The sequence below is a fragment of the Streptomyces griseoruber genome, from assembly GCF_001514205.1.
GTDB classification, from domain to species: Bacteria; Actinomycetota; Actinomycetes; order Streptomycetales; family Streptomycetaceae; genus Streptomyces; species Streptomyces griseoruber.
Genome location: NZ_KQ948770.1, coordinates 114,418 through 298,031 on the forward strand (window position 1 = coordinate 114,418; position 183,614 = coordinate 298,031).

Annotated in this window: 161 protein-coding genes, 7 tRNA genes and 4 pseudogenes (1 of these 172 running past the window's edge); 91 read left to right on the forward strand and 81 right to left on the reverse strand. The window is 70.7% G+C overall.

Features of this window, described 5'->3' with window-relative positions:
- Nucleotides 1-574, forward strand: partial view of a hypothetical protein gene (locus AQJ64_RS21130; RefSeq protein WP_055633886.1) — the 3' portion only. It extends 260 nt beyond the left edge of the window; the window shows 574 of its 834 coding nt (coding positions 261-834); its start codon lies beyond the left edge, outside the window; its stop codon occupies nucleotides 572-574.
- A 73-nt stretch (nucleotides 575-647) separates the two neighbouring features.
- Here AQJ64_RS21130 and AQJ64_RS21135 read toward each other — a convergent pair whose 3' ends face one another.
- Nucleotides 648-1,019, reverse strand: a complete 372-nt coding sequence (locus AQJ64_RS21135) for a VOC family protein (RefSeq protein ID WP_055633887.1) — start codon at nucleotides 1,017-1,019, stop codon at nucleotides 648-650.
- A gap of 573 nt (nucleotides 1,020-1,592) precedes the next feature.
- Between AQJ64_RS21135 and AQJ64_RS49170 the strand changes: the two genes are divergently transcribed.
- Nucleotides 1,593-1,748 (forward strand): hypothetical protein, encoded by a 156-nt coding sequence (locus tag AQJ64_RS49170; protein ID WP_157880920.1) that lies wholly within the window; start codon nucleotides 1,593-1,595, stop codon nucleotides 1,746-1,748.
- Nucleotides 1,749-1,948: 200 nt separating this feature from the next.
- On the opposite strand, the gene AQJ64_RS21140 is transcribed toward AQJ64_RS49170, so the two are convergent.
- Nucleotides 1,949-2,021 (reverse strand) — tRNA-Arg (locus AQJ64_RS21140).
- Nucleotides 2,022-2,227: 206 nt separating this feature from the next.
- Nucleotides 2,228-2,321: transfer RNA gene (locus tag AQJ64_RS21145), tRNA-Ser, on the reverse strand.
- A 157-nt stretch (nucleotides 2,322-2,478) separates the two neighbouring features.
- Between AQJ64_RS21145 and AQJ64_RS21150 the strand changes: the two genes are divergently transcribed.
- On the forward strand, nucleotides 2,479-2,994 hold the full coding sequence (locus AQJ64_RS21150; protein ID WP_059202874.1) for an SSI family serine proteinase inhibitor: 516 nt from the start codon (nucleotides 2,479-2,481) through the stop codon (nucleotides 2,992-2,994).
- A 263-nt stretch (nucleotides 2,995-3,257) separates the two neighbouring features.
- A complete protein-coding gene (locus tag AQJ64_RS21155; protein WP_079061823.1) occupies nucleotides 3,258-7,571 on the forward strand; it encodes a PAS domain-containing protein in 4,314 nt (1,437 codons plus the stop codon).
- 303 nt (nucleotides 7,572-7,874) lie between these two features.
- On the opposite strand, the gene AQJ64_RS21160 is transcribed toward AQJ64_RS21155, so the two are convergent.
- Complete coding sequence (locus tag AQJ64_RS21160) at nucleotides 7,875-8,459, reverse strand: TetR/AcrR family transcriptional regulator (protein ID WP_055638191.1); 585 nt, start codon at nucleotides 8,457-8,459, stop codon at nucleotides 7,875-7,877.
- Nucleotides 8,460-8,591: 132 nt separating this feature from the next.
- Here AQJ64_RS21160 and AQJ64_RS21165 point away from each other — a divergent pair, with 132 nt between their 5' ends.
- Nucleotides 8,592-9,791, forward strand: coding sequence for an MFS transporter (locus AQJ64_RS21165; protein ID WP_055638190.1), 1,200 nt, complete (start codon nucleotides 8,592-8,594; stop codon nucleotides 9,789-9,791).
- 75 nt (nucleotides 9,792-9,866) lie between these two features.
- On the opposite strand, the gene AQJ64_RS21170 is transcribed toward AQJ64_RS21165, so the two are convergent.
- The 6 genes from AQJ64_RS21170 to AQJ64_RS21195 form a co-directional block, all read right to left on the reverse strand.
- Entirely contained in the window at nucleotides 9,867-11,546 is a 1,680-nt protein-coding gene (locus AQJ64_RS21170) for a long-chain fatty acid--CoA ligase (RefSeq protein WP_055638189.1), read from the reverse strand.
- Nucleotides 11,547-11,663: 117 nt separating this feature from the next.
- Entirely contained in the window at nucleotides 11,664-12,212 is a 549-nt protein-coding gene (locus AQJ64_RS21175) for a SigE family RNA polymerase sigma factor (RefSeq protein ID WP_055638188.1), read from the reverse strand.
- Nucleotides 12,213-12,372: 160 nt separating this feature from the next.
- Nucleotides 12,373-13,542 (reverse strand): lipid-transfer protein, encoded by a 1,170-nt coding sequence (locus AQJ64_RS21180; RefSeq protein WP_055638187.1) that lies wholly within the window; start codon nucleotides 13,540-13,542, stop codon nucleotides 12,373-12,375.
- The gene (locus AQJ64_RS21185) at nucleotides 13,539-13,988 is read right to left on the reverse strand and encodes a MaoC family dehydratase (RefSeq protein ID WP_055638186.1); all 450 of its coding nucleotides are present in this window, start codon (nucleotides 13,986-13,988) and stop codon (nucleotides 13,539-13,541) included. The genes AQJ64_RS21180 and AQJ64_RS21185 overlap by 4 nt, the downstream gene beginning before the upstream one ends.
- The gene (locus AQJ64_RS21190; protein ID WP_055638185.1) at nucleotides 13,985-14,884 is read right to left on the reverse strand and encodes a bifunctional MaoC family dehydratase N-terminal/OB-fold nucleic acid binding domain-containing protein; all 900 of its coding nucleotides are present in this window, start codon (nucleotides 14,882-14,884) and stop codon (nucleotides 13,985-13,987) included. Before AQJ64_RS21190 ends, AQJ64_RS21185 begins: the two co-directional genes overlap by 4 nt.
- A 249-nt stretch (nucleotides 14,885-15,133) precedes the next feature.
- Nucleotides 15,134-15,448: a hypothetical protein gene (locus AQJ64_RS21195; protein ID WP_055638184.1), complete on the reverse strand. Its 315-nt coding sequence runs from the start codon at nucleotides 15,446-15,448 to the stop codon at nucleotides 15,134-15,136.
- A 359-nt stretch (nucleotides 15,449-15,807) separates the two neighbouring features.
- On the opposite strand from AQJ64_RS21195, the gene AQJ64_RS21200 reads away from it, so the two are divergent.
- Nucleotides 15,808-16,755, forward strand: a complete 948-nt coding sequence (locus AQJ64_RS21200) for a bifunctional DNA primase/polymerase (RefSeq protein WP_055638183.1) — start codon at nucleotides 15,808-15,810, stop codon at nucleotides 16,753-16,755.
- Here the strand turns inward: AQJ64_RS21200 and AQJ64_RS21205 are convergent.
- Nucleotides 16,745-17,431, reverse strand: coding sequence for a hypothetical protein (locus AQJ64_RS21205; protein ID WP_059202876.1), 687 nt, complete (start codon nucleotides 17,429-17,431; stop codon nucleotides 16,745-16,747). The genes AQJ64_RS21200 and AQJ64_RS21205 overlap by 11 nt on opposite strands.
- Nucleotides 17,432-17,651: 220 nt before the next feature.
- On the reverse strand, nucleotides 17,652-17,999 hold the full coding sequence (locus AQJ64_RS21210) for a hypothetical protein (protein ID WP_157881212.1): 348 nt from the start codon (nucleotides 17,997-17,999) through the stop codon (nucleotides 17,652-17,654).
- A gap of 243 nt (nucleotides 18,000-18,242) precedes the next feature.
- On the opposite strand from AQJ64_RS21210, the gene AQJ64_RS49175 reads away from it, so the two are divergent.
- A complete protein-coding gene (locus AQJ64_RS49175; RefSeq protein WP_157881213.1) occupies nucleotides 18,243-18,449 on the forward strand; it encodes a hypothetical protein in 207 nt (68 codons plus the stop codon).
- 119 nt (nucleotides 18,450-18,568) lie between these two features.
- Here the strand turns inward: AQJ64_RS49175 and AQJ64_RS21215 are convergent.
- Nucleotides 18,569-18,655, reverse strand: a tRNA-Ser gene (locus AQJ64_RS21215).
- A 102-nt stretch (nucleotides 18,656-18,757) separates the two neighbouring features.
- Nucleotides 18,758-20,395 (reverse strand): S1C family serine protease, encoded by a 1,638-nt coding sequence (locus AQJ64_RS21220; RefSeq protein ID WP_059202877.1) that lies wholly within the window; start codon nucleotides 20,393-20,395, stop codon nucleotides 18,758-18,760.
- A 256-nt stretch (nucleotides 20,396-20,651) separates the two neighbouring features.
- Here AQJ64_RS21220 and AQJ64_RS21225 point away from each other — a divergent pair, with 256 nt between their 5' ends.
- The 3 genes from AQJ64_RS21225 to AQJ64_RS21235 all read left to right on the forward strand — a co-directional run bounded on the left by AQJ64_RS21225 (nucleotide 20,652) and on the right by AQJ64_RS21235 (nucleotide 23,732).
- The gene (locus AQJ64_RS21225) at nucleotides 20,652-21,488 is read left to right on the forward strand and encodes a glycerophosphodiester phosphodiesterase (protein WP_055639179.1); all 837 of its coding nucleotides are present in this window, start codon (nucleotides 20,652-20,654) and stop codon (nucleotides 21,486-21,488) included.
- 188 nt (nucleotides 21,489-21,676) lie between these two features.
- Nucleotides 21,677-22,315 carry an ATP-binding protein gene (locus tag AQJ64_RS21230; RefSeq protein ID WP_055639180.1) on the forward strand — a complete coding sequence of 213 codons (639 nt, stop codon included), beginning with the start codon at nucleotides 21,677-21,679 and terminating at the stop codon, nucleotides 22,313-22,315.
- Nucleotides 22,316-22,766: 451 nt separating this feature from the next.
- Nucleotides 22,767-23,732 carry a DUF5926 family protein gene (locus AQJ64_RS21235; RefSeq protein ID WP_055638342.1) on the forward strand — a complete coding sequence of 322 codons (966 nt, stop codon included), beginning with the start codon at nucleotides 22,767-22,769 and terminating at the stop codon, nucleotides 23,730-23,732.
- A 279-nt stretch (nucleotides 23,733-24,011) separates the two neighbouring features.
- On the opposite strand, the gene AQJ64_RS21240 is transcribed toward AQJ64_RS21235, so the two are convergent.
- Together AQJ64_RS21240 and AQJ64_RS21245 are read right to left on the reverse strand one after the other, a co-directional pair.
- Nucleotides 24,012-24,602, reverse strand: a complete 591-nt coding sequence (locus AQJ64_RS21240; RefSeq protein ID WP_059202878.1) for a hypothetical protein — start codon at nucleotides 24,600-24,602, stop codon at nucleotides 24,012-24,014.
- Nucleotides 24,603-24,658: 56 nt separating this feature from the next.
- Entirely contained in the window at nucleotides 24,659-25,324 is a 666-nt protein-coding gene (locus AQJ64_RS21245) for a bifunctional DNA primase/polymerase (RefSeq protein WP_055632230.1), read from the reverse strand.
- A gap of 513 nt (nucleotides 25,325-25,837) precedes the next feature.
- Here AQJ64_RS21245 and AQJ64_RS21250 point away from each other — a divergent pair.
- Both AQJ64_RS21250 and AQJ64_RS21255 read left to right on the forward strand, forming a co-directional pair.
- Complete coding sequence (locus tag AQJ64_RS21250) at nucleotides 25,838-27,355, forward strand: PP2C family protein-serine/threonine phosphatase (protein ID WP_206189631.1); 1,518 nt, start codon at nucleotides 25,838-25,840, stop codon at nucleotides 27,353-27,355.
- A 114-nt stretch (nucleotides 27,356-27,469) separates the two neighbouring features.
- The gene (locus AQJ64_RS21255) at nucleotides 27,470-28,954 is read left to right on the forward strand and encodes an aminopeptidase P family protein (RefSeq protein WP_055632262.1); all 1,485 of its coding nucleotides are present in this window, start codon (nucleotides 27,470-27,472) and stop codon (nucleotides 28,952-28,954) included.
- 61 nt (nucleotides 28,955-29,015) lie between these two features.
- Here AQJ64_RS21255 and AQJ64_RS21260 read toward each other — a convergent pair whose 3' ends face one another.
- The 3 genes from AQJ64_RS21260 to AQJ64_RS21270 form a co-directional block, all read right to left on the reverse strand.
- Complete coding sequence (locus AQJ64_RS21260) at nucleotides 29,016-29,843, reverse strand: triphosphoribosyl-dephospho-CoA synthase (RefSeq protein WP_055632232.1); 828 nt, start codon at nucleotides 29,841-29,843, stop codon at nucleotides 29,016-29,018.
- 9 nt (nucleotides 29,844-29,852) lie between these two features.
- Nucleotides 29,853-30,788, reverse strand: coding sequence for an intradiol ring-cleavage dioxygenase (locus AQJ64_RS21265; protein WP_055632233.1), 936 nt, complete (start codon nucleotides 30,786-30,788; stop codon nucleotides 29,853-29,855).
- 111 nt (nucleotides 30,789-30,899) lie between these two features.
- The gene (locus tag AQJ64_RS21270; RefSeq protein ID WP_055632234.1) at nucleotides 30,900-31,355 is read right to left on the reverse strand and encodes an ATP-binding protein; all 456 of its coding nucleotides are present in this window, start codon (nucleotides 31,353-31,355) and stop codon (nucleotides 30,900-30,902) included.
- A 253-nt stretch (nucleotides 31,356-31,608) separates the two neighbouring features.
- Here AQJ64_RS21270 and AQJ64_RS21275 point away from each other — a divergent pair, with 253 nt between their 5' ends.
- From AQJ64_RS21275 to AQJ64_RS21315, 9 genes are all read left to right on the forward strand, one after another.
- The gene (locus AQJ64_RS21275) at nucleotides 31,609-32,424 is read left to right on the forward strand and encodes a hypothetical protein (protein WP_055632235.1); all 816 of its coding nucleotides are present in this window, start codon (nucleotides 31,609-31,611) and stop codon (nucleotides 32,422-32,424) included.
- A gap of 174 nt (nucleotides 32,425-32,598) precedes the next feature.
- On the forward strand, nucleotides 32,599-33,363 hold the full coding sequence (locus AQJ64_RS21280; protein ID WP_055632263.1) for a YcnI family copper-binding membrane protein: 765 nt from the start codon (nucleotides 32,599-32,601) through the stop codon (nucleotides 33,361-33,363).
- Between the two features lie 110 nt (nucleotides 33,364-33,473).
- Nucleotides 33,474-34,127, forward strand: a complete 654-nt coding sequence (locus tag AQJ64_RS21285; protein ID WP_055632236.1) for an SCO family protein — start codon at nucleotides 33,474-33,476, stop codon at nucleotides 34,125-34,127.
- Nucleotides 34,124-34,573 (forward strand): copper chaperone PCu(A)C, encoded by a 450-nt coding sequence (locus AQJ64_RS21290; RefSeq protein ID WP_055632237.1) that lies wholly within the window; start codon nucleotides 34,124-34,126, stop codon nucleotides 34,571-34,573. The genes AQJ64_RS21285 and AQJ64_RS21290 overlap by 4 nt, the downstream gene beginning before the upstream one ends.
- Nucleotides 34,574-34,586: 13 nt before the next feature.
- Entirely contained in the window at nucleotides 34,587-36,605 is a 2,019-nt protein-coding gene (locus AQJ64_RS21295; protein ID WP_055632238.1) for a copper resistance CopC/CopD family protein, read from the forward strand.
- Between the two features lie 8 nt (nucleotides 36,606-36,613).
- The gene (gene efeB, locus AQJ64_RS21300; RefSeq protein ID WP_055632239.1) at nucleotides 36,614-37,894 is read left to right on the forward strand and encodes an iron uptake transporter deferrochelatase/peroxidase subunit; all 1,281 of its coding nucleotides are present in this window, start codon (nucleotides 36,614-36,616) and stop codon (nucleotides 37,892-37,894) included.
- 134 nt (nucleotides 37,895-38,028) lie between these two features.
- Nucleotides 38,029-38,961, forward strand: coding sequence for a prephenate dehydratase (gene pheA / locus AQJ64_RS21305; RefSeq protein ID WP_055632240.1), 933 nt, complete (start codon nucleotides 38,029-38,031; stop codon nucleotides 38,959-38,961).
- Nucleotides 38,962-39,524: 563 nt separating this feature from the next.
- On the forward strand, nucleotides 39,525-40,802 hold the full coding sequence (gene serS, locus AQJ64_RS21310) for a serine--tRNA ligase (RefSeq protein ID WP_055632241.1): 1,278 nt from the start codon (nucleotides 39,525-39,527) through the stop codon (nucleotides 40,800-40,802).
- Nucleotides 40,799-41,617, forward strand: a complete 819-nt coding sequence (locus AQJ64_RS21315) for an HAD family hydrolase (protein WP_055632242.1) — start codon at nucleotides 40,799-40,801, stop codon at nucleotides 41,615-41,617. Before serS ends, AQJ64_RS21315 begins: the two co-directional genes overlap by 4 nt.
- Before the next feature lie 16 nt (nucleotides 41,618-41,633).
- Here AQJ64_RS21315 and AQJ64_RS21320 read toward each other — a convergent pair.
- The 6 genes from AQJ64_RS21320 to AQJ64_RS21345 all read right to left on the reverse strand — a co-directional run bounded on the left by AQJ64_RS21320 (nucleotide 41,634) and on the right by AQJ64_RS21345 (nucleotide 45,847).
- Nucleotides 41,634-41,721: transfer RNA gene (locus AQJ64_RS21320), tRNA-Ser, on the reverse strand.
- A gap of 239 nt (nucleotides 41,722-41,960) precedes the next feature.
- A complete protein-coding gene (locus AQJ64_RS21325; protein ID WP_055632243.1) occupies nucleotides 41,961-42,203 on the reverse strand; it encodes an SGM_3592 family protein in 243 nt (80 codons plus the stop codon).
- A 106-nt stretch (nucleotides 42,204-42,309) separates the two neighbouring features.
- On the reverse strand, nucleotides 42,310-43,029 hold the full coding sequence (locus AQJ64_RS21330) for an ABC transporter permease subunit (RefSeq protein WP_055632244.1): 720 nt from the start codon (nucleotides 43,027-43,029) through the stop codon (nucleotides 42,310-42,312).
- Between the two features lie 10 nt (nucleotides 43,030-43,039).
- Entirely contained in the window at nucleotides 43,040-43,951 is a 912-nt protein-coding gene (locus AQJ64_RS21335; protein ID WP_055632245.1) for an ABC transporter ATP-binding protein, read from the reverse strand.
- Entirely contained in the window at nucleotides 43,948-44,856 is a 909-nt protein-coding gene (locus AQJ64_RS21340) for a hypothetical protein (RefSeq protein WP_055632246.1), read from the reverse strand. The genes AQJ64_RS21335 and AQJ64_RS21340 overlap by 4 nt, the downstream gene beginning before the upstream one ends.
- Entirely contained in the window at nucleotides 44,846-45,847 is a 1,002-nt protein-coding gene (locus AQJ64_RS21345) for an ABC transporter ATP-binding protein (RefSeq protein WP_055632247.1), read from the reverse strand. The genes AQJ64_RS21340 and AQJ64_RS21345 overlap by 11 nt, the downstream gene beginning before the upstream one ends.
- A gap of 263 nt (nucleotides 45,848-46,110) precedes the next feature.
- Between AQJ64_RS21345 and AQJ64_RS21350 the strand changes: the two genes are divergently transcribed.
- The 6 genes from AQJ64_RS21350 (at nucleotide 46,111) to AQJ64_RS21375 (ending at nucleotide 51,170) form a co-directional block, all read left to right on the forward strand.
- Nucleotides 46,111-46,293, forward strand: coding sequence for a hypothetical protein (locus AQJ64_RS21350; RefSeq protein ID WP_055632248.1), 183 nt, complete (start codon nucleotides 46,111-46,113; stop codon nucleotides 46,291-46,293).
- Nucleotides 46,290-48,050 carry an SDR family oxidoreductase gene (locus tag AQJ64_RS21355; protein WP_055632249.1) on the forward strand — a complete coding sequence of 587 codons (1,761 nt, stop codon included), beginning with the start codon at nucleotides 46,290-46,292 and terminating at the stop codon, nucleotides 48,048-48,050. Before AQJ64_RS21350 ends, AQJ64_RS21355 begins: the two co-directional genes overlap by 4 nt.
- Before the next feature lie 185 nt (nucleotides 48,051-48,235).
- Entirely contained in the window at nucleotides 48,236-48,784 is a 549-nt protein-coding gene (locus AQJ64_RS21360) for an RNA 2'-phosphotransferase (protein WP_099053886.1), read from the forward strand.
- Between the two features lie 18 nt (nucleotides 48,785-48,802).
- Nucleotides 48,803-49,246: a hypothetical protein gene (locus AQJ64_RS21365; protein WP_055632251.1), complete on the forward strand. Its 444-nt coding sequence runs from the start codon at nucleotides 48,803-48,805 to the stop codon at nucleotides 49,244-49,246.
- Nucleotides 49,247-49,288: 42 nt separating this feature from the next.
- Nucleotides 49,289-50,191: an LLM class flavin-dependent oxidoreductase gene (locus AQJ64_RS21370; protein WP_055632252.1), complete on the forward strand. Its 903-nt coding sequence runs from the start codon at nucleotides 49,289-49,291 to the stop codon at nucleotides 50,189-50,191.
- A gap of 91 nt (nucleotides 50,192-50,282) precedes the next feature.
- Entirely contained in the window at nucleotides 50,283-51,170 is an 888-nt protein-coding gene (locus AQJ64_RS21375; protein WP_206189630.1) for a Cof-type HAD-IIB family hydrolase, read from the forward strand.
- Nucleotides 51,171-51,184: 14 nt separating this feature from the next.
- Here the strand turns inward: AQJ64_RS21375 and AQJ64_RS21380 are convergent, their stop codons facing one another.
- The 5 genes from AQJ64_RS21380 to hisC form a co-directional block, all read right to left on the reverse strand.
- Nucleotides 51,185-52,246 (reverse strand): M23 family metallopeptidase, encoded by a 1,062-nt coding sequence (locus tag AQJ64_RS21380; RefSeq protein WP_055632254.1) that lies wholly within the window; start codon nucleotides 52,244-52,246, stop codon nucleotides 51,185-51,187.
- Between the two features lie 77 nt (nucleotides 52,247-52,323).
- Nucleotides 52,324-55,824, reverse strand: coding sequence for a thiol reductant ABC exporter subunit CydD (gene cydD, locus AQJ64_RS21385; RefSeq protein ID WP_055632255.1), 3,501 nt, complete (start codon nucleotides 55,822-55,824; stop codon nucleotides 52,324-52,326).
- Between the two features lie 12 nt (nucleotides 55,825-55,836).
- Nucleotides 55,837-56,844: a cytochrome d ubiquinol oxidase subunit II gene (cydB, locus tag AQJ64_RS21390; RefSeq protein ID WP_055632256.1), complete on the reverse strand. Its 1,008-nt coding sequence runs from the start codon at nucleotides 56,842-56,844 to the stop codon at nucleotides 55,837-55,839.
- A 20-nt stretch (nucleotides 56,845-56,864) separates the two neighbouring features.
- Entirely contained in the window at nucleotides 56,865-58,373 is a 1,509-nt protein-coding gene (locus AQJ64_RS21395) for a cytochrome ubiquinol oxidase subunit I (RefSeq protein ID WP_055632257.1), read from the reverse strand.
- Between the two features lie 178 nt (nucleotides 58,374-58,551).
- Entirely contained in the window at nucleotides 58,552-59,631 is a 1,080-nt protein-coding gene (gene hisC, locus AQJ64_RS21400; protein ID WP_055632258.1) for a histidinol-phosphate transaminase, read from the reverse strand.
- Between the two features lie 452 nt (nucleotides 59,632-60,083).
- On the opposite strand from hisC, the gene AQJ64_RS21405 reads away from it, so the two are divergent.
- The 3 genes from AQJ64_RS21405 (at nucleotide 60,084) to AQJ64_RS21415 (ending at nucleotide 63,893) form a co-directional block, all read left to right on the forward strand.
- Nucleotides 60,084-61,196, forward strand: a complete 1,113-nt coding sequence (locus AQJ64_RS21405) for a LacI family DNA-binding transcriptional regulator (protein ID WP_055632259.1) — start codon at nucleotides 60,084-60,086, stop codon at nucleotides 61,194-61,196.
- A 526-nt stretch (nucleotides 61,197-61,722) separates the two neighbouring features.
- Nucleotides 61,723-62,805 (forward strand): metallophosphoesterase, encoded by a 1,083-nt coding sequence (locus AQJ64_RS21410; protein WP_055632260.1) that lies wholly within the window; start codon nucleotides 61,723-61,725, stop codon nucleotides 62,803-62,805.
- A gap of 209 nt (nucleotides 62,806-63,014) precedes the next feature.
- On the forward strand, nucleotides 63,015-63,893 hold the full coding sequence (locus tag AQJ64_RS21415) for a hypothetical protein (RefSeq protein WP_059202879.1): 879 nt from the start codon (nucleotides 63,015-63,017) through the stop codon (nucleotides 63,891-63,893).
- A 142-nt stretch (nucleotides 63,894-64,035) separates the two neighbouring features.
- Here AQJ64_RS21415 and AQJ64_RS21420 read toward each other — a convergent pair whose 3' ends face one another.
- Together AQJ64_RS21420 and thiC are read right to left on the reverse strand one after the other, a co-directional pair.
- Entirely contained in the window at nucleotides 64,036-65,571 is a 1,536-nt protein-coding gene (locus AQJ64_RS21420; RefSeq protein ID WP_059202880.1) for a VWA domain-containing protein, read from the reverse strand.
- 147 nt (nucleotides 65,572-65,718) lie between these two features.
- Nucleotides 65,719-67,545, reverse strand: coding sequence for a phosphomethylpyrimidine synthase ThiC (thiC, locus tag AQJ64_RS21425; RefSeq protein ID WP_055636413.1), 1,827 nt, complete (start codon nucleotides 67,543-67,545; stop codon nucleotides 65,719-65,721).
- Nucleotides 67,546-67,797: 252 nt separating this feature from the next.
- On the opposite strand from thiC, the gene AQJ64_RS21435 reads away from it, so the two are divergent.
- A complete protein-coding gene (locus AQJ64_RS21435) occupies nucleotides 67,798-69,555 on the forward strand; it encodes a YibE/F family protein (RefSeq protein WP_079061826.1) in 1,758 nt (585 codons plus the stop codon).
- A gap of 103 nt (nucleotides 69,556-69,658) precedes the next feature.
- Here the strand turns inward: AQJ64_RS21435 and AQJ64_RS21440 are convergent, their stop codons facing one another.
- The 4 genes from AQJ64_RS21440 to AQJ64_RS21455 all read right to left on the reverse strand — a co-directional run bounded on the left by AQJ64_RS21440 (nucleotide 69,659) and on the right by AQJ64_RS21455 (nucleotide 71,973).
- Nucleotides 69,659-70,105, reverse strand: a complete 447-nt coding sequence (locus tag AQJ64_RS21440) for an SsgA family sporulation/cell division regulator (protein ID WP_059202881.1) — start codon at nucleotides 70,103-70,105, stop codon at nucleotides 69,659-69,661.
- Between the two features lie 100 nt (nucleotides 70,106-70,205).
- The gene (locus AQJ64_RS21445) at nucleotides 70,206-70,967 is read right to left on the reverse strand and encodes an IclR family transcriptional regulator (protein ID WP_206189846.1); all 762 of its coding nucleotides are present in this window, start codon (nucleotides 70,965-70,967) and stop codon (nucleotides 70,206-70,208) included.
- Nucleotides 70,968-71,287: 320 nt separating this feature from the next.
- Nucleotides 71,288-71,500: a DUF5326 family protein gene (locus tag AQJ64_RS21450; RefSeq protein WP_055635822.1), complete on the reverse strand. Its 213-nt coding sequence runs from the start codon at nucleotides 71,498-71,500 to the stop codon at nucleotides 71,288-71,290.
- Between the two features lie 155 nt (nucleotides 71,501-71,655).
- Entirely contained in the window at nucleotides 71,656-71,973 is a 318-nt protein-coding gene (locus AQJ64_RS21455; RefSeq protein WP_055635821.1) for a cupin domain-containing protein, read from the reverse strand.
- Nucleotides 71,974-72,031: 58 nt separating this feature from the next.
- Here AQJ64_RS21455 and AQJ64_RS21460 point away from each other — a divergent pair, with 58 nt between their 5' ends.
- The 5 genes from AQJ64_RS21460 (at nucleotide 72,032) to AQJ64_RS21480 (ending at nucleotide 75,778) form a co-directional block, all read left to right on the forward strand.
- Nucleotides 72,032-72,409 carry a phage holin family protein gene (locus AQJ64_RS21460; RefSeq protein WP_055635820.1) on the forward strand — a complete coding sequence of 126 codons (378 nt, stop codon included), beginning with the start codon at nucleotides 72,032-72,034 and terminating at the stop codon, nucleotides 72,407-72,409.
- 7 nt (nucleotides 72,410-72,416) lie between these two features.
- Nucleotides 72,417-72,905, forward strand: coding sequence for a low molecular weight protein-tyrosine-phosphatase (locus AQJ64_RS21465; RefSeq protein WP_055635819.1), 489 nt, complete (start codon nucleotides 72,417-72,419; stop codon nucleotides 72,903-72,905).
- A complete protein-coding gene (locus AQJ64_RS21470; RefSeq protein WP_055635818.1) occupies nucleotides 72,902-74,059 on the forward strand; it encodes a cystathionine gamma-lyase in 1,158 nt (385 codons plus the stop codon). The genes AQJ64_RS21465 and AQJ64_RS21470 overlap by 4 nt, the downstream gene beginning before the upstream one ends.
- 231 nt (nucleotides 74,060-74,290) lie before the next feature.
- A complete protein-coding gene (locus AQJ64_RS21475; protein ID WP_055635817.1) occupies nucleotides 74,291-75,196 on the forward strand; it encodes a LysR family transcriptional regulator in 906 nt (301 codons plus the stop codon).
- A gap of 99 nt (nucleotides 75,197-75,295) precedes the next feature.
- Nucleotides 75,296-75,778 (forward strand): NUDIX hydrolase, encoded by a 483-nt coding sequence (locus AQJ64_RS21480; protein WP_055635816.1) that lies wholly within the window; start codon nucleotides 75,296-75,298, stop codon nucleotides 75,776-75,778.
- 21 nt (nucleotides 75,779-75,799) lie between these two features.
- Here AQJ64_RS21480 and AQJ64_RS46190 read toward each other — a convergent pair whose 3' ends face one another.
- The gene (locus AQJ64_RS46190; RefSeq protein ID WP_079061827.1) at nucleotides 75,800-77,551 is read right to left on the reverse strand and encodes a globin domain-containing protein; all 1,752 of its coding nucleotides are present in this window, start codon (nucleotides 77,549-77,551) and stop codon (nucleotides 75,800-75,802) included.
- A 301-nt stretch (nucleotides 77,552-77,852) separates the two neighbouring features.
- A complete protein-coding gene (locus AQJ64_RS21490) occupies nucleotides 77,853-78,485 on the reverse strand; it encodes an HAD family hydrolase (protein WP_055633681.1) in 633 nt (210 codons plus the stop codon).
- A 175-nt stretch (nucleotides 78,486-78,660) separates the two neighbouring features.
- On the opposite strand from AQJ64_RS21490, the gene AQJ64_RS21495 reads away from it, so the two are divergent.
- Nucleotides 78,661-79,527 carry a GNAT family N-acetyltransferase gene (locus tag AQJ64_RS21495; protein ID WP_055633680.1) on the forward strand — a complete coding sequence of 289 codons (867 nt, stop codon included), beginning with the start codon at nucleotides 78,661-78,663 and terminating at the stop codon, nucleotides 79,525-79,527.
- A gap of 14 nt (nucleotides 79,528-79,541) precedes the next feature.
- Here the strand turns inward: AQJ64_RS21495 and AQJ64_RS46195 are convergent.
- Both AQJ64_RS46195 and AQJ64_RS21500 read right to left on the reverse strand, forming a co-directional pair.
- Nucleotides 79,542-79,861, reverse strand: a pseudogene (locus AQJ64_RS46195) (GlcG/HbpS family heme-binding protein).
- Nucleotides 79,862-79,962: 101 nt separating this feature from the next.
- Complete coding sequence (locus AQJ64_RS21500) at nucleotides 79,963-81,168, reverse strand: MFS transporter (RefSeq protein WP_055633679.1); 1,206 nt, start codon at nucleotides 81,166-81,168, stop codon at nucleotides 79,963-79,965.
- A gap of 141 nt (nucleotides 81,169-81,309) precedes the next feature.
- Between AQJ64_RS21500 and AQJ64_RS21505 the strand changes: the two genes are divergently transcribed.
- Nucleotides 81,310-81,774, forward strand: coding sequence for a MarR family winged helix-turn-helix transcriptional regulator (locus AQJ64_RS21505; RefSeq protein ID WP_055633678.1), 465 nt, complete (start codon nucleotides 81,310-81,312; stop codon nucleotides 81,772-81,774).
- A gap of 33 nt (nucleotides 81,775-81,807) precedes the next feature.
- Nucleotides 81,808-82,260 (forward strand): GNAT family N-acetyltransferase, encoded by a 453-nt coding sequence (locus AQJ64_RS21510; protein ID WP_055633677.1) that lies wholly within the window; start codon nucleotides 81,808-81,810, stop codon nucleotides 82,258-82,260.
- A 60-nt stretch (nucleotides 82,261-82,320) separates the two neighbouring features.
- On the opposite strand, the gene AQJ64_RS21515 is transcribed toward AQJ64_RS21510, so the two are convergent.
- Nucleotides 82,321-83,706 (reverse strand): serine hydrolase domain-containing protein, encoded by a 1,386-nt coding sequence (locus AQJ64_RS21515; protein ID WP_055633676.1) that lies wholly within the window; start codon nucleotides 83,704-83,706, stop codon nucleotides 82,321-82,323.
- Nucleotides 83,707-84,027: 321 nt separating this feature from the next.
- Here AQJ64_RS21515 and AQJ64_RS21520 point away from each other — a divergent pair, with 321 nt between their 5' ends.
- Nucleotides 84,028-84,594 carry a dihydrofolate reductase family protein gene (locus AQJ64_RS21520; RefSeq protein WP_055633675.1) on the forward strand — a complete coding sequence of 189 codons (567 nt, stop codon included), beginning with the start codon at nucleotides 84,028-84,030 and terminating at the stop codon, nucleotides 84,592-84,594.
- 312 nt (nucleotides 84,595-84,906) lie between these two features.
- On the opposite strand, the gene dnaB is transcribed toward AQJ64_RS21520, so the two are convergent.
- Complete coding sequence (dnaB, locus tag AQJ64_RS21525; RefSeq protein WP_055633674.1) at nucleotides 84,907-86,376, reverse strand: replicative DNA helicase; 1,470 nt, start codon at nucleotides 86,374-86,376, stop codon at nucleotides 84,907-84,909.
- A 459-nt stretch (nucleotides 86,377-86,835) separates the two neighbouring features.
- Here dnaB and AQJ64_RS21530 point away from each other — a divergent pair, with 459 nt between their 5' ends.
- A complete protein-coding gene (locus AQJ64_RS21530) occupies nucleotides 86,836-88,173 on the forward strand; it encodes an MATE family efflux transporter (RefSeq protein WP_055633683.1) in 1,338 nt (445 codons plus the stop codon).
- Nucleotides 88,174-88,334: 161 nt separating this feature from the next.
- On the opposite strand, the gene rplI is transcribed toward AQJ64_RS21530, so the two are convergent.
- From rplI to rpsF, 4 genes are all read right to left on the reverse strand, one after another.
- Nucleotides 88,335-88,781, reverse strand: coding sequence for a 50S ribosomal protein L9 (rplI, locus tag AQJ64_RS21535; protein WP_055633673.1), 447 nt, complete (start codon nucleotides 88,779-88,781; stop codon nucleotides 88,335-88,337).
- A gap of 18 nt (nucleotides 88,782-88,799) precedes the next feature.
- Nucleotides 88,800-89,036 (reverse strand): 30S ribosomal protein S18, encoded by a 237-nt coding sequence (rpsR, locus tag AQJ64_RS21540; RefSeq protein ID WP_003949403.1) that lies wholly within the window; start codon nucleotides 89,034-89,036, stop codon nucleotides 88,800-88,802.
- Nucleotides 89,037-89,076: 40 nt separating this feature from the next.
- Nucleotides 89,077-89,673, reverse strand: coding sequence for a single-stranded DNA-binding protein (locus tag AQJ64_RS21545; protein WP_055633672.1), 597 nt, complete (start codon nucleotides 89,671-89,673; stop codon nucleotides 89,077-89,079).
- Between the two features lie 81 nt (nucleotides 89,674-89,754).
- Nucleotides 89,755-90,045 (reverse strand): 30S ribosomal protein S6, encoded by a 291-nt coding sequence (gene rpsF / locus AQJ64_RS21550; protein WP_007383258.1) that lies wholly within the window; start codon nucleotides 90,043-90,045, stop codon nucleotides 89,755-89,757.
- Nucleotides 90,046-90,332: 287 nt separating this feature from the next.
- Between rpsF and AQJ64_RS21555 the strand changes: the two genes are divergently transcribed.
- From AQJ64_RS21555 to AQJ64_RS21565, 3 genes are all read left to right on the forward strand, one after another.
- Complete coding sequence (locus AQJ64_RS21555) at nucleotides 90,333-90,647, forward strand: hypothetical protein (RefSeq protein WP_055633671.1); 315 nt, start codon at nucleotides 90,333-90,335, stop codon at nucleotides 90,645-90,647.
- Nucleotides 90,648-90,867: 220 nt separating this feature from the next.
- Nucleotides 90,868-91,989, forward strand: coding sequence for a peptidoglycan bridge formation glycyltransferase FemX (gene femX / locus AQJ64_RS21560; protein WP_055633670.1), 1,122 nt, complete (start codon nucleotides 90,868-90,870; stop codon nucleotides 91,987-91,989).
- A gap of 49 nt (nucleotides 91,990-92,038) precedes the next feature.
- Complete coding sequence (locus tag AQJ64_RS21565) at nucleotides 92,039-93,070, forward strand: alanine racemase (RefSeq protein ID WP_055633669.1); 1,032 nt, start codon at nucleotides 92,039-92,041, stop codon at nucleotides 93,068-93,070.
- Nucleotides 93,071-93,150: 80 nt separating this feature from the next.
- On the opposite strand, the gene AQJ64_RS21570 is transcribed toward AQJ64_RS21565, so the two are convergent.
- Nucleotides 93,151-94,677, reverse strand: coding sequence for a glycosyltransferase family 87 protein (locus tag AQJ64_RS21570; protein WP_055633668.1), 1,527 nt, complete (start codon nucleotides 94,675-94,677; stop codon nucleotides 93,151-93,153).
- A 131-nt stretch (nucleotides 94,678-94,808) separates the two neighbouring features.
- Nucleotides 94,809-97,478 (reverse strand): transglycosylase domain-containing protein, encoded by a 2,670-nt coding sequence (locus AQJ64_RS21575; protein WP_167738976.1) that lies wholly within the window; start codon nucleotides 97,476-97,478, stop codon nucleotides 94,809-94,811.
- 362 nt (nucleotides 97,479-97,840) lie between these two features.
- Between AQJ64_RS21575 and AQJ64_RS21580 the strand changes: the two genes are divergently transcribed.
- The 4 genes from AQJ64_RS21580 to AQJ64_RS21595 all read left to right on the forward strand — a co-directional run bounded on the left by AQJ64_RS21580 (nucleotide 97,841) and on the right by AQJ64_RS21595 (nucleotide 101,657).
- A complete protein-coding gene (locus AQJ64_RS21580; protein ID WP_055633667.1) occupies nucleotides 97,841-98,521 on the forward strand; it encodes a PadR family transcriptional regulator in 681 nt (226 codons plus the stop codon).
- A gap of 44 nt (nucleotides 98,522-98,565) precedes the next feature.
- Nucleotides 98,566-99,648 carry an inositol-3-phosphate synthase gene (locus tag AQJ64_RS21585; protein WP_055633666.1) on the forward strand — a complete coding sequence of 361 codons (1,083 nt, stop codon included), beginning with the start codon at nucleotides 98,566-98,568 and terminating at the stop codon, nucleotides 99,646-99,648.
- Nucleotides 99,649-99,765: 117 nt separating this feature from the next.
- On the forward strand, nucleotides 99,766-101,028 hold the full coding sequence (locus AQJ64_RS21590; protein WP_055633665.1) for an MFS transporter: 1,263 nt from the start codon (nucleotides 99,766-99,768) through the stop codon (nucleotides 101,026-101,028).
- Between the two features lie 131 nt (nucleotides 101,029-101,159).
- A complete protein-coding gene (locus AQJ64_RS21595) occupies nucleotides 101,160-101,657 on the forward strand; it encodes an LppU/SCO3897 family protein (protein WP_055633664.1) in 498 nt (165 codons plus the stop codon).
- Nucleotides 101,658-101,784: 127 nt separating this feature from the next.
- Here AQJ64_RS21595 and AQJ64_RS21600 read toward each other — a convergent pair whose 3' ends face one another.
- Nucleotides 101,785-103,227, reverse strand: coding sequence for a CCA tRNA nucleotidyltransferase (locus tag AQJ64_RS21600; RefSeq protein WP_055632136.1), 1,443 nt, complete (start codon nucleotides 103,225-103,227; stop codon nucleotides 101,785-101,787).
- 258 nt (nucleotides 103,228-103,485) lie between these two features.
- Between AQJ64_RS21600 and AQJ64_RS21605 the strand changes: the two genes are divergently transcribed.
- From AQJ64_RS21605 to trxA, 7 genes are all read left to right on the forward strand, one after another.
- On the forward strand, nucleotides 103,486-105,921 hold the full coding sequence (locus AQJ64_RS21605) for a DUF6049 family protein (protein ID WP_055632135.1): 2,436 nt from the start codon (nucleotides 103,486-103,488) through the stop codon (nucleotides 105,919-105,921).
- A 44-nt stretch (nucleotides 105,922-105,965) separates the two neighbouring features.
- The gene (murJ, locus tag AQJ64_RS21610; protein WP_055632134.1) at nucleotides 105,966-108,257 is read left to right on the forward strand and encodes a murein biosynthesis integral membrane protein MurJ; all 2,292 of its coding nucleotides are present in this window, start codon (nucleotides 105,966-105,968) and stop codon (nucleotides 108,255-108,257) included.
- Between the two features lie 136 nt (nucleotides 108,258-108,393).
- On the forward strand, nucleotides 108,394-110,109 hold the full coding sequence (locus AQJ64_RS21615) for a protein kinase family protein (protein WP_055632133.1): 1,716 nt from the start codon (nucleotides 108,394-108,396) through the stop codon (nucleotides 110,107-110,109).
- A 27-nt stretch (nucleotides 110,110-110,136) separates the two neighbouring features.
- Complete coding sequence (gene sigM, locus AQJ64_RS21620) at nucleotides 110,137-110,862, forward strand: RNA polymerase sigma factor SigM (RefSeq protein ID WP_055632132.1); 726 nt, start codon at nucleotides 110,137-110,139, stop codon at nucleotides 110,860-110,862.
- Nucleotides 110,859-111,794, forward strand: a complete 936-nt coding sequence (locus AQJ64_RS21625) for an anti-sigma factor family protein (protein ID WP_055632131.1) — start codon at nucleotides 110,859-110,861, stop codon at nucleotides 111,792-111,794. Before sigM ends, AQJ64_RS21625 begins: the two co-directional genes overlap by 4 nt.
- Nucleotides 111,795-111,960: 166 nt before the next feature.
- Nucleotides 111,961-112,929 (forward strand): thioredoxin-disulfide reductase, encoded by a 969-nt coding sequence (gene trxB / locus AQJ64_RS21630; protein ID WP_055632130.1) that lies wholly within the window; start codon nucleotides 111,961-111,963, stop codon nucleotides 112,927-112,929.
- A gap of 44 nt (nucleotides 112,930-112,973) precedes the next feature.
- Nucleotides 112,974-113,306, forward strand: coding sequence for a thioredoxin (trxA, locus tag AQJ64_RS21635; RefSeq protein WP_055632129.1), 333 nt, complete (start codon nucleotides 112,974-112,976; stop codon nucleotides 113,304-113,306).
- 78 nt (nucleotides 113,307-113,384) lie between these two features.
- On the opposite strand, the gene AQJ64_RS21640 is transcribed toward trxA, so the two are convergent.
- The 9 genes from AQJ64_RS21640 to rpmH all read right to left on the reverse strand — a co-directional run bounded on the left by AQJ64_RS21640 (nucleotide 113,385) and on the right by rpmH (nucleotide 120,264).
- Nucleotides 113,385-114,002: a GNAT family N-acetyltransferase gene (locus AQJ64_RS21640; RefSeq protein WP_055632128.1), complete on the reverse strand. Its 618-nt coding sequence runs from the start codon at nucleotides 114,000-114,002 to the stop codon at nucleotides 113,385-113,387.
- Nucleotides 114,003-114,340: 338 nt separating this feature from the next.
- Nucleotides 114,341-115,435 (reverse strand): ParB/RepB/Spo0J family partition protein, encoded by a 1,095-nt coding sequence (locus AQJ64_RS21645; RefSeq protein ID WP_055632127.1) that lies wholly within the window; start codon nucleotides 115,433-115,435, stop codon nucleotides 114,341-114,343.
- Complete coding sequence (locus AQJ64_RS21650; RefSeq protein WP_079061860.1) at nucleotides 115,432-116,505, reverse strand: AAA family ATPase; 1,074 nt, start codon at nucleotides 116,503-116,505, stop codon at nucleotides 115,432-115,434. Before AQJ64_RS21650 ends, AQJ64_RS21645 begins: the two co-directional genes overlap by 4 nt.
- A gap of 241 nt (nucleotides 116,506-116,746) precedes the next feature.
- Entirely contained in the window at nucleotides 116,747-117,463 is a 717-nt protein-coding gene (gene rsmG, locus AQJ64_RS21655; protein ID WP_055632125.1) for a 16S rRNA (guanine(527)-N(7))-methyltransferase RsmG, read from the reverse strand.
- Between the two features lie 120 nt (nucleotides 117,464-117,583).
- The gene (locus AQJ64_RS21660) at nucleotides 117,584-118,093 is read right to left on the reverse strand and encodes a Jag family protein (RefSeq protein ID WP_055632124.1); all 510 of its coding nucleotides are present in this window, start codon (nucleotides 118,091-118,093) and stop codon (nucleotides 117,584-117,586) included.
- Nucleotides 118,094-118,108: 15 nt separating this feature from the next.
- Complete coding sequence (gene yidC / locus AQJ64_RS21665; protein WP_055632123.1) at nucleotides 118,109-119,380, reverse strand: membrane protein insertase YidC; 1,272 nt, start codon at nucleotides 119,378-119,380, stop codon at nucleotides 118,109-118,111.
- Nucleotides 119,381-119,383: 3 nt separating this feature from the next.
- Nucleotides 119,384-119,737: a membrane protein insertion efficiency factor YidD gene (yidD, locus tag AQJ64_RS21670; protein WP_055632122.1), complete on the reverse strand. Its 354-nt coding sequence runs from the start codon at nucleotides 119,735-119,737 to the stop codon at nucleotides 119,384-119,386.
- The gene (gene rnpA / locus AQJ64_RS46200) at nucleotides 119,734-120,105 is read right to left on the reverse strand and encodes a ribonuclease P protein component (protein ID WP_079061828.1); all 372 of its coding nucleotides are present in this window, start codon (nucleotides 120,103-120,105) and stop codon (nucleotides 119,734-119,736) included. The genes yidD and rnpA overlap by 4 nt, the downstream gene beginning before the upstream one ends.
- 21 nt (nucleotides 120,106-120,126) lie before the next feature.
- A complete protein-coding gene (gene rpmH / locus AQJ64_RS21680; RefSeq protein ID WP_003956500.1) occupies nucleotides 120,127-120,264 on the reverse strand; it encodes a 50S ribosomal protein L34 in 138 nt (45 codons plus the stop codon).
- 418 nt (nucleotides 120,265-120,682) lie between these two features.
- On the opposite strand from rpmH, the gene dnaA reads away from it, so the two are divergent.
- The 9 genes from dnaA to AQJ64_RS21725 all read left to right on the forward strand — a co-directional run bounded on the left by dnaA (nucleotide 120,683) and on the right by AQJ64_RS21725 (nucleotide 133,590).
- On the forward strand, nucleotides 120,683-122,629 hold the full coding sequence (gene dnaA, locus AQJ64_RS21685) for a chromosomal replication initiator protein DnaA (protein WP_079061830.1): 1,947 nt from the start codon (nucleotides 120,683-120,685) through the stop codon (nucleotides 122,627-122,629).
- A 912-nt stretch (nucleotides 122,630-123,541) separates the two neighbouring features.
- Complete coding sequence (gene dnaN, locus AQJ64_RS21690) at nucleotides 123,542-124,672, forward strand: DNA polymerase III subunit beta (protein WP_055632119.1); 1,131 nt, start codon at nucleotides 123,542-123,544, stop codon at nucleotides 124,670-124,672.
- A 190-nt stretch (nucleotides 124,673-124,862) separates the two neighbouring features.
- Nucleotides 124,863-125,738 (forward strand): phosphogluconate dehydrogenase (NAD(+)-dependent, decarboxylating), encoded by an 876-nt coding sequence (gnd, locus tag AQJ64_RS21695; protein WP_059202882.1) that lies wholly within the window; start codon nucleotides 124,863-124,865, stop codon nucleotides 125,736-125,738.
- Between the two features lie 36 nt (nucleotides 125,739-125,774).
- Entirely contained in the window at nucleotides 125,775-126,896 is a 1,122-nt protein-coding gene (gene recF, locus AQJ64_RS21700) for a DNA replication/repair protein RecF (protein WP_055632117.1), read from the forward strand.
- Nucleotides 126,893-127,423, forward strand: a complete 531-nt coding sequence (locus AQJ64_RS21705; RefSeq protein WP_055632116.1) for a DciA family protein — start codon at nucleotides 126,893-126,895, stop codon at nucleotides 127,421-127,423. The genes recF and AQJ64_RS21705 overlap by 4 nt, the downstream gene beginning before the upstream one ends.
- A gap of 481 nt (nucleotides 127,424-127,904) precedes the next feature.
- A complete protein-coding gene (gyrB, locus tag AQJ64_RS21710) occupies nucleotides 127,905-129,968 on the forward strand; it encodes a DNA topoisomerase (ATP-hydrolyzing) subunit B (RefSeq protein WP_055632115.1) in 2,064 nt (687 codons plus the stop codon).
- A 42-nt stretch (nucleotides 129,969-130,010) separates the two neighbouring features.
- Complete coding sequence (gene gyrA / locus AQJ64_RS21715) at nucleotides 130,011-132,605, forward strand: DNA gyrase subunit A (RefSeq protein ID WP_055632114.1); 2,595 nt, start codon at nucleotides 130,011-130,013, stop codon at nucleotides 132,603-132,605.
- Nucleotides 132,606-132,624: 19 nt separating this feature from the next.
- The gene (locus tag AQJ64_RS21720; protein ID WP_055632113.1) at nucleotides 132,625-133,401 is read left to right on the forward strand and encodes a DUF3566 domain-containing protein; all 777 of its coding nucleotides are present in this window, start codon (nucleotides 132,625-132,627) and stop codon (nucleotides 133,399-133,401) included.
- Nucleotides 133,402-133,513: 112 nt separating this feature from the next.
- Nucleotides 133,514-133,590: transfer RNA gene (locus tag AQJ64_RS21725), tRNA-Ile, on the forward strand.
- Nucleotides 133,591-133,607: 17 nt separating this feature from the next.
- Here AQJ64_RS21725 and AQJ64_RS21730 read toward each other — a convergent pair.
- From AQJ64_RS21730 to AQJ64_RS46210, 3 genes and pseudogenes are all read right to left on the reverse strand, one after another.
- Entirely contained in the window at nucleotides 133,608-134,525 is a 918-nt protein-coding gene (locus tag AQJ64_RS21730) for a tyrosine-type recombinase/integrase (RefSeq protein WP_055632112.1), read from the reverse strand.
- Nucleotides 134,525-134,710 (reverse strand): annotated as a pseudogene (locus AQJ64_RS21735) (helix-turn-helix domain-containing protein); the annotation flags it as partial. The pseudogene AQJ64_RS21735 and the gene AQJ64_RS21730, both read right to left, overlap by 1 nt.
- Before the next feature lie 96 nt (nucleotides 134,711-134,806).
- Nucleotides 134,807-134,977 (reverse strand): annotated as a pseudogene (locus AQJ64_RS46210) (replication initiator); the annotation flags it as partial.
- Here AQJ64_RS46210 and AQJ64_RS51010 point away from each other — a divergent pair.
- From AQJ64_RS51010 to AQJ64_RS46220, 3 genes and pseudogenes are all read left to right on the forward strand, one after another.
- Nucleotides 134,921-135,091 (forward strand): annotated as a pseudogene (locus AQJ64_RS51010) (ATP-binding protein); the annotation flags it as partial. The pseudogenes AQJ64_RS46210 and AQJ64_RS51010 overlap by 57 nt on opposite strands.
- A 542-nt stretch (nucleotides 135,092-135,633) precedes the next feature.
- Nucleotides 135,634-136,041, forward strand: coding sequence for a hypothetical protein (locus AQJ64_RS21740; protein WP_055632110.1), 408 nt, complete (start codon nucleotides 135,634-135,636; stop codon nucleotides 136,039-136,041).
- Between the two features lie 308 nt (nucleotides 136,042-136,349).
- Nucleotides 136,350-137,342, forward strand: a complete 993-nt coding sequence (locus AQJ64_RS46220) for a hypothetical protein (RefSeq protein ID WP_079061834.1) — start codon at nucleotides 136,350-136,352, stop codon at nucleotides 137,340-137,342.
- Nucleotides 137,343-138,337: 995 nt separating this feature from the next.
- Here AQJ64_RS46220 and AQJ64_RS21750 read toward each other — a convergent pair.
- On the reverse strand, nucleotides 138,338-142,459 hold the full coding sequence (locus AQJ64_RS21750) for an nSTAND1 domain-containing NTPase (protein WP_059202885.1): 4,122 nt from the start codon (nucleotides 142,457-142,459) through the stop codon (nucleotides 138,338-138,340).
- A gap of 489 nt (nucleotides 142,460-142,948) precedes the next feature.
- Here AQJ64_RS21750 and AQJ64_RS21755 point away from each other — a divergent pair, with 489 nt between their 5' ends.
- Nucleotides 142,949-144,244: an amidohydrolase family protein gene (locus AQJ64_RS21755; protein ID WP_055631807.1), complete on the forward strand. Its 1,296-nt coding sequence runs from the start codon at nucleotides 142,949-142,951 to the stop codon at nucleotides 144,242-144,244.
- A gap of 90 nt (nucleotides 144,245-144,334) precedes the next feature.
- The gene (locus tag AQJ64_RS21760; RefSeq protein ID WP_055631808.1) at nucleotides 144,335-144,850 is read left to right on the forward strand and encodes a hypothetical protein; all 516 of its coding nucleotides are present in this window, start codon (nucleotides 144,335-144,337) and stop codon (nucleotides 144,848-144,850) included.
- Here AQJ64_RS21760 and AQJ64_RS21765 read toward each other — a convergent pair.
- Nucleotides 144,835-145,608, reverse strand: coding sequence for a glycosyltransferase family 2 protein (locus AQJ64_RS21765; RefSeq protein ID WP_240512459.1), 774 nt, complete (start codon nucleotides 145,606-145,608; stop codon nucleotides 144,835-144,837). The genes AQJ64_RS21760 and AQJ64_RS21765 overlap by 16 nt on opposite strands.
- A 132-nt stretch (nucleotides 145,609-145,740) precedes the next feature.
- Complete coding sequence (locus AQJ64_RS52415) at nucleotides 145,741-146,424, reverse strand: DUF6344 domain-containing protein (protein ID WP_055631809.1); 684 nt, start codon at nucleotides 146,422-146,424, stop codon at nucleotides 145,741-145,743.
- Between the two features lie 256 nt (nucleotides 146,425-146,680).
- Between AQJ64_RS52415 and AQJ64_RS46225 the strand changes: the two genes are divergently transcribed.
- Both AQJ64_RS46225 and AQJ64_RS21775 read left to right on the forward strand, forming a co-directional pair.
- Nucleotides 146,681-146,809, forward strand: a complete 129-nt coding sequence (locus tag AQJ64_RS46225; protein ID WP_003999697.1) for a DLW-39 family protein — start codon at nucleotides 146,681-146,683, stop codon at nucleotides 146,807-146,809.
- A gap of 233 nt (nucleotides 146,810-147,042) precedes the next feature.
- Nucleotides 147,043-148,401 (forward strand): hypothetical protein, encoded by a 1,359-nt coding sequence (locus tag AQJ64_RS21775; protein ID WP_059202886.1) that lies wholly within the window; start codon nucleotides 147,043-147,045, stop codon nucleotides 148,399-148,401.
- Here the strand turns inward: AQJ64_RS21775 and AQJ64_RS21780 are convergent.
- Both AQJ64_RS21780 and AQJ64_RS21785 read right to left on the reverse strand, forming a co-directional pair.
- A complete protein-coding gene (locus tag AQJ64_RS21780) occupies nucleotides 148,365-149,951 on the reverse strand; it encodes a serine/threonine-protein kinase (RefSeq protein ID WP_059202887.1) in 1,587 nt (528 codons plus the stop codon). The two genes, AQJ64_RS21775 and AQJ64_RS21780, sit on opposite strands and share 37 nt — an antisense overlap.
- A gap of 359 nt (nucleotides 149,952-150,310) precedes the next feature.
- Complete coding sequence (locus tag AQJ64_RS21785) at nucleotides 150,311-150,859, reverse strand: helix-turn-helix domain-containing protein (protein ID WP_055636222.1); 549 nt, start codon at nucleotides 150,857-150,859, stop codon at nucleotides 150,311-150,313.
- A gap of 179 nt (nucleotides 150,860-151,038) precedes the next feature.
- On the opposite strand from AQJ64_RS21785, the gene AQJ64_RS21790 reads away from it, so the two are divergent.
- A tRNA-Ala gene (locus AQJ64_RS21790) sits at nucleotides 151,039-151,111 on the forward strand.
- Between the two features lie 182 nt (nucleotides 151,112-151,293).
- Here the strand turns inward: AQJ64_RS21790 and AQJ64_RS21795 are convergent.
- Nucleotides 151,294-152,016 (reverse strand): DUF5324 family protein, encoded by a 723-nt coding sequence (locus AQJ64_RS21795; protein ID WP_055636221.1) that lies wholly within the window; start codon nucleotides 152,014-152,016, stop codon nucleotides 151,294-151,296.
- 254 nt (nucleotides 152,017-152,270) lie between these two features.
- On the opposite strand from AQJ64_RS21795, the gene AQJ64_RS21800 reads away from it, so the two are divergent.
- Together AQJ64_RS21800 and AQJ64_RS21805 are read left to right on the forward strand one after the other, a co-directional pair.
- Entirely contained in the window at nucleotides 152,271-152,798 is a 528-nt protein-coding gene (locus AQJ64_RS21800) for a peptidylprolyl isomerase (RefSeq protein WP_055636220.1), read from the forward strand.
- A gap of 116 nt (nucleotides 152,799-152,914) precedes the next feature.
- Complete coding sequence (locus tag AQJ64_RS21805) at nucleotides 152,915-153,808, forward strand: rhomboid family intramembrane serine protease (protein WP_055636225.1); 894 nt, start codon at nucleotides 152,915-152,917, stop codon at nucleotides 153,806-153,808.
- 267 nt (nucleotides 153,809-154,075) lie between these two features.
- Here AQJ64_RS21805 and crgA read toward each other — a convergent pair whose 3' ends face one another.
- Nucleotides 154,076-154,330, reverse strand: coding sequence for a cell division protein CrgA (gene crgA, locus AQJ64_RS21810; RefSeq protein WP_055636219.1), 255 nt, complete (start codon nucleotides 154,328-154,330; stop codon nucleotides 154,076-154,078).
- Nucleotides 154,331-154,469: 139 nt separating this feature from the next.
- Between crgA and AQJ64_RS21815 the strand changes: the two genes are divergently transcribed.
- From AQJ64_RS21815 to AQJ64_RS21835, 6 genes are read left to right on the forward strand one after another with little or no spacing between them, the layout of a single operon-like run.
- The gene (locus AQJ64_RS21815; RefSeq protein ID WP_079061836.1) at nucleotides 154,470-155,237 is read left to right on the forward strand and encodes a DUF881 domain-containing protein; all 768 of its coding nucleotides are present in this window, start codon (nucleotides 154,470-154,472) and stop codon (nucleotides 155,235-155,237) included.
- Between the two features lie 18 nt (nucleotides 155,238-155,255).
- Nucleotides 155,256-155,933 carry a class E sortase gene (locus tag AQJ64_RS21820; RefSeq protein WP_055636217.1) on the forward strand — a complete coding sequence of 226 codons (678 nt, stop codon included), beginning with the start codon at nucleotides 155,256-155,258 and terminating at the stop codon, nucleotides 155,931-155,933.
- Between the two features lie 4 nt (nucleotides 155,934-155,937).
- Nucleotides 155,938-156,147: a hypothetical protein gene (locus AQJ64_RS46230; RefSeq protein WP_079061838.1), complete on the forward strand. Its 210-nt coding sequence runs from the start codon at nucleotides 155,938-155,940 to the stop codon at nucleotides 156,145-156,147.
- A complete protein-coding gene (locus AQJ64_RS21825; protein ID WP_055636216.1) occupies nucleotides 156,144-156,782 on the forward strand; it encodes an aminodeoxychorismate/anthranilate synthase component II in 639 nt (212 codons plus the stop codon). The genes AQJ64_RS46230 and AQJ64_RS21825 overlap by 4 nt, the downstream gene beginning before the upstream one ends.
- Nucleotides 156,779-157,984, forward strand: coding sequence for a class E sortase (locus tag AQJ64_RS21830; RefSeq protein WP_055636215.1), 1,206 nt, complete (start codon nucleotides 156,779-156,781; stop codon nucleotides 157,982-157,984). Before AQJ64_RS21825 ends, AQJ64_RS21830 begins: the two co-directional genes overlap by 4 nt.
- Nucleotides 157,985-157,996: 12 nt before the next feature.
- Nucleotides 157,997-158,743: a class E sortase gene (locus tag AQJ64_RS21835; RefSeq protein ID WP_055636214.1), complete on the forward strand. Its 747-nt coding sequence runs from the start codon at nucleotides 157,997-157,999 to the stop codon at nucleotides 158,741-158,743.
- Nucleotides 158,744-158,827: 84 nt separating this feature from the next.
- Here AQJ64_RS21835 and pknB read toward each other — a convergent pair whose 3' ends face one another.
- From pknB to AQJ64_RS21865, 6 genes are all read right to left on the reverse strand, one after another.
- Complete coding sequence (gene pknB / locus AQJ64_RS21840) at nucleotides 158,828-160,810, reverse strand: Stk1 family PASTA domain-containing Ser/Thr kinase (protein ID WP_055636213.1); 1,983 nt, start codon at nucleotides 160,808-160,810, stop codon at nucleotides 158,828-158,830.
- 169 nt (nucleotides 160,811-160,979) lie between these two features.
- Nucleotides 160,980-162,443, reverse strand: a complete 1,464-nt coding sequence (locus tag AQJ64_RS21845) for a penicillin-binding transpeptidase domain-containing protein (protein ID WP_055636212.1) — start codon at nucleotides 162,441-162,443, stop codon at nucleotides 160,980-160,982.
- On the reverse strand, nucleotides 162,440-163,879 hold the full coding sequence (locus tag AQJ64_RS21850) for an FtsW/RodA/SpoVE family cell cycle protein (protein WP_055636211.1): 1,440 nt from the start codon (nucleotides 163,877-163,879) through the stop codon (nucleotides 162,440-162,442). Before AQJ64_RS21850 ends, AQJ64_RS21845 begins: the two co-directional genes overlap by 4 nt.
- A 27-nt stretch (nucleotides 163,880-163,906) precedes the next feature.
- Nucleotides 163,907-165,454 (reverse strand): Stp1/IreP family PP2C-type Ser/Thr phosphatase, encoded by a 1,548-nt coding sequence (locus AQJ64_RS21855; RefSeq protein WP_055636210.1) that lies wholly within the window; start codon nucleotides 165,452-165,454, stop codon nucleotides 163,907-163,909.
- A 140-nt stretch (nucleotides 165,455-165,594) separates the two neighbouring features.
- The gene (locus AQJ64_RS21860) at nucleotides 165,595-166,113 is read right to left on the reverse strand and encodes an FHA domain-containing protein FhaB/FipA (protein WP_055636209.1); all 519 of its coding nucleotides are present in this window, start codon (nucleotides 166,111-166,113) and stop codon (nucleotides 165,595-165,597) included.
- Between the two features lie 10 nt (nucleotides 166,114-166,123).
- Complete coding sequence (locus AQJ64_RS21865; RefSeq protein WP_055636208.1) at nucleotides 166,124-166,987, reverse strand: FHA domain-containing protein; 864 nt, start codon at nucleotides 166,985-166,987, stop codon at nucleotides 166,124-166,126.
- A gap of 434 nt (nucleotides 166,988-167,421) precedes the next feature.
- Here AQJ64_RS21865 and AQJ64_RS21870 point away from each other — a divergent pair.
- From AQJ64_RS21870 to AQJ64_RS21890, 5 genes are all read left to right on the forward strand, one after another.
- Nucleotides 167,422-167,508, forward strand: a tRNA-Leu gene (locus AQJ64_RS21870).
- A 190-nt stretch (nucleotides 167,509-167,698) separates the two neighbouring features.
- The gene (locus tag AQJ64_RS21875; protein ID WP_055636224.1) at nucleotides 167,699-169,153 is read left to right on the forward strand and encodes a DUF2252 domain-containing protein; all 1,455 of its coding nucleotides are present in this window, start codon (nucleotides 167,699-167,701) and stop codon (nucleotides 169,151-169,153) included.
- 232 nt (nucleotides 169,154-169,385) lie between these two features.
- Nucleotides 169,386-169,751 carry a hypothetical protein gene (locus AQJ64_RS21880; protein WP_240512776.1) on the forward strand — a complete coding sequence of 122 codons (366 nt, stop codon included), beginning with the start codon at nucleotides 169,386-169,388 and terminating at the stop codon, nucleotides 169,749-169,751.
- Nucleotides 169,752-169,806: 55 nt separating this feature from the next.
- Entirely contained in the window at nucleotides 169,807-170,604 is a 798-nt protein-coding gene (locus AQJ64_RS21885) for a J domain-containing protein (protein WP_055636206.1), read from the forward strand.
- Nucleotides 170,605-170,663: 59 nt separating this feature from the next.
- Nucleotides 170,664-170,993, forward strand: coding sequence for a rhodanese-like domain-containing protein (locus tag AQJ64_RS21890; protein WP_055636205.1), 330 nt, complete (start codon nucleotides 170,664-170,666; stop codon nucleotides 170,991-170,993).
- A gap of 32 nt (nucleotides 170,994-171,025) precedes the next feature.
- On the opposite strand, the gene AQJ64_RS21895 is transcribed toward AQJ64_RS21890, so the two are convergent.
- The 6 genes from AQJ64_RS21895 to paaA all read right to left on the reverse strand — a co-directional run bounded on the left by AQJ64_RS21895 (nucleotide 171,026) and on the right by paaA (nucleotide 175,940).
- Nucleotides 171,026-172,195 (reverse strand): acyl-CoA dehydrogenase family protein, encoded by a 1,170-nt coding sequence (locus AQJ64_RS21895; protein ID WP_055636204.1) that lies wholly within the window; start codon nucleotides 172,193-172,195, stop codon nucleotides 171,026-171,028.
- Between the two features lie 149 nt (nucleotides 172,196-172,344).
- Nucleotides 172,345-173,421 carry a 2Fe-2S iron-sulfur cluster-binding protein gene (locus AQJ64_RS21900; protein ID WP_055636203.1) on the reverse strand — a complete coding sequence of 359 codons (1,077 nt, stop codon included), beginning with the start codon at nucleotides 173,419-173,421 and terminating at the stop codon, nucleotides 172,345-172,347.
- The gene (paaD, locus tag AQJ64_RS21905; RefSeq protein WP_055636202.1) at nucleotides 173,421-173,942 is read right to left on the reverse strand and encodes a 1,2-phenylacetyl-CoA epoxidase subunit PaaD; all 522 of its coding nucleotides are present in this window, start codon (nucleotides 173,940-173,942) and stop codon (nucleotides 173,421-173,423) included. The genes AQJ64_RS21900 and paaD overlap by 1 nt, the downstream gene beginning before the upstream one ends.
- The gene (gene paaC, locus AQJ64_RS21910; protein ID WP_079061842.1) at nucleotides 173,936-174,655 is read right to left on the reverse strand and encodes a 1,2-phenylacetyl-CoA epoxidase subunit PaaC; all 720 of its coding nucleotides are present in this window, start codon (nucleotides 174,653-174,655) and stop codon (nucleotides 173,936-173,938) included. Before paaC ends, paaD begins: the two co-directional genes overlap by 7 nt.
- Nucleotides 174,652-174,939 carry a 1,2-phenylacetyl-CoA epoxidase subunit PaaB gene (gene paaB, locus AQJ64_RS21915; RefSeq protein WP_055636201.1) on the reverse strand — a complete coding sequence of 96 codons (288 nt, stop codon included), beginning with the start codon at nucleotides 174,937-174,939 and terminating at the stop codon, nucleotides 174,652-174,654. Before paaB ends, paaC begins: the two co-directional genes overlap by 4 nt.
- Nucleotides 174,936-175,940 carry a 1,2-phenylacetyl-CoA epoxidase subunit PaaA gene (paaA, locus tag AQJ64_RS21920; protein ID WP_055636200.1) on the reverse strand — a complete coding sequence of 335 codons (1,005 nt, stop codon included), beginning with the start codon at nucleotides 175,938-175,940 and terminating at the stop codon, nucleotides 174,936-174,938. The genes paaB and paaA overlap by 4 nt, the downstream gene beginning before the upstream one ends.
- Nucleotides 175,941-176,172: 232 nt before the next feature.
- On the opposite strand from paaA, the gene AQJ64_RS21925 reads away from it, so the two are divergent.
- From AQJ64_RS21925 to AQJ64_RS21935, 3 genes are read left to right on the forward strand one after another with little or no spacing between them, the layout of a single operon-like run.
- Nucleotides 176,173-176,955 carry a DUF5819 family protein gene (locus AQJ64_RS21925; RefSeq protein WP_059202888.1) on the forward strand — a complete coding sequence of 261 codons (783 nt, stop codon included), beginning with the start codon at nucleotides 176,173-176,175 and terminating at the stop codon, nucleotides 176,953-176,955.
- Complete coding sequence (locus AQJ64_RS21930) at nucleotides 176,952-178,163, forward strand: HTTM domain-containing protein (protein ID WP_055636851.1); 1,212 nt, start codon at nucleotides 176,952-176,954, stop codon at nucleotides 178,161-178,163. The genes AQJ64_RS21925 and AQJ64_RS21930 overlap by 4 nt, the downstream gene beginning before the upstream one ends.
- A complete protein-coding gene (locus tag AQJ64_RS21935) occupies nucleotides 178,160-178,915 on the forward strand; it encodes a TrmH family RNA methyltransferase (protein WP_055636850.1) in 756 nt (251 codons plus the stop codon). Before AQJ64_RS21930 ends, AQJ64_RS21935 begins: the two co-directional genes overlap by 4 nt.
- On the opposite strand, the gene paaN is transcribed toward AQJ64_RS21935, so the two are convergent.
- The gene (paaN, locus tag AQJ64_RS21940) at nucleotides 178,912-180,606 is read right to left on the reverse strand and encodes a phenylacetic acid degradation protein PaaN (protein WP_055636849.1); all 1,695 of its coding nucleotides are present in this window, start codon (nucleotides 180,604-180,606) and stop codon (nucleotides 178,912-178,914) included. The two genes, AQJ64_RS21935 and paaN, sit on opposite strands and share 4 nt — an antisense overlap.
- Before the next feature lie 159 nt (nucleotides 180,607-180,765).
- Between paaN and AQJ64_RS21945 the strand changes: the two genes are divergently transcribed.
- From AQJ64_RS21945 to AQJ64_RS46240, 3 genes are all read left to right on the forward strand, one after another.
- Nucleotides 180,766-182,292, forward strand: coding sequence for a 3-hydroxyacyl-CoA dehydrogenase (locus tag AQJ64_RS21945; protein ID WP_055636848.1), 1,527 nt, complete (start codon nucleotides 180,766-180,768; stop codon nucleotides 182,290-182,292).
- Nucleotides 182,289-182,921, forward strand: coding sequence for a TetR/AcrR family transcriptional regulator (locus AQJ64_RS21950; protein ID WP_055636847.1), 633 nt, complete (start codon nucleotides 182,289-182,291; stop codon nucleotides 182,919-182,921). The genes AQJ64_RS21945 and AQJ64_RS21950 overlap by 4 nt, the downstream gene beginning before the upstream one ends.
- Before the next feature lie 222 nt (nucleotides 182,922-183,143).
- Nucleotides 183,144-183,614, forward strand: a 471-nt coding sequence (locus AQJ64_RS46240; protein ID WP_483316191.1) for a transposase family protein, incomplete at its 3' end; no start/stop codon positions are given.

Genomic DNA, 183,614 nt, shown 5'->3' on the forward strand with positions numbered 1-183,614 from the left:
CACCGAGATCCACGGCGCGGGCACCATCTGCGGCGACGCCTCCTCGAAGGTCGACGCCCCGTGCGAGGAGTCCGACCTGGAGACCGCGACCAAGGGCGGACGCTCCGTCAACGCCGATGTAGTACTGAAGGACGGCGTGGCGACGGAGATCACGGAACGCCGCTCCTCCGGGTCCTCCTCCGGCACGGGGAGCACGTCCGGCGGCGGCAGCGGCACCGGCTCCGGCTCCGGCTCCGGAAACACCTCCGACTCCGGCGAGACCGTCGTGGAGGGCCTCGACAAGGGCAAGGGCGTCAGCGGCACCTGGTACGGCATCGTGCGGTACGTGGCACCCGGCAAGTACCTGGTCGACGGCCCCGCGGCCCAGGGCTCCGGCGGCGAGCAGCAGGCCTTCTACCTCGCCGAGGACACCGTGATCCTGGGCGGCGGCCAGATCTGCGGCACCGCCGGCTCGAAGGTGGACGCCCCGTGCGAGGAGTCCGACCTGGAGAAGGCCGCCAAGGAGGGCGTGGAGGCCAGGGTCGCGATCAAGAACGGCATCGCCACCCAGATCACCGACGGCGCGCTTCTCTGATCGGACAGCCGCACGGTGTCCCGCGTCTCGTACGGGGGTTCCACGCGGCTCGCCATCGCCCCGGCTCCCAGGGCTAGCCGATGAGGGTCGCCTTCGGGCGGACCACGCAGAACTCGTTCCCCTCCGGATCGGCCAGCACGGTCCACGACTCGTCGCCGCCCTGTCCGACGTCCGCCCTGCGGGCGCCGAGTGCGAGGATCCGCTCGATCTCGGCCTCCCGGTCCTCCGCCGCGGAGGTCAGATCGAGGTGCAGGCGGTTCTTGACGACCTTGCGGTCGGTCACGGGCATGAAGCAGATTCCCACCGGGGCCGTCTCGTCCGGCCCGATCACGACCTCACGCTCCCGCTCGGACAGGATCCGCCAGCCCAGCACCTCAGCCCAGAACCGGGCCAGGGCGGGCAGATCGTGCGCGTCGATGACGATGTGATGCAGCGAGACAGGCATGCCGGTCAGTGTTCCCCTTCCGAACCGGCGGACGCGGTGAAACCGGGGCGCACGGCGCAGCGTCTCTCCGGACAAGACCGGGAGAACGTATCCTAGTTACGCCATCTCGGGCCTGTCTGGACGTATCAGAGAGGATGGTTCGAAATGGCACGCCGAACCGGTTCCCTGTCCTGCGGTGCCGCTCTGGGCATGGCCGCTGCGACAGTGGCCATGCTGACGAGCTGCACGCCGAACAGCGGCACTGCGCACAGCAGCCCTCCGCACACAGCGCAAACGCCCTCTTCGTCGGCCGCGACCTCCGCGGCGGCGGGTGGGCCGGCCGGGCACACAACCGCCGGCTCCCCGGCCAAAACCGGCGGCTGCCGGTCGTTGCCGGTGTCGCCCACCGTCAAGGCGAGCGTCACGGCGGCCTACGGCAGCCGGGACCAACCGGCCCTCAGCCACATCGCCCCGGTCAAGGGCACCTTCTACTAAGGCAGTTGTGACGGGATCTTCTACGCCGGGACCCGCTTCCAGCCCACTGACGGCAGCACGGAGGCGGAGCAGGTCGCTCTGCAGGATGACGGAGCTGCGATGAAGTACTTCGTCGATCGCCCCGGCGCCGGTTGGAGCTACGTGGCCAGCAACGGTTTCCCCGCCGATCCCCGGGGGTGCGCCGCCATCACCCAGATCCCGGCCCGCCTCGCCGCTCTGTGGAACGACTGCCGGTCCACGGCGGGGCGACAGTGACCTTCTGATGCGACGCCGACGAGCCGCCCCGTCCGAGACGCCCGTCGCGCCGGGGAACCGCACCCGCATGTTCACCCTGCGTGCCCGTGGGATCCCTTTGCGGGTCCTCCGGCACTCGGGGAAACCTGGTGCCGCACTTCGCTGCCGTACGCCCCCCAAACGCAAGAGGCCCCGGATCTCTCCGGGGCCTCTCACCTGTGTGCACTCGGCAGGATTCGAACCTGCAACCTTCTGATCCGTAGTCAGATGCTCTATCCGTTAAGCTACGAGTGCTTGTTATTCGGTTTTTCCTGTCTTCGATCCTTGCCCTTCCGGGCCGCTCTCGGCGACAGGAAGAACATTACATGACTGCCGCCGACATGTGAAATCCGTTTGCCGTACCGCTTGTGAGCTGCGGAAACGCCTTCAGGGGGCGATCAGGAGGGGCCCGGGGTACGACGAAGCCCCGGGCCGTGAACGGACCGGGGCTTCGGGAGATCTGGCGGAGGCGGAGGGATTTGAACCCTCGATGGGCTTTAAGGCCCAAACCGCATTAGCAGTGCGGCGCCATAGACCGGACTAGGCGACGCCTCCAGCACAACCTCTCGCGTGGGTGCGAGTGGTGCGTGCAGATGATGACACAGTCGAGCGTGCTGTCACCAATCGACGTCCACGGTACTAGGCAGGCGGGTCGCAGGGCAAAGGGCTTCCCCGTGCGGAACGTCCGGCGTGGCGCCGCGTTGGTCCAGGCATGTCGCAGGTCATCGCCCTCTCGCTCAGCAGCAGCCCGTCCCGACGACGCCGGGGCGCCCTCGTCCTGGCCCTTGCCCGCGCGCTCGCCCTCGCCCTCGGCGCCCTCCTCCCCTCTCCCGCGTCCGCCGGCGCCGCCCTCGCGCCCCCGCCCGTCCGGGAGGAGGACCGGGCGGATCAGGATCACCTCGTCGTCACCGTCCGGCACGCGGGCGGGCGGGTCGACGGAGTGTTCGAGGTGTGGTGCCGGCCCGCCGGCGGCCGTCACCCGGACGTGTCAGGCGCCTGCCGGACCGTGGACCGCGGCACCCGCTGGGGGCGGGACCCCTTCGCCCCGGTGCCGAGCGGTTCGCCGTGCACCATGCGGTACGGCGGAGCGGCCACCGCCCATGTCACCGGCCGCTGGGCCGGACGGCCCGTCGACGCGACGTACGAGCGCCGCGACGGGTGCGAGATCGAGCGCTGGGACCGGATGGTGCCCCTGCTGCCCGCGCTGCCCGGCCTCCGAGGGCGGTAGCCCGGATTCCGTTCCGCGGCCGCCGTTCCCGGGCCTCTCCCCGTGCACAGGGTCCCCACGGCGTATTCACCCGTCCCGTCAATCTCCCGCGAAGGTCATACGACGGTCACACGTTCTGTGTCACTTCGTCGTGCGAGCTCCCTCTCATCCGGGGCCTGTGACGGGAACCCAGCCCTTAGACTCCCTCGCGTGACACGCTGCGGGCCGGTTGGCAAGATGGCCCGAGCGGTCGGCAAGGTGCGGTAACAGGGAGGAAGCGACTCGTGAGCAGCAGGCCATCCCGAGGCGCTGCTCGCCTCGCAGCCATACTCGACGCACTTCCCGATGCGTTGTTGCTGGTCAATGCCAACGGGACGGTCGTCAACGCGAACACCATCGCGCTCGAGGCCTTCGAGACGCCCGGTACGGCTCTGGTGGGGCGGGGCCTGCTCGATCTGCTGCCGCAGTTCGACTCCAAGCTGATCCCCGGCTCCATGCGGCGGCCCGACCACATGGACCCGCGCGGGCGGACCAAGCCGACCCGGATGGTCGCCCGGCGGACCGACGGCTCGGAGTTCCCCGTCGAGGTCACCAGCGCCAATCTGGAGAACGGCCAGCAGGCCTACGACGGCTACGGCTACAGCGGCGACGAGCTGCTGATGCTCGTCGTACGGGATCTGACCGGCACCGTCGACACCGAGGCCGAGCTGGCCCGGTCGCAGCGGCAGACCGAGATGATCCTGCGGGCCGCCTCGGAAGGCGTCGTCGGGACCGACACCGACGGGCGGATCGTGCTCGTCAACCCGGCCGCCGCGCAGATCCTCGGCTACCGGGCCAGTGATCTCGGCGGCAAGGAGCTGCACACCCTCATCGTGCACTCGCGCGCCGACGGCTCGCCCTTCCCGTACGAGGAGTCGCCGCTCGCCGACACCCTGCGCTCCGGGCGCAAGCACCGGGTGCGCGGTCAGGTGCTGTGGTCCAAGGGCGGCGAGAAGGTCTCGGTCGACCTGACCACCGCTCCCGTGCGCGACGGGGACCAGCTCGTCGGTGCCGTGATGACGTTCACCGACCGGCGGTCGTACGACGATCTCGTCGCGGAGAAGGAAGGCGTCGAGAAGCGGCACGAGGACGAGTTGGAGCGGCTCTCCGAGGAGCACGCCTCCGACCTCACCGCGCTCCGCCAGCAGCATGTCACCGAGCTGGAGGAGCTGCGCGAGCAGCACACGGAGGAGGTGGCCGCCGCCGAGGAGCGCTACGCGGCCCTCGGTGAGCGGGAGAAGGACCGTTACGACGCCCTCGCCGGGCGGTACGACCAGCTGCTCACCCTCCTCGCGACCTCCCTGCGGGGCCCCCTCGACGAACTGCGCCGCGAACTGGCCGCGCTCGCCGCGGACGACGCCGGGCAGCTGTGGCCCGAGGCCAACCAGGTGCTCCATCACCTGTCGGCTGGATATTCGAGGATCACCACCCTCATCGACAACGTCCTCGGCTACCAGCGCCTCGACGCGGGCGCCGCGGAGATCGTCCGTACGAAGGTGATGCTCGACGCCGTCGTCGCCGCCGGTGTCGACGGGGCCGTCGAGCTCATCGGGCCCGGCCGGGTGCAGTTCGCCGTGCACGCGCCGCCCATCGAGGCCGAGGTCGACGCCCGGCTGCTCGCGACCGCGCTCGCGCACCTCGTCGCCGACGTCGCGGGGGTCGACGCCACCGGCAACGCGCCCGTCTCGGCGGGCGGTTACATGGACAACACGGTCGTCGTCGCGGCCGCCCAGCGGGGCGAGGTCGTACGGATCGAGGTGCGCGGACCGTACAGCGGGGGCGACCCGGTGCACGAGCCGATCGTGCGCGGGATCGTGCGCGCCCACGGGGGTGTGCTCCAGACGCACGAGGTGCCGGGCATGAGCGGCAGCGCGTACGTGCTCGAAGTCCCCCTCGGGGGTGGAGCGGGCGCGGTCGCCGCTCCGGCGCCCGCCGCGCTGCCCGCCGCCCTGCCCCCGGCGCAGGGCGCGCCCGGCGACGGCGAGCCGCCCGCCGAGCAGGCTCCTGGACGCCGTCGGGCGCGCCGGTCCTCCGTGGACGCCTTCCTGGAGGGCGAGGTTCCGGTCCCGGCCGCGGGCGCCGAAGCGGAGAACGCGCCGCCCACCGGACGCCGGCGCCGACGCGGCCCGGCCGCCGACGAGATGCCCGGTGAGCTGCCCGAGGGGGCCGAGGATGCCTCCGGCGGTTCCGGGCGGCGGCGCGGCCGTCCCGCCGAGAACGCCGCAGGGGTCGAGCCGGCCGGTGCGGGCGTGGCCGAGGGCGCGGTCGTGACCGCCGCCGAGAGCGCGGCCGGTACGGCCGCGGTGGGTACGGGACTGGGCGGCACCGTTCCGCCGCAGGGCGTACCGGCGCCGCCCGGCGGACGACGGGCCCGGCGCGCCGACGAAGGACCGCAGAACGCTCTGCCCCCCGCCCTGCCCGCGGTCGCCGGTGCTCCCGTGCCCGCCGTACCCGCCGTACCCGCCGTACCCGCCGTAACGGACGAGGACGGCGAGCCGACCGGGCGTCGGCGGCGTGCCCTCGCCGCCGCGTCCGAGCGTGCCGCCGCGCAGGAGGCGGGGCCGCGCACGGTGTTCGCCCTGCCGCCCGCCGAGGCGGACCGGACGGCCGACGGTCCGGGCGTGCCCGGTCAGATGCGGGAGGCCGGGCCGGTTCCCGTGCCGGTGCCGGTACCCGGCCAGGCTCCGGTGGCCCCGATCCCCGCCCAGGGCTCGTCCGAGGACGCCCACATCGACCACGGCCGCCATGACGCCGTGGCACAGGACCAGGCCGACGACCACACCCCGCCCCAGCCGCACCCCACGAACGCGCCCACCGGCCGCCGCCGTCGCGCGGTGGGCCAGCCCGCGGAGCTGGGGGCCGCCCCCGTCGCGCCCATGGGCACGGTGGCGCCCGCGGGCGTCCCGAACCAGGGCATGGCTCCGGCGCAGGCACAGCAGGCACAGCAGGCACAGCAGGCACAGCAAGTACCGCAGGCCCAGCAGGCACTGGGTCTGGAGGCCGTCGGGCAGCCGGTCCCGCCTGCCGGTCAGCCCCTCCCCGGTCAGCCCCTCCCCGGTCAGCCCCTCCCCGCGCAGGCGCTGCCCGCCCAGGCGCTGCCCGGCCGTCCGGCCCTCCAGCCGCAGCCCGCGAACGCGACCCCGGCCCAAGCCAGTCCGCTCCCGGCCGAGTCCGTACCCGGCGCCGCCCAGGGGACTCCCGCCGGACCCGCCGCACCCGGCGGACCGGCCCCTGTCCAGACCCCCGCCCCGCCGACCGCCACCCCCAGCACGGGCACCCCCCTCCCGCCCGAGGCCCCCGTGTCCCCGGCCGCCCCCGTGGCGCAGCCGCTGCCCGCCGAGGCGGCGGCGCTGCCCATGGATCCGAACTCCACACAGGGCCGGGCGATCAGTGTGCGGACGCTGGGGCAGGGTGTCCCCTTCACCCGGCAGGCCGCCCAGGTCCAGCAGGCACAGCCCGCCGCGCAGGCCACGGCCACTCCGGCCCCGCACACGCCGGGCGGTTCCGGGCGCCGCCGCAAGCTGGGCACCCCGCCGGACCCGGCGTCCCGCCCGGAGCAGACGGCGCGACCGCATCCGCCGGCCGAGCAGCCCGTCGCCGGCCAGGCGCCCATGCCGGCGCACCCCTCGCTCGCGGGCCAGCCGCTGCCCCAGCCCTCCCTCGCCGGTCAGTCGCGGCTCGTTCCCGGGGCGACCGACGGGGCCGGGCGGTCGTACGCCATAGGAGCGCCGGACGAGAACGCCGCCGAGGGTCCCGAGCCGCTGGACGGTCCCGGTGGAGCCGTCGAGGTGGCGGATCCGCCGCGGCCGATGCCGATGGACGACGAGCTGCCGCCGGAGCCGCTGGACAACCCGCGCCGGCTGCTGGTGTGGCCCGCGCCGGACGTCTCCACCCAGCAGGCGCTCAGTGACCGCGGCTACCGGCCGGTCATCGTGCACTCGCGCGAGGAGGTCGACGCGCAGATCGCCGCGTTCCCGGCCGCGCTGTTCGTGGACCCGCTGACCGGGCCGATCACCCGTACGGCGTTGCAGTCGCTGCGGCAGGCGGCGGTGGCCGCGGAGGTCCCGGTGCTGGTCACGGCCGGTCTCGGGCAGGCAACGCGGGAGGCGGCGTACGGCGCCGATCCCGCCGTACTGCTGAAGGCGCTGGCGCCCCGGGACAGTGAGCAGCACCCGCCGCGCGTGCTGCTCATCGAGGAGCACGCGGAGATCGCGCTGGCCCTGACGGCGACGCTGGAGCGGCGGGGGATGCAGGTGGCGCGGGCGGCCAGTGACGCGGATGCCGTGACGCTCGCGGGGCAGCTGCGGCCGAACCTGGTGGTGATGGACCTGATGCAGGTGCATCCGCGGCAGGCCGGATCCGCCGGGATCATCGACTGGCTGCGGGTGAACGGCCAGCTCAACCGCACCCCGCTGGTCGTCTACACCGCCGCCGTCGACCAGGCGGACCGGCCCCGGCTGGCGTCGGGGGAGTCGGTGCTGTTCCTGGCGGAGCGCTCGACGAGTCCCGAGGTCCAGATCAGGATCGTGGACCTGCTGGCCCGCATCGGCACCAACTAGGACCTGCCCGGGGCCGCGCCGTCCGCACCAGCCACCACGGCGGCCCCGGCACGGCCCGCCGCCCGGCATCACGGCCCCGACACGGCCCGACACGGCCCGGCACGGCCCGGCACTCACCGTCGCGGCCCCCACCAGGACGCGGCATCCGACATCACAGCCCCCCGCCCGGCCCACCACCAGGCAGACAAGGACCCAGCACCACCCGCCACAGAACAGAGGGGACCCGGCGTCGCAGCCCCGACACGGCCCGGCGCCGGGCATCGTGGCCCCGCCCCGCAAACAACCCCCCGCCCGGCGAACAACCTACGGTCGCGCCACCAGTCGGCGGGCCGCCTCCTTCACCGAGGCGCGCAGGCGTTCGCGGTCGCCCGGGTCGGCGCCGACCACGATGCGGCTCATCTGGGGGACGACGGCGGTCCAGTTGGCCAGGGCGATGAGCAGGAAGAGCAGGTCGCGGGCCGGGATCGCGTCGCTGACGACCCCTCGCTCCTGGCCGTCCCGGATGGCGGCGATCTTGTCGCGGTAGTGCGCGCGGCGCTCGGCCTCGTCGGGCAGTTCGGTGGTGCCGTACTCGAGGCCCTCCCAGAAGAGCAGGCGCAGCAGCTCGGGGTGGGCGACGTGGTAGTCCATGACCCGGTCGATCCAGCCCTCGATGTCGTCCGCGTCGACCGGGACGGCGATCGCGAGGTCGAGCATGGCCTTCTCCAGGACCCGGGTGAACAGCTCGGCCTTGTTGCCGAAGTAGGCGTAGATGAGCTGCTTGTTCGCCTTGGCCTCGGCGGCGATGCGGTCGATGCGGGCGCCCGCGACGCCGTAGCGGGCGAACTCGGCGACGGCGGCGTCGAAGATCCGGCCCTTGGTGGCCTCGGGGTCCCGGGTGGTTGCCATGGGGGCATGGTAGCGGCGGGCGACAGGTAACCAACCAGTTGGTTGACGGGGAATGCGAGACGGCCCCAGACTGTTGCACCGCACGCTCCAACCAACTGGTTGGTTACCCATCCTTCAAGGAGCGCCTCCGCCATGCCGTCCGCAGTCACCGTCCCGCAGCGCGTCCGGCGGCCCGCCACCCCGCGCCGCCGGGGGGACCTCCTCCTCGTCCTCATCGCACTCTGCACGGCCGTCACCGCCGCCAACATCTACGTCGCGGCCCCGCTGCTCCCCCTCATCGCCCACGACTTCGGCTCCACACCGTCCGCCGTGGCCTGGATCGCCTCCGTCGCGCAGTTCGGCTACGCAGCCGGTCTGCTCTTCTTCGCCCCGCTCGGCGACCGTGTGAACCGGCGCCGCCTGGTCGCCGCCCTCTCCCTGGTCACCGCGGCCGCGCTGACCGCCGGTGCCGCCGCCGGCGGCACGGCCGCGCTCGCCGCCGCCGTCCTGGTCGCGTCCGCCGCGACGGTCGTCCCGCAGCTCCTGGTGCCGCTGGTCGCCGAACGCGCCCCCGCCCACCACCGCGCGCGGCATGTCGCCGCCGTCATCGCGGGCCTGTTCACCGGGATCGTCGCGGCCCGGGTCCTCGGCGGACTCGCCGGTCAGGCCTTCGGCTGGCGGGCGGTGTTCCTGGGCGCGGCCGTGCTCACCGCCGCCCTCGGGCTGCTGACCGCCGCCGCCCTGCCCGTCGAGCACCGCCGCCCCCGTGAGGGCGGTCTCCTCACCGGCCTGCGCACCATGCCCGCACTGGTCCGCCGCTCCCCCGACCTGTGGCGGGCCTGCGTACGGCAGGCCGGCATGTACGGCGCGTGGAGCGCCCTGTGGACCTCGCTGGCACTGCTGCTGACGGGTGAGCCGTACGGTCTGTCGACCGCGACGGCGGGTCTGTTCGGGCTCTTCGGGCTCGCGGCGAGCGTGGTGGCCCCGCTGGCGGGCGGTCTGGTCGACCGCTTCGGCGCCGCCAAGGTCGTCCGCACCGCCTATGTCCTCGCCGCCGTCTCCGTCCCGCTCTTCTGGCTGGGCGGGCACGCGCTCCCGGCGCTCTTCGTGGCGGCCGTCGCGATCCACGCGGCCCTGGTGGCCTCCCATGTCGCCAACGAGACCCTCGCGCTGACCACGACCTCGGCCCCGGCCACCGCCAACAGCGCCTATGTCGTCGCGGGCTTCGCGGGCGGCGCCACCGCCTCGGCCCTGGCCGGCCTCGCCTTCACCCACTTCGGCTGGGGCGGCGTGGTCACGGTGGCGGCGGTGTGGCTGGCAGTGGGATGGAGCACCACTGCCGTACGACGGTGAAGGCGCCGTCGTCGACCCGGCGCGCGCCGGGCAGGTGCCGCGAGGTGACCTGCCCGGCGGGCGCCTCCACCGTACTCAGAGCTGCGTGATGTCCAGCGCGCCCTCGGCGTACCGGCGGCGCAGCACCTTCTTGTCGAACTTGCCCACGCTCGTCTTCGGGACCGCCTCCACGATCGTCCAGCGCTCCGGGAGCTGCCACTTGGCGATCTTCCCCTCCTCGGCGAGGAAGGCGCGCAGGGTCTCGAAGTCGGCGTCGGCGCCCTCCTTGAGGACGACCGTGGCCAGCGGGCGCTCGCCCCAGCGGTCGTCGGGGACGGCGACGACGGCCGCCTCGGCGACGGCCGGGTGGGCCATCAGGGCGTTCTCCAGCTCCACCGAGGAGATCCACTCGCCGCCGGACTTGATGACGTCCTTGGCGCGGTCGGTGAGGGTGAGGAAGCCGTCGGGGCTGATGGTGCCGACGTCACCCGTCTTCAGCCAGCCGTCCTCGCTGAACTTGTCCGCGGGGCGCAGCACCTCGCCGCCGGGGCCGTTGTAGTAGGCGCCCGCGATCCAGGGGCCGCGCACCTCCAGCTCGCCGGCGGACTCGCCGTCCCAGGGGAGGCGCTCGCCGCCGGGGCCGCTGAGGCGGGCCTCGACGCCGGCCGGGAAGCGGCCCTGGGTGAGGCGGTAGGCGAACTCCTCGGGCAGGCCGACGACCTGGGCCGGCGGGCGGGCGATGGTGCCCAGCGGGGAGGTCTCCGTCATGCCCCAGGCGTGGCAGACCCGCATGCCGAGGTCGTCGAAGGCCGACATCAGGGCGGGCGGACAGGCCGAGCCGCCGATGGTCACCTGGGTGAGGGAGGTGACGTCGCGCGGCTTGACGGTGAGCTCGGCCAGCAGGCCCTGCCAGATGGTGGGGACGGCGGCGGCGTGGGTCGGCTTCTCGCTCTCGATCATCTCGGCGAGCGGGCCGGGCTGGAGGAAACGGTCCGGCATCAGCATGTTGACGCCGGTCATGAAGGTGGCGTGAGGCAGGCCCCAGGCGTTGACGTGGAACTGGGGGACCACGATCAGCGAGGTGTCCTGGTCGGTCAGGCCCATCGACTGGGCCATGTTGACCTGCATGGAGTGCAGGTAGATCGAACGGTGGCTGTAGACCACGCCCTTGGGGTCGCCGGTGGTGCCGGAGGTGTAGCACATGGAGGCGGCCGTGCGCTCGTCCAGCTCGGGCCAGTCGTAGTCGGTGGGCTTTCCGGCGATGAGGTCCTCGTACTCGTGGACCCGGGCGTGGGCGTCCGCGAGGAGGGTGCGGTCGCCGGGGCCGGAGACGACCACGTGCTCGACCGTCGGCAGGTGCGGGAGCAGCGGGGCCAGCAGGGGGAGCAGCGAGCCGTTGGCGATGACGACCCGGTCGGCCGCGTGGTTGACGATCCAGACCAGCTGCTCGGCCGGGAGGCGCAGGTTGAGGGTGTGCAGGACCGCGCCCATGGAGGGGATCGCGAAGTACGCCTCGACGTGCTCGGCGTTGTTCCACATGAGGGTCGCGACCCGGTCGTCGCCCTCGACACCGAGGTCCTCGCGCAGGGCGTGGGCCAGCTGGGCGGTGCGGCCACCGATCTCGGCGAAGGTGCGGCGCTGCGGGGCGCCCTCGCCCGTCCAGGTGGTCACCCGCGACGAGCCGTGGATCCGCGCCCCATGGGTCAGGATCCTCGAGATCAGCAGCGGTACGTCCTGCATGGTGCTCAGCACGGCGTCCTCCCAGGGCGGCGACATTGCCTACGCGGTGGTAACGGTTGCGATGATTCTGCGCACATACCGCGCGGTATGTCACTAGGTAGCGATGATCGATCACATCACTTAAAGCCCCGGTAAAACCACCACGTCGGCGCGCTAGCGGACAAGCACCAGCTCAGGATCCTCGCGGAGCTTGCCGAGCGCCCGGGACACCGCCGACTTCACCGTGCCCACCGAGACCCCGAGGAGGTCGGCCGTCTGGACCTCGCTGAGGTCCTCGTAGTACCTCAGGACGACCATCGCCCGCTGCCGGTCCGGCAGCTTCATGACCGCCCGCCACATCGCGTCGTGCAGCGCCTGCCGCTCGGCCTGGTCCTCCTCACCTGCCGTGGGCTCCGGCTCGGGCAGTTCGTCGCAGACGTACTCGTCGACCTTGCGCTTGCGCCACTGCGAGGTGCGGGTGTTCAGCAGGGCGCGGCGGACATAGCCGTCGATCGCCCGGTGGTCCTCGATCCGCTCCCACGCGACGTACGTCTTGGCGAGCGCGGTCTGGAGCAGGTCCTCCGCGTCGCTCGGGTTGGCCGTGAGGGACCGGGCGGTGCGCAGCAGCACCGGCTGGCGGGCGCTGACGTACGACGCGAAGGACGGGTACGGAGACGGCCGCCTCTGGCCGTGGGAGGCGCTGGTGCAGACGGGTGTGGTCATGGCTCCACGCTAGGAGTGAGGGCCTGTAATCCGGATCGCCCGCAGGTGCCGAAGACGGGTCCGCCTCAGGTTGTAGGGGTGGTGCCGGCTCCACCTCCTGTAGGTGGAGCGGGGGACGCCGAGTACTACGGGTCGCCCCCCTGAGACGTACCGCCCGGGTTCAGCCGTCGGCGGTCAGGACCAGGCCGGACGTGGGCACTCCCGTCCCGGCCGTCACCAGGGTCCGGGCCGCGCCCGGCACCTGGTTGACGGAGGTGCCGCGCAGCTGCCGTACCGCTTCCGCCACCCCGTTCATCCCGTGGAGGTACGCCTCCCCCAGCTGGCCCCCGTGGGTGTTGAGCGGCACGCGGTCCTCCGCGACGAAGGCGGCCGCCTCGCCCGGCGCGCAGAAGCCGAACTCCTCCAGCTGCATCAGCACGAACGGGGTGAAGTGGTCGTAGACGACGGCCACGTCGACGTCGGCGGGCGCGAGTCCCGAGGTGCGCCAGAGCTGACGGGCCACCACGGCCATCTCCGGCAGACCGGTCAGGTCGTCGCGGTAGAAGCTGGTCATCTGCTCCTGGGCCCGCCCGGCGCCCTGCGCGGCCGCCGCGATCACGGCGGGCGGATGCGGCAGGTCACGGGCCCGCTCCAGCGAGGTGACGACCAGGGCCTGGCCGCCGTCCGTCTCCTGGCAGCAGTCCAGCAGCCTGAGCGGCTCGGCGATCCAGCGGGAGGAGGCGTGGTCGGCGAGGGTGATCGGGCGGCCGTGGAAGTACGCCGCCGGATTCGCCGCCGCGTGCCGGCGGGCCGTGACGGCGACCGGCCCGAAGGCCTCCTCCGCAGTCAGCCCGTAGGTGTGCAGATACCGCTGGGCCGCCATCGCCACCCAGGAGGCCGGGGTGAGCAGCCCGAAGGGCATCACCCAGCCCAGCGCCGCCCCTTCGGCGGTGGGTTCCCGGTGTCTGACCCCGGAGCCGAAGCGGCGGCCCGAACGCTCGTTGAAGGCCCGGTAGCAGACCACCACCTCCGCCACACCCGCCGCGATCGCGAGCGCCGCCTGCTGGACGGTCGCACAGGCCGCCCCGCCGCCGTAGTGCACCCGGGAGAAGAAGGACAGCTCGCCCATCCCGCAGGCCTGCGCCACGGTGATCTCCGGGCTGGTGTCCATGGTGAACGTCACCAGACCGTCCACGTCGGCCGCCGTCAGCCCCGCGTCGTCGAGCGCCGCCCGCACCGCCTCCGCCGCCAGCCGGAGTTCGCTGCGCCCCGAGTCCTTGGAGAACTCGGTGGCCCCGATGCCGACGACGGCGGCCCGGCCGCCCAGCTCGTCACGCGCGCGTACGCTCATCGCGGGTCGTCCTCCCGGAGGGTGACCGTCACGCTTCCGATGCCGTGCCCCTCGCGCGCCGCGCCCGGCACCGCGCAGGTCACCGTGCCGGTGACATGCCGTCCGATGCCGTTGTCGCCGGTGATCCGCACCACGACCGTGTCGTCCTCGCGGACCTCCTCGACCGTGCCCCGCAACACCATGGTGTCCCCCGGGTGGTTGGGCGCCCCGAGCCGGATCGCGACCTTGTGGATGCGGGCCTGCGGGCCGAAGGTGTCGGTGAGGTAGCGGCCGACCAGGCCGTTGGTGGTGAGGATGTTCATGAAGACGTCCGGGGAGCCCTTCGCGCGGGCCGCCTCGGGGTCGTGGTGCACGTCCTGGTAGTCGCGCGAGGCGAGCGCCCCGGCGACGATCAGCGTCCGGGTGATCTCGATCTCCAGCGGGGGCAGCACATCACCGGCGTTCACGCCGTCACCTCCCGGAACACGGGCAGCGTCAGCTCGTCGTCGTAGCGCCGGAACTCCAGCCGTACCGGCATCCCGATCCGCACCTTGTCGTACGGCATCCCGACCACGTCGCTCACGATCCGCACCCCCTCGGCGAGTTCGACCAGGACGACCGCGTACGGCGGCTCGAAGGCCGGGAACGGCGGGTGGTGCAGGACGACGTACGAGAACACGGTCCCCTCGCCGGACGCCTCCACGGTGTCCCACTCCGGGCAGCCGCAGCTCTGGCAGCCGGGCAGCCACGGGAAGCGGAGGGCCGCGCAGGAGGCGCAGCGCTGGAGGAGGAGGCGGTGCTCGCGCACGCCCTCCCAGAAGCCGGCGTTGTCGCGGTTGACGACGGGCCGGGGCCGGCGCTCGGGCGGTGCCGCTCTCCGGCGGGCCGGGGCGTACTTGAGGATGCGGAAGCGGTGGGTGCCGACGAGCTCGGGGCCGACCCTGACGTCCGTCCGGGTCGTAACGAAGTGGCCGGTGCCCAGCTTGGTGGTCTTCCGCTCCGACACCGACTCGATCACCGTGTCGAAGGCGACCTCGTCCCCGGGGCGCAGCGGGCGGACGTACTCCTGCTCGCAGTCGGTGGCCACGACCGCCGTACAGCCCGCCTCGTCGAGTACGGCGAGCAGTTCCTCATAGGCGGGGGCGCGGCCCCCGTGGCCGCCGAGGCCGCCCATGATCCAGGCCTGGAGCATGGTGGGCGGGGCGATCGCGTCGGGCCCGGTGTACGCGGGGTTGCCGTCGCCCATGGCCTCGCACCAGTGCCGGATCATGGGCGCGTTGACGGGGTCCCGGCCGGTGCCGGCGACGGCGGCGGGCCGGCCCTCGTAGGCCTTCAGACGTGCGTGGAGCCCGTCGTCGTCCACGGTCGCCGCTCCCTCCGGGAAATCACCGCTCGGGCAGGTTTCTGACTGTCCGTCAGATACGGGGCGCTGTCAAGGTCGCGGGAGAGGGCCGGGGCGGCGCGGACACGCTTGCGCGGCCATGGTTCGGACACGACTGCGCGGCGGTGCCGAAGCACCGCCGCGCAGTCGCGGTCACACCCCCACGGAGCACACTCCGGCGGGGACCGGGGCCGGCGCCCCCGGTCCCCGCCGGCTCACCGGCTCACCGGCTCACCGGAAGAGCGGGGCGAAGGAGACCGCGGTGTTGCTGTTGCCCTGGTTGAGGGCCGTGTAGGCGGCCCCGTTGACCTGCCCGGTGTTGCTCTGGTTCGCGGCGCCCGAGCCGACGGCGTTCTGCTGGGTGGTCGAGGAGTTGCCGTTGTTGTCGCGTCCGACACCGCTGCCCACGATGCTCGCGACACCCGCGTTCGATCCGTCGTCCGCGAAACCGCCGTTGTCCGCCACCGCGACGCCGGTGAAGAGCGCGGCGGCCAGCGGAAGGGCGGAGACGGCGGCGATGACGCGGGCGGTACGGATGCTTGCCATGTTGGTCCTCCAGACCATCGGTTATGCAGTACGAAGCCCTGAACTGCGGCTTCCAACAGGCCGGTTGGCCGACCGGCCCGGCACGGTGACGACGTCGCGAGACCAGAGTTGCCCACCTGATCACCGCCGAACCACCCCGGAAGACCCGATTAGCACGCAAGCGTGATGACAAGTCGATAAACCCCTAGCCGCATTTTTCTTGCCCCGGACGCCACAACCCCCGGCAAGTCGGACACCTGTCACGCAGGCCCCACAAGAGGCGAAGCGTTCCGCCAGATTTCCGTCCCCCCGTGCCGCCCCCGGCGCGTCGCGACGGCCTCACCCTTCCTTTTCTCGAACACCAGTACGACACTGGGTGCATGGCCACCACCGACCGGCACAGCACCCGGAACCCGGACCGCCGTCCGGACCGGCACCCCCGGCAGGCCGCCACCCTGGCCCTCGCCCACGCCCTGTCGGCCGCCGAGCGCGGCCTGGCCGTCATCCCCCTGTCCCGGACCAAACTCCCGGCCCTGCGCTCGCCCCACCGCCCCGAGGACCCTCCGTGCCACGGCACCTGCGGACGCTTCGGCCACGGGGTGTACGACGCCTCGACCGACCCGGCCCGCATCCGCGCGCTCTTCGCCGCCGCCCCCTGGGCCACCGGCTACGGCATCGCGTGCGGCCTGCCCCCGCACCATCTGATCGGCGTCGACCTGGACACCAAGTCCGGCACGGACGCCACGGGCGCCCTGCGCGAACTGGGCCTGCGCCACCTGTTCACCATCCCGCCGACGGTCGTGGTCGTCACCCCCTCCGGCGGACGGCACCTCTGGCTCACCGGACCGCCGGACGTCGTGATCCCCAACTCGGCCGGCCGCCTGGCCCCCGGCATCGACATCCGGGGCGCCGGGGGATACCTGGTCGGCCCCGGTTCGCGCACGGCACACGGGGTGTACGGCACGGCCCCGGGCACGGGACACCTCGTACCGGCGCCCTGCCCGCGGGCGCTGCTGAGGCTGCTGGCGCCGGGGGTGCGTCGCGGGCGGGCGGCGTCCGGGGCCGGGGCGGTCACCGGGGCCGCGGGTGGCCCCTCGGCCGGGGCGGACGGCGCGCACGGCCGCGGGCTGATCCAGTTCGTCCTGGCCGCGCACGAGGGCCAGCGCAACACCCGGCTGTTCTGGGCGGCCTGCCGGGCCTACGAGAACGGCATCGGCGAGGCGCTCGCCGACGCGCTGGTCGCTGCGGCGGTCCGCACGGGGCTGACGGAACGCGAGGCCCGCTCCACGGTCGCGTCGGCGGCGCGGATGACCCGCCCTACGGCGTGAACACCTGCTCCAGCCGGTGGATGGCCCCGTCGTCGCCGGTCTCGTACCGGAAGACCAGACCGGAGTCGGGGTGCGCGTCGACCCAGTCGATCAGCTCCTGCACGCCGATGCGCCGGTTCTCGGTGCTGTCGGTGATCGGCGTGACGGCGGTGACGTACGCGGCCTGGTCGAGGGCCCAGCGGCTGTCCTCGCCGGAGACGACGAACGGGGCGCCGTCGGTGTCCTCGCCCGGGCATCCCCAGGCCCCGTGCTGGATGACCAGGTTCACCTTGCCGGTGTCGGCGGGGAGTTCCTCGATCCGGAACAGGGCGAACTCGTCGGGGTCGTAGTCGTCGGGGGTGGGAGGCTTGTCGGCGCAGCCGGGGGCGGATCCGGCGGGCGCGGCGGGGGTGGCCGGGGTGGCGGCGGAGGGCTTGGCCTTGGAGGTACCGGCGGACGTGCCGGTCGACGTACCGGCGGACGTGCCGGCGGACGTGCCGGTGGACGTCTCCGTGGCGACGGAGCCGGCGGGCTCGGCGGTGGTGCCGGCCGTGGTGCCGGCGCTCTTCGCCGCACCCGCGCTCGCGGCGGTCTCCCCCGCTGCGGAGCCGCCCTTCTCACAGCCGGTGAGTACGGCGGTCAGCGTGGCGGCGGCCATGAGCGCGCCGACGACGGGTCTGAGCCGGTTGACCTTCATCTGGGACGTCCCCCCTGTGCACGGGCGGCCCAGTCGGCCGCACCCCGAGGCGGGACGCTAACAACGTCCCTGGTCGGAGGGGAGACCAGCAAGCCCTTGCGTCACACAGTCGAGACACAGCCGTCACGGGGCCGGGACGGGTGTGACGGGGCGCATGCGGAGGGAGTGCCTCCGCAGAGGCACCCCCCGTACGACGGGCCGGCCCGGTGAGGCCGCCGAGTCAGTCGGGCAGCCGGTCGAGCACCCACGCACCGAGCTCGGAAGTCATGGCGCAGTGCGGGTCGTTGTTCCCGGAGAGCAGGAAGTCGTCGAGATCGGACTGCTCCGGGGGCAGCTCGTCGATGTCGGCGTACAGGTCGTCCTGCCGGTCGAGGTCGCGGATGGAGACCGCGCTGACGGACGGCACGAAGCACACGGCCCGGTGCACGAGGTCGGCGGTCTCGCCGAACTCCGCGAGCTGGTCGCCGACGAGGCCGAACGACTCCAGGGTGCCGCCCGGCGCCCCGTCCAGCTCGGGGAAGCCGCGGGTGGTGATGGTGTGCGGTCCGCCGAGGATGCCGTTGAGCACGGCCACCTCGGCCGGCTCGCCCTGCCACTGCGCGAGGAAGTAGGTGCCGTCGAAGAGCGGACCGGAGCAGCTCAGCGTCTTCGCGCCGGCCCGGACGCCGTTGCCCCTGCCGTCGCCGCGTCCCCAGGTCCACAGACTGCCCGACGCGCCGGAAACTTACGGGGCCATGATCACTCGCCCCACAGCAGCTCCAGCCCAAAGCCGCTCCGCCGACCGCGAGCTACCGTGCACCCAGGGGGTGTCATGAACGACCGAGATCTACTTGAGTACGAGCGGATGTGGACCACCGAACGCGATCAGTGGGAGCTGCACGAGACCGGAGTGGGCTACCTGCCGATCCGGAAAGGTGATCCGCCCATGGCGGAACTCATCTGTGACGACGACCTGGCAGACCAAGTGATCGCGAGAATGCTTGCCGCGGGAGTCACAGTCGTGGCCCGGCCCAGCTGAGCACCGTGCCCCTCGCGTGCCCGATCGGCCGGGGAGGCACGGGGTGCAGCGGTCAATGACGGGGACGTGACATAGCGAGAGCCTCCGACCGATTTCGCTGGTCAGAGGCTCTCTCACTGCGGAGACGGTGGGATTTGAACCCACGGTGACATCGCTGCCACGACGGTTTTCAAGACCGTTCCCTTAGGCCGCTCGGGCACGTCTCCCCGCGCCGCGCTTGATCGGCGGCGCGGGGACAAGGGTAACGGGTGAACACGCGCGCGTGTGGGTCAGTCGGTGCTGAGCCGGGGAGGTACGCGCGCGTGGGCTCAGTTGTCGCCCTTGCGGGAGCCGAGGGTGAGTTCGACGGTGTGGGTCTTGCTGTCGCGCTCGTAGGTGATCGTGACCTTGTCGCCGGGCTGGTGGGTCCAGATCTCGCCGATGAGGGTCGGGCCGGAGTCGATCACCGTGTCGTCGAGCTTGGTGATGACGTCGCCCGGCTTGAGGCCGGCCTTGTCGGCGGGGCCGCCCGACTCCACGGCGGAGGCACCGCCCGAGCCCTGGTCGGTGATCTTCGCGCCGTTGCCGGAGTCCTCCAGGGAGACCGACGCGCCGATCTTCGCGTACACCGGCTCACCGGTCTTGATCAGCTGCTGGGCGACGTACCTGGCCTGGTTGATCGGGATGGCGAAGCCGAGGCCGATCGAGCCGGACTGGGAGGTGCCGCCCAGGCCGCCGCTGCCGGTGGACTGGATCGCGGAGTTGATCCCGATGACATTGCCCTGGGCGTCGAGGAGCGGGCCACCGGAGTTGCCCGGGTTGATCGACGCGTCGGTCTGCAGGGCGCTCATGTAGGACGAGGAGCTGCCGGTGCCGTCGGAGGAGGCCACCGGGCGGTTCTTGGCGCTGATGATGCCCGTGGTCACCGTGTTGGAGAGGCCGAAGGGGGCGCCGATGGCGATCGTGGAGTCGCCGACCGCGACCTTGTCGGAGTCGCCGAGGGTGAGCGGCTTGAGGTCCGACGGGGCGTTCTTCAGCTTGATGACGGCGACGTCGTAGCCCTGGGCGTGGCCGACGACCTCGGCGTCGTACTTCTTGCCGTTCGGGAAGGTGGCCGTCACCTTGCCGCCGTCCACGGCGTCGGCGACGACGTGGTTGTTGGTGACGATGTGGCCCTGGGTGTCGAAGACGAACCCGGTGCCGGTGCCGCCCTCGCCGTTGCTGGACTCGGCCTGGATGGTGACCGTGGAGGGCAGGGCCGCCTCGGCCACCGCGGCGACCGATCCCGCGGCGCGCTTCACGTCGCCGCCGCTGGTGGAGGCGGAGACGGTGGTCGAGCCGGTGTTGTCGTCGTTCTTGGCGAGGGTGTAGCCGAGTCCGCCGCCCAGGCCGCCCGCGACCAGCGCGGCGACGAGCACGGCGGCGACGAGTCCGCCCCGGCCACCGCGCCCCGGCTTGGGCGCGGGCTGCTGGTAGGAGGCGCCCCAGGCGAGGCCGTCGGCTCCGCCCGCGCCACCGGCTCCGCCCGCGCCACCGGCGCCACCGGCGCCGCCGGCGCCCGGCGCACCGGCATCGCCGTACGCGTGCGCACCGGCGTCGCCGTACGCGTGCGTGCCGGCGCCGACGCCGGCTTCGGCGTAGAGCGGGGTGGTGGGCGGGTTCTGCCAGCCGTCCGTCGCGGCGGCGGGGGCTGCGGGTGCGGTCGGAGGTGCGGCCGGCGGGGGCCAGTTGCCCTCGGCGGCGGCCGGCGCCGGCTGCGGGGCGGCCGGCGGCGGCCAGTCACCCACGGGAGCCGCCGGGGCCGCGGGGGCCGCCGGCGGGGTCTGCGGGAGGGGCGTGGTGGCGCCGGCGTCCGACGCGGGCGCCTGAGGGGCGGCGGCCGAGGAGGACTCCACCGGCACGGGGGGTGCGGACGGCGCCGGGGGTACCGGGGTGCCCTCGTTCGTGCCCTCGTTCTCGGTGCTCACAGCTCTTCTCCTCGATCCACGGCTGTTGTCGTCGGTCGCACTAGGTCTCGCCCGTTCACGCTTGTCGTCGACCCGGCGCGGGGTGGCTGTGCGTGTGCTTGTGTACTGCTCAGCTTTTCCCACGGGCCGTCAGAGCACCATAAGCGCTGGCTGTGGGTCTCCGGGCAATCTTTATAAGGGACTTTTAGTGCGCTAAGTGCGCATCTTCGAAACATCTCAGACTGTTCTCAGATGCTCGCGGTGGCACCATGACGCGGTGACCCACGCACGGCAGCACCACATTCAAGTCGTCGCTCACCGCGGAGCCTCCGAGGAGGCCCCCGAGCACACCCTGGCCGCGTACAAGAAGGCGATCGAGGACGGTGCGGACGCCCTCGAATGCGATGTACGGCTGACCGCGGACGGACATCTCGTCTGCGTGCACGACCGACGAGTCAACCGTACGTCCAACGGCCGCGGTGCCGTCTCCGCCCTGGAGCTCGCCGATCTCGCGGCGCTGGACTTCGGTTCCTGGAAGACGAAGGAGGCGCGTGAGGCCTGGCACGCGCGCGTGGAGGACCCGGACTGGGAGGTCCGGCCGGAGGACCGCGAGGAGACGTCCGTACTGACCCTGGAGCGGCTGCTGGAGCTGGTCTCCGACTCCGGCCGCCGGGTCGAGCTGGCCATCGAGACCAAGCATCCGACGCGCTGGGCCGGGCAGGTCGAGGAGCGGCTGCTGATACTGCTGAAGCGGTTCGGACTCGACGCGCCGGAGTCGGCGGCCGAGTCGCCGGTGCGGATCATGAGTTTCTCGGCGCGTTCGCTGTATCGCGTGCGTGCGGTGTCGCCGACGCTGCCGACCGTCTATCTGTCGCAGTTCGCCTCCCCCCGGCTGCGCGACGGGCGGCTGCCCGCGGGGGTCGGGATCGCGGGCCCCTCGATCCGGATCGTGCGCAACCACCCGGTGTACGTCGAGCGCCTGAAGCAATCCGGTCATCAGGTGCACGTCTGGACGGTGAACGAGCCGGAGGACGTGGACCTCTGTGTCGAGCTGGGCATCGACGCGATCATCACCAACCGCCCGCGCGCGGTGCTCGACCGGCTGGGGCGCTGAACGCGCACACCGGCCGGCCGCAGCCCCCTCCGAGGCCCCACAGGTCACTCACACCTCACAGATACCTCACGTCCCCTTGACCCCACGCCAACCCTCCCGCATCCTCCAAATCGGCCACTCCGTCGAAATTCAGCCATGTGCTTACGGGGAGTGCTCCGGCGCGTTCGCTCCGTATTCGATCGTTGCGCATGCGTCTGAGGACGTGGATTGGCCGGTTTCCGGTACAGGCCAATGGGGCATCCACACCGTGGCGTGGGGCGAAGGAGGTCTCGGGGGTGGCGTTGGTGGTGGCACAGGAGGTGCCCACGTCGTCGAGCATGGCCGTACCCCATGGCCCTGCGGGCGTGGGGAAGGCGCGACACCGCATGCGTGACCAGTTGCGCAGTGGCGGGGTGTCGGAAGCGGTCATCGATGATGCCGTGCTGATCCTTTCCGAACTTTTGAGCAATGCGTGCAAACACGGCCGGCCCTTGGGTGACGCCCTGGCGGGGGACGGCGACGTACGTGCCGCGTGGCGGGTCGACACCGGCGGCCGGCTGGTCGTCGAGGTGACCGACGGCGGCGGTCCGACGCGGCCCTCGCCGGCCACGCCCTCCGTCACCGCGCACGGCGGCCGGGGGCTGAACATCATCACGGCCCTGTCCGACGACTGGGGGGTACGGGACGACGCCCGCGGCGAGGTCACCGTGTGGGTCCTCGTCCACGCGGACGCCTTCGACCCCGACGCCGGCTGCCGTCGCGACGACTTCGCCTCCCGGGTCGCCGCGCCCTCGGTGTCGTCGGTGCCGGGACTGGACTTCGCCGACGCGTTCGACGACCTGGACTGACCCCGGCCGACCCCACCGGTCCGGACCGACCCCGCACGCGCGCCACCGGTCCGGACCGACCCGGCCGACACCCACCGGCCCGGACCCACCCCGCACGCGCCCCACCGGCCCGGACCCACTCGGCCGACACCCACCGGTCCGGCCCGGCCCCGCACGCGCCCCACCGGCCCGGACCCAGCCCAACCTGCTCCGACCGGCCCGGACCCGCCTCGGCCGCCACCGTCCGGTCCGGCCCGGACCGGACGCAACCTGCTCCGACCGGCACGAACCGGCCGCGATCCATCCCGATCAGCCCCGATCAGCCCCGATCCGCCCCGATCCGCCCTCATCAACCCCCTGAAGTACCAACCCGTTGTCCACAACCGCCGCGTTGTCCACAGGTTCCCGTGGTCTCGGGTGCGAACGGCTAGGCTCCGCCCGTACCAGACGAGCCGTACCCGGGAGACACCCAGTGGCCAAGAAGCGACCCCAGACGAAGGCCGGCCAGCCGCAGCTCACGGACGGGGAGATCCCGGTCGTCGGCGCCCGGGAGCCCTGCCCGTGCGGCAGCGGCCGCCGCTACAAGGCCTGTCACGGCCGGGCCGCCGCGCACGCGGTGACCGAGCTGGTGCAGCGCCCCTTCGAGGGACTGCCGGGCGAGTGCGACTGGGTGGCGCTGCGCGAGCTGGTCCCGGCCGCCACGGTCGAGCTGACGCTGAAGGACGGCCTGCCCGAGGGCGTCCCCTCCGTCACCCTCGCCACGGTCCTGCCGATGGCGTGGCCCGCGCTGCGCCGCGACGACGGCTCGGTGCTGCTCGGCCTGCAGAACGACACGCCGTCCGGTGACATCAGCCGCGACCTGGCGGACACCCTCCAGCGGGCCCTCGAGGCACAGCCGGGTACTCCGGTGCAGGCCCGCCGTGCCCCGGCGGACGGTCCCCGGATGCAGGATCTGCTCGACGCCGAAGGCGTGTTCGAGCCAGTTGTGCACGACGGTTTCGAGTTCTGGGTGCCGGACCCGGAGAACGCCGCTCCGGACGTCGCCGCCTCCCTGGAGCGGGCCAACGCGGCGGCGATCCCGACCGTGAAGCTGACCGGTGTGGACTCCGCGTACTGGTGCGAGACGCCGGACAAGAACCACCTGCGGTGGGTCATGCCGCACCCGGAGGAGCGGCTTCTGGACGCTCTCGCGCGGCTGCACGCGGCGGGCCGTTCCAGCCTCGGTGAGGGGACCCGACTGGTGGGCTCCTTCCGGGCGCACGGCCTGACCGTGCCGGTCTGGGACCTGCCGAGCGGGGTCTCGGCGGACGACGTCGAGAAGCCGGCCGCCGAGTTCGCCGAGCGGCTCGCGGCGGCCCTGGCCTCGGAGGCGCCGCTGACCCCCGAGGAGCGCCGGGCGCGCGGCGGGCTCACCAACCGCCAGGTGACGCTCAGCTGACGCACGGTCGCCGGACAGCGCTCCGGCTGACCGCTCGGTCAGCCGGGCCGGACGGACGGAAGGCGTGACTCCGCTCACAACTCCCGTACGCACAAGGTGAGTCGGCGCCAGAAATCGCCGATCAGCGAGTGTCCGAAAGCCCGATGCAAACCAGAGATCGAATTTGCCTGGAGCCGATCTCTTGTTACCGTTCCAATAGCCCGGTTGCTGGTGCATCCCCCGTCGCCAGCAACCGGGTCTTTTCATGTCCGGTCGGTCCGGTCGGAACCGACCCGTCTGTCAACTGCCGTCGAAGCCCGGGGAGTTGCTGCCGGAGCGCAGCAGCAGCGGCCCTTCACCGGCCTCCCCCGCGAACGCCGAGAACTCGGCGACGGCGGTGTACGCGTCCAGGCTCCCCCGCGTCCGTTCACGAGGCGTCTCACAGGTCTCCGGCTCGTCCTCGGCGGCCACGGCGCAGCGCATCTGCACCGTGCGCCCCTCGGGCGCCAGGAGGCTCAGGACGGCGTCCAGGGCCCGTCCCGTGGCGTTGCGGTAGTAGGTGCGCGCCCAGGTGTCCTCGCCCTGGGTCAGCACACAGGTCTGCGCCTCGACGCCCTCGGGCGAGGTCAGCCCGGGACCGCAGCGGGCGGCGGTGGCGAGGCCGAGGCCGAGCAGCAGCGGGGAGGAGGCAGCGGACGGGGCCGGGGAGGGGGCCGGGAAGGCGGAGGGCGCCTTCGGGTCCGTGTCCCCGTCCCCGGCCCTGTCCGAGGACATCAGGGAGCGCACCGCAAAGCGGCCTTCGTCTCCGACCTGCCCCGCGGAAGCCATGGCCAGAGGCAGTGCGAGCGCGCAGGTCACGACCCCGCCGAGGGCGAGGAGACGAAGGTTCATAGGGGGAAGATAGGGGGCGAAACCGGGCCTCCCCGGTCGGCGCGCGCCCGACACCCCTACATCTCGGGCGCGCTCACACCCGTACGAGTGAGGGCGTCGACGACGGCGTCCACCACGGCCTCGACGTCGGGCAGCCAGGGGGAGGCCGAGCCGGGCAGCGGGGCGCGTTCCCAGCGGATGTCGCCGCGGCCGGTCTCGGAGGGGGGCAGGGCGAGGTAGCCGCCCTCGCTGTGGAAGCGCAGGGAGCCGGGGACGAAGTCCTTGGCGTACAGCAGTTCGCCCAGCTGCTCCATGGAGTAGGGGCGGACGAGGATCGCCCAGCGGGTGGGCGAGGCGACGACCGGGCCGAGCCGCATGCCCTGCCGGTCCAGCGCCACGAGCGCGCGGGACGCGGCGAGCGCGGGAAGGCTGACCGCGCAGGGCGCCTCACCCCCCGTCGCGAGGATGATCGGCGCGGCCGGCCGGTTGGTCCACCACCAGCGCACCATACGGGCGTCGGTGGTGGCCGCGAGCAGGCCGGGGTCGAAGGGGTGCGCGCCGGGCAGCACGCACTCCGGGTCGGGACAGCCGCACCGCGAGGTGCTGCGCTGGTCCGCCGTCACGCCGGGCAGGACGGGCCACTGCCACTCCGTCGCGAAGGTCAGGGCCGAGTCGATCAACTCAGGCCCCTTGTCGCCGGACTGGGACAGAAGCCTGCGTCGCCTTCCGAGGATCTCGCGCATGAGCGCTCGTTCCTTTCCGTTGCACCGCTGGCAACACCGTGGGCCACATCACACCATGTGTAGATCAGTTCACTGGGCGTACCTGTTGGCGCATCACACCCCTGTCCTGGACAAGGGGAACCCCTGGGGCCGAGCTCCGGCCGCTTCCGCGGCCGCTCCGCCGACTTGCGTCCATCAAAACGCTGGGCGTGGCGTGGGGTGGCGAAGTCTGGCGTTTTGCCGCTCGCCGTATTTCTCTCGGCCTCCGCCACGGGAGGATGGGGCACGGTCGTCGGTGGCTATGACGCCCGGTTCGGCCACCAGGTTCCGGGTGGCTCCCGACGACCCCTGGTCCTTACCGAGTACGTACCCATCACGACCGTTGTGACGCTCCGTGGAGCAAGGCCAGTCGACCGCAAACAACCGTAACCCGAGTCAGTTTTAAGCCATTTTCACTATTCGACAAGAGGGCGGGAAGAGTCGCGTCCGATTCCCCCCAAAGGCCTCATGGACACCACTAATCCCAGCAGGACAATGCTGGACATCCCCTTACGAGTGCGTGTACATGTGGAGACACTGCTAGCGGCGCAGATTGACATGGGGGTTTGCGATGCTTTTGAGCAATATGCTCCGGTCCGAGAGCCGGATGCCATGAACGCCCCTCACGCTCCGAAAGTGGCTGGAATCGATTCAACGGTTCCCTCGCCAGCACACACTGTCGCGCCCGCGCCCGCCTCCCCGGAAGCCCCGTCGGCCGCCGCGGCCCCCTCGGACCCGGGCAGCCTGCTCACGGACCGGCTCGCCGGCTGGGTCTCGGACCTCACGACCCTGCACGAACTCACCGAACGTCTGGCCCGCACGGACGCACTGAGCGAGGCACTGACCGAACTGCTGCGCGCCGGAGCCGCCCTCGTGGGCGCCCGGCGCGGTCTCGTCGTCCTGGAACCGGCCAGCGGCCTCGGCCCCGACACCACCATCGGCCTCGGACTCGGCCGCGCGGACCTCGGCCACATCGAGACCGTGCCGCGCAGCGCCCTCTCCTACGGCCGGATCCTCGACGGCCTGCCCGGCGCCGACGGCGAGATCGCCGAGCCCGACCTGCTCGCCGAGGACGGCCTCGACCCCCGCCACCGCGAGGTGGCCGCCCGCCTCGGCTACGCCGCGAGCTACGCCCTGCCGCTGGTCGCCGAGGGCCCCGAGGGCCGTGTCGGCGCCGCCGTCTGGCTCTACGACGAGCCCGCCGAGCCGGGCGAGCGCCAGCGCCATCTGATCGGTCTGTACGTCCGCACCGCCGCCGAGCACCTGGCCCGGCTCGTCGAGGTCGAGCGCACGCGCGCGTCCATGGCCACGATGGCCGAGGAACTGCTGCCGTCCCGGCTGCCGAGAGTGCCCGGCGTCCAGCTCGCGGCCCGCCGCAGCAGCGGCCCGCGCGGCGGCGGCGACTGGTACGACGCGCTGCCGCTGCCGGACGCGGCCCTCGGCCTCGCCGTCGGGTCGGTCACCGGCTCCGGGCCGAGCGCGATCGCCGCGATGGGCCGGCTGCGCGCCTCCCTGCGGGCGTACGCCGTGATGGAGGGCGAGGACCCGGTCGCCGTCCTGTCCGACCTGGAGCTGCTGCTGCGCCTCACCGAGCCCGCCCGCTCCGCGACCGCCCTGTTCGCCTACTGTGAACCCACCCTGCGCAAGATCACCCTGGCCGGGGCCGGGCACTGCCCGCCGCTGCTGGTGGGCGAACACCGCACCGAGTTCGTGGAGACCTCCGTCTCCGCTCCGCTCGGCATGCTGACCTGCTGGGAGGCACCGAGCGTCGAGCTGGAGCCGGAGCCCGGCGAGACGGTTCTGCTCTACACCGACGGGCTGCTGCACCGCACCGGTGACCCCGTCGACCGTGCCTTCGCCCGGCTGCACGCGGCCGCCTGCGGAACGCCGAAGGCCCTGCGGGGCGACCCCGGGGCGATCGCCGACCATGTGCTGCGCACGGTGCTGCCGGGCGGGGCCGCCGAGCGGGACAGCGACGAGGACGTGGTGCTGCTGGCGGCGCGCTTCGACTGAGCGACCGGGGTCGCGGGCTCCCCGAGCTTCTGAGCTCCTGAGTTCCTCCCCTGGGCTGTCTCCCGTACGACCGTACGATGGAGAGGGTCCAGTGCCGTATCGAGGAGGATGACCGTGGCCGAGGAGCTCACCCCGGCGGTATCGGATTCCGCTGCTGCCGCAGCGGGCCCGGAGGAGACCGAGGAGCCCATCAAGCAGCGCAAGAACGGCCTGTACCCGGGCGTGTCCGACGAGCTCGCCGAGAACATGAAGTCCGGCTGGGCCGACACCGAGCTGCACGACCTGGAGCCGATCGTCCAGGCCGCCGAGACCGCCGCCCGCCGCGCCGCGCTGTCCGCGCGTTTCCCGGGCGAGCGCCTGGTGATCCCCGCGGGCAACCTGAAGGCCCGGTCCAACGACACGGACTACCCCTTCCGCGCCTCCGTCGAGTACGCGTACCTGACCGGCAACCAGACCGAGGACGGCGTCCTGGTCCTGGAACCCCGGGGCGAGCGCCACGAGGCGACGATCTACCTGCTGCCGCGCTCCGACCGCGAGAACGGCGAGTTCTGGCTCTCCGGCCAGGGCGAGCTGTGGGTCGGCCGCCGGCACTCGCTGAGCGAGGCGGAGAAGCGTTACGGCATCCCGGCCGCCGATGTGCGCGAGCTCGCCGGCGTCCTGCGCGAGGCCACCGGCCCGGTGCGGGTCGTCCGCGGGTACGACGCCGGCATCGAGGCCGCCCTGACCGACAAGGTCACCGGGGAGCGCGACGAGGAGCTGCGGGTCTTCCTCTCCGAGGCGCGGCTGGTCAAGGACGCGTTCGAGGTGGGCGAGCTGCAGAAGGCGGTCGACTCGACGGTCCGCGGCTTCGAGGACGTCGTACGGGTCCTGGACAAGGCCGAGGCGACCAGCGAGCGGTACATCGAGGGCACGTTCTTCCTCCGCGCGCGGGTGGAGGGCAACGACGTCGGCTACGGCACGATCGCCGCGGCCGGGTCGCACGCCTGCACGCTGCACTGGGTGCGCAACGACGGACCCGTGCGTTCGGGTGATCTGCTCCTGCTGGACGCGGGCGTCGAGACGCACACGTACTACACCGCGGACGTCACGCGCACGCTGCCGGTCAGCGGCCGGTTCACCGAGATCCAGAAGAAGATCTACGACGCGGTGTACGAAGCCCAGGAGGCCGGTATCGCGGCGGTCGGGCCGGGGGCGAAGTACCGCGACTTCCACGACGCGGCGCAGCGGGTGCTCGCCGAGCGGCTCGTCGAATGGGGGCTTGTCGAGGGGCCGGTGGAGCGGGTGCTGGAGCTGGGGTTGCAGCGCCGGTGGACGCTGCACGGCACCGGGCACATGCTCGGCATGGACGTCCACGACTGCGCCGCCGCGCGCGTGGAGTCGTACGTCCAGGGGACGCTGGAGCCGGGGATGGTGCTGACCGTCGAGCCCGGGCTGTACTTCCAGGCCGACGATCTGACCGTGCCGGAGGAGTACCGGGGGATCGGGGTGCGGATCGAGGACGACATCCTCGTGACGGAGGACGGTCGGCGGAATCTGTCGGAGGGGCTGCCCCGGCGGTCCGGTGACGTGGAGAGCTGGATGGCTTCGCTGAAGGGCTGAGATCGGGTTGACGGCCGGGTACCGACGGGTGCCCGGCCGTCGTCGCGGGGTGCCCGTGCCCCTAAGGGGTGGCTCTGATGTCCGGCAGGGAATCCACGAAGAGGGCGCCCGCCAGGAGACCCGCGCTTCCTCGGGGGCTCCATCCGCGTGCGTGGAGATCCGCGTCGAAGGCGGCGAGGGCCGCGCGGCCCTCGCCCGTATGGGCACCGCCCGCCTCCAGGACTCCGCGGGCGCCCGCCTGGACGTGGCGCAGGCCCAAGGGGCCGGCCGTGTACAGGAGTTCGGAGTCCTGGAGGGTGGACATCACGGTGAGCAGGGCGTCCAGCCGTGCCTCGGCCTCGCCCGCGCCGGCGGAGCGTGCCTTGGCCAGGGCGTCCAGTGCCCGCCGTACATGAGGGAACCCGGCGCGTGCCTCGCCCCGGGCGCCTGCGGCGCCGTACTTCGCCGAGACCGTCGAACCGCGTGACGGCCGCCGTGGTGCGCCCCGGTCGGGGTGCGCGGCGATCCGCTTGGCGGCCTGGGCGACCTCGGCACCCCGCGCGCGGGGGTGAAGGGCGGCCGCGGCGACCAGCAGTCCCAGCGTCCACAGGGCTCCCCGGTGTCCACCGCCGGCCAGGCCCACCGAGTGTTCGGTGCACCTCCCGATGGCGCCGAGCTCCGCACGGAGCCGGGGGGTGGGTTCGCCGGTGCGGCGGGCGGCGGCGGCCATCGCCGCAAGGCCTGGTGCGAGTGCCTTGGCCGACCAGCGCAGCCCGCAGTGGTCCCTGCGGGTGACACGGGCGTCCAGGTCACGGGGGTCGGGCAGGCCGGGCTTGGGAGCCAGGGCCAGCTGACCGGTCAGCGCGGCCACGGCGGCCTGCGCGAGCACGTCGTCCTCACGGCTGGTCATGACCGCGCCTTACGAGGACGTGGTGGCGGAGTCGGTGGGCGCGTCGCTCGGCGGGGCACCCGTCGGGGCACCGCTCGGCGGGGTGCCGCCGTCCCCGCCGCCGCTGCCGCTGCCCGCGCCGGTGTTCTCGGCGTCCGGGTCGACACCGAGGGTCAGGAAGCCCTTGTAGCCCTGGGAGGGGTCCTTCTTGTGGACGGCCTTCAGCGTCAGCAGGCCGCTGGAGGCGCCGCCACCGTCGTACACCATGTCGTTGTCGAGGGTGGTGTAGCTGCCGGAGTGCTTCGCGTACGGCTCCAGGGTGAAGATCTCCTCGGCGATCGTGTCGTCGAAGAAGAGCTGGCCGGTGAAGTTGACCTTGCCGCCCTCGTAGGTGCCGTCCTCCTTCTCGCCGCCGGTGTGCACCTTGACGTGGATGTGGCAGGTGCGGGGCGTGTACCAGCCGGGGAAGATCGTCTCGAACTTGACGACCCCGTTGGCGTTCGCGACCTGGTAGCCGCGCAGGTAGGTGTTGTCGTTGGCGGTGGAGCCGTCCTCGCTCTCGGCGGGGGCCGAGCCGCCGGGGTTGGCGGTGGTGTAGCCGGAGTAGTAGCCCCAGGCGTCGCAGTGCCAGATCTCGACCGCGGCGCCCTTGACCGGGGTGCAGCCGTCGGTGGCGTCGACGACGGTGAGCCGCAGGGTCAGCGGTACGCCGCTCTTGCCCTCGGTGATGTCCTTGCGCACCAAGGCACCGTCGAGGTAGTAGGGCCCTTCCGTGACGCTGCTCATCAGCGTCATGCACTCACCGCTGGTCGAGGTGGCGTCCGCGGTCGCCTCGGTGTCCGTGGTGGTGTCGGCGAACGCCGCCTGGTAGCCGGCGACGGCGAGTCCGCCGGCCGCGACCGTGCCACCCGTCACCACGAGAGCGCGGCGCCGGGTGATGCTGGTGTCTTTGTGGTTTCCCGTCATGACCAGGAAATTAGGAACGCAGTCCATCAGCGGCCTGCAAGAACGCTGAGAGGAACCTGTGAGTGCTGAGGAACCTGAAGTTCCGTACCGTTCAGGTGGCCTGAGGCGGTGTCATACGGCCATCAGCGGGGCGTCCTTGCGCCACTTCAAGGTCTTGTCGAAGCTGACCACCGCTCCGCCGCGCCCCGGGGTGTTGCCGATGTGGACGTGGTCGGCGAGTTCCTGGATGAGGAAGAGGCCTCTGCCCTGTTCGGCGTCCGTGCTCGTGCGCACCGGCGCGGGCGCCGGGCGGTCCGCGGTGAAGCCGGGGCCGGAGTCGGCCACCTCGATCCGGCACTTCTCGCCGTCGAGATACGCGGTGACCCGGTACGCCTCCGAGGGACCGCCGCGCGCGTACTCCCCGCCGTGCTCCACGGCGTTGGCACAGGCCTCGCTCAGCGCGACCGAGAGGTCGTAGCTCACGTCGGGATCGACTCCCGCCGTCTCCATCGTCCCGAGCAGCAGACGGCGGGCGAGCGGAACACTCGCGGCTTCGCGCCGCAGATGGAGTGACCACCAGATGCTCATGCTCCAGCCTCCTGGCCGCGGCTCGACATACCGATACGTATTGCCGCCCGGACGCTTGTGTAAGCGCGAATTCCGCGTGATGCCGCCCATATGGGGGATGCACGGATGACAAGAATCGGTGTATGTGGTGCTCAGGAGGTATCAGTCGCACCGGCCCCGCCGGAAAGTGATCTTCCGCGGCGTGGACAGCCGTACCGCATCGTGTGGACCTGCCGTGTGGGGGTCGTAAGGCCAGTGCGATGATGAGGCCGCCATGACTGCCCCCCACGAGGTCCGCCTGCTGCGGGCCGCGGTGTTCACCGCGGTCTGTGTCGTGCTGGCCGCGGCCGGGCACACCATGGCCTCCTGCGCCTCCGTTCCGCTGTGGACGCTGGGCGCGGGTTTCCTCGGCGCCCTCGCCATCGTGGTGCCGTTTGCCGGGCGCGAGCGTTCGCTGCCGGGCGTGGTGGCGCTGCTCGCGGTCGGACAGACCGTGCTGCACACCCTGTTCGGGCTCGGTCAGCACACCGCCGCCACGACCAGCGGCGCGCTGTCGGCGTCCGACGCCGCGCTCGTCGCGCGGGCGGCCCGGCTGGTGTGCGGGGCGACGGCGGCGGCGATCAGCCCCGCCCAGGCCCAGAAGATCCTCGTCGACGCCCGGCTCTACAGCCCCGCCGACGGCACCGACATGGCCGGCATGAGCGGGATGGGGTCCATGGCCCACCCGGCGGACGCCCTGTCCACGGCCGGCCCGGCCGTGTCCCTGCTGCCGTCGCTGCCCATGGTGCTCGGGCATCTCCTCGCGGCCCTCGCCACGGGCTGGGTGCTGCGGCGCGGCGACTTCGCCCTGCGGCGGCTGATCGAACTGTCGGCGCACGGAGTCGCCGAGGGAGCGCTCGTACGGTCCCTGCGCGGGGCGCTCGCGCTGCTGCGTGCCCTGCTCGCGGGGCTGCCGGCCGCACCGGGCACGGGGCCGCGTCTCCCGCGCACCGCCCTTCTCGCACCCCCGCAGCCCCGTACCACCGCACTCCAGCACACGGTGATCAGGCGCGGCCCGCCGGCCGGGGACGTCCTCGTCCTCGCTGCCTGACGCGACACGACCAGCACTCCGTGGGAGGGGTGGCCGCTGTCGTGCGGCACGCGTGCGTGCGCGCTTCCCGCCGGCCCTCCCGGCCTTCCCGCCGGTCCCCTGCGGCCCGTCGCGTACGCCTCCCACCGTCCGACCCTGTCGTCAGACCTCACCCGGAGTGGAGTGCTCCTCGCCATGCAGGCCTCTCGTATCGCCGCCGCCGCTGCCGTCGCCGGTTCCACCGTCCTCCTGCTGTCCTCGCCCGCGTTCGCGCACGTCAGCGTGCAGCCGGACGGCACGGCCGCGAAGGGCGGCTACGCCCTGGTCAACTTCCGCGTTCCGAACGAGCGCGACGACGCCTCGACCACCAAGCTCGAGGTGAGCTTCCCGACCGACCACCCGCTGGCCTCGGTGATGCCGGAGAAGATCGCCGGCTGGAAGGCCACCGTCACCAAGACCAAGCTCGCCAAGCCGCTCGAGGTGCACGGCCAGAAGATCAACGAGGCGGTCTCCAAGGTCACCTGGACCGCCGACGGCAAGGGCATCGAGCCCGGCTACATCCAGCGGTTCCCGGTTTCCATGGGCGCCCTGCCCGAGGACACGGACGAACTGGTCTTCAAGGCGGTCCAGACCTACTCGGGCGGCGAGGTCGTGCGCTGGATCGAGGTCCAGGAGGACGGCGCGGAGGAGCCGGAGAACCCGGCGCCCGTGCTCGCCCTGTCCACCGCCACCGAGGACCACCACGGCGGCGCGGCCACCGCCGAGGACGCCTCGGACGAGTCCGACGAGTCCTCCGACGACGCCAAGGCCGCCTCCGCGACCACCGAGGCCGCCGCCGACTCCTCCGGCGGCAGCGACACCACCGCCCGGGTCCTCGGAGTGGTCGGCATCGTCGTCGGCGCCGCCGGGGTGGCCTACGGCGTGCTCGCCGGCCGCCGCCGTACGACGTCCGACGCCTGACCGCCCCCGCTCCACCGCCGTACCGCCGTACGCACCGGGCCCGTGCAGCCGCACGGACGACGCACGGGCCCCGGTGCGTACCGGAGTTCACACATCTGGGACATTCCTCTATGCGCAAGAAGACGTTCGCCGCGGCCGCGCTGCTCGCCGCCGCCACCCTCACCCTCTCCGCCTGCGGCAGCGGCGACAGCGCCGACACCTCCGTCGCCGCCGTCTCCGAGGAGAACGGCAAACAGCAGGCCGCGACCGTGCTCGACCAGCCGTTCACCAAGCCGGACCTGGTCCTCACCGACACCCAGGGCACGTCGTACGACCTCCGCAAGGAGACCGAGGGCCACCCCACGCTGATCTACTTCGGCTACACCAACTGCCCGGACGTCTGCCCGCTGACGATGAGCAACATCGCCGTCGCCAAGAAGCAGCTCTCCAAGGCCGACCAGGACGAGCTGCGCGTGGTGTTCGTCACCACCGACCCGGACCGGGACACCCCGGCCGCGCTCGGCAAGTGGCTCAAGGGCATCGACCCGCAGGTCGTCGGCCTCACCGGCAAGTTCGCCACCATCCAGGCCGCCGCCCGCACCGTCGGCATCTCCGTCGAGCCGCCGCACAAGGACAAGAACGGCAAGATGGTCTCCACCCACGGCACCCAGGTCATCGCCTTCTCCCCGAAGACGGACGGCGGCTACCTGCTGTACGGCGAGGACGCCACGGTCGACGACTACACCAAGGACCTGCCCAAGATCATGAAGGGGCAGAACCCGTGAGGCGCCCCGCGGCGGCCACCGCGGTGGTGATCGCCGGAGCGTTCGTGCTCGCGGGCTGCGGCTCCGACGGGAAGGCCGAACTGTCCGTCGAGTCCCCCTACATACCGCAGCCCGTCTCCGACACCATGGCCGCCGGTTTCCTCACCGTCGTCAACAAGGGCGGCGCGAAGGACGAACTGACCTCCGTCACCAGTGCCGTCGCCGGCAGTGTCACCCTCCACGAGACCGTCGGGTCCTCGATGGAGGAGGTCACCTCGCTGGCGGTGCCCGCGCACGGTCAACTCGTGTTCAAGAGCGGGGGAAACCATCTGATGTTCGAGAAGCTGAAGCGCAAGCCGGTGCAGGGCGAGACGGTCGACGTCGAACTGCACTTCGCCGAGTCCGGCCCGCTGAAGGTCGAGATCCCGGTGGAGTCGGCCGTCTACAGCCCCAAGACCGGCCACTGAGGGAAGGACCACCGTGAGGCAGACCATCGCCCCCCGCGTCCGGATGATCGTGCTGCTGTTCCTGGCGGTCACCGGCGCGCTTCTCGCCGGTGCCGGACCGGCCGCCGCGCATGCCGCGCTGACGGGCAGCGACCCCGCGCAGGGAGTGGTGGTCGACAAGGCACCCACCCAGGTGACGCTGACCTTCTCCGAGACCGTCTCCCTGAACGACGACTCGCTGCGCGTCCTCGACCCCAAGGGCGCCCGGGTCGACGAGGGCAAACCGTCCAACACCAGCGGCACCTCGTACGCCGTGCAGCTGCACTCGGGGCTGCCCGACGGCACGTACACCGTGACCTACCAGGTGGTGTCCGCCGACAGCCATCCCGTCGCCGGCGCCTACACCTTCTCCATCGGCTCCGCCTCGAAGACCAGCGTCTCGGTCTCCGACCAGACGGCCGGCGGCGGGGTCGTCGGCCGGCTCTACGGCTTCGGGCGGTACATGTCGTACGCCGGCTTCATCGTGATGGTCGGCGGCGGCGCCTTCGTACTGGCCTGCTGGCAGCGCGGCAGCGGGGTACGGGCCCTGCAACGGCTGGTGGTCTCCGGCTGGCTCACGATGACCGCGGCCACGCTGTTCCTGCTGCTCCTGCGCGGCTCCTACGCCAGCTCCGGGAAGGTCGGTGACATCTTCGACCTGGAGCTGCTCGGTCAGGTCCTCCAGACCAAGACGGGCGCGGCGCTCGTCTCCCGGCTGCTGCTGCTCGCCGCGGCGGCGCTGTTCATCGCCGTCCTGTTCGGCGCGTACGACAAGCGCGAGGACGAGGAGAAGCGGGACCTCACCTTCGGGCTCGCGGTCGGCGGGACCGTCGTGGCCGCGGGGCTCGCGGCGAGCTGGGCCATGGCCGAGCACGCCTCGACCGGGCTGCAGCCGGGCATCGCGATGCCGGTCGACATCCTGCACCTGCTGGCGGTCGCCACCTGGCTGGGCGGGCTCGCCGCGCTGCTCGTCGCCCTGTACCGGGCGCCCGTGGACCGGCCCGTCGAGGCCGGGGCGGTCCGCCGCTTCTCCCAGGTCGCCTTCGGCAGCGTCATCGCCCTGGTCGCGACCGGCGTCTACCAGTCCTGGCGCCAGCTCGGCTCCTGGTCGGCCTTCACCGAGACCCGTTACGGCCGGCTGCTCCTGGTGAAGATCTGCCTGGTGGCCGTGCTCGTCGGCATCGCCTGGATCTCCCGGCGGTGGACGGTCCGGCTGGGGGACACGGCGGTCGTCGCCGGGGAAGCCGGGGAAGCCGGGGAAGAGGCAGAGGAGCCTGCCAAGGAGCACGTGACCGCTCCCGCGCGGGCCGGTGAGTCCACGGACGCCGGTGAGTCCAAGAGTGCCGGTGAGTCCAAGAGTGCCGGGGACTCGAAGGGGGCCGGGGACTCGAAGGCTTCCGGCGGTGCCGGTGACGCGCGGCGGGCCGCGCAGCTCGCGCGGCAGCAGGCCGCCGTGGACACCGCGCGGGAGAAGCGGCTGCGGGACGGTGACCCCCACCGGTTCGGGCTGCGCCGCTCGGTGCTCGCCGAGGCCGGTGTCGCCGTCGTACTTCTCGCCGTCACCACCATGCTGACCTCGACCGAGCCGGGCCGTACGGAGCTGGAGGCCGCCAAGGCCGGCTCGTCGTCCGCCTCCTCCTCGGACTCCACGGACTCCTCGGACTCCACCTCGGGTGCCCTGACGCTGGACATGTCCTTCGACACCGGCGGCACCGACGGCAAGGGGGTCGTCAGCGTGGACATCGACCCCGCCCGGACCGGCGCCAACGAGATGCACGTCTATGTGACCCGGCCCAACGGACGCGGCTTCGACGTCCCCGAGGTCAAGGTCGCCTTCACCCTCGAAGCCAAGAACATCGGGCCGCTGCCCGTCGTCCCCGACCACATCACCACCGGCCACTGGGCGGCGAACGGGGTGCAGATCCCGATGGCCGGCGAATGGAAGATCGCCGTGACCGTGCGGACCTCCGACATCGACCAGGTGACCGTCTCCAAGAACGCGCAGATCGGCTGAACCGCACCATGCCTGACCAGTCCACCACCGAAGTTCATGAGCCGGCGATCACCTCCTCCGAGGAGGGGGCGACGCGGCTGACCCGGCGCAAGCTGCTCGGCACCGCCGGTGCCACCGGGCTGGTGCTCGGGGCCGCGGGCGCGACCGCCGGTTATGCGGCGGCTCCCGCCCAGGCGACCCCGCTGTCCTCGATCGGCGCGGGGCAGGCGCCGTTTCACGTGAAACACCAGCCCGGCATCACCCAGGGTCTCCAGGCGCGAGGGCATCTGGTGGCCTTCGACCTGGCGGCCGGTGCGGGCCGCAAGGAGGCCGCCGCACTGCTGCGCCGCTGGTCGGAGACGGCCCGCCTGCTGATGGCGGGCGAGGCGGCCCCCAACGACGACACGGACATCGCCCGGGACGCGGGGCCGTCCTCGCTGACGATCACCTTCGGCTTCGGCAACAGCTTCTTCGCGCGTACCGGTCTGGAGAAGCAGCGCCCGGTCGCCCTGGACCCGCTGCCCGACTTCTCCTCCGACCACCTCGACAAGACCCGCAGCAACGGTGACCTCTGGGTGCAGATCGGCGCGGACGACGCCCTGGTCGCCTTCCACGCCCTGCGCGCGATCCAGAAGGACGCCGGCAGCGCGGCGAAGGTCCGCTGGCAGATGAACGGCTTCAACCGCACTCCGGGCGCCACCGCCCACCCCATGACGGCCCGCAATCTGATGGGCCAGATGGACGGCACCCGCAATCCCAAGCCGACCGAGTCCGACTTCGACGAGCGCATCTTCGTGCCCGCGAAGAGCACCAAGGACCCCGCCTGGATGGCGAACGGCTCCTACGCCGTCGTACGCCGTATCCGCATGCTCCTCGACGACTGGGAGAAGCTCTCGCTCACGGCACAGGAGCAGGTCATCGGGCGGCGCAAGGCCGACGGGGCGCCGCTGACCGGGGGCGGTGAGACGACCGCGATGGACCTGGAGAAGACCGACGCGAACGGCGATCTGGTCGTCCCGCTCAACGCGCACGCCCGGATCACCCGGCCCGATCAGAACGGCGGCGCGGCCATGCTGCGGCGGCCCTTCTCCTTCCACGACGGCATCGACCCGGACGGCACCCCCGACGCGGGCCTGCTGTTCGTCTGCTGGCAGGCCGACCCGCTGCGCGGTTTCGTCACCGTCCAGCGCAAGCTGGACCGCGGGGACGCCCTGTCGAAGTACATCCGCCATGAGTCGAGCGGCCTCTTCGCGGTGCCCGGCGGCGCGGCGGCGGGGGGATATGTGGGGCAGGCGTTGCTGGAAGGGTGAGGTGGGGGTCATGGGGCTGGCCGGTTCTCCGGTCTGGTCCAACGCGCGCGCCCGGGGTTACGCGGATTCATTCGTGGGAGGGGTGCTCGTGAGACAGCGGTCCGTGGTCCCGCAAGGGCCATTAGGGTGAGGTCATGCCAGCGAGCTATGCGTATCTCGGTCCCGAGGGCACCTTCACGGAGGTCGCCCTGCGCACGCTTCCGGAGACCGCCACCCGGCAGCTGATCCCCTATGTGTCGGTGCAGTCGGCGCTCGACGCGGTGCGCGGTGGCGAGGCCGAGGCCGCGTTCGTGCCGATCGAGAACTCCGTCGAGGGCGGGATCACCACCACCCTGGACGAGCTGGTAGCGGGCGAGCCGCTGATGATCTACCGCGAGGTGCTGCTGTCGATCACCTTCGCGCTGCTGGTGCGGCCCGGCACCGCGCTGTCGGACATCAAGACGGTCTCCGCGCATCCGGCCGCCCAGCCCCAGGTGCGCAACTGGCTGAAGGCGAACCTCCCCGAAGCCGTCTGGGAGTCGGCCGCCTCGAACGCGGACGCCGCCCGGCTGGTCCAGGAGGGCCGCTACGACGCCGCCTTCGCGGGCGAGTTCGCGGCCTCCCGGTACGGCCTCGCCGCCCTGGAGACCGGGATCCACGACGCCGAGAACGCCCAGACCCGGTTCGTGCTCGTCGGCCGACCCGCCCGGCCGGCGGCACCGACGGGCGCGGACAAGACGTCGATCGTGCTGTGGCAGCGCGACGACCACCCCGGCGGGCTGCGCGATCTGCTGGGCGAGTTCGCCACCCGTGGCATCAACCTCATGGTGCTGCAGTCCCGGCCGACGGGCGCCGGCATCGGCAACTACTGCTTCTGCATCGACGCCGAGGGGCACATCACCGACCGCCGGGTGGCGGACGCGCTGATGGGGCTGAAGCGGATCTGCCGCGATGTGCGCTTCCTCGGCTCGTACCCGCGCGCGAACGTGACCGCGGCGGACGTACCCGCTCCGCTGACCGGGACTTCGGACAGCGCGTTCGTGGCGGCGGCCGACTGGGTCGCGCGCTGCCAGGACGGTCGGTTCTAGAACCGCCGCAGGGCGAGTCCGGTCCGGTCCTCCCTCCACATCTTCGTTATCCACAGAAGTTATCCACAGGTGGGCTTCTCGACCTGGGGACAAGTCGACAACGAAGTGCCATCCAGTCGACAAATCGCCCTGGAGGGTCCAAGCAGGTCCACAGCCACGCACATCACCCTTCGTCCACCCGTTTCCTTCGATCAATCCTTTGGGGCGACCCATTTCCACTCGAAAGTGGGGGTGGCGGGCGTCAGGGACGGCAATTCCTCGTGCCGTCGAGGCATCTCGGAATGATCGAGTCCGATGTCCACAGACCTTTCGCACACCCTGTGGATAACTCACTCGGGGTGTGGACCCCTGTGGACAACCCCGCACCCAAGTCCCGCTCCGCGCAAGGAAATCGAGTCAATGCGACGCCCGTCACATGCCCCGTCCCAGGGAATGAGACACTTTTCCTTGACACGTTCGGCAATTCCCTCATAACGGAACGTAAGCCGTGATTCGGAACGTTCGGCGCGCGGTTCGGAATAGTGAGTCGTGAGCCGCAACCACGCACCGGTAGCCTTGACCGCGTGATTGACCTTCGCCTGCTCCGTGAGGACCCCGACCGTGTGCGCGCCTCCCAGCGCGCCCGTGGAGAGGACGTCGCGCTCGTCGACGCTCTCCTGTCCGCCGACGAGCGGCGCAGGTCGTCCGGCGTCCGCTTCGACGAACTGCGCAACGAACAGAAGTCGCTCGGCAAGCTGATCCCCAAGGCCTCCGCCGAGGAGAAGGCCGAACTGCTGAAGCAGGCCGGCCAGCTCGCCGCCGACGTCAAGGCAGCCGACGCCGAGCGCGACGCCGCCGACGCCGAGACCCAGGAGCTGCTGCTCAGGCTCGGCAACCTCGTCCACCCCGACGTGCCCGTCGGCGGCGAGGAGGACTTCGTCACCCTCGAGACGCACGGCACGATCCGTGACTTCGGCGCCGAGGGCTTCGAGCCCAAGGACCACCTGGAGCTCGGCCAGCTGCTCGGCGCGATCGACGTCGAGCGCGGCGCGAAGGTCTCCGGCTCCCGCTTCTACTTCCTGACCGGCGTGGGCGCACTGCTGGAGCTGGCCCTGGTCAACGCGGCGATCGCGCAGGCCACGGCGGCCGGCTTCACACCGATGCTCACCCCGGCCCTGGTGCGCCCCCAGTCGATGGCGGGCACCGGCTTCCTCGGCCAGGCGGCCCAGGACGTCTACCACCTCGACAAGGACGACCTCTATCTGGTCGGCACCTCCGAGGTCCCGCTCGCCGCGTACCACATGGACGAGATCATCGACGCCGAGCGCCTTCCGATGCGCTACGCGGGCTTCTCGCCCTGCTTCCGCCGCGAGGCCGGTTCGCACGGCAAGGACACCAAGGGCATCTTCCGCGTCCACCAGTTCGACAAGGTCGAGATGTTCTCCTACGTCCACCCCGACGACTCGGAGGCCGAGCACCAGCGTCTGCTGGAGTGGGAGAAGCAGTGGCTGACCTCGCTGGAGCTGCCGTTCCGGGTGATCGACGTCGCCACCGGTGACCTCGGCTCCTCGGCCGCCCGCAAGTTCGACTGCGAGGCGTGGATCCCGACCCAGGGCAAGTACCGTGAGCTGACCTCGACCTCGGACTGCACCGAGTTCCAGTCCCGCCGGCTGTCGATCCGACTCCGCGAGGGCAAGCAGGTCCGCCCCCTGGCCACGCTCAACGGCACCCTGTGCGCCGTGCCGCGCACGATCGTCGCCATCCTGGAGAACCACCAGCAGGCCGACGGTTCGGTGCGGGTGCCCGAGGTGCTGCGCCCCTACCTCGGCGGCCGAGAGGTCCTGGAGCCGACCGCCAAGTGAGCAGCACATCTCCCTCCGGGGGGTTCCCCTACCGGTTGATCGCGACCGACCTCGACGGAACGCTCCTGCGCTCCGACGAGTCGGTCTCGCGGCGCACCCGTGACGCGCTCGCCGCCGCCACCGCGGCGGGCGCGGCGCACATCGTCGTCACCGGCCGCGGGGTCCCCTGGACCCGGCACATCCTCGACGACCTCGGCTACGAGGGCCTCGCGGTCTGCGGCCAGGGCGCCCAGGTGTACGACGCCGGCGAGCACCGGCTGCTGACCTCGGTGACCCTGGACCGGCAGCTCGCCGGGGTGGCCCTCGCGAAGATCGAGGCGGAGGTCGGCCCGCTGTACCTGGCGGCGAGCCGGGACGGGCTGGACGGCGATGTGCTGGTCGGGCCCGGCTACTCGGTCACCGGCAGGCTGCCCTCGACGCCCTTCACGGACGCGTCCGATCTGTGGGCCGCGCCGCTGAGCAAGATCTACATACAGCATCCGACCCTCACGGACGACGAGCTGGCCGAGGCCGCGCACCGGGCCGCGGGCGGTTTCGTGACCGTCGCGATGGCCGGCGAGGGCATCGTGGAGCTGCTGCCCCTGGGGCTGTCCAAGGCGACGGGGCTCTCCCTGGCGGCTCGTCGGCTGGGTGTGAAGGCCGCCGAGACCATCGCCTTCGGCGACATGCCCAATGACCTTCCCATGTTCGCGTGGGCCTCGCGGGGGGTGGCCATGGCCAACGCCCATGAGGAACTGAAGGCCGTCGCCGACGAGGTGACGTCCTCGAACGAGGAGGACGGGGTCGCGGTGGTCGTGGAGCGTCTGCTCGGCTGAGGTTTGCCATGTCTTGCGGAGGATGCACGAATCGAACGTGCGCGGGCTTTTCAGGCCCGACCTTGGCTTAGCAAGCCAGTGCCTTACCACTCGGCCAATCCTCCGGGTGGGCGGCCCACGCGAGAGCGACATCGCGTGCTCGAAGCGGCCGCCCCGGGCAGCTCCCCGTGCGACTTGGGCTTCACGGAGGGGTAACTACTCCGAAGCCCGCCGCCGGCTGCCCTGTCGGGAGCTGGACGTACTGCCGTGCATGGACATCGCCCCGCTCCTCTCCCAGCTCGTGGTGGACGACAACCACTGTGCCCGGTGCGCGAGTTGGGCGCCACTGAATAAAACAGGTGTGCTACCGGCGGCGCCACCTGCGGCGGCGGGCCTTGCTGAAGAACCATCCGGCGGGCGGCTCGTCGGAGCGCCACGGCTGTGGCTCGGGCTCCTGGGCGCGCCAGCGTGCGGCGAGCATCCGGGCCCGGGCGGACGGCTCGGACGTCTCGGCGGCCCGGACGAAGTCCCCGTCCAGGACGAGGTCGTCCCAGATCTCGTCTCCCGATTCCTCGCGGCCGCCGCGCTGTGACGTCTTGTCTGCCATCCCCGGCCTCCTGACCTTCTGATGGGCCGCAGTCCTTCGGCCCAGTGTGCCCGGGAGGAGGTGAAGCCACCGTCAGGAGCGACGGCGGCCGCACTCCCCGCCCCTTCTACTCCTCGCCCGCCAGGGTCAGCGCCCGCAGCTTCTGTCCCGCGTACCAGGTGGCCAGGACGGTCACCGCGACCAGCAGCACGGTCGCCGTCGTCAGCCCGACGTCCGAGGTGACCAGGTCCCCGCCGGCCACCTTGTGGGCGACGGCCAGCGACCACTGCTGGACGCTGAGGGTGCGCGCGCCCGGCACCAGGGAGCCGAACAGGGCCTCCCAGACCAGGGCGTAGACGAGTCCGAAGACCACCGCGTGCCGGGACACCGTGCCCAGCAGCAGGAAGAGTGCCGCGTAGGCGATGGAGGAGACCAGGGCCGCGACCGTGTAGGCCACGGCGATCTGCTGACCGTTGCCGTTGAGGATGAACCCGGCGATCAGCGTCGGCAGGGCCGAGAACACCATCGTCACCGCGACCGCCACGATCAGCTTGGTGAAGATGATCGTCGGCCGCTTGATCGGCTTGGACAGCAGGTACACCACGGAGCCGTCGTCGATCTCCGGGCCGATCGCGCCGGTGCCGGCGATGACACCGATGATCGGCACCATCGTGGCCAGCCCGAGCCCGCCCAGCAGGTCGGCGGCCGTCTGGTCGTCGGCGCCGGTCAGGGCCCGTACGACCACGGAGATCACGATCAGCAGCAGGGGCAGGGCGCCCAGGATGAGGGCCCGACGGCGGCCGAGCAGGGCCCGGTAGGTGAGCCGGGCGACTGTGGGGTCGTACATCTTCGGCCTCCTACGCCGCGACCAGGTACGAGAACACGGACTCGAGGGACTCGTCGGACGGCGAGACCGCGAGCAGCCGGATGCCGTGGTCCCTGGCGACCTTCGGCAGCAGCGTGGTGAAGCGGCCGAAGTCGACGGCCTGGATGCGCAGCGCGCCCTCGGCCAGGTCCACCTCGATGCCGGAGGTCGACGAGTCGGCGATCAGTGCGGCCGCGAGGGCGCGGTCGTCGCTGGAACGCACCAGATAGCGGTGCGGTCGGTCGGTCATCAGGCGGCGGATCCTGCGGAAGTCGCCGCTGGCCGCGTGCCGTCCGGCGACGACGACCTCGATGTGCCGGGCGAGCTGCTCGACCTCTTCGAGGATGTGGGAGGAGAACAGCACGGTGCGGCCCTCGTCGCCCATGCGCCGCAGCAGGTCCATGAGCTGCATGCGCTGGCGCGGGTCCATGCCGTTGAAGGGCTCGTCCAGCAGGAGCAGCGAGGGGTCGTGGACGAGGGCGCTCGCCATCTTCACGCGCTGGCGCATGCCCTTGGAGTAGGTCGAGATCTTGCGGTCCTGCGCGTACTCCATCTCCACCGTGGCCAGGGCCCGCTGGGCCGCCTTGTCGCCGAGGCCGTGCAGTTCGGCGTTGGCGACGACGAACTCGCGGCCGGTGAGGAAGTCGTACATCGCCTCGCGCTCGGGGACGATGCCGATGTGCTGGTAGATGGCCTCGTTGCGCCAGACCTGCTGTCCGTCGAGGGTGACGGTGCCGGTGGAGGGGGCGAGGAAGCCGCCCATCATGTTGATCAGGGTGGACTTCCCGGCGCCGTTGGGGCCGAGCAGGCCGGTGACTCCGGGGCCGATGGTCATGGTGATGTCGTTGACGGCGACCACGTTGCCGAACCAGCGGGAGACATGGTCGATGTGGAGCGTGGTCACAGGCCCACCTTCCGGTAGCGGCGCATCAGGAGGCCGTAGCTGGCGGCGATCAGGCCGAGGGTGACGAGGAGGAAGACCACGCCCTCGCCGGTGCTCGGGCCCATGGCGCCGGGGTAGGCCGAGTCGGCGCCGAGGAACGCGGACTGGACGCCGTCGATCAGCGTGACCGGCGAGAACAGTCCGATCCAGGGGATCGCGCCGGTGCTGTCCTGGGCGTCGGCGATGGCCTGGAGCGTGGAGACGGCGCCGTAGGAGATGGTCAGGACGGCGATGACGGCCGCGATGCCGAAGCCGCGGCGGGGTGTCACCGAGGCGATGACCAGGCCGATGCCGGCGAAGAGCAGGGAGAGCAGGGCCACGGAGACGAGTCCTTGGGCGAATCCCTTGGTCTGGTCGGCGAAGTCGAGCTTGGCCAGCAGCGCGCCGACGTAGAGCACGAGGAGGGGGGCGGCGGTGAGGACGAACAGCGCCGAGGCCAGTGCCGCGTACTTGGCGCGTACGTAGTCCGCGGTCTCGATGGGCCGGGAGAAGTACAGCGGGACGGTCTTGAAGCGCAGGTCGCGGGAGACGGACTGGGGCGCCTGCGAGGCGACGTACAGGCTGATGACGGCCTGCATGACGATCGCGTAGCGCGTGTAGTCCAGGGGGAGTTCCTTGGCCTTCGTGGCGACCGCGACGGCGACCATGATGGCCGCGGGCACGCACATCACCACGAACAGCAGCATGGGCAGCACCTTGGACTTCACCGAGCGGCCGAGGCCGTAGGCGCCGCGCAGGGACTGCGAGTACAGGGAGCGGCGGGCGTAGGCGCGGCCGAGGCGGGGGCCGTCGTAGCTGCGGTAGCCGATGTTGTGGATGCGGGTCTGGTCACCCGTGGGGGTGGTGACGGGCTGGTCAACCGCCATGGCCGACGGCCTCCTTCCTTGTCGTGTCGCTGTCCGTCGTGCCACCGGCCGTCGTCGCGCTGTCCGCGTCGGTGAAGACCTCGGAGATGTGGTGCCGGCGCTGTTCCATGCGGACCAGGCCGAGTCCGAGGTCGGCGACCACGTCGCGGACGAGGTCGTAGGTCTCCTCGCCCTGCGCGGTCAGCAGCAGGATGTGGCCGGCGCCGGGCAGGCCCGCACCGGATTCCACGATCTCCACCCCGCGCGCGTGGAGCGCCTCGCGGACCGCGCGGGTGCCGTCCGGGTGGGCGTCGGTGTCGGTGACCTCGATCGCCAGGGTGGTGGTGGTCTGGGTGAAGTCGGTGGTGGAGCTGGAGCGCAGGAGCTTGCCGCCGTCGACGACCACGACGTGGTCGCAGGTGCGCTCGAGTTCGCCGAGGAGGTGGGAGGTGACCAGGACCGAGATGCCGAAGTCGGTGTGGATGCGGCGGATGAGGCCGAGCATCTCGTCGCGGCCGACCGGGTCGAGGCCGTTGGTCGGCTCGTCGAGGAAGACCAGTTGCGGGTCGTGCACCAGGGCCTGGGCCAGCTTGACGCGCTGTTTCATGCCCGTGGAGTAGCCGCCTATGGGGCGGTAGCGCTCCTCGTACAGCCCGACGTGGCGCAGGGTGTCCGCGGTGCGCTCGCGCGCGGCGGTGGGCGGCAGGCCGGACATGCGGGCCATGTGCACGACGAACTCGGTGGCCGAGACGTCGGGCGGCAGGCAGTCGTGCTCCGGCATGTAGCCGACCCGCTCGCGGATGGCGGCGCCCTTGGTGGCCACGTCGAGGCCGAGCACTTCGGCGCGGCCCTCCGTGGCGGGCGAGAGACCCAGCAGGATCTTGATGAGCGTGGACTTGCCGGCGCCGTTGGCCCCGACGAGTCCGGTCACACCGGGTCCGATGTCCACGGACAGCCGGTCGAGCGCGGTCACCCGGGGGAACCGCTTGCTCAGGCTTTCGGTCGCGATCACAGTCACAGCTCCGAATGTAGTGACGCGCGCCACGGACCTCGTCAGACCACAGAGCCGTCTTCGCCTCAGACCTCAGATGTACGGGCCCGTAGGGGGACCCCCTTCTTGAGAGTTACGGGGCCCCCGCCTCTCGCTCCGCAGCCCGCCCTATTGACGCTTTCTCTAACAAGTGCCAGATTCGGCGTGGTCACGTCACGGACACGTACCGCAGTCGGTGCGGACCGGTGGGACGACCGGTGGGACGACCGGTGGGACGAGGTGGCATGCCGACGGCGGTGACGGGCGAACTCTCCGCCGAGCTGCGCGGATGGTGCGGGAGCGACGTCTTCTCGCCCCGGCTGTTCGGGTTTCGGCGGGATCCCGAGGAGAGCGCCTTCTGGCTGGACGACGATCTGCCGCATGTGCGGCGCTGGGCGGAAGCGGAAGCAGAAGCGGAGGGCAAGTGACGGTGCTCAAGGGCGCGCGCGAGCGGTGGGTGCGGACCGGCGGGACAGAGCTGTGCGTGGCCGAGCTGGGGGACCCCGGGCGGCCGGTGGTCGTGCTGGTGCACGGCTACCCGGACAGCAAGGAGGTGTGGTCCGAGGTCGCGGTCCGGCTGGCCGACCGGTTCCATGTGGTGCTGTACGACGTCCGGGGCCACGGCCGCTCCAGCGCGCCGCGGCCGCTGCGGGGCGGGTTCACCCTGGAGAAGCTGACGGACGACTTCCTGGCGGTCGTGGACGCGGTCAGCCCGGACCGGCCGGTGCACCTGGTGGGGCACGACTGGGGTTCGGTGCAGTCCTGGGAGTTCGTGACCGTCGAGCGCACCAAGGGCCGGATCGCGTCGTTCACCTCGATGTCCGGGCCGTCCCTCGACCATTTCGGTCACTGGATCAACAAGCGCCTCACCAGGCCCACTCCACGCCGGGTCGGCCAACTCCTCGGCCAGGGCGCCAAGTCCTGGTACGTGTATCTGCTGCACACGCCCGCCCTGCCCGAACTCGCCTGGCGCGGACCGCTCGGCAAGCGCTGGCCCGCGATCCTGCGCCGGGTGGAGGACGTGCCGGGCGACGGCTACCCGACCTCGTCGCTGCCGTCGGACGCGGCCAACGGCGCCTGGCTGTACCGGGACAACGTACGGACCCGGCTGCGGCGTCCGCGCCCCGACGCGCACGCGCACGTGCCCGTGCAGCTCATCACACCCCTGGGCGACAAGTTCCTGTCGGAGCGGCTGTACGACGAACTCGAGCAGTGGGTGCCACGGTTGACCCGGCGCACGCTGTCCGCGAAGCACTGGGTCCCGCGGACGCGCCCCGACCGGATCGCCTCCTGGATCACGGAGTTCGTCACGGCCGTCGAGGTCACCGGGGAGCCCGAGCCGCGGGCCACCGGGCGCCATGCCGAGCGTTTCGGCGGGCAGTTGGTGCTGGTGACGGGCGCGGGCAGCGGTATCGGGCGGGCGACGGCGTTCGCGTTCGCCGAGGCCGGGGCACGGGTGATCGCCGTCGACCGGGACCCGGAGAGCGCCGCCAGCACCGCCGGGACGGCACGGCTGATCGGTGCCCCCGAGGCCTGGGCGGAGACCGTGGACGTCTCCGACGAGAGGGAGATGGAGAAGCTCGCGGCCAAGGTGCACGCCGAGTACGGGGTGTTGGACGTACTGGTGAACAACGCGGGTGTGGGACTGTCCGGTTCGTTCTTCGACACCACCTCCGACGACTGGCGCCGGGTACTGGACGTCAATCTGTGGGGGGTCATCCACGGGTGCCGGCTCTTCGGCGGGCGGATGGCCGAGCGCGGCCAGGGCGGCCACATCGTCAACACCGCGTCCGCCGCCGCCTTTCAGCCGTCCAGGGTGCTGCCCGCCTACAGCACGTCCAAGGCGGCCGTGCTGATGCTGAGCGCATGCCTGCGCGCCGAACTGGCCGGACAGGGCATCGGCGTTACGGCGATCTGCCCCGGGCTGGTGAACACCAACATCACGGCCACGGCCACCTTCGTGGGCGTCGACGCGGCGGAGGAGAGGCGCCGCCAGAAGCGGGCCACGCGCGCGTACGGGCTGCGCAACTACCCGCCGGAGAAGGTCGCGGACGCGATCCTGCGCGCCGTCGCCCGCAACGAGGCCGTGGTCCCGGTGACGCCGGAGGCGCGCGGAGCGCACGCTCTGTCACGTTTCGCACCAAGGGCGTTGCGGGCGCTCGCGCGGTTGCAGCCCCCGGTGTGAGGTGACTTGGGCCGCCCGGTCTCAAGTCTGTTCTGGTCAGACCGCCTTGGCGAAAGACCCGGACCGGGCGGCCAGTTGTCCACAGAAACGCCAACTGGCCTGTGGATAACTACTGTTGGTTGTGGACCAAACCTCGGGCAGAAAAGAAAATGCGTGATCCACGTCTCCCCCGTCATTCTGGAGGGATGGACGAAAGACGCACCGTGAAGGTGTCGAAGTATCTCTCCAAGCACCTGCGCCATCAGCCCGAACGCATCGGTCTCACTCTCGACGAGGCCGGCTGGGTCGAGATCGACGAGCTCATCGCGGCGTGCGCCGCGCACGGCTTCCGCTTCACCCGGGACGAGCTGGACCATGTCGTCGACACCAACGACAAGAAGCGCTTCGCGATCGAGGGCACCCGGATCCGCGCCAGCCAGGGCCACAGCATCGACGTACAGCTCGGGCTGCCCCCGGCGACCCCGCCGCCGTACCTCTACCACGGGACCGTGGCCCGCTCCGTGGACGCGATCCGCGCCGAGGGGCTGCGGCCGATGAACCGGCACGACGTGCACCTCTCCGCCGACCGCGAGACCGCGACCCGGGTGGGCGCCCGGCGGGGCCGCCCCGTCGTGCTCTCCGTGGACGCCGGCGCCATGCACCGGGACGGCCATGTCTTCCACCTCAGCGCCAACGGGGTGTGGCTGACGAAGGCCGTACCGCCGCGGTATCTGCGGTTCCCCGAGAGCCACTGACCCTGGATGATCGGTGGTATGGACCATCTCCCCAGCACCGAGGCCGCCGTGACCGCCCTCCGGGTGATCGCCGAGGAGTACGCCCTCGACATCGAGGTCACCCATGACATCGGCGCCGACCAGACCTCCCGCCGCACCGCCGTGGGCTTCGGCGTCACCACCGACCGGGGCGGCTCACTGCCCCACGAGGCCTACGTCGAGCTGGGCGGCCGGCCCAGCGTGAGCGTGCAGCTCTACCCGGACGGCGACGCCCTGATCACCGTCGACGGCCTGGCCTGCCCCGACGTCGACCGCGACGACGTGCCCGCCTTCCTCCGCGCCCTCTACGAGGGCCACGCCTGGGTGAAGACCCGCCGTTTCCCGCCGAGCGCCTCGCTCATGGTGCCGCTGCCGGGTGACCGGGTGCACAAGGAGTACATCTCCTTCGCCCTCAGCCCGTGGCTGTCCGGTCGCGTACGGTGACTGTTTCACGTGAAACACGGGCGTCCGCATACGCTCGATGACATGAGTCTGCGCCTGAGCACCGTGATCCTCCCGTACCGCCGCTGGAACGAAGGGGGTCGTTCGGCGTGGACGCGTGCCGAGCAGCTCGGTTTCCACACGGCCTACACCTACGACCATCTGTCCTGGCGCAGCTTCCGCGACGGCCCCTGGTTCGGCGCCGTCCCCACGCTCACCGCCGCCGCGGCCGTCACCGACCGGCTGCGGCTGGGCACCCTGGTGACCTCGCCGAACTTCCGGCACCCGGTGACCCTCGCCAAGGAACTGATCTCCCTCGACGACATCTCCGGCGGCCGGGTGACCCTCGGCATCGGCGCGGGCGGCACCGGCTTCGACGCCACCGCCCTCGGCCAGGAGCCGTGGACCCCGCGCGAGCGGGCCGACCGGCTCGCCGAGTTCGTGCCGCTGCTCGACCGGCTACTCACCGAGGACTCCGTGTCGCACGAGGGCACCTTCTACTCGGCACACGAGGCACGCAACATCCCCGGCTGTGTCCAGCGTCCCCGGCTGCCCTTCGCCGTCGCGGCGACCGGGCCGCGCGGACTGCGGCTCGCGGCCCGGCACGGTCAGGCGTGGGTGACCACCGGAGACCCCAAGCTGTACGAGAACGGCACCCCGGAGCAGTCGGTTCAGGCCATTCGCGGTCAGGTCGGGAAGCTGACCGAGGCGTGTGCCGTCGAGGGCCGGGACGTGAACGGGCTGGAGAAGATCCTGCTCACCGGGTTCACCCCGGACCGCGGCCGTCCGCTGGAGTCCCTGGACGCCTTCGTCGACTTCGCGGGACGGCACCAGGAGCTCGGCTTCACCGAGCTGGTGCTCCACTGGCCCATCCCGGACTCCGACTTCGCCGCGGACGAGAAGGTCTTCGAGCAGATCGCCATGGAGGCGCCGGCCCAACTCGGCTGACACCGACGGCCGGTCATCGACCGCGAAGACCGGCCGCCCGAGCCCTTCCTGTGTCTCATGTGTGCGAGCTCTCGCACGGCCGTGCGGGCATATGCGCGAGAATGGCCGGGTGACCTCAGCGACTCGACAGCCCGAGAACCCGGCCCCCGCCCGCCCGCCGCGGCTGATCGCCACCGATCTCGACGGCACTCTGCTGCGCGACGACAAGTCGGTGTCGCCCCGCACGGTCGCCGCCCTCGCCGCCGCCGAGGAGGCGGGCATCGAGGTCTTCTTCGTCACCGGCCGCCCCGCCCGCTGGATGGACGTCGTCAGCGAGCACGTCCACGGACACGGCCTGGCGATCTGCGGCAACGGCGCCGCCGTCGTCGATCTGCACGGCGGCCCCGGCACCCACCGGTTCGTGAAGGTGCGCGGGCTGGAGCGGAACAACGCGCTGGACGCCGTACGGCTGCTGCGCGACGCGGCGCCCGGCACGATGTACGCGATCGAGCAGACGTACGGCTTCCACCAGGAGCCGGAGTACCCGAAGATGCACATGGAGGTCCCGGACCGCCTCGCGCCCGCCGAGGAGCTGCTGGCGCCGGACGGCCTCGCCGCCGGTGAACCGGTGCTGAAGATCCTCGCGTTCCACCCCACGCTCGACCCGGACGCCTTCCTCACCCTGGCCCGCCTGGCCATCGGGGACCGCGCCAACGTCACCCGGTCCAGCCCCAGCGCCCTGCTGGAGATCAGCGGCCCGGACGTCTCCAAGGCCAGCACGCTCGCCCTGTGCTGTGCCGAGCGCGGGATCTCGCACGAGGAGGTCGTCGCATTCGGGGACATGCCCAACGACGTCGAGATGCTGACCTGGGCGGGCCGCTCGTACGCCATGGGCAACGCGCATCCGGACGTGATCGCCGCCGCCTCCGGTCAGACGGTCGCCAACAACGAGGACGGGGTCGCCGTGGTCATCGAGCGGCTGATCGACGAGCGGCGGTAGACGGCCCGCGCCGCCTAGGCGACCGGCACACCGCGTTCCGCCAGCCACGGCACCGGGTCGATCGACGAGCCCAGCTCGGGTGTGACCCGTACCTCGAAGTGCAGATGCGGGCCGGTGGAGTTGCCGGAGGCGCCGGACTGGCCGATCCACTGCCCGGCCGTCACCCGCTCGCCCTGGTCGACCGTCACGGCGGCGAGATGGGCGTACTGGGTGCAGTAGCCGTCGGCCTGCCGGATCACCACCTGGATGCCGAACGCGCCCCCGCACGCCACCCGCACCACGCGCCCCGCGCCGACGGCCCGCACCGGCGTCCCGATCGGCACCGCGAAGTCCTGCCCGGTGTGCCGGTTCACCCAGCGGTCACCGCCGCTGCCGAAGCCCGCGGACAGGGTGTACGTCTCCACCGGGGTGACCCACTCGCCCGTGACCCGCGTGGGCGGCTGGTCGAGCCGTACGGCACCACGGCACGCGCCCGCGGCCACCGAGGCGTCCGCCTGCCCCTGCAACGCCCACCGCGCCTGCTCCAGCTTGTCCTCGATGCCCTTCTTCAGGTCGGCGAGCTCGACGCGTCTGCGCTCGACCTCCTGCCAGGCCTCGACGGCCCGCGCCTCGTCGGCGGCCAGCCGTGTCTCGGCCCGGCGGCTCTTCTCCATCGCGTTGCCGAGGGCCAGATGGGCCTGGGAGAACAGGTGCTGACCGCGCATCAGCCGCTCCGGATCGGCCGCCAGCAGCATCTGCGCGACGACCGGGAGCCCGCCCCCGGTGCGGTACTGGGCGCGGGCGATACGGCCCAGGTCCTCGCGCAGCACCGCGGTCTCCCGCCGTTCCCGGCCGAGGAGTTCCTCCAGCCGGCGGACCTCGACCTGCTTCGCCTCCGCCGCGTGCCGCCCCGTCTCGTAGCGCTGGGTGGCCGCGGCCGCGTCCTCGTACAGCCGCGCCACCCGCGTACTGAGCCCGGAGTCCGCGCCGGCCCCGTCACCGGGCTCCCCGCCGGCGGCCGTGGGGCGGGCCGTGAGCAGGGCCGCCCCGCACAACAGGGCCACGACGAACATGGAACGACGGCGAAGTGAGCGCATGTCAGCGATCGTGACCCGGCCGGCGGCCCCGGTCCTGTTGGCGTCGTACGCCCGGGGGACGCCTCACCCCTGATGGCTCAACCCGCCGGCTGTGCGCCCACCAGCAGGTCCGCCGCCGCCTCCCGCTCGACCATCGCGCGCAACGGTCCCTCCACGGCCGCGAGTTCCGCGTAGGTGCCGCGCTGCACGATCCGGCCCGCGTCGAGGACGACCACCTCGTCCACCACCGCGAGACCGGCCAGCCGGTGGGTGATGAGCAGGGTGGTACGGCCCTCGGTCGCGGCGAGCAGGTCCGCGGTGAGCGCGTCGGCGGTCGGCAGGTCGAGGTGCTCGGCGGGCTCGTCGAGCACCAGCACGGGGAAGTCGGCGAGCAGCGCGCGGGCCAGCGCCAGGCGCTGCCGCTGACCGCCGGAGAGCCGGGCCCCGTGCTCCCCGACGAGCGTGTCGAGCCCGTCGGGCAGTCCGTCCGCCCACTCCAGCAGCCGGGCCCGCGCCAGCGCGTCCCGCAACTCGTCCTCGCTCGCGCCCTTCCGCGCCAGCAGCAGGTTCTCGCGCACCGAGCTGTCGAAGAGATGCGCGTCCTGGGCGCACAGCCCGACCAGGCGGCGTACGTCGTCGCCGTCCAGGGCAGCGGCGTCCACCCCGCCGAGGGTGTACGAGCCCGCGCCGGCGTCCAGGAAGCGCAGCAGCACCTGGGCGAGGGTCGTCTTGCCGGAGCCGGAGGGCCCCACCACGGCGATCCTGTGCCCCTGCGCCAGCGTGAGGTCGACCCCGGCGAGCGCGTCCCGGTCCTGCCCCCCGTGGCGGGCGGTCAGCCCCCTGACGGCGAGCGGGAACGGCGCCGCGGGCGCCTGCCGGGGCCGCTCCGGCTCGCGCACCGGGTCGGGGGAGTCCAGCACCTCGTACACCCGCTCGGCGCTCCTGCGGACCCGCTGGCGGTACTGCACGGCGAGCGGCAGCCCCAGGACGGCCTCGAAGGCGGCCAGCGGGGTCAGGACGACCACCGCCATGGTCACGCCGTCCAGCCGCCCGGCGGCGACCGCCTGGGCGCCCACGAGCGCCGCGGCGGCCACGGTCAGTCCGGAGACGAGGGCGGTCAGCCCGTCGCCCAGGGCGGTGGCCGTGGCGGCCCGCGAGGCGATCCGGGTGAGCACGCCGTCGGCGGCCCGCACCTCGGCCCGGCGGGCGGGCAGGGCGCCCGCGACGGTCAGTTCGGCGGTGCCGGTCAGCAGGTCGGCGGTACGGGTGGCGAGCACACCCCGGGCGGGGGCGAGCCGGCGTTCGGCCCGGCCGGCCACCGCGCCGGTGACCAGCGGGACGCCCACCCCGGCCGCGAGCAGCCCGGCGGCGAGCACCGCGCCCGCCTCCGGCAGCAGCCACGCCGTGAACGCCACCGACCCGGCCGACACCACGGCGGCGGCAGCGGCGGGCAGCAGCCAGCGCAGCCAGTAGTCCTGGAGGGCGTCCACGTCGGCGACCAGCCGCGTCAGCAGATCGCCCCGGCGGGTCGTGCGCAGCCCGGCGGGCGCCAGCCGCTCCAGGCGCCGGAACACCGCGACCCGGGTGTCGGCGAGCATCCGCAGCACGGCGTCGTGCGACACGAGCCGCTCCGCGTACCGGAACACCGCCCGGCCGATGCCGAAGGCACGGGTCGCCGTCACCGCCACCATCAGGTACAGCACCGGCGGCTGCTGCGAGGCCCGCGAGATCAGCCACCCGGAGGTGGCCATCAGCCCGACGGCACTGCCGAGGGCCAGAGCGCCCAGCAGCAGCGCGAGAGCGAGCCGGCCACGGCGGGCACCCGCCATGCCCCGGACCCGGGCGAGCACCCTGTGCCGGGAGGCGACGGGGGTGGTCCCGGCGGCGGCCGGTGCGCCGGGGGCCTTCGCCGCCGGCGGAGTGGAGGCGGCCGTGGTCCCGGCGGCGGACCGTCGGGGGCCGGCGTCGGCCGGCTCCTCCAGCCGTACGACCCGGTCCGCCACGCCCAGCAGCGCCGGCCGGTGGACGACCAGGAGGACCGTCCGGCCGGCCGCCAGCCGCCGTACGGCCGTCACGATCTCCGCCTCGGTCCCGCCGTCGAGCGCGGCCGTCGGCTCGTCGAGCAGGAGGACGGGCCGGTCGGCGAGGAAGGCACGGGCCAGGGCGAGGCGCTGGCGCTGGCCCGCGGACAGGCCGCCACCGTCCTCGCCCAGGACGGTGTCGAGGCCCTCGGGCAGCGCGGCCGTGAAGTCCAGCGCCCCCGCGTCCGCCAGCGCCCGCCGTACGGCGGCCTCGTCGGCGTCGGGACGCGCCAGCCGTACGTTCTCCGCGATCGTCCCGGCGTACAGGTGCGGGCGCTGCGGCACCCAGGCGATCCGTGACCGCCACTGCTCCAGGTCGAGGTCGGCGAGGTCGGCTCCCCCGATCCGCACCCGGCCCCCGGTGGGCCGCACGAAGCCCAGCAGGGCGTGCAGCAGGGTCGACTTGCCCGCGCCGCTCGGGCCGACCAGCGCGACGGTCTCCCCCGGTGCGACGGTGAACGACACGTCGGAGAGGGCGTCGGCCGCGCGGCCCGGGTAGCGGACCGTCACGCCCTCGAAGGCCAGCGGGCCCTCCGGGACCTCCCTCGTGCCGGAGGCCGGGACCGGCGTCTCCAGCACGGCGAAGATCTCCTCGGCGGCCGCCAGCCCCTCGGCGGCCGCGTGGTACTGCGCGCCGACCTGCCGCAGCGGCAGATACGCCTCGGGTGCGAGGACCAGGATGACCAGGCCGATGTACAGGTCCATCTCGCCGTGCACGAGCCGCATGCCGATCGTCACGGCGACCAGGGCCACCGAGAGGGTCGACAGCAGCTCCAGCGCGAAGGACGAGATGAAGGCGATCCGCAGCGTCCGCATGGTCGCCCGGCGGTACTCGCCGGTGATCCGCCGGATGGACTCGGCCTGTGCCCTGGCCCGCCCGAACACCTTCAGCGTGGGCAGTCCCGCGACCACGTCCAGGAAATGCCCGGACAGCCGTGACAGCAGCCGCCACTGACGGTCCATCCGCGACTGGGTGGCCCAGCCGATCAGCACCATGAAGACCGGGATCAGCGGGAGGGTGGCGACGACGATGGCCGCCGACACCCAGTCCTCGGTGACGATCCTCGTCAGCACCGCGACCGGCACGACCACCGCGAGCCCCAACTGGGGGAGGTAGCGCGCGAAGTAGTCGTCGAGGGCGTCGACTCCCCGGGTGGCCAGGGCGACCAGGGAGCCGGTGCGCTGTCCGCCCAGCCAGCCGGGACCGAGGGCGGTGGCCCGCTCCAGGAGCCGCCCCCGCAGCTCCGACTTCACCGCCGCGCTCGCCCGGTGGGCGGCGAGTTCGGTGAGCCAGGAGACCAGGGCACGGCCGACCGCGACCGCCGCCAACAGCAGCAGGGGAGTGCGGAGTCCGGAGACGCTCAGCCCGTGCTGGAACGCCCCGACCACCACTTCGGCGATGAGCATCGCCTGGGCGATGACCAGGAGCGCGCCGAGGGCGCCCAGGCCGACCACGGCCATCAGGAAGTACCGGGTGGCCCGGGCGTGGCGGAGGAGACGCGGATCGATTGGTTTCACGTGAAACACACCTCAGTGGGCGGCATCGGCGGCGATGTGCTGTGTACCGATCCGCTTGCGGAAGACCCAGTAGGTCCAGCTCTGGTAGAGCAGGACGAGCGGGGTGGCGATCCCCGCGCACCAGGTCATGATCTTCAAGGTGTACGGGCTCGACGAGGCGTTGGTGACCGTGAGACTCCAGTCCTCGTTCAGGCTGGACGGCATGACGTTCGGGAAGAGCGTCAGGAAGAGCATGGCCACGGCCGCCACGATGGTGACGCCGGAGAAGGCGAACGACCAGCCCTCGCGCCCGGCCTGGTTGGCCACGAGCGCCGCGACCAGGGCGGCGACCGCGACGACCAGCGCGACCAGGCTCTTGGCGTCACCGCTGTCGACCTGGGTCCACAGCAGGAAGACCAGCGCGACCACAGCCGTGACGAGACCGACGTACAGCGCCAGCTTCCGGGCCCGCTCCCGGATCTCGCCGACGGTCTTGAGGGCCGTGAAGACCGCCCCGTGGAAGGTGAACAGCGTCAGGGTCACCAGACCGCCGAGGAGCGCGTACGGGTTGAGCAGGTCCCAGACCGTCCCGACGTACTCGAAGTGCCGGTCGATCTTCACGCCGTGCACGATGTTGCCGAAGGCCACACCCCACAGGAACGCCGGGAGCAGCGAGGTCCAGAAGATCGCGGTCTCCCAGTTGCGCTGCCAGTTCTCCTCCGGCCGCTTCGCCCGGTACTCGAAGGCGACGCCCCGGACGATCAGGCAGACCAGGATGAGCAGCAGGGGCAGGTAGAAGCCGGAGAAGAGCGTGGCGTACCACTCGGGGAAGGCGGCGAAGGTCGCGCCGCCGGCCGTGAGCAGCCACACCTCGTTGCCGTCCCAGACGGGGCCGATGGTGTTGATCAGCACCCGCTTCTCGGGCCGGTTCCGGGCCAGCAGCCTGGTGAGGATGCCGACTCCGAAGTCGAAGCCCTCCAGGAAGAAGTAGCCGGTCCACAGGACGGCGATCAGGACGAACCAGACGTCGTGCAGTTCCATGACTGTGCAGCTCCCTCGGCCTAGTAGGAGAAGGCCATCGGCTTGTCGGCGTCACGGGAGTCGCCGCCGATCTTCGTGGGCGGGTTCAGGTCGGCCTCGGTGAGCTCGGGCGGACCGGCTTTCACGTACTTCAGCAGGAGCTTGACCTCGACGACGGCGAGGACGGCGTACAGGGCCGTGAAGACGATCATCGAGGTGAGGACCTCTGCCTGGGAGACCCCGGGGGAGACCGCGTCGCGGGTCTGGAGGACGCCGTAGACGACCCAGGGCTGGCGGCCCATCTCGGTGAAGATCCAGCCCCAGGAGTTGGCGATCAGCGGGAAGCCGAGGGTCCAGATCGCGACCAGCCAGTACAGCTTGGAGAGCCGGGGGCTCAGGGCCTTGTTCCGGAAGAGGACCAGGTGTGGCACCTCGTCGTCGCCGACCCTCAGATGCTGCGGGAGCAGGAACTTCTTGCGGGTGAGCCAGAGTCCGGCGAGGCCGATGGCGAAGGAGGCCATGCCGAAACCGATCATCCAGCGGAAACCCCAGTAGGCGACGGGGATGTTGGGCCGGTAGTCGCCGGGGCCGTACTTCTCCTGCTCGGCCTTGTTGACGTCGTTGATGCCGGGGACGTGCGAGGTGAAGTCGTCGTTCGCGAGGAAGGAGAGCAGGCCGGGGATCTCTATGGCGACCTTGTTGTGCCCCTTCTCGACGTCGCCGTAGGCGAAGACCGAGAACGGCGCGGGCGCCTCACCGTCCCACAGCGCCTCGGCGGCGGCCATCTTCATCGGCTGCTGCTTGAACATCACCTTGCCGAGGACGTCGCCGCTGATCGCGGTGAGCAGTCCGGCGATGACCACGGTGACCAGGCCCAGTCGCAGCGAGGTCTTCATCACGGTGACGTGCTTCTTGCGGAAGAGGTGGAAGGCGGCGATGCCGACCATGAAGGCGCCACCGGTCAGGAAGGCCGCCGACAGGGTGTGGAACACCTGGCTGAGCGCGGTGTTCTGGGTCAGTACGGCCCAGAAGTCGGTCAGCTCGGCCCGGCCCTTCTCCTTGTTGATCCGGTAGCCGACCGGGTGCTGCATCCAGGAGTTGGCCGCGAGGATGAAGTAGGCCGACAGGATCGTGCCGATCGAGACCATCCAGATGCAGGCCAGGTGGATCTTCTTCGGCAGCCTGTCCCAGCCGAAGATCCACAGCCCGATGAAGGTGGACTCGAAGAAGAACGCGATCAGGGCCTCGAAGGCCAGCGGGGCGCCGAAGACATCGCCGACGAAGCGCGAGTAGTCGGACCAGTTCATGCCGAACTGGAACTCCTGCACGATGCCGGTGACGACACCCATCGCGATGTTGATCAGGAAGAGCTTGCCCCAGAACTTGGTCGCCCTGAGGTACTTCTCCTTCTCCGTGCGCACCCAGGCGGTCTGGAGTCCCGCGGTGAGCGCCGCGAGGGAGATGGTCAGGGGAACGAACAGGAAGTGGTAGACGGTCGTGATGCCGAACTGCCAGCGCGCCAGGGTCTCCGGTGCCAAAGCCAGGTCCACGTCGCCGCTCCTTACCTCACAGGCTTGTGGAACATACGCTCAGCGAGCGCTTGTGAAAGCGTTCACATTCACAAGCTAGTATGACAAACACCTTGGGGGCAAGAGTGAGGGGGTCCCTCTTACCGCCGGGAACCCCCTCACCCCTACCACTGACCAGCACAGACGCACGGTCGGCTCGCTACAGCCCCTTGCGGAATCCCTCCGCCGCCTTCAGGAAGATGTCGTTCGCCTCGACCTCACCCACGGTCACCCGGACGCCCTCCCCGGGGAACGGCCGGACCACGACCCCGCGCCGCTCGCACTCCGCCGCGAACGCCGCCGTGCGCTCCCCCAGCCGCAGCCACACGAAGTTGGCCTGGCTCTCGGGCACCGTCCAGCCCTGGGCGCGCAACCCCTCGACCACCCGGGCGCGCTCGCCCACCAGCGAGCCGACCCGGCCGAACAGCGCGTCCTCGGCGCGCAGCGAGGCGACCGCCGCCTCCTGCGCCAGCTGGCTCACCCCGAACGGCACCGCCGTCTTGCGCAGCGCCTGGGCCACCGGCTCGTGCGCGATCGCGAAGCCCACCCGCAGACCGGCGAGACCGTAGGCCTTCGAGAACGTCCGCAGAACGCAGACGTTCGGCCGGTTCCGGTACAGCTCGACGCCGTCCGGCACCTCGGGGTCGCGGATGAACTCCCGGTAGGCCTCGTCGAGGACGACCAGCACATCGCCCGGCACCCGGTCGAGGAACCGTTCCAGCTCGGCCCGGCGGACGACCGTGCCGGTGGGGTTGTTGGGGTTGCAGACGAAGATCAGCCGGGTCCGGTCGGTGATCGCGTCGGCCATCGCGTCCAGGTCGTGCACGTCCCCCTCGGTGAGCGGCACCTGCACCGCGGTCGCCCCGCTGATCCGGGTGATGATCGGGTACGCCTCGAAGGAGCGCCAGGCGTAGATCACCTCGTCGCCGGGGCCCGCCGTCGACTGGACCAACTGCTGGGCGACGCCGACCGAGCCGGTGCCGGTGGCGATGTGGGAGGCGGGCACACCGAAGCAGCCGGAGATCTCGTCCACCAGGGCCGTGCACGCCAGGTCCGGGTAGCGGTTGAAGGTGGCGGCGGCGGCCGTCACGGCCTCCATCACCCCGGGCAGCGGCGGGTAGGGGTTCTCGTTGGAGGACAGCTTGTAGGCCACGGGACCGCCGGCCGCGGCGGGCTTGCCCGGCTTGTAGGTGGGAATCCCCTCCAGCTCGGCACGCAGCTTGGGGCTCGTCTCGCTCACCGCAGTCCTCCTCGTGACCACCACCGGCTCCCGGCTTCAATACTGCTCACCTTATGAGGATTCGGGTCGGCTGCGAACAGCCGCGGACCGACCTCGTGCGTCACCGCGGACCGACCTCGTACGTCACCGAGGACCGACCTCGTACGTCACACCGGCATCAGAGGCATCACCGTACGAAGGCGTACGAACCGGGGGCGCGCCATACATATATCTACGCGCCGGTGGCTCACGCCGTGGCGCGCATCCCTCGTGCAGGTGAGTTGAGACCTCTTCGAAACATCGGTGCGTTGGCAGGCTCATCCGTGCCAACACGTCACGTCTTGGGATGTGAACGCTCAACTGACTTGCTTTCTAAGGTATTTGACGGCTGACGACCTTGCAGAAACGTGCCTGTCAACGCGTGCATATGCGTCCGCCCTACCCCACCGGATGAGCCCTACTATCGGCTCGCCATGACAGCAGCAGGGAAGCACCAGGTGAGCCGCGCGGAAACCTCACGCCGAGGCAACCGGCCGGGCCGGGCGGGCATCAGGGACGTGGCCGCCGCCGCCGGAGTCTCCATCACGACCGTCTCCGACGCCCTCAACGGCAAGGGCAGGCTCCCCGACGCCACCCGACGCCATGTCCGCGAGGTCGCCGACCGACTGGGCTACCGCCCCTCGGCCGCGGCCCGAACCCTCCGTACCGGCAAGTCGGGCCTCATCGGTCTGACCGTGACGACGTACGGGGATGAACCTTTCACCTTCACCGAGTTCGCGTACTTCGCGGAGATGGCGCGCGCCGCCACCTCGGCCGCGCTCGCCCGCGGCTACGCGCTCGTCATCCTCCCCGCGACCTCGCGCCACGACGTGTGGTCGAACGTCGCCCTGGACGGCACGGTCGTCATCGACCCGTCCGACCAGGATCCGGTGGTCAGCGAGCTCGTGCGCCAGGGTTTACCGGTGGTCTCCGACGGCCGCCCGGTCGGCTCGCTGCCGGTGACCGCCTGGGTCGACAACGACCACGAGGCCGCCGTGCTCGACATCCTCGACCACCTGGCCGACGCCGGCGCCCGCCGCATCGGCCTGCTGACGGGGACCACGACGGACACGTACACGCATCTGTCCACCACGGCGTATCTGCGCTGGTGCGAGCGGGTCGGGCAGGATCCGGTGTACGAGGCCTACCCCGCCCACGATCCGTGCGCGGGCGCCGTCGCCGCCGACCGGCTGCTCGCCCGCCCGGACCGCCCCGACGCGGTCTACGGGCTGTTCGACCCCAACGGCACCGATCTGCTCGCCGCCGCCCGCCGCTACGGGCTGCGGGTGCCGGAGGACCTGCTGCTGGTGTGCTGCAGCGAGTCCACGGTGTACGCCAGCACCGAGCCGCCCATCACCACGCTCTCCCTGAAGCCCCGCCGCATCGGCACGGCGGTGGTCCAGCTCCTCATCGACGCGATCGAGGGCGCGGACGGTGACACGCCGGTCGAACAGGTGATACCGACCGAACTGATCATCCGTACCTCTTCTCAGCGACGTCCGCCCCGGACGACGGTCAGTCCGCCCCGGACACCGGAGAAGGGGTAGCGGTTGCCCGAGTCGCCCGAGTTGCCCGACAGGGGTGACCGGCTTCCGGCGTCCGGCGCGGACGCGGGAAGGTGTCGGCAGGAGGCCTCGGCGCGTGCGCGGGAGGCCCCGGCTGGGGCGCGGAGGAGGCAGCAGGGGGCCGGCGGACGGTGCGGCGGGGGGCGCGTTCGTCGCACCACCTGGCGGGCGTGTGCGCAGCCGCCGGCGCCCTCGGCGTGCGCCCCGCCTCCCGTGTCCGTACGGCCGGGCCGTCCGGCCCTCCGGGGTCGCCCCGGGAAACCGGTCCCGCGCCCCCTCGGCGGGGCCCGGCGCGTATGAGTGCGGTGTGCGCCGGGTGTGTACCGGCTGCCGAAGCCCGGCCCAATCGGGGCGAAAGCGGCGATGAACTGGACCCTTGCTCCGATTCACCACCCCTGGGTCATCACACGGCTCGATCCGCATTCCTATGATGGGCGCACGGCACCGCGGGCGGCTTCGACCAAGCAGCCCGCAGGGTGCAGCTGCGGCGCGATGGTGGAGGGGTCTCATGACTCAGGGGGCCGGTCAGGGACCGGAGGCGGAGCGGACGGCGACGTTGCGCGACTTCCGGGTGCCCGCTTACGTGCACGAGACCGGTCCGTACGACCAGAGCACGCATCCGGGCAACGTCACGCCGCCCTTGGAGGACGCCGTGGAGCATCCGGAGGGCTACACGCCCACACAGCGCGACCTGCCGGTCATCAAACGCGGCGACACCCTCCAGGTGCCCGTGGACCCGGCGCCCGCCCCCGCACCGCACCCCTCGGCCGGCCCGGGGCCCCTGTTCGTCGTCGGCGACGTGCACGGCTACCTCGACGAGCTGCTGGCCGCGCTCCAGGAGAAGGGCCTGATCGACACGGCCGGCAACTGGTGCGCGGGCACCGCCCGGCTGTGGTTCCTCGGCGACTTCACCGACCGCGGCCCGGACGGGATCGGCGTCATCGACCTCGTCATGCGGCTGTCCGCCGAGGCCGCGGCCGCCGGCGGCTACTGCAAGGCCCTCATGGGCAATCACGAGCTGCTCCTGCTCGGCGCCAAGCGGTTCGGCGACACCCCCGTCAACTCCGGCGCGGGCACCGCCACCTTCCAGGCGGCCTGGCTGCTCAACGGCGGCCAGAAGAACGACATGGACCGCCTCCAGGACCACCACCTGCAGTGGATGGCCCGGCTCGACGCCGTCGAGGAGGTCGACGGCCATCTCCTCGTCCACTCCGACACCACCGCCTACCTCGACTACGGCGACTCGATCGAGGCGGTCAACGACACCGTCCGCGAGACGATCACCCGCAACGACGCGGACGAGGTGTGGGATCTCTTCCGTAAGTTCACCAAGCGCTTCTCCTTCCGGGACGAAGGTGGAGCCGACGCCGTCCGTTCCCTGCTCGATACGTACGGCGGTACCCGGATCGTTCACGGACACAGCCCGATCCCTTATCTGCTGGGCGAAGTCGGTTCCGAGGAGGACGAGGAGGGCGACGGCCCGCACGTCGAGGGACCGCACGTCTACGCCGACGGACTGGCCATCGCGATGGACGGCGGCGTGACGATGGCCGGAAAGCTGCTGGTCCAGCAACTGCCGCTGGACGGCTGAACGTTCGGGGGCGGATGGCCAAGCGCTCGCTCGGCGGGCGTGCCGTGAAGCGGTCGGCGACGGTGCAGGTCGGCGGCCAATTTCGGCAAACCCCCTGTCACCGCAGGGCGTCGCCGCTCTACCATCGGCTTATCCGTAGCAGGCTCCCCTCCGTTTCTGCCCGACGGCTCGTTGGCATGCGAGCCCCAAGCCCTACGGAGCATCGGGGGATGCACATGAACAGCGTTCCGCAGCACCTGCACAGTGAGGACCGCCAGGAGTACGAGCGGGTCCTCGACGAGGCGCTGCGCTCCGCACCACACCACCCGGAACCGGTCGCTGTGGGACAGCGGCTCAATCCCGAACAGCTGCGCACCATGGCGCTCAACGCCTCCGCGCTCATCACGGCGGCCGCGGCGACCGAGTACCAGCACTACATAAAGGTCCGCGAGGAACTGCGTCACCCGGCGCCGTCCACCCCTTCGTCCCCACACGAGTCCGGTTCGGGGGAGCCGGGCGCGGGCGCGGTGGGGCTCGCGACCACCATGGGCGACGCGGCGCAGGTCGCCGAGGCCGCCGGAGCGGGTGCCGTGGCCGTCGCCGCCGTGCTCACCCCGGTCCTCGCCGGCACCGCCGCGCTGATCTTCCTGCTGGTCGGCTACCTCCTGCGGGCGGTCGACCCCGACCGGACGGCCGCCCACGCCATGCTCAACGTCGGATGGGCGTTCGGAGCGATCGCCGCCCTGGCGATCCTCGTCGCCACCGTCGGGCTGCTGCTCACCGCCCTGCGCAACCGTCCGTCCCTGGAGGCGGGAGCGTACGGCGAACGGAACGACGAGGTCGAGCGGGCGAAGGACGCCTGGCGGGAGGCTCTGCTGGAGCGGGGCATCCTGCCGTTCCTGCGGGAGGCCCTCGCCAATCCGAGCACGGCGGTCCTGCACCCCGAACCGGCCCCGCCCGCCCCCACCGGCCGCCTGCCGAAGATCGGATACGACCGTCCGGGCTTCACCAGCCCCGACGACGGCCCCGCGGCGGGCCCGCGCCCGAGCTTCACGAGCCCGGACTACACGAGCCCGGACTTCGGCGGCCCGGAGCACCAGCCGGAATAACCACTCGGCTTGCGCCCCCGCATACCTGGGGTCGGGGAGCGCAAGCCGATCGGTGGGGTGTTGTGGTGTGGGGTGGTGCGGGGTGTTCGGGTGTGGGGTGTTCGGGTGCGGGGTGCCGCGGTGGCTGGTGTCTTACGGCGGCTCAGAGGATGCCGGCGTGTCCGGCCGCCGTGATCCAGGACGGGAACTCCGACAGCAGCCGGTCGTAGAGCTCCTGGTCCGGTACGGCGCTGATGTCGTCCACGGCGAAGAAGCCGACGTTGTCGACGCGTCGGCCGGGGAGCGTGTCGAACCGCTCCAGAACGCCGTAGTTGGACCGGCCGAGCCCCACGAACTGCCAGAAGACCGGCTCCTCGACCGCCGCGCGCAGCTCCTGCTCGATCGCCGCGTCGCGGTAGACCCCTCCGTCGGAGAAGAACAGCACGAGCGTGGGCAGGGGCGTGGGATTCTCCCGCACATACGCCCTGACCTCGGCGATCGCCTTCTGCTCCTCGTTCTGGATGCCGACCGTCCGCATGTCCACCTGCCCGGGCTCCAGCCCTTTGCGGGGCTTCCTGCCGCGGCGGAACAGGCTGATCTCACCCACACGGACATGCAGCCGCAGCCACTCGGGGAGTTCGGCCAGGCGGAGATCGGGGAGCCGGGCGGGATTGCTGGCGAACGTCCAGGCCTGCATCTCGCCGTCGTCGTCGAGCTGCGCCGCCACCGCGGCCATGCGCTCCACGACGTCCGCCACCACACCGCGCGAGTACAGGAACGCCATGGATCCGGAGGCGTCCAGCACCAGCAGGATCCGCGCCCGGACACCGGCGGCCCCCCGCTTGCTCAGACTGACGGCGACCTGCTCCTTGCGCAGGGAGAGCCGCTTGCGCATGTCCACGGGGAGCTGGTCCTCGCCCTTGATCAGGCGGGGGGTGGGGGGTGTGGGGGGTGTGGGGGCGGTGGCCGGGACGGCGGCCGGGACGGGTGAGGTGGGTGAGGTGGGCGGTGTTGAGGCGGGCGGTGTTGAGGCGGGCTGGGCGGGGGCCGGCGGGGCGGTCCGGGCCGGCGGGGCGGTCCGGGCCGACGGGGCGGTCCGGGCCGACGGGGCGGTCCGGGCCGACGGGGCGGTCCGGGCCGACGGGGCGGTCCGGGTGGGCGGTGGCTCCTCGTCGACCGTGATGCCGAAGTCGGTGGCCAGTCCGGCGAGTCCGGAGGCGTACCCCTGGCCGATGGCGCGGAACTTCCAGCGCCCCTCGCGCAGATACAGCTCGCCGCAGAGGAACGCGGTCTCCGTCTCGGCCCGCATCTCGAAGCGGGCCAGTTCGGACCGCCCGTCCGGGCCGAGCAGCCGTAGCGTGAGCCCGGCCACCTGCCCGAAGGTGCCGCCGTCGGCCGACGCCCCCAGCACCACCCGCGTGACGGCGCTCTCCAGCGCGCCGAGGTCCACCTGGACCGTGTCGGTCATGACCCCGTCGGCCCGCTGTTTGCCGAGGTGGGTGACGGCGCCGGACGCATGACGCGGCTGGTTGTAGAAGACGAAGTCACCGTCGTCCCGCACGCGTCCGGCACCGGTCAGCAGCAGTGCGGAGGCGTCGATGTCCGGCCCTCCGGTCCCCTCGGACCAGCTGAGCTCCGCCCGGACGGCGGAGGAGTCGACCGGCACGTTCGCGCCCTTGCTCATGGATCGCGCGTTCATGGACTCAGTCAAGCACCTGAGACGCCGTCCACGGCTCCCGTCTTGAACCGTCCCAACCACTGCCGCACTCTTCGACCATGGACCTGACGGCGGCTGCCGCCCCCGGGGTGGGGTCCACCGGCACCGGACCCCACCTCAGACAACCGATCAGTCCGCGATCGGCAGATACACCCGGTTCCCGCCGGCCGCGAATTCCTTCGACTTCTGCAGCATCCCCTCCGCGACCTCCTCCTGCGAGGCTCCCGCGGCCGCGGCACCGCCGAACCGCTCGGTGATGCTTTGGCTGATCTTCATCGAGCAGAACTTCGGCCCGCACATCGAGCAGAAGTGGGCGGTCTTGGCCGGCTCGGCGGGGAGGGTCTCGTCGTGGAACTCGCGGGCCGTGTCCGGGTCGAGGGCCAGGTTGAACTGGTCCTCCCAGCGGAACTCGAAGCGGGCGTCGGACAGTGCGTCGTCCCACTCCTGGGCTCCGGGGTGGCCCTTGGCGAGGTCGGCCGCATGGGCGGCGATCTTGTAGGTGATGACACCGGTCTTGACGTCGTCGCGGTTGGGCAGGCCCAGATGTTCCTTGGGCGTGACGTAGCAGAGCATGGCCGTGCCCCACCAGGCGATCATCGCGGCGCCGATGCCGGAGGTGATGTGGTCGTACGCCGGAGCGACGTCCGTCGTCAGCGGGCCGAGCGTATAGAACGGAGCTTCATCGCAGATCTCCTGCTGAAGGTCGATGTTCTCCTTGATCTTGTGCATCGGGACATGTCCCGGGCCCTCGATCATGGTCTGTACGTGGAAACGCTTGGCGATCGTGTTGAGTTCCCCGAGCGTGCGCAACTCCGCGAACTGCGCCTCGTCGTTGGCGTCCGCGATGGAGCCGGGCCGCAGACCGTCGCCCAGCGAGTACGTGACGTCGTAGGCGGCGAGGATCTCGCAGAGTTCCTCGAAGTTCTCGTACAGGAACGACTCCTTGTGGTGCGCCAGGCACCAGGCCGCCATGATCGAGCCGCCGCGCGAGACGATGCCGGTCTTGCGGTTGGCGGTGAGCGGGACATACGCGAGGCGCACGCCCGCGTGGACCGTCATGTAGTCCACGCCCTGCTCGGCCTGCTCGACGACGGTGTCCTTGTAGATCTCCCAGGTCAGTTCCTCGGCCCTGCCGTCGACCTTCTCCAGCGCCTGGTACAGCGGCACCGTGCCGATGGGGACGGGAGAGTTGCGCAGCACCCACTCGCGGGTGGTGTGGATGTTGCGGCCGGTGGAGAGGTCCATGACCGTGTCGGCGCCCCAGCGGGTCGCCCAGGTCATCTTCTCGACCTCCTCCTCGATGGAGGAGGTCACCGCCGAGTTGCCGATATTGGCGTTGACCTTCACCAGGAACCTCTTGCCGATGATCATCGGCTCGATCTCCGGGTGGTTGACATTGGCCGGCAGCACCGCGCGCCCCGCAGCGATCTCCTCGCGCACCACCTCCGGGGAAACGTTCTCCCTGAGGGCCACGAACTCCATCTCGGGCGTGATCTCGCCCCTGCGGGCGTACGCGAGCTGGGTGACCGCCCTGCCGTCCCGGCTCCGGCGCGGCAGCCGGGGACGGCCCGGGAACACCGCGTCGAGATTGCGCAGTCCACCGCGCGGCGAGGTGTGCTTGATGCCGTCGTCCTCGGGCCGGACCGGCCGGCCCGCGTACTCCTCGGTGTCACCGCGGGCGATGATCCAGTTCTCCCGCAGCGGCGCCAGGCCCCTGCGTACGTCGGTGTCGGCGAGCGGATCGGTGTACGGCCCGGAGGTGTCGTACAGCGTGACCGACTTCCCGTTGGTGAGGTGCACCTGTCGGACCGGCACACGCAGGTCGGGGCGAGCGCCCTCGATGTACCCCTTGTGCCAGCCGATGGACGTCCCGCTCTTCTCGCTGCTCCCGCCGGCCGCGTCTGTGTCGGCCGCGTTCTGCGCGAAGGCAGGCGTGCGTGCGTCCTTGTTGGTCATGAGACCTACTCCCTACGCCGGCATTACCCGGTAACAGGTTCGGCGGTCGACGCAGCGGCTACCGTCTGCCGACGTTTCATGTGAAACATCACTCGCTCTGGTGACGTTCCACGTGAAACATCGCGAAGACGGAGGTCAGCGCCCTCTCAGCCCGGTGCTCCGAGCTCCCGCGTGTGCAAAGGTGGCTCCACGCTAGCGTTATTTGTGGCGCGGTGAACAGTGCGCCTCTGCCGTTCTTGCGATGATCTGGCGGTGACCACGACACACCAGCCCCCGTATCCGCCCGGCGAGCCGCCTCGCAGGCCCGGCGCCGGTGGTGGCCCTGGAAACGGTCCGGGACCCGGCCGTGGCCCTGGTCCCAGACCCGCGAACGCTCCGCAGGGCGGCCCCACCGCCCAAGGGCGCGAGGACGAACGCGACTTCAGTTTCGGCGGTGGGTTCGACCGCGGTCACGAGGTCGGGCATGGCTACGGGCAGCACCCGGGGGCCCATCCCGGGCCCGGGCACGGCGGGCCCGGGCACCTTGGGCACCCCGGGCACGAGCACGGCCATGGTGCCGGACACGCCCCGGGGCATGGGCAGGGACCTGGTTCAGGTGCCGGTGGAGACCATGGGCACGGCTCCGAGGACGGTCACACCGGCGGACAGGGCACCGGTTCCGGAGGCGGGCACGGGCATGGGCACAGCCACAGCCATGGTCCGGCCGCCCCTGTCTCCAAGCATCTGCGCAAGGTCATCGGAGCCGTCCTCATCCCCTTCGCCGCGGCGGTGCTGGTCGGGCTGGTGGTGCTGTGGCCCGGCGGCGCCCCGGCGCACCAGCGCACCGGCGTCGGCTTCGACCGGCAGACGCAGCACGCCACGGTGACCAAGGTCGTCAAGGTGAGCTGCCAGTCGGTGAACGCCTCCGGGGGCACCCCGACCGGTGACACCTCCACCGCCGAGGGCTCCTCCGCGGTGCAGCAGGCGAACAGCACCTGCAAGAAGGCCACGATCCGCGTGGACACCGGCGACGACCAGGGCCGTACGTTCACCGAGATCGTCCAGCCGGACCAGTCACGGCAGTTGGAGCAGGGCGAGAAGGTCGTGGTCGCCTACGAGCCCTCGGCTCCGAAGGACCTGCAGTACTCGGTCACCGATGTGAACCGCCGGATCCCGATGACGGTGCTGGCCGTCATCTTCGCGGTCGCCGTCGTGGTCGTCGGGCGGCTGCGCGGTGTCATGGCGCTGGTGGCGCTCGCCGCGAGCTTCCTGATCCTGAACTTCTTCATCCTGCCCGCGATACTTCAGGGCTCGAACCCACTGCTCGTGGCCGTGGTGGGGTCCAGCGCCATCATGCTGATCGCCCTGTATCTGTGTCACGGGCTGTCCGCCCGTACGTCCGTCGCCGTGCTCGGCACCCTCATCTCGCTGATGCTGATCGGCTTCCTCGGCTCCTGGTTCGTCGACTGGGCCGCGCTCACCGGCAACACGGACGACAACACCGGCCTGATCCACGGTCTGTACCCGTCCATCGACATGAGCGGTCTGCTGCTCGCCGGCATCATCATCGGCTCACTCGGTGTGCTCGACGACGTGACGGTCACCCAGACGTCCGCGGTCTGGGAGCTGCACGAGGCGAACCCGGCGATGGGCTGGCGCGGGCTGTACCGGGCCGGTATCCGGATCGGTCGCGACCACATCGCGTCCGTGGTGAACACGCTCGTCCTCGCCTACGCCGGTGCCGCCCTGCCGTTGCTGCTGCTCTTCTCGATCGCGCAGAGCAGCGTCGGCACGGTCGCCAACAGCGAGCTGGTCGCCGAGGAGATCGTGCGCACGCTCGTGGGCTCGATCGGTCTGGTGGCGTCGGTGCCGGTCACGACGGCCCTCGCGGCACTCGTGGTCGCCGCCGACCGCCCGGAACCGGGCACGGCGGCCGTGGCCGCACCGGTGCCGGAGATGGCTCCGGCAGGCGCGCCGGCGGCAGGTCCCGGCCAGCCCCGTGGCGGCCGGGGGAGACGGCGCAAGCACTGACGACAGGGGGGCGGGCGCCCGGAAGCGCCCGCCCCCCTGAAGAAGCGTTCCTGCATGGCCCCACCCCCCTGGCGAAGCGTTACGCCAGCGTCGGCCGGGACGGTCAGCCGGTGCTCTGCTCCTCCGCCAGGATCCGGTCCAGCGCCTCGTCGAGATGGGCGTCGAAGTCGGCGAGCGCACCCTCCTGGCCCAGCGGGACCAGCTTGTCGGTGCGGTCCAGGAAGGCCACCAGAGGAGCCGCCGAGGACCGGAACAGCGCCTGGTCACCGCCCACCTGAAGCCGGATCAGGACCTCGCCGAGCACATCGGGGTCCACCGGCGAGACCCGGACGTCCCCCTCCCCGCACGGCCTGCCCACCCCGTCGATGAGCAGCTCCCGCCCGAACGCCCAGGTCACCGGCGCGTCACCGGGAAGGTGGAAGGTGAGCCGTACGGCATAGGGATCGCGCGACTCATAGCCCAGTTCCACCGGGATGCGGAACGAGAGCTCCTCGGACACGAGAAAGCTCATCATGACTTCTGCCTGAACTGCCTGTACGGACTCGCGCATCGCGTTACCCCGTCATTTGCCGTCGAATGGCCGGTAATCAACCCCTGACACTGCACCGCATCTTGCTGAACGTACACAACAGATCACAAGGAGTGAGTTTTCACATACTGATAGAGATCGCGATTGACCCCAACTTGCTCCCGATCTCGCTCTGCAACCGCCGTGCCGCCGGAAGCAGCCGATCGGCCTGCCGGGCGGGCAGGGAGATGGCCATCGTCGCCACCGTGGCGCCCACGGTGATCGGAACCGCGGCGCACACCGTGCCCAATGCGTATTCCTGCCTCTCCACGACCGGTTCCATGCGTCGGGTCCGCTCCAGACGTCGCAGCAGGGTCTGGTCGTCACGCACGGTGTACGGGGTGATCGACTGCACGGGGTGGCGGTCCAGGTGATCGCGGCGGGCGATCTCGTCCATCTGGGACAGCAGACACTGGCCGATGGCGTGCGCATGCGCGGTCTCGCGGAAGTCGGCCCACTCCTGCACCGCCGGATTAGCGGGGGTGTCGGAGACACACATGATCTCGATCTCGCCGTCGCGGTATCGGGCGTAGTACACGGGGACACCGATCGAATCACGCCACTCGGCGAGGGTGTCGGCGACCGTGCTGCGACGTTTCTGCGCCGCTCCACTGCTGGCCAGCCGCTCGGCCGCCTCACCGAGGAAGAACAGGCCCTTGTCCCGGCGCAGATAGCCCTCGTGCACAAGGGTGCGCAACAGGTGGTAGGCCGTGGGGAGCGCGAGGCCGGTCTCCCGGGCCAGTTGCTTGGCCGGAGCACCGCACGGGTGCTCGGCGACGGACTCCAGCAGTCGCATCGCACGCTGCACGGAGCCGATCAGCGTCATGGCGGGGTTCGGCTGCATCGTCGTGGGACGGGGCTGCTCGGGGAGTCCCGTGCCCGAAGGGCGCTGGAGCGGGGGCGCGGGGGGGCGTGGGGCGGGGGGTGCGTGTGGTTCCGGGGAGGCGGTGTCGACCAGGGCCAAGGGGTCACTCCCGAAGCGCGAGGGGGCGGCCCGTGCGGGGAGACACGGGAGGGGGGTGTACGCCGCTCGCGGGGGTCTTCCCCGCGTCGAGTTCCGGACTTTAACCGCCCGCCACCGTCCGGGAACCGGCCCTGCCCGAAACTTCCCCCGGCCGAGGGAACAGGTGAATCCTGTTACCGCTCAGCGGTCTCCCGCGCCGCTCACCAGTCGCTGCGCGAGGAGGAACCCGCCATGAACTTCCGTACGACGTAGACCAGTCCGCCGACCAGGGCCACGAAGATCAGCACCTTGAACAGGAGCCAGACCAGGAAGCCCACGACGCTGGCTATCAGGCCGCCGAAGACGACCAGGGCGATGACCGGCACCGCCACCCACTTCACCCACCACGGCAGTCCCGCGAAGATCTCTCGCATCGCCTTCGTCCTTGTCCTCGACCGGCCCGAACTCCTGTGAGTCCGGATGCTTCCGGTGTCCTGCCGTCGATGCTAGGTCCGCGAAGGGGGCCGGCGGGGGCCCGGCGCCCCTTGTCCTCCCCTGATCGATCCCCTAGGGAACCCGGAGACCCGGGTCAGGCCTCGGGCGGAGAGAACACCACCAGAACCCGCAGGTCCTCGCTGATGTGGTGGAACTTGTGGGCGACCCCGGCCGGGACGTACACCACGCTGCCGCGCGCGACCTGGGTGGTCTCCAGCCCGACGGTGATCGAGGCCCGACCACTGACGACGAAGTACACCTCGTCCTGGTTGTGCGGGTTCTGTGGATCGTGTTCCCCGGCGTTGAGCGCGTACAGCCCCACGGACATGTTCCGCTCCCGCAGGAATTGCAGGTAGGCGCCGTCGTTGGAGGCTCGCTCCGCCTCCAGTTCGTCCAACCGGAATGCCTTCATCGTGTTCGTCCGCCCTCGCCCGGTGCCCGTTGCCGATCTCTCTGCCACGATCAGACACATGAAGAATTTCGTAGTCAAGACGATCGCCAACGCGGGCGCCCTGGCGGTCGCCGTCTGGGCGCTGTCCGGCATAACCCTGTCCGGTGACAACAAGGGCAAGGAGATCGTCACCCTCCTGGTCGTCGCCCTGCTCTTCGGCCTGGTGAACTTCCTGGTCAAGCCGATCGTGAAGGTGCTGACCTTCCCGCTGTTCATCCTGACCCTCGGTCTGATCACCCTGATCGTCAACGCCCTGATGCTGCTGCTGACCTCCTGGCTGGCCGGCGTGTTCGACCTGAGCTTCCACGTCGACGGTTTCTGGACCGCGGTCGGCGGCGGCCTGATCGTCTCCGTCGTCTCCTGGGCGCTCAACGTCGTCCTGCCCGACGGGGACTGAGCACGCGATGACGTACCGCGTCTGTTTCGTCTGCACCGGCAACATCTGCCGCTCGCCGATGGCCGAATCGGTCTTCCGCGCGCGCGTGGAGGAAGCCGGTCTCGACGGGCTGGTCGAGGTCGACAGCGCCGCCACGGGCGACTGGCACGAGGGCGAGGACGCCGACCCGCGCACCCGCTCCGTCCTGGACCAGCACGGCTACGCCCTCGATCACACGGCCCGGACGTTCCGGCCGTCCTGGTTCGCCCGCCTCGACCTCGTGCTCGCCCTGGACGCCGGACATCTCAAGACCCTGCGCCGCCTGGCGCCCACCGCTCAGGACGCCGGGAAGGTGCGTCTGCTGCGGTCCTACGACCCCGCCGCCGACGACCTCGACGTGCCCGACCCCTACTACGGCGGCCGGGACGGCTTCGAGGAGTGCCTCAGGATGGTGGAGGCGGCGGCCGACGGCCTGCTGGCCGCCGTACGCGAGGATCTGGAAGGACGGCAGCCATGAGCGACTCCGTCACACCCGGGGGCGTCCCCGGGGACGCCGGGGAGGGCACACGCGCGGTACGGGCCGGGCTGCCCGAGCCGGTGAAGTACGAACCGACCCTGCCGGGGCCGGTGTTCGCCGCCCACTACCACCTGCCGGGGGAGCCGACGGGGCCGTACACCTACGGCCGCGACGAGAACCCCACCTGGACCCGGCTGGAGCGGGCGATCGGCGAGCTGGAGGCACCGGGGAGGGACGACGTCGAGACGCTCGCCTTCGCCTCCGGCATGGCCGCTATCTCTGCGCTGCTCTTCTCCCAGCTGCGCTCGGGCGACACGGTCGTCCTGCCCGGCGACGGCTACCAGGCGCTGCCCCTGGTGCGCGCCCAGTTGGAGGCGTACGGCATCGAGGTGCGGACCGCCCCGACCGGCGGCGACGCCCAGCTCGACGCCCTCGACGGCGCCCGGCTGCTGTGGATCGAGTCGCCGTCGAACCCCGGCCTGGACGTGTGCGACATCCGGCGGCTCGCCGACGCGGCACACGCGCGTGGCGCCCTCGTGGCCGTCGACAACACGCTCGCGACCCCGCTGGGACAGCGCCCGCTGGCACTCGGCGCCGACTTCTCCGTGGCCAGCGGCACCAAGCAGCTCACGGGGCACGGCGACATCCTCCTCGGATACGTCACCGGGCGGGCCGGCGAGGCGATGACCGCCGTACGGCGCTGGCGGAAGATCGTCGGGGCGATCCCCGGGCCCATGGAGGCCTGGCTGGCGCACCGCTCGATCGCCACGCTCCAGCTGCGCGTCGACCGGCAGGCCGCCAGCGCGCTGGCCGTCGCCGAGGCGCTGCGGAGCAGGCCGGAGGTGACCGGGCTGCGCTATCCCGGCCTGCGCGACGACCCGGCCCACGAGGTGGCCGCCCGGCAGATGCGGCGCTTCGGGTGCGTGGTGTCGTTCACGCTGCCCACACGCGCGCGTGCCGAGCGTTTCCTTGAGGCGCTGCGGCTCGTGGACGACGCGACCAGCTTCGGCGGGGTGCGGTCCACCGCCGAGCGGCGTGGGCGCTGGGGCGGCGACGCGGTGCCGGAGGGCTTCGTCCGGCTGTCGGTCGGCGCAGAGGATCCCGAGGACCTGGTGGCGGATGTGCTGCGCGCGCTGGGGGAGTCGGCGCCATGACCGGTTCACGGTCGCCCTCGTGGTGTCCGCCTCCGCACGACGGACGGTCCGAGCCTCCCCCCTCGTGGCTCGGACCGTCCTCGGTTCTGCGCGCGAAGAACCGCGCCCACAAGGCTAGTTGACTCTGTGTCAGTGTCCAATCACAGTAGCGACAGGGGCCTATCGACATATTTATCGTTGGCCCCTGCCCCCGAGCCGGGACGAAAGCGGGGAGAGGCAGGAGGACACACCGTGGATCTGGCCTTGCTGCGCACCTTCGTGACCGTGCACCGGGCCGGCTCCTTCACCCGCGCGGCAGCTCTGCTGGGCCTGTCCCAGCCGGCCGTCACCTCACAGATCCGCACACTGGAACGGCAGCTGGGCCGCCCCCTGTTCCTGCGCCAGGCGCGTGGGGTCACACCGACGACCATCGGGGACGAACTCGCCCACAAGGCCGCCCCGCATCTCGACGCCCTGGTGGAGATCACCGGGAGCGGCCTCGACGACGAGTCCTCCCTGCGGTCCCTGCACCTCGCCGGGCCCCCCGAGTTCACCGCCGAACGGGCCCTGCCGGCCCTCACCGAGCTGACCGGCGACGACGGTCGGCAACTCGCGCTGCGCGTCTCCTTCGGCACCGCCGAGGAGGTCCTGGAGGGACTGGCGGCCGGCCACACCGACCTCGCCATCAGCACGGCACGGCCACGCGGCGCCCTGCTGACGGCCACCCCGCTGTGCGACGAGGAGCACGTCCTGATCGCCGCCCCGCAGTGGGCGGAGCGGATCGACACGGGGAGACTGCGCCGCAAGGGTGCTTCTGCTCTGGAGAATCTCCCGGTCGTCGAGGTGCACGAGTCGCTGCCGCTCGTCTCCCACTACTGGGCCTCCGTCTTCGACACCCGCCCCGCCGCCTCCGGCACCGTGATCGTCCCCGATCTGCGCGCCGTGCTCGCCTGCGCCGTCGCGGGCGCCGGGCTCGCGGTGCTGCCCCGCTATCTGTGCGCGGCCGCCCTGGAACGCGGTGACGTCGTCGCCCCGCACGAGCCGGCGGTGCCGCCGCTGCGCACCTATGTACTGGCGGTGCGGACCGGCACCCTCGCGATGCCGCATGTCGCACGCGCCCACGAGTGGCTGCTGGGGGCGGCTGCCGAGTGGTGCTGAGCGGGATCGGGGAGGACTTCCCGGAGCCATCACCCGGTGCGCTCCCCCGGTGACGTTTCGCGATGTTTCACGTGGAACATGCGGGGCCACATTTCTCCCATGACCGTCCGACCTGTGGTCAAGCGCACCGCCCGCGCCGTTCTGCTCGACGGCGACGACCTCATCCTGATCAAGCGCACCAAGCCCGGTGTGGACCCGTACTGGGTCACGCCCGGTGGCGGCGTCGAACCGGATGACGCGACCGTCGTCGACGCCCTGCACCGTGAGGTGCACGAGGAACTCGGCGCGAAGATCACCGATGTGGTCCCCTGCTTCGTCGACACCGTCGAGCACATCGGCGAGGACGGCGGCGCGACCGGCGTGAAGGTGCAGCACTTCTTCGTGTGCCGTCTGGAGTCCATGGACCCCTCCCTGCGGCACGGCCCCGAGATCGACGAGCCCGCCGGGGAGTACGAGATCGTCTGGGTGCCGTTCACCCGGGTGGGTATCGCGTCCGTCCATCTCGTGCCGCTGTCGCTGCGCCATTACCTCGACGGCAACATCGAGGGCGTACGGGCCATGCACGCGCCCGATCTCGGATGAGCCCGTAGGCCGCCTCCGGCGTCAGCTGCCGGAGGCGACGAGTTCCTCGACCGAGTCGTGCCGTATGCGCTCCGCGGGGAAGCCGACCCCGCGCAGGGCGTCCACTCCGCTGCGGATCATGCCGGGCGGGCCGGAGACATAGGCGTCGTAAGCGGTCCAGGGCCCGAAGGTCCGGATGGCGTCGGGCAGCTGGAGCAGACCGTCCCGGTCGACCACCGGGTGCACCTCCAGCCACGGATGCGTCTGCTGGAGCCTGAGCATCGTGTCGATGTCGTACAGGTCGTGGTTGCTGCGGGCGCCGTAGAACACCTCGACCGGGCGGCGGGCGCCGTGCTCGGCCACGTCCTCGACCAGCGCCTTGATGGGGGCTATGCCGGTGCCGCCGCCCAGGCAGAGCAGACCGCTGTCCCGGGTGTGGTCGACGGTCATCGAGCCGGCCGGCGGTCCGAGCCGTACGACGTCACCGGGCCGGGCGCGGTGCACCAGGGCGTTGGAGACCCAGCCGGCCGGGACGGCCTTCACATGGAAGGCCAGCAGTCCGTCGGACCGGGGCGCCGAAGCGAACGAATAGTGCCGCCAGATCCTCGGCCACCACGGTGTCTCGAGGCTCGCGTACTGCCCGGCGCGGAAGGGGTAGGGCTGGTCGGGGCGGAGGGTGAGGACGGCGACCTCCGGCGTTCTGAGGTCGTGGGAGACGACCTCCGCCTGCCACCAGGGCGGAGCGCGCAGTTCGTCCGCGGCCGCCGCGTCGATCATGACCTGCGAGATCGTCGTGTACGTCCGCACCCAGGCGGCTTCGGTGTCGGCGTCCCAGACGGCGTCGGCGTACTTGTTGAGCGCGCCGATGAGGCACTCTCCGACGGCCGGGTAGTGCTCGGCCCGGGTGCCGTATTTGCGGTGGCCACGGCCGAGGTTCTGGAGGTACTCGACGAGGACCGGGGTGTTGTCGATGTGCTCGGCGGCGGTCAGCAGGGCCTTGAGCAGCCGGTCGCGCTGGGCGTCCATCGCGGGCGGGAAGAGCGGGCGCAGTCCGGGGTGGCGGACGAACAGCAGGGCGTAGAAGTACGAGGTGACCTTGTCGGCCACCGGGCCGACCTCGGCCATGGTCCGGCGGATGAGGACGGCGTCCGCAGAGGCCTCCCGGGCGGGGGCGGGACGCTGGGCGGGGACCACGGGATCGGCGGGCGAGGAGGGCCGCTCCGCTTCGGCGGGCGGGGAGGGCTGCGCCACCGGGGACCTGGGGGTTTCGGCGGGCCCGGACGGGTAGGGGGCCGCGGACGCGGCCCGCTGCGGGGGAGCCTCGGCCGGCGTGCCCGCTCGTGCCGGGACGGGCTGCTGGGCCTGGACGGGGAAGCGGGGTTCGACGGGCGCCTGCGGCTCCTGCGGCGCAGGGGGCCGTCCGAGGGTGTCGGCGCCCGTGGCCTCCGGTGGGGCCGCCATCGGCGCCGCCGGGGCGTCTGACGGGCCGTAGGGGCTCTGTGGCCCCGTTTCCGGCTGCCGCCCCCCGTCCGCCTCCCCGCGTTGCCCTGTGTCCGGCGGAGCGCTCCGAGGCGAGTCGCCGTCGATCTGGCGGGAGTTCCGGTCGGGCGAGGGCGTGCCGCGGCCCACCGGGCGCAGTGCGGCCAGGCGGCGGCCGTCCGACACCCCCTGCTCACCCCCTGCGGCCGGCTCCGGCTGTATGCGCGGCGAGAACCAACCGTCCCCGCCGCCGGACGTGCCGTTTTCGGCCGACTTGGTGGTCGGAGCGTCCATGGTCTGCCTCGCCTCGAACATCTTTCGGTCGGTCTGCGCACTTCCTGGCTCGGAAGGGCCTGCTTCCCCCGCAGACGGGTGGCTTTTCCGTTCGGTTCCGCACGCACAGGAGACGCGCACACCGGACATGCGGTCTTCGCTACTCTCCGCCCCATCAGGCTGCATCGCCCTGTTCCCGGCCCGCTCGGAAGGTGTGCGCCGAGCCCCGCGCGCCTCTCTCCGAAAGCGAACCGGAGTCGACCATACCGGCCGCGGTGGACCACACAAGTCCCCCCTTCCCTCCCCCGGAAAGCGGCCGGGAGTGAACCGTCGCTTCCCTCAACTAACGGGCGTGACGCACCAATTCATAGGCATCCCACAGATCCTTCCCCGCGTAGGAATGCGTCGCGATGCTCGCCAGATGGTGGTCCGCATTGACCGCCACGGAGACCGGCACGGCTCCGAACAGGTCTTTGTCGGAGGCCGAGTCGCCATACGCGACACAGTCCTCCCGTGTCACTCCGAACTCCGCGCACAGCCGATCGGCGATCACCACCTTCGCCGCGGCGCTGAGCACTCCCGCCGGATCCACCGGCTCGGTGAAGGGAAGGGCGGGAAAACGGGATCCGTGGGCCGCGTGGGCGCCCCAGCCCGTGAGTTTTTCCACAAAGAAGGAAGGTGAGAGCGACACGACGGCGCAGTACTCCCCTCGGCCGCCGATCTCCGCCCAGACCTCACGGATGCGCGCCAGCCACGGAGCGCCCTCGAACGCCGCCGTCACATGCTCCTCGGTGAGGCTCGCCCACAGCGCGTGCACCTGGTACGCGTACTCCGGCGGCTGGATCCGCCCCTCGGACGCCGCTCGGTCCAGCGCCACCGTCTCGGCCTCCAGACCGAGTTGGCGCGAAATCTCCCGGGGCGCGGATGTTCCGTGCAGCAGGGTGCCGTCGAGGTCGAAGAGATGCAGTCTCGCCATGGGCCGAGGCTAACCGGGACAGACGGCCGCTGTTTCACGTGAAACAGCGGTGTGCGGCCGCTCGCCGTCCCATGCTGTCGGGGCCCGTGCGGTTGACCACGACATGGCCAAAAGCGCGTGCGTCTCAGGGGAAACAGGTGGACGTCAGGGGCGCCCGTCGGACAGCCTGGCCCGCGTGCCGACTCCTTCCCTCGCCGCTCTGCCCATCCGCCGTCTGACGCACCGCGACCTCACCGCCTGCGCCGACTTGTCCGAGGACCGGGGGTGGCCGCGCGAGGAGCACAAGTGGGGCCTCCTCCTCTCCGCCGGAAAGGGGTACGGCATCGACGACCCCGCCGGAGGTCTGGTCACCGCCTGCGTCGTCACCGAGTACGGCTCCCCCGACCGTCCCGCGCTCGGGGCCATCGGCATGGTGCTGGTCGCCGAGCGGCACGCCCGGCAAGGCGTCGGCCGCCGGCTGATGCGACACGTCGTCGCCGCCATGGGCCCGGTCCCGCTGACGCTGCACGCCACCCCGAACGGCCGTCCGCTGTACGAGGAGCTCGGCTTCAAGACCACGGCCCGGGCGGAGATGGTGTGCGGGCGCTTCACTCCGGACGGCCCGCCGTCGGACGTCGTCACCCGCGCGGCCACGGCCGAGGACCTGTCCGCGATCCTCCGGCTCGACGAGGAGGTGTTCGGTGCTGATCGCACGCACGTCATCACACGGCTGCCCGCCTTCGCCGACCAACTGCGGGTCGCCGAGGACGGCGGCCGGATCATCGGTTACGCGGCCGCCTGGCCGAACATGGCCACCCATGTGGTGGGTCCGCTGATCGCCCGGGACACGGCGACCGCGAAGGCCCTGCTGGCCTCCCTCGCGGCCCGGACCGACCGGCCGCTGCGCACGGACATCGACGTACGGCACGAGGAACTGCTGGCGTGGGTGAAGTCCCGGGGTCTGGAGTCCGTCGCCTTCAACGCGGTGATGACGCATGGCATCGCCGAGCTGCCCGGCGACTGGAGCCGACGGTTCGCACCGCTGACTGTGGCGGCCGGCTGAGACGCGGCCGTACGTCAGGCCAGTGCCTCCACGGCGGCCGTGGCGAAGGCGTGGTCCTGCTCGGGGGGGGGCGCCGCCGACCCCGATCGCGCCGACGAGACGGCCGTCGCGGTGGACCGGAATCCCGCCCGCGATGAACAGCAGCGGGCGGTCGAGCGCGGTGGGCAGGGTGTGGAAGGGGCCGCCACGCCTTGCGCGTGCTCGTCTCACCCGAGATGAGCACGGCCCGGTCGTCCCGCCGGAAGGCCAGCAGATGACCGCCCGCGTCCAGGACGGTGACGCTGACCGTGGCTCCGGCCGCCTCGGCGGCCCGGCGCGCGGCGAAGACGAGCATCTCGGCGTCGTCGCTGGTGAGAGGTACGACGGCGGTGCTGGTGCCCCTGCGGGAACTCTCCTCTCTGTGCGTTTTCAGGGGTGCTGACGTGTGGGCGGGGTTCAGTGGTGGGCGGCTGCCCGCTGTGCGGCGGCGCCGGCGGCGACGACCGTGCCGGGGACACCGTCACGGCGTTCCAGGGCGGACGAGACGACGGCGAGGACCAGGGCGGCGGCGGCGAGGGCGGCACCGACCCAGTTCGGGGCGGTGTAACCGAGGCCGGCGGCGATGACCAGGCCGCCGAGCCAGGCGGACAGCGCGTTGCCGAGGTTGAAGGCGCCGATGTTCACGGCCGAGGCCAGCGTCGGGGCGCCGTGCGCCTGGTCGAGGACGCGCTTTTGCAGCGGCGGCACGGTGGCGAAGCCCAGGGCGCCGATCAGGACGATCGTGACGGCCGCGAGGGCCTTGTGGTGAGCGGTGACGGTAAAGAGGGCCAGAACGACCGCCAGGGCGCCCAGGGAGACGTACAGCATCGGCATCAGGGCGCGGTCGGCGTACCGGCCGCCGACGAGGTTGCCGCCGACCATGCCGAGCCCGAAGAGGACCAGGAGCCAGGTGACGGAGCCGTCGGCGAAGCCGGTGACGTGGGTCGCCATCGGCGCGATGTAGGTGATGGCCGCGAAGACGCCGCCGAAGCCGAGGACCGTCATCGCCATGGCGAGCAGTACCTGGGCGTTCTTGAAGGCGGCCAGCTCGTGGCGCAGGCGCACGCCCCGTGCCCGTGGCAGCTCGGGGACCAGCCGGGCGATGCCGGCCAGGCCGACCACGCCGAGAGCGGCGACGATCCCGAAGGTGACCCGCCAGCCGATGTGCTGGCCGACGAGGGTGCCCAGCGGGACGCCGACCACGTTGGCGACGGTCAGACCGGTGAACATCATGGCGATGGCTCCGGCCTTCTTGTCCGGGGCGACCAGATCGGCCGCGACGACCGAGCCGATGCCGAAGAAGGCGCCGTGGGCGAGCGAGGCGACCACCCGGCCGATCAGCAGCACGGCGAAGGCCGGGGCGACGGCGGAGAGCAGGTTGCCGACGATGAACAGGCCCATCAGCAGCATCAGCATCCGCTTGCGGGGGACCCTGGTGCCGAGGACGGTCATCAGCGGGGCGCCGAACATGACGCCGAGCGCGTAGCCGGTCACCAGGAAGCCGGCCGTGGGGATGGAGACCCCGAAGTCGGCCGCGACCTCCGGCAGCAAGCCCATGATCACAAACTCGGTGGTGCCGATTCCGAAGGCCCCGATCGCGAGGGCCAGAAGCGCGAGAGGCATGGGGGTGGACCTTCCCAGACGATTGCAGATGCGCTTTACATGCGTCCACAATAATTGCAGACGCGGGCTATATGCAACCGCCGGCTATCGCGGCGCTGCTCTATCCTGGTGTCAGCCGCTCCGGGACCGAGGAGAACGCCCATGACCGCGACGGACCCCGCGCTCACCGCCCTCGCCCAGGGCTGGTGCGCCCTCTCCCTGCTGCACGGGAGGATCGAGGCCCACATCGAGCGCGCCCTGCAGAACGGGCACGACCTGAGCGTGCGCGAGTACTCCCTGCTCGACGTGCTCAGCCGGCAGCACGACGGCGAGGGAGGCCATCTGCAGATGAAGCAGGTCGCCGACGCGGTCGTCCTCAGCCAGAGCGCCACCACCCGGCTGGTCACCCGGCTCGAGGACCGCGGCCTCCTGGAGCGCTATCTGTGCCCCACCGACCGCCGGGGCATCTACACCAACGTCACCGGGGCAGGCCTCGCACTGCTCGCCAAGGCCCGGCCGACCAATGACGCCGCGCTGCGCGAGGCCCTCGACGAAGCCGCCGAGAACCCCGAACTGGCGCCACTGGTCCACGTCGTGGAGACGCTGAAGGCGCCGACTGCCGCGTAGAGCGCGCCCACCGCGCATGCGTAGGGTGCGGCCATGGGAGATCTCGACATCCGAGCCGCCGTCGCTGAGGACATCCCCGCGATCGTCGGCATGCTCGCGGACGACCCTCTGGGCGCACAGCGGGAATCACCGGACGACCTCACGCCGTACCGGAGCGCGCTGGAGCGGCTCACAGCCGATCCGAACCAGCGGCTGGTCGTCGCCGTACGCGAGGGGCGCGTCGTCGGCACGCTCCAGCTGACGATCATCCCCGGCCTGTCCCGTCGCGGGGCGACCAGATCGGTCATCGAGGGCGTACGCGTGCACGCCGACGAACGCGGGAGCGGTCTGGGCTCGCGCTTCATCGAGTGGGCGATCGAGGAATCCCGCCGGGAGAACTGCCAGTTGGTGCAGCTCACCTCCGATGTCACCCGCACGGACGCCCACCGCTTCTACGAACGGCTGGGATTCGTGGCCTCACACGTGGGCTTCAAGTTGCAGCTCTGAAGAACCTGAAGGGGTGCCATGTTTCACGTGAAACATGGCACCCCTTCTCCATGGGAACGGTCAGCCGATCCCCCGCCACCCCTCCGGGTCCACCCCGCCGGGCACGGCAGTGCCCTCCTCGTACGGCTGGCGGGTGAAGACGAACGATCCGAGGTCCAGGTGATCCACGGTCCCGTCCGGCCGCCGCACGGGCCGTAGAAGCTCTCCGGCGAAGTAGCCCTCCAGGCCCGTCCAGGTACCGTCCCCGTTCGGCCGGAACCGTGAGCGGCGCCCGCCTCCGGACAGCGGGCCCAGGGAGACCAGCCCGTCGGCCGTGACCCGCAGGACGCTGGGACTGGTCCCCCAGTACCACGGACCCGCCAGCTCCAGCACGGACCGGTCGACCTCGCGCAGCGGCCGCCACGGCTCCGGGACGCGCGGCTCGGCCTCCGCCACGAGCCGGACGAGATCGGCGCCCACCTGGCCCAGCAGCGGACCGGAGGTGCAGTTGGCGAGGACCACGGCCGCGACGTCGTCCGCCACGGCGACGGTGAGGTTGGCCAGGAAGCCCGGCACCGAGCCGGAGTGGCCCACGAGCACCCGCCCGTCCCGGTGCTGGATCTGCATCCCGAGCCCATAGGTGGCGCCCTCGGTGAGATCGGCGACCTCGGCCGGCGTCGCGGGCGTCCCCATCTCCCGCAGGGTCTCCGCGCTCAGCACCCGCGCGTCGCCGCGCATCAGGAAGGCGGCGAACCGTGCGAGGTCCCCGGTGGTGGACCAGAGCTGGCCGGCCGGGGCCATCGGCCCATACTCCTCGGTGGGTTCGGGTTGCATCGCATCGGCCCAGGGATGTACCGCCCAGCCACCCGCGGCAGGGGCCTGCGGCCGGACGCTCGTGCGGTCGAGGCCCAGGGGTTCGAGCACTTCACGCCGGAGTGCGTCCTCCCAGGCCGCTCCGCGCAGCCTCTCCACGAGGGCGCCCAGCACGGCGTACCCGGGATTCGAGTAGTGGTGACGGCGGCCCGCCGGATGCAGGGCCGTCCCCTCGCCCAGGACGTCGGCGAGCTCCGGCCGCAGCGACCCCGGGGTGCGCTCCCACCACGGCCCGGGCGTCTCGGCCGCCAACCCGCCCGTGTGGGCGAGCAGTTGGGCGATCGTCAGCTCCCCCGCCCCCGTGCCGGGCAGATGCTTCTCCAGCACGTCCTCGAGGTCGAGCGCTCCCTCGTCGCGCAGCCGCAGCACGAGAACCGCGGTGAAGGTCTTGGTGATCGAGCCGATCCGGTACTGCACGTTCTCGTCCGGGGCGTGCCCGTCGACCGAGGTCCGCGCCCCGTGCCAGACGGCCCGCCCGTCCCGTACCACCGCGGCGACGAGCGACGGGGCGCGACCGTCGGCCTGGGCCACGGCGATCCGGTGCAGCAGCGCACGCCGGGTGCCGGGAAGCAACTCTTCCTGAGGTGTCGTCATGGGCCCAGTCCACCCGCTCGCGCCCCCGGCGTCGAATTCGTTTCACCCGGGGTGCGGGGTCTCGCCGCTCGCGACCTGTCGATCGTGCGTGACCTGGGCGTTCTTGGCTGTCTCACGGCCTTGTCACCCATGATCAGCCTCAAATCCGTGGCATTTCCTCGCGCGGGCGAGGTCGGGATCAGGCGGCTTGCCCGTGTCGGCCGAGTGCACCACGCTGAGCCCCGAGCACGAGGACTACCGGCGAGCCCAGATCGCGCACCGATGAGTTTCCCGCGCCGCACTGGTCCATACGCCGGACACCCACGGACGGAAGGCTGGGCCATGCGGAAACTGATCTACGGCATGAACCTGACCCTGGACGGCTACATCGCCGCGGCCGGCGACGACATCGGCTGGAGCGGACCGCCGAGCCACGAGCTGTTCCAGTGGTGGCTCGACCACGAGCGGGCGAGTGGCCTGTCGCTGTACGGGCGCAAGCTGTGGGAGGCGATGAGCTCCTACTGGCCGACCGGCGACCAGCAGCCCAGCGCCACCCCGGCGGAGATCGAGTTCGCGCGGAACTGGCGGGACACGCCGAAGGTGGTGTTCTCCTCGACGATCGACAAGGTCGACTGGAACACCCGCCTGGTCACCGGCGACGCGATCGCCGAGATCACCCGTCTCAAGGCCGAGGACGGCGGCCCCATGAACATCGGCGGCGCGACGCTCGCCGGGGCGGCCATGCGCGCCGGGCTGATCGACGAGTACGCGATCGCCACCCATCCGGTCCTGGTGGGCGGCGGCACGCCGTTCTTCACCGCGCTGGACAGCTGGGTGAACCTGAACCTGGTGGAGACGCGGACGTTTCCCGGCGGCGTGGTCCTGACCAGGTACGAGACGAGGCGCTGAGCAGCTTCCCGCTGTCTCACGGCTTGGATGGGTGGTGCCTCTCACCGTCGTGGCATTTCCTCAGCCGGGATCTTCTGGGCGGCTGCGACGACTCGTTGACAGCGCGGGAGCCGCTGTCGTGCGTACGGGCCGGTGAAGGCTTCGCCCAGGATGCAGGGAAGAGCCTCGGCTTCGTCAGCGGCGCGTAGGGCGGTCTGGTGGCCGGCTCCGCCGCGTGGCGGGAGGGGCATGTCGAGGACGGCATAGGTGCCGCCCATGTGCCATCGGAGATGAGATCGTGCCGCGGGATCCGGGACCCTGCACGGGGCGGGATCAGGTCTGTGCCATGTCCACGAAGCGGGAGTAGTGGCCCTGGAAGGCCACGGTGATGGTGGCCGTCGGGCCGTTACGGTGCTTGCCCACGATGATGTCCGCCTCGCCGGCGCGCGGGGACTCCTTCTCGTAGGCGTCCTCGCGGTGCAGCAGGATCACCATGTCGGCGTCCTGCTCGATGGATCCGGACTCACGCAGGTCGGAGACCATCGGCTTCTTGTCCGTGCGCTGCTCGGGGCCACGGTTGAGCTGGGAGAGCGCGATCACCGGGACCTCGAGCTCCTTCGCCAGGAGCTTGAGGTTACGGGACATGTCGGAGACCTCCTGCTGGCGGCTCTCGGAGCGCTTGCCGCCGGACTGCATCAGCTGGAGGTAGTCGATGATGACGAGCCTGATGTCGTTGCGCTGCTTGAGCCGGCGGCACTTCGCGCGGATCTCCATCATCGACAGGTTCGGGGAGTCGTCGATGAACAGCGGCGCGGACGACACCTCGGGCATCCGGCGGGCCAGCCGCGTCCAGTCCTCGTCCGTCATGGTGCCTGAGCGCATGTGGTGCAGGGCGACCCGGGCCTCGGCGGACAGCAGACGCATCGCGATCTCGTTGCGGCCCATTTCGAGGGAGAAGATGACGCTGGGCAGGTTGTTCTTGATCGACGCGGCCCGCGCGAAGTCCAGCGCGAGCGTCGACTTGCCCATCGCGGGACGGGCGGCGATGACGATCATCTGGCCCGGGTGCAGACCGTTGGTGAGCGAGTCGAGGTCCGTGAAACCGGTGGGCACACCGGTCATCTCGCCGCTGCGCGAGCCGATCGCCTCGATCTCGTCGAGCGCGCCCTCCATGATGTCGCCGAGCGGGAGGTAGTCCTCGCTGGTGCGCTGCTCGGTGACCGCGTAGATCTCGGCCTGGGCCCGGTTGACGATCTCGTCGACGTCGTCGTCGCCCGCGTATCCCATCTGGGTGATGCGGGTGCCGGCCTCGACCAGGCGACGCAGGACCGCCCGCTCGTGCACGATCTCCGCGTAGTACTCGGCGTTGGCCGCCGTGGGCACCGTCTGGACGAGGGTGTGCAGATACGATGCGCCGCCGACCTTGTTGATCTCGCCGCGCTTGGTGAGCTCGGCGGCGATCGTGATGGGGTCGGCCGGTTCGCCCTTGGCGTAGACGTCGAGGATCGCCTGGTAGATCGTCTCGTGCGCGGGCTTGTAGAAGTCGTGGCCCTTGAGGACCTCGACGACGTCGGCGATGGCGTCCTTGGACAGGAGCATGCCGCCGAGGACGGACTGCTCGGCGTCGAGGTCCTGCGGCGGGACGCGCTCGAAGGTGGAGCCGCCCTCCCACTCACCGCTCTCCCGGCCCCGCTCGTGCTGCTCGTCACGGCCTCGGCCGCCGTCCCGGCGGCGGGCGGGGGGCAGACGATCACTGGGTCCGCTGTCGGCCCACGGGTCGTCCAAGGGCTCGGAAATGCTCACCGAGCCACCTCCTCCCGTCCGCCGAGCGGACCTCGCCGTGACCTCAGTTCTACGGCACGGCACTGACAATTGAGAGGCCCAACTCCGGTTCAGGCGCGTCGGTTTTGTGACGGTTCCACCGGCCGGTGGACGGAGCGGGCGCCGGACCACGGTAGGCCCGCGGGCACCGTCAGCCAATCTGGTTATCCACAGGCCATGTGGACGACGGCCCGGATGCTGTGGACAACTCCGCAAAACCTGTGCACGACCCGGTGGACAGCCCTGTGAACAAGCCCTCTTCTTTTCCTGCCGACAGCCCCTGACCTGCATCTTTCCGATCCACCGGCTGTGCAGAAGAAAAACTTTTCCCGTCAGCGCAAGATCGCTTCGAACGAGGGGGGAAACGACACGCAACGCAACGAGAGGTAAGGGTCACATCGCAATTGCATCTCTTACCTGTGGACGATTAGATTGATGCCCATGACACAGGCTCCCGCGCCCCCCAGGGCCATCCGGCGACAGCACGATCGGGAGATCGTCGCGCTGGCCGTTCCGGCCTTCGGCGCGCTGGTCGCCGAGCCCCTCTTCGTCCTGGCCGACAGTGCCATCGTCGGCCATCTCGGCACCGCCCAGCTCGCCGGACTGGGCATCGCCTCCGCCCTCCTGACCACGGCCGTCAGTGTCTTCGTCTTCCTCGCCTACGCCACCACGGCCGCCGTCGCCCGCCGCGTGGGAGCCGGTGACCTCACCTCTGCGATCCGGCAGGGCATGGACGGCATCTGGCTGGCCCTGCTGCTCGGCGCCGCCGTGGTCGCCGCCGTTCTGCCCACGGCTCCGGCACTCGTGGAACTCTTCGGTGCCTCGGACACCGCCGCCCCCTACGCGACCACCTATCTGCGGATCTCGGTGGCCGGCATACCGGCCATGCTCGTCGTACTGGCCGCGACCGGAGTACTGCGCGGACTCCAGGACACGAAGACACCCCTCTACGTGGCGGTAGCGGGCTTCGTCGCCAACGCCGCCCTCAACGCCGGCCTGGTCTATGGCGCCGGACTCGGGATCGCGGGCTCCGCGTGGGGGACGGTCATCGCCCAGTGCGGCATGGCCGCGGTCTACCTGGCCGTGGTGATCCGGGGTGCCCGCCGCCACGGCGCCTCGCTGCGGCCCGACGCCGCCGGCATCAGGGCGTCCGCCCAGGCCGGCGTCCCCCTGCTGGTCCGGACGCTCTCTCTGCGGGCGATCCTGATGATCGCCACCGCCGTGGCGGCCCGTCTGGGCGATGCGGACATCGCGGCGCACCAGATCGCACTGTCCCTGTGGAGCCTGCTCGCCTTCGCCCTCGACGCCATCGCGATCGCCGGTCAGGCCATCATCGGCCGGTATCTCGGTGCGGGCGACGCCCAGGGCGCCCGGGACGCCTGCCGCCGCATGGTGCAGTGGGGCATCGCCGTCGGCCTGCTGCTCGGGCTGCTGGTCATCCTGGCCCGGCCCGTCTTCCTGCCGCTGTTCACCAGTGACGCCGGGGTGGAGGACGCCGCGCTGCCCGCCCTGCTCGTGGTGGCGTTGTCCCAGCCGGTCTGCGGCATCGTCTTCGTCCTGGACGGCGTGCTGATGGGCGCGGGGGACGGGCCGTATCTCGCCTGGGCGATGGTCCTCACCCTCGGGGTCTTCACCCCCGTGGCGCTGCTCGTCCCCGTCCTCGGCGGCGGTCTCACCGCACTGTGGGGCGCCCTGACGCTGATGATGACGGTACGGATGGTGACGCTCTGGCTGCGTGCCCGCTCCGGCCGCTGGCTCGTCACGGGCGCGACCCGCTGACTGTTTCACGTGAAACCGGCGTTTCACGTGAAACATCGAGAACGGGAACACGAAGCAAGAACAGGAACACAAAGAAGGGGCCGCACCTGGTGGGTGCGGCCCCTTCTCAGCGGTTCAGCTTCTCAGCGGTTCAGCCGAAGCTGTTCACGCCGGACGCGCGATCAGGCCGCGACGACCTCGATGTTGACCTTGGCGGCAACCTCGGGGTGCAGACGCACGGACGTCTCGTGGGCGCCCAGGGTCTTGATCGGCGTGCCGAGCTCGATGCGGCGCTTGTCGACCTCGGGGCCACCGGCAGCCTTGATCGCCGAGGCGATGTCGGCCGGGGTGACGGAACCGAAGAGACGGCCGGCGTCGCCCGAGCGGACGGCCAGACGGACCTTGACACCCTCGAGCTGGGCCTTCACCTGGTTGGCCTGCTCGATGGTCTGGATCTCGTGGATCTTGCGAGCACGACGGATCTGCTCGACGTCCTTCTCGCCACCCTTGGTCCAGCGGATCGCGAACTTCCGCGGGATCAGGTAGTTACGGGCGTACCCGTCCTTGACGTCGACGACCTCGCCGGCGGCACCGAGGCCGGAGACCTCGTGGGTGAGGATGATCTTCATGTGTCGGTCACCCTTCCCTTAGCGCGCGGTGGACGTGTAGGGCAGCAGCGCCATCTCACGGCTGTTCTTGACGGCCGTGGCGACGTCACGCTGGTGCTGCGTGCAGTTGCCGGTCACGCGGCGGGCACGGATCTTGCCGCGGTCGGAAATGAACTTCCGCAGCATGTTCGTGTCCTTGTAGTCCACGTAGGTGACCTTGTCCTTGCAGAAAGCGCAGACCTTCTTCTTCGGCTTGCGCACAGGCGGCTTCGCCATGGTGTTTCTCCTGTGTGATCAAGAAGTGGGGATGCGAGCCCTAGAAGGGGGGCTCGTCCGAGTAGCCGCCGCCGCTGCCGCCGCCGGAGTTTCCACCCCAGCCACCGCCGCCGCCCTGGTTGCCACCGGCGGGAGCGCCGGTCGCCCAGGGGTCGTCGGCCGGAGCGCCGCCCTGCTGGCCGCCACCGGGGCCGCCGCCCCAGCCGCCGCCACCCTGGCCGCCACCGCCGCCGTAACCACCCTGGCCACCGCGTCCGCCGCCACCGCCACCACCACTGGTCTTGGTGACCTTGGCCGTGGCGTTGCGCAGGCTGGGGCCGACTTCCTCGACGTCCAGCTCGAAGACCGTGCGCTTGACACCCTCACGGTCCTCGTAGGACCGCTGCTTCAGCCGGCCCTGCACGACGACGCGCATGCCTCGCTGGAGCGACTCGGCGACGTTCTCCGCCGCCTGACGCCAGACCGAGCAGGTCAGGAACAGGCTCTCGCCGTCCTTCCACTCGTTCGTCTGGCGGTCGAAGGTGCGGGGGGTAGACGCGACACGGAACTTCGCGACCGCCGCACCCGAGGGGGTGAAGCGCAGCTCGGGGTCATCGACAAGGTTGCCGATGACCGTGATGACGGTCTCGCCTGCCATGGGGGAACCTCTCGGCGGGTTTGCTGCTGCTGGCTGCTTGTGCTGCTACTCAGAATCCCGAGATCGGCTGAGCTGGGGAGCTCAGTGGGTCTCGGGGCGGAGGACCTTGGTCCGGAGGACCGACTCGTTCAGGTTCAGCTGGCGGTCGAGCTCCTTGACGACCGCAGGCTCGGCCTGCAGGTCGATGACCGAGTAGATGCCCTCGGGCTTCTTCTTGATCTCGTACGAGAGACGACGACGGCCCCAGGTGTCGACCTTCTCGACCTTGCCGTTGCCCTCACGGACGACGGAGAGGAAGTTCTCGATCAGGGGGGCGACAGCGCGCTCCTCCAGATCGGGGTCGAGGATGACCATCACCTCGTAGTGACGCATGTGGAACCCACCTCCTTTGGACTCAGCGGCCACGGTCGTTCCGTGGCAGGAGGGTTGTGATGCGTACGCAACGGTATCGGCCGCCACTGACAATCGGGGGTCGGATGCCGACGTCCCCGCTCTGATCTGGGCGGAGTCCCTGGCTGTGCCTGGGCAGACACCGGTGCAGAGGGTACAGACTACCTGCACACCTGCTTCCGGTTGAAATCCGGCCCCGAGGGCAGCCAATCTGTACACATCGGGTGTGTATGGCGCTACAGTGCGCCGTCTTCCGCAGGAGGTGCCCCATGGCACAGGCATTGCGACCCAACACCGGAGTCGGATCTCTCTTCGCCACCGATGGAAAGCCCCATCCCGTCCAGGACACCCTTGTGGTGGTGACCCTGGTCCTGGGAGTCGTGTCCTTCATCACCGCGCAGTTCGACAACCTCCATCTGCTCAGCTCATGGACCGGTCTGGTGGGGATCCTGACCGGCGCGTACGGCCAGTGGATCTCCGAGACCACCCGTGAGCGCTTCGGTCTGATCCTGGGTCTCGGCGCCTCCGGCGTCGGCTTCTTCCTCGGGATGGCGCACGGCGGCCTCTTCGGCAGCCTGTGGTGACCTGACCCACCCCGGTCGGCGCAACACCGCACCACGCACACCGTCCGCGCCGCGGGACTCGTAGGACACCTACGAACCCTGACGTAACGCCCCGGCCCCCCAACTGGCCGGGGCGAAGGTGCCGTACGCCCAGTCGGGCCCCGCGCACGGCGCAGTAGGCTTCGGCGAGAGCCGGAGCCCCTGTACCCATGGGGACACACCAGCCCGAGGAGCGCCCCGAATGAGCCTGACCCTGAGGACGATCAGCCGCGAGCAGCATCTGGCGTACATCCAGAGCCTGCCGTCGGCGAGCCACATGCAGGTGCCGGCCTGGGCCGACGTCAAGGCGGAGTGGCGGTCGGAGAACCTCGGCTGGTTCGACGAGCGGACCGGCGAACTGGTCGGCGTGGGTCTCGTCCTCTACCGGCAGCTGCCCAAGATCAAGCGCTACCTCGCCTATCTGCCCGAGGGCCCGGTCATCAACTGGTACGCGCCGAATCTGACCGAGTGGCTGGAGCCGATGCTCGCGCACCTCAAGCAGCAGGGCGCGTTCTCGGTGAAGATGGGCCCGCCGGTGATCATCCGGCGCTGGGAGGCCACGTCCATCAAGGCGGGCATCCAGAACCCGGACGTGAAGCGGCTGCGCGACATCGAGGCCGACTTCATCGAGCCGCGCGCCTTCGAGGTGGCCGACAAGCTGCGCCGGATGGGCTGGCAGCAGGGCGAGGACGGCGGCGCCGGCTTCGGCGACGTCCAGCCGCGCTACGTCTACCAGGTGCCGCTGGCGAACCGCTCTCTCGAAGAGGTCCACAAGAACTTCAACCAGCTGTGGCGCCGCAACATCAAGAAGGCCGAGAAGGCCGGGGTCGAGGTCGTCCAGGGCGGCTACCACGACCTCGAGGAGTGGCAGCGGCTGTACGAGATCACGGCCGTGCGCGACCACTTCCGGCCGCGCCCGCTGTCGTACTTCCAGCGCATGTGGACGGCCCTCAACAGCGAGGACCCCAACCGCATGCGGCTGTACTTCGCCCGCCACGACGGGGTGAACCTGTCGGCGGCGACGATGCTGATCGTCGGCGGCCACGTCTGGTACTCCTACGGCGCCTCCGACAACATCGGCCGTGAGTTCCGCCCGTCCAACGCCATGCAGTGGCGGATGCTGCGCGACGCCTACGCGCTCGGCGCCACCGTCTACGACCTGCGGGGCATCTCCGACTCGCTGGACGAGACCGACCACCTCTTCGGTCTGATCCAGTTCAAGGTCGGCACGGGCGGCCAGGCAGCCGAGTACCTCGGCGAGTGGGACTTCCCGCTGAACAAGCTGCTCCACAAGGCGCTCGACATCTACATGTCGCGCCGCTGACGTCACCACACCTCCCTTCCCAGCCACGAGAAAGGTCCCAGGTCCGGCCATGGCGCTCACGCTCTACGTCGACACCGCGCGCTGGCGGGCGCACCACAAGCACGTGCAGGAGCAGTTCCCGGGACTCGTCCCGGTCTGCAAGGGCAACGGCTACGGCTTCGGACACGAGCGGCTGGCGGAGGAGGCCACCCGGCTGGGCTCGGACATCCTCGCCGTCGGCACGACGTACGAGGCCGCGCGCATCAAGGACTTCTTCAGCGGCGACCTGCTGGTGCTGACGCCGTACCGGCGCGGCGAGGAGCCCGTTCCGCTGCCCGACCGGGTGGTGCGCTCGGTGTCGTCGGTGGACGGTGTGTACGGCCTCGTGGGCGCGCGGGTGGTCATCGAGGTGATGTCCTCGATGAAGCGCCACGGCATCAGCGAGCAGGACCTCTCGCAGCTGCACTCCGCGATCGAGAACGTCCGGCTGGAGGGTTTCGCCATCCATCTGCCGCTGGACCGCACCGACGGCTCCGACGCCGTCGAAGAGGTCATCGGCTGGATGGACCGGCTGCGCGCGGCCCGGCTGCCGCTGCACACCATGTTCGTCAGCCACCTCAAGGCCGATGAGCTGATCCGGTTGCAGCAGCAGTTCCCGCAGACCCGGTTCCGCGCCCGGATCGGCACCCGGCTGTGGCTGGGGGACCACGACGCCACCGAGTACCGCGGGGCGGTCCTGGACGTCACACGCGTCGCCAAGGGCGACCGCTTCGGCTACCGCCAGCAGAAGGCGGCCTCGGACGGCTTCCTGGTGGTCGTGGCGGGCGGTACCTCGCACGGGGTGGGCCTGGAGGCCCCCAAGGCCCTGCACGGCGTCATGCCGCGCGCCAAGGGCGTCGCCCGGGCCGGCCTCGCCACGGTGAACCGGAACCTCTCCCCGTTCGTCTGGGGCGGCAAGCAGCGCTGGTTCGCCGAGCCGCCGCACATGCAGGTGTCGATCCTGTTCGTTCCCTCGGACGCGCCGGAGCCCACCGTCGGCGACGAGCTGGTGGCCCATCTGCGGCACACCACGACCCAGTTCGACCGGCTCGTGGACCGCTGAGCGCCGCAAGCACAGCGAAGAGGCCGTACACGGAGTCCCCGTGTACGGCCTCTGCTACGTCTGCACAGCGCGCTGTTCGCTCACGGCGAACCCTCGACGGCGTCCCGGCTGCTGCCCCACTCCACCTCGTCCTGCGTGCCCCAGTCCACCTGCCGCGCCTCGAAGTCGGAGGCGTGCCGGGGCGGATGCGCCGCGGCGCCGAGCACGAAGACGTCCTCCGCCCCGTCGAGCACCCCGCCCGAGGGGTCGTCGTCGCCGTTCTGGCGCACCACGTCCCGCTCCGGCATCAGGATGTCGCGCACGACCACGGCGCACAGGTAGAGCGTCCCCACCAGATGCACCCCGATGGCCCAGTGGTAGCCGTCGGTCGGCAGTCCCTTGTGGGCGTCTCTGCTGGTCGTATAGGCGAGGTACAGCCAGATGCCCAGGAAGTACGCGACCTCGCACGCCTGCCAGATCAGGAAGTCCCGCCACTTCGGCCGGGCCAGCACGGCCAGGGGCACCAGCCACAGGACGTACTGCGGCGAGTAGACCTTGTTGGTGACGATGAAGGCCGCCACCACCAGGAAGGCGAGCTGCGCGAACCGGGGGCGACGCGGCGCGGTGAGCGTCAGCCAGGCGATGCCCGCGAAGCACACCACCACCAGGAGGGTGGCGAGGGTGTTCACACTGTCGGTGGCGAGGGGGTCGCTGGAGTTCTGCGCCAGGATCAGCCAGAAGGAGCCGAAGTCGACGCCGCGCTCCTGGCTGAACCGGTAGAACTTCGACCAGCCCTCGAAGGCGAAGAGCATCACCGGCAGGTTGACCACCAGCCAGGCGACGGCCGCGCCGCCGATGGCCTTGCCGTAGTCCCGCCACTTCCCCGCGCGCCAGCAGAGCACGAACAGCGGTCCGAGAAGGAACACGGGATAGAGCTTGGCGGCCGTGGCGAGCCCCAGGAGGACGCCGAAGGCGAGCGAGCGGCCCCGCGACCACATCATCATCGCCGCGGCCGTGAGGGCGACGGCCAGCAGGTCCCAGTTGATGGTGGCGGTCAGCGCGAAGGCGGGTGCCAGGGCCACCAGCAGGCCGTCCCAGGGGCGCCGGGCGTGCGTACGGCTCACGCAGACGGCGATGACGGCCGCGCAGGCCATCAGCATCCCCGCGTTGACCATCCAGTACCACTGCTCCTGGTGCTGGATGCTGCCGCTGCCCGGGGTCAGCCAGGCGGCCACCTGCATGAACACGCCGGTCAGCACCGGGTACTCGAGGTAGTCCATGTCGCCCGGAAGCTTGTCGAAGTACGGCACCAGCCCGTCGGCGAAGCCGCGCCCCTGATAGAGGTGCGGGATGTCCGAGTAGCAGGCGTGGGTGTACTGGGTGCTGGCGCCGAAGAACCAGCCGCTGTCGTAGCAGGGCAGCTTCTGGATCATTCCGAGGGCGAACATCCCGATCGCCACGAGCGCGACGACCCGGACGGGGGTCCACCAGGACATCCCGAGCAGGGCCCGTCGGCCGAGGGGGCCGCCGATCAGCTCACTGCCGGCCGCGGCGACCTTGTCGTGCCTGGTCGGCTGCACCGGCTCCGGCTCGTGCACGCGCGCTGGCGTCGATTCTGCACTGGGCATGGGGCACATCCTGCCGTACCGAGTTAGGAAAATGCCGAGAGCCGCCCCACCGGGTTCGATGGGGCGGCTCTCGTTTCACGTGGAACATCCACATGTTTCACGTGAAACACCCGCGCTGGGCATTTCGGCGGCTAACCGTCCGATCCTCCGAAGAGGCCTCCGTTCTGGTTGCCTCTGGTGCTGTCCGTCTCGGTCGCGGTCGGTGTCGGCGAGGAGTCCCCGTTCGAGCCTCCGTTCGAGTTGCCGTTGGTCGTACCGGCGGTGTTGCACTCGAAGAAGTCGTTGCAGGTCTCCGTCGCCGTGGGCGAAGGCTCGACCTGCGTCTCCGTGGCGGTCGGGGTCGGGGACGGCTCCACCTCCTCGGTCTCGGTGGCCGTGGGGGTCGGCGTCGCCGACGGTTCCGCGTTGACGACCTCACCGATGGGCTCGGGCTCCGGGAAGTCCTTCGCCGGCGTGCCCTCGAGCGCGTCCGCCATGTAGTCGTGCCAGATCTGCGCCGGGAACGAGGCACCGTGGATCTTCTTCTGACCACCCGTTCCGAACATCTCCAGGAACGTGCGGTTCTTGTTCTTCTCGTCGTCGTCCAGCCGGAACATGCTGATCGCGGTCGACAGCTGCGGCGTGTAGCCCACGAACCAGGCGGACTTGTTGCCGTCGGTGGTACCGGTCTTGCCGGCCACCTCACGGCCGGGCAGCTGGGCGTTGGTGCCGGTACCCCGCTCGACCACGGTCTTGAGGACGTCCGTGACGTTGTCCGCGACCTTCGAGGTGAAGGCCTGGTTCGACACGACCTTGTGCGTGAAGATCTGGCCTTCCTCGCTGGTGACCTTCTCCACGGAGTACGGGTCGCGCTGCTTGCCGCTCGCGGCGAAGGTGGCGTACGAGCCCGCCATTCGGATCGCGCTCGGGTCGGAGATACCGATCGAGAACGAGGGGAAGGTGGTGCCGGCGAGGCTGCTCTCCCGCAGGCCCGCGCTGATGGCGGAGTCCTTGACCTTGTCCAGACCGACGTCCATGCCGAGCTGTACGAAGGCGGAGTTCACCGACTCGCGCATGGCCTCGCGCAGGTCGATCTTGTAGTCGGGCGCAGTACCGTACGACTCGTTGCCGTCATTGGTCTGCAGCCACTCCTCGCCCTTCTCGTTCTTCCAGACCGTGCGGTTGTAGTCCTCGATCTTCAGCTTGTTCTTGCCGCTGAACAGACTCTCCGGGGAGACGATGGTGCGCTCGTCCTGCGCCTGCGACGAGCCCAGGTCGGGATCACGCACGCCCCAGGTCATCGCGGCCGCCAGTACGAACGGCTTGAAGGTCGAGCCGACCTGGGCACCGGTTTCGTCGGCGTTGTCGGTGAAGTGCTTGGTGGCGTCCTCACCGCCGTAGATGGCCCGGATGGCGCCGGTGTCCGGCTCCACGGACGCCCCGCCGAACTGCACGTGGGTGTCGGTGTCCGGGCGTTCCTTCGGCTTGATGTTGGCCTTCTGGACCTTGGTCACCGCGTCCTCGAGCTGCTGGACCTTCTTCTTGTCGAAGGTCGTGTAGATCGAGTAGCCGCCCTGCTGGAGCAGGTTCTGGGTGATCCCGGTCTCCTTGCTGTGGGTGACCAGGTAGCCGTTGGCGAGGTCCACGAGGTAGCCGACCTGACCGCTCAGCGCGGTGTTCGACCGCGGGTTCTTCACCGCGGGGAGCTTGGTGTACTTGGCGCGGACCGAGGCGTCGAGGTGACCGTACTCGACCATCTTGTCGAGGGTGTCCTGCATCTGGAGCAGGGCCCGCCTGCTGTTCTTCTCGGGCGTGGCATTGACCGGGTCGATGGAGGTCGCACCCGCCGGGTCGTAGTACGTGGCGCCCTTCAGCATGGCCGCCAGGAAGGCGCACTCACCCGGGTTGAGCTTGATCGCGTCCTTGCCGAAGTAGCCGCGGGCGGCCGCCTGGATGCCGTAGTCGTTGCGGCCGTAGTACGCGGAGTTCAGGTAGCCGGCCATGATCGTGTCCTTGTCGACCTCGGCGCCCACCTTTATCGACACGAAGATCTCCTTGAACTTGCGGGAGATCGTCTGCGACTGGTCGTTCAGCATCGCGTTCTTGACGTACTGCTGGGTGATGGTCGAACCACCCTGCGTCTGGCCGCCCCGGGCCATGTTGAACAGGGCCCTGGCGATGCCCTTGGGGTCGATGCCGCTGTCCTCGTAGAAGGTCTTGTTCTCCTGCGAGATCACCGCGTAGCGCATCTCCTGGGGGATCTGCGAGAGCGAGATGTTCTGACGGTTCGTCTCACCACCGGTGGCCACCATCTGGGAGCCGTCTTTCCAGTAGTAGACGTTGTTCTGGGCGGTCGCCGTCTTGTCGACGTCGGGCACACCCACCATGGCGTAGCCGATGCCCGCCACGGCCACCATGCTGCCGACGAAACCGATGAACAGACCGGCGACGAGCTTCCAGGACGGGATCCAGCGCTGCCAGCCGTACTTGTCGGCGCGCGGATAGTCGATCAGGCGCTTTCTGCCGGGCGCCGAGCGCCCTCTGCCCCGGCCGGGCCCGTGCGGGCCGCCGAAGTGGTCTCCCGCGGGCTCGGCCCCTCTGCGCCGGCCGCCCGGGCTCCGCTGGGCAGCGCGTCGGGCGTCGGCGCGGCTGCCGTACGACTGCTCCGGACTTCCCGACACCTGGCCCAACCCATAGTCGGAAGGAGATCCGGTGGCGCCTCGCGGTGCGCGACGGCCGGAGGACGGCCCGGACTGGCCACGTCGGGCCGCGGCACGTCCGCCTCCCTGCGGCTGCGGCGGTTTGCGACGGTGCTCGCTCATCGAACGATTACTCCTAGGGCAGGCGCATCCGTGCGCGCCTGAAAAGGGCGGCTGGTTTCCTGTCCCCCCGAAGTACGGATGCGGTCGGCTGCGCATTCACCCGTACGGCACCGGGGGCCTCGACGCCCCCCGGCGTCCCTCGGGTCCCGGTGGTCTGCATGGCGCACAGACTACGCACCGTCAAAACCTGCCCAGCCCCAAGGTTCACCCCAAACCGGGCAAGTCACCTGCGAAGAAACGGTGATGTGATCCCGTTCACCACCGTCCCCCTTGTCGCATCCGGAAGGCCGTTCTATCGTCGTGATGTATCGAGTCGATACATCAGAGCGAGATAAGCGCGCTGCGGACGAGAGGAGGCGACAGTGAGCCGACGTTCCGGCATCCTCGAGTTCGCCGTGCTCGGCCTGCTCCGCGAATCCCCGATGCACGGCTATGAGCTGCGCAAACGACTCAATACGTCACTGGGGGTGTTCCGTGCCTTCAGCTACGGGACGCTGTACCCCTGCCTCAAGACGCTGGTCGCCAACGGCTGGTTGATCGAGGAACCGGGGAACACCTCCGAGGACGCCCTCGCCGCGCCACTCGCAGGGCGTCGCGCCAAGATCGTCTACCGGTTGACGGCGGAAGGTAAGGAACACTTCGAGGACCTGCTCTCGCAGACGGGCCCCGACGCCTACGAGGACGAGCACTTCGCCGCCCGTTTCGCCTTCTTCGGGCAGACGTCGCGCGATGTGCGCATGCGCGTCCTGGAGGGCCGGCGCAGCCGGCTGGAGGAGCGCCTGGAGAAGATGCGCGCCTCGCTGGCACGCACCCGGGAGCGCCTCGACGACTACACGCTTGAGCTCCAGCGCCACGGGATGGAGTCCGTGGAGCGCGAAGTGCGCTGGCTGAACGAGCTCATCGAGAGCGAGCGGGCCGGACGGGACCTGAAGGGTTCCGCTTCCGGGGAGTCCGCTCAGCAGAACACCAATGGAGCGCCGGGCGTCCTGCCCCGTCCCGGGGACACCCCCGGGACGGATACGCCCGGCGACACCACCCCGTGAGCGCCCAGCCAGGGCCTCACTCGTACACACAGGGAGCAACCGGAATGGGTTCGGTTCGCGTAGCCATCGTCGGTGTGGGCAACTGCGCCGCATCGCTGGTGCAGGGCGTCCAGTACTACAAGGACGCCGACCCGGCGTCCAAGGTCCCGGGCCTGATGCACGTCCAGTTCGGCGACTACCACGTCCGTGACGTCGAGTTCGTCGCCGCGTTCGACGTGGACGCCAAGAAGGTCGGCCTCGACCTCGCGGACGCGATCGGGGCGTCCGAGAACAACACCATCAAGATCTGCGACGTGCCCAGCACCGGTGTCACCGTGCAGCGCGGCCACACCCTCGACGGTCTCGGCAAGTACTACCGCCTGACCATCGAGGAGTCCGAGGCCGAGCCGGTCGACGTCGTCCAGATCCTCAAGGACAAGCAGGTCGACGTCCTCGTCTGCTACCTGCCGGTCGGTTCCGAGGACGCGGCGAAGTTCTACGCCCAGTGCGCCATCGACGCCAAGGTCGCCTTCGTCAACGCCCTCCCGGTCTTCATCGCCGGCACCAAGGAGTGGGCGGACAAGTTCACCGCGGCGGGCGTCCCGATCGTCGGCGACGACATCAAGTCCCAGGTCGGCGCCACCATCACGCACCGCGTCATGGCGAAGCTGTTCGAGGACCGCGGTGTCGTCCTGGAGCGCACCATGCAGCTGAACGTCGGCGGCAACATGGACTTCAAGAACATGCTCGAGCGCGACCGCCTGGAGTCCAAGAAGATCTCCAAGACCCAGGCCGTCACCTCCCAGATCCCCGACCGGGACCTCGGCGAGAAGAACGTCCACATCGGCCCGTCCGACTATGTGGCATGGCTCGACGACCGCAAGTGGGCCTACGTCCGTCTCGAGGGCCGCGCCTTCGGTGACGTCCCGCTGAACCTGGAGTACAAGCTCGAGGTCTGGGACTCCCCGAACTCCGCGGGTGTCATCATCGACGCCCTGCGCGCCGCGAAGATCGCCAAGGACCGCGGCATCGGCGGCCCGATCCTGTCGGCCTCCAGCTACTTCATGAAGTCCCCGCCGGTCCAGTACTTCGACGACGAGGCCCGCGAGAACGTCGAGAAGTTCATCCGCGGCGAGGTCGAGCGCTAGCTCGACACAACGGCGCGCGCCAAGCGCGCCATCCGCTGAAATTCGCTCCTGCCAGGGCTGAGAGGGTCCCCGGGTCGTATGACCCGGGGACCTTCCCCGTATGTGAGGCTGGGCCCCATGGCCGTCGTCCGTGATCTGCGCGTCCTGCTGCGCCTCGGCGCCTTCCGGCGCCTGCTCGCCGTACGGCTGCTGTCCCAGTGCGCCGACGGCGTCTACCAGGTCGCGCTCGCCACCTACGTCGTCTTCTCCCCGGAGAAGCAGACCTCGGCCGCGTCGATCGCCTCCGCGATGGCCGTCCTGCTGCTGCCCTACTCCCTCGTCGGCCCCTTCGCCGGCGTCCTGCTGGACCGCTGGCGGCGCCGCCAGGTCCTCCTCTACGGCAATCTGCTGCGCGCCCTGCTGGCCTCGGCGACGGCCGTCCTGATGCTCAGCCACGTCCCCGACTGGCTCTTCTACGTCTCCGCGCTGTGCGTCACCGCCGTCAACCGGTTCGTCCTCGCGGGCCTCTCGGCCGCCCTGCCGCGCGTGGTCGACGCCGAGCGCCTCGTCATCGCGAACTCCCTCTCCCCGACCGCCGGAACATTGGCCGCGGTCGCGGGCGGCGGTCTCGCCTTCTTCGTCCGCCTGGCGATCGCGGACACCGATGCCGTGGTGGTCCTGCTCGGCAGCGTGCTGTACCTGTTCTCGGCGCTGATGTCCCTGACCATGGCCGCGGATCTGCTCGGGCCCGAACGCTATGTGATTCCGGCCGGCTGGGCGAGCGCCGTCAGGGGGACGGCCCGCGGACTCGCCTCCGGGGTACGCCATCTGACGGAGCCGAAGCGCAGGGAGGCCGCCTGGGCGCTCGGCTCGATCACCCTGATGCGGTTCTGCTACGGCGCCCTGACGGTCATGGTGCTGATGCTGTGCCGGTACGCCTGGTCCACCGACACCGAGAAGGGGCTGGCGCTGCTCGGCGTGGCCGTGGCCATCTCCGGCGTCGGCTTCTTCGTCGCGGCCGTGGTGACCCCGACTGCGGCCGGACGGCTGGGCCCCGGCCGCTGGATCACGGTCTGTTCGGCGGCGGCCGCCGTGCTGGAGCTCGCCCTGATGCTCCCCTTCACCCAAGCCACCACGTTCGTCGCGGCGTTCGTCCTCGGACTGGTCACCCAGGGCGCGAAGATCGCCACCGACACCATCGTGCAGTCGTCCGTGGCGGACGGCTTCCGCGGCCGGATCTTCTCCCTCTACGACGTCCTGTTCAACGTCGCCTTCGTCGGCGCCGCCGGTGTGGCCGCCCTGATGCTGCCGCCTGACGGCCGCTCAGCGGCGCTGGTGGTAACGGTCGCCGTTATCTACGGGGCAATTGCTGCTGCTATGGGCCGCTTTGAACGCCAGTAAGTGTCACATCAAAGACACAGAGTTCCTCTGCGGTCGGGCACTGTCAGTGGTGGCCGGTACTTTACGTGGGTCTTATTTCGCGCCATGCGCACGCACGTTCCTGCGCACCCACGTTCTAGGGGGATCCCAGCATGACCACTCCGCCGCCTCCACAGGGCCAGAACCCGTACGCCCAGCCCACTGTGCCCGTGGGGCAGCAGCAGCCCGGTCAGCCGGGAGTCCCGCCGCAGCAGCCGTACGCCCCGTTCCCGAACCAGGGCGGCGCTCCGGTTCCCCCGCCGCCCGCGCCGGCCGGCAAGCGCATGGGCAAGAAGGCGATACGCATCATCGGTGCGATCGTCGTCGCCGTCATCATCGGCATCCTCAAGTTCGGCGCGGGCTGGTTCCTGACGCGCGACGACGCGGAGACGACCTCGGTCGGCGCCTGCATGCACAACGACGGGACGGACTCCAACGCGGACCTCAACGAGGTCGACTGCTCCGACAGCAAGGCCCAGTACAAGGTCGTCCAGAAGTTCGACGGCTCCAGCGACGAAAACAAGTGCAGGGACATTACGGAGGCACCGATCTGGTACGTCCAGTCAGGCGGCGGCCACGACGTGGTGCTCTGCCTGAAGGAAGTCAAGTAGCCGCAGCGGTTGCCATGACTGAGGGCCGGTGTTTCACGTGAAACACCGGCCCTCAGTGTGTTCGGGGCGATCCGAAGCTACGGATCGGGGCGATGTTTCACGTGAAACATCGCCCCGTTTCATGGCCTCAGCTCTGCTCGGCCCACCACTCCTTGAGCGCCGCCACCGCCGCGTCGTACTCCATGGGGCCGTTCTCCAGGCGCAGCTCCAGCAGGAACTTGTACGCCTGGCCGATGACAGGGCCGGGGCCCACGCCGAGGATCTCCATGATCTGGTTGCCGTCCAGATCGGGGCGGATCGCGTCGAGCTCCTCCTGCTCCTGGAGCTGGGTGATGCGCTCCTCCAGGCCGTCGTAGGCCCGGGAGAGAGCGGCGGCCCTGCGCTTGTTGCGGGTCGTGCAGTCCGACCGGGTCAGCTTGTGGAGGCGGTCGAGCAGTGGTCCCGCGTCCCGGACGTACCGACGGACGGCGGAGTCGGTCCACTCCCCGGTTCCGTACCCGTGGAAGCGCAGGTGCAGCTCGACCAGCCGGGAGACGTCCTTCACCAGGTCGTTGGAGTACTTGAGCGCGGTCATGCGCTTCTTGGTCATCTTCGCCCCGACCACCTCATGGTGGTGGAACGAGACCCGGCCGTCCTTCTCGAACCGCCGGGTGCGCGGCTTGCCGATGTCATGCAGCAGCGCGGCGAGCCTCAGGGTCAGATCGGGGCCGTTCTCCTCCAGCGCGATCGCCTGCTCCAGGACGATCAGCGTGTGGTCGTAGACGTCCTTGTGCCGGTGGTGCTCGTCGCGCTCCAGCCGCAGGGCGGGCAGCTCCGGCAGGACATGGCCGGCGAGGCCGGTGTCGACCAGCAGGCTCAGCCCCTTGCGCGGGTGCGCGGAGAGGATCAGCTTGTTCAGCTCGTCCCGCACCCGCTCCGCGGAGACGATGTCGAGGCGCTCCGACATCTCCTTCATCGCCGTGACGACCTCGGGGGCGACCTCGAAGTCGAGCTGCGCGGCGAACCGGGCGGCACGCATCATCCGCAGCGGGTCGTCGGAGAAGGACTCCTCGGGTGTGCCCGGGGTGCGCAGCACCCGGGCCGCGAGGTCGTCACGGCCGCCGTGCGGGTCGATGAACTCCTTCTGCGGAAGCGCCACGGCCATCGCGTTCACGGTGAAGTCACGACGGACGAGATCCTGCTCGATGGAGTCGCCGTACGACACCTCGGGCTTGCGCGAGGTGCGGTCGTACGCCTCGGAGCGGTATGTCGTCACCTCGATCAGGTAGCCGTCCTTCTGTGCTCCGACGGTGCCGAAGGCGATCCCGACCTCCCACACCGCGTCCGCCCAGGGCCGCACGATCTTCAGGACGTCCTCGGGGCGGGCGTCCGTGGTGAAGTCGAGGTCGTTGCCGAGCCGGCCGAGCAGCGCGTCCCGGACCGAGCCGCCGACCAGGGCGAGGGAGAACCCGGCCTCCTGGAAGCGGCGGGCGAGGTCGTCGGCGACAGGCGCGACCCGCAGCAGCTCGCTCACGGCGCTGTGCTGCGCCTGGCTCAGGGCGCTGGGGGTGTCTTCGTTGGCGTTCGGCACAACAGGAAAGGGTACGTGGCCGGGCGGGCCCGGGGCGCCCCGATTACCGCGCGGGGACACATCGCCCCATAGCGTCGGAAGGCGATCCTTAGAGCTTTTTCACCGACACTCCTCTCCATACGCGACGATAGAGGACAGGAGGCAGGCCCCACCTGATCTTGTGGACCGGTCCGCGGCACTTCACCTCCGCGCACATCGTTACCATGCGTGGACGCACATTCCGACGACCACTGACGACGACGAGAGACGGGCGAACGCGTGGCCGAGGCGGCAGACTTCCCGGGGATGAGTCCCTCACCTGCCCGCCGGTGGCTGCGGCGCACCGGAGCACTGCTCGCCGGGGCGCCCCTGCTGGCCGGGCTGCTGCAGCTGCCCGCACTCCCCGCGCACGCCGACGCCGCGGCAGGCGTCAAGGAAGCCTCCGACAAGGGCTCGGTCTCCGTGGCCGTCGACTCCCTCAGCCCGGCCGTCCCCACCGACGGCGACACGGTGACCGTCTCCGGCACGGTGACCAACAAGGGCAAGCAGGCCGTCACCGAGGCGCACGTCGGCCTGCGGGTGGGGTCCGCGCTCACCACCCGCTCGGCGATCGACGACGCCGCCGGCGACGCCGAGGACCTCTCCGCCGGCTACAGCTCCGAGGTGGGCGGCAAGTACGTCGCCAAGTTCGCCAAGCTCACGCCGGGAGTCGCCGAGCACTTCAGCATCTCCGTACCGGTCGACGAGCTGGACCTCGGCGACGACGGCGTCTACCCGCTCGGGGTCTCCCTCTCGGGCGAGACGTCCACGCAGCAGTGGGAGCAGGTGCTCGGCATCCAGCGGACCTTCCTGCCCTGGCAGCCCGACGGCGCGGACACCGCGACGAAGACGACGGTCCTGTGGCCGCTGGTCTCCACCGTCCACATGACGGCCGAGACCGGCTCGAACGCGAGCCAGACGCCCGTCTTCCTCAACGACGACCTCGCCGAGGAGATCGCCCCCGGCGGCCGCCTCGACCAGCTGCTGAGCCTCGGCAAGGACCTCGACGTCACCTGGGTGATCGACCCGGACCTGCTGGCCTCCGTGGACGCGATGACCGGCAGTTACCGGGTCCGCGCCGACGGCGACAAGACCACGGCCGGCACCCACCAGGCCGTCGCCAAGAAGTGGCTGGCCGCACTCCAGGACGCGGTGGCGGACAAGGAGGTCGTCGCCCTGCCCTTCGCCGATCCCGACCTGGCCTCCCTGGCCCACGACGGCACCGGCGTCAGCGGCTCGCTGAGCCAGTTCAAGGCGGCCACCGATGTCGCCGCGACCACGGTGGAGACGATCCTCCATGTGACGCCGAGCACCGACTTCGCCTGGCCGGTGGACGGGGCCGTCGACCCCTCGATCGTGAAGGTCGCCACCTCCGCGGGCGCCGACAAGGTGATCGCGCGCAGCGACAGCCTGGCGGAGACCGGCAACCTGTCCTACACCCCCTCCGCGGCCCGGCCCATCGGCGGCGGCACCACGGCGGTGGTGGCCGACGCCCGGCTGTCCAAGACCTTCCAGGGCGACCTCACGAACGCCTCCGCGTCCACGCTCGCGGTGCAGGAGTTCCTCGCCCAGAGCCTGGCGCTGAACCTCCAGACGCACAAGCAGCGCAGCATCGTCGTCGCCCCGCAGCGCACGCCGACCGCCGGCCAGGCCCAGGCTATGGCGGCGGCCGTCACTGCGCTCCAGGACTCGGGCTGGTCGCAGTCCCAGGACCTCACCACGGCCGCCAGGGCCAAGCCCGACGGCGATGCCACCACCAAGGTGCCCTCGCGGTCCTCGTACCCCTCCTCGCTGCGCAAGCAGGAGCTGCCGAAGTCCGCCTTCGAGCAGATCGCGGCCACCCAGGACACGCTCGACAGCTTCAAGGTGATCCTCACCGACAAGTCCCGGGTGGTGACCCCCTTCGGGCGGGCCATGAACCGGGAGATGTCCACGTCGTGGCGGGGCCGCTCCACCTCGGCGAGCACCTTCCGTCAAGGCGTGCAGAGCTATCTCGACACCCTCACCGACCAGGTCAAGCTGATCGACAAGTCGGAGACCAAGCTCTCCGGGCGCAGCGCCACGATCCCCGTGACCGTGCAGAACAACCTGGTGCAGGGCGTCCACCACCTGGTCCTGCGGCTCACTTCGACCAACGACACCCGTCTGGAGATTGGCGGCCACGACTCCGACCCGCGCATCGAGGTCTCCGGCGGGCACAGCACGACGGTGAAGTTCACCGCCTCGGCCCATGTGAACGGCCAGACCACGGTGATCGCCCAGCTGTACACCGAGGACGGCCAGGTCTACGGTGCGCCGGTGACCTTCGACGTGAAGGTCACCGAGATCACGGCCACGGTGATGCTGGTCATCGGCGGCGGTGTGCTGCTGCTCGTGCTCGCCGGCTTCCGGATGTACACCCAGCGCAAGCGGGCCGCGGCCCGTGAGGCACAGGAGACGGCGGCCGAGGACGCAGACGGCACCGAGGACGCCGACGACGCCGCGCACGCCGAGGAGAGCGCGGCGGCCGATGCCGACGGTGCCCGCGGGACGTCCGCGGACGCCGAGGACCGTACCGGGGAAGAATCGGCCGCCCGGTCCGGGGCAGACGCCCAGGAGCAGCCGAGTGACGGGACAGCGGACACCGCAGCGGAAAGCACGGCCCCCTCGGGGACGGGTGAGAGAGTGGACCGTTGAGGATGTCGTGGCCGGTGGGCCCGGGACGATGAGGTGGGGTAGCCATGAACGCGCCGTACGAGGGTGACCGCGGCCAGGCCGCGGGCAGCTCGGGTCACCCCGAGGGCCCGCCGCCCGAGCACGGCCAGGTACCGCCGCAGCACCCCGCGGACATGTACCTCCAGGACGCCTACGACCAGGACCCCTACGGGTCCCAGGACCTCACCGCGCAGGACCCGGTCGCCGAGGCGCTCTACGACCGTGCCGCGCACCCGCCGCCGCCCCCGGGAACCTACCCGCCGCAGCAGCCGCTCTACGGCCGCCCGGCACCGTCGCCGTACGCGCCCGACCCGCAGGTGTGGGCCCGGCCCCCGGCGCCCGAGCCGGAGGGCCCCACCCAGTACCTGCCCTACGGCGACGACCCGCGCACGACCGAGTTCGTCGGCGTGGACGACCTGGTGTCGCACTCCGGTGAGGAGCGGCACCAGCCCGACGCCTTCGCGCACCTCTTCAAGGACCAGCAGCAGGGCGGCACCCGCCCGTCGGCCGAGTCCCCCGCGGTGCCCGGCCCGGCGATGGCTCCCGGCAGCCAGGGGCCGGCACCGCGCCACCAGGGTCCGGCTTCCGTGCCGCCCGTGGACGACCGCACCATGAACCTCGGCAGCGCGGCCGCCGTGACCGAGGCGCCGGCCCCCGAGCCGGCGGCCGCTCCGGCCGCGAAGAAGGGCGGCAAGGCGGCCGGCCTGCTGAAGTCCAGTGCCGTGATGGCCGCGGGCACGATGGTCTCCCGCCTCACCGGTTTCGTCCGCTCCGCGCTGATCGTCTCCGCGCTCGGCGTCGGCCTGCTCGGCGACACCTTCCAGGTCGCCTACCAGCTGCCGACGATGATCTACATCCTGACCGTCGGCGGCGGCCTCAACTCCGTCTTCGTGCCGCAGCTCGTGCGGGCCATGAAGGAGGACGAGGACGGCGGCGAGGCCTACGCCAACCGGCTCCTGACACTGGTGATGGTGGCGCTCGGCGTGCTGACCGTCGCCGCGATCGCCGGTGCCCCCCTGCTGATCCGGGCGCTGTCCGACCCGGTCGCCAGCGACCCGGCGGCCAACGCGGTCGGCATCACGTTCGTCCGCTACTTCCTGCCCTCGATCTTCTTCATGGGCGTCCATGTCGTGATGGGTCAGATCCTCAACGCGCGCGGCAAGTTCGGCGCGATGATGTGGACCCCGGTCCTGAACAACATCGTCATCATCGTGACGCTGGGCATGTTCATCTGGGTCTACGGCACCGCCGCCGACTCCGGTATGAAGGTCACGTCCATCCCGCCGGAGGGCCAGCGGCTCCTGGGCATCGGCGTCCTGCTGGGCCTGGTGGTGCAGGCGCTCGCGATGATCCCCTACCTGCGGGAGACCGGCTTCCGGCTGCGGCTGCGCTTCGACTGGCGGGGCCACGGCCTCGGCAAGGCCGTGACGCTCGCCAAGTGGACCTTCCTGTTCGTCCTCGCCAACCAGGCGGGCGCGATCGTCGTGTCCCAGCTGTCGACCGCGGCCGGCAAGGCCTCGCCCGTCGACGGCACCGGCTTCGCCGCCTACGCCAACGCGCAGCTGATCTGGGGCCTGCCCCAGGCCATCATCACCGTGTCGCTGATGGCGGCCCTGCTGCCGCGGATCTCCCGCTCGGCGGCCGAGGGCGACGGCGGCGCGGTCCGCGACGACATCTCGCAGGGGCTGCGCACCACGGCCGTCGCGATCGTGCCGATCGCCTTCGGCTTCCTCGCGCTCGGCATCCCGATGTGCACCCTGATCTTCGGCTCCTCCGGCACCAGCGAGGCCACCAACATGGGCTTCATGCTGATGGCCTTCGGCCTCGGCCTGATCCCCTACTCGGTGCAGTACGTCGTCCTGCGCGCCTTCTACGCGTACGAGGACACCCGCACCCCCTTCTACAACACCGTCATCGTGGCCGCGGTCAACGCGACCGCCTCGGCGGTCTGTTACTTCGTCCTCCCGGCCCGCTGGGCCGTGGCGGGCATGGCCGCCGCCTATGGACTGGCCTACGCGATCGGCGTCGGTGTCGCCTGGAACCGGCTGCGCAAGCGGCTCGGCGGCGATCTCGACGGCTCGCACGTGCTGCGCACGTACGCCCGACTGTGCATCGCCTCCGTACCGGCGGCGCTGATCAGCGGCGCGGCCTGCTACGGCATCGCCCAGACCCTGGGGCAGGGCGTCCTGGGCTCCTTCGCCGCCCTGCTGGCCGGCGGAGCCCTGTTGCTCGGCATCTTCTTCGTCGCCGCCCGGCGCATGCGCATCGAGGAGCTCAACTCCCTCGTCGGCATGGTCCGCGGGCGCCTGGGGCGCTGAGCGAGGGGGAGTCGCACAACCATCGTTAGCCGCCGTGTGTCGTGCATAGCGGCGGACTGTGGGCACAATTGGATCCGGCGTCGGACGGCGCGCACGAGGTCGGCGGCGCGCATGGGATGGGGAGGCAGGAACGACGGTGGCGGAACGGAGCACGGCTGCCGTCGACGTGGCAGACAACAGCGGCGATGAGCCGCTGACCGCACAGGCGGACCAGTCCACGGCCGACGGGGTGGCCAAGAACCGGGAGCGGGACACGGACAGCGACGAGGCACAGGGGGGTGGCGGGATCGAACATCCCGGCAGGCCCTCACCGCCTGAACTGCACAGCGGCCACAAACTCGCCAGACGGTACCGCCTCGAGGAGTGCGTCACCCGTCTGGACGGTTTCAGCAGTTGGCGTGCGGTCGACGAGAAACTTCGCCGTGCCGTGGGGGTCCACATCCTGCCCGCGGACCACGCCCGCGCCCGCTCGGTGCTGGCCGCGGCCCGCTCGTCGGCGCTGCTCGGCGACCCTCGCTTCGTCCAGGTTCTGGACGCCGTCGAGGAGAACGACCTGGTCTATGTCGTCCACGAGTGGCTGCCCGATGCCACCGAGCTGACCACGCTGCTCGCGTCCGGCCCGCTGGAGCCGCACGACGCTTACCAGATGGTCAGTCAGCTCTCGTCGGCGATGGCCGCGGCGCACCGTGAGGGGCTGGCGCATCTGCGGCTGAACCCCAACGCGGTCCTGCGCACCTCCAGCGGCCAGTGGCGCATCCGGGGGCTCGCGGTCAACGCCGCGCTGCGCGGCATCACCTCCGAGACCCCGCAGCGCACCGACACAGAGGCGATCGGCGCCCTGCTGTACGCGGCGCTCACCCAGCGCTGGCCGTACGAGAACGACGCCTACGGCCTGTCCGGGCTGCCCAAGGACGTCGGTCTGATCGCCCCCGACCAGGTCCGCGCCGGCGTCCACCGGGGATTGTCCGAGCTGGCCATGCGCGCGCTCGCCAACGACGGGGCGACCGCGTCCCGGCACGAGGCCGCGTGCACCACGCCGGAGGAGCTGGTGAAGGCGATCGGGGAGATGCCCCGGATCCGCCCGCCGGAGCCGACGTTCACCGCGCCGCCGGAGTACCAGCGCACGACGTACCAGCAGGGCACCTACGGCCGCCCCGCGCCCCATCCGGGTGCCACGCAGCCGGTCCCGACCCCGCCGCCCCCGTTGCAGAGCCGCACCGGCCGGGCCCTGAAGTGGGCGGTCTCCGCGCTGCTCATCGCCGCCCTCGGCCTGGGCAGCTGGCAGCTCGCGGACGCCCTGATGAACCGGGACAAGTCCGACGACACCAACAAGACGCAGACCACGGACGACGGGGACAAGAGCAGCGCCTCGCCGAAGCCGGCCACCACCCTGAAGATCCAGGGCGCCGCCGAGTACTACCCCGACGGCAAGGCCCAGCACCCCGGCGACGTGAAGCTGACCTACGACAACGACAGCTCCACGTACTGGCGTTCCAAGTCCTTCAACGGCGGCCCCGTGCTCGCCCCGTACAAGCAGGGCGTGGGCATCGTCTACGACCTCGGTTCCGAGCAGAGTCTGTCGGCCGCTTCGATAGGGCTGCACTACGGCGGGAACTACACGGCCGCCACGCTGTACGCGGCGGACTCCCTCTCGTCGTCGGCGTCCCTCAGCTCCATGACGAAGATCGCCGACGCCAAGACCACCGGCCAGGAGTTGCAGATCTCCGCCAAGACGGCCGTGAAGACGCGGTACGTTCTCGTATGGATCACGGCGGCCCCGTACTCGGGGTCGGACGACTACAGCGGGGCCGGCTACAAGCAGGCCATCACCGATGTGAAGTTCACGGGCTGATGACGCACCGAAGGGGGAGGGGGTCCCATGGCGCAGGGCGGCGGCTACGACGCGGCCAGCGATCAGGACCTCCTCGCCCGGCATGTGCAGGGCGACCCCGACGCCTTCGGTGAGATCGTACGGCGGCACCGGGACCGACTCTGGGCGGTCGCCCTGCGGACGCTGGGCGACCGTGAGGAGGCCGCCGACGCCGTCCAGGACGCCCTGGTGTCGGCCTACCGTGCCGCCCACACCTTCCGTGGCCAGTCTGCCGTCACGACCTGGCTGCACCGCATCACCGTGAACGCCTGTCTGGACCGGGCCCGCAAGGCCGCCTCCCGCAAGACCTCGCCGGTCGATGACACCGAGCGCCTGGAGCAACTGCTCGAACCCCATGAGTCCGCCTCCGCCCCCGCGGAGCGCAATGACGTCCACCGTCAGCTCCTCGAAGCGCTCGGTACCCTTCCGCCCGACCAGCGGGCGGCCCTCGTCCTGGTGGACATGCAGGGCTACCCGGTCGCCGAGGCCGCCCGCATCCTCGAGGTGCCGACCGGCACGGTGAAAAGCCGCTGTGCCCGGGGCAGAGCCCGGCTGCTGCCGCTGCTGACGCATCTGAGGCCGGAAAACACCGGCGACGACGAGGAAAGCGACGGGGGGCGGAACCGGGCGCAGGGGACAACCGTCCCACCGGCAGCGGACCCTCCCGACGAGGGACCGGCCAGTGCCGGGTCAGGCGATTCAGCAGCGGTGAAGGGCGGAGGTGGGCGAACGTGACATCGACGACGGACACGACCGGGCACCCGGACGTCACGGAGATCTCCGACCTCACCGAGGGCCTGCTCGCTCCTTCCCGGAGCGCCGATGTACGCCGGCATCTCGACGGCTGCGAGCTCTGCGCCGACGTCCACACCTCGCTCGAGGAGATCCGCGGCCTGCTGGGCACGCTCCCCGAGCCACCCCGGATGCCGGAGGACATCGCCCGGCGCATCGACACCGCGCTCGCCGCCGAAGCGATCACCGGCACGACGGCCGACACGGCCGACACGGCCGAGACGGGCGCCAAGGCCGAGACGGGCGCCAAGGCCGACACGGACGCCGAGGCTCTCGCCGGCACCGAGACACCGCATGTTTCACGTGAAACACCGGTCGCCGCAGACCGGCCCTCGGGCCATGCCCGCACCGCCACCACCGGCCCGGGCCGCAAGAGCGGCAAGCGGGGCGGGCGCCGCAGGGTCGCCGTCCTGGGCGCCGTGCTCGGTGCCGCCGCCCTGGGGCTCGGTGGCGTCCTGATCTCCTCGCTGACGGGCGGCGGAGAGCCGGGCACCTCCGCACACGGGCAGTCCACCGCCGCCGACACCTTCACCCAGGGCACCCTGGAGCAGAAGGTCACGGATCTCCTCGGCAGGGCCCAGGGGTCCAAGGCTCCGAACAGTCTGGGCATCGAAGGCAGCACCGGCAGCCCCCGGCCCAGGGTCTACACGGAGCCCACCGTCCCCGTCTGTGTCCAGAAGGGCATCGGCCGCAGTGACGCGGCCCTCGCCACCGAGGAAGGCGTCTACAGGGGAACGGACGCGCTTCTCGTCGTGCTGGCCGACGCCTCCGACAGCACCAAGGTCAACGCCTACCTCATGGACAGCACCTGCGTCACGGGTTCCTCGTCGGGCCCGGCCAAGATCCTTCTGAAGGCTTCCTACACCCGTCACTGACGGCCCACCTGCGACTCCGTCTCCGGCTGCTCTCCCCAGGGGATCCTCCCTCCGTGTGCCCGGACACAGCGGGAATGCGCGCCCCTTAGGATCCGTTGGGTGGGGTGAGAGTTCAGAGCAGCTCCCACCGGTCGAACGACGCAGACCAGAGACGAGGAACAAAGCCGTGAGCGACGTCCGTAACGTGATCATCATCGGCTCCGGGCCCGCCGGCTACACCGCCGCGCTCTACACCGCGCGCGCGTCGCTGAAGCCGCTGGTCTTCGAAGGCGCCGTCACCGCGGGCGGCGCCCTGATGAACACCACCGAGGTGGAGAACTTCCCCGGCTTCCAGGACGGCATCATGGGCCCCGAGCTCATGGACAACATGCGCGCCCAGGCCGAGCGCTTCGGTGCCGAGCTCATCGCGGACGACATCGTCTCCGTCGACCTCACTGGTGAGATCAAGACCGTCACGGACACGGCCGGCACGGTCCACCGTGCCAAGGCCGTCATCGTCGCCACCGGCTCCCAGCACCGCAAGCTCGGCCTGCCGAACGAGGACGCCCTCTCCGGCCGCGGTGTCTCCTGGTGCGCCACGTGTGACGGGTTCTTCTTCAAGGACCAGGACATCGCCGTGATCGGCGGCGGCGACACCGCGATGGAGGAGGCCACCTTCCTCTCCCGCTTCGCCAAGTCCGTCACCATCGTCCACCGCCGGGACACCCTGCGCGCCTCCAAGGCGATGCAGGAGCGCGCCTTCGCCGACCCGAAGATCAAGTTCGTCTGGGACAGCGAGGTCGCCGAGATCCAGGGCGACCCGAAGCTGGCCGGGCTGAAGCTGCGCAACCTCAAGACCGGCGAACTCTCCGACCTCGCGGTCACCGGTCTGTTCATCGCCATCGGCCACGACCCGCGCACCGAGCTCTTCAAGGGCCAGCTCGACCTGGATGAGGAGGGCTACCTGAAGGTGGCCGCGCCCTCGACCCGGACGAACCTGACCGGTGTCTTCGCGGCCGGTGACGTGGTGGACCACACCTACCGCCAGGCGATCACCGCGGCCGGTACCGGCTGCTCCTCCGCTCTCGACGCCGAGCGCTTCCTCGCCGCCCTCGCGGACGAGGAGCAGGCCGAGCCCGAGAAGACCGCTGTCTGACCCCCCTCTCCCGCCCCACCGCACAAGGAATGAAGGAGCCCCCTGTGGCCGGCACCCTGAAGAATGTGACCGACGCCGACTTCGATGAGGTCGTCCTCAAGAGCGACAAGCCCGTTCTGGTGGACTTCTGGGCCGAGTGGTGCGGCCCGTGCCGCCAGATCGCTCCGTCCCTCGAGGCCATTGCCGCCGAGCACGGCGACAAGATCGAGATCGTCAAGCTCAACATCGACGAGAACCCGAACACGGCCGCGAAGTACGGCGTCATGTCGATCCCGACGCTGAACGTCTACCAGGACGGCGAGGTCGCCAAGACCATCGTCGGCGCCAAGCCGAAGGCCGCGCTCGTCCGCGACCTGGAGACCTTCATCTCCGAGTGACGCACTGTTTCACGTGAAACAGCGCACCGGCAGAGACAGGAAGGGGCCGGTCCACCAGGACCGGCCCCTTCGTCCTGTCTACAGCGGTCTCAGCACCGGCTCCTTCTGTACGGCCCCCAGCAACCGGTCCAGGGCCATCTCCACGTCTTCCTTCCAGGAGAGCGTGGTCCGCAGCTCCAGCCGCAGCCGAGGGTGGCTGGGATGCGGCCGCACCGTCTTGAAGCCCACGGCCAGCAGATGATCCGCGGGGAGCAGACAGCCCGGTTCCTTCCAGCGGGCGTCGCCGAAGGCCTCGATCGCCTTGAAGCCGCGCCGCAGCAGATCCTTCGCGACCGTCTGCACCATCACCCGGCCGAGTCCCTGCCCCTGGTACCCCGGCATGATGAACGAGGTCATCAGCTGCACGGCGTCCGGTGCCACAGGGCTTGTGGGAAACGCCGTCGAGCGGGGCACATAGGCCGGCGGAGCGTAGAGCACGAACCCCACAGGACGGTCGTCGACGTACACCACCCGGCCGCATGATCCCCAGTCCAGCAGGACGGCGGAGATCCAGGACTCCTTCTCCAGAGCGGCCGTGCCCGCCTTCAGCGCGGCCGCACCCCTGACGGGATCCAGTTCCCAGAAGACACACGAGCGACAGCGCTTGGGAAGGTCCTGAAGGTTGTCCAGCGTGAGCGGTACGAGCCGACGCCCCATGAAGGCTGTTCCTCGCTTCCTTCGCCCGCGGCATCGCGAGCGGCTGTCAGAGCGCTGCGTTCCCTGAGCAGACTGCCGACGAATCCGCCGACCGCCCCCAGCCCCAGCCCCGCGCTCACCAGTCCGGTCCGGCTCATCGTTCGCATGGCCCTCGCCTCCCACTTCGAGGTGCTGCCTGGTGGATGCGCCATACCCCCTCGCATCGTATCCACGATGCGATTCCCGTCGATACCGACTGAACGCAAAGAGCGAGCCGTGTTCCGGACACACCGGACACGGCTCGCTCAGGCACTCACGGGGCCGTCCTGTGACGGGGACTCAGGGCGGCGGCCTGCGACTCAGTCGTCCGCTTCCTCGGAGTCGCTCTCCTCTTCGAGCCCCTTCTGTAGGGCGAAGCCCTCGCCCGGGGCCAGCGTGCCGAGGATCCGCTCCAGGTCCTCCACCGAGGCGAACTCGACGGTGATCTTGCCCTTCTTCTGCCCCAGGTCGACCTTCACCCGGGTCTCGAAGCGGTCCGAGAGCCGGGTGGCGAGCTCGGACAGCGCCGGAGAGACCAGAGCACCGGCACGTGGCTTCCGGGCACGCTGGGCCGTCTGCGGCCGGGAGCCCATGAGGGTCACGATCTCTTCGACGTTCCGCACCGAGAGTCCCTCGGCCACGATGCGATGGGCCAGCCGCTCCTGCTCCTCCGCGTCCTCCACGGAGAGCAGTGCACGAGCGTGACCGGCGGACAGCACACCCGCCGCCACCCGGTTCTGGACCGCCGGCGAGAGCTTCAGCAGACGCAGCGTGTTGGAGACCTGCGGACGGGACCGGCCGATCCGGTCCGCCAGCTGGTCGTGCGTGCAGTTGAAGTCCTTCAGCAACTGATCGTAGGCAGCTGCCTCTTCCAGCGGGTTCAGCTGCGCCCGGTGAAGGTTCTCCAGGAGCGCGTCCAGCAGAAGCTTCTCGTCGTCCGTGGCCCGCACGATCGCCGGGATCGCCTCCAGCCCCGCCTCACGGCAGGCCCGCCAGCGGCGCTCACCCATGATGAGCTCATAGCGCCCGGGGCCCAGCTGCCGTACGACGACCGGCTGGAGGAGACCGACCTCCTTGATGGAGATGACGAGTTCTTCCAGCGCGTACTCGTCGAAGACCACACGCGGCTGCTGCGGGTTCGGCGTGATCGCATCGAGGGGGATCTCCGCGAAGTACGCCCCGATGGGCGGCCCGGGCGTCTCCACGACGTCATAGGCCGACGGCTCCTCTGTTTCACGTGAAACAGCCGGCAGTGTGGCCACCTTCGCCGCGGCCACCCCTCGGTCGTTCAGGCCCGGGACGGCCACCGGGGCCGTCGAGCCGGACACCGCGGTCTGCGCCGGCGTCTTCTCCGTGGGGGCGGCAGGGATCAGTGCGGCGAGACCACGGCCCAACCCCCTCCGTCGCTCATTCACTGGATCCCCTCCACCATGCTTGGACTGTTCTGAGCGCCGATATGGGCGTGGGTGGCGTCATAGCTGATACCTACACCCCTCAGCGCGATCTCTCGGGCCGCCTCAAGATAGGAGAGGGCGCCGCTCGATCCTGGATCGTAGGTCAACACCGTCTGCCCATAGCTCGGCGCCTCGGAGATACGGACCGAGCGAGGAATGCTCGTCCGCAGCACCTCGTCACCGAAGTGGGTGCGCACCTCGTCGGCGACCTGGGACGCCAGGCGCGTCCGGCCGTCGTACATGGTGAGCAGGATGGTCGACACATGCAGGGCGGGGTTGAGGTGCCCCCGCACCAGATCGACGTTGCGCAGCAGCTGGCCCAGTCCCTCCAGTGCGTAGTACTCGCACTGGATCGGGATCAGGACCTCCGCGCCCGCCACCATCGCGTTGACCGTCAGCAGGCCGAGCGAGGGCGGGCAGTCGATGAGGACGTAATCCAGCGGCTGCTCATAGGCCTGGATGGCGCGCTGCAGTCGGCTCTCTCGTGCCACCAGCGACACCAGCTCGATCTCCGCACCGGCGAGATCGATCGTGGCGGGGGCGCAGAAGAGGCCTTCGACATCGGGAACCGGCTGGACGACTTCCGCGAGCGGGCGGCTCTCGACCAACACGTCATAGATGGACGGGACCTCGGCGTGATGATCGATCCCCAGGGCCGTGGACGCGTTGCCCTGCGGGTCGAGGTCGACGACGAGGACACGGCCGCCGTGCAGGGCCAGGGAGGCGGCAAGGTTCACCGTCGTGGTGGTCTTGCCGACACCGCCCTTCTGGTTGGCGACCACGATGATCCGGGTCTGCTCCGGACGTGGCAGACCCTCGCCGGCGCGGCCCAGTGCTTCCACCGCCAGTTGGGCAGCACGACCGATCGGAGTGTCGTCCATCGGGGGCGGTGTTTCACGTGAAACATCCTCCCCCAAGGACTCGGTACGGGGACCGGGGACCGGATCGGCCATCGGTCCCGCGATGTTGGCGTCGGACCGCAAGGATTCACTCTCCTCGACTTCAAGCTCGCAATGAACAGAGCCTGCCATGCCTTCGGGGTCGCGAACCAGTGAGGCCTGTTGTTCTGTGGAGAAATCCACCTCTGTGGACAACTCCACCCCCGCATCGAGTGAACCGAGGGGCTTTCGTTTGCGGGGTTCGGCCGCGGCGCGGCCGCGGCCGATGATGCCGTGCAGCAGGGAGCGACGTTTCACGTGAAACACGATGCCCAGCGCCTACGGCCGAACGGACGCGACACTCCGTACGCCGCCACCTCACCTCACCGACGGCTCAACGTCGGCGGCGGGCCCGCCCCGTCCGGGCGGCCTTCGCCCGTTTGGCCGCGAACCGCACACCACCGGGGCTCTCCCCGACCTCGACCCGCACCACCGTGGAGAGCGGATCCACGACGTCCTCGCCCACCTGGAGGATCGAGGTACCGACCGCGCCCAGCTTGCTCAACGCGGTGGCCGCACTCTTCAGCTCTTCCTCGGCGGTGTCGCCCTTGAGAGCGAGCATCTCGCCGTAGGGGCGCAGCAGCGGGATGCCCCAGGTGGCCAGGCGGTCGAGGGGTGCCACGGCGCGGGCGGTCACCACATGGACGGGCGAAAGGGTGCCCATGACCTCCTCGGCGCGGCCACGGACCACGGTGACATGGTCCAGGCCGAGGAGTTCGACCACCTCGGTCAGGAAGTTCGTACGGCGCAGCAGCGGCTCCAGAAGAGTGATCTTCAGGTCCTCGCGCACCAGCGCCAGGGGGATGCCGGGCAGCCCGGCGCCCGATCCCACATCGCACACGGTCACGCCCTCGGGCACGACCTCGGAGAGCACCGCGCAGTTGAGGATGTGTCGCTCCCACAGGCGTGGTACCTCTCGCGGGCCGATGAGACCGCGCTGCACACCTGCCTCGGCCAGGAGCTCGGCGTACCGGACCGCATCCGCGAAGCGATCACCGAATACCTCGCGTGCGACCTCGGGCGCAGGGGGGAGCTCAGCTGCCTCCGTCACGGGGACCGTCCTTCCGTACCGCTTCGGCGCGTCCAGCGCCGACCACCAGAACAACCAGGCTGACAAAGACCGGCCCCGCCTGCGCTACAGACGGGGCCGGGGGTGACGTACGTACCGAATCTAGTCGGGGAGCACGACGACGAAGCGCTGCGGCTCCTCGCCCTCGGACTCGCTGCGCAGGCCGGCGGCCTTGACCGCGTCATGGACGACCTTGCGCTCGAAGGGCGTCATCGGCTTCAGCTTCACGGGCTCGCCGCTGTTCTTGGCGTCGGCCGCGGCCTTGGCGCCCAGTTCGGAGAGCTCGGCGCGCTTCTTGGCCCGGTAACCGGCGATGTCCAGCATCAGCCGGCTGCGGTCCCCGGTCTCCCGGTGCACGGCCAGGCGCGTCAGCTCCTGCAGCGCCTCCAGCACCTCGCCGTCCCGGCCGACCAGCTTCTGCAGATCACGGGTGCCGGAGTCACTGATGATCGACACAGCGGCGCGGTCGGCCTCGACGTCCATGTCGATGTCGCCGTCGAGATCGGCGATGTCCAGCAGACCCTCGAGGTAGTCCGCCGCGATCTCGCCCTCCTGCTCCAGGCGGGTCAGGGTGTCTGCACCCTCGGCAGCGGAGGTGGTGCCTTCCGTCACGGGATGGGCTCCTTCTTACTTCTTGGACGGGGACTTGGGGCGCTGCGGGCCGCCCTTGCGCTGTCCGGACTGGGCCTTGCTGCGACCACCGCCGGTACCGGACTGCCGGGCGGCGCCGGAGGGCTTGTCGTCCTCGGGCTCGTCGGACTTGCTCAGCGAGGTCGTCTCACCGGCCGCCTTCGGGCCGCCGGACTGGCGCTGGGACTTGGACTGCCGCCTCGGCTGCTGGCGCTTGGCGGCGGCCGCGGTCGCGGTCGTGGTCGTGGTGCCGTCCTCGGTCTCCACGACGGTCTGGGCGTCGCTCTTCACCACGGTGCCGTCGGCCTGGGCCGCGAGGCCCGCCTTGGTCAGGCCGTTGATGAACTTACGCTCGGCCTCGTTGCGGTCGCGGCCCTTGGCGACGATGGCCTTGATGATGGTCTTCTCGCTGCGGCGGCGGGTCTTGCCGGCGTGCGTCACGTGCTTGTACAGCCGCTCCAGGTACGCGGCCTGGGCCTTGGAACCCGGGGTCGGGTTGTTGTGGATCACGTACATCTGCTGGCCCATGGTCCACACGTTGGTGGTCAGCCAGTAGACGAGGACACCGACCGGGAAGTTGATGCCGAAGACGGCGAACATGACGGGGAAGACGTACATCAGCATCTTCTGCTGCTGCATGAACGGCGTCTTCACCGAGGTGTCGACGTTCTTCGTCATCAGCTGGCGCTGGGTGAAGAACTGCGAGGCCGACATCAGGACGATCATGATCGCGGTGACGACCCGGACGTCCGTGAGGGAGGCGCCGAGGGCCTGGGCCTCCGAGGCGCTGTCGGTGAACTTCGCCGCCAGGGGAGCACCGAAGATGTGCGCCTTCTGCGCGCTCTCCAGCAGGCTCTGGTTGATCACGCCGATGGTGTCACCGTTCGCGATGCCGTTGAGCACGTGGTAGAGGGCGAAGAAGAACGGGGACTGCGCCAGGATGGGAAGGCACGAGGAGAGCGGGTTGGTGCCCGTCTCCTTGTACAGCTTCATCATCTCTTCGGACTGACGCTGCTTGTCGTTCTTGTAGCGCTCCTGGATCTTCTTCATCTCGGGCTGGAGCGTCTGCATGGCCCGGGTCGCCTTGATCTGCTTCACGAAGAGCGGGATCAGGCAGATGCGGATCAGGATCACCAGAGACACGATCGACAGGCCCCAGGCCCATCCGGTGTCAGGGCCGAAGATCTTGCCGTACACCGTGTGGAACTGGACGATGACCCAGGAGACGGGTGTCGTGATGAAGCTGAAAAGGCTGGCAATCGTGTCCACTAATCATGCTCCTTGGGCATGGGACGGGGTCTCTGCGGCCGGGCTCGAGGAAACCCTCTCCTCGGTGGCCGTTTCGGCGGCGGAGGTCCCGCCCCTGCGTGCACGCCAGGCGTCCCGCAGCATTTCGTGCCACCGCGGGCGCTTCCGCGGCGGGACATGGTCCACACCCCCCAGCGACCACGGGTTGCACCGCAGGATGCGCCAGGCGGTGAGTGCCGTTCCCTTGATCGCGCCGTGCCGGTCGATCGCCGTGTACCCGTAGTGGGAGCACGACGGGTAGTACTTGCAGACCGGCCCGAGCAGTGGACTGATCGTCCACTGGTAGAGCTTGATCAGGGCCAGCAGCGGGTACTTCATCGCGCGCCCCCTCCCAGCAGCCGTTGTAGGGCGGCATCAAGGTCTTGGGCCAGCTGTGCGTGGTCGGCGTCGCCCGCACCGGGCAGCGCCCGTACCACTACCAGGCTACCGGGGGGCAACAGAACGACTCGGTCGCGCATCAGATGACGCAGTCTGCGCTTGACCTTGTTGCGTACGACCGACCCGCCCACGGCCTTGCTCACGACGAAACCCGCACGCGTCGGGGGAGCGCTCTCCCCAGGCGCGTGCGGGTCCGTGGCACCGCTTCGAAGATGGACGACGAGCGTCGGGCGTCCGGCCCGGCGGCCTCGTCGTACCGCGGTCGCGAAGTCCTCGCGCCGCCTCAGCCGGTTCTCGGTGGGCAGCACGACGGCATGACCTGACCGGGATCAGGCGGACAGACGGGCGCGACCCTTGCTGCGGCGGGACGCGAGGATCGCGCGGCCGGCACGGGTACGCATACGCAGGCGGAAGCCGTGGGTCTTGGCGCGACGACGGTTGTTCGGCTGGAAGGTGCGCTTGCTCACTCGGGGGCTCCAGAAATCAAATCGGTGGTGGCGGGTGCCGTCCTGGCTGTCACCGTGCGCCCACGAGTAGCTCTCGCTTACGCCCGAGTGCACCGCTTCCCGATCACCTGACGCGATCTGTGCCCATCGGAGGCAGGCGGCAGCAGCCATCGACAACTCGACCTGGTTACGGTACGCGCGGCTGCGCCATCCGGTCAAACCAGGGGCCACTGAGAGACACTATCCACAGCCTGGGGACAACAACTTGAACCGCACCCGCCGCCCTGACTACCGTGGCTGGACTCCGATTCATTCCTTTGACCCCTGGTTCCCCACTCCGCAACCCGGAGTACCCGGAGTACTCGGCTCCCGCCGAACTGCACCCCGACCCGTCCCGCAACCACACGTGCGTGGGACCCCCCACGAGAGAGCGTGCCCTGTGGCTGACGTACCTGCCGATCTTGCCGCAGTGTGGCCACGCGTACTGGAGCAGCTCCTCGGTGAGGGCCGTGGCCAGGGTGTCGAGGCGAAGGACGAGCACTGGATCCGGCGCTGCCAGCCGCTGGCGCTGGTCGCCGACACGGCCCTGCTCGCCGTACCGAACGAATTCGCCAAGGGCGTACTGGAGGGCCGGCTGGCCCCGATCGTCAGTGAGACGCTGAGCCGTGAGTGCGGCCGCCCGATCCGTATCGCGATCACCGTGGACGACTCCGTCGGCGAGCCCCCGGCCCCGCCGGCGCCCCCGGTCCAGCAGCCGAAGCCGCGCTACGAGGAGCCCGAGCTCCCGTCCGGCCCGTACGACAGCCCGTACGACGAGCCCAAGGGCCGCTACGACAGCACGTACGACAATTCCTACGACAGCCCGTACGACGGGAGCTACGGCCGGCACCGGGCCGAGCAGCACCCGGGTCCCTCCGGCGAGGGCCCGCGCGGGGAGCAGCTGCCGACCGCGCGGCCCGCCTACCCGTCGGAGTACCAGCGTCCGGAGCCCGGCGCCTGGCCGCTGCCCCAGCAGGACGACTACGGCTGGCAGCAGCAGCGGCTCGGTTTCCCGGAGCGGGACCCTTACGCCTCACCGTCCCAGGACCCCTACGGGTCACCGTCCCCGGCCCCGTACTCCCAGGATTCCTACGGTCAGCCACCGCAGGACTACCGGCCGCAGTCGATGGAGCGGCCGCCCTACGACGCCGCCCCCTACGAGCCGAAGCGGCCCGAGTACGACCAGCGGGACGCGGGCCGACGGGAGCTGCCCGAGCCGCCGGCCGGTTCCGGACCGCCGCAGCGGCCGGGCGCCCCCGGGGTGCCCGGGGCGCCGGCCGCGCCGTCGCCGTCGGCGGGCGGACCCGGTGAGCCGACCGCCCGGCTGAACCCGAAGTACCTCTTCGACACGTTCGTCATCGGCGCGTCCAACCGCTTCGCGCACGCGGCCGCGGTCGCCGTGGCCGAGGCGCCCGCGAAGGCGTACAACCCCCTGTTCATCTACGGCGAGTCGGGGCTCGGCAAGACGCACCTGCTGCACGCGATCGGCCACTACGCGCGGAGCCTGTATCCCGGCACGCGCGTGCGGTACGTCAGCTCGGAGGAGTTCACCAACGAGTTCATCAACTCCATCCGCGACGGCAAGGGCGACAGCTTCCGCAAGCGGTACCGCGAGATGGACATCCTGCTCGTCGACGACATCCAGTTCCTCGCGGACAAGGAGTCGACGCAGGAGGAGTTCTTCCACACCTTCAACACGCTCCACAACGCGAACAAGCAGATCGTGCTGTCCAGCGACCGGCCGCCCAAGCAGCTGGTGACGCTGGAGGACCGGCTGCGGAACCGTTTCGAGTGGGGTCTGATCACCGACGTCCAGCCGCCCGAGCTGGAGACGCGGATCGCGATCCTGCGCAAGAAGGCGGTGCAGGAGCAGCTCAACGCCCCGCCGGAGGTGCTGGAGTTCATCGCCTCACGGATCTCGCGCAACATCCGTGAACTGGAGGGCGCGCTGATCCGGGTGACCGCGTTCGCCTCGCTCAACCGGCAGCCGGTGGACCTGGGGCTGACGGAGATCGTCCTGAAGGACCTGATCCCCGGCGGCGAGGACTCGGCGCCCGAGATCACCTCCACGGCCATCATGAGCGCCACCGCCGACTACTTCGGGCTCACGGTCGAGGACCTGTGCGGAACCTCGCGCGGGCGGGCGCTGGTGACGGCCCGGCAGATCGCCATGTATCTGTGCCGCGAGCTGACGGACCTCTCGCTGCCGAAGATCGGCGCGCTGTTCGGCGGCCGCGACCACACCACGGTCATGCACGCCGACCGCAAGATCCGCAATCTGATGGCCGAGCGGCGCTCCATCTACAACCAGGTGACCGAGCTGACCAACCGCATCAAGGCCGGCTGACCGCCGTACGACGCCGCTCAGGGCGCCCCGGGAGCTGCTCCCGGGGCGCCTTCTGCGTGTGCGGGGGAGCCGTGACGCGTCCCCGGAGGGGCCTGGGGACGTCCGTGCGTCCCGGCGGTCCGTCATCCGCTGTTCGATTCCCGGCCGGGTTACGGCCACTCTCCACAGATTCGGTGACTTTTTGCCGTCCACACCCTGGGGACCCGGAAGTTGTCCAGACTGTATCCACAGGCGAGCCTGTGGGAGGAGCATCGGGCCAGGTCAACAGGTTGTGGATTCGTGGACGAAGGGCGTCCACAGGCTGTGGACAAAAAAATGATCCACAGGCTGTGCACGAAGTTGTCCACCGGCAACCCACAGGCCGCGGCCGGTTGTCCCCAGCGATCAGTGGTTTCTCCACATGCCTGTCCACTGTTCGGCAAGCTGGCGCGCCCTCTCACCGGGCCGAGTGAAAGGCGTCACACGAAGTTGCCGGGTTGGCCTGTGGGAAAGACGGGTAAAGCTGGGGACGACGCTGGGGAGAACTCGCCCCTCCCTGTGCACGGAGTGTGCAGAACTTTCCGTTCTCCACAGACGAGCCCGGTTGTCCACCGCCTCCGCCCACAGGGCCAGTGGATAAAAAATCGCCTCTGAGCTGCGAAAACAGGGTTATCCACGGTATCCACAGGCCCTACTACTACTGACGACTAGAGAGAGCTCGGAATCCGTTTCGAAGTGGGTCCTGTGCACAACTCGCTCTCCGGCGTCCGGCTGCCCCTCGTCACGACTTGACCCCGAGAGGCACCTACTGTCAGTGCGGTGCGTCAGACTGGTCCCCGGTGGTCCTTCCCTTCACCGGGGCCGATCACACCGACACCAGACGACGAAGCCAGGCAGGCCGAGAAGCGCCGGCAACAGCAGGAGGCGGCAAGAGTGAAGATCCGGGTGGAACGCGACGTACTCGCGGAGGCAGTGGCCTGGGCGGCGCGCAGTCTCCCGGCCCGCCCGCCGGCGCCTGTCCTCGCGGGCCTGCTGCTGAAGGCCGAGGACGGCGCCCTGAGCCTCTCCAGCTTCGACTACGAGGTCTCCGCACGCGTGTCCGTGGAGGCCGAGGTCGAGGAGGAGGGCACGGTCCTCGTCTCCGGCCGCCTGCTCGCGGACATCTGCCGCGCCCTGCCCAACCGGCCGGTGGAGATCTCCACAGACGGTGTACGGGCGACCGTGCTCTGCGGCTCCTCGCGGTTCACCCTCCACACCCTGCCCGTGGAGGAGTACCCGTCGCTGCCCCAGATGCCGAACGCGACGGGCACCGTCCCCGGTGAGGTCTTCGCCTCCGCCGCCGCCCAGGTGGCCATCGCCGCCGGGCGGGACGACACGCTCCCCGTCCTCACCGGTGTGCGCATCGAGATCGAGGGCGACACCGTCACCCTCGCCTCCACCGACCGCTACCGCTTCGCGGTCCGCGAGTTCCTGTGGAAGCCGGAGAACCCGGACGCCTCCGCGGTCGCCCTGGTGCCCGCCAAGACGCTCCTGGACACCGCCAAGGCCCTCACGAGCGGCGACAGCGTCATCCTGGCGCTCTCCGGCTCGGGCTCGGGCGAGGGTCTGATCGGTTTCGAGGGCGCGGGCCGCCGCACGACCACCCGCCTCCTCGAGGGCGACCTGCCGAAGTACCGCACGCTGTTCCCGACCGAGTTCAACTCCGTCGCCGTGATCGAGACCGCCCCCTTCGTGGAGGCCGTCAAGCGTGTGGCCCTGGTCGCCGAGCGCAACACCCCGGTGCGGCTCAGCTTCGAGCAGGGCGTGCTCATCCTGGAGGCCGGCTCCAGCGACGACGCACAGGCTGTGGAGAGGGTCGACGCTCAGCTGGAGGGCGACGACATCTCGATCGCCTTCAACCCGACCTTCCTGCTGGACGGCCTGAGCGCCATCGACTCCCCGGTCGCCCAGCTCTCCTTCACGACGTCCACCAAGCCGGCGCTGCTCAGCGGCAAGCCGGCGCTGGACGCCGAGGCGGACGACGCCTACAAGTACCTGATCATGCCGGTGCGGCTGAGCGGCTGAGCGGCCCGGTGTTGTCCACAGGCCGTGGAGAACCGACTCCCGGCCTGTGGGCAAACCCGCTGGTGAGCCCGCATGTGGGGCGGTACGTCTGAGCGCGTATGCCCACAGGTGTGCGTGACCGTCCGGGTTTAGGCTCGGACATGGGTACGAAGGTGCCCCACACGCCACACAGCGACCTAAGGAACAACTGATGGAGCTCGGTCTCGTCGGCCTCGGCAAGATGGGCGGCAACATGCGCGAGCGGATCCGCCGCGCGGGCCACACCGTCGTCGGATACGACCGCAACCCGGACCTCGCCGACGTCCACAGCCTCGAAGAACTCGTGGGCAAGCTCAAGGGCCCGCGCGTGGTGTGGGTGATGGTCCCGGCCGGTGCCGCCACCCAGTCGACGATCGACGAGCTGGCCGAGCTGCTGGAGCCCGGCGACGTCGTCGTGGACGGCGGCAACTCCCGCTGGACGGACGACGAGAAGCACGCCGGGGAACTGGCCGCCAAGGGCATCGGCTTCGTCGACTGCGGGGTCTCCGGCGGCGTCTGGGGCCTGGAGAACGGCTATGCCCTGATGTACGGCGGCGACGCGGAGAACGTCGCCAAGGTGCGGCCGGTGTTCGACGCGCTCAGGCCCGAGGGCGACTTCGGCTCGGTGCACGCCGGCAAGGTCGGCGCCGGCCACTTCGCCAAGATGGTCCACAACGGCATCGAGTACGCCATGATGCAGGCCTACGCCGAGGGCTGGGAGCTGCTGGAGAAGGTCGACTCCGTCACGGACGTGCGCGAGGTCTTCCGCTCCTGGCAGGAGGGCACCGTCATCCGGTCCTGGCTGCTCGACCTCGCGGTCAACGCCCTCGACGAGGACGAGCACCTCGACAGGCTCAAGGGCTTCGCGCAGGACTCCGGCGAAGGCCGCTGGACCGTCGAGGCCGCCATCGACAACGCCGTGCCGCTGCCCGCGATCACGGCCTCGCTGTTCGCGCGGTTCTCCTCCCGCCAGGAGGACTCCCCGCAGATGAAGATGATCGCGGCGCTGCGCAACCAGTTCGGCGGCCACGCGGTCGAGACGAAGTAACGGCCCGAGAACCCTGGGGGAGGTCGGCGAACGACCATGCACGTCACGCATCTGTCGCTGGCCGACTTCCGCTCCTACGCCCGGGCCGAGGTCACGCTCGACCCGGGCGTCACCGCCTTCGTCGGCCCCAACGGCCAGGGCAAGACCAACCTCGTCGAGGCCGTCGGCTATCTCGCCACCCTGGGCAGCCACCGGGTCGCCTCCGACGCGCCCCTGGTCCGCGTGGGCGCCGACCGCGCGATCATCCGGGCGCAGGTCCGGCAGGGCGAGCGGCAGCAGCTGGTCGAGCTGGAGCTGAACCCGGGCAAGTCCAACCGCGCCCGCATCAACCGGTCCTCGCAGGTCAGACCCCGGGACGTGCTGGGCATCGTACGGACCGTGCTGTTCGCGCCCGAGGACCTCGCGCTGGTCAAGGGGGATCCCGGGGAGCGGCGGCGGTTCCTGGACGAGCTGATCACCGCGCGGTCGCCGCGGATGGCGGGTGTGCGGTCGGACTACGAGCGCGTCCTCAAGCAGCGCAACACCCTGCTGAAGTCCGCCGCGCTCGCGCGGCGGCACGGTGGGCGGTCCATGGACCTGTCGACGCTCGACGTGTGGGACCAGCACCTCGCGCGCGTGGGGGCCGAGCTGCTCGCCCAGCGGCTCGACCTGGTCGCGGCCGTCCAGCCGCTGGCCGACAAGGCGTACGAGCAGCTGGCGCCCGGCGGGGGGCCGCTGGCCCTGGAGTACCGGCCGTCGGCGCCCGGTGAGGCGCACACCCGCGAGGATCTCCACACGCAGCTCATGGCGGCGCTCGCGGACGCCCGCAAGCAGGAGATCGAGCGGGGTGTCACCCTCGTGGGTCCGCACCGGGACGATCTGCTGCTCAAGCTCGGTCAGCTGCCGGCCAAGGGATACGCCTCGCACGGCGAGTCCTGGTCGTACGCGCTCGCACTGCGGCTGGCCTCCTACGACCTGCTGCGGGCCGAGGGCAACGAGCCGGTGCTGGTGCTCGACGACGTCTTCGCCGAGCTGGACGCGCGCCGCCGGGAGCGGCTGGCCGAGCTGGTCGCGCCGGGGGAACAGGTGCTGGTGACCGCGGCGGTCGACGACGACGTACCGCGGGTGCTGAGCGGGGCGCGGTACGCGGTGGCGGACGGGACGGTGGAACGCGTATGACCGAGCAGGAGCCCCGCAGGACCCCCGAGCCCTCCGGCGTCGACCTCGCGCGCGTGGCGCTGAGGGCGGCGCGCGAACAGGCACGCGCGCGTGGGGACGCCGCGCAGCAGAAGAAGCAGGCGCGGCGCGGGGGCGGTCTGCGCTCCGGCGCGCGGGCGGACGGGCGTGACCCGATGGCGCTCGGCGCGGCGATCAACCGGCTGCTGAACGAGCGCGGCTGGGAGGCGCCGGCCGCGGTGGGCGGGGTGATGGGGCGCTGGCCCGAGATCGTCGGCGAGGACGTGGCCAAGCACTGCGTGCCCGAGCGGTACGACGAGGACGAGCGGGTCCTGGTCGTGCGCTGCGACTCCACGGCCTGGGCGACGAATCTGCGGCTGCTGGCCCCGACCCTGGTCGCCCGGCTCAACGAGGACCTCGGGCACGGCCGGGTCAGACAGATCAAGGTGCAGGGTCCCGGCGGCCCCGTGCGCCGTTACGGCCCGCTGCGCGCCCCCGGATCGACCGGTCCCGGCGATACCTACGGGTGATCTGTGTCACGTGGGGACGGCCGGGGTGGCACGCGCGTACCGCCCCGGCCGTCTTTTCGTATGTCCGGAAGGTGCCCGTCGTCTGTCCGCGGGATGCCCGGCGGAAGCCCGCCGGAGTGCGCCGTCGGTCGCCGTCATTCGCCCACAGCCTGTGGACAAGCGCTCAAACCGCCCGCACACGGGGCCGATTTCCGACCTGACCCGTCGGTAGCCAAGGGTTGACACCCGGAAGCGCTGAGTGCCTCCGTGAGCCCCTCGAAGCCCCCTTCCGTATATCGGGACCCGTCGGAGACCGGTTGAGGGCGGCACATCCGGACTCAGGTACCGGCAAACCCCCATCACTGTCAGTGCTACCGGTAGACTGGAAGCCAATCCCGCCCCGAACGTGGGGACCGCCCGGGACAAGCTGAGCAACGCTGATCAAGGCTTACCAACGCAACATGCCGCAGCCGCCCCGGCAACCTGCCGAGGAGCCTGGCTCGTGCTGTGCCAGAAAGGGCGCTTCGTGGCCGATTCCGGCAACCCCAACGAGAACAACCCGTCCACCGGCGCCGGCGTGAACGGCGAGGTCACCGCCTCGTACGACGCCAGCGCCATCACCGTCCTCGAGGGCCTGGACGCGGTCCGCAAGCGCCCCGGTATGTACATCGGCTCCACGGGCGAGCGGGGCCTCCACCACCTTGTGTACGAGGTCGTGGACAACTCCGTCGACGAGGCGCTGGCCGGTCACGCCGACACGATCGACGTGACGATCCTGGCCGACGGCGGGATCCGTGTGATCGACAACGGCCGTGGCATCCCGGTCGGCATCGTGCCCTCCGAGGGCAAGCCGGCCGTCGAGGTCGTGCTGACCGTGCTGCACGCGGGCGGCAAGTTCGGCGGCGGCGGCTACGCGGTCTCCGGCGGTCTGCACGGCGTCGGCGTCTCCGTCGTGAACGCCCTGTCGTCGAAGGTCGCCGTCGAGGTGAGGACCGACGGCCACCGCTGGACCCAGGACTACAAGATGGGCGTCCCCACGGCGCCCCTCGCCCAGCACGAGGCCATCACGGAGACCGGCACCTCGGTCACCTTCTGGGCCGACCCGGACATCTTCGAGACCACCGAGTACTCGTTCGAGACGCTCTCCCGGCGCTTCCAGGAGATGGCGTTCCTCAACAAGGGTTTGACGATCAAACTCGCGGACGAGCGTGAGTCGGCGAAGGCCGTCACCGGTGCGGACGAGGCGGGCGCCGACGAGAAGTCCGAGGTCAAGAGCGTCACGTACCACTACGAGGGCGGCATCGTCGACTTCGTGAAGTACCTCAACTCCCGCAAGGGAGACCTGGTGCATCCCACGGTGATCGACCTCGAGGCCGAGGACAAGGACCGCGCCCTCTCCCTCGAAGTCGCGATGCAGTGGAACAGCGGTTACAGCGAGGGCGTGTACTCCTTCGCCAACATCATCCACACGCACGAGGGCGGCACCCACGAGGAGGGCTTCCGCGCGGCCCTGACCAACCTGGTCAACAAGTACGCGCGCGACAAGAAGCTGCTCCGCGAGAAGGACGACAACCTCACGGGCGACGACATCCGCGAGGGTCTGACCGCGATCATCTCGGTCAAGCTGAGCGAGCCGCAGTTCGAGGGCCAGACCAAGACCAAGCTGGGCAACACCGAGGCCAAGACCTTCGTCCAGAAGGCGGTCTACGAGCACCTCCAGGACTGGCTGGACCGCAACCCGGTCGAGGCGGCGGACATCGTCCGCAAGGGCATCCAGGCGGCCACCGCGCGCGTGGCGGCCCGCAAGGCCCGCGACCTGACGCGCCGCAAGGGTCTGCTGGAGTCGGCCTCCCTGCCGGGCAAGCTCTCCGACTGCCAGTCGAACGACCCCACCAAGTGCGAGATCTTCATCGTCGAGGGCGACTCCGCCGGCGGCTCGGCCAAGTCCGGCCGCAACCCGCAGTACCAGGCGATCCTCCCGATCCGCGGCAAGATCCTCAACGTGGAGAAGGCGCGGATCGACAAGATCCTGCAGAACCAGGAGATCCAGGCGCTGATCTCGGCCTTCGGCACCGGTGTGCACGAGGACTTCGACATCGAGAAGCTGCGCTATCACAAGATCATCCTGATGGCGGACGCCGACGTCGACGGCCAGCACATCAGCACCCTGCTGCTGACCTTCCTGTTCCGCTTCATGCGGCCGCTGGTCGAGGCCGGACACGTGTACCTCTCCCGTCCCCCGCTCTACAAGATCAAGTGGGGCCGGGACGACATCGAGTACGCGTACTCCGACCGGGAGCGCGACGCGCTGATCGAGATGGGCCGCCAGCGCGGCAAGCGCGTGCGCGAGGACTCGATCCAGCGCTTCAAGGGCCTCGGCGAGATGAACGCCGAGGAACTGCGCGTGACCACCATGGACCAGGAGCACCGCGTCCTCGGCCAGGTCACCCTCGACGACGCCGCCCAGGCCGACGACCTGTTCTCGGTCCTCATGGGCGAGGACGTCGAAGCGCGCCGCGCCTTCATCCAGCGCAACGCCAAGGACGTCCGCTTCCTCGACATCTGAGTCGGTCTCAGCTGACCGCACCAGGAAGGATCCCCACCGGCAATGACCGACGAGAACACTCCCGTCACCCCTGAAGAGGGCGGCGACATCGCCATGCGCATCGAGCCCGTCGGGCTCGAGACGGAGATGCAGCGCTCGTACCTCGACTACGCGATGTCCGTCATCGTCTCGCGTGCGCTGCCCGACGTCCGGGACGGTCTCAAGCCCGTCCACCGCCGCGTGCTGTACGCCATGTACGACGGCGGCTACCGCCCCGAGCGCGGCTTCTACAAGTGCGCCCGCGTGGTCGGCGACGTCATGGGCAACTACCACCCGCACGGCGACAGTTCGATCTACGACGCGCTGGTCCGTCTCGCCCAGCCGTGGTCGATGCGCATGCCGCTCGTCGACTCCAACGGCAACTTCGGCTCCCCGGGCAACGACCCGGCGGCCGCCATGCGCTACACCGAGTGCAAGATGGCGCCGCTGTCGATGGAGATGGTCCGTGACATCGACGAGGAGACCGTCGACTTCACGGACAACTACGACGGCCGCTCCCAGGAGCCGACCGTCCTGCCCGCCCGCTTCCCGAACCTGCTGATCAACGGCTCGGCGGGTATCGCGGTCGGTATGGCGACCAACATCCCCTCGCACAACCTGCGCGAGGTCGCGGCCGGCGCCCAGTGGTACCTGGAGAACCCGGACGCCTCGCACGAGGAGCTGCTGGACGCCCTCATCGAGCGCATCAAGGGCCCCGACTTCCCCACCGGCGCCCTGGTGGTGGGCCGCAAGGGCATCGAGGAGGCGTACCGTACGGGCCGCGGCTCGATCACCATGCGGGCGGTCGTCGAGGTCGAGGAGATCCAGAACCGCCAGTGCCTGGTGGTCACGGAGCTGCCCTACCAGGTCAACCCCGACAACCTCGCGCAGAAGATCGCCGACCTGGTGAAGGACGGCAAGATCGGCGGCATCGCGGACGTCCGCGACGAGACGTCGTCCCGCACCGGTCAGCGACTGGTCATCGTCCTCAAGCGGGACGCGGTCGCCAAGGTCGTCCTGAACAACCTGTACAAGCACACGGACCTGCAGACCAACTTCGGCGCCAACATGCTGGCCCTGGTCGACGGCGTCCCGCGCACGCTCTCCCTCGACGCGTTCATCCGCCACTGGGTGACGCACCAGATCGAGGTCGTCGTCCGCCGTACGCGCTTCCGTCTGCGCAAGGCGGAGGAGCGCGCGCACATCCTGCGCGGCCTGCTGAAGGCCCTGGACGCCATCGACGAGGTCATCGCGCTGATCCGGCGCAGCGACACCGTCGACATCGCGCGCACGGGCCTGATGGAGCTCCTGGAGATCGACGAGATCCAGGCGAACGCCATCCTCGAGATGCAGCTGCGCCGACTGGCCGCCCTGGAGCGCCGGAAGATCATCCAGGAGCACGACGAACTCCAGGCGAAGATCCGGGAGTACAACGACATCCTGGCCTCGCCGGTCCGCCAGCGCGGCATCGTCAGCGAGGAACTCGCCGCGATCGTCGAGAAGTACGGCGACGACCGCAAGACCATGCTGGTGCCCTACGACGGTGACATGTCCATCGAGGACCTGATCGCCGAGGAGGACATCGTCGTCACCGTCACGCGCGGCGGCTACGTCAAGCGCACCAAGGCGGACGACTACCGCGCCCAGAAGCGCGGCGGCAAGGGCGTGCGCGGCGCGAAGCTGAAGGAAGACGACATCGTCGACCACTTCTTCGTCTCCACCACGCACCACTGGCTGCTGTTCTTCACCAACAAGGGCCGTGTGTACCGCGCGAAGGCGTACGAGCTGCCCGACGCCGGCCGGGACGCGCGCGGTCAGCACGTCGCGAACCTGCTGGCCTTCCAGCCGGACGAGGCGATCGCCGAGATCCTCGCCATCCGCGACTACGAGGCGGCGCCGTACCTGGTGCTGGCCACCAAGGGCGGCTTGGTCAAGAAGACGCCGCTGAAGGATTACGATTCGCCCCGTTCCGGCGGTGTCATCGCGATCAACCTCCGGGAGACGGAGGACGGTTCCGACGACGAACTGATCGGTGCCGAACTCGTTTCGGCGGACGACGATCTGCTGCTGATCAGCAAGAAGGCACAGTCGATCCGCTTCACGGCCACGGACGAAACGCTCCGCCCCATGGGCCGCGCCACCTCGGGTGTCAAGGGCATGAGCTTCCGCGAGGGCGACGAGCTGCTCTCGATGAATGTTGTTCGACCCGGTACGTTCGTGTTCACTGCCACAGACGGCGGGTACGCGAAGCGGACCGGCGTCGACGAGTACCGCGTCCAGGGCCGCGGCGGCCTCGGTATCAAGGCCGCCAAGATCGTGGAGGACCGCGGTTCGCTCGTCGGCGCGCTGGTGGTCGAGGAGACGGACGAGATCCTCGCCATCACGTTGTCGGGTGGTGTGATTCGTACGCGAGTCAACGAGGTCAGGGAGACGGGCCGTGACACCATGGGCGTCCAACTGATCAACCTGGGCAAGCGCGATGCCGTGGTCGGTATCGCACGTAACGCCGAGGCGGGGCGCGAGGCGGAGGAGGTCGACGGCGACGTGGCCGTGGACGAGACCGCCGAGGGAGCCGCGGCCAGCGGCACGGACGAGGGTGAGGCGCCCTCGGCCGAGTAGGCACGAGGAGTGAGTCATCGTGAGCGGAGCCACGGGCGCCGGTACGTCTGCCGGCACGGACAAGAACGGCGGCGGTCGTGGCTCCGCCGCGCCGGAGGGGGACGCGCGCACGACCGGCGCGCGGGGTGCGGAGGGACGTGAGCAGGACACGCACACGACCCAGCTGAAGGCGATCAAGCCGGCCGCCGCCGACGCCCCCTCCTCCTCGCCCGACACGCAAGGATCGCAGGGATCCCAGGGGGGAACCGTGACGGACACCCGAGGTCCGCAGGCCCAGCAGCCGGCCTCACCGCTGCCCGGCGACCGGCAGGCCCAGCAGCCTGCCGCGGCGCCGTACCACCCGCCGCAGGCCTACCCGACCCAGGCGACGCCGCCGGGCACGGTACGACGTCCGCGCACCGGCGCCGGCGCGCGCACCGTGCCGCGGGTGCGCAAGGCGCGGCTGCGGGTCGCCAAGGTCGACCCGTGGTCGGTGATGAAGGTCAGCTTCCTGCTGTCGATCGCGCTGGGCATCTGCACGATCGTCGCGGCGGCGGTGCTGTGGATGGTCATGGACGCGATGGGCGTCTTCTCGACGGTCGGCGGCACCATCTCCGAGGCCACCGGTTCCAACGAGTCCAACGGCTTCGACCTGCAGTCCTTCCTGTCCCTCCCCCACGTCCTGACGTTCACGGCGATCATCGCGGTCATCGATGTCGTCCTGGCGACGGCCCTCGCGACGCTCGGCGCGTTCATCTACAACATCTCCGCCGGCTTCGTCGGCGGAGTGGAGCTGACGCTCGCCGAGGACGAGTGAACTCCTGCTGAACCGGTCGTGGGCGGTCCCCCGACAACCGATTTTGGGACTGCCCACGTCGTGCGCTAATCTTCAGGAGTCAGCGCGCGGGACACACACCGCAGAGCGCGGCGGGGCTATAGCTCAGTTGGTTAGAGCGCATCCCTGATAAGGATGAGGCCACAGGTTCAAATCCTGTTAGCCCCACCAGCCAGAAGACCCCCGGATCATCGATCCGGGGGTCTTTTGACACCCATGGTTGACACCAACGAGGGTGACCAGTGGCGAACGGCTGCGGTCAGCCGATGAGCGACGTGTGTGTACACGTCCAAGGTCATGCTGATCTGGCTGTGGCGGAGGACCGCCTGAGCGACCTTGGGACGCACCTTCAGGAAGGCCAGGAGCGTCCCGCAGGTGTGCCGGGCGAGCCGGACCGTGATGCGGCGGACGCCGGCCCGCTTCACGAGGCGGTCGAAGGACCGGGAGAAGCCGGTGGGGTCGATCATGCCGCCGTGCTCGGAGGAGAAGATCAGGTCATGGCCTTCTGGCTGAGACCAGTGCTGACCGGCGATCTTCTGCTCCAGCTCCTGGAGCTCCCGGCGCTCCTCCAGGACGCGGGCGCAGAACTCTGGTATCGGCAGCACGGCCTGTGAGGACTCCGTCTTGAGGTCCTTGAGGACCAGGCCCAGGACCTCACTTCGGCGGAGGCCGAGGACGAGCACCGGGACGCAGGCCGCGTAGAGGCGGTGCGCGCGGGTCGAGCGGAGGAACGTGATCGCTTCCCGTGCGCTCCACGCCGTGCCCTTGTCCTTGTTGACCTTGGGCATGTCGACCAGGAGCGCGACATTGCGCGTGAGCAGCTCTTCGCGCATGGCCCGGTTGAGGGCGTTCCGGAGGACCCGCAGCACCTCGAAGCGGGTGGCCGCGCCTACCTCCTCCCGCCTCAGCGTGGCCATGAGGGCGCGGAGCTGCGCGGGCGTCAGCTTGGTGGTGAGCGGCTTCTCGTTCGTCTCGTCCCACGTGGCGCCGTAGACGGTCTTGCGGACGCGGTTGCCGTCGGTGTCGGTGACGTACGCGCGGCCCATGTAGCGGCCGTCCTTGCGCTTGGTGATGGTTCCCCCGCCGTTGGGGCGTCTCTTCGCCATCAGGCGGCCTCTCCCATCTGGTGGCGAACGAAGTCGCATACCGCGTCGTCCGGGATACGTCGGCAGCCGTCGACCTTGATGGAGACCAGGCGGCGGGTGCGGATGAGGTCATAGACCTTGGTGCGGCCGACCTTGAGCCGGGTCATGACCTCCGGGACGGTGAGCAGTTCAGGGACGGCGGTGGTGGCTTGGGTGGTCGTGGGCTGCGCGTCGCTGTGGAGGCTGGCGGAGAGCCAGGCTTCGGCGTCGGAGAGGCCGGTGCCGGCGAAGGCCCAGTGGGCGAGGACGTACGTCGTTTCGGGCGTGGTGGCTCCTGTCTGGGCGCGTTGCCATTCGGCGCGGGCGGTGCGGAGGGCGCCGAGGGTGGTGGAGTAGCGGCGGGACTTGGTGGAGAGGTGGCCGTATCGGTGACGGACGACGGAGGCACGGGCACGGCCCCCAAGGTCGAGCACCAGGACCAGGACGCCGAAGGTGGCCGCGGACTCGGCATGGTCAGCACGATCGCCCATCGGGTCGTCGTCCACGACAGCGCGGCCGGCCACACGGTCACCGCGGAGCTCTGGACACAGGACCTGGACAGGCGGCAGGCGCCGGCACTCTTCGGGTCCTACGACGGGTGCGGTGCTGTGGAGGGGCGCGAGCCCTGGACCGTGTTCGTCATCCACGCCAGCACGCGCATCAGGTGGACGGTGCAACCGGTGCTCTTCCTGCCGCTCGCACACCGTCAAGGCGGCGAACTCCCCCTGTCCACCGGTTTCAGGTCAGGGGCGGACCGTGACGTAATCACCAAAGCGTGGCTGAGGTCCGTGCGGGGTTGCTGGAGACACCCTTGGCGGGCATTTGTTCGGCGCACCCGCCATCGTGGCTGACTTTCGACGGTCAGGTCAGAACTGCCCAATTGACGGCGAGAGGCCGAAAGCCACAGAGAAGACCGGAAATTTGAACCTATTCGCCCCATGTGATCCCATCGCCGAGCCGTGGAGCACTCGAGCGCTTCACGAACCGTGAATGGCGAACCGTCAGGCCAGAAACGCACTGGTAGAGCTACTTATCGGCTGTTAGTCTTCGCCAGTCACATCGTGATCATTAAGGGGAGGGGCGTTTCTCGATGGGGTTCTGGCGAAAGAGTTCTGCTGCCTTGCTGGCTTCCGTGGCACTGGCGGCGGGGGGCACCGTGGCTACCGCGACACCGGCTTCGGCTGCACAGGCCTGCCCGGCGGACAACCTGTGTCTGTACGCCTCCACCGGTTTCAACAACATGGGGCTGCGGACGGTAAAGACCAGCGAGTGCTTCCAGCTCGCCTTCTACAACCTGATCGATGGCGACGGAATCTTGTCCTATCGCAATAACCTCTCGGTCAAGGCTGTGCTTTGGCATACCAGCAATGTAAACCTGGAGTGGGTGGCCGACGGCACGATCAGTGCGGGCAGCTTCAGCAGCAACACGAGCGGCAATTTCTCCGATGCCGTGCTCGTGTGCACTGGCGGCCGAAGCCCTTACTGGTCCCAAGCCTGAACGTAGACGTAGTCCGTGACGGCAGGACTCTGCCTCGCCATCTGGGCAAGTAGAACACCGTCTCGCCGTACGGGAAGTGGTCGTGGACAAGGGGAGGGCCACTTTGTCCACGACCAGTCCATCTGTGCTGGCGATTTTTCATGGTCAGCGTCGCCGAGATGCCTTCATCCCGCAGTGCGAACGTATCGGCCCGATCCATCCCAGCCAGGACCGCGATGCGGTCTATGTCTGATCCGGGCGCGCCCACGCTGATCTCATGGCTGACTGCTCCGACAGTCGGCAAGCTGACCAACTAATACAGGGACAAAATGGTGCCGAAGCGGATCCGTTCGATGGTGGCTGTATCGCTGCTATTGGTCGGCGGAGGTGTGCCCGCGCTTGCAACAGCGGCTTCGGCGGCTTCGTCGAGCTTCGAGTACGAGGTAACGCGGACTGCGTCGTCGTATCGGGATATCCCGGGAACCGAGGTGTTGTTCACCGCTGCAGAGGGTGAGAAGTCATATCTGTGGTCGCGTAATCTGTCGGTGGCAAGCGTGACCCCTCTGGGTAGCGGGGACAACATCGGTTCCACGGTGGCGGTGAGGTGTAACTACGCCGATGGCGGAGCGCTTCCTGCTGATGCGGAGGCCGGCGGGTATTGGGCCACGAATCTGGTGCCGCCCGGAGAAAAGTCGATCTCCCCTGCCCTGCGCTGGATGTTCACTGCGCCTGCTGCCGGAACGTACAACTGCCGCCTTTCAGTGACCAGTTACTCAACGGTCATCCAGAATGGGCGCAGTGTGACGATGCAGGTCTCGGCCGGTGCGGAACTGGCCCGGGGAGTTTATGCATCAACAGCACGCTGGACGCTGCCCGCCGCGAGCACTGCTGTGATCGCACGCGGCTCGACGCAGACCACGCTGGGATACACCTACACGTCCGGCGGCGGCGACAACATCACCGTCGTACAGGACGCGGCGCTGACAACCTGCGTCCCAGGCTCCACTATCTGTGCGGGCGGGTCGACGGCCTATACCGGGACGCAGGCCGAAACCTGGATCGAAGCCCAGCCGCAAAACCCCGATGGAACCAAGTGCGGTAACCCGATCAATGGGGCTGTGGCGAAGTGGAACATCTCAACTGCCAAGCATCACCAGACCGCAACAAACGTCCTCCACCTCGCCAAGTCTCAACTCGGCGGGTGCACCCAGATACGCGCTTCTCTCAAGGTGAAGAACGTCGACGGTAATCCGCTCAACCTCCATGCGGGGTACGCCTCGGGACAGATCGCTGCAACCCACGGTCTCGCCTTCACGTACTGACACATCATGATGTCAGCGTGTCAGCGTTGAGTGTCTAACTGCGTGACAACGCCGACGAACAACCGTGCACGCCTGTGGACCATCGCAGCAGCTCAGAGGTGTACCACCCCAAGGCAGCGCCGCCACCCAAGTCGCTTCGGGAAGAAGCGGTCATCGCTCAAGGACTCACCACCGCGCTTCTGTCGGCGCACCCGTCGTCGTGGCTGACTGTCGTCGGCTGAGGTACCGACGGGCCCCGGATCCGTTCTGATGGGTTGTGTCCCGCTTCGTGGTGTAGCCGATCACGGTCCGTTGCCTCCGCTTCGGAGCCGTCCGCTACGTGCCGCTGAGGTCCGTCGTGCGATCGCCGCTGGTACTGGCGCGGCGAGCCCCAACAGAGCCTCCAGCGAGGGCGATTCGGGCCACTACCTGCGGATTCCACCAGCTTGATCGGCTACACCACTCGGCGAGACGCCACCTTCTGATGCGGTGACCGTGCCCAGCTTGAAAGGATCATCGGGCGAATGATCGGTTGCCTTCCTCTCTCCCGCCGGGCTGGCGTGACGCCCGCAGTCGCGATGCAGGAGCCGCCGCCGCGATGGGGTCCGTGATTTTCACCGCTCCTCCGGCGAGCGCGGCGAGTTCGTTCTGCGTCCACACGACGGACGCGTTCGACGGCGGTCGGGCCTGTTGGAAGCCCAACGGGGACAAGCTCGAGGGCTGCGACTTCGTGCCTGCAGAGGGGCAATACCGGCAGAGAGGTGTACTGCAACTCGAAGAGTGGCGTCGCGTAGCGGCCGCCGTGACAGCCTCGCAGTGAAAAGACCCCCGGTTCGGGTGAACCGGGGGTCTTTTGTGTGCACGGTGGGGGCGATGCGGGCAGCAAAAAGGCCCGGTCGCTGGCGACGGGGGATGCACCAGCGACCGGGCTTGGGCCAAGGCTAACAAGGGTGGTTGATCAACGGGGGGCGACTGGTCGGGCGGAGTGGGAAGTTGTGATCGGGATCACTCCTGAGTCAGCCGGGGCACGGAGGATCGTACGAGAGGCGGGGGAGGTACTCGTGCCACTTCTCGGCGGTGAGGACGTTGCGGGTGGTGGCGCAGATGTGGGTGATGGCCCGGTCGACGTCGAGGTTCCAGAGGCGGACGGTGTCGGCGCCGCTGGAGACGCCCAGCAGGCGGCTGTTGGGGCTGAACGAGAGGAAGTTGCCGGTCTTGGCGTTGGGGCTCATCGACTGGCCGATGGGGGAGGCGTCGGAGGGGGTGCGGACGTTCCAGAGGCGGACCGTGTTGTCGTTGCCGCCGGAGGCGAGCGTGCCGCCGTCCTGGCTGAACGTCAGGGAGACCACCGCCTCGGTGTGGCCGGTGAGGGGGGAGCCCAGGCCGCCCGCCCGGGAGGGGTCCGTGATGTCCCACAGGCGGACCGTGTCGTCGTCGCTGCCGGAGGCCAGGGTGGTGCCGTCCGGGCTGTAGGCGAGGGCGTTGACCGGGCCCGAGTGGCCTTTCAGGGGTTCGCCCACACCCGTCACACGGCTCGGGTCCGTCACGTCCCACAGCCGGATCGTCGCGTCCGCGCTGCCGGAGGCCAGGGTCTTGCCGTCCGGGCTGAAGGCGAGGGCGTTGACATAGCCGCGGTGGCCGGTGAGCGGGGAGCCCAGGGGGGTGACGTGGGCGGGGTCGGCCACGTTCCAGAGCTGGATCGTGCGGTCGTCGTAGCCGGTCGCCAGGGTTCTGCCGTCGGGGCTGTACGCGAGCGCGTCCGGGCCGGTGAAGCGGGTGCGCAGGGTGATCGGGGCGCCGTGGGAGACGGGGTGGGACGGGTCGGTGACGTCGTAGAGGCGGACCGCCTGGTTGTCGGTCAGTACGGCGAGGGTGCGGCCGTCGGGGGAGAAGGCCAGGGAGCGGTAGCCGCCGTCCGCGGCCATGAACGGCTCGCCGAGGGGTTCCGGGCGGTCGGGGCGCGCCACGTTCCACAGCCGGATGCGTCCGTCGCGGGCCGCCGTGCCGAGCACCCGCCCGTCCGGGCGGAAGGCGCCGGTGCGGCCGATCATGTCCGCGGTGGGGACCGACCACAGCCGGATCTTGTTGTCGCCGCTGCCGGTGGCGAGGGTGGTGCCGTCCGGGCTGAAGCCCAGCGCGTACATCTCGCCGCTGCTGCCCGCGAGGGGCTCGCCGACCTGGGAGGGGTACGCCGGGTCGCTGACGTTCCAGAGGATGGCCGTGCTGTCCGCGCTGGCGCCGGCGAGCAGCGAGCCGTCCGGGGAGAAGGACACCGACCAGACCGGACCGGTGTGGCCGGTGAGCGGGGCGCCGAGGGCACTCGGGTGCGCGGGGTCCGACACCTTCCACAGGCGTACGGTGTCGTCCGCGCCGCCGGAGGCGAGGGTGCTGCCGTCCGGGCTGAACGCCAGCGAGTGGACCGTGCCGTCGTGGCCGGTCAGCGGCTCGCCCAGCGGGCGCGGCCGGCCCGGGTCGGTGGTGTTCCACAGCCGTACGGCGTTGTCGTCCCCGCCGGTCGCGAGCGTACGGCCGTCGGGGCTGAACGCCACGGAGCGCACCGCGGCGCTGTGGCCGGTCAGGGTGGCGAGGGCCTTCGGCGCGGCCGGGTCGGCCACGTTCCACAGGCGCACCCTGCTGTCCTCGTTGGCGGAGACGAGCGTGCGGCCGTCGGGGCTGAAGGCGACCAGGTAGACCGTGCCGCCGTGCGCCTGGAGGGGGGTGCCGAGCGGGCGGGGAGCGGTGGGCTCGCGTACGTCCCACAGGCGGACCGTGCCGTCGTCGCCGGCGCTGGCGAGGGTACGGCCGTCGGGGCTGAAGACCGCGCTGCTCACCCAGCTGGTGTGGCCGGTGAGCGGCTTGCCCAGGGGCTTGGGGCGGGTGGGGTCGGCCAGGCTCCACAGCCGGACCGTGCGGTCGTAGCTGGCGGTGGCGAGGAGCTTGCCGTCGGGGCTGAAGGAGGTGAGGTAGACGGCGCCGGTGTGGCCGAGGAGCGGGGTGGCCAGGGGCGCGTTGACGATCGAGATCAGCCGGTTGCGGGCGCCCTCGTCGCCGGGGCGCAGCCGGTGGGCGACCAGGTCGAGCTGGGCGGACAGCGACGGGTCCGTGTACTGCACCCGGTCGGCCTCGGCGACCACCTGTTCGAACACGGCGTCGTTGCGCTGCTGCCAGGCGACGACCGCCGCGCCGACCGCCAGCATGGCCAGCACCACCAGGGCCGACACCGCGGCGCGGCTGATCCACACCGTGCGCCGCCGCAGCCGTACGGACGCGGCCAGGAAGTCCACCGCGCTGCGGGTGAGGAAGGTGTCGCCGGCGGACTTCGCCCAGGTGTGCGCCTGTTCGAGCCGTGAGCCCCGGTAGAGCAGCGAGGAGTCGCGGTGCGAGCCCTCCCAGGCGCGGCCGTCCTCCTCCAGGCGCTGGCGCAGCAGGTGGTCGCTGCGGCCCTCGTCGATCCATTCGCGCAGCCGCGGCCACGCGGTCAGCAGGGCCTCGTGGGTGATCTCCACGGACTCCGCGTCCAGCGTCACCAGCCGGGCGCGCACCAGCGCCTCCAGGGACTCCTCCGTCGCGCCGGGGTCGGTGGACTCCTGCGCCAGCTGGCGGCGGGTGCCGCGTCGGCGGGTGGCCTGGGTGTCCTCGCCGAGCCGGACCAGCCGCAGCAGCAGCAGCCGCGCGGCCGTGCGGGCGGCCGGGTCGAGGCCGGACCAGGCCCGCTCGGCGGTCGCGGCGACCGCGCCCTGGATACCGCCGGCGGCGCGGTAGCCGGCGAGGGTCAGCCGGCCGGCCTTGCGGCGCTGCCAGGTGGCGAGCAGGGCGTGCGAGAGCAGCGGCAGCACACCGGCGTCGTGGGCGCCGCGCGGACCGTCGGCGCTGACCTCGCGGACGATGAGCTCCGCGAGGCCCGGTTCGAGCTCCAGGCCCACGGCCTTCGCGGGACCGGTGACCGCCTCGCGCAGCTCGGTCGTGGTGAGCGGGCCGAGGACCATGTGCCGGTGCTGGAGGGCGTCGGCGAGTTCGGGGTGGGCGAGGCACTGTTCGTAGAAGTCGGCGCGGATGCCGAGCACGACGAGTACCGGGGCCCGCTCCCCCGCGCCCGGTGTGGCCGCGGCGTGCAGCAGTTGGACGAAGAGGCGCCGGCTCGCCTCGTCGGAGCAGAGGGTGAAGACCTCCTCGAACTGGTCCACGACGACGACCGCCTGGCCGCTCCCGGGTGCCTCGCGGCGCGCCCAGACGGTCACGGCCTCCCGCACGGACCGCGCGAACCGCAGCGGAACGGGGCCGCAGTGCTCGTGGGCGCCCTCGATGAGCGGCGCGAGCTCGGGGATCCGGGCGGCCAGCTCGGCGAGGGGATCGGCACCGGGGACCAGATGCAGGACGTCGCCCTGCGGTACGTCGCCCTGCGGTACGTCCGCCTGCGGTAGGTCCCCCCGCGGTACGTCCGCCTCTTCGTCCCCGTCCATGAGGGCGCCCTCCCGCAGGGCGGGCACCAGTCCGGCGCTGAGCAGGGAGGACTTGCCCGCGCCCGAGGCGCCGACCAGCATCACCGGGCCGCCCGTGCGCCGGGCGGCGCGCAGCTGGGCGACGAGCGCCTCGGTGCTGCGCTCCCGGCCGAAGAACCAGCGGGCGTCCTGCTGACGGTAGGCGGCCAGGCCCCGGTAGGGGCACACGCTCCCCGGAACGCCGGACTCGCCCGAGCCCGAGCCCGAGCCGGTGCCGGTGTTGGTGCCGGAGCCGGGGCCCGAGGCGGTCTGCTCCCCCTCCGCCTCCTCGGCGGGCGCGGCGCCCTCGCCGGCCGCGACCGGGTCGGCCAGCGCGCGCTCCCAGAGCCGCTGCCACTGCGGCAGGTCGTAGAGGCCGGGGGAGACGGGGACGGGCCGGGCGCGGCGGGCGTCGGGTATCAGGACATGGAGGACGGCGGCGAGGGCGGCGAAGTGGGCGGGGACGTTGCGGGCCCGGCGCCAGTCGCTGATCCGCTGGGCCGACACCCGCACGGGGCGCCCGCGCTCGTCGACCCGTTGCTGCCGCGCGACCGCCTCGGACACGCGTTTGAGGGGCGGGTTGCCGGCCTCCTTGTAGAGCAGCGCGAGGCGTTCCGCGAAGGCTGTGCGCGCCCCTGAGTCGGAACCCAAGGCCTCCACCCCTTTACTTCCCCCGCACCTGGAATCCGGACCGGAAAACTCACTTTATACGGCTGACCTGCGGCGACGAGACGGTGCCGAGGTCGGCACCCTCCTCGCCGCGAGCCGTAGCTGGCAGGATCCGAAGGGCAACCGGACGGCACCCGCACCGTTCGGCAGCGGTCCGCACGAGGGGAGGGACCGGTGCCGAACGGTGCGGCGCGCGCGATGGCGTGTGCAGTGCGCACCGGTCACTTTCCGCTCCTCGGTACCCGAACCGGGTTGAGCTACCCCGGGCCCGCGGCCCTCACGCATTGATCCACTTCCCGGGCCGGTTCCCGATCACCTTTGGCCGAGAGACGGACCCCGCTGTCCGGATGCCGCCCCGCCGCGTGCCTCGCGGCCGCCGCCCCGAGGCACGCGGTCCGAATGCTTGATTCGCGCCTGGTGAGAATGTAGTTTTCAAAAAACGAGAGTGCAGATCCAGCAGGGCGTGCGGGAGGCACTGACATGCAACGGGACGATCTGATCCTGATCAGCGTGGACGACCACATCATCGAGCCGCCGGACATCTTCGTGAACCACCTGCCGAAGCGGTACCTGGACGACGCGCCGAAGCTCGTCCACCGCCAGGACGGCAGCGACGTGTGGCAGTTCCGGGACAACACCGTGGGCAACGCCGCGCTCAACGCGGTCGCCGGGCGGCCCAAGGAGGAGTACGGCCTCGACCCGCAGGGCATGGACGAGATCCGGCCCGGCTGCTACGACGTCCACGAGCGCGTCAAGGACATGAACGCGGGCGGTGTCCTCGCCCAGATGAACTTCCCGTCCTTCCCCGGCTTCTCGGCGCGGATGTTCGCCACCGAGGACTCCGACTTCTCCCTGGCCCTCGTGCGCGCCTACAACGACTGGCACATCGACGAGTGGTGCGGGGCGTACCCCGGCCGGTTCATCCCCATGGCGCTGCCCGCCATCTGGAGCGCCGAGCTCACGGCGGCCGAGATGCGGCGGGTCGCGGCCAAGGGCTGTCACTCGATGACCTTCCCGGAGAACCCGGCCGCCCTCGGTTACCCGAGCTTCCACGACCCGTACTGGAACCCGGTCTGGCAGGCCGCCTGCGACACCGCCACCGTGCTGTCGGTGCACATCGGCTCCTCCGGCCGCCTCGCCATCCCGGCCGTCGACTCGCCGCCGGACGTGATGATCACGCTCCAGCCGATCAACCTCGTCCAGGCCGCCGCCGACCTGCTGTGGTCCCGGGTCCTCAAGGAGTTCCCCGGTCTGCGGATCGCGCTGTCCGAGGGCGGCACCGGCTGGATCCCCTACTTCCTGGAGCGCGTCGACCGCACCTTCGAGATGCACGCGACCTGGACCCTCCAGGACTTCGGCGGCAAGCTCCCCTCCGAGGTCTTCCGCGAGCACTTCCTGACCTGCTTCATCACCGACCGGCTGGGCGTCAGGCTGCGGCACGACATCGGCATCGACAACATCTGCTGGGAGGGCGACTACCCGCACAGCGACTCGCTGTGGCCGGACGCGCCCGAGCAGCTCCACCAGGTGTTGCGGGAGTGCGCCGTACCGGACGCGGACATCGCGAAGATGACCCACGAGAACGCGATGCGCTGGTACTCCTTCGATCCCTTCGCCCACATCCCGCGCGAGCGGGCCACGGTCGGCGCGCTGCGCAGGGCCGCGGCCGGCCATGACGTCAGCGTCCGCTCGCGCAGCCGGCAGCTGACCGAGCCGGTGGACAAGCTGGAGGCGTTCCGGGCGCGGGCGCGGGCGGCGATCGCGGCGGCGCAGTAGGGAAGCCCCCTGAAGGCCTGGATAGCTGACGGTCCGTCAGTTATGGTCGCCCCGCCGTGCCGATACGGCGATACGGAAGGGGTGAGCGCCATGGAGACCCGACAGGCCCGACAGGGCAGTCCCCGGAGCCCGCAGCCGCCGGGGGACCCGCGCTGGGTCGCGATGTTCCACGACCCGTCCTCGGATTCCTGGCGGCCCGCCGCCGAATCGCCCGACCGCACCCCCGTGCTGTACGCGATGGGCGAGATGACCCAGGTCAAGCGGGCGCGGGGGGACGTGGCGACGGTCGCCCTGTGGGGTCCGAGGGGCGGCGCGTGGCACCTCTTCGACCCGGCCGACGCCCCGGCTCCCGCTGCGGCCCCCGCTTCGTCCTCCGCTGCGGCCCCCGCCGAGAGCGCGGCGGCCGCCTCTCCCACCAAGCTCGCCGAGCGCATGGAGGACCGCCGGCACCAGGTGCTCATGGCCGGGCTGAGCAAGGCGGGCCTCTACGACCTCACCCCGGACGACGTCACGGCCGTACAGGCCCTGGTGGACCGGGCCGACGAGAGCACGCTGCGCCGGGTGGCCCACTGGCTGGCCGTCGCCGCGGGTCAGTCCGCCGGGTAGGTCCAGCCGTAGGAGGCCAGCGCCCGTGCCCTGGCCTCCGCGACCGCCATCCGGGCCGCCCGCTCGGCGGGGTCGACGTGCGAAGCCTGGCCCGTGGCCTGGCCTGCCCATTTGCGGTAGAAGAGTCCCGCTTCCGGGGTGAACCAGCCACGGCTCACCGCGTTCAGCGCGAGCAGCAGACCGGTGTCCTCGGAGGCCGGCAGCGCCATCCAGCCGCCGAGCGCGGCCAGCAGGTCCCGCCGGACGAACAGGGAGGCCGGGTGCACCTGGGCGCGGTGGTCGTGCGCCGCCCAGTGGTCGAGCACGGCGCCGCGTTCGAGGGGCCCGCCCGCGGGATCGCCGGGAAAACCGACCGTGGAGCCGTCGGGGAGCAGGTCCAGCACCCGTGAGGTCGCCCAGCCGAGGCCGGGATCGTCCTCCAGGGCGGCCAGGTCCCGGGCGAGCGCACCGGGTGTGAGCAGGTCGTCGGCGTCCAGGACCTTCACGTACGGCCCGTCGCTGTACGCCAGCGCGATCGTGCGGGCGACGCCGGGCCCGCCGGGGCGCCCCTGCCGGAAGGTCACTCGGGGGTCCTGGGGGACGTACGGGCGGACCTGGTCCGTCGTACCGTCCTCCTGGATCACCCAGTGCCACTCCCAGTCCTCGGGCAGCCTCTGTTCACGCAGCGACTTCCAGGCCTCGGGCAGATACCGGGCCGCGGGCGCGTGGACGGCGGTGAGGACGACTATGCGCCGGATTCGTTCGTGGTCCTGGGGCACGGCCTCAGGTTAGCCGTGTGATGTGTACATGCGGCGAAGGCCCGGTCGCTCGGGGAGCCGCCGGGCCTGCATCGTGCGGTCTGTACGCGAGTCGCCGTCACGTCGAACGTCGGTGGAGCTGTCCCCGCAGTCTCAGCGCTGGACCGGGATCGACGGCTCGGCCGCCTCCGCGGGGTCGCAGTCGGTGTCGTTCTCGGCCGCGTCCGGGTCGGTGAGGGAGCGGTGGCGGCAGCTGGGGGACTTGCCGTGGGCTTCGGCGAGGATGCGCTGCTTCATGGTGGGGGGCAGGGAGCGGGTCTGGAACCAGTCCCAGGCGGAGGCGGTCGACGGGGTCGTGGCCGGCGCGCTCCCGGTGACCGGGGCGTTCGGGCGCTCGCCGACAGGTGCCTCACCGGCGGCACGCACGGAGCCGACGCCTCGACCGCCGACACGCTCTTCGGAGGGGAACTCGTCGTGGCCGCGCTCTCCGGCGGGGGCTTCGCGGCCGATGCTCGCACCGCGGGGGCTCGACGCCTCGGGGCTCGTGGCGGCGATGCTCGTGGCGGCGGCGTTGCTCGTACCGCGGACGCTCTCGCCGCCGGGGCTCGAACCTCCGGCACCCGGGCCGCCGGGGCTCGATGCTCCGGGGCTCGATCCGCCGGCGCTCTCGGCGCGCGGGCTCTCGCTGCCGTCGGCCTTCTCGGCGTCGGTGTGCGTCGGTCCCGTCTGCGCCGTCGCGGTCCCGGCGGTCGAAGCGACGAAGCCGAGCGCCGTGCACAGCGCGAGGAACGCGGTGACGATGGCGGTCCACACCTTCATGACCCGGTTCACGGTCATGCCCCTCACCTTCAGGTTGGGCGATTTGCGTACTTTGCTCATCATGTGTAGGGCGAGCGTGAACCGGGGGACCGACGCACATGACGAGGCGATGTTCCGATGAACACCACTCGTATGGGCGCACCGGGGAAAAACGGGTCACAGGGCGGCCGAAGAAGGGAGTTGGGAGGCCGACGCAGGTCACCGATCGATATCGGTCGGTGTGTATAGTCGGGCGCCAGAGGTCCCCTACGTCAAGGAAAGACGAGGTCGCGCGGTGAAGAAGCTGCTCCTGGTCGCACTGGCCGCCATCGGCGGTCTCCTCGTGTACCGGCAGATCCAGGCGGATCGCGCCGAGCAGGACCTGTGGACGGAGGCCACCGACTCCGTGCCCACGGGTTCGTGAGTACCGACACCAGAGACTGAGATCGAGATCAGACCCCGGCCGCCGAAGCGGTCGGGGTTTTGTGTTGCCGGTCTCCGGTCTCCGGTTTCCGGTTCGCCGCTCTCCGGTTGCGGAGGTTCCGGTTTGCGGATAGAGGCGGGTGTTTCGGACGCTCGTGGGGAATGCGGGGGCGGGGGCCGGGGCGGCGGGGCAGGATGGGCCCCGTTCGGACCAAGGCGAGGGGGCGGGTTCTGATGGCCCGGCGTACGGGGGGTACGGGGCGCGCGGTGGTGGTGCTGCGCGCCGTGGTCCTGGGGGTGCTGCTCGGGTCGGCCGTCCCGGCACCGGCCGCCGTCGCCGCGCCGGACGTCCCGTCGTACGTCTTCGCCGACGACGTCCGCGAGGCCCGTGCCGCGACCGGCGCCTCCGAGGCCGTACGCCTGGAGTCCGGAGCGACGTACAAAAGCACCCTCGAAGGCGGCAGCAAGGCGTACTACCGCCTCGAACTGGACGCCGAGTCCACCACGTACGTCGCCGTCACCGCGATCCCCCGCCCGGGGAGCACCCCCGCCGTCGGCGACGGCATCACGGTCTCCGTGCAGGACGCCGACAGCGGGAGCTGCTCCTTCGAGTCGGCGACGATCGGCGCCGCGCGCAGCCCGCAGCCCGTGACGGCCTGGGGCGCGCGGGAGATCCGGCCCGGCAAGGGGCTGTGCCAGCGGGCGGGCACGTACTACGTGGTCGTCGAGCGGTCGGACACGGGCACCGGGGAGACCGCCGCCGACCCCTGGGACCTGGAACTCGCGCCCGTCACCGAGCCCGCGCTCGCCGGGCCCGGCGACACGAGCACACCCCGGGCCTGGGACTCCGCGACCCCCGCACCGCCGCCCGGGGAGCCGGTCGTGCGGCCCGGCGGCGCGGGCTTCACCGCGGCCACCGCCGTCGGGCAGGGCGTCTGGCGCGACGAGGTGGTCCCCGGTGAGACCGTCTTCTACCGGGTGCCCGTCGACTGGGGACAGCAGCTGTACGCCGAGGCGGACCTGGCCGGCGGCACCTCGAGCAGCGCCTCGGGGACCGGAGCCGGGACCGGGACCGGATATGTGGTCGACGCGCTGGAGCTGACCCTCTACAACCCGGTGCGCGCCAAGGTCGTGGCCCGGGGCACCGGCTACGGCGGCAGCCAGAAGTCGGCCGCCCTGGACCCCGTCCCGCCCGTCCGGTACGCCAACCGGTACGCGCCCACCGACCCGCAGAACAGCCTGCGGTTCGCCGGCTCCTACTACCTCGTCGTCCATCTCTCCACGCAGGTCGCCGAGCAGTTCGGGGACGGCCCCTACGAGGTGACCCTGCGGGTCCGCCTCGGGGGCACCCCGGAGCCCGGGCCGGGGTACCTGGGCCGGCCCGTGCCCAGCGGGGTCTTCGGCACCGACCCGGGGACGGGACGGTCCGGGGGATCCGCGGGGGCCGGGGACGACCCCGTGATGCGGGCGGTCGCGGCGGCCGGCATCGGCACGGGCAGCGCGCTGCTGCTGTTCCTCGGCGGCTGGACCCTGATCGCCCGCCGCCGGGCCTCCGCTCAGATCCGCGTCAGCGCCCAGAACCCGACGGTGTAACAGGCCAGCGCGAGCAGCAGCAACGGCACCGCGACCTTGACGGGCGGCCCCGGCCGCCGCTGCCGCACGGCCCGGTGCCCCCGCGGCCGCGGGGCGGCCGCCACCGGGTCCTGGGCGGTGTAGGAGGCGGTGGCGGTGGCGACGCGGGGGCCGCGCGCGGGGGTCAGCGCGAAGGTGGGGTCGTGGAGGGCGGGGGTGAGACGGGGGTGCGGAGCCGGGGTCGGCGTCGGGGTCGGGGTGGGGGTGGGGCTGGGGGTGGGCGTCGCGGTGACCGTCGGGAGAGGGGGCGGCAGGTGGAAGCTGCCGGTGTCCGACATGGACGGGGTCGGGGTGGGGGTGGGGGTCGGCGTGGGGGTCGGCGTCGGCGTCGGGGTCGGGGGGTGTGCGGGCGGCTGAGGGGGGACGGGACCGGAGGAGGAGGGCGTCGGCGTGGACGCCGTGTGAGGGGACGTTTCGCCTGGACCGGTCGGGACGGTCGGGCCGGGGGGCGCGAGGGGCCGGGCGGGCAGGGAATCCGTGCCCGCACGGACCGGGCCGGGGGGAGTGTCGGGGCGTACGGGAAGGGACCCGCCCGGGGGCGTGGTCGGCCGGGCGGGCAGGACATGCTCGCCGATACGTGCCGTATGCCCGGTGTGGAGGGGCTCGGAGGGAGGCTTCTTCGGGAGCGGCTTCAGGGGCCCCTCGGGGCCGAACCCCTGGGGAAGGGGCCCGAGTTGGTCGAATATCTCGATGAGTTCGTCGTCGGGGCCGGGCTCCGGCAGGAGTTCCGCGGTCGCCGCCAGCGCCTTGCGCGCCCCCGTGGCCGTACGGAAACGGGCCTGCGGATCGGGTTGCAGCAGCATGGCGACGACCTGCCACAGCGGATCCGGGATTCCCTTGGGGGCACCCGGAGTTCCGTGCTCGGCGAAGTACTGCACGAGCGCCTTGGCGTCCGGCTTGGCGCCTTCGAGGAGGTACAGCGCGACGAGTCCCACGGCGAACAGGTCGGCGGGGAAGTCCGGCTCGGCGCCCATCATCTGCTCGGGGGCGAGGTAACCGGGCGTCCCCACCACGAGGTTGGTCTCGGTCAGGCGCGGTTCGCCGAGCCGCATCGCGATGCCGAAGTCGGACAGCCTGAGCCGGGGGCGGGCGGTGCCGGTGGCTTCGAGGAGCACGTTCGCCGGTTTGATGTCACGGTGGACCACGCCCTCCGCGTGCACGGCGGTGAGCCCGGACAGGAGCTGGTCGAGCAGGCCGCAGACGAACGCGGGCGGCAGCGGACCGTAGTCGTTGACGAGGTGGACCAGTGAACCGCCGGCCACCAGGTCCATGGTGAACAGCACCTTGTCGTCGTCGGCGGCCCAGCTGGCGGGCGCGAGCACATGCGGGTGGTCGATCCGCAGTCCCTGTTCGCGGACGAACCGCAGCAGGGAGTGGGCGTCCCGCTGCTGGAGCACCTTCGCGGCCACGTACCGGCGGCGGCGGTGGTCCCAGGCGCGCCAGACCGCGCCGACCCCTCCGCGCCCGATCGGGTCGGCCAGTTCGTACCGTCCGGCGAAGACCTCACCCATGGCAGTGCGTCGCTCCTCCCCCTCGGCTGTCCCCCTGCTACCCCCTCGCTACCCCCGTGGCGAGCGAGGGACCCCCGTGTCCCCGCGGTCCTGTGGGAAGGTCTTCCCGGCCCCTCGGGTATGTCCCCCGTGCCCCCGTATGTGTCCCCCGAGTACCCCGTACTGGTCCCCCATGTACCCCGTACTGGTCCCCCATGTACCCCGTACTGGTCCCCCATGTACCCCGTACTCGTCCCCCGTGTACCCGTACCGGTGCCCCGTGCACCCGTCGTGGTCTCCCCGAGCACCCCCATGGCCGTCCCCCGTTGGCCGGCGCGTGCGTCCGGTGCCGAACCCCCTTCAGCGACCGGTCGGACGGCTCAGCTCTGGTGGGACTGGTAGTGCGTGACGGCGTCCGAGGTACGGCCGGCGCCGTACACCCGCAGGAACTCGGCCAGTTCCGGGTGGCTCGGGGCGAGGGTGTCGGCGGCGTCGATGATGTCGCCGGCGGCGGCCACCGAGCGCAGCAGCGACTGGATCTCCCGGACCACCCGCTTCACCGTGGGAGCCCCCGAACTGCTCGTCGTGGTGGTGGTGTTGCTGAGCACGGAGCCCCCCTGCGACCGCTTGATCTCGTCCATCCGCTCGGTCGCCTCGGCGGCGCTGACGCTGCCGTCCGCGACCTGTCCGGCCAGCTCCTGGAGCAGCTGCACGCGCTGCACCACGGCCGGGTTGCCGATCTTCGCCCGCTGACCGCTCATCAGCTGGGACAGCATCGGCGCGGACAGTCCCAGCACCCCCGCGAGACGAGCCTGGTTGAGGCCAAGATCGTCGATGAGCTTACGGAAGAGCGCCCCCAGTGGCTCCCCGTACCAGTTCCGCTGAAGTTCCCGCGCTCTCGCGGTCGCTTCCTGTTGTGCGGCGTCCATTGCGTCTCCCCATCGCTTCCCCAGAACATCCACGGTTCGCTGTAGCGAACCACGTCGAGCATCTTACGGAGAGTGGTCATTCACGGGGACCCCCAATCTTTTTGCGAGATACCCCCGGTGACCCGGTACTCTGGTCTGCGGCGGCCGTCGGGACGAGTTCCCGGCCGGACGTCCCTTACGGGGCCTTAGCTCAGTTGGTAGAGCGCTGTCTTTGCATGGCAGATGTCAGGGGTTCGACTCCCCTAGGCTCCACACCCGAAAAGCCCCTCTGATCTGCATAAACGCAGAGCAGAGGGGCTTTTCTCAGGTTGTCTCACGGGGCGGCGGCGGGCGGCGAGGGGTCCCGCCCGACCGGTCGGACGGACGGTTCCCGCTGTCCGGAAGGACAGGGGGGCGGCGAACTCCGGGCGGGCGGGGTCCCGTTCGCGCGGTCGTCAGCCGCGGTCGTCGTCCTGGTTCGCCGCCTCCTCCTCGGCCTGCTTGGCCTGTACCTCCGGGTCCAGGACGGCCCCGCTGCCGTCCACCGAGGTGAGGCCGCTGGAGGCGGGCACCTCCGTGGGGGCGGGCGGTTCGACCAGCCAGTCGGGGTTGGCCTGCTTGTCCCACCACTTCCAGGCCGCGAAGGCACCGCCGGCGACCACTCCGCACACGAGGAGGATCCGGGCGGCCTTCCCGGCCCGGGCCCGCCGCCGGTGCCTGCGCACCAGCCGCTCGATCTCCTTCGGTGTCACCTGGCCGCGCAGCGCGGCCACCGCGGCGACGCCCCGGGCGGTGGCCTCGTCCTTCATGGGCCCGGCCGCGGCGACCGCCTGTTCGATCCTCGGCCGGGAGTATTCCGCCGCCTGCCGGGAGTACTCGGCGGCCTGCCGGGCGGCGATCCGGGTCCGGACGGCCGCCTCGTGCGCGGCCTGGTCGACCTTCGGCGGTACATGCGTCCGGGCCAGTTCCAGCCGGGGCGCGACATGGGTGTCGTACTGGGTGCGGGCCTGCTCGGCGGCCAGGGACACCCTGGGCGCGAGTCGTTCCCGGGCCTCCTGCGCGTACTGCGCGGCCCTTTCCTTGGCCGTGTCGGCGTAGGGCGCCACCACTTCCGCGGCGTGCAGCACGCTGTCCTTCGCCGAGCCGGTCGCGGCGCGCACGCTGTCGATGCGGGTCACGGGTTCCTCCTCCTCGGTGGCGTACGGTATTTCGACTTTCCACCCTTTTACGGATCATGCCTGCCGGTCTCCGTCACGGCACGTGCGGAGGGGCATCCGGGTGCCGGGCGGGTGCGACGGTGGACCGGGCGAGTGCCATAGGGGATGAATAAGGGCAACGGGACCTTGTCGTCGACAATGCCACGGATCGGCGCCGCCCGCTCCCGTCCGTGCGAGGATCGGGGGATCACACGAGCACAACGGAAGGCAGGATCGTGGCAGAGCAGCTCTACGCCACCCTGAGGACCAGCAGGGGCGACATCGAGATCCGGCTCTTCCGGGACTTCGCCCCGAAGACGGTCGCGAACTTCGTCGAGCTCGCCACCGGCGCGCGCGAGTGGGTCCACCCCGCGACCGGCGAGCGGTCCAAGGCTCCGCTGTACGACGGCACGGTCTTCCACCGGGTGATGAGCGGGTTCATGATCCAGGGCGGTGACCCGCTGGGCAACGGCACCGGCGACCCCGGCTACCAGTTCCCCGACGAGTTCCACCCGGAGCTGCGCTTCGACCGCCCGTATCTGCTGGCCATGGCCAACGCGGGCCCCGGCACCAACGGCTCCCAGTTCTTCATCACCGTCGCCCCGACGGCCTGGCTCAACCGCAAGCACACCATCTTCGGGGAGGTCGTCGACAAGGCCGGCCAGAAGGTCGTGGACGACATCGCGGCCACCGAGACCAACCCGCGCACCCACCGCCCGCTGCGGGACGTCGTCATCGAGTCGGTCGTCGTCGAGACGCGTTAGACCTGTCCGCGCGCCGTCCGTGGCGGGAACAGGAACCATTTGCCCCGCTCGTCCGTAAGGATGAGCAGGGCGAAGCCCGTATGCCCGTTCCGCTCGACGACGAACTGGGGGAGCTCATGGACCAGGCGCCAGGCAGCCGGCCGGACGGCACCCACAGCGGGCTGCCCTCCTGCTACCGGCATCCGGGCCGCGAGACGGGTGTGCGCTGCACCCGCTGCGAGCGGCCGATCTGCCCGGAGTGCATGGTCAGCGCCTCGGTCGGGTTCCAGTGCCCCACCTGCGTCCGGGAGGGCTCGGGCACGGGGCATCCGCCGGCGGCCTCCCAGCCGCGCACCCTCGCCGGGGGCTCCCTCACGGACGATCCCCGCCTGGTCACCAAGATCCTGATCGGGCTGTGCGTGGCCGTCTATCTGGTCCAGATGGCCGTCGGCGACCGCTTCACCAACAGCTTCGAGCTGCTCGGCCGGGCGTACGTGCCGGTCCTCGGCGGTGTCGAGGGCATCGCGGAGGGGCAGTGGTACCGGCTGCTGACGCCGATGTTCCTGCACGGCGGCGTGGTCCACATCCTGTTCAACATGATGAGCCTCTGGTGGCTCGGCGGCCCGCTCGAACAGGCGCTCGGCCGGGCCCGCTATCTGGCCCTCTACTTCGTCTCCGGTCTGGCGGGCAGCGCGCTGACGTATCTGATCGCCGAGCCCAACCAGCCGTCCCTCGGCGCCTCGGGCGCGATCTTCGGTCTCTTCGGCGCCACGGCCGTGCTGATGCGCCGGATGCGCTACGACATGCGGCCGATCATCGCCCTGCTGGTGATCAACCTGATCTTCACCTTCGGGTGGAGCAACATCGCCTGGGAGGCCCACATCGGTGGTCTCGTCGCGGGCGTGATCATCGGATACGGCATGGTCCACGCCCCGCGTGAGCACCGGGCCCTGGTGCAGTACGGGACCTGTGCGGTGGTGCTGGCCACGGTGGTCGTGTTGACCCTCCTGAGGACCGCCCAGCTCACTTGAGCGCCCTGTTGTCCACAGCGCGTGGCGAATCTTGTGCACAACGTGCGGGAACGGCGACGCCCCCTGCTGATGACCTTGGTTTACGCAGGTCAGGCAGGGGGCGAACGGGCTTTCGGGGGCCGGTGACTGCCGGTAGTTACGTCATACCGGCGTCAACCTCCGGTGAGTTATCCACAGATCGTCGTTTCTTTTCCCCACTCTGTGGACAGAAGGCTCAGGCCTGTGGATAACTCAGTGAACAGCCCTGGGGAGAGCTGGCGGTGACCGCTACTTCCACTGCGTGGAGACGCCGAACCCGGCCGCGATGAACCCGAAGCCCACCACGATGTTCCAGTTGTTCAGCTTGTCGATCGGCAGCGTGCCGTCCGTCACGTAGAAGATGACGATCCAGGCCAGCCCGATCAGGAACATGGCCAGCATCACCGGGGCGACCCAGGTGCTGTTGGTCAGCTTGATCGCGGTCGCCTGCTTCGCCGGCGGCGGCGTGTAATCGGCCTTCTTGCGGATACGTGACTTCGGCACGAGGGTCTCTCCTGTCGATGCGCTGCGTGGCCGCGCAGGTGCTGGTCGGGCTCGGGGGCTGCGTACTAGGGGACTGAGGGGCTCCCCCGGGCGTCCGTTAGCGTAGTGCTTCTACGGCGCCGAAGGAGATAAGGGTACGTTGAGCAATTCTGCCGACTCCCCCCGGACGGGATCAACGCCCCGCCACCGTCCCGTGCGGATGCTCACGGCGGGTGTCTTCGCCCTCGCCGGACTTCTCTTCGTCACCAGCTTCCAAACGGCCAAGGGCACGAACATCCGCACGGACGCCTCCCTGCTGAAGCTCTCCGACCTGATCCAGGAGCACAGCCGCAACAACGGTGAGCTGGACGAGTCCAACGCGGCCCTGCGCGCGCAGGTGGAGTCCCTGGCCGAGGCCGACGACGGCAGCACCAGCGCCGAGGACGAGAAGCTCACGGGCCTGGAGAAGAACGCCGGCACCCAGAAGCTCAAGGGCAAGGCGATCACGGTCACCCTCAACGACGCCCCGCCCAACGCCACCGCCAAGCTCCCCGGCTACCCCGCGCCCCAGCCCGACTACCTGGTCATCCACCAGCAGGATCTCCAGGCCGTGGTCAACGCCCTGTGGAAGGGCGGCGCCGACGGCATCAAGGTCATGGACCAGCGGCTGATCTCCACCAGCGCCGTGCGCTGCGTCGGCAACACCCTGATCCTCCAGGGCCGGGTCTACTCACCGCCGTACAAGATCCAGGCGGTCGGCGACCCCGAGAAGCTCCAGAAGGCGCTCGCGGACTCGCCCGCGATCCAGAACTACATGGTCTACGTCAACGTCTACGGCCTCGGCTGGAAAGTCACCGAGGACGGGACGGTGACTCTGCCGGGCTACTCGGGCACAGTGGATCTGCACTACGCGAAGCCTGTGGAGTAGCAACCGGCGGGAGCGCCTGTGTCGTTACGGGTGATCGTCAGGACGTTCAGCGAGCTGTGCATCACCGTCGGCGCCGTCATCGTGCTCTTCGTCGTCTATGCGCTCTTCTGGACCGGTGTGCGGGCCGACCGGGCCATGGGCGACCAGATCGACGACCTGCACGAGCAGTGGGCGACCCGGCAGCCGGCCCCGCGGGCGAGCACCCCGGCGCCGCCGACGCCGTACCGGAACGGACAGCCCTTCGCGGTGATGTACATCCCGCGTCTCGGTTTCACGTGGAACAAGCCGGTCCTCGAAGGCACCGGGACCGGCACCCTGAAGAAGGGGCTGGGCCACTACACGGGCACGGCACGGCTCGGACAGCCCGGGAACTTCTCCGTCGCAGGTCACCGGCGTACCTACGGCGACCCCTTCAAGGACTTCCCCCGGCTCCGGCGCGGGGACGCGGTGGTGCTCACCGACGGCACGACCTGGTTCACGTATCGGATCGACAAAGGCCCCTACAAAACCGTGCCCTCGGACGTCGAGGTGATCGACGCTGTGCCACGTAAGTCGGGGTACACGCGTCCGGGCCGGTATCTGACGCTGACCACGTGCGATCCGGAATGGGGGCACAGTCATCGGCTGATCGTCTGGGCGCATCTCGACTCCACACAGCCCGTGGAGGCAGGCGAACCCAAGGCCCTGCGCCGTTAGTCTGGTGGCGTACGGCGTGAGTCAGGTGCCGTGGCGCGACGGAAGGGACGGCATGTACGGCTGGATCTGGCGGCATCTGCCGGGAAACGCGTGGGTGAAGGCGCTGATCTCGATCGTGCTGGTCCTGGCTGTCGTCTATGCCCTGTTCCAGTACGTCTTTCCGTGGGCCGAACCGCTGCTTCCCTTCAACGATGTGACGGTGGACAACCAGTGAGCGCGCGCATTCTCGTCGTCGACAACTACGACAGTTTTGTCTTCAATCTCGTCCAGTACCTGTACCAACTGGGCGCCGAGTGCGAGGTCCTGCGCAACGACGAGGTCTCCACCTCCCACGCCCAGGACGGCTTCGACGGTGTCCTGCTGTCGCCCGGCCCCGGTACCCCCGAGGAGGCCGGCGTCTGCATCGAGATGGTCCGCCACTGCGCCGCCACCGGCGTCCCCGTCTTCGGGGTCTGCCTGGGCATGCAGTCCATGCAGGTGGCGTACGGCGGTGTCGTGGACCGCGCGCCCGAGCTGCTGCACGGAAAGACCTCCCTGGTGGAACACGAGGGCAAGGGCGTCTTCAGCGGACTGCCCACCCCCTTCACCGCGACCCGCTACCACTCCCTCGCCGCCGAACCGGCCACCGTCCCGGCCGAGCTGGAGGTCACCGCCCGCACCCACGACGGGATCGTCATGGGCCTGCGCCACCGCGAACTGCCCGTCGAGGGCGTGCAGTTCCACCCGGAGTCGGTGCTGACCGAGCACGGCCACCGGATGCTGGCCAACTGGCTGGTGGAGTGCGGCGACCAGGGCGCGGTGGCGAGGTCGGCGGGGCTCGCCCCGGTGGTGGGCAGGGCCACGGCGTGACCGCGCTGCGCCCCGAGCGCGAGGACTCGTACGGCACCGCGCCGTACGAGTCCTTCGGTGTGGATGCCTATGCCGGGGAGCAGCCGCCGGGCGCCGGGCCGTACGGCGGCGATCCGCGCCCCGGCACCGGGCGGCGGCGGAAGGCGGCTCCGGTCGCCGAGCCGACGGTCGCCGAGCCGACGGTCGCGGAGGCGAGGGTCGCGGAGGCGAGGGTCGGGGAGGCGTTCACACAGCAGCTTCCGCCCATCGACGAGGAGACGGTGGCGCTGCGGATCCCGGAGCCACCGCCGGGCGGGGCCGACGGGTTCGGCGGCGCCACATCGGCCTCTGGCGCCACATCGGCCTCTCCTGCCCCCGGAACCCCCGCGGGTGGCCGAGCGGCCCGCAGAAAGGCCGCCAAGGGCCGTCACGGCCGCCATGGCGGCTTCGCCGCGGGATCCCTCGACGCCGCCGACCCGGCGATCGCGCCCTCGCAGGACGAGCGGCCGCTGTCGCGGGTGGAGGCCCGCCGGCAGGCCAAGGCGCGCAAGCCCAGCGCCGCGGTGGTCGCCAGCCGGGCGGTCGGCGAGGTGTTCATCACCACGGGTGTGCTGATGCTGCTCTTCGTCAGCTACCAGCTCTGGTGGACGAATGTGCGGGCGCACGCCCAGGCCAGCAAGGAGGCGAACAGCCTCCAGGACGACTGGGCCAACGGCAAGCGCAACCCGGGCGCCTTCTCCCCCGGGCAGGGCTTCGCGATCCTGCACATCCCCAAGCTGGACGTGGTGGTGCCGATCGCGGAGGGCGTCAGCAACAAGAAGGTGCTCGACAAGGGCATGGTCGGGCACTACGGCGAGGGCGCGCTGAAGACGGCCATGCCCGAGGACAAGAGCGGCAACTTCGGGCTCGCCGGGCACCGCAACACGCACGGCGAGCCGTTCCGGTACATCAACAGGCTCACCGCGGGTGACGACATCGTCGTGGAGACGCAGGACGAGTACTTCGTCTACAAGATGACGTCCTCGCTGCCGGTCACCTCGCCCAGCAACACCAGCGTCCTCGACGCCGTGCCGCCGCAGTCCGGATTCACCGGTCCGGGCCGGTACATCACCCTCACCACCTGTACGCCGGAGTTCACCAGCAAGTACCGGTTGATCGTCTGGGGCAAGATGGTCGAGGAACGGCCGCGCAGCAAGGGCAAGCCGGATGCGCTCGTCGAGTAGGAGCAGTTGAACGTGGCAGCGACCACCGGCGACACCGAACAGGTACAGGAGACTGGGGCGGACGCGCCTTCGGGGCCGCGCCGCGGGCGGATCGCCCTCGCCGTCAGCGTCTTCGGCGAACTCCTCATCACGGCGGGCCTGGTCCTCGGCCTGTTCGTCGTCTACTCCCTGTGGTGGACGAACGTCGTCGCCGACCGGCACGCCGACAAACAGGCCGACAAGGTCCGGGACAACTGGTCCCAGCAGGACACCGGGCCGGGCGCGCTCGACACCAAGGACGGCATCGGCTTCCTGCATGTGCCCGCCATGAAGAACGGCGAGGTCCTGGTCGAGAAGGGCACCTCGACGGACGTCCTCAACGAGGGCGTGGCCGGCTACTACACCGACCCCGTCAAGGCCGCGCTCCCCACCAGCGGCAAGGAGGGCAACTTCACCCTCGCCGCGCACCGGGACGGCCACGGCGCGAAGTTCCACAACATCGACAAGCTGAAGAAGGGCGACCCGATCGTCTTCGAGACGCGGGACGACTGGTACGTCTACAAGGTCTACGCGATCCTCCCCGAGACCTCGAAGTACAACGTCGAGGTCCTCGGCCGGATCCCCGAGGAGTCCGGCAAGAAGAAGGCCGGCCACTACATCACCCTGACGACCTGCACCCCGGTCTACACCTCGCGCTACCGCTATGTGGTGTGGGGCGAGCTGGAGCGCGTCCAGAAGGTCGACGCGAACCGGACTTTGCCGAAGGAACTGAACGGCTGAGATCGAGGGGCCCAGGACAAACACGAGAGCCTTGGCCAACCGTGGTGACTGGTTGGCCAAGGCCCTGTTCACTGCGTGGGGTGGCTAGCCGCCGGTCTGGCCGAAGATCGTGCCGCCGTTGTTGTTGCCGCCGTTGTTGTTCCCGGTGTTGATGGCGACCAGGTTGACCGTCGTACCGCGGTCGACCGTGCTGCCGGGGCTCGGGTCGGAGCTGATGACCTGGGCGTTGTCGTCCTGGGAGCCGGAGATCTGGCCGACGTTCAGGCCCGCGTCCTGCAGCGCCTGCCTGGCGTCCTTCAGGGTCTTGCCCTGGAGGTCGGACGGCACCTGGGTCTGGCTGCTCTTGCCGACCTGGATCGTGACCGTGGAGCCCTTGTCGACCTGGGCGCCGATCTGGGGGCTGGTCGAGATGACCTTGCCGATCTGGTTCTGGTCCTGGGTGTCGACCTCGACGCAGTTGCCGGTCAGGTCGTTGGCCTGCATCTGGGCCTTGGCCGCCTCACAGCTCTGACCGGAGACGTCGGGCACGGTCGCCTTCGCCTTTTCGGCTGCCACGGTCAGGGTGATCGTGGAACCCTTCTCCCGCTCGGTGTCACCCGCCGGGTCCTGGCTGATGACGACCCCCGGGGTCTGGTCGGACTCCTCGGTCTTCTTCTCGACCTCGAAGCCCTTGGCCTCCAGCTGCTCCTTCGCCTTGTCGAAGGTCAGGCCCTGGACGTCCGGCACCACGACCTTCGGCGCTCCGGTGGAAACCACCAGGTTGACGGTGGAGTTCTTCTTGACCTCGGTCTTGGGGTCGGGGTCCTGGTCGCAGATCTGACCCTTGGGCTGGTTCTCGCAGGCCTTCTCGGTGACCGTTCCCACCTTGAGTTCGACGTTGGTCAACTGCTGTTTCGCAGTGGCCAGGGTCTGGCTGATCAGGCTGGGCACGGGTACCGTCTCGTCGCTCGCGTCCTTGCCGCCGAACGCCCACTTCCCGATCAGGATCGCGCCCACCAGCACCAGGACCGCGGCCACCACCAGCAGGATCGTCGAGGTGTTCGACTTCTTCTGGCGGCGGCGGTCCGGGCGGTCGTCGTAGGTGCCGAAGCCGTAGCCCCCGTCGTCCGGGTTCATCGGCGGCAGCATCGAGGTGGCGCCGCCGTCGGCGGAGCGCAGGGCCGTGGTGGCCTGGTCGTCGCCGTAGCCGTAGCCGACGGAGCCCATCGCCGCCGTGGCCGCGACCGGCTGGCCGTCGAGGCAGGCCTCGATGTCCGCGCGCATCTCGTCGGCCGACTGGTAGCGGTAGTTCGGGTCCTTGACCAGCGCCTTCAGGACGATCGCGTCCATCTCGGGGGTGATCTCGGGGTCGAACACCGACGGGGGCTGCGGCTCCTCCCGTACGTGCTGGTAGGCCACCGCCACCGGGGAGTCCCCGACGAAGGGCGGACGGACCGTCAGCAGCTCGTAGAGGAGGCACCCCGTCGAGTACAGGTCCGAGCGCGCGTCGACCTGCTCGCCCTTCGCCTGCTCCGGCGAGAGGTACTGGGCGGTGCCGATCACGGCCGCGGTCTGGGTCATCGTCATCCCGGAGTCGCCCATCGCACGGGCGATGCCGAAGTCCATGACCTTGACCTGGCCGTTGCGCGTCAGCATGACGTTCGCCGGCTTGATGTCCCGGTGCACGATGCCGCTTCGGTGCGCGTACTCCAGGCCCTGGAGGATGCCGATGGTCATCTCCAGCGTCCGCTCCGGCAGCAGCTTGCGGCCGGAGTGGAGCAGCTCACGGAGCGTGGAGCCCTCGACGTACTCCATGACGATGTACGGGATCGAGACCCCGTCGATGTAGTCCTCGCCCGTGTCGTAGACCGCGACGATCGCGGGGTGGTTGAGCGAGGCGGCCGACTGGGCCTCCCGGCGGAACCGGGCCTGGAAGGAAGGGTCGCGCGCGAGGTCCACGCGCAGCGTCTTCACCGCCACGGCGCGGCCGAGGCGGGTGTCGTGCGCGAAATAGACCTCCGCCATGCCACCACGACCGAGCACATGGCCCAGCTCGTACCGGCCGCCGAGGCGACGCGGCTCTTCCATAGCTACCTACCAGCCCTCTCCGTCGGTCCCGACCGGCACACATGTGCGGTCGAAGGCTGCCGTCCGGGCATACCGTACCCGGACGGCGGTCTGTGACCTGGCCAAGCCCGTCACCCGATGCAGGACCGGTATCGCAACGTGCACCGATGTGCAGGCAACGTGATGGGGGTCACTTCTTGCTGTCGATGACTGCCTTCATCACGCTCCTCGCGATCGGGGCGGCGAGACCACCGCCCGTGATGTCGTCACGGTTGGCGGCGCCGTCCTCGACGACCACCGCGACGGCCACCGGCGCGCTGCCGTCGGACAGCTTGGCGTACGAGATGAACCAGGCGTACGGCTTCTCGCTGTTCTTGAGGCCGTGCTGGGCGGTACCGGTCTTGCCGCCCACGGTGACGCCGTCGATCTTCGCAGCCGTACCGGTGCCACTCTTGACGACCGTCTCCATCATGTCCTGGAGCTTCTGGGCGGTTTCCGCGGAGACCGCCTGGGACAGCTCCTGCGGCTTGGTCGCCTCCAGGGTGTCCAGGTTCGGCGCCTTGAGCTCGTCGACCATGTACGGCTTCATCAGCTTGCCGTCGTTGGCGACCGCCGAGGCGACCATGGCCATCTGCAGCGGGGTGGCCCGCATGGAGCCCTGGCCGATGCCGTCGAGCGCGTTCTGCGGCCGGTTGTCCTTGGGGTAGACGCTCTCCGCGGCGCGCACCGGGGTGTCCAGCTCCGCCTCGTTGAAGCCGAACTTCTCCGCCTGCTCGATCATCTTCTCGTTGCCGACGTTGTCGGCCATCTTCGCGAAGACGGTGTTGCAGGAGACCCGCAGCGCCTCGCGCAGGGTCGCGTTCTCGCAGACTCCGTGCTCGTTGGTGAGGTCGGTGCTGGACTGCGGCAGCCTGAACGGGTCCGGGGTCTTGGTCGCGTCGTCGATGCCCGACACGACGCCGTTCTCCAGCGCGGCCGCGCCGGTGACCACCTTGAACGTGGAGCCCGCCGGGTAGGTCTCGCGCAGCGCGCGGTTGAGCATCGGGTCGTCGGGGTCGTTCTTCTTCTGGACGGCCAGCCAGGCCTCCTGGTCCTTGCTGGAGGACCCGGCGAACTTCGAGGGGTCGTACGACGGCGTGGAGACCAGGGCCAGGATCTTGCCGGTGGACGGGTCGATCGCGGCGACGGCGCCCTTCTTGCCGCCGAGGCCGTTGTAGGCGGCCTTCTGGGCGGCTGAGTTGAGGGTGGTGACGACGCTGCCGCCCTCCTTCTCCTTGCCCGTGATCATGTCCAGGGTGTTGCGGAAGAAGAGCTGGTCGTCGTTGCCGGAGAGGATGCCGTCCTCGAGCTTCTCCAGCTGGTTGGCGCCGAAGGCCTGCGAGGAGAAGCCGGTGACCGGCGCCCACATGGCGCCGTCCTTCCAGGTGCGCTTGTACTTGTAGTCGCCGGTGGTCTCGACGGAGCCGGTGATGGCCTTGCCGTCGACGATGATGTCTCCGCGCGGCGTGGAGTAGCGCGTGATGTTGACGCGGCGGTTCTTGGTGTCGCTCGCGAGGGTGTCCGCCTTGACGTACTGCAGGTAGTTGTCCCGCAGCAGCAGGGTCAGCACGAGAAGGCCGCAGAAGATCGCGATCCGGCGCAGTGGCTTGTTCATGACGGGCGGACCACCTGGGTCATCTCGGCGTCGGGGTTGGAGGCGGGGGCCGGTGCCGGACGCCGCGCGGTGTCGCTGATCCGGATCAGGATGCCGATCAGGGCCCAGTTGGCGATGACGGACGAACCGCCGTACGCCAGGAAGGGCATCGTCATACCGGTGAGCGGGATGAGACCCATCACACCGCCGGCGACGACGAACACCTGGAGCGCGAAGGCGCCGGAGAGGCCGATGGCGAGCAGCTTGCCGAACGGGTCGCGGGCGGCGAGGGCGGTGCGCACGCCGCGTTCCACGATCAGGCCGTACAGCAGGAGCAGCGCCATGATGCCGGCGAGTCCCAGCTCCTCGCCGAACGTGGCGAGGATGAAGTCGGAGTTGGCGGCGAACTTGATCAGCTCGGAGTGGCCCTGGCCCCAGCCGGTGCCGAGGGTGCCGCCGGAGCCGAACGCCCACAGCGCCTGCATGGCCTGCTCGGAGTGACCGATGATGCCCTTCTGGGAGAGCTTGTACTCGTTCATCGGGTCGAGCCAGGCCTGGACACGCTGCTGGACGTGGCTCTCGAACTGGGCCACGCCGACCGCGCCGACGGAGGACATCAGCAGACCGAAGACGATCCAGCTGGTCCGCTCGGTGGCGACGTACAGCATGATGACGAACATTCCGAAGAACAGCAGCGAGGTGCCGAGGTCCGTCTCGAAGACCAGGATCAGGATCGAGATCAGCCAGACCACGATGATCGGGCCGAGGTCACGGCCGCGCGGCAGGTACAGGCCGAGGACGCGGCGGCTGGCGAGGGCGAGCGCGTCGCGCTTCACCATCAGGTAGCCGGCGAAGAAGATCGCGAGCACGATCTTCGCGAACTCACCGGGCTGGATGGAGAAACCGGCGACGGAGATCCAGATCTTGGCGCCGTAGATGTTCTGGCCGAGGCCGGGGACGAGCGGGAGCAGCAGCAGGAAGACCGCGCCGACCATGGAGATGTAGGTGTAGCGCTGCAGGACGCGGTGGTCCTTGAGGAAGATCAGCACCACGATGAAGAGCGCGATGCCCATCGCGGTGTACATCAGCTGCCGGGGCGCGGCCGTGCCCGCCTGCTTGATCTGCTGGAGCAGCTTGGACTGGTCCAGTCTCCAGATGGCGACGAGCCCGAGGCCGTTCAGCAGGGTGGCCAGCGGCAGCAGCAGCGGGTCGGCGTACGGTGCGAACTTGCGTACGACGAGATGGGCGACGCCGGCCAGCAGGCCGAGGCCCAGGCCGTAGCTCAGCAGGCCGGACGGCACCTGGTCGTTGATCGCGAGGCCCACGTTGGCGTAGGCGAAGACCGGGATCACGACGGCGAACACCAGCAGCGCGAGCTCGGTGTTGCGCCGGCTCGGGGTGCCGATCGAGCCGATCGTGGACGTGTGATGCGTCGGCGAATTAGTAGTACTGCTCATGATGTGACAGGGCCTCTCACGGCTTGCCTACTGCTCACCGCACCGCGAGACGACCTTCTGCTCTTCCTCCGAGAGAGTGGGGCCGGGGCTGGGAGTGGCGGTCGCGGACGGGGACGGGGACGACGAACCCGACGGCTTGCTCGGGTTCGGGGTCGGGCTCGGTGAAGCCTTGGACGTGAGGGACACGGGGGTGGTTCCCGTGCCGCCGCCGGCCTGGCCGGAGCCGGTCTTCGAACTGGCCGAGGTCCTGGCCGCGCCGGCCTGCGTCTGCTTCTGGCACGCGGACGCCTGGACCGACAGTTCCTCGATCTTCTTCTGGGCGCTGCTCAGGCTGCCCTCGGGGATCGTGGCCTGGACCTGCTTCTGCTGGTACTCCGGGAGGTACTTGAGTTCGATCTCGGGATGGTCCTTCTCCACCTTCGAGAGCGAGACCCAGGCCAGGTCCTGGCTGATGCCCCGGTACAGCGCGAGGTGCTCGCCGTTGGTGCCGACGTAGTACTGCGTCTGCGTCCAGCGCCAGCCGCCGTAGAGACCCCCGCCGATGACGGCGAGGGTGAGGACGCTGTAGAAGGATCTCTTCAGCCACCTGCGGCCCTTGCGCGGCTTGACGAAGTCCTCGTCGGTGTACTCCCCGAGGCCGTCGGTGGAGATGAAGCCGGTGATGTCGCCGCCGGAGCCGGGCGGGCCGAACTCGCCGCCCCCGCCGCCCGCGTGGCGCCTGCGGCCGAGGTTCGAGGCACGGCCGGCCGGGGTCTGCATGATGCCGTTGTCGTGCAGCTGGTGCTGGGTCTCGGCGACCGCACCGACCACGACCGGGGTGTCGGAGAGCTGTCCGGCGAGGGTGTCGCCGGTGTCCAGGTCGAGGACGTCGGCGACGATGACCGTGATGTTGTCGGGGCCGCCGCCGCGCAGCGCGAGCTGGATCAGCTCCCCCACGGTCTCCTGCGGGCCCTGGTAGCTGGCGAGGGTGTCCTCGAGGGTCTGGTGGGAGACCACCCCGGACAGTCCGTCGGAGCAGATCAGATAGCGGTCGCCGGCCCGGACCTCACGGATCGACAGATCGGGTTCGACGTGCTCGCCGCTGCCGAGGGCACGCATCAGCAGGGAGCGCTGGGGGTGGGTGGTGGCCTCTTCCTCGGTGATGCGGCCCTCGTCGACCAGCCGCTGCACCCAGGTGTGGTCCTGGGTGATCTGGGTCAGTACGCCGTCCCGGAGCAGGTAGGCGCGCGAGTCGCCGACGTGCACCAGACCGAGGCGCTGGCCCGTCCACAGCAGGGCGGTCAGGGTGGTCCCCATGCCTTCGAGCTGGGGGTCCTCCTCGACCAGGGAGCGCAGCTGGTCGTTGGCGCGCTGGACCGCCGTACCGAGCGAGGTGAGGACGTCGGAGCCGGGCACGTCGTCGTCGAGGGCGACGATGGTGGAGATGGCCTCGGAGGAGGCGACCTCACCGGCGGCGGCGCCGCCCATGCCGTCGGCGATGGCGAGCAGGCGGGGACCGGCGTACCCCGAGTCCTCGTTGCCCTCGCGGATCATGCCCTTGTGCGATCCGGCGGCGAAACGCAGTGACAGACTCATGCCCACCTCGCCCGTCGGCCCCGGGTACAGCCGGTCGTGTCGAGCCACACTGCCCACCCTCCGGTCGGGAGCGCGCCCGGGACCGGGGTGCCGGCCGCCCTGGCGTGCTCGCTCCGCTCGCGCTCAGTCATGATGTAGCACTACTTCCGCAGCTCGATGACGGTCTTGCCGATACGGATCGGCGCGCCCAGCGGGATCGGCGTGGGGGTCGTCAACCGCGTTCGGTCGAGGTACGTGCCATTGGTGGAGCCCAGGTCCTCGACGATCCACTGGCCGTCGCGGTCCGGGTAGATCCTGGCATGACGGCTGGAGGCGTAGTCGTCGTCCAGCACGATCGTGCTGTCGTGCGCGCGGCCCAGGGTGATGGTCTGGCCCTGCAACGCGACGGTCGTGCCGGTGAGGATGCCTTCGGACACGACGAGTTTGGTCGGGGCGTTACGGCCCCGGCGGCCGCCGGAGGCGGCGGGCTGCTGGCGCTGCTGCGGGGGCGCCTGCTGGCGCTGTGCCTGCTGCGGTCGTCCCGCTTCCCGTCGCGAGCCGCGCTGGGTGACGCGCGTACCGAACAGGTCGCTGCGGATGACCTGTACGGCCACGATCACGAACAGCCACAGTACGGCCAGGAAACCCAGCCGCATGACCGTGAGGGTCAGCTCTGACATTGCCCCCGCTTCACCCTTCGGCTTGCCTATAGATAACGGTGGTGCTGCCCACGACGATCCGCGAGCCGTCGCGGAGCGTAGCGCGGGTGGTGTGCTGTCCGTCCACCACGATGCCGTTGGTGGAACCGAGATCCTGGATCGTCGAGGGCGAACCGGTCCGGATCTCACAGTGCCGGCGGGAGACACCGGGGTCGTCGATCCGTACGTCGGCCTCGGTGGAGCGGCCCAGCACGAGGGTGCCGCGGGAGATCTGGTGGCGGGTGCCGTTGATCTCGATCCAGTGGCGGGTGCGTGAGCCGGGTGCGGGGGCGCCGGCGAGGCCGCCGCCCGCGGCGCCGGGGCGCTGGGCACCGGCGGGCGGATAGCCGTAGCCGCCGGCGGCCGGCGGCGGCGCGGACGGCATGGGGGGAGCGGCGGTGCCGCCGGCGGGCGGGTAGCCGTAGCCGCCGGGCCGCTGGGCGGGGCCGCCGCCGGGCGCGCCCGCGGCGGCCTGGCTGCTGGAGGAGGCGAGCGTACGGCTGCGCACCCGGTACAGGCCGGTGTCGAGGTCGTCGGCCTTCTCCAGGTTGACCTTGATCGGTCCCATGAAGGTGTAGCGCTGCTGCTTGGCGTAGTCGCGCACCATGCCGGCGAGCTCGTCGCCGAGCTGGCCGGAGTAGGGGCTGAGGCGCTCGTGGTCGGGCGCGCTCAGCTCCACGATGAAGTCGTTGGGGACGACGGTCCGGTCGCGGTTCCAGATCGTCGCGTTGTTGTCGCACTCGCGCTGGAGCGCTCCCGCGATCTCCACGGGCTGGACCTCGGACTTGAAGACCTTGGCGAAGGTGCCGTTGACCAGACCCTCGAGACGCTGCTCGAACTTCTTCAGGACTCCCATGGGGCACCTCCTCCGTCGTGACCTGCGTCCCGTGTCCTGCTGCCTACCTGGTACTGCTTACTGATCGTATCCACGCGCCGGTGAATCGGCTGGTTCCCCCTGTCGGCCCCGTCGACGGGTGTCGACGCCCTCGTCCTCACCTGTCTCCGTACCTGCTTCCGTACCTGTTTTCTGCCCAGGATCGTAGAGGCGGCCAAGGACCAGTGTCCCGCACCCGACTGTGGACCTCGTCCGGCTCCCGGGGAGACGGACGCCATAGGTACGAGGTTGATACGTGAACCAGTCACCGCCGAGACGTACGAGGTTGCCGTCGGCCTCTCAGGGGACCTGTGCCCCGGATAAGGGATGTGAACGCACCCTGGTCACCGTGCTAGTGTTCTGCATGTCGGAAGGCGCCGGGACGAAAAAGCCCGAACCCGGAAGACACACCCAATGCGCGGGTGGCGGAATAGGCAGACGCGCTGGATTCAGGTTCCAGTGCCCGAAAGGGCGTGGGGGTTCAACTCCCCCCTCGCGCACCAGACGGAAGCCCCCAGGTCTCGGACCTGGGGGCTTCCGCGTGTTCGGATCCGTTTACCGTGTGTGAGGAACGTCTCAGACTGTCGGCCTCCTTGGTTTCACGTGAAACAGGGCTGCCGTGATGCAGGCCACGGGCTGTACGGTCGGCTCGAATTGATCGACGTGTACGGAAATGCGGGGGAGGCGGTCAACGTGACCGAGGCCGAGGCGGGGGCAGTTGCGGGCGAGGCGCGCAGACTGCCTCATGTGCGTGGGTTCGCCGGGCGATTCGCGGCGGAGGCGGCGGAGGTCGCGGCGGGGACCGGGGCTCGTGCACCGAAGGAGCGGGGCAAGGCGCTGCGGGACGCGGTCGCGCGGTCCTCGCACGCCCTGCTCGACCTGGACGCCTCCCGCCCGGACGCGGTGACGGCGGTCGAGGAGTCCAACCAGGGGCGTATCCCGGAGCTGACGCCGATACGGGTCGGACGGATGGCGGCCACCCCGTTCGCGTTCCTGCGCGGTTCGGCCGGACTCATGGCCCATGACCTCGCCCGCACCCCGATGACCGGGATCGGCGCCCAGATCTGCGGTGACGCCCACGCGGCCAACTTCGGTCTCTACGGGGACGCCCGCGGCGGGCTCGTCATCGACCTCAACGACTTCGACGAGACGGTCCACGGCCCCTGGGAGTGGGACCTCAAGCGGCTCGCCGCCTCCCTGGTGCTCGCGGGCCGGGAGGCCGGCGCCGACGAGGACACCTGCCGCCAGGCCGCCCACGGAGCGGCCGGCTCCTACCGCCGCACCATGCGGCTGCTGGCCAGGCTCCCGGTGCTGGACGCGTGGAACGCGATCGCCGACGAGGAGCTGGTCTCCCACGCCGACGCCCACGACCTGGTCGGCACGCTGGAGCGGGTCTCGGAGAAGGCGCGGGCCAACACCAGCGGGCGGTTCGCGGCGAAGTCGACCACCCGTACCGAGGACGGCGGCCGTCGCTTCGTCGACGCCCCGCCGGTGCTGCGCCGGATCCCGGACGAGGAGGCCGCGGCGGTGGCCCTCTCCCTGGAGCCGTACCTGGCCACCCTCTCCGAGGACCGCCTCCCGCTGCTGTCCCGGCACGCGGTCCACGACGTCGCCTTCCGGGTCGTCGGCACGGGCAGCGTCGGCACCCGCTCGTACGTCGTCCTGCTCCTGGACCACCGGGGCGAGCCGCTGATCCTCCAGGTGAAGGAGGCGCGCGCCTCGGCCCTGGTGCCGCATCTGCGCACGGCCGGCGTCGAGACGCCGGACGAGGGCCACGAGGGCCGCCGGGTGGTCCTGGGCCAGAAGCGGATGCAGGTCGTCAGCGACATCCTGCTGGGCTGGACGACCGTCGAGGGCCGGCCCTTCCAGGTACGGCAGTTCCGCAACCGCAAGGGCAGCGTCGACCCGGCCGCGCTCGCCGCCGACCAGGTCGACGACTACGGCCGGATGACCGGCGCCCTGCTGGCCCGCGCCCACTCCCACAGCGCCGACCCGCGGCTGATCGCCGGCTACTGCGGCAAGAACGAGGAGCTCGACGAGGCGATCGCCGCCTTCGCCGTCACCTACGCCGACCGCACCGAGGCCGACCACGGCGATCTGGTGACGGCGGTGCGGGCGGGGCGGATCGCGGCGGAGCCGGGGGTCTAGTGCCGAGGCAGGCGACGTTCGCCCCGTCGCGACGCCCGGCACGCACTCTCGCCGCACCGGCCGAAAGCCCAAGTACGTCCAGTACGAGGACTTCCGGCCGGCACGCCGAGAGCACGCACCGGACGCCGCTCCTTGACGGGCAAACGTTGCCTGCCGCGGCACTAGGACGCGTGCAGCTGACGACCGGGTCGGGGAGGGCGTCTCGGCCGGGCTGGCGGCCTGTCTGCGGGCCGTGGACGACCGGCCGGTGCTCATCGTCGCCTCGGTGTGCGGCGGATGCGGTGGCCGGGTCTTCTCCCTGGAGGTCAACGCGTCCGCGGCGCGCCGGGAGTGCCGCGGCTGCGGGAGCCGTGCCTTCCTCGCCGACAGCGAGGAGTTCTGGGGCGAGGAACGCTGGGAGGACGATGTGCCCGGCATCGCCGAGTGCCCCTGCGGCGGTGAGCGGTTCGAGTCGGCGGTCGCCTTCAGCCTGGGTGAGGACGGCGCGGTGCGCTGGGTGACCGTGGACCTGCGCTGCGAGGACGACGGCTTCGCCGGGGTGTACACGGACTGGAAGATCGACTACCGGCCCACGGGCCGTCTGCCGACCCTGTCGTAGCCGGTCGGAGCGGTGAGCCGCCTCGGGGCGGGCGGGCTTGGCCTAGGCTGGTCGGGTGACGACCCCCGAAGCTGAGCAGTCGCGGCCCGAGGAGCGGCTGGAGCAGGCCGTGCGGGCCGCCGAGCAGGCGTTGATCGAGTTCGAGATCGCGGTGGAGACCTTCCGCGTCGAGGTCGAGAACTTCTCGCGGCTCCACCACCAGAAACTCGGCCCCATGTACACCCGGCTCGACGAACTGGACGCACAGATCGCCGAGGCGAGGGCGGCCCGCACCGGCGACCCCGAGGACCTGCGCCAGGCGCAGGAGGCGCGGGCCCGGGTGCTGCCCATGCCGGGGGTCGAGGAGCTGTTCCACGGCTGGATGGACGGCAACGGACTCTTCCCCGAGGCCGTGGCGATGCTCACGGAACAGCCGGTACGGCCCCCGGAGCGGGTGCGGCCCAGCGAGGAGGCCCGCAAGCTCTATCGCGAGCTGGCCCGCAAGGCCCACCCCGACCTGGCTCAGCAGGACGCGGAGCGGGCCCGGCGCGAGGAGTTCATCACCCGCGTCAACGCCGCCTACGCCCGCGGTGACGAGGCCGCGCTGCGCGAGCTGGCCGAGGAGTGGGCCGCCGGCCCGCCCCCCGCCGAGCGCCGCCCGACGCCCAGCGAGGAGCTCTACGCCCGTCTGGAGTGGCTCGCCGAACGCAAGGAGCTGCTCACGCTGGTCGCCCGCAATCTGGAGGACAGCGCCATCGGCTCCATGCTGAAGATGGCCCCGGACGACCCCGACCGCCTGCTGGACGAGATCGCCGAGCAGCTGCTCGCGGACGTCGCCAAGAAGGAGGCGGAGCTCGCGGAGCTGGTGGGGTAGCTGGGGCAGCCGGTCCTGTCACGTCCGGTAGCGTCGGGGGCATGAGTTTTGGAGCTGGGGTGCCCACGGTCGAGGTCGGAGAGGTCGCGGACGGCGACTTCCTGCTGGACGTCCGTGAGGACGACGAGTGGCAGGCGGGTCACGCCGAAGGCGCGCTGCACATTCCCATCAGTGAGTTCGTCGCCCGCTACGGTGAGCTGACCGAGGCGGCCCCGCAGGACGGACGCGTCCATGTGATCTGCCGCTCCGGCGGCCGCTCGGCCCAGGTCACGATGTACCTCGTCCAGCAGGGCATCGACGCGGTGAACGTCGACGGCGGCATGCAGTTCTGGCAGGCCCTGGGCCGTCCCGTGGTGACGGACGAGGGACGGCCGGGGGCCGTTCTGTAGCGCCTCCGCGGCGCCCTTCAGCCGGACGCCCCTCAGCCGACGAGAGGATGGGCGGCCAGCAGGTCGCCCAGGGCCTCCTCGTGCGCCGCCGCCGGTCCGAGCGACAGCTCCAGATGCTTCGCCCAGGCGTGGTAGCGGTGCAGCGGGTAGTCGACGTCGGCACCGAACCCGCCGTGCAGATGCTGTGCCGTCTGCACGATCCGGCGTACCCCTTCCGAGGCCCAGATCTTGGCCACGGCGACGTCGCCGGAGGCGGGCAGCGCGCCCGGCGCCCCGGAGGCGATCCGCCAGGCGGCCTGCCACAGGGTGACCTCCATGGCGCGCAGATCGATGTAGCGGTCGGCGGCCTGCACGGCGACGGCCTGGAAGGTGGCGATCGGGTGCCCGAACTGCTCGCGCTTGCTCGCGTAGTCACCGGTCATCCCGAGGACCCGGTCCCCCAGACCGAGCGCCAGCGCACAGGTTCCGGTGGCCAGCAGCTGCCGCAGCCACTCCGCGGCACCCTCGGCGGTGAGGACGTACCGGGCCGGGATCCGCGCCGACTCCAGCCGCAGTTCGCCGAGCCGCTCCCCGGTGGTGGAGATCTGCTCGGCGAGGACGACCCCCTCCTGCTCCCGGGCGACCACGGCGAGGACGCTGCGGTCGTCGCCGGTGCGCGCCGGCACGAGGACGTAGTCGGCGTCATGGGCCCAGGGCACCGCCGTCTGGACCCCGTCCAGGAGCCAGTCGCCCTCGCCGCCCTGGCCGCGCGCGCCGCCGTCGCCGTCCCGTCGGGCGGTCACCGCGAGTTCGGCCGCGTCGTGCCCGGTGCGGCCGTGCGAGGCGACCGTCAGCACGGCCCCGCCCCGCCCGGCCCGCGCGAGCAGCTCGGCCTTCAACTCCGGCCCGCCGTAGGCCTGTACGGCCGCGGCGGCCGCGGTGTTCTCCAGCAGCGGCACCCGCGCCAGCACCTTCCCGGCCTCCCGCAGCACCAGGCACAGCGCCACGGCGTCCAGTCCGGCCCCGCCGTACTCCTCGTCGAGCAGCAGGCTCAGCAGGTCCGCCGAGGCGAGCCTGCCCCACAGCGCCCGGTCGAAGTCGTCCGCCACCGGGCGACCCTGGGTGAGCGCGGGGCTCGGCACGGCGTCGGGCGCGACCCCGGCGAAGACCCCGCGGGCCGCCTCGGCCGCCGCCTGTTGCTCCTCGCTGAAGGTGAAGTCCACGGCCTGTCCTCTCCGAGGGGTCGGCTGATCCGGCGGAACTCCGATGGCTGCGCCCGGATCTGACGGTCCGTCAAGATAGAACAGGTTCTAGAAGAAGGGAACGCCCGCGGCGGGGCCGCGCGTGGTCCGAAGCGGGCCCTCACCTCACCTCACCGGTCGAAGTCCACCTCCACCGCCTCCGTCACCGGATGCGACTGGCAGGCCAGCACATACCCGGCCTCCGTCTCCTCCGGCTCCAGCGCGAAGTTGCGGTCCATGCGCACCTCGCCGGAGACCAGGAAGGCCCGGCAGGTCCCGCACACCCCGCCCTTGCAGGCGTAGGGCGCGTCGGGCCGGTTGCGCAGCACCGTGTCCAGCACCGACTCCCCGTCCCGCACGGGCCAGCTGCCGCCCCGGCCGTCGAGCCGGGCCGTCACCGTGGCGTGCGCGGGCGCCGCCGCGCGGGTGGTGGGCGCCGCGTCGTCCACGTGGAAGATCTCCTCGTGGATCCGGGATCGGGCGACCCCCAGCTCGCGCAGGGTCCGCTCGGCGCCCTGCACCAGACCGAACGGCCCGCACAGGAACCAGCCCGCCACCTCCGCCACCGGCAGCAGCGCCGGCAGCAGCCCGGTCAGCCGCTCCCGGTCCAGCCGTCCGGACGGCAGCCCCGCCTGCTGCTCCTCCCGGGAGAGCACGGTGACCAGGTGCAGCCGCTCGGGATAGCGGTCCTTGAGGTCGGCGACCTCCTCCAGGAACATCGTCGACGCGGCCGTACGGTCGCCGCGTATCAGACAGAACCGGGCGTCGGGTTCGCGTGCCAGCAGGGTCGAGACGATCGACAGCACGGGGGTGATGCCGCTGCCGCCGACGATCGCCGCGTACAGCCCGGGCGCCGGGTCGAGCGTGAACCGGCCCGCCGGGGTCATCACCTCCAGCTCGTCACCGACGCCGATCTCCTTCAGCGCGTACGTCGAGAAGGCGCCGCCGTCGACGAGCCGCACGCCCACCCGCAGGGTGCGCGGTCCCTCGCCGGCCGGGTCGGGGGCGGACGAGCAGATCGAGTACGTCCGCCGGATCTCGGTGCCGTCGGCGATGCGCCGCAGCGCGAGATGCTGGCCGGCCGCGTGCCGGTACTCCTCGCGCAGGGCCTCGGGGACGGCGAGGGTGAGGGCGACGGAGTCATCGGTGAGACGGTCCACCGCGGCCACCGGGAGCGGGTGGAAACGGGCCGTCACGGCTCGGGCCATCACAGCTCCTTGAAGTGGTCGAAGGGTTCACGGCAGGCCAGACAGCGGCGCAGCGCCTTGCAGGCGGTGGAGGAGAACCGGCTGAGCAGCTCGGTGTCCGCACAGCCGCAGTGCGGGCAGCGCACCGGGTCCTCGTCGAGCGTCCTGGTGGGGCCCAGGGCGAGCGCGACCGGGCCGGTCTCCCGTGTGGTCCGGGGCGGCGCTATGCCGAACTCCCGGAGCTTGCGGCGGCCTTCGTCCGTGATGTCGTCCGTCGACCAGGCCGGGGCCAGCACCGTGCGCACGGTGACGTCCTGGACGCCGCGCTCGCGCAGCGCCTGCCGGATGTCCGCGGCCATCGTCTCGATCGCCGGGCAGCCGGTGTACGTCGGGGTCAGCTCGACCTCGACCGCGCCCGCGTCCTGGACGCGCACGCCCCGCACCACCCCCAGCTCGCTCAGCGTCAGCACCGGCAGCTCCGGGTCCGGCACCGAACCGGCCAGCGCGAGCAGCTCCGCCTCCAGGGCGGTGGCCGTCACCATGACGCCCCCGGGTGGCTGCGGTGCAGATGTTGCATCTCGGCGAGCATCCGGCCGAACGGCTCGGTGTGCAGACCCTGCCGGCCCGCGCCGGCCGTCCAGGCGCCCGACTGCGCTCCCTCGGGGACCGGGAGGCCGGCCCGCCGCAGCACCGCGCCGACCGCCTCCAGCCAGCCCGTCCGCAGCGCCCCGAGGTCCGTGCCGAGGCCCTCCACGGGCTGGAACATCTCTCCGGTGAACCGCCACAGCGCGGTGCACGCCGTCCGCATCCGCTGATGGCTGAGGTCGGTGCCGTCGCCGAGCCGCAGGGTCCACTGCTCGGCGTGATCGCGGTGGTAGGCGGTCTCCTTGACGGCCTTGGCGGCGAGTGCGGCGAACGGACCGTCACCGGCGGCCAGTTCGGCGTACAGCAGGTGCTGGTACGTGGAGAAGTACAGCTGGCGGGCGATGGTGTGGGCGAAGTCGCCGTTCGGCTGCTCGACGAGCTGGAGGTTGCTGAAGGCGCGTTCCTCCCGCAGATAGGCGAGTTCGTCCTCGTCACCGGCCATCGACAGCAGGACGCGGGCCTGGCCCAGCAGATCGAGGGCGATGTTGGCGAGGGCGACCTCCTCCTCCAGGACGGGCGCGTGGCCCATCCACTCGCCGAGGCGGTGGGAGAGCACCAGGGCGTCGTCGCCGAGGGCGAGGGCGGCGGTCACCGGGACGGTGGCGGTCACAGGTGCTGCACCCCCTCAGGGATCTCGTAGAAGGTCGGATGCCGGTAGGGCTTGTCGGCGGACGGCTCGAAGAACGGGTCCTTCTCGTCCGGCGAGGAGGCGGTGACCGCCGAGGACGGCACGACCCAGATGGAGACGCCCTCGCCGCGCCGCGTGTACAGATCGCGGGCGTTGCGCAGCGCGAACTCCGCGTCCGGTGCGTGCAGGCTGCCGGCGTGGGTGTGGGAGAGGCCGCGCCGGGAGCGCACGAAGACCTCCCACAGCGGCCAGTCGGTGTTCGTCATGCCTGTCCCACTTCCTTTTCTGTCCTTCCGCCGGTGTGCGCGGCCGCCGTGCCGCTGTGCTTGGCCGCGTGGGCGGCGGCGGCCTCCCTGACCCACGCGCCCTCGTCATGGGCCCGCCTGCGCTGGGTGATCCGCTCTTCGTTGCACGGCCCGTTGCCCTTGATGACCTCCTTGAACTCCGTCCAGTCGATCGGGCCGAAGTCGTGGTGCCCCCGTTCCTCGTTCCACCGGAGGTCCGGGTCGGGCAGGGTGAGGCCGAGGGACTTTGCCTGCGGGACGCAGATGTCGACGAAGCGCTGGCGCAGCTCGTCGTTGGAGTGCCGCTTGATCTTCCAGGCCGTGGACTGCGCGGAGTGCGCGGACTCGTCGTCGGGCGGGCCGAACATCATCAGTGAGGGCCACCACCAGCGGTCCACCGCGTCCTGCGCCATCGCGTGCTGCCCGGGGGTGCCGCGGCTGAGGGCCAGCAGCAGTTCGTACCCCTGGCGCTGGTGGAAGGACTCCTCCTTGCAGACGCGGACCATCGCGCGGGCGTACGGCCCGTAGGAGCAGCGGCACAGGGGGACCTGGTTGGTGATCGCGGCGCCGTCCACGAGCCAGCCGATCGCGCCGACGTCCGCCCAGGTCAGCGTGGGGTAGTTGAAGATCGAGGAGTACTTCTGGCGGCCGGAGTGGAGCTTGTCGAGGAGCTCGTCGCGGCCGACGCCGAGCGTTTCGGCGGCGCTGTAGAGGTAGAGCCCGTGGCCGGCCTCGTCCTGGACCTTGGCCATCAGGATGGCCTTGCGGCGCAGGGAGGGCGCGCGGGTGATCCAGTTGGCCTCGGGCTGCATTCCGATGATCTCGGAGTGGGCGTGCTGGGCGATCTGCCGCACCAGCGTCGCGCGGTAGGCATCGGGCATCCAGTCGCGGGGCTCGATGCGCTCGTCGGCGGCGACGGCGGCGTCGAAAGTGCGCTGGTACGCCTCGTCGTCGGCCGTGCGGGGCGCGGTAGCTGTCGCCATGAGGTCCCCCTCTTTCTTCCCGGCTGTCCTCCGGGCTGTCGTCCCGGACCGTTCCCGACCGATCGTTCGGTCTGTGCGATTCCATGGTGGGACGGCCGTCGTAAGGTGTCAACCGCTGTGGATAACCTGCGGGCGGGGAGGGGCTGCGCCGAGCGGGTGGGGCTGAGTACCGTTCGCGATTGCGCGACGCAGCAGGCACGGGAAGTCGACCGGGATCGGGGAACGGGGCGGAATGGACGCGTACGACAAAGGGCCTGACGCCGCACGGGGGCGGGCGGCGGCCGAGGAACCGGAGGCGGAGACTCCGCAGGCGCCCGCGGCGCCCCCCGGTGCCCCGCCCCCGGACGACCCGCCGCCCCCCGAACCCCGTACCGGTGTGGCCGCGCTGTCGCCCCGCTACCAGATAGCCGCCGCGCTGGCGCTCGCCGTCGTCGCCGTCGCCGTCTGCGTGCACCTGGGAATGGTGTTCCTGCACGTCGCGCCGTCGAACACGGTGACGAAGACGCACGGCAAGGCGATAGACGACTGGATCTACCCGGAGTTCGAACAGAACTGGAAGCTGTTCGCGCCGAACCCGTTGCAGCAGAACATCGCGGTCCAGGTCCGCGCCGAGATCAGCACCGCCGACGGCCGCTCGCGCACCACCGGCTGGTACGACCTGTCCGCGCAGGACGGCCGGGACATCGACCGCAACATCGTGCCGAGCCACACCCAGCAGAACGAGCTGCGCCGCGCCTGGGACTTCTTCACCGCCACCCACGGCTCCGACAACCGCCCCGTCGGGCTGCGCGGCGACCTCTCCGAGACCTATCTGCGCCGGATCGTCGAGCTGCGCCTGGAGCGCGGCGGAGCTGTCGGCGCGGACGGCGGGCTCGAGCGGGTCCAGGTCCGCTCCCGGACCGTCAACGTGACCCCGCCGAAGTGGAGCACGGAGAAGGTGTCGTCGGCGCCGGTGTACCGGGTGCTGCCCTGGTGGACGGTGCCGGCCGCCGAGGCCCGGGGAGGTGTGTCGTGAACCGCTTCACCCTGACGGTGTCCGCCGCCATCGCGCGCGTGACCGAGTCCGCGCACGGCCCGTACCAGAGCGCCGTGATCCGGATCGGCTTCAGCGCGACCTGGCTGATGTTCCTGCTGCGCGAGCTGCCCCACCGCGCGGAGCTCTACGGCCCCGACAGCCCCTGGAGCTGGATCCTGGCCCGGCAGCTGATCGACACCAACGGCGCGTTCACGGCCCTGATGTGGTCGGACGGACGGGTCTGGTTCGAGCTGGTGTATGCCCTCGCCGTCCTCGCGAGCGCCCTGCTCCTGGTGGGCTGGCGCACCCGCACGATGTCGGTGCTGTTCATGGTCGGCGTGCTCTCGCTGCAGAACCGCAGCGTCTTCATGGGCGACGGCGGCGACAACGTCCTGCACCTGATGTCGATCTACCTGGTGTTCACCCGCTGCGGCCGGGTGTGGTCGCTGGACTCCCGCCGGGCGCGCCGCGCCGAGGCGGCACGCGCGCGGGGGGAGCGGGTCACCGACCGGGTGGGGCCCGCCCTGTGGCTCGTCCTCGGGGCCGTGCTGATCACCGTGACGGCGACGGGCGGCTTCCACAGCCAGTGGACGATTCCCGCGCTCCTGTGGGCGGCCTGGGCCGCGCAGGCCCTGTGGTGGCTCGTCGGGCGCCGCACCGGGTCGGCGGAGCCCCGGATCCTGCTCGACGTGATCGGCAACATCCTGCACAACAGCGCCCTGGTCGTGATCATGGCCGAGGCCTGTCTGATCTACGCGACGGCCGGCTGGTACAAGATCCAGGGCTCGCGCTGGCAGGACGGCACCGCCGTCTACTACCCCCTGCACCTGGACTACTTCTCGCCCTGGCCCGCGCTCGGCGGCCTGCTGTCGAGCAGCGGCACCATGGTGATGCTGGTGACGTACGGCACGGTCGTCGTGCAGGTCGCCTTCCCGTTCACGCTGTTCAACCGCCGGGTGAAGAACGTGCTGCTGGCGGTGATGATGACCGAGCACGCCGCGATCGCCGTCATTCTCGGCCTGCCGTTCTTCTCGCTGGCGATGATCGCGGCGGACGCGGTCTTCCTGCCGACGCCCTTCCTGCACCGGCTCGGCGCCTGGACGCTGCGCGCGCGGGAGCTGGTGTTCTCGCGCGACGGCCGTGCGCCGGTGCCACAGCAGCGCGCTCCGGAGAACTCCGAGGCCACCCACGTAGGCTCCCGGACATGACCGACCCCGTGAGCGACTGGCGCCGCCTGGCCGACTCGCACGTCCTGCTCGACGGCTTCCACGCCCTCAAGCACGCCGTGCGCTTCGGAGCCGAGGTGCCGGTCGCGGTCACCGCGGACCGGGCGGCGGCGCTCGCCCTCGCGGACGACCTCGCCCCCGACGTCCGCGGCACTCTGGACGCCCTCCTGACGGAGGTCCCGGAGACGACGTACGCCTCGCTGGTGCCGCGCCCGCATCCCACGGCCGTGGCCGCCCTGGCCGTACGGCCCTCCCGCGAGGCCCAGCTGGCGAAGCTGGCGCACACGCCCCGCACCGCGCCCGTCGTGGTCCTCGACAACCCGCGCAACCTGGGCAACGCGGGGGCGGTGATCCGGCTGGCCGCCGGATTCGGCGCGACCGGGGTGGTCACCACGGGCACGCTCGACCCCTGGCATCCGACCGTCGTGCGCGGCGGGGCGGGCCTGCACTTCGCGACGGCCGTGGAGCGGCTGGCCGTGGCCGAGCTGCCCGCCGGGCCGGTGTTCGCCCTGGACCCGGAGGGTGACGACCTGAGGGGCGTCGAACTCCCGGACGACGCCCTTCTGGCCTTCGGCTCCGAACGCACCGGCCTCTCGACCGAACTACGCGCGCGTGCGGACCGTTTGCTGTCCCTGCCGATGCGCCCGCAGGTCTCCAGCTACAACCTGGCGACGAGCGTGGCGATGACGCTGTACCACTGGAGCCACGGCGCGCGGAGCGCCCCGACCCCCTAGGCGTCCCGACGCACCTCGACGACTCGGAAGCGGTTGGCCACGAACGCCCCGTCGGTGAGCGCGGCGTTGGCCGCCGGGTTGCCCCCGGACCCGTGGAAGTCGGAGAAGGCAGCCGTCTGGTTGACGTACACCCCACCGGTGAGGTTGAGCGACAACTGCGCGGCCTCCGCCAGACAGACCTCCTCGACGTCCCGCTCGAACTCCGGGTCGGTCGTGTACGCCCCGACCGTCATCGCCCCCTTGTCCCGCACCGTCCGCCGCAGCAGCGCCAGCGCGTCCGCGCCGGAGTCGACGGCGACGGCGAAGGAGACCGGCCCGAAGCACTCGCTCATGTACGCGGCCTCGTCGTCCGGCTTGGCGCCGTCCAGCTTCACGATCACCGGTGTGCGCACGACCGCGTCCGGGAACTCCGGATTGGCCACCTCGCGGGAGGCGAGGGCGACCTCGCCGAGGCCGGCGGCGGCCTCCAGCCGGGCCTTGACGTCCGGGTTGACGATGGCGCCGAGCAGCGCGTTGGCGCGCGCGTCGTCGCCGAGCAGGCCGTCGACGGAGCGGGCGAGGTCGGCGACCACCTCGTCGTAGGTCTTCGGGCCCTCGTCGGTGCGGATGCCGTCCCGGGGGATCAGCAGGTTCTGCGGGGTGGTGCACATCTGGCCGCTGTACAGGGACAGCGAGAACGCCAGGTTGGCGAGCATGCCCTTGTAGTGCGCGGTGGACTCCACGACGACCGTGTTGACGCCGGCCTTCTCGGTGTAGACCTGCGCCTGCCGGGCGTTGGCCTCCAGCCAGTCGCCGAAGGAGGCCGAGCCCGTGTAGTCGATGATCTTGATCTCGGGGCGGGTCGCCAGGGTCTTGGCGATGCCCTCCCCCGGGCGCTCGGCGGCCAGGGCGACGAGGTTCGCGTCGAAGCCGGCCGCGGCGAGCACCTCGCGGGCGACACCCACGGTCAGCGCGAGCGGCAGCACCGCGCGCGGGTGGGGCTTGACCAGGACCGCGTTGCCGGTGGCCAGGGAGGCGAACAGGCCCGGGTAGCCGTTCCACGTGGGGAAGGTGTTGCAGCCGACGAGCAGGGCGACGCCGCGCGGGACGGGCGTGAAGGTCTTGGTCATCGCGAGCGGGTCGCGCTTGCCCTGGGGCTTGCTCCACTCGGCCGTGCCGGGCGTGCGGACCTGTTCGGCGTACGCGTACGCCACGGCCTCCAGGCCGCGGTCCTGCGCGTGCGGGCCGCCCGCCTGGAACGCCATCATGAACGCCTGGCCGGAGGTGTGCATGACCGCGTGCGCGAACTCGTGCGTCCGGTCGGCGATCCGCTTGAGGATCTCCAGGCAGACCACCGCGCGGACCTCCGCGCCGGCCTCCCGCCAGGCGCGCTGTCCGGCCGTCATGGCGGGCAGCAGCACGTCCACGTCCGCGTGCGGATAGGTCACGCCCAGGGCGATGCCGTAGGGGGAGGTCTCCTCGCCCACCCAGTCGTCGGTGCCGGGCTGGCCGAGGTCGAGACGGGTGTTCAGCAGGGCGTCGAAGGCGGCCTTGCCGGCCGCCGCGTCCAGGCTGCCGTTCTCGCCGTAGGCCTTCGGGTGCTCCGGGTGGGGGGACCAGTACGCGCGGGTGCGGATCGCTTCCAGGGCCTGGTCGAGGGTGGGCCGGTGCTGGGCGATCAGATCGTGCGCGGTCGGTTCGGCGGCGGCCATGCGGGACCAACTCCTCGTCTTGAGAACTCTCCGTCGAGCTCATGACCTGGCGGAAACCTGGGCAGGAACAGCCAGGCAGGGCTAGAGTAACCGAACGATCGGTCGGGACAAGGGGGCCTGCCGCATCTGTGGAAAACCCCGTGCGGGAGGATCGCGCACATGACAGCACTCGACCTCAGCAGCCCCGTGGCCGTCGTCGGCACCGGCACCATGGGCCAGGGCATCGCCCAGGTCGCGTTGGTCGCCGGCCATCCCGTACGGCTGTACGACGCCGTCCCCGGCCGGGCCCGGGAAGCGGCCGCCGCGATCGGCGACCGCCTCGACCGGCTCGTGTCGAAGAACCGTCTCGCCGCCTCCGACCGGGACATCGCGCGCGCCCGTCTGGTGGCCGCGGAGAGCCTCGCCGACCTCGCCGACTGCGGACTGGTCGTGGAGGCCGTCCTGGAGCGGCTGGACGTCAAGCAGGAGCTTCTCCGCCACCTGGAGGACGTGGTCGGCGAGGACTGTCTGCTCGCCACCAACACCTCCTCCCTGTCGGTGACGGCCATCGGCGGCGCCCTGCGCAACCCGGGCCGTTTCGTGGGCCTGCACTTCTTCAACCCGGCGCCGCTGCTGCCGCTGGTCGAGGTCGTCTCCGGCTACGCCACCGACGTCACGTCGGCCACGCGCGCGTACGAGACCGCACGCTCCTGGGGCAAGACCCCGGTCGCCTGCGCCGACACCCCCGGCTTCATCGTCAACCGCATCGCGCGGCCCTTCTACGCCGAGGCGTTCGCGGTCTACGAGGCACAGGGCGCCGATCCGGCCACCATCGACGCGGTGCTGCGGGAGTCCGGCGGGTTCCGGATGGGCGCCTTCGAGCTGACCGACCTGATCGGGCAGGACGTCAACGAGTCCGTCACGCACTCGGTGTGGCAGTCCTTCTTCCAGGACGTGCGCTTCACCCCCTCGCTCGCCCAGCGCCGCCTCGTCGAGTCCGGCCGCCTCGGCCGCAAGACCGGCCACGGCTGGTTCGACTACCGCGACGACGGCGCGGGGGCGGAGAGCACCGAGCCGCACACCGCCGAGAAGCAGCAGGCGCCCGCCTACGTCCTCGCCGAGGGCGACCTGGGCCCCGCCGCCGAACTGCTCGCGCTGATCCGCGAGGCGGGCATCCAGGTCCGTGCCGACGAGGAGGACCACGGCACCCGGCTGGTGCTGCCCGGCGGCGGCCAGCTCGCCCTCGCCGACGGCCAGACCTCGGTGGAGTTCCGCGACGTCGTCTACTTCGACCTCGCCCTCGACTACCGCAAGGCCACCCGGATCGCCCTGTCCGCCTCCCAGGACACCTCGCAGCAGACCCTGTCCGAGGCGATCGGCCTGTTCCAGGCGCTCGGCAAGGACGTCAGCGTCATCGGCGACGTCCCCGGAATGATCGTCGCGCGTACGGTCGCCCGGATCGTCGACCTCGCACACGACGCCGTCGCCAAGGGCGTCGCCACCGAGGAGGACATCGACACCGCGATGCGGCTCGGCGTGAACTACCCCCTCGGCCCCTTCGAGTGGAGCCGGCGCCTCGGCCGCATGTGGGCCTTCTCGCTCCTGGACGACCTGCACGAGCGCGACCCCTCCGGCCGCTACGCGCCGTCCCTCGCCCTGTACCGGCACTCCTTCGCCACCGAGAAGCGGGAGGGCGGCGCCTCATGACCACCGCCAAGCGCGACACGTACACCCCGGAGACCCTGCTCTCCGTCGCCGTCCAGGTCTTCAACGAGCGCGGCTACGACGGCACGTCCATGGAGCACCTCTCCCGGGCGGCCGGCATCTCCAAGTCGTCGATCTACCACCATGTGGCCGGCAAGGAGGAACTGCTGCGCCGGGCCGTCAGCCGTGCCCTGGACGGTCTGTTCGGGATCCTCGAGGAGGAGCACGCGTGCGTGGGGCGCTCGGTGGAGCGCCTGGAGTACGTCGTACGGCGCATGGTCGAGGTCCTCATCGGCGAGCTGCCGTACGTCACGCTGCTGCTGCGCGTGCGCGGCAACACCGGCACCGAGCGGTGGGCCCTGGAGCGGCGGCGCGACTTCGACCACCGGGTCGCCGACCTGCTGAAGGCGGCCGCCGCCGACGGGGACGTGCGCGGGGACGTGGAGGTACGGCTCGCCACCCGGCTGGTCTTCGGGATGATCAACTCGATCGTCGAGTGGTACCGGCCCGGCGGCCGGGGGATGGCCGAGGGCGACGTGGCCGACGCGGTGGCGCGCCTGGTCTTCGCCGGTCTGCGCACCGAGCACCAGGAGCCGGGCGCGGGGATACGGGCGCGGGGATCCGGACTCTAGTGCCGCGGCAGGCAACGTTCGCCCCGTCGCGACGCCCGGCACGCACTCTCGCCGCACCGGCCGAAAGCCCAAGTACGTCCAGTACGAGGACTTCCGGCCGGCACGCCGAGAGCACGCACCGGACGCCGCTCCTTGACGGGCAAACGTTGCCTGCCGCGGCACTAGACGAGTAGTTCCGAATGCGGGGTTCTCAGACGTAGGGAGGGTGTCCAACATCGGGTTGTGACGACCGATTTAGACACCCTCTTGACGGCACTGTACGTGCATGTCGATGACCGTTTGAAGACCCTGCGGTGGCGTGGGCGTCCGCCGCGGCTGACCGATGCCGAGCTGGTGACCCTGGCAGTTGCCCAGGCCGTGCTGGGCTTCCACTGCGAGGCCCGCTGGCTGCGCTTCGCCCACGCCCACCTGCACGGCATGTTCCCGTATCTGCCACAGCGCCCCGCCTACAACAAGCGGCTGCGAGCTGCTCTGCCCCTGGTCAAGCGGGCCATCCGGTCACTGGCCGCAGATACCGACCTGTGGCTGGACGATGTATGGATCGTGGACTCCACGCCCGTCGAGTGCGCCCGCTCCCGCGAGACGGTCAAACGCTCCGACCTGGCCGGCTGGGCCAACTACGGTTACTGCCGCTCCCACTCCCGCTTTTACTGGGGCCTGAAGCTGCACCTGGTGTGCACGCCGGCCGGCTTG

Excerpts from the sequence above, each read along its gene's own strand:
- AQJ64_RS21555 (WP_055633671.1), top strand. The coding sequence starts at position 90,333 with ATGGCACAGGCATTGCGACCCAACACCGGAGTCGGATCTCTCTTCGCC.
- AQJ64_RS21455 (WP_055635821.1), bottom strand. The coding sequence starts at position 71,973 with ATGAAGGCATTCCGGTTGGACGAACTGGAGGCGGAGCGAGCCTCCAAC.
- AQJ64_RS21565 (WP_055633669.1), top strand. The coding sequence starts at position 92,039 with ATGGCGCTCACGCTCTACGTCGACACCGCGCGCTGGCGGGCGCACCAC.
- AQJ64_RS21240 (WP_059202878.1), bottom strand. The coding sequence starts at position 24,602 with ATGAACCTTCGTCTCCTCGCCCTCGGCGGGGTCGTGACCTGCGCGCTC.
- AQJ64_RS21245 (WP_055632230.1), bottom strand. The coding sequence starts at position 25,324 with ATGCGCGAGATCCTCGGAAGGCGACGCAGGCTTCTGTCCCAGTCCGGC.
- thiC (WP_055636413.1), bottom strand. The coding sequence starts at position 67,545 with ATGACCAACAAGGACGCACGCACGCCTGCCTTCGCGCAGAACGCGGCC.
- AQJ64_RS21650 (WP_079061860.1), bottom strand. The coding sequence starts at position 116,505 with ATGGCAGGCTCTGTTCATTGCGAGCTTGAAGTCGAGGAGAGTGAATCC.
- AQJ64_RS21415 (WP_059202879.1), top strand. The coding sequence starts at position 63,015 with ATGCACATGAACAGCGTTCCGCAGCACCTGCACAGTGAGGACCGCCAG.
- cydB (WP_055632256.1), bottom strand. The coding sequence starts at position 56,844 with ATGGAACTGCACGACGTCTGGTTCGTCCTGATCGCCGTCCTGTGGACC.
- AQJ64_RS21175 (WP_055638188.1), bottom strand. The coding sequence starts at position 12,212 with ATGACCACACCCGTCTGCACCAGCGCCTCCCACGGCCAGAGGCGGCCG.
- AQJ64_RS21350 (WP_055632248.1), top strand. The coding sequence starts at position 46,111 with ATGCCGACGGCGGTGACGGGCGAACTCTCCGCCGAGCTGCGCGGATGG.
- AQJ64_RS21480 (WP_055635816.1), top strand. The coding sequence starts at position 75,296 with ATGACCGTCCGACCTGTGGTCAAGCGCACCGCCCGCGCCGTTCTGCTC.
- AQJ64_RS21585 (WP_055633666.1), top strand. The coding sequence starts at position 98,566 with ATGGGTTCGGTTCGCGTAGCCATCGTCGGTGTGGGCAACTGCGCCGCA.
- AQJ64_RS49175 (WP_157881213.1), top strand. The coding sequence starts at position 18,243 with ATGAACGACCGAGATCTACTTGAGTACGAGCGGATGTGGACCACCGAA.
- paaD (WP_055636202.1), bottom strand. The coding sequence starts at position 173,942 with ATGGTGACGGCCACCGCCCTGGAGGCGGAGCTGCTCGCGCTGGCCGGT.
- rpsR (WP_003949403.1), bottom strand. The coding sequence starts at position 89,036 with ATGGCGAAGCCGCCTGTGCGCAAGCCGAAGAAGAAGGTCTGCGCTTTC.
- AQJ64_RS21340 (WP_055632246.1), bottom strand. The coding sequence starts at position 44,856 with ATGGCGGTTGACCAGCCCGTCACCACCCCCACGGGTGACCAGACCCGC.
- femX (WP_055633670.1), top strand. The coding sequence starts at position 90,868 with ATGAGCCTGACCCTGAGGACGATCAGCCGCGAGCAGCATCTGGCGTAC.
- AQJ64_RS21330 (WP_055632244.1), bottom strand. The coding sequence starts at position 43,029 with ATGTACGACCCCACAGTCGCCCGGCTCACCTACCGGGCCCTGCTCGGC.
- AQJ64_RS21755 (WP_055631807.1), top strand. The coding sequence starts at position 142,949 with ATGCAACGGGACGATCTGATCCTGATCAGCGTGGACGACCACATCATC.
- AQJ64_RS21545 (WP_055633672.1), bottom strand. The coding sequence starts at position 89,673 with ATGGCAGGCGAGACCGTCATCACGGTCATCGGCAACCTTGTCGATGAC.
- AQJ64_RS21405 (WP_055632259.1), top strand. The coding sequence starts at position 60,084 with ATGACAGCAGCAGGGAAGCACCAGGTGAGCCGCGCGGAAACCTCACGC.
- AQJ64_RS21270 (WP_055632234.1), bottom strand. The coding sequence starts at position 31,355 with ATGAGCATCTGGTGGTCACTCCATCTGCGGCGCGAAGCCGCGAGTGTT.
- pknB (WP_055636213.1), bottom strand. The coding sequence starts at position 160,810 with ATGGAAGAGCCGCGTCGCCTCGGCGGCCGGTACGAGCTGGGCCATGTG.
- AQJ64_RS21860 (WP_055636209.1), bottom strand. The coding sequence starts at position 166,113 with ATGTCAGAGCTGACCCTCACGGTCATGCGGCTGGGTTTCCTGGCCGTA.
- recF (WP_055632117.1), top strand. The coding sequence starts at position 125,775 with ATGCACGTCACGCATCTGTCGCTGGCCGACTTCCGCTCCTACGCCCGG.
- AQJ64_RS21575 (WP_167738976.1), bottom strand. The coding sequence starts at position 97,478 with ATGAGCGAGCACCGTCGCAAACCGCCGCAGCCGCAGGGAGGCGGACGT.
- sigM (WP_055632132.1), top strand. The coding sequence starts at position 110,137 with ATGGCGCAGGGCGGCGGCTACGACGCGGCCAGCGATCAGGACCTCCTC.
- AQJ64_RS21450 (WP_055635822.1), bottom strand. The coding sequence starts at position 71,500 with ATGCGAGAGATCTTCGCGGGACTGCCGTGGTGGGTGAAGTGGGTGGCG.
- AQJ64_RS21365 (WP_055632251.1), top strand. The coding sequence starts at position 48,803 with ATGGACCATCTCCCCAGCACCGAGGCCGCCGTGACCGCCCTCCGGGTG.
- AQJ64_RS21465 (WP_055635819.1), top strand. The coding sequence starts at position 72,417 with ATGACGTACCGCGTCTGTTTCGTCTGCACCGGCAACATCTGCCGCTCG.
- AQJ64_RS21900 (WP_055636203.1), bottom strand. The coding sequence starts at position 173,421 with ATGGCCCGAGCCGTGACGGCCCGTTTCCACCCGCTCCCGGTGGCCGCG.
- AQJ64_RS21845 (WP_055636212.1), bottom strand. The coding sequence starts at position 162,443 with ATGAACAAGCCACTGCGCCGGATCGCGATCTTCTGCGGCCTTCTCGTG.
- AQJ64_RS21500 (WP_055633679.1), bottom strand. The coding sequence starts at position 81,168 with ATGCCTCTCGCGCTTCTGGCCCTCGCGATCGGGGCCTTCGGAATCGGC.
- paaA (WP_055636200.1), bottom strand. The coding sequence starts at position 175,940 with ATGGCGACAGCTACCGCGCCCCGCACGGCCGACGACGAGGCGTACCAG.
- paaB (WP_055636201.1), bottom strand. The coding sequence starts at position 174,939 with ATGACGAACACCGACTGGCCGCTGTGGGAGGTCTTCGTGCGCTCCCGG.
- AQJ64_RS21280 (WP_055632263.1), top strand. The coding sequence starts at position 32,599 with ATGCAGGCCTCTCGTATCGCCGCCGCCGCTGCCGTCGCCGGTTCCACC.
- AQJ64_RS21165 (WP_055638190.1), top strand. The coding sequence starts at position 8,592 with ATGCCGTCCGCAGTCACCGTCCCGCAGCGCGTCCGGCGGCCCGCCACC.
- AQJ64_RS21380 (WP_055632254.1), bottom strand. The coding sequence starts at position 52,246 with ATGCGCTCACTTCGCCGTCGTTCCATGTTCGTCGTGGCCCTGTTGTGC.
- AQJ64_RS21805 (WP_055636225.1), top strand. The coding sequence starts at position 152,915 with ATGGACCAGGCGCCAGGCAGCCGGCCGGACGGCACCCACAGCGGGCTG.
- AQJ64_RS21935 (WP_055636850.1), top strand. The coding sequence starts at position 178,160 with ATGACCGACCCCGTGAGCGACTGGCGCCGCCTGGCCGACTCGCACGTC.
- AQJ64_RS21730 (WP_055632112.1), bottom strand. The coding sequence starts at position 134,525 with ATGGCGAAGAGACGCCCCAACGGCGGGGGAACCATCACCAAGCGCAAG.
- rplI (WP_055633673.1), bottom strand. The coding sequence starts at position 88,781 with ATGAAGATCATCCTCACCCACGAGGTCTCCGGCCTCGGTGCCGCCGGC.
- AQJ64_RS21200 (WP_055638183.1), top strand. The coding sequence starts at position 15,808 with ATGGCCACCACCGACCGGCACAGCACCCGGAACCCGGACCGCCGTCCG.
- AQJ64_RS21275 (WP_055632235.1), top strand. The coding sequence starts at position 31,609 with ATGACTGCCCCCCACGAGGTCCGCCTGCTGCGGGCCGCGGTGTTCACC.
- AQJ64_RS21760 (WP_055631808.1), top strand. The coding sequence starts at position 144,335 with ATGGAGACCCGACAGGCCCGACAGGGCAGTCCCCGGAGCCCGCAGCCG.
- murJ (WP_055632134.1), top strand. The coding sequence starts at position 105,966 with ATGAACGCGCCGTACGAGGGTGACCGCGGCCAGGCCGCGGGCAGCTCG.
- AQJ64_RS21950 (WP_055636847.1), top strand. The coding sequence starts at position 182,289 with ATGACCACCGCCAAGCGCGACACGTACACCCCGGAGACCCTGCTCTCC.
- AQJ64_RS21460 (WP_055635820.1), top strand. The coding sequence starts at position 72,032 with ATGAAGAATTTCGTAGTCAAGACGATCGCCAACGCGGGCGCCCTGGCG.
- AQJ64_RS21260 (WP_055632232.1), bottom strand. The coding sequence starts at position 29,843 with ATGACCAGCCGTGAGGACGACGTGCTCGCGCAGGCCGCCGTGGCCGCG.
- AQJ64_RS21470 (WP_055635818.1), top strand. The coding sequence starts at position 72,902 with ATGAGCGACTCCGTCACACCCGGGGGCGTCCCCGGGGACGCCGGGGAG.
- AQJ64_RS21325 (WP_055632243.1), bottom strand. The coding sequence starts at position 42,203 with ATGGCAGACAAGACGTCACAGCGCGGCGGCCGCGAGGAATCGGGAGAC.
- AQJ64_RS21515 (WP_055633676.1), bottom strand. The coding sequence starts at position 83,706 with ATGACGACACCTCAGGAAGAGTTGCTTCCCGGCACCCGGCGTGCGCTG.
- AQJ64_RS21775 (WP_059202886.1), top strand. The coding sequence starts at position 147,043 with ATGGCCCGGCGTACGGGGGGTACGGGGCGCGCGGTGGTGGTGCTGCGC.
- AQJ64_RS21170 (WP_055638189.1), bottom strand. The coding sequence starts at position 11,546 with ATGTCGCCGCCCTGGGAGGACGCCGTGCTGAGCACCATGCAGGACGTA.
- AQJ64_RS21440 (WP_059202881.1), bottom strand. The coding sequence starts at position 70,105 with ATGCGCGAGTCCGTACAGGCAGTTCAGGCAGAAGTCATGATGAGCTTT.
- AQJ64_RS21505 (WP_055633678.1), top strand. The coding sequence starts at position 81,310 with ATGACCGCGACGGACCCCGCGCTCACCGCCCTCGCCCAGGGCTGGTGC.
- AQJ64_RS21740 (WP_055632110.1), top strand. The coding sequence starts at position 135,634 with ATGGGGTTCTGGCGAAAGAGTTCTGCTGCCTTGCTGGCTTCCGTGGCA.
- AQJ64_RS21285 (WP_055632236.1), top strand. The coding sequence starts at position 33,474 with ATGCGCAAGAAGACGTTCGCCGCGGCCGCGCTGCTCGCCGCCGCCACC.
- AQJ64_RS21595 (WP_055633664.1), top strand. The coding sequence starts at position 101,160 with ATGACCACTCCGCCGCCTCCACAGGGCCAGAACCCGTACGCCCAGCCC.
- AQJ64_RS21135 (WP_055633887.1), bottom strand. The coding sequence starts at position 1,019 with ATGCCTGTCTCGCTGCATCACATCGTCATCGACGCGCACGATCTGCCC.
- AQJ64_RS46190 (WP_079061827.1), bottom strand. The coding sequence starts at position 77,551 with ATGTTCGAGGCGAGGCAGACCATGGACGCTCCGACCACCAAGTCGGCC.
- AQJ64_RS52415 (WP_055631809.1), bottom strand. The coding sequence starts at position 146,424 with ATGACCGTGAACCGGGTCATGAAGGTGTGGACCGCCATCGTCACCGCG.
- AQJ64_RS21195 (WP_055638184.1), bottom strand. The coding sequence starts at position 15,448 with ATGGCAAGCATCCGTACCGCCCGCGTCATCGCCGCCGTCTCCGCCCTT.
- efeB (WP_055632239.1), top strand. The coding sequence starts at position 36,614 with ATGCCTGACCAGTCCACCACCGAAGTTCATGAGCCGGCGATCACCTCC.
- AQJ64_RS21410 (WP_055632260.1), top strand. The coding sequence starts at position 61,723 with ATGACTCAGGGGGCCGGTCAGGGACCGGAGGCGGAGCGGACGGCGACG.
- rpsF (WP_007383258.1), bottom strand. The coding sequence starts at position 90,045 with ATGCGTCACTACGAGGTGATGGTCATCCTCGACCCCGATCTGGAGGAG.
- AQJ64_RS21520 (WP_055633675.1), top strand. The coding sequence starts at position 84,028 with ATGCGGAAACTGATCTACGGCATGAACCTGACCCTGGACGGCTACATC.
- pheA (WP_055632240.1), top strand. The coding sequence starts at position 38,029 with ATGCCAGCGAGCTATGCGTATCTCGGTCCCGAGGGCACCTTCACGGAG.
- AQJ64_RS21510 (WP_055633677.1), top strand. The coding sequence starts at position 81,808 with ATGGGAGATCTCGACATCCGAGCCGCCGTCGCTGAGGACATCCCCGCG.
- gyrA (WP_055632114.1), top strand. The coding sequence starts at position 130,011 with ATGACCGACGAGAACACTCCCGTCACCCCTGAAGAGGGCGGCGACATC.
- AQJ64_RS21445 (WP_206189846.1), bottom strand. The coding sequence starts at position 70,967 with ATGCAGCCGAACCCCGCCATGACGCTGATCGGCTCCGTGCAGCGTGCG.
- AQJ64_RS21850 (WP_055636211.1), bottom strand. The coding sequence starts at position 163,879 with ATGAGCAGTACTACTAATTCGCCGACGCATCACACGTCCACGATCGGC.
- AQJ64_RS21160 (WP_055638191.1), bottom strand. The coding sequence starts at position 8,459 with ATGGCAACCACCCGGGACCCCGAGGCCACCAAGGGCCGGATCTTCGAC.
- yidD (WP_055632122.1), bottom strand. The coding sequence starts at position 119,737 with ATGAAGTACCCGCTGCTGGCCCTGATCAAGCTCTACCAGTGGACGATC.
- AQJ64_RS21180 (WP_055638187.1), bottom strand. The coding sequence starts at position 13,542 with ATGAGCGTACGCGCGCGTGACGAGCTGGGCGGCCGGGCCGCCGTCGTC.
- AQJ64_RS21265 (WP_055632233.1), bottom strand. The coding sequence starts at position 30,788 with ATGACGGGAAACCACAAAGACACCAGCATCACCCGGCGCCGCGCTCTC.
- AQJ64_RS21230 (WP_055639180.1), top strand. The coding sequence starts at position 21,677 with ATGCGTCTGAGGACGTGGATTGGCCGGTTTCCGGTACAGGCCAATGGG.
- AQJ64_RS21865 (WP_055636208.1), bottom strand. The coding sequence starts at position 166,987 with ATGGGAGTCCTGAAGAAGTTCGAGCAGCGTCTCGAGGGTCTGGTCAAC.
- AQJ64_RS21360 (WP_099053886.1), top strand. The coding sequence starts at position 48,236 with ATGGACGAAAGACGCACCGTGAAGGTGTCGAAGTATCTCTCCAAGCAC.
- AQJ64_RS21705 (WP_055632116.1), top strand. The coding sequence starts at position 126,893 with ATGACCGAGCAGGAGCCCCGCAGGACCCCCGAGCCCTCCGGCGTCGAC.
- AQJ64_RS21490 (WP_055633681.1), bottom strand. The coding sequence starts at position 78,485 with ATGGCGAGACTGCATCTCTTCGACCTCGACGGCACCCTGCTGCACGGA.
- AQJ64_RS21855 (WP_055636210.1), bottom strand. The coding sequence starts at position 165,454 with ATGAGTCTGTCACTGCGTTTCGCCGCCGGATCGCACAAGGGCATGATC.
- AQJ64_RS21640 (WP_055632128.1), bottom strand. The coding sequence starts at position 114,002 with ATGGGGCGTCGGCTCGTACCGCTCACGCTGGACAACCTTCAGGACCTT.
- AQJ64_RS21150 (WP_059202874.1), top strand. The coding sequence starts at position 2,479 with ATGTCGCAGGTCATCGCCCTCTCGCTCAGCAGCAGCCCGTCCCGACGA.
- AQJ64_RS21250 (WP_206189631.1), top strand. The coding sequence starts at position 25,838 with ATGCTGGACATCCCCTTACGAGTGCGTGTACATGTGGAGACACTGCTA.
- AQJ64_RS21205 (WP_059202876.1), bottom strand. The coding sequence starts at position 17,431 with ATGAAGGTCAACCGGCTCAGACCCGTCGTCGGCGCGCTCATGGCCGCC.
- AQJ64_RS46220 (WP_079061834.1), top strand. The coding sequence starts at position 136,350 with ATGGTGCCGAAGCGGATCCGTTCGATGGTGGCTGTATCGCTGCTATTG.
- AQJ64_RS21945 (WP_055636848.1), top strand. The coding sequence starts at position 180,766 with ATGACAGCACTCGACCTCAGCAGCCCCGTGGCCGTCGTCGGCACCGGC.
- AQJ64_RS21780 (WP_059202887.1), bottom strand. The coding sequence starts at position 149,951 with ATGGGTGAGGTCTTCGCCGGACGGTACGAACTGGCCGACCCGATCGGG.
- AQJ64_RS21375 (WP_206189630.1), top strand. The coding sequence starts at position 50,283 with ATGCGCGAGAATGGCCGGGTGACCTCAGCGACTCGACAGCCCGAGAAC.
- paaN (WP_055636849.1), bottom strand. The coding sequence starts at position 180,606 with ATGGCCGCCGCCGAACCGACCGCGCACGATCTGATCGCCCAGCACCGG.
- AQJ64_RS21590 (WP_055633665.1), top strand. The coding sequence starts at position 99,766 with ATGGCCGTCGTCCGTGATCTGCGCGTCCTGCTGCGCCTCGGCGCCTTC.
- AQJ64_RS21420 (WP_059202880.1), bottom strand. The coding sequence starts at position 65,571 with ATGAACGCGCGATCCATGAGCAAGGGCGCGAACGTGCCGGTCGACTCC.
- AQJ64_RS49170 (WP_157880920.1), top strand. The coding sequence starts at position 1,593 with ATGAAGTACTTCGTCGATCGCCCCGGCGCCGGTTGGAGCTACGTGGCC.
- gnd (WP_059202882.1), top strand. The coding sequence starts at position 124,863 with ATGGAGCTCGGTCTCGTCGGCCTCGGCAAGATGGGCGGCAACATGCGC.
- AQJ64_RS21370 (WP_055632252.1), top strand. The coding sequence starts at position 49,289 with ATGAGTCTGCGCCTGAGCACCGTGATCCTCCCGTACCGCCGCTGGAAC.
- AQJ64_RS21785 (WP_055636222.1), bottom strand. The coding sequence starts at position 150,859 with ATGGACGCCGCACAACAGGAAGCGACCGCGAGAGCGCGGGAACTTCAG.
- AQJ64_RS21570 (WP_055633668.1), bottom strand. The coding sequence starts at position 94,677 with ATGCCCAGTGCAGAATCGACGCCAGCGCGCGTGCACGAGCCGGAGCCG.
- AQJ64_RS21530 (WP_055633683.1), top strand. The coding sequence starts at position 86,836 with ATGACACAGGCTCCCGCGCCCCCCAGGGCCATCCGGCGACAGCACGAT.
- AQJ64_RS21925 (WP_059202888.1), top strand. The coding sequence starts at position 176,173 with ATGGACGCGTACGACAAAGGGCCTGACGCCGCACGGGGGCGGGCGGCG.